200 protein-coding genes, 15 tRNA genes, 6 rRNA genes, 1 pseudogene and 1 riboswitch (1 of these 223 only partly in view) are annotated in these 230,686 nt (G+C 41.4%); of the genes and pseudogenes, 135 read left to right on the top strand and 87 right to left on the bottom strand.

Annotation, left to right across the window (positions count from 1 at the left end; genetic code table 11):
• Both AC4CU0_RS02245 and AC4CU0_RS02250 read left to right on the top strand, forming a co-directional pair.
• Nucleotides 1-1,289: the 3' portion of a flavin-containing monooxygenase gene (locus AC4CU0_RS02245; protein ID WP_180182987.1), read on the top strand. 202 nt of this gene lie to the left of the window's left edge; the window shows 1,289 of its 1,491 coding nt (coding positions 203-1,491); its start codon lies beyond the left edge, outside the window; its stop codon occupies nucleotides 1,287-1,289.
• A gap of 134 nt (nucleotides 1,290-1,423) precedes the next feature.
• Nucleotides 1,424-2,221: an alpha/beta fold hydrolase gene (locus AC4CU0_RS02250; RefSeq protein ID WP_490742363.1), complete on the top strand. Its 798-nt coding sequence runs from the start codon at nucleotides 1,424-1,426 to the stop codon at nucleotides 2,219-2,221.
• Nucleotides 2,222-2,264: 43 nt separating this feature from the next.
• On the opposite strand, the gene AC4CU0_RS02255 is transcribed toward AC4CU0_RS02250, so the two are convergent.
• A complete protein-coding gene (locus AC4CU0_RS02255; RefSeq protein ID WP_180089578.1) occupies nucleotides 2,265-3,437 on the bottom strand; it encodes an acyl-CoA dehydrogenase family protein in 1,173 nt (390 codons plus the stop codon).
• Nucleotides 3,438-3,619: 182 nt separating this feature from the next.
• On the opposite strand from AC4CU0_RS02255, the gene AC4CU0_RS02260 reads away from it, so the two are divergent.
• The 5 genes from AC4CU0_RS02260 to AC4CU0_RS02280 all read left to right on the top strand — a co-directional run bounded on the left by AC4CU0_RS02260 (nucleotide 3,620) and on the right by AC4CU0_RS02280 (nucleotide 8,932).
• Nucleotides 3,620-3,877, top strand: coding sequence for an FAD assembly factor SdhE (locus AC4CU0_RS02260; RefSeq protein ID WP_078189264.1), 258 nt, complete (start codon nucleotides 3,620-3,622; stop codon nucleotides 3,875-3,877).
• A complete protein-coding gene (locus AC4CU0_RS02265) occupies nucleotides 3,870-4,256 on the top strand; it encodes a hypothetical protein (RefSeq protein ID WP_180089580.1) in 387 nt (128 codons plus the stop codon). The genes AC4CU0_RS02260 and AC4CU0_RS02265 overlap by 8 nt, the downstream gene beginning before the upstream one ends.
• A gap of 519 nt (nucleotides 4,257-4,775) precedes the next feature.
• On the top strand, nucleotides 4,776-5,840 hold the full coding sequence (locus AC4CU0_RS02270; RefSeq protein ID WP_180021620.1) for a hypothetical protein: 1,065 nt from the start codon (nucleotides 4,776-4,778) through the stop codon (nucleotides 5,838-5,840).
• Between the two features lie 43 nt (nucleotides 5,841-5,883).
• Nucleotides 5,884-6,456, top strand: coding sequence for a rhombosortase (gene rrtA, locus AC4CU0_RS02275; protein ID WP_168379122.1), 573 nt, complete (start codon nucleotides 5,884-5,886; stop codon nucleotides 6,454-6,456).
• Nucleotides 6,457-6,646: 190 nt separating this feature from the next.
• On the top strand, nucleotides 6,647-8,932 hold the full coding sequence (locus tag AC4CU0_RS02280) for a TRAP transporter large permease subunit (RefSeq protein ID WP_180182986.1): 2,286 nt from the start codon (nucleotides 6,647-6,649) through the stop codon (nucleotides 8,930-8,932).
• Between the two features lie 87 nt (nucleotides 8,933-9,019).
• On the opposite strand, the gene AC4CU0_RS02285 is transcribed toward AC4CU0_RS02280, so the two are convergent.
• From AC4CU0_RS02285 to rnr, 5 genes are all read right to left on the bottom strand, one after another.
• Nucleotides 9,020-9,895, bottom strand: a complete 876-nt coding sequence (locus AC4CU0_RS02285; protein WP_180126817.1) for a DMT family transporter — start codon at nucleotides 9,893-9,895, stop codon at nucleotides 9,020-9,022.
• A gap of 66 nt (nucleotides 9,896-9,961) precedes the next feature.
• Nucleotides 9,962-10,399 (bottom strand): hypothetical protein, encoded by a 438-nt coding sequence (locus AC4CU0_RS02290; RefSeq protein ID WP_490742364.1) that lies wholly within the window; start codon nucleotides 10,397-10,399, stop codon nucleotides 9,962-9,964.
• Nucleotides 10,400-10,415: 16 nt separating this feature from the next.
• Nucleotides 10,416-10,625: a YheV family putative zinc ribbon protein gene (locus AC4CU0_RS02295; RefSeq protein ID WP_490743449.1), complete on the bottom strand. Its 210-nt coding sequence runs from the start codon at nucleotides 10,623-10,625 to the stop codon at nucleotides 10,416-10,418.
• 40 nt (nucleotides 10,626-10,665) lie between these two features.
• The gene (locus AC4CU0_RS02300; protein ID WP_490742365.1) at nucleotides 10,666-12,705 is read right to left on the bottom strand and encodes a M3 family metallopeptidase; all 2,040 of its coding nucleotides are present in this window, start codon (nucleotides 12,703-12,705) and stop codon (nucleotides 10,666-10,668) included.
• A 160-nt stretch (nucleotides 12,706-12,865) separates the two neighbouring features.
• Nucleotides 12,866-15,283: a ribonuclease R gene (gene rnr, locus AC4CU0_RS02305; protein WP_490742366.1), complete on the bottom strand. Its 2,418-nt coding sequence runs from the start codon at nucleotides 15,281-15,283 to the stop codon at nucleotides 12,866-12,868.
• A gap of 268 nt (nucleotides 15,284-15,551) precedes the next feature.
• Here rnr and AC4CU0_RS02310 point away from each other — a divergent pair.
• From AC4CU0_RS02310 to AC4CU0_RS02325, 4 genes are all read left to right on the top strand, one after another.
• Nucleotides 15,552-15,641 (top strand) — tRNA-Ser (locus tag AC4CU0_RS02310).
• Nucleotides 15,642-15,656: 15 nt separating this feature from the next.
• Nucleotides 15,657-15,733, top strand: a tRNA-Arg gene (locus tag AC4CU0_RS02315).
• 45 nt (nucleotides 15,734-15,778) lie between these two features.
• Nucleotides 15,779-15,855 (top strand) — tRNA-Arg (locus AC4CU0_RS02320).
• A gap of 522 nt (nucleotides 15,856-16,377) precedes the next feature.
• Nucleotides 16,378-16,454: transfer RNA gene (locus tag AC4CU0_RS02325), tRNA-Arg, on the top strand.
• Nucleotides 16,455-16,547: 93 nt separating this feature from the next.
• On the opposite strand, the gene AC4CU0_RS02330 is transcribed toward AC4CU0_RS02325, so the two are convergent.
• Complete coding sequence (locus AC4CU0_RS02330) at nucleotides 16,548-17,831, bottom strand: SRPBCC family protein (RefSeq protein WP_490743450.1); 1,284 nt, start codon at nucleotides 17,829-17,831, stop codon at nucleotides 16,548-16,550.
• A 184-nt stretch (nucleotides 17,832-18,015) separates the two neighbouring features.
• Here AC4CU0_RS02330 and AC4CU0_RS02335 point away from each other — a divergent pair, with 184 nt between their 5' ends.
• Together AC4CU0_RS02335 and AC4CU0_RS02340 are read left to right on the top strand one after the other, a co-directional pair.
• Nucleotides 18,016-18,513, top strand: a complete 498-nt coding sequence (locus tag AC4CU0_RS02335; protein WP_490742367.1) for a YcxB family protein — start codon at nucleotides 18,016-18,018, stop codon at nucleotides 18,511-18,513.
• Between the two features lie 32 nt (nucleotides 18,514-18,545).
• Nucleotides 18,546-19,187 (top strand): fumarylacetoacetate hydrolase family protein, encoded by a 642-nt coding sequence (locus AC4CU0_RS02340; protein ID WP_180008422.1) that lies wholly within the window; start codon nucleotides 18,546-18,548, stop codon nucleotides 19,185-19,187.
• A 51-nt stretch (nucleotides 19,188-19,238) separates the two neighbouring features.
• On the opposite strand, the gene AC4CU0_RS02345 is transcribed toward AC4CU0_RS02340, so the two are convergent.
• The gene (locus AC4CU0_RS02345) at nucleotides 19,239-20,012 is read right to left on the bottom strand and encodes a tetratricopeptide repeat protein (RefSeq protein ID WP_490742368.1); all 774 of its coding nucleotides are present in this window, start codon (nucleotides 20,010-20,012) and stop codon (nucleotides 19,239-19,241) included.
• A gap of 96 nt (nucleotides 20,013-20,108) precedes the next feature.
• Nucleotides 20,109-20,924: an AraC family transcriptional regulator gene (locus tag AC4CU0_RS02350; protein WP_180178654.1), complete on the bottom strand. Its 816-nt coding sequence runs from the start codon at nucleotides 20,922-20,924 to the stop codon at nucleotides 20,109-20,111.
• A gap of 103 nt (nucleotides 20,925-21,027) precedes the next feature.
• Between AC4CU0_RS02350 and AC4CU0_RS02355 the strand changes: the two genes are divergently transcribed.
• Nucleotides 21,028-21,957, top strand: coding sequence for a DMT family transporter (locus AC4CU0_RS02355; RefSeq protein ID WP_490742369.1), 930 nt, complete (start codon nucleotides 21,028-21,030; stop codon nucleotides 21,955-21,957).
• 54 nt (nucleotides 21,958-22,011) lie between these two features.
• On the opposite strand, the gene AC4CU0_RS02360 is transcribed toward AC4CU0_RS02355, so the two are convergent.
• Nucleotides 22,012-23,259 carry a YihY family inner membrane protein gene (locus AC4CU0_RS02360; RefSeq protein ID WP_078192438.1) on the bottom strand — a complete coding sequence of 416 codons (1,248 nt, stop codon included), beginning with the start codon at nucleotides 23,257-23,259 and terminating at the stop codon, nucleotides 22,012-22,014.
• A 112-nt stretch (nucleotides 23,260-23,371) separates the two neighbouring features.
• Here AC4CU0_RS02360 and wrbA point away from each other — a divergent pair, with 112 nt between their 5' ends.
• Nucleotides 23,372-23,965 carry an NAD(P)H:quinone oxidoreductase gene (gene wrbA, locus AC4CU0_RS02365; RefSeq protein ID WP_180010538.1) on the top strand — a complete coding sequence of 198 codons (594 nt, stop codon included), beginning with the start codon at nucleotides 23,372-23,374 and terminating at the stop codon, nucleotides 23,963-23,965.
• Between the two features lie 621 nt (nucleotides 23,966-24,586).
• Here wrbA and AC4CU0_RS02370 read toward each other — a convergent pair.
• From AC4CU0_RS02370 to AC4CU0_RS02385, 4 genes are all read right to left on the bottom strand, one after another.
• Nucleotides 24,587-24,985, bottom strand: a complete 399-nt coding sequence (locus tag AC4CU0_RS02370) for a hypothetical protein (protein ID WP_490743451.1) — start codon at nucleotides 24,983-24,985, stop codon at nucleotides 24,587-24,589.
• 269 nt (nucleotides 24,986-25,254) lie between these two features.
• Nucleotides 25,255-25,830: a xanthine phosphoribosyltransferase gene (locus AC4CU0_RS02375; protein WP_078189246.1), complete on the bottom strand. Its 576-nt coding sequence runs from the start codon at nucleotides 25,828-25,830 to the stop codon at nucleotides 25,255-25,257.
• A 90-nt stretch (nucleotides 25,831-25,920) separates the two neighbouring features.
• The gene (locus tag AC4CU0_RS02380; RefSeq protein ID WP_490742370.1) at nucleotides 25,921-26,634 is read right to left on the bottom strand and encodes a DUF3108 domain-containing protein; all 714 of its coding nucleotides are present in this window, start codon (nucleotides 26,632-26,634) and stop codon (nucleotides 25,921-25,923) included.
• A gap of 157 nt (nucleotides 26,635-26,791) precedes the next feature.
• Nucleotides 26,792-27,475 carry a hypothetical protein gene (locus AC4CU0_RS02385; RefSeq protein ID WP_490742371.1) on the bottom strand — a complete coding sequence of 228 codons (684 nt, stop codon included), beginning with the start codon at nucleotides 27,473-27,475 and terminating at the stop codon, nucleotides 26,792-26,794.
• 258 nt (nucleotides 27,476-27,733) lie between these two features.
• Between AC4CU0_RS02385 and AC4CU0_RS02390 the strand changes: the two genes are divergently transcribed.
• Nucleotides 27,734-28,591: an energy transducer TonB gene (locus tag AC4CU0_RS02390; protein ID WP_490743452.1), complete on the top strand. Its 858-nt coding sequence runs from the start codon at nucleotides 27,734-27,736 to the stop codon at nucleotides 28,589-28,591.
• Here AC4CU0_RS02390 and AC4CU0_RS02395 read toward each other — a convergent pair whose 3' ends face one another.
• From AC4CU0_RS02395 to miaB, 4 genes are all read right to left on the bottom strand, one after another.
• Complete coding sequence (locus AC4CU0_RS02395) at nucleotides 28,592-28,882, bottom strand: antibiotic biosynthesis monooxygenase family protein (RefSeq protein WP_078189242.1); 291 nt, start codon at nucleotides 28,880-28,882, stop codon at nucleotides 28,592-28,594. It abuts the gene before it with no gap.
• 62 nt (nucleotides 28,883-28,944) lie between these two features.
• Nucleotides 28,945-29,427: an rRNA maturation RNase YbeY gene (ybeY, locus tag AC4CU0_RS02400; RefSeq protein WP_078192431.1), complete on the bottom strand. Its 483-nt coding sequence runs from the start codon at nucleotides 29,425-29,427 to the stop codon at nucleotides 28,945-28,947.
• A gap of 9 nt (nucleotides 29,428-29,436) precedes the next feature.
• A complete protein-coding gene (locus tag AC4CU0_RS02405) occupies nucleotides 29,437-30,528 on the bottom strand; it encodes a PhoH family protein (RefSeq protein WP_111885944.1) in 1,092 nt (363 codons plus the stop codon).
• 38 nt (nucleotides 30,529-30,566) lie between these two features.
• On the bottom strand, nucleotides 30,567-32,024 hold the full coding sequence (gene miaB / locus AC4CU0_RS02410) for a tRNA (N6-isopentenyl adenosine(37)-C2)-methylthiotransferase MiaB (protein ID WP_078192429.1): 1,458 nt from the start codon (nucleotides 32,022-32,024) through the stop codon (nucleotides 30,567-30,569).
• 307 nt (nucleotides 32,025-32,331) lie between these two features.
• On the opposite strand from miaB, the gene AC4CU0_RS02415 reads away from it, so the two are divergent.
• The 5 genes from AC4CU0_RS02415 to AC4CU0_RS02435 all read left to right on the top strand — a co-directional run bounded on the left by AC4CU0_RS02415 (nucleotide 32,332) and on the right by AC4CU0_RS02435 (nucleotide 36,985).
• A complete protein-coding gene (locus tag AC4CU0_RS02415; RefSeq protein WP_490742372.1) occupies nucleotides 32,332-34,308 on the top strand; it encodes a lytic transglycosylase domain-containing protein in 1,977 nt (658 codons plus the stop codon).
• Nucleotides 34,309-34,434: 126 nt separating this feature from the next.
• A complete protein-coding gene (locus AC4CU0_RS02420) occupies nucleotides 34,435-35,016 on the top strand; it encodes a ribonuclease T2 family protein (protein WP_490743453.1) in 582 nt (193 codons plus the stop codon).
• Between the two features lie 170 nt (nucleotides 35,017-35,186).
• Nucleotides 35,187-36,173 (top strand): malate dehydrogenase, encoded by a 987-nt coding sequence (locus tag AC4CU0_RS02425; RefSeq protein ID WP_111885948.1) that lies wholly within the window; start codon nucleotides 35,187-35,189, stop codon nucleotides 36,171-36,173.
• Between the two features lie 188 nt (nucleotides 36,174-36,361).
• The gene (locus AC4CU0_RS02430; RefSeq protein WP_078192425.1) at nucleotides 36,362-36,622 is read left to right on the top strand and encodes a DUF2789 family protein; all 261 of its coding nucleotides are present in this window, start codon (nucleotides 36,362-36,364) and stop codon (nucleotides 36,620-36,622) included.
• Between the two features lie 105 nt (nucleotides 36,623-36,727).
• On the top strand, nucleotides 36,728-36,985 hold the full coding sequence (locus AC4CU0_RS02435; protein WP_078189234.1) for a DUF2789 family protein: 258 nt from the start codon (nucleotides 36,728-36,730) through the stop codon (nucleotides 36,983-36,985).
• 51 nt (nucleotides 36,986-37,036) lie between these two features.
• Here the strand turns inward: AC4CU0_RS02435 and AC4CU0_RS02440 are convergent, their stop codons facing one another.
• The gene (locus AC4CU0_RS02440; protein ID WP_180035684.1) at nucleotides 37,037-37,564 is read right to left on the bottom strand and encodes a hypothetical protein; all 528 of its coding nucleotides are present in this window, start codon (nucleotides 37,562-37,564) and stop codon (nucleotides 37,037-37,039) included.
• Nucleotides 37,565-37,635: 71 nt separating this feature from the next.
• Nucleotides 37,636-38,238 carry a 2OG-Fe(II) oxygenase gene (locus AC4CU0_RS02445; protein ID WP_111885952.1) on the bottom strand — a complete coding sequence of 201 codons (603 nt, stop codon included), beginning with the start codon at nucleotides 38,236-38,238 and terminating at the stop codon, nucleotides 37,636-37,638.
• A gap of 114 nt (nucleotides 38,239-38,352) precedes the next feature.
• On the opposite strand from AC4CU0_RS02445, the gene AC4CU0_RS02450 reads away from it, so the two are divergent.
• From AC4CU0_RS02450 to rrf (AC4CU0_RS02485), 8 genes are all read left to right on the top strand, one after another.
• Nucleotides 38,353-39,210, top strand: a complete 858-nt coding sequence (locus AC4CU0_RS02450) for a 23S rRNA (adenine(2030)-N(6))-methyltransferase RlmJ (RefSeq protein WP_078189232.1) — start codon at nucleotides 38,353-38,355, stop codon at nucleotides 39,208-39,210.
• Between the two features lie 41 nt (nucleotides 39,211-39,251).
• Complete coding sequence (pssA, locus tag AC4CU0_RS02455) at nucleotides 39,252-40,076, top strand: CDP-diacylglycerol--serine O-phosphatidyltransferase (protein WP_078192422.1); 825 nt, start codon at nucleotides 39,252-39,254, stop codon at nucleotides 40,074-40,076.
• 36 nt (nucleotides 40,077-40,112) lie between these two features.
• Nucleotides 40,113-41,189, top strand: coding sequence for a DUF6670 family protein (locus AC4CU0_RS02460; protein WP_490742373.1), 1,077 nt, complete (start codon nucleotides 40,113-40,115; stop codon nucleotides 41,187-41,189).
• 438 nt (nucleotides 41,190-41,627) lie between these two features.
• A 16S ribosomal RNA gene (locus AC4CU0_RS02465) occupies nucleotides 41,628-43,166 on the top strand.
• Nucleotides 43,167-43,227: 61 nt separating this feature from the next.
• Nucleotides 43,228-43,304, top strand: a tRNA-Ile gene (locus AC4CU0_RS02470).
• A 71-nt stretch (nucleotides 43,305-43,375) separates the two neighbouring features.
• Nucleotides 43,376-43,451: transfer RNA gene (locus AC4CU0_RS02475), tRNA-Ala, on the top strand.
• 457 nt (nucleotides 43,452-43,908) lie between these two features.
• Nucleotides 43,909-46,802: ribosomal RNA gene (locus AC4CU0_RS02480) — 23S ribosomal RNA — on the top strand.
• A 190-nt stretch (nucleotides 46,803-46,992) separates the two neighbouring features.
• Nucleotides 46,993-47,107 (top strand): 5S ribosomal RNA (rrf, locus tag AC4CU0_RS02485).
• Together the 16S, 23S and 5S rRNA genes with 2 tRNA genes alongside form the textbook arrangement of a ribosomal RNA operon.
• 138 nt (nucleotides 47,108-47,245) lie before the next feature.
• Here rrf (AC4CU0_RS02485) and AC4CU0_RS02490 read toward each other — a convergent pair.
• Nucleotides 47,246-48,619, bottom strand: coding sequence for a dihydrolipoyl dehydrogenase (locus AC4CU0_RS02490; protein ID WP_490743454.1), 1,374 nt, complete (start codon nucleotides 48,617-48,619; stop codon nucleotides 47,246-47,248).
• Between the two features lie 377 nt (nucleotides 48,620-48,996).
• Between AC4CU0_RS02490 and AC4CU0_RS02495 the strand changes: the two genes are divergently transcribed.
• A complete protein-coding gene (locus tag AC4CU0_RS02495; protein ID WP_490742374.1) occupies nucleotides 48,997-53,463 on the top strand; it encodes an Ig-like domain-containing protein in 4,467 nt (1,488 codons plus the stop codon).
• 153 nt (nucleotides 53,464-53,616) lie between these two features.
• On the opposite strand, the gene AC4CU0_RS02500 is transcribed toward AC4CU0_RS02495, so the two are convergent.
• Nucleotides 53,617-54,039 (bottom strand): protein tyrosine phosphatase family protein, encoded by a 423-nt coding sequence (locus AC4CU0_RS02500; RefSeq protein ID WP_490742375.1) that lies wholly within the window; start codon nucleotides 54,037-54,039, stop codon nucleotides 53,617-53,619.
• Nucleotides 54,032-54,367 carry a protein tyrosine phosphatase family protein gene (locus tag AC4CU0_RS02505; protein ID WP_078191321.1) on the bottom strand — a complete coding sequence of 112 codons (336 nt, stop codon included), beginning with the start codon at nucleotides 54,365-54,367 and terminating at the stop codon, nucleotides 54,032-54,034. The genes AC4CU0_RS02500 and AC4CU0_RS02505 overlap by 8 nt, the downstream gene beginning before the upstream one ends.
• Before the next feature lie 124 nt (nucleotides 54,368-54,491).
• On the opposite strand from AC4CU0_RS02505, the gene AC4CU0_RS02510 reads away from it, so the two are divergent.
• Genes AC4CU0_RS02510 through AC4CU0_RS02520 form a run of 3 tightly spaced genes read left to right on the top strand, consistent with a single transcriptional unit; the run spans nucleotide 54,492 to nucleotide 56,261 of the window.
• Entirely contained in the window at nucleotides 54,492-55,388 is an 897-nt protein-coding gene (locus AC4CU0_RS02510) for an alpha/beta hydrolase (protein WP_490742376.1), read from the top strand.
• Nucleotides 55,389-55,820 (top strand): thioredoxin TrxC, encoded by a 432-nt coding sequence (gene trxC / locus AC4CU0_RS02515; protein ID WP_078191319.1) that lies wholly within the window; start codon nucleotides 55,389-55,391, stop codon nucleotides 55,818-55,820.
• Nucleotides 55,821-55,841: 21 nt separating this feature from the next.
• Entirely contained in the window at nucleotides 55,842-56,261 is a 420-nt protein-coding gene (locus AC4CU0_RS02520) for an acyl-CoA thioesterase (RefSeq protein WP_078191328.1), read from the top strand.
• A 62-nt stretch (nucleotides 56,262-56,323) separates the two neighbouring features.
• On the opposite strand, the gene AC4CU0_RS02525 is transcribed toward AC4CU0_RS02520, so the two are convergent.
• From AC4CU0_RS02525 to AC4CU0_RS02535, 3 genes are all read right to left on the bottom strand, one after another.
• Complete coding sequence (locus tag AC4CU0_RS02525) at nucleotides 56,324-56,824, bottom strand: nuclear transport factor 2 family protein (protein ID WP_490742377.1); 501 nt, start codon at nucleotides 56,822-56,824, stop codon at nucleotides 56,324-56,326.
• A gap of 132 nt (nucleotides 56,825-56,956) precedes the next feature.
• On the bottom strand, nucleotides 56,957-57,460 hold the full coding sequence (locus tag AC4CU0_RS02530) for a DUF4442 domain-containing protein (protein ID WP_180022588.1): 504 nt from the start codon (nucleotides 57,458-57,460) through the stop codon (nucleotides 56,957-56,959).
• 27 nt (nucleotides 57,461-57,487) lie between these two features.
• Entirely contained in the window at nucleotides 57,488-57,976 is a 489-nt protein-coding gene (locus tag AC4CU0_RS02535; protein WP_078194203.1) for a YajQ family cyclic di-GMP-binding protein, read from the bottom strand.
• 92 nt (nucleotides 57,977-58,068) lie between these two features.
• Between AC4CU0_RS02535 and AC4CU0_RS02540 the strand changes: the two genes are divergently transcribed.
• Nucleotides 58,069-58,383, top strand: a complete 315-nt coding sequence (locus tag AC4CU0_RS02540) for a rhodanese-like domain-containing protein (RefSeq protein WP_078194202.1) — start codon at nucleotides 58,069-58,071, stop codon at nucleotides 58,381-58,383.
• Between the two features lie 34 nt (nucleotides 58,384-58,417).
• Here AC4CU0_RS02540 and mnmC read toward each other — a convergent pair whose 3' ends face one another.
• Genes mnmC through AC4CU0_RS02560 form a run of 4 tightly spaced genes read right to left on the bottom strand, consistent with a single transcriptional unit; the run spans nucleotide 58,418 to nucleotide 61,874 of the window.
• A complete protein-coding gene (gene mnmC / locus AC4CU0_RS02545; RefSeq protein ID WP_490742379.1) occupies nucleotides 58,418-60,373 on the bottom strand; it encodes a bifunctional tRNA (5-methylaminomethyl-2-thiouridine)(34)-methyltransferase MnmC2/FAD-dependent 5-carboxymethylaminomethyl-2-thiouridine(34) oxidoreductase MnmC1 in 1,956 nt (651 codons plus the stop codon).
• Between the two features lie 37 nt (nucleotides 60,374-60,410).
• Nucleotides 60,411-60,926, bottom strand: a complete 516-nt coding sequence (locus AC4CU0_RS02550; protein WP_078191313.1) for an SH3 domain-containing protein — start codon at nucleotides 60,924-60,926, stop codon at nucleotides 60,411-60,413.
• A 5-nt stretch (nucleotides 60,927-60,931) separates the two neighbouring features.
• Complete coding sequence (locus AC4CU0_RS02555; protein WP_078191312.1) at nucleotides 60,932-61,234, bottom strand: YciI family protein; 303 nt, start codon at nucleotides 61,232-61,234, stop codon at nucleotides 60,932-60,934.
• Between the two features lie 28 nt (nucleotides 61,235-61,262).
• A complete protein-coding gene (locus AC4CU0_RS02560) occupies nucleotides 61,263-61,874 on the bottom strand; it encodes an inner membrane-spanning protein YciB (protein ID WP_078191311.1) in 612 nt (203 codons plus the stop codon).
• A gap of 44 nt (nucleotides 61,875-61,918) precedes the next feature.
• On the opposite strand from AC4CU0_RS02560, the gene AC4CU0_RS02565 reads away from it, so the two are divergent.
• Nucleotides 61,919-62,770 (top strand): PHP domain-containing protein, encoded by an 852-nt coding sequence (locus tag AC4CU0_RS02565; RefSeq protein ID WP_490742380.1) that lies wholly within the window; start codon nucleotides 61,919-61,921, stop codon nucleotides 62,768-62,770.
• A gap of 409 nt (nucleotides 62,771-63,179) precedes the next feature.
• Here AC4CU0_RS02565 and AC4CU0_RS02570 read toward each other — a convergent pair whose 3' ends face one another.
• Both AC4CU0_RS02570 and radC read right to left on the bottom strand, forming a co-directional pair.
• On the bottom strand, nucleotides 63,180-64,091 hold the full coding sequence (locus AC4CU0_RS02570) for a bestrophin family protein (protein ID WP_078191309.1): 912 nt from the start codon (nucleotides 64,089-64,091) through the stop codon (nucleotides 63,180-63,182).
• A 75-nt stretch (nucleotides 64,092-64,166) separates the two neighbouring features.
• A complete protein-coding gene (gene radC / locus AC4CU0_RS02575; protein ID WP_490742381.1) occupies nucleotides 64,167-64,868 on the bottom strand; it encodes a RadC family protein in 702 nt (233 codons plus the stop codon).
• Nucleotides 64,869-64,980: 112 nt separating this feature from the next.
• Between radC and coaBC the strand changes: the two genes are divergently transcribed.
• Both coaBC and AC4CU0_RS02585 read left to right on the top strand, forming a co-directional pair.
• Nucleotides 64,981-66,252 (top strand): bifunctional phosphopantothenoylcysteine decarboxylase/phosphopantothenate--cysteine ligase CoaBC, encoded by a 1,272-nt coding sequence (coaBC, locus tag AC4CU0_RS02580; RefSeq protein WP_180063973.1) that lies wholly within the window; start codon nucleotides 64,981-64,983, stop codon nucleotides 66,250-66,252.
• A 390-nt stretch (nucleotides 66,253-66,642) separates the two neighbouring features.
• Entirely contained in the window at nucleotides 66,643-67,164 is a 522-nt protein-coding gene (locus AC4CU0_RS02585) for a hypothetical protein (protein WP_490742382.1), read from the top strand.
• A 119-nt stretch (nucleotides 67,165-67,283) separates the two neighbouring features.
• Here AC4CU0_RS02585 and dusA read toward each other — a convergent pair whose 3' ends face one another.
• Nucleotides 67,284-68,315 (bottom strand): tRNA dihydrouridine(20/20a) synthase DusA, encoded by a 1,032-nt coding sequence (gene dusA, locus AC4CU0_RS02590; protein WP_490742383.1) that lies wholly within the window; start codon nucleotides 68,313-68,315, stop codon nucleotides 67,284-67,286.
• 284 nt (nucleotides 68,316-68,599) lie between these two features.
• Between dusA and AC4CU0_RS02595 the strand changes: the two genes are divergently transcribed.
• The 3 genes from AC4CU0_RS02595 to AC4CU0_RS02605 all read left to right on the top strand — a co-directional run bounded on the left by AC4CU0_RS02595 (nucleotide 68,600) and on the right by AC4CU0_RS02605 (nucleotide 71,355).
• Nucleotides 68,600-70,015 (top strand): methylenetetrahydrofolate reductase C-terminal domain-containing protein, encoded by a 1,416-nt coding sequence (locus AC4CU0_RS02595; protein ID WP_490742384.1) that lies wholly within the window; start codon nucleotides 68,600-68,602, stop codon nucleotides 70,013-70,015.
• A gap of 187 nt (nucleotides 70,016-70,202) precedes the next feature.
• Nucleotides 70,203-70,613 (top strand): hypothetical protein, encoded by a 411-nt coding sequence (locus tag AC4CU0_RS02600; protein WP_168378786.1) that lies wholly within the window; start codon nucleotides 70,203-70,205, stop codon nucleotides 70,611-70,613.
• Between the two features lie 97 nt (nucleotides 70,614-70,710).
• The gene (locus tag AC4CU0_RS02605) at nucleotides 70,711-71,355 is read left to right on the top strand and encodes a HEPN domain-containing protein (protein WP_180059445.1); all 645 of its coding nucleotides are present in this window, start codon (nucleotides 70,711-70,713) and stop codon (nucleotides 71,353-71,355) included.
• A gap of 54 nt (nucleotides 71,356-71,409) precedes the next feature.
• Here the strand turns inward: AC4CU0_RS02605 and AC4CU0_RS02610 are convergent, their stop codons facing one another.
• A complete protein-coding gene (locus AC4CU0_RS02610; protein WP_490742385.1) occupies nucleotides 71,410-72,606 on the bottom strand; it encodes an MFS transporter in 1,197 nt (398 codons plus the stop codon).
• Nucleotides 72,607-72,729: 123 nt separating this feature from the next.
• On the bottom strand, nucleotides 72,730-73,647 hold the full coding sequence (locus tag AC4CU0_RS02615) for a DMT family transporter (protein ID WP_490742386.1): 918 nt from the start codon (nucleotides 73,645-73,647) through the stop codon (nucleotides 72,730-72,732).
• Nucleotides 73,648-74,588: 941 nt separating this feature from the next.
• On the opposite strand from AC4CU0_RS02615, the gene AC4CU0_RS02620 reads away from it, so the two are divergent.
• The 5 genes from AC4CU0_RS02620 to AC4CU0_RS02640 all read left to right on the top strand — a co-directional run bounded on the left by AC4CU0_RS02620 (nucleotide 74,589) and on the right by AC4CU0_RS02640 (nucleotide 79,817).
• Nucleotides 74,589-75,716, top strand: coding sequence for a Re/Si-specific NAD(P)(+) transhydrogenase subunit alpha (locus AC4CU0_RS02620; protein ID WP_078191288.1), 1,128 nt, complete (start codon nucleotides 74,589-74,591; stop codon nucleotides 75,714-75,716).
• 11 nt (nucleotides 75,717-75,727) lie between these two features.
• Nucleotides 75,728-76,048 (top strand): proton-translocating transhydrogenase family protein, encoded by a 321-nt coding sequence (locus AC4CU0_RS02625; RefSeq protein ID WP_078191287.1) that lies wholly within the window; start codon nucleotides 75,728-75,730, stop codon nucleotides 76,046-76,048.
• Between the two features lie 3 nt (nucleotides 76,049-76,051).
• The gene (locus AC4CU0_RS02630) at nucleotides 76,052-77,506 is read left to right on the top strand and encodes an NAD(P)(+) transhydrogenase (Re/Si-specific) subunit beta (protein WP_078191286.1); all 1,455 of its coding nucleotides are present in this window, start codon (nucleotides 76,052-76,054) and stop codon (nucleotides 77,504-77,506) included.
• A gap of 366 nt (nucleotides 77,507-77,872) precedes the next feature.
• Complete coding sequence (locus AC4CU0_RS02635) at nucleotides 77,873-79,186, top strand: ammonium transporter (RefSeq protein ID WP_490743455.1); 1,314 nt, start codon at nucleotides 77,873-77,875, stop codon at nucleotides 79,184-79,186.
• 13 nt (nucleotides 79,187-79,199) lie between these two features.
• Entirely contained in the window at nucleotides 79,200-79,817 is a 618-nt protein-coding gene (locus AC4CU0_RS02640; protein ID WP_168378723.1) for a hypothetical protein, read from the top strand.
• 92 nt (nucleotides 79,818-79,909) lie between these two features.
• On the opposite strand, the gene rsfS is transcribed toward AC4CU0_RS02640, so the two are convergent.
• The 5 genes from rsfS to AC4CU0_RS02665 all read right to left on the bottom strand — a co-directional run bounded on the left by rsfS (nucleotide 79,910) and on the right by AC4CU0_RS02665 (nucleotide 85,834).
• The gene (gene rsfS / locus AC4CU0_RS02645) at nucleotides 79,910-80,311 is read right to left on the bottom strand and encodes a ribosome silencing factor (protein WP_078191283.1); all 402 of its coding nucleotides are present in this window, start codon (nucleotides 80,309-80,311) and stop codon (nucleotides 79,910-79,912) included.
• 73 nt (nucleotides 80,312-80,384) lie between these two features.
• Entirely contained in the window at nucleotides 80,385-81,182 is a 798-nt protein-coding gene (locus AC4CU0_RS02650; protein ID WP_078191282.1) for a hydroxypyruvate isomerase family protein, read from the bottom strand.
• Between the two features lie 42 nt (nucleotides 81,183-81,224).
• The gene (locus tag AC4CU0_RS02655) at nucleotides 81,225-82,094 is read right to left on the bottom strand and encodes an NAD(P)-dependent oxidoreductase (protein ID WP_490742387.1); all 870 of its coding nucleotides are present in this window, start codon (nucleotides 82,092-82,094) and stop codon (nucleotides 81,225-81,227) included.
• Between the two features lie 32 nt (nucleotides 82,095-82,126).
• Nucleotides 82,127-82,915, bottom strand: coding sequence for a crotonase/enoyl-CoA hydratase family protein (locus AC4CU0_RS02660; protein ID WP_180009005.1), 789 nt, complete (start codon nucleotides 82,913-82,915; stop codon nucleotides 82,127-82,129).
• A gap of 111 nt (nucleotides 82,916-83,026) precedes the next feature.
• Nucleotides 83,027-85,834 (bottom strand): GacS-like sensor histidine kinase, encoded by a 2,808-nt coding sequence (locus tag AC4CU0_RS02665; protein WP_490742388.1) that lies wholly within the window; start codon nucleotides 85,832-85,834, stop codon nucleotides 83,027-83,029.
• A gap of 153 nt (nucleotides 85,835-85,987) precedes the next feature.
• Here AC4CU0_RS02665 and cysM point away from each other — a divergent pair, with 153 nt between their 5' ends.
• The 5 genes from cysM (at nucleotide 85,988) to AC4CU0_RS02690 (ending at nucleotide 92,224) form a co-directional block, all read left to right on the top strand.
• Nucleotides 85,988-86,908, top strand: coding sequence for a cysteine synthase CysM (cysM, locus tag AC4CU0_RS02670; RefSeq protein ID WP_180055878.1), 921 nt, complete (start codon nucleotides 85,988-85,990; stop codon nucleotides 86,906-86,908).
• Between the two features lie 32 nt (nucleotides 86,909-86,940).
• Nucleotides 86,941-87,759 carry a 3'-5' exonuclease gene (locus AC4CU0_RS02675; RefSeq protein WP_180009011.1) on the top strand — a complete coding sequence of 273 codons (819 nt, stop codon included), beginning with the start codon at nucleotides 86,941-86,943 and terminating at the stop codon, nucleotides 87,757-87,759.
• A 6-nt stretch (nucleotides 87,760-87,765) separates the two neighbouring features.
• Complete coding sequence (gene rlmD, locus AC4CU0_RS02680; protein WP_490742389.1) at nucleotides 87,766-89,163, top strand: 23S rRNA (uracil(1939)-C(5))-methyltransferase RlmD; 1,398 nt, start codon at nucleotides 87,766-87,768, stop codon at nucleotides 89,161-89,163.
• A gap of 24 nt (nucleotides 89,164-89,187) precedes the next feature.
• Nucleotides 89,188-91,494, top strand: coding sequence for a RelA/SpoT family protein (locus AC4CU0_RS02685; RefSeq protein WP_490742390.1), 2,307 nt, complete (start codon nucleotides 89,188-89,190; stop codon nucleotides 91,492-91,494).
• Nucleotides 91,495-91,573: 79 nt separating this feature from the next.
• Nucleotides 91,574-92,224 (top strand): hypothetical protein, encoded by a 651-nt coding sequence (locus AC4CU0_RS02690; RefSeq protein ID WP_490742391.1) that lies wholly within the window; start codon nucleotides 91,574-91,576, stop codon nucleotides 92,222-92,224.
• Between the two features lie 62 nt (nucleotides 92,225-92,286).
• Here AC4CU0_RS02690 and secF read toward each other — a convergent pair whose 3' ends face one another.
• The 8 genes from secF to queA all read right to left on the bottom strand — a co-directional run bounded on the left by secF (nucleotide 92,287) and on the right by queA (nucleotide 100,551).
• A complete protein-coding gene (secF, locus tag AC4CU0_RS02695; protein WP_490742392.1) occupies nucleotides 92,287-93,252 on the bottom strand; it encodes a protein translocase subunit SecF in 966 nt (321 codons plus the stop codon).
• Between the two features lie 10 nt (nucleotides 93,253-93,262).
• On the bottom strand, nucleotides 93,263-95,161 hold the full coding sequence (secD, locus tag AC4CU0_RS02700) for a protein translocase subunit SecD (protein ID WP_490742393.1): 1,899 nt from the start codon (nucleotides 95,159-95,161) through the stop codon (nucleotides 93,263-93,265).
• A 54-nt stretch (nucleotides 95,162-95,215) separates the two neighbouring features.
• On the bottom strand, nucleotides 95,216-95,545 hold the full coding sequence (gene yajC / locus AC4CU0_RS02705; protein WP_078191271.1) for a preprotein translocase subunit YajC: 330 nt from the start codon (nucleotides 95,543-95,545) through the stop codon (nucleotides 95,216-95,218).
• A 106-nt stretch (nucleotides 95,546-95,651) separates the two neighbouring features.
• Nucleotides 95,652-96,782: a tRNA guanosine(34) transglycosylase Tgt gene (gene tgt / locus AC4CU0_RS02710; protein ID WP_078194179.1), complete on the bottom strand. Its 1,131-nt coding sequence runs from the start codon at nucleotides 96,780-96,782 to the stop codon at nucleotides 95,652-95,654.
• An 80-nt stretch (nucleotides 96,783-96,862) separates the two neighbouring features.
• Nucleotides 96,863-97,759: a hypothetical protein gene (locus AC4CU0_RS02715; RefSeq protein WP_490742394.1), complete on the bottom strand. Its 897-nt coding sequence runs from the start codon at nucleotides 97,757-97,759 to the stop codon at nucleotides 96,863-96,865.
• Nucleotides 97,760-97,839: 80 nt separating this feature from the next.
• Nucleotides 97,840-98,406 (bottom strand): LemA family protein, encoded by a 567-nt coding sequence (locus AC4CU0_RS02720; RefSeq protein WP_180010942.1) that lies wholly within the window; start codon nucleotides 98,404-98,406, stop codon nucleotides 97,840-97,842.
• Between the two features lie 54 nt (nucleotides 98,407-98,460).
• Entirely contained in the window at nucleotides 98,461-99,489 is a 1,029-nt protein-coding gene (locus tag AC4CU0_RS02725; protein ID WP_490742395.1) for a hypothetical protein, read from the bottom strand.
• 21 nt (nucleotides 99,490-99,510) lie between these two features.
• Nucleotides 99,511-100,551, bottom strand: coding sequence for a tRNA preQ1(34) S-adenosylmethionine ribosyltransferase-isomerase QueA (gene queA, locus AC4CU0_RS02730; RefSeq protein ID WP_078191326.1), 1,041 nt, complete (start codon nucleotides 100,549-100,551; stop codon nucleotides 99,511-99,513).
• A 178-nt stretch (nucleotides 100,552-100,729) separates the two neighbouring features.
• Here queA and AC4CU0_RS02735 point away from each other — a divergent pair.
• The 3 genes from AC4CU0_RS02735 to AC4CU0_RS02745 all read left to right on the top strand — a co-directional run bounded on the left by AC4CU0_RS02735 (nucleotide 100,730) and on the right by AC4CU0_RS02745 (nucleotide 101,531).
• Nucleotides 100,730-100,816, top strand: a tRNA-Leu gene (locus AC4CU0_RS02735).
• Nucleotides 100,817-100,962: 146 nt separating this feature from the next.
• A complete protein-coding gene (locus AC4CU0_RS02740; protein WP_490742396.1) occupies nucleotides 100,963-101,094 on the top strand; it encodes a hypothetical protein in 132 nt (43 codons plus the stop codon).
• 38 nt (nucleotides 101,095-101,132) lie between these two features.
• Nucleotides 101,133-101,531 (top strand): hypothetical protein, encoded by a 399-nt coding sequence (locus AC4CU0_RS02745; protein ID WP_490742397.1) that lies wholly within the window; start codon nucleotides 101,133-101,135, stop codon nucleotides 101,529-101,531.
• Nucleotides 101,532-101,610: 79 nt separating this feature from the next.
• On the opposite strand, the gene AC4CU0_RS02750 is transcribed toward AC4CU0_RS02745, so the two are convergent.
• The gene (locus tag AC4CU0_RS02750) at nucleotides 101,611-103,845 is read right to left on the bottom strand and encodes an NADP-dependent isocitrate dehydrogenase (protein WP_490742398.1); all 2,235 of its coding nucleotides are present in this window, start codon (nucleotides 103,843-103,845) and stop codon (nucleotides 101,611-101,613) included.
• A gap of 1,122 nt (nucleotides 103,846-104,967) precedes the next feature.
• Between AC4CU0_RS02750 and AC4CU0_RS02755 the strand changes: the two genes are divergently transcribed.
• From AC4CU0_RS02755 to AC4CU0_RS02795, 9 genes are all read left to right on the top strand, one after another.
• Nucleotides 104,968-106,254: a sensor histidine kinase gene (locus tag AC4CU0_RS02755; protein ID WP_490742399.1), complete on the top strand. Its 1,287-nt coding sequence runs from the start codon at nucleotides 104,968-104,970 to the stop codon at nucleotides 106,252-106,254.
• 92 nt (nucleotides 106,255-106,346) lie between these two features.
• Nucleotides 106,347-109,106, top strand: a complete 2,760-nt coding sequence (gene glnE / locus AC4CU0_RS02760; RefSeq protein WP_490742400.1) for a bifunctional [glutamate--ammonia ligase]-adenylyl-L-tyrosine phosphorylase/[glutamate--ammonia-ligase] adenylyltransferase — start codon at nucleotides 106,347-106,349, stop codon at nucleotides 109,104-109,106.
• An 18-nt stretch (nucleotides 109,107-109,124) separates the two neighbouring features.
• Nucleotides 109,125-110,051 (top strand): branched-chain amino acid transaminase, encoded by a 927-nt coding sequence (locus tag AC4CU0_RS02765; protein ID WP_078191262.1) that lies wholly within the window; start codon nucleotides 109,125-109,127, stop codon nucleotides 110,049-110,051.
• 83 nt (nucleotides 110,052-110,134) lie between these two features.
• Nucleotides 110,135-111,028: a mitochondrial fission ELM1 family protein gene (locus tag AC4CU0_RS02770; RefSeq protein WP_180109994.1), complete on the top strand. Its 894-nt coding sequence runs from the start codon at nucleotides 110,135-110,137 to the stop codon at nucleotides 111,026-111,028.
• Between the two features lie 88 nt (nucleotides 111,029-111,116).
• On the top strand, nucleotides 111,117-112,586 hold the full coding sequence (locus AC4CU0_RS02775) for a phosphoethanolamine transferase (RefSeq protein ID WP_490742401.1): 1,470 nt from the start codon (nucleotides 111,117-111,119) through the stop codon (nucleotides 112,584-112,586).
• Between the two features lie 183 nt (nucleotides 112,587-112,769).
• Complete coding sequence (locus AC4CU0_RS02780; RefSeq protein ID WP_180055865.1) at nucleotides 112,770-113,789, top strand: glycosyltransferase family protein; 1,020 nt, start codon at nucleotides 112,770-112,772, stop codon at nucleotides 113,787-113,789.
• A complete protein-coding gene (locus tag AC4CU0_RS02785; RefSeq protein ID WP_490742402.1) occupies nucleotides 113,773-114,417 on the top strand; it encodes a YrbL family protein in 645 nt (214 codons plus the stop codon). Before AC4CU0_RS02780 ends, AC4CU0_RS02785 begins: the two co-directional genes overlap by 17 nt.
• Nucleotides 114,418-114,424: 7 nt before the next feature.
• The gene (locus AC4CU0_RS02790) at nucleotides 114,425-115,432 is read left to right on the top strand and encodes a glycosyltransferase (RefSeq protein WP_490742403.1); all 1,008 of its coding nucleotides are present in this window, start codon (nucleotides 114,425-114,427) and stop codon (nucleotides 115,430-115,432) included.
• 17 nt (nucleotides 115,433-115,449) lie between these two features.
• On the top strand, nucleotides 115,450-116,208 hold the full coding sequence (locus AC4CU0_RS02795) for a glycosyltransferase family 25 protein (protein ID WP_180109990.1): 759 nt from the start codon (nucleotides 115,450-115,452) through the stop codon (nucleotides 116,206-116,208).
• A 9-nt stretch (nucleotides 116,209-116,217) separates the two neighbouring features.
• Here the strand turns inward: AC4CU0_RS02795 and AC4CU0_RS02800 are convergent, their stop codons facing one another.
• From AC4CU0_RS02800 to AC4CU0_RS02820, 5 genes are all read right to left on the bottom strand, one after another.
• Nucleotides 116,218-117,150 (bottom strand): glycosyltransferase family 32 protein, encoded by a 933-nt coding sequence (locus tag AC4CU0_RS02800; protein ID WP_490742404.1) that lies wholly within the window; start codon nucleotides 117,148-117,150, stop codon nucleotides 116,218-116,220.
• Between the two features lie 87 nt (nucleotides 117,151-117,237).
• Nucleotides 117,238-117,456 carry a hypothetical protein gene (locus AC4CU0_RS02805; RefSeq protein ID WP_111885360.1) on the bottom strand — a complete coding sequence of 73 codons (219 nt, stop codon included), beginning with the start codon at nucleotides 117,454-117,456 and terminating at the stop codon, nucleotides 117,238-117,240.
• A 125-nt stretch (nucleotides 117,457-117,581) separates the two neighbouring features.
• Nucleotides 117,582-118,448 (bottom strand): lysophospholipid acyltransferase family protein, encoded by an 867-nt coding sequence (locus tag AC4CU0_RS02810; RefSeq protein ID WP_490742405.1) that lies wholly within the window; start codon nucleotides 118,446-118,448, stop codon nucleotides 117,582-117,584.
• 315 nt (nucleotides 118,449-118,763) lie between these two features.
• Nucleotides 118,764-120,548, bottom strand: coding sequence for an aspartate--tRNA ligase (aspS, locus tag AC4CU0_RS02815; protein ID WP_490742406.1), 1,785 nt, complete (start codon nucleotides 120,546-120,548; stop codon nucleotides 118,764-118,766).
• Between the two features lie 160 nt (nucleotides 120,549-120,708).
• Nucleotides 120,709-121,488, bottom strand: coding sequence for a DUF4184 family protein (locus tag AC4CU0_RS02820; protein ID WP_490742407.1), 780 nt, complete (start codon nucleotides 121,486-121,488; stop codon nucleotides 120,709-120,711).
• A gap of 147 nt (nucleotides 121,489-121,635) precedes the next feature.
• Between AC4CU0_RS02820 and znuD the strand changes: the two genes are divergently transcribed.
• Nucleotides 121,636-123,720 carry a zinc piracy TonB-dependent receptor ZnuD gene (znuD, locus tag AC4CU0_RS02825; protein WP_490742408.1) on the top strand — a complete coding sequence of 695 codons (2,085 nt, stop codon included), beginning with the start codon at nucleotides 121,636-121,638 and terminating at the stop codon, nucleotides 123,718-123,720.
• 109 nt (nucleotides 123,721-123,829) lie between these two features.
• Complete coding sequence (locus AC4CU0_RS02830; RefSeq protein ID WP_490742409.1) at nucleotides 123,830-125,296, top strand: phospholipase D family protein; 1,467 nt, start codon at nucleotides 123,830-123,832, stop codon at nucleotides 125,294-125,296.
• An 87-nt stretch (nucleotides 125,297-125,383) separates the two neighbouring features.
• Here AC4CU0_RS02830 and AC4CU0_RS02835 read toward each other — a convergent pair whose 3' ends face one another.
• Nucleotides 125,384-125,842, bottom strand: a complete 459-nt coding sequence (locus AC4CU0_RS02835) for a hypothetical protein (protein ID WP_490742410.1) — start codon at nucleotides 125,840-125,842, stop codon at nucleotides 125,384-125,386.
• Between the two features lie 183 nt (nucleotides 125,843-126,025).
• Between AC4CU0_RS02835 and AC4CU0_RS02840 the strand changes: the two genes are divergently transcribed.
• Complete coding sequence (locus tag AC4CU0_RS02840; protein WP_490742411.1) at nucleotides 126,026-126,499, top strand: RcnB family protein; 474 nt, start codon at nucleotides 126,026-126,028, stop codon at nucleotides 126,497-126,499.
• Between the two features lie 68 nt (nucleotides 126,500-126,567).
• Here the strand turns inward: AC4CU0_RS02840 and AC4CU0_RS02845 are convergent, their stop codons facing one another.
• Nucleotides 126,568-127,065, bottom strand: coding sequence for a phosphate-starvation-inducible protein PsiE (locus tag AC4CU0_RS02845; protein WP_078194156.1), 498 nt, complete (start codon nucleotides 127,063-127,065; stop codon nucleotides 126,568-126,570).
• A gap of 170 nt (nucleotides 127,066-127,235) precedes the next feature.
• Here AC4CU0_RS02845 and AC4CU0_RS02850 point away from each other — a divergent pair, with 170 nt between their 5' ends.
• The gene (locus AC4CU0_RS02850) at nucleotides 127,236-127,868 is read left to right on the top strand and encodes an FMN-binding negative transcriptional regulator (RefSeq protein WP_180170485.1); all 633 of its coding nucleotides are present in this window, start codon (nucleotides 127,236-127,238) and stop codon (nucleotides 127,866-127,868) included.
• Nucleotides 127,869-127,882: 14 nt separating this feature from the next.
• A complete protein-coding gene (locus AC4CU0_RS02855; protein ID WP_490742412.1) occupies nucleotides 127,883-128,428 on the top strand; it encodes a GNAT family N-acetyltransferase in 546 nt (181 codons plus the stop codon).
• Nucleotides 128,429-128,538: 110 nt separating this feature from the next.
• On the opposite strand, the gene AC4CU0_RS02860 is transcribed toward AC4CU0_RS02855, so the two are convergent.
• From AC4CU0_RS02860 to AC4CU0_RS02870, 3 genes are all read right to left on the bottom strand, one after another.
• Nucleotides 128,539-130,320: an acyl-CoA dehydrogenase C-terminal domain-containing protein gene (locus AC4CU0_RS02860; RefSeq protein ID WP_078194153.1), complete on the bottom strand. Its 1,782-nt coding sequence runs from the start codon at nucleotides 130,318-130,320 to the stop codon at nucleotides 128,539-128,541.
• A gap of 193 nt (nucleotides 130,321-130,513) precedes the next feature.
• The gene (locus AC4CU0_RS02865) at nucleotides 130,514-132,316 is read right to left on the bottom strand and encodes an acyl-CoA dehydrogenase C-terminal domain-containing protein (protein ID WP_078194152.1); all 1,803 of its coding nucleotides are present in this window, start codon (nucleotides 132,314-132,316) and stop codon (nucleotides 130,514-130,516) included.
• A 318-nt stretch (nucleotides 132,317-132,634) separates the two neighbouring features.
• On the bottom strand, nucleotides 132,635-133,264 hold the full coding sequence (locus AC4CU0_RS02870) for a hypothetical protein (protein WP_490742413.1): 630 nt from the start codon (nucleotides 133,262-133,264) through the stop codon (nucleotides 132,635-132,637).
• Between the two features lie 134 nt (nucleotides 133,265-133,398).
• Between AC4CU0_RS02870 and baeS the strand changes: the two genes are divergently transcribed.
• The 3 genes from baeS (at nucleotide 133,399) to AC4CU0_RS02885 (ending at nucleotide 137,705) form a co-directional block, all read left to right on the top strand.
• Nucleotides 133,399-135,075, top strand: coding sequence for a sensor histidine kinase efflux regulator BaeS (gene baeS, locus AC4CU0_RS02875; RefSeq protein ID WP_490742414.1), 1,677 nt, complete (start codon nucleotides 133,399-133,401; stop codon nucleotides 135,073-135,075).
• A 12-nt stretch (nucleotides 135,076-135,087) separates the two neighbouring features.
• On the top strand, nucleotides 135,088-135,774 hold the full coding sequence (locus AC4CU0_RS02880) for a response regulator (protein WP_078191240.1): 687 nt from the start codon (nucleotides 135,088-135,090) through the stop codon (nucleotides 135,772-135,774).
• A gap of 233 nt (nucleotides 135,775-136,007) precedes the next feature.
• Nucleotides 136,008-137,705, top strand: a complete 1,698-nt coding sequence (locus AC4CU0_RS02885) for a peptidase associated/transthyretin-like domain-containing protein (protein WP_490742415.1) — start codon at nucleotides 136,008-136,010, stop codon at nucleotides 137,703-137,705.
• A 121-nt stretch (nucleotides 137,706-137,826) separates the two neighbouring features.
• Here the strand turns inward: AC4CU0_RS02885 and AC4CU0_RS02890 are convergent, their stop codons facing one another.
• Nucleotides 137,827-138,579, bottom strand: a complete 753-nt coding sequence (locus AC4CU0_RS02890) for an alpha/beta fold hydrolase (protein ID WP_490742416.1) — start codon at nucleotides 138,577-138,579, stop codon at nucleotides 137,827-137,829.
• Nucleotides 138,580-138,669: 90 nt separating this feature from the next.
• Here AC4CU0_RS02890 and AC4CU0_RS02895 point away from each other — a divergent pair, with 90 nt between their 5' ends.
• Entirely contained in the window at nucleotides 138,670-140,025 is a 1,356-nt protein-coding gene (locus tag AC4CU0_RS02895; RefSeq protein ID WP_490742417.1) for an amino acid permease, read from the top strand.
• A gap of 224 nt (nucleotides 140,026-140,249) precedes the next feature.
• Here AC4CU0_RS02895 and AC4CU0_RS02900 read toward each other — a convergent pair whose 3' ends face one another.
• The 4 genes from AC4CU0_RS02900 to AC4CU0_RS02915 form a co-directional block, all read right to left on the bottom strand.
• The gene (locus AC4CU0_RS02900; RefSeq protein WP_490742418.1) at nucleotides 140,250-141,584 is read right to left on the bottom strand and encodes an ISNCY family transposase; all 1,335 of its coding nucleotides are present in this window, start codon (nucleotides 141,582-141,584) and stop codon (nucleotides 140,250-140,252) included.
• 687 nt (nucleotides 141,585-142,271) lie between these two features.
• Nucleotides 142,272-143,066, bottom strand: coding sequence for a tetratricopeptide repeat protein (locus AC4CU0_RS02905; protein WP_490742419.1), 795 nt, complete (start codon nucleotides 143,064-143,066; stop codon nucleotides 142,272-142,274).
• A gap of 11 nt (nucleotides 143,067-143,077) precedes the next feature.
• Complete coding sequence (locus AC4CU0_RS02910; RefSeq protein ID WP_490742420.1) at nucleotides 143,078-143,848, bottom strand: hypothetical protein; 771 nt, start codon at nucleotides 143,846-143,848, stop codon at nucleotides 143,078-143,080.
• Nucleotides 143,849-143,877: 29 nt separating this feature from the next.
• Nucleotides 143,878-144,585 (bottom strand): type IV secretion protein Rhs, encoded by a 708-nt coding sequence (locus AC4CU0_RS02915; RefSeq protein WP_490742421.1) that lies wholly within the window; start codon nucleotides 144,583-144,585, stop codon nucleotides 143,878-143,880.
• A gap of 92 nt (nucleotides 144,586-144,677) precedes the next feature.
• Here AC4CU0_RS02915 and AC4CU0_RS02920 point away from each other — a divergent pair, with 92 nt between their 5' ends.
• Complete coding sequence (locus AC4CU0_RS02920; protein ID WP_490743456.1) at nucleotides 144,678-145,376, top strand: hypothetical protein; 699 nt, start codon at nucleotides 144,678-144,680, stop codon at nucleotides 145,374-145,376.
• Between the two features lie 119 nt (nucleotides 145,377-145,495).
• Nucleotides 145,496-146,830 (top strand): ISNCY family transposase, encoded by a 1,335-nt coding sequence (locus AC4CU0_RS02925; protein ID WP_490742418.1) that lies wholly within the window; start codon nucleotides 145,496-145,498, stop codon nucleotides 146,828-146,830.
• 90 nt (nucleotides 146,831-146,920) lie between these two features.
• Here AC4CU0_RS02925 and AC4CU0_RS02930 read toward each other — a convergent pair whose 3' ends face one another.
• The 4 genes from AC4CU0_RS02930 to AC4CU0_RS02945 all read right to left on the bottom strand — a co-directional run bounded on the left by AC4CU0_RS02930 (nucleotide 146,921) and on the right by AC4CU0_RS02945 (nucleotide 150,773).
• Nucleotides 146,921-147,292, bottom strand: coding sequence for an MmcQ/YjbR family DNA-binding protein (locus AC4CU0_RS02930; protein WP_490742422.1), 372 nt, complete (start codon nucleotides 147,290-147,292; stop codon nucleotides 146,921-146,923).
• A 36-nt stretch (nucleotides 147,293-147,328) separates the two neighbouring features.
• On the bottom strand, nucleotides 147,329-147,934 hold the full coding sequence (locus AC4CU0_RS02935; protein WP_490742423.1) for a L,D-transpeptidase family protein: 606 nt from the start codon (nucleotides 147,932-147,934) through the stop codon (nucleotides 147,329-147,331).
• Between the two features lie 111 nt (nucleotides 147,935-148,045).
• Nucleotides 148,046-149,491, bottom strand: a complete 1,446-nt coding sequence (locus AC4CU0_RS02940) for a protein adenylyltransferase SelO (RefSeq protein ID WP_490742424.1) — start codon at nucleotides 149,489-149,491, stop codon at nucleotides 148,046-148,048.
• Between the two features lie 121 nt (nucleotides 149,492-149,612).
• Entirely contained in the window at nucleotides 149,613-150,773 is a 1,161-nt protein-coding gene (locus AC4CU0_RS02945; RefSeq protein ID WP_490742425.1) for an acyl-CoA desaturase, read from the bottom strand.
• 190 nt (nucleotides 150,774-150,963) lie between these two features.
• Between AC4CU0_RS02945 and AC4CU0_RS02950 the strand changes: the two genes are divergently transcribed.
• Complete coding sequence (locus tag AC4CU0_RS02950) at nucleotides 150,964-151,509, top strand: META domain-containing protein (protein ID WP_490742427.1); 546 nt, start codon at nucleotides 150,964-150,966, stop codon at nucleotides 151,507-151,509.
• Nucleotides 151,510-151,575: 66 nt separating this feature from the next.
• On the opposite strand, the gene AC4CU0_RS02955 is transcribed toward AC4CU0_RS02950, so the two are convergent.
• The 3 genes from AC4CU0_RS02955 to AC4CU0_RS02965 all read right to left on the bottom strand — a co-directional run bounded on the left by AC4CU0_RS02955 (nucleotide 151,576) and on the right by AC4CU0_RS02965 (nucleotide 154,960).
• The gene (locus tag AC4CU0_RS02955) at nucleotides 151,576-152,289 is read right to left on the bottom strand and encodes a glycerophosphodiester phosphodiesterase (RefSeq protein WP_180005543.1); all 714 of its coding nucleotides are present in this window, start codon (nucleotides 152,287-152,289) and stop codon (nucleotides 151,576-151,578) included.
• A gap of 185 nt (nucleotides 152,290-152,474) precedes the next feature.
• Entirely contained in the window at nucleotides 152,475-153,059 is a 585-nt protein-coding gene (locus AC4CU0_RS02960; RefSeq protein WP_490742428.1) for a cob(I)yrinic acid a,c-diamide adenosyltransferase, read from the bottom strand.
• A gap of 47 nt (nucleotides 153,060-153,106) precedes the next feature.
• Nucleotides 153,107-154,960, bottom strand: coding sequence for a TonB-dependent receptor plug domain-containing protein (locus AC4CU0_RS02965; RefSeq protein WP_490742429.1), 1,854 nt, complete (start codon nucleotides 154,958-154,960; stop codon nucleotides 153,107-153,109).
• A 236-nt stretch (nucleotides 154,961-155,196) separates the two neighbouring features.
• A riboswitch (cobalamin riboswitch) is annotated at nucleotides 155,197-155,352 on the top strand.
• A gap of 128 nt (nucleotides 155,353-155,480) precedes the next feature.
• Here AC4CU0_RS02965 and AC4CU0_RS02970 point away from each other — a divergent pair.
• From AC4CU0_RS02970 to AC4CU0_RS02995, 6 genes are all read left to right on the top strand, one after another.
• Nucleotides 155,481-157,349, top strand: coding sequence for a TonB-dependent receptor domain-containing protein (locus AC4CU0_RS02970; RefSeq protein ID WP_490742430.1), 1,869 nt, complete (start codon nucleotides 155,481-155,483; stop codon nucleotides 157,347-157,349).
• 161 nt (nucleotides 157,350-157,510) lie between these two features.
• On the top strand, nucleotides 157,511-158,152 hold the full coding sequence (locus tag AC4CU0_RS02975; RefSeq protein ID WP_490742431.1) for a phosphoribosylanthranilate isomerase: 642 nt from the start codon (nucleotides 157,511-157,513) through the stop codon (nucleotides 158,150-158,152).
• Nucleotides 158,136-159,362 (top strand): tryptophan synthase subunit beta, encoded by a 1,227-nt coding sequence (gene trpB / locus AC4CU0_RS02980; protein WP_490742432.1) that lies wholly within the window; start codon nucleotides 158,136-158,138, stop codon nucleotides 159,360-159,362. The genes AC4CU0_RS02975 and trpB overlap by 17 nt, the downstream gene beginning before the upstream one ends.
• A 196-nt stretch (nucleotides 159,363-159,558) precedes the next feature.
• On the top strand, nucleotides 159,559-160,284 hold the full coding sequence (locus AC4CU0_RS02985) for a CPBP family intramembrane glutamic endopeptidase (RefSeq protein ID WP_490742433.1): 726 nt from the start codon (nucleotides 159,559-159,561) through the stop codon (nucleotides 160,282-160,284).
• 22 nt (nucleotides 160,285-160,306) lie between these two features.
• Complete coding sequence (locus tag AC4CU0_RS02990) at nucleotides 160,307-160,825, top strand: DUF1543 domain-containing protein (protein ID WP_490742434.1); 519 nt, start codon at nucleotides 160,307-160,309, stop codon at nucleotides 160,823-160,825.
• A 145-nt stretch (nucleotides 160,826-160,970) separates the two neighbouring features.
• Nucleotides 160,971-161,963 (top strand): DUF2804 domain-containing protein, encoded by a 993-nt coding sequence (locus AC4CU0_RS02995; RefSeq protein ID WP_490742435.1) that lies wholly within the window; start codon nucleotides 160,971-160,973, stop codon nucleotides 161,961-161,963.
• Nucleotides 161,964-162,014: 51 nt separating this feature from the next.
• Here AC4CU0_RS02995 and AC4CU0_RS03000 read toward each other — a convergent pair whose 3' ends face one another.
• The gene (locus tag AC4CU0_RS03000) at nucleotides 162,015-162,890 is read right to left on the bottom strand and encodes a metal-dependent hydrolase (RefSeq protein ID WP_180009066.1); all 876 of its coding nucleotides are present in this window, start codon (nucleotides 162,888-162,890) and stop codon (nucleotides 162,015-162,017) included.
• 145 nt (nucleotides 162,891-163,035) lie between these two features.
• On the opposite strand from AC4CU0_RS03000, the gene AC4CU0_RS03005 reads away from it, so the two are divergent.
• Nucleotides 163,036-164,064, top strand: a complete 1,029-nt coding sequence (locus AC4CU0_RS03005) for a helix-turn-helix transcriptional regulator (protein ID WP_490742436.1) — start codon at nucleotides 163,036-163,038, stop codon at nucleotides 164,062-164,064.
• A gap of 84 nt (nucleotides 164,065-164,148) precedes the next feature.
• On the opposite strand, the gene AC4CU0_RS03010 is transcribed toward AC4CU0_RS03005, so the two are convergent.
• On the bottom strand, nucleotides 164,149-165,483 hold the full coding sequence (locus AC4CU0_RS03010; protein WP_490742437.1) for a Na+/H+ antiporter NhaC family protein: 1,335 nt from the start codon (nucleotides 165,481-165,483) through the stop codon (nucleotides 164,149-164,151).
• A 363-nt stretch (nucleotides 165,484-165,846) separates the two neighbouring features.
• Between AC4CU0_RS03010 and trpA the strand changes: the two genes are divergently transcribed.
• Genes trpA through AC4CU0_RS03030 form a run of 4 tightly spaced genes read left to right on the top strand, consistent with a single transcriptional unit; the run spans nucleotide 165,847 to nucleotide 169,797 of the window.
• Entirely contained in the window at nucleotides 165,847-166,650 is an 804-nt protein-coding gene (gene trpA / locus AC4CU0_RS03015; protein WP_078191221.1) for a tryptophan synthase subunit alpha, read from the top strand.
• Nucleotides 166,647-167,543 (top strand): acetyl-CoA carboxylase, carboxyltransferase subunit beta, encoded by an 897-nt coding sequence (gene accD, locus AC4CU0_RS03020; protein WP_078194132.1) that lies wholly within the window; start codon nucleotides 166,647-166,649, stop codon nucleotides 167,541-167,543. The genes trpA and accD overlap by 4 nt, the downstream gene beginning before the upstream one ends.
• Nucleotides 167,540-168,823, top strand: coding sequence for a bifunctional tetrahydrofolate synthase/dihydrofolate synthase (gene folC / locus AC4CU0_RS03025; protein ID WP_180009058.1), 1,284 nt, complete (start codon nucleotides 167,540-167,542; stop codon nucleotides 168,821-168,823). Before accD ends, folC begins: the two co-directional genes overlap by 4 nt.
• A complete protein-coding gene (locus tag AC4CU0_RS03030; protein ID WP_078191218.1) occupies nucleotides 168,820-169,797 on the top strand; it encodes an SPOR domain-containing protein in 978 nt (325 codons plus the stop codon). Before folC ends, AC4CU0_RS03030 begins: the two co-directional genes overlap by 4 nt.
• Before the next feature lie 20 nt (nucleotides 169,798-169,817).
• Here the strand turns inward: AC4CU0_RS03030 and AC4CU0_RS03035 are convergent, their stop codons facing one another.
• The 3 genes from AC4CU0_RS03035 to AC4CU0_RS03045 form a co-directional block, all read right to left on the bottom strand.
• Entirely contained in the window at nucleotides 169,818-170,411 is a 594-nt protein-coding gene (locus tag AC4CU0_RS03035; RefSeq protein ID WP_490742438.1) for a dual specificity protein phosphatase family protein, read from the bottom strand.
• On the bottom strand, nucleotides 170,401-171,228 hold the full coding sequence (locus tag AC4CU0_RS03040; protein WP_490742439.1) for an MBL fold metallo-hydrolase: 828 nt from the start codon (nucleotides 171,226-171,228) through the stop codon (nucleotides 170,401-170,403). Before AC4CU0_RS03040 ends, AC4CU0_RS03035 begins: the two co-directional genes overlap by 11 nt.
• Before the next feature lie 302 nt (nucleotides 171,229-171,530).
• Complete coding sequence (locus AC4CU0_RS03045) at nucleotides 171,531-172,166, bottom strand: peroxiredoxin (protein WP_490742440.1); 636 nt, start codon at nucleotides 172,164-172,166, stop codon at nucleotides 171,531-171,533.
• Nucleotides 172,167-172,503: 337 nt separating this feature from the next.
• Between AC4CU0_RS03045 and secA the strand changes: the two genes are divergently transcribed.
• The 10 genes from secA (at nucleotide 172,504) to AC4CU0_RS03095 (ending at nucleotide 179,155) form a co-directional block, all read left to right on the top strand.
• A complete protein-coding gene (gene secA, locus AC4CU0_RS03050; protein WP_490742441.1) occupies nucleotides 172,504-175,227 on the top strand; it encodes a preprotein translocase subunit SecA in 2,724 nt (907 codons plus the stop codon).
• A gap of 144 nt (nucleotides 175,228-175,371) precedes the next feature.
• On the top strand, nucleotides 175,372-175,728 hold the full coding sequence (locus tag AC4CU0_RS03055; RefSeq protein WP_490742442.1) for a hypothetical protein: 357 nt from the start codon (nucleotides 175,372-175,374) through the stop codon (nucleotides 175,726-175,728).
• Between the two features lie 160 nt (nucleotides 175,729-175,888).
• Entirely contained in the window at nucleotides 175,889-177,109 is a 1,221-nt protein-coding gene (gene argJ, locus AC4CU0_RS03060; protein ID WP_490742443.1) for a bifunctional glutamate N-acetyltransferase/amino-acid acetyltransferase ArgJ, read from the top strand.
• A 150-nt stretch (nucleotides 177,110-177,259) separates the two neighbouring features.
• Nucleotides 177,260-178,327, top strand: a complete 1,068-nt coding sequence (gene nadA, locus AC4CU0_RS03065) for a quinolinate synthase NadA (RefSeq protein WP_180022394.1) — start codon at nucleotides 177,260-177,262, stop codon at nucleotides 178,325-178,327.
• 154 nt (nucleotides 178,328-178,481) lie between these two features.
• Nucleotides 178,482-178,558: transfer RNA gene (locus AC4CU0_RS03070), tRNA-Pro, on the top strand.
• A gap of 45 nt (nucleotides 178,559-178,603) precedes the next feature.
• A tRNA-Arg gene (locus tag AC4CU0_RS03075) sits at nucleotides 178,604-178,680 on the top strand.
• 44 nt (nucleotides 178,681-178,724) lie between these two features.
• Nucleotides 178,725-178,800: transfer RNA gene (locus AC4CU0_RS03080), tRNA-His, on the top strand.
• Nucleotides 178,801-178,803: 3 nt separating this feature from the next.
• Nucleotides 178,804-178,880, top strand: a tRNA-Pro gene (locus tag AC4CU0_RS03085).
• 105 nt (nucleotides 178,881-178,985) lie between these two features.
• Nucleotides 178,986-179,061 (top strand) — tRNA-His (locus AC4CU0_RS03090).
• Between the two features lie 17 nt (nucleotides 179,062-179,078).
• Nucleotides 179,079-179,155, top strand: a tRNA-Pro gene (locus AC4CU0_RS03095).
• Between the two features lie 114 nt (nucleotides 179,156-179,269).
• On the opposite strand, the gene yfiB is transcribed toward AC4CU0_RS03095, so the two are convergent.
• The 3 genes from yfiB to yfiR are packed head-to-tail and all read right to left on the bottom strand — an operon-like array spanning nucleotide 179,270 to nucleotide 181,472.
• Entirely contained in the window at nucleotides 179,270-179,749 is a 480-nt protein-coding gene (yfiB, locus tag AC4CU0_RS03100; protein ID WP_078191210.1) for an outer membrane lipoprotein YfiB, read from the bottom strand.
• An 8-nt stretch (nucleotides 179,750-179,757) separates the two neighbouring features.
• Nucleotides 179,758-180,975: a diguanylate cyclase DgcN/YfiN gene (dgcN, locus tag AC4CU0_RS03105; protein WP_490742444.1), complete on the bottom strand. Its 1,218-nt coding sequence runs from the start codon at nucleotides 180,973-180,975 to the stop codon at nucleotides 179,758-179,760.
• Complete coding sequence (yfiR, locus tag AC4CU0_RS03110) at nucleotides 180,972-181,472, bottom strand: regulatory sequestration protein YfiR (RefSeq protein WP_180035852.1); 501 nt, start codon at nucleotides 181,470-181,472, stop codon at nucleotides 180,972-180,974. The genes dgcN and yfiR overlap by 4 nt, the downstream gene beginning before the upstream one ends.
• A gap of 522 nt (nucleotides 181,473-181,994) precedes the next feature.
• On the opposite strand from yfiR, the gene AC4CU0_RS03115 reads away from it, so the two are divergent.
• The 12 genes from AC4CU0_RS03115 to hisC all read left to right on the top strand — a co-directional run bounded on the left by AC4CU0_RS03115 (nucleotide 181,995) and on the right by hisC (nucleotide 194,853).
• Nucleotides 181,995-183,533 (top strand): 16S ribosomal RNA (locus AC4CU0_RS03115).
• Between the two features lie 61 nt (nucleotides 183,534-183,594).
• Nucleotides 183,595-183,671: transfer RNA gene (locus tag AC4CU0_RS03120), tRNA-Ile, on the top strand.
• Between the two features lie 71 nt (nucleotides 183,672-183,742).
• Nucleotides 183,743-183,818 (top strand) — tRNA-Ala (locus AC4CU0_RS03125).
• 457 nt (nucleotides 183,819-184,275) lie between these two features.
• A 23S ribosomal RNA gene (locus AC4CU0_RS03130) occupies nucleotides 184,276-187,169 on the top strand.
• 190 nt (nucleotides 187,170-187,359) lie between these two features.
• A 5S ribosomal RNA gene (gene rrf / locus AC4CU0_RS03135) occupies nucleotides 187,360-187,474 on the top strand.
• A 290-nt stretch (nucleotides 187,475-187,764) separates the two neighbouring features.
• Nucleotides 187,765-189,219 (top strand): RNA polymerase factor sigma-54, encoded by a 1,455-nt coding sequence (locus AC4CU0_RS03140; protein WP_078192378.1) that lies wholly within the window; start codon nucleotides 187,765-187,767, stop codon nucleotides 189,217-189,219.
• 168 nt (nucleotides 189,220-189,387) lie between these two features.
• The gene (hpf, locus tag AC4CU0_RS03145) at nucleotides 189,388-189,720 is read left to right on the top strand and encodes a ribosome hibernation-promoting factor, HPF/YfiA family (protein ID WP_078191195.1); all 333 of its coding nucleotides are present in this window, start codon (nucleotides 189,388-189,390) and stop codon (nucleotides 189,718-189,720) included.
• A gap of 135 nt (nucleotides 189,721-189,855) precedes the next feature.
• Nucleotides 189,856-190,107, top strand: a complete 252-nt coding sequence (gene ibaG / locus AC4CU0_RS03150; RefSeq protein WP_078191194.1) for a BolA family iron metabolism protein IbaG — start codon at nucleotides 189,856-189,858, stop codon at nucleotides 190,105-190,107.
• Between the two features lie 6 nt (nucleotides 190,108-190,113).
• Nucleotides 190,114-191,370, top strand: coding sequence for a UDP-N-acetylglucosamine 1-carboxyvinyltransferase (gene murA / locus AC4CU0_RS03155; protein ID WP_249734316.1), 1,257 nt, complete (start codon nucleotides 190,114-190,116; stop codon nucleotides 191,368-191,370).
• The gene (hisG, locus tag AC4CU0_RS03160) at nucleotides 191,370-192,071 is read left to right on the top strand and encodes an ATP phosphoribosyltransferase (protein WP_078191192.1); all 702 of its coding nucleotides are present in this window, start codon (nucleotides 191,370-191,372) and stop codon (nucleotides 192,069-192,071) included. Before murA ends, hisG begins: the two co-directional genes overlap by 1 nt.
• Nucleotides 192,072-192,273: 202 nt before the next feature.
• Nucleotides 192,274-193,575, top strand: coding sequence for a histidinol dehydrogenase (hisD, locus tag AC4CU0_RS03165; protein WP_180089157.1), 1,302 nt, complete (start codon nucleotides 192,274-192,276; stop codon nucleotides 193,573-193,575).
• 180 nt (nucleotides 193,576-193,755) lie between these two features.
• Nucleotides 193,756-194,853 carry a histidinol-phosphate transaminase gene (gene hisC / locus AC4CU0_RS03170; protein ID WP_490742445.1) on the top strand — a complete coding sequence of 366 codons (1,098 nt, stop codon included), beginning with the start codon at nucleotides 193,756-193,758 and terminating at the stop codon, nucleotides 194,851-194,853.
• 118 nt (nucleotides 194,854-194,971) lie between these two features.
• Here the strand turns inward: hisC and AC4CU0_RS03175 are convergent, their stop codons facing one another.
• Entirely contained in the window at nucleotides 194,972-196,312 is a 1,341-nt protein-coding gene (locus AC4CU0_RS03175; protein WP_490742446.1) for an anthranilate synthase component I family protein, read from the bottom strand.
• 256 nt (nucleotides 196,313-196,568) lie between these two features.
• On the opposite strand from AC4CU0_RS03175, the gene filA reads away from it, so the two are divergent.
• The 6 genes from filA (at nucleotide 196,569) to filF (ending at nucleotide 204,899) form a co-directional block, all read left to right on the top strand.
• Nucleotides 196,569-197,525, top strand: coding sequence for a putative pilus system protein FilA (gene filA / locus AC4CU0_RS03180; RefSeq protein ID WP_490742447.1), 957 nt, complete (start codon nucleotides 196,569-196,571; stop codon nucleotides 197,523-197,525).
• Between the two features lie 198 nt (nucleotides 197,526-197,723).
• Nucleotides 197,724-198,557, top strand: coding sequence for a putative pilus system C39 family peptidase FilB (gene filB / locus AC4CU0_RS03185; RefSeq protein ID WP_111884773.1), 834 nt, complete (start codon nucleotides 197,724-197,726; stop codon nucleotides 198,555-198,557).
• Nucleotides 198,558-198,617: 60 nt separating this feature from the next.
• Entirely contained in the window at nucleotides 198,618-199,817 is a 1,200-nt protein-coding gene (gene filC / locus AC4CU0_RS03190; protein ID WP_180005462.1) for a putative pilus system protein FilC, read from the top strand.
• A gap of 12 nt (nucleotides 199,818-199,829) precedes the next feature.
• Nucleotides 199,830-201,494 carry a putative pilus system OmpP1/FadL family transporter FilD gene (filD, locus tag AC4CU0_RS03195; protein WP_490742448.1) on the top strand — a complete coding sequence of 555 codons (1,665 nt, stop codon included), beginning with the start codon at nucleotides 199,830-199,832 and terminating at the stop codon, nucleotides 201,492-201,494.
• Between the two features lie 14 nt (nucleotides 201,495-201,508).
• Complete coding sequence (gene filE / locus AC4CU0_RS03200) at nucleotides 201,509-202,861, top strand: putative pilus assembly protein FilE (RefSeq protein WP_490742449.1); 1,353 nt, start codon at nucleotides 201,509-201,511, stop codon at nucleotides 202,859-202,861.
• Between the two features lie 22 nt (nucleotides 202,862-202,883).
• Nucleotides 202,884-204,899, top strand: coding sequence for a putative pilus system protein FilF (gene filF, locus AC4CU0_RS03205; protein ID WP_490742450.1), 2,016 nt, complete (start codon nucleotides 202,884-202,886; stop codon nucleotides 204,897-204,899).
• Between the two features lie 67 nt (nucleotides 204,900-204,966).
• On the opposite strand, the gene AC4CU0_RS03210 is transcribed toward filF, so the two are convergent.
• Nucleotides 204,967-205,515 carry an NUDIX hydrolase gene (locus tag AC4CU0_RS03210; protein WP_180009934.1) on the bottom strand — a complete coding sequence of 183 codons (549 nt, stop codon included), beginning with the start codon at nucleotides 205,513-205,515 and terminating at the stop codon, nucleotides 204,967-204,969.
• Nucleotides 205,516-205,641: 126 nt separating this feature from the next.
• Between AC4CU0_RS03210 and AC4CU0_RS03215 the strand changes: the two genes are divergently transcribed.
• The 9 genes from AC4CU0_RS03215 (at nucleotide 205,642) to AC4CU0_RS03255 (ending at nucleotide 214,000) form a co-directional block, all read left to right on the top strand.
• Nucleotides 205,642-206,250 carry an NUDIX hydrolase gene (locus AC4CU0_RS03215; protein WP_078192365.1) on the top strand — a complete coding sequence of 203 codons (609 nt, stop codon included), beginning with the start codon at nucleotides 205,642-205,644 and terminating at the stop codon, nucleotides 206,248-206,250.
• A gap of 35 nt (nucleotides 206,251-206,285) precedes the next feature.
• Nucleotides 206,286-206,816 (top strand): gamma carbonic anhydrase family protein, encoded by a 531-nt coding sequence (locus tag AC4CU0_RS03220; protein WP_490742451.1) that lies wholly within the window; start codon nucleotides 206,286-206,288, stop codon nucleotides 206,814-206,816.
• Nucleotides 206,817-206,979: 163 nt separating this feature from the next.
• A complete protein-coding gene (gene tsaB, locus AC4CU0_RS03225) occupies nucleotides 206,980-207,645 on the top strand; it encodes a tRNA (adenosine(37)-N6)-threonylcarbamoyltransferase complex dimerization subunit type 1 TsaB (RefSeq protein ID WP_490742452.1) in 666 nt (221 codons plus the stop codon).
• A gap of 12 nt (nucleotides 207,646-207,657) precedes the next feature.
• On the top strand, nucleotides 207,658-208,482 hold the full coding sequence (locus AC4CU0_RS03230) for an undecaprenyl-diphosphate phosphatase (protein ID WP_078191179.1): 825 nt from the start codon (nucleotides 207,658-207,660) through the stop codon (nucleotides 208,480-208,482).
• Nucleotides 208,476-209,294 carry a class I SAM-dependent methyltransferase gene (locus tag AC4CU0_RS03235; protein WP_218945800.1) on the top strand — a complete coding sequence of 273 codons (819 nt, stop codon included), beginning with the start codon at nucleotides 208,476-208,478 and terminating at the stop codon, nucleotides 209,292-209,294. Before AC4CU0_RS03230 ends, AC4CU0_RS03235 begins: the two co-directional genes overlap by 7 nt.
• A gap of 125 nt (nucleotides 209,295-209,419) precedes the next feature.
• Entirely contained in the window at nucleotides 209,420-210,811 is a 1,392-nt protein-coding gene (locus tag AC4CU0_RS03240) for a C13 family peptidase (RefSeq protein ID WP_168378508.1), read from the top strand.
• Between the two features lie 28 nt (nucleotides 210,812-210,839).
• Nucleotides 210,840-211,685, top strand: coding sequence for an S-formylglutathione hydrolase (gene fghA, locus AC4CU0_RS03245; protein WP_180189951.1), 846 nt, complete (start codon nucleotides 210,840-210,842; stop codon nucleotides 211,683-211,685).
• Nucleotides 211,686-211,817: 132 nt separating this feature from the next.
• The gene (locus tag AC4CU0_RS03250; RefSeq protein WP_490742453.1) at nucleotides 211,818-212,924 is read left to right on the top strand and encodes a YjgN family protein; all 1,107 of its coding nucleotides are present in this window, start codon (nucleotides 211,818-211,820) and stop codon (nucleotides 212,922-212,924) included.
• 14 nt (nucleotides 212,925-212,938) lie between these two features.
• The gene (locus AC4CU0_RS03255) at nucleotides 212,939-214,000 is read left to right on the top strand and encodes a M48 family metallopeptidase (protein ID WP_180021427.1); all 1,062 of its coding nucleotides are present in this window, start codon (nucleotides 212,939-212,941) and stop codon (nucleotides 213,998-214,000) included.
• A 31-nt stretch (nucleotides 214,001-214,031) separates the two neighbouring features.
• Here AC4CU0_RS03255 and AC4CU0_RS03260 read toward each other — a convergent pair whose 3' ends face one another.
• Nucleotides 214,032-214,328, bottom strand: coding sequence for a DUF2218 domain-containing protein (locus AC4CU0_RS03260; RefSeq protein WP_078191173.1), 297 nt, complete (start codon nucleotides 214,326-214,328; stop codon nucleotides 214,032-214,034).
• 603 nt (nucleotides 214,329-214,931) lie between these two features.
• Here AC4CU0_RS03260 and rpe point away from each other — a divergent pair.
• From rpe to AC4CU0_RS03305, 9 genes and pseudogenes are all read left to right on the top strand, one after another.
• A complete protein-coding gene (gene rpe / locus AC4CU0_RS03265) occupies nucleotides 214,932-215,618 on the top strand; it encodes a ribulose-phosphate 3-epimerase (RefSeq protein ID WP_078192356.1) in 687 nt (228 codons plus the stop codon).
• Nucleotides 215,619-216,231: 613 nt separating this feature from the next.
• The gene (locus AC4CU0_RS03270) at nucleotides 216,232-216,735 is read left to right on the top strand and encodes a hypothetical protein (protein ID WP_180147015.1); all 504 of its coding nucleotides are present in this window, start codon (nucleotides 216,232-216,234) and stop codon (nucleotides 216,733-216,735) included.
• 46 nt (nucleotides 216,736-216,781) lie between these two features.
• A complete protein-coding gene (locus AC4CU0_RS03275) occupies nucleotides 216,782-218,764 on the top strand; it encodes a multicopper oxidase domain-containing protein (RefSeq protein WP_490742454.1) in 1,983 nt (660 codons plus the stop codon).
• On the top strand, nucleotides 218,751-219,662 hold the full coding sequence (locus AC4CU0_RS03280) for a copper resistance protein B (RefSeq protein ID WP_490742455.1): 912 nt from the start codon (nucleotides 218,751-218,753) through the stop codon (nucleotides 219,660-219,662). The genes AC4CU0_RS03275 and AC4CU0_RS03280 overlap by 14 nt, the downstream gene beginning before the upstream one ends.
• Before the next feature lie 300 nt (nucleotides 219,663-219,962).
• On the top strand, nucleotides 219,963-220,280 hold the full coding sequence (locus AC4CU0_RS03285; protein ID WP_180147006.1) for a DMT family transporter: 318 nt from the start codon (nucleotides 219,963-219,965) through the stop codon (nucleotides 220,278-220,280).
• 55 nt (nucleotides 220,281-220,335) lie between these two features.
• The gene (gene sugE, locus AC4CU0_RS03290; protein ID WP_078191206.1) at nucleotides 220,336-220,653 is read left to right on the top strand and encodes a quaternary ammonium compound efflux SMR transporter SugE; all 318 of its coding nucleotides are present in this window, start codon (nucleotides 220,336-220,338) and stop codon (nucleotides 220,651-220,653) included.
• Between the two features lie 37 nt (nucleotides 220,654-220,690).
• Complete coding sequence (locus tag AC4CU0_RS03295) at nucleotides 220,691-221,173, top strand: methylated-DNA--[protein]-cysteine S-methyltransferase (protein ID WP_490742456.1); 483 nt, start codon at nucleotides 220,691-220,693, stop codon at nucleotides 221,171-221,173.
• Nucleotides 221,174-221,212: 39 nt separating this feature from the next.
• Nucleotides 221,213-221,865: pseudogene (locus AC4CU0_RS03300) on the top strand (nuclease-related domain-containing protein).
• Nucleotides 221,866-221,927: 62 nt separating this feature from the next.
• A complete protein-coding gene (locus AC4CU0_RS03305) occupies nucleotides 221,928-222,296 on the top strand; it encodes an SseB family protein (RefSeq protein ID WP_078191165.1) in 369 nt (122 codons plus the stop codon).
• A gap of 56 nt (nucleotides 222,297-222,352) precedes the next feature.
• Here the strand turns inward: AC4CU0_RS03305 and AC4CU0_RS03310 are convergent, their stop codons facing one another.
• Complete coding sequence (locus AC4CU0_RS03310; RefSeq protein ID WP_180078272.1) at nucleotides 222,353-223,285, bottom strand: tRNA-dihydrouridine synthase; 933 nt, start codon at nucleotides 223,283-223,285, stop codon at nucleotides 222,353-222,355.
• A gap of 449 nt (nucleotides 223,286-223,734) precedes the next feature.
• Here AC4CU0_RS03310 and AC4CU0_RS03315 point away from each other — a divergent pair, with 449 nt between their 5' ends.
• Complete coding sequence (locus AC4CU0_RS03315) at nucleotides 223,735-223,944, top strand: cold-shock protein (RefSeq protein WP_067761877.1); 210 nt, start codon at nucleotides 223,735-223,737, stop codon at nucleotides 223,942-223,944.
• Between the two features lie 133 nt (nucleotides 223,945-224,077).
• Here the strand turns inward: AC4CU0_RS03315 and AC4CU0_RS03320 are convergent, their stop codons facing one another.
• Nucleotides 224,078-224,887: a cytochrome C assembly family protein gene (locus AC4CU0_RS03320; RefSeq protein WP_078191164.1), complete on the bottom strand. Its 810-nt coding sequence runs from the start codon at nucleotides 224,885-224,887 to the stop codon at nucleotides 224,078-224,080.
• A 138-nt stretch (nucleotides 224,888-225,025) separates the two neighbouring features.
• On the opposite strand from AC4CU0_RS03320, the gene ffh reads away from it, so the two are divergent.
• Together ffh and AC4CU0_RS03330 are read left to right on the top strand one after the other, a co-directional pair.
• Entirely contained in the window at nucleotides 225,026-226,429 is a 1,404-nt protein-coding gene (gene ffh / locus AC4CU0_RS03325; protein ID WP_490742457.1) for a signal recognition particle protein, read from the top strand.
• A gap of 283 nt (nucleotides 226,430-226,712) precedes the next feature.
• On the top strand, nucleotides 226,713-227,306 hold the full coding sequence (locus AC4CU0_RS03330; RefSeq protein ID WP_180055575.1) for an RBBP9/YdeN family alpha/beta hydrolase: 594 nt from the start codon (nucleotides 226,713-226,715) through the stop codon (nucleotides 227,304-227,306).
• A gap of 127 nt (nucleotides 227,307-227,433) precedes the next feature.
• On the opposite strand, the gene AC4CU0_RS03335 is transcribed toward AC4CU0_RS03330, so the two are convergent.
• From AC4CU0_RS03335 to AC4CU0_RS03345, 3 genes are all read right to left on the bottom strand, one after another.
• Entirely contained in the window at nucleotides 227,434-228,111 is a 678-nt protein-coding gene (locus tag AC4CU0_RS03335) for a toxin-antitoxin system YwqK family antitoxin (protein WP_490742458.1), read from the bottom strand.
• Between the two features lie 226 nt (nucleotides 228,112-228,337).
• Nucleotides 228,338-229,066 carry a type III pantothenate kinase gene (locus AC4CU0_RS03340; protein ID WP_490742459.1) on the bottom strand — a complete coding sequence of 243 codons (729 nt, stop codon included), beginning with the start codon at nucleotides 229,064-229,066 and terminating at the stop codon, nucleotides 228,338-228,340.
• Nucleotides 229,067-229,088: 22 nt separating this feature from the next.
• On the bottom strand, nucleotides 229,089-229,844 hold the full coding sequence (locus tag AC4CU0_RS03345; RefSeq protein ID WP_490742460.1) for a biotin--[acetyl-CoA-carboxylase] ligase: 756 nt from the start codon (nucleotides 229,842-229,844) through the stop codon (nucleotides 229,089-229,091).
• Between the two features lie 29 nt (nucleotides 229,845-229,873).
• On the opposite strand from AC4CU0_RS03345, the gene AC4CU0_RS03350 reads away from it, so the two are divergent.
• A complete protein-coding gene (locus AC4CU0_RS03350; protein ID WP_180008514.1) occupies nucleotides 229,874-230,686 on the top strand; it encodes a sulfite exporter TauE/SafE family protein in 813 nt (270 codons plus the stop codon).

The raw sequence follows: 230,686 nt of genomic DNA on the forward strand, positions 1-230,686 counted from the left end.
CGTGGAAAAAATCTAGTGTGCTTGCTGATGGGTCTTCGATTAAAGGCTACCTTTCTGAAGTGATTGACGAATATAAGATCAAAGAAAAAATTCATTTTCAGCACCGTGTTATGAGTGCGAACTACGATTCACAAACTCGTAAATGGTCTGTTGTTATTGAAGATGCGAAGAAGAAACAACAAACCTGGGTTGCAAATTTCGTCTTTGGCTGTACGGGTTATTATAATTATGACCAAGGTTTCCAACCTGAGTTTAAAGGGCAGGAAAACTTTAAAGGTACCTTCATTCATCCACAACATTGGCCTGAAAATTTTAATTATGCAGGCAAAAAAGTTGTGATTATTGGTAGTGGCGCAACAGCAATTACCCTTGTGCCAGCAATGGCAAAAGGCGGTGCAGGGCATGTGACTATGCTACAGCGCTCTCCGACCTATATTGCCTCAGTACCTTCTATTGACATCATTTACGACAAAATGCGTAAAGTATTACCTGAAGATGTTGCTTATAAACTGACCCGAGCACGAAATATCGGTGTCCAACGAGCTGTTTATGCTGTTGCACAAAAGCAACCTAAATTACTCCGTAAATTTTTATTAAAATCAATTGAGTTGCAGTTGAAAGGTAAAGTGGATATGAAGCACTTTACCCCAGATTACAATCCTTGGGATCAGCGCCTTTGTGTGGTGCCAGATGGTGATTTGTTTAAAATTTTACGCGAAGGCCGTGCATCTGTTGAAACCGATCAAATTGAAAGTTTTACTGAAAATGGCATTCAATTGAAATCAGGTAAACATCTTGATGCAGATGTGGTGATTTCAGCTACAGGTCTCAACATTCAAATTTTAGGTGGCATTAGTGCCACAATCGATGGTCAGCCACTGAATACCTCAAAACATATGTTGTACCGTGGTGTTATGGTCAGTGATGTACCCAATATGGCGATGATTATTGGCTATATTAATGCTTCATGGACTTTAAAAGTCGATATTGCTTCTGAATACATCTGTAAATTGATTAACTATATGGATCAAAATGGTTATAACCAAGTGATTCCACAAGGCGATGCGACCGAGTTGTTAGAAGATACCGTAATGGGAAGTTTGACTTCAGGCTATATTGCACGTGCAGCAGATGTGATGCCAAAACAGGGTAAACATGCACCGTGGAAAGTCAGCAATAACTATTTGGCAGATCGTAAAGAATTAAAGCATGCTTCATTTGAAGATGGAGTGCTGAAATTTGAAAAAAAGTCTGATCAAGTGGCTGCTAAACCCAGATTAGTTTCTTAAGTCTATTACATAAAAAAGGAGCATGATGCTCCTTTTTTTTACTTTAGATGTGTGACTTTAGGGTTTTATTTGATGCGTATTATTTGTTGAAAAATATATCATGTTGAAAATAAGGAAATGTACACAGGGTTAATGTGAATATTCAACAACATTCAGAATTTATAAAATTAAATGATTATGAGCTATATATTAAAGCTTGGCAGCCTGAAACAGCAGATAATGATGCAACTTTGGCTCCGATTATATTGATGCATGATTCACTAGGCAGTGTTGATTTGTGGCGTGATTTTCCTGCGCAATTGGCTGCTGAGTCTGGCAGAACGGTGATTGCCTATGATCGGTTGGGCTTCGGGAAATCATCAGCGAACCCTGATCCATTAAGTACTGATTTTGTCTATGCTGAAGCACAGCGGAGCTTTAGGGCGCTTCTTCAATATTATTCCATTCAACAGTTTATTGTGATGGGACATAGTGTCGGTGGGGGAATGGCAGTCGTCATTGCCAGTGAATATACTGAACAATGTCGAGGTCTGATTACCATAGCAGCACAGTATGAAGTGGAAGAACTCACATTATCGGGTATACGTGAAGCTAAAACAGGGTTTGCGCAGCCGGGACAGCTTGAACGCTTGGCTAAATACCATGGGGATAAAGCCCAATGGGTTTTGGATGCTTGGACGGAAACTTGGCTTTCACCGAGTTTTCGTCAATGGAACCTTGAGCATTATGTTGGAAAAGTACAGTGTCCAAGCTTGGTCATACATGGAGAACTGGATGAATACGGGACGACAGCACAAGCTCAGAAACTTTTTTCGGGTATACAAGGTGATGCTGAGCTAGAGATTTTGGAAGGGCTTCATCACATGCCGCACAAAGAGCAACCCGCATTGGTCGCTGCACTCATCTGTGATTTTGTGAATGATTTAAGTTGATATCGAAAGAATATAAAAGCCCATCCGATGATGGGCTTTGTTGTTATAAAGAGCGGGAAATCAGCTCTTTCATAATTTCATTGGTACCGGCATAGATACGGTTGGCACGGTTGTCGATATAAGCCCGTGCAATTGGATATTCAAGCATATAGCCATAGCCGCCATGCAACTGCAGACATTCATCCACGACTTTGGAGAACATTTCTGAAATTTTGTATTTAGCAGCTGCGGCTGCGTCAATACCGAGCTGTTCCTCAAGTTGCAGCTCCATACATCGGTCTAGATAAGTTCGACAAAAATCGATTTCAGTGCGTAGCTCTGCCAATTTAAAACGGGTGTTTTGGAAACTAGATACGGTCTTGCCAAATGCCTTACGCTCTTTGGTGTATTGAACAGTGTGCGCAAAGGCTGCTTCTGCACCGGCTTGGCAAATAATCGCGACCAACATACGTTCCCAAGCCAATTCCTTCATCAGCATCATAAAGCCCATACCTTGCATGCCAAGTAAGTTGCTTTTAGGGACGCGGACATTGTCAAAGAACAGTTCACAGGTATCCTGACCTTTCATGCCAATTTTATTTAAAGGTTTGCCTTTGCTAAAACCGACGCGATCTGCCTCGACGATAATTAGCGATAAATTAGCTGAACCTTTTTCACTATTACCTGTCTTGCAGACCACAATTGCCATGTCACATAAATAGCCATTGGTGATAAAGATTTTTGACCCATTAATAATATAGTCATCGCCATCTTCTGTAGCGGTTGTGCGTACCGCTTGTAGGTCTGAACCTGTGCCTGGTTCGGTCATTGCAATGGCAGTCACGGTTTCGCCAGAAGCCATTTTCGGCAGCCAATGCAGCTTTTGTTCTTCATTGCCAAAGTTATGAATATAATTGGCCACAATGTCGGAATGCAGTGAAAAGCCAGTAGAGGAGTCCATAGCATAGGCCTGCTCTTCAATCAGAATCATGCTATAGAGTCGGTCTACACCATAGCCGCCATAAGCTTCGGGCATGGTCGGGCAAAGTAAGCCCATGGCACCGGCTTTATTCCATAAGTCACGGTCAACGTGTTGCTGATTTTCGTATTTTTCGATATTAGGTATGACTTCTTTTTCATAAAATTTTCGTACTGTTTCACGAAATGCATCATGTTCTGCATTAAATAATTGACGTGGCAGCATGTTGTTGAGTGGGCGAATCGCTCCAGATTGCATTTTGAATATCCTATTCATTTTTATGGCTTTGTCTTCAACTTATAAGATGCAGCGTGTGACTGCAATGTGCAGAACATTCAAAAGCAAGAATTGCGATGAAGCATTCGGTCAATCTTTGAAAACACTCCACTTCAATGGGGTGGATGAGTTACACTAGACGGGTTCAACGATTGGGGAAGACAATGACTGATGAAATCAGCTTAGAAGAGCGTAAAGTGATCTACCGCGCACGTCGTGGTTTAAAAGAGATTGATGTTTATTTTGATCCCTACGTCAAAAATTACTATTTACAAGCCGATGCAGCTGAAAAAGATATGTTTGCAGAACTCGTTGCTGCAGAAGATCCAGATTTGTTGGATTGGTTTATGGAAGTTAGTGAACCGCCACGTCCTGAATTAAAAACGTTTATTCAAAAATTAAAACATTACGTTCATGGATAATCGGCAATTCAAACTGAAACGCAGTTTTTTATCGCATGCGTTTCAGTTTTTTATTTTTGCGGTATTGATGACGCTGCTTTATCAGTTACTAACACCTATGCTTTGGGGGGTATTTTTCCTCATTGGACTAGTGGTTTATGTACTGTTTTTCCGTAAGCATTTACACGTCACCAGTCTAGATTATTTGGATGGAACTGATTGGTCTTTGCAACGGCTCAACCGTCCAGTGCAACGCGTTCAAATTAGCCATATTTTGGATCATCAAATGTATATCGTGGTGTATTTTATGCATGCACGTGCAAAACCAGTGATTATTTGGCGCGATCAATTGTCATTGAAACAGTGGAAATCACTCAAAGTATTGGCCAAAATGATCTAATTGTTAGACAGCCTTTATTTTTAAAATTCAATAAAATGCAAATATTTCATTATCTTATATTGTGGGTAAAATAATCTTGTCTGACAGGATTGAAATTTATTGGCAAAATATTTAAATTGTCTGACAATTTTAAGCTGTGCGGTGATTCTCTGCCTATATATTAGCCTTACCAACAGCCGTTAAGGGAAATCATCATGATGATGCCAACTTGGATGTTTCTGGTAATAGCGATTGTGTTAGCAATTGTTATAGGACGACTAGGAACAGTGCTGAAGGAACAGTTAACTCAAAAATAAGCAGTCAAACGCTTTCACAGTTAATAAGTAGCATGTGCCGAACCGTCGCTATGCTACTTTTTTTTGCCTAAAATTTAGTCTTTGTAAAAAATCAGTCAATTGCATTCAGCGTGATTCATGGCACAGTGTGTCGTTCAAATTAGAGCAAATACTCTTTTATTCATTTTTTGCTTCTGATATGTTTGTCGTGATGGACATAAACACAATTATAGAGGACAGGAAAATGTCGAGCGTCCAAAAAATATGCCAGGGTGTGGCAGTTGTAGCAATAACAAGTACATTATTCGCGGGTTGTTCGCAGGTTGTAAAAACCGGTGCTAATGTTGCACTCGGATTTACAGAAAAACATATTGTGCCACCAATTTTAGCCATGGAAGATGCTGAAATGGTGTGTAATTCAGGTAATTCATTAACTCCAGCCATTATGGCCACCAAAGATATGGGCGCAGACCCAACACGTGTGGCTGTGTTGATGTATTCAGCAGCAGGGATTTGTGCAGAACAAAAAGCCTTGGATGCAGAGTTACGCTATTTACGTGCATCTAAAGCTAACCAAGTATCCGAAGCACAGGATGCTCGTGTTGAGCAAAAGCGTTGGGCGGCACTTGCTGCACAGCGTCAATATACCGGCTATCAATTATTTCAAGATCGTTTTGAAAAGAAGTATAAGAAAAGTCTAGGTGAAGGCTGTCCAAAAATGAACAGCGACATTGACCAAACAGTGTATATGTTGGGAATGTTAAGTGGCTTACAGGCCATGACCAATGATATTAACTCAGGTGGGGCGGTAAACGTTCCGAAAGACATTGCTGCGATTGTTGAACGCGGTATGGTGTGTCTGAATAATGAAAAATTCTGGGGCGCACCAAATGCAACCCGCGCTGTGATCTGGACGTTATTGCCGGGTGCAGGTGATGGAAAACCTGATCCATACCAAACATTGAAACAATCTACGCAAATTGGTGAGCAAAAGGGTGTGAGACTGTCACATGCTTTATATGCGGTTGCTGCACAAGCCAGTGGCGATGATGCGAAAATCCGTGATGCCTTACGTACCTTTGCACAAGCGCGTAGCGATGAGAAACCTGTTAATCCACAATTTAAGCTCATCGATAGCATGGCTGAAACCATGGTGAAAGGGATTTCAGATCGTTATTGGACTGAACATACAGGCGTTCGTACGGCTGATGATGGTATGGAACATTTCTGGGATGAAAGTGCCAATAGTTCTGAACTCGATGATTTGTTTAGTGGTGATATTGAAACCAGTGGCACAGCTGCAAATTAATCTTTGCAATAGCGTTTAAAAGTGAGGTACAGGAGGAGCGAAAATGAAACTACAATTTTTAATACCGAAAATTGTCTTTCTTGCGGTATTCGTTTCGATCTGTGCCTCGCTACAGGTATTTAAAGATTATTTTATCTATTGGCAAGATGACTTATTTCATGATTTTTGGCGCTTATGGACCGCACATTGGGTTCACGTCGGTTGGATTCATTTTGTTTTAAATATATTGGCCTTTATTTGCTTACCGTTTATTTTCCCACGAGTTTCGACATGGCATTTTGTTGCCATTTTATTGATTTTATCTCCTTTAATCAGTCTAAGTTTCTATTTTTTCTTACCCGATATTGAAGCCTATGCCGGATTATCTGGTGTCTTGCATGGTGCCTATGTCGCGGTCGCTTGTGTGCATTTGATGTATCGACGGGAGCGAAATTTTGCAGCCTTTGTATTGTTGCTGATTTTGGCAAAATTGGTGTGGGAAAATACCGTGGGCAATACGGGAACGGCTGAATTAATTGGAAGCCCCATTTTAGTCGAAGCACATTTATTGGGGGTGATTTGGGGCATTATCATCGCCTTGTTCTATCTTGTTGGCAATTATTTCTGGGATCGTTAGCTCACTTTAGGTGATTGGGTTGACAAAAAAAACCGAAAAGAAAATACATATTGTCATTTTAATGTTTTGAATATTGATGCAAATTTAAACGTAATAATAAAACAGTTAGGTCAGGGAAAGGAACTTCTCGAACCGATAAGGAAGAGGGTGCTTAGTCCAGCTAGGCTCCAAAATAAAAATAGGAAGACTCATGCAAAATGATGCACAAAACAGATCCAGCATCGTTGGTCTGTTACGTTATGTCTGGACAGAATGGATTTCGACTCTAGTCGTATTGATCTTGCTTCTGCTTACACTAATTATCGGTACAGGGGAGATGATCCATGGGCAGTTGCTCCGTATGGGAGAGCGACTGTATGGTGACCCTGCAACAGGTATGCAGTACTCTTTTTTAAGGGCTGAGCCTGCCAAGCCTGAATGTGACCGTAACCCGAATGTCGATGCGTTGGTGAAAACTCAAATGCAAGCCAATGCAGCAGATGAGTTTGCTGATTTTTTTGGTACGGCATCTGAGAATGACGTTCGTTCGTCTATTTTAGCGGGTGTGCAGCAGTGTGAAGAAAAGTATCAATTTTATGATAAAGCCATGCAACATATGGAGAAGCATCCGAGTATTCGCGCCTATCGTAATTTTGAAACAAGCTTCTTCGGTATCTTTAAATTTGGTACTGAAAATCGCGCCATTTTGTTGATTTTTATGGTGGTTATAGCTGCGATTAGTGCGACATTGAAAATTCATCATATTGGTCTACGCGGTCCTGCAACCAAGAAGGATTATCGTGTTTATAGCCTGATGATGAGCTTCGGTAATGGACTGTTAACCTACTCAAGTATCAGCCAATTCAATTCAGTGAAAAATTCGGGAGTTCCAATGACCACCGAAACTGAACTGATTTATTGGATGTGGATGACGCTGTTCTCAATCCTGACATTGATCAGTGTTTTGCAATTGTTTAGTCCGCCAAAAGATGCCAAAGAGGGCGGTAGTCTTAGTTTCGCGTTCCTAAGCGTGCCTTTATATGCGTATATGGCGTTGATTACAGGTATCGCCTTTATCTTCTTTATGGACTACCCGATGGGGCAAGGCATCTATTTAGGGCAATTGGTCGAGTTTTCAAGTATTTTCCTGAATCTAGCGTTATTCATTTGGGCGGGTATGTTGTTGAAGCAAACCCGTGTCGTAGATTTATTCTTGAATATTTTACGCCCATGGAACTTAGCTCCTGAGACTTTAACATGGCTGATTTTAATCGCAGCAGCATTGCCTACAGCCTATACTGGCGCATCGGGGATCTTTGTCATTGCGGCAGGCGCGATTATTTATAAGGAAGTGTGGAACGCTGGCGGACGCCGTCAATTTGCCTTGGCTGCAACAGCAATGTCCGGTTCGCTTGGGGTGGTTTTACGTCCATGCTTATTGATTGTGGTTGTTGCATCGCTAAATAAAGAAGTGACCACGGATCTGCTTTATCAATATGGTATTTATACGTTCTTGCTGACATCTACGATGTTTTTAATTGTGTCGTTATTTTTTGCAGAACATAAGTTCCGTATTGCTCAAGCCAATGTGGCAGCGCCGCAGTCAGGACGTGCCTTCTTAGCCGTTATTCCTTATATTGTGATTTTCGTGCTGATCTGGATGTTCTATAAATATTTATTGAATACAGATTTAAATGAATTTACTGCACCAGTCATGATGCCTGTTATTCTGCTGATGATCGTTTTAGTGGATAAATTACGTCATCAGCCAGCACCATTGTCAGCAGTTGGGCATTGGGATGAAACACTAACAGCAAATTATAGTGCGAATGCTGAACCTGCTTTAGCCGGCGCACAGGTTGCACATGCAGAATACCGTGAAGGATTACATGGCAATAGCGCAGATGATGGGCAGGCTGCGAATCATACAGTGGCTCAATCCAGCTCTATGCAGATTCTACGTCAAGTTGGTTTTTGGAAGTCGATGCATATTTCGACCAGTGAAACCGTTGGACATATCGGTGCTTTGGTTATTTTGATGGCGCTTTCGGTAAGCGTTGGTGGATTGCTAGAGCGTACTGAAGTCATGAGTTTATTCCCAACTGATATCAGCAGTACTTTTTTGGTTATCACATTGATTGTCGGATTGATGGTCTTTGTGGGTATGATTATGGATCCGTTTGGCGCAGTCATTTTAATTTCTGCAACTGTTGCTCCTGTAGCCTATCAATACGGTATTCATCCTGTGCATTTTTGGATGATTACACTCATTGGTTTTGAGCTAGGTTATGTTACGCCTCCAGTTGCATTGAACCACCTCTTGGCCCGACAGTCGATAGGGGATGCTGAAGTCAATGAAGCGGATGCTGAAGTTCGTCACTTGTCGTTTTATTACCGTTATGAACGTTGGATTTTGCCGCTGATTGTGCTGTTCCCTGCAATGTTGATTATTGCTTATCTGCCGTATTTCTTTAAGCTGTTCGGTTGGTATCAATAAATTAATTTTGAAACATTAAAAAAGCACCTTCGGGTGCTTTTTTTATTGAATAAGGGGCTGTGCGTTTGAAGGTAAATGAATGGATATTTATGACTTTTTAAACTTATTTTGTAGGAACGGACTACATAGCAAAATCGCTAAAAATATAAAAGCAAAACCGAATAGGCTGTAAATATCTGGCAATTCTTGCCACAGTGCAAAGCCCCAAATACCCGCAAAAATAATCGCGATATAGTTCACGGGGCCAATTTGACCTGCGGGTGCAAGCTTATAGGCATTGGACATAAAAATTTGACTGATATTGGCCAAAAGCCCCGCTGTAATCAGAAAAGCAAACTCCTTGAAACTATAAGGACGCCAAAGCCAGAACATCGGGATCATGGAAATGAGTGTGCCAAAAAAGCAGAAATAAAACACGATGCGTTCAGGTGGTTCAGTTGCTGTAAGGGCACGGACAGTGACAAATGCCATGGCTGCCAAGAAGCTTGCGGTTAGTCCGATGAGTGATAACTGATTGAACATTCCTGCATCGGGCTTTGCGACGAAGAGGACGCCAATCAAACCAATGACTGCGGCAATGAGCATACTCAGGGTCATTTTTTCTTTTAAAAATAACCATGCAATTAAGGGGATGAAGATCGGCGAGGAATAGGTGAAGACCATGGCATTGGAGAGTTTTAAGTGGGCAATGGCATAAAAAAAGCCATACATTGCCACCAAGCCTACAATTGAACGCCATGTATGCATCCACAATTTTTCAGTTCTAAAAAATGTGCTGCCCTTTTGTAGGATCAAAGGTAGAAAGATCAATAAGCCAACCGCATTGCGAAAAAATACGATGGTGGCATTATCTACTGTGTGGGATGCGTAGCGTATACAAACCCCCATAATGGAAAAAAGCAGCGCTGATAGCATGAGAAAGCCAATTGCTTTGGGGATATTTTGTGGTGTAGTAGTGGACATAACAAAAAGGCTAGAAAATCTGATGATATTCTAGCCTATAAGTACGCATGGTGTAGCAGAAGTCGGTTATTTTGCTTGTTGTGCTAACTGTGCTTCGAGTAATTTAATTTGTTCTTCTTTCAGTTTAATCAGCTCATCTGCATCTGAATGTTGCTGTTTTAAGCTTTGCTCCTGATCATTCAATTGTTGTTGAATGTCATCTAATTTGGCAATTTCCTCTTTGGCTAAAGAGGCATTTTCAGGCACAGCTGCATCTAAAATGTCTTCTTCGACCAATTTAATGGTGTCAGTCTCTGCGGTAGGGACTGATGCTTCAGTCTCAGATTGGACAGGGGTTGCAACAGGCGGTTTAACCGGTGCAGCGACCAGTTCTTCTTGAAGTGCAGATTTATCTGCTGTACTGCTGCTTAACCATTGATATGCAAAAAAGATAGCAATCAATAACGTTAAGCCCCCAATGATTCCAACTAACAATTTTGGATTATGTCTTTGATCTTCTGTCATTGCTTGACCTTAATTTTTATTTAGGCTGACGTGGCTTAAATTGGATCACACCGATATCGTCTGGCACGGCGGGTTGTTCAGGTTGATCGACATAAGTCGGTCGATTTTCACTGTAACCACAATCAATGCATTCGATCCATTCGTCTTCGCCAGAGGTCAGCATGACAACCCGGTCCATCGCTTGGCATTTTGGACATTTTGCACCTGCAATGAAGCGTCGTTTAATGGTCATCATACTTACCTTGAATCTAACTAAGGTCCCTAGTTTAAGCGTTTTTAGATGCGTTCGTCCAACCTTGATGACGCAGCAAAGCATCTATTTTTGGCTCGCGTCCGCGGAAATTGATAAATGCGTCAAGTGCCGTATCTTTTCCGCCAACTGCTAGAATAAATTGTCTAAACGACTTGCCAGTCGAAGTATTAAAAATTCCTTCATTTTCGAATCGGTCGAAGGCATCACTTGCCAAAACCTCTGCCCATTTGTATGAATAATAACCAGCAGCGTAACCACCTGCGAAGATATGACTGAAACCATGTTGGAAACGGTTGTACGAAGTGGTGGGTGCAACTGCATATTTTTGACGAATATCATCTAGGGTGTGTTGGATGCCTGCAGCGTCCAAAGCAGGGTTGGCCTTATGGATATTTAAGTCAAACATGGCAAATTCAATTTGACGTAACGTTTGCATCCCTGACTGGAAGAAACGCACATCTTGTAGTGCTTTTAATAGATCGGCTGGTAAAGTTTGCTTTGATTCTATATGTTCACTGAGTAAATCTAAACTTTCTTGATCCCAAGTCCAAAACTCCATGAATTGACTTGGCAGCTCTACAGCATCCCACGCCACGCCATGTGTACCAGCCACAGCAATATTATCGACTTCAGTGAGCATGTGATGTAAGCCATGACCAAATTCGTGGAACAGCGTCGTTACTTCATCATGAGTGAGTAAAGCAGCTTGCTCACCGACAGGTGGGGTAAAGTTGCAGACCATGTAGCAAATTGGTTTTTGCAGACCATTTTCAGTTTGCATGCGTGAACGGAAGCCGCTCATCCATGCGCCGCCACGTTTACCGCTTCGTGCATACAGGTCAAAGTAGAAACCGCCAATCACGCTGCCTTGATCTTCAAGTTCAAAGTAACGTGCATCGGGATGCCAAACAGGCGCTTCACGCTCGATCACATTGATACCATAGAGGCGATTTACAATGCTGAACAAGCCTTGAATAATTTTAGGTGCAGGGAAGTAGGGCTTCAGGTCTTCTTGTGACAAATTAAACTGTTTAACTTTGAGTTTTTCTGAATAGAAAGTGGCATCCCACGGTTGCAACTCAGTGATACCGTCTTGCGCTGCAATGGCTTTCAGTTCAGCGATTTCTTTCTCTGCTGGCGCACGCGCATGTTCTGCCAGTTCAATCAGGAACTGATCTACAGTTGCCACATCGGGTGCCATTTTGCTTGCTAAAGACAATTCGGCATAGTTGTTAAAACCAAGCAGGCTAGCCATTTCCTGACGTAGTTTCAAGATTTCTTCCATGACCGCTGTATTATCAAATTCAGCAGAGTCTGCCTGATCAGAAGCACGTGTGGTATAGGCTTTATAGAGTGCTTCACGCACTTCGCGGTCTTCTGCATAGGTCATAATGGCAATATAAGACGGGAAGTCGAGTGTGGCTACAGCCTGTTCGAGTTCGCGTTGCTGACCATATTGTTTCAGAAGTTCAATACTGCCTTGAGGTAGTCCTTTGAGCTGCGCTTCAGTTAAAGGTTTGAAGTAGGCTTGGGTGGCATCCAATACGTGATTGGAAAAGTCTGATGATAACTGTGAAAGTCGTGCAGATATTTCTGCATAGCGTTTTTTCGCTTCACCTTCTAAGGCTACGCCTGAAAGTTTAAAATCTCGTAACGCAAGTTTAATCGCGCTTTGCTGTGCTGCAGGAAGCGTGTCGAATACACTGTTGTCATGTACATGCTGATAGGTTTGATACAACACTGTATGTTGACCTAGCTGCGTATAGTACTCACTCAGGCTGGGTAATAAAGATTGGTAGAGCTCTCGAGTTTCAGCATTATTCATCACGGCATTTAGATGTGAGAGCACGCCCCATGCTTCACTCATATTGTTTTCAAGATCATCGACCTGTTCTAACGTATTCAGTTGTTTTTGTACCGAATCTGGAACAACTGTCAGTTGATTTAGAAATTGTTGACCGTGTTGAATCGCATTTTGAATTTTTTCTTTGAGTTGATCTAAGGTAATTTGATCAAATTGAGGAACGGGCAAAGTTGCCTTTTCTAAAGTCATATTTTCTACTTCATATAAATCCTGAGTTATTTATAGATGTAGGGTTTGTTGCGGGTTAAATCAAGACTAAATCAGGAATTATTCATCTTCTGCAGAGGGCGCGAAGTCTTCACTGACCTTAAGAATCAAAAAGAGCGCCGAAGCGCTCTTGATTTAAACCTTAATCCGCAGATGATTTTGCATTGGATTTTTTCTTTTTCGGTTTAGATTTTTTCTTCACTTTATCTTTAGCCTTCGCTTCAGATTTGCTTGCAGATTTTTTAGCAGGCTTTTTACCGAATGAACTGGGCTTAGATTTCGATTTTTTGCGTCGTATGGGCTGTTCTCCATCTTCAGCAACGCTAGTTTTACGCTCTGAAAAGACTTCTTCTTTGGCTGTAGGCTTTGCAACACGAGGGGCACGTGCGCGAATAGCACGACCTGCATGGCTCAATTGTTGAATCAATTCAAAGTCGATTTTGCGCTCTTCTAGATTTACACCAGCGACTTTAATTTTTACTTCATCGCCGAGACTGAAAACTTGACCGCGAGATTGACCAATTAAGCTCTGACTCGGTTGGTCATAGACGAAGAAGTCATCACCCAATTGGCTGACGTGGATCATGCCATCAACATATAAGTCTTTGAGCGTTACAAACAGGCCAAATTCAGCAGTTGCACTGATGGTGCCGACAAACTCTTCACCCAAATGCTGCTGCATGTAATGGCACTTCAACCATGTAGTGACAGAACGTGAAGCTTCATCAGCACGGCGCTCGGTCGCAGAGAAGTGTTCACCTGCATCATCCAGCGAAGCGCCAGAAATTGGGTAAGGTTTTTTCTTCAATTGTGCTTTGATGGCACGGTGAAGTAACAAGTCTGGATAACGACGGATTGGAGATGTGAAATGCGTATACGCTTCATAAGCCAAGCCAAAGTGACCTGCATTGTTCGCGCCATAATAAGCTTGCATCATTGAACGGAGTAAAACGGCATGAATACTTGGAGCATCAATACGGTCTTTGGTGGCATCAATCACGGCTTGATAGTCAGCTTGAGTCGGCTGTTCAGGGAATGGCAGCCCCAATAACTTCACAAAATCACGAACCTTTTGAATACGAGAGAACTCAGGTGGCTCATGCACACGGTACAGCATCGGAATTTCATTTTTTAATGCATATTCTGCCGCTGCGACGTTTGCCAGCAACATACATTCTTCAATCAGTTTGTGTGCATCATTACGGCTACGCGGTAGGATTTCGTTAATACCGCCTAGCTCATCAAAGGTCATATAAGTTTCAACGGTTTCAAATTCCATCGCGTGGCGTTCAGCACGTAAGCCTTTCAACACTTGATACAATTGGAATAAGGTATTGACCGATTTACGTACATCACGGTCTTCAGGAATGGCTTGACTATTACCCTCAAAATATTCGGCCACTTGAGTATAGGTCAAACGAGCTTTTGAATGCATTACACCCGGATAGAACTCAAACTTAGTGACACGACCCGCGCGAGATAAGTTTAAATCACAGACCATACATAAACGGTCTACGTGTGGGTTCAAAGAACATAAACCATTCGACAGCGCTTCAGGCAACATCGGCAATACAAAATGAGGGAAGTACACCGATGTACCGCGCTCTTGAGCTTCGTCATCGAGCGGTTTACCCGGACGTACATAATGGCTGACATCGGCAATTGCTACCACAACGCGATAACCACCACCCGGACGTTTTTCCGCATACACGGCATCATCGAAGTCACGGGCATCTTCACCATCAATGGTGACAAGTGCTAAATCACGTAAATCGACACGATCTTCACGGTCTTGTTCTGACGGTTCTTTAAAGCTGTCGGCTTCTTGTTGTACTGCTTCAGGGAATTCGTAAGGTAAACCAAACTCTAAAATGGTTTGCGGAATAATAATTTCAGTGTCTGCTTTATCAGCCATCGACTGAACAATATGACCTGTCGCAAATTCTTCTTTGGTTGGGTAGCTGTCAATCGCAATACGCACAGAGTCTCCGAGTTTGACTTTGGCATGCTCGATTAATTCTTTTTCTAAAGTAATCGGTTGGTGTGCATTGGGATTTGCCGGCTGAATAAAATATTCACCTTCATACTCAGACACTTTACCAATAATTTCTTTGACACGATGCTGTAGAACTTCAGTAATAAAGCCCCATGCCTTGCCTTTACGGTCTACCGACGTTTGGCGGACTTTAACACGGTCACCATTAAACACCTGACGCAACTCACGTTCAGGAAGTAAAAGGTCATTTTCACCGCTAATATTGGCTGTGCCTAAACCTTTTGAGTTGATATAAACCGTTGCTTCATGAGTCGGTTGCTCAGCTGCAAGCTGGAACTTAAATCCATCTTTCATCAACTGACCATCTCGAACCATCGCAATCAGACGATGGCTCAGTGCATCAATACTTTTTTGATCGGCAATTTCAAAATGTTCTACAAGATCGGTATGCGACATTGCAGTTTTCAGTTGTTCAATCGTCTCTTGAATTAGAGTACGGCTTGGAATTGGATTGTCATAACGTTCGGCTTCAGCTTTTGCTTCAGGATCGACCCAGTTTTTCATATGTATTTGGCTTCAAATCAGAAGATTAGGATTAGCATAAGTCATGCAAGCAGATACTGCACGCAATTGATTGCAATAAAGTGTTTTATGCCGATATTTTATAAGGTTTAAAGCTGAAAAGTAGAGGACAGCAGTGCGTGCTGAACTAATTTTGCACTAATTTTTTGAAAATCGTTTAAAAAATATCTAATTGAGTAAAAAAATGAAAAAAATATAACGACTGTGCTTGCAGTCGTATCATGATCTTTGTATTATGGCGGCACGTTACGGTGAGATGGGTGAGTGGCTGAAACCACATCCCTGCTAAGGATGCATACGGGCAACTGTATCGAGGGTTCGAATCCCTCTCTCACCGCCACGATTTACTTATGTCGCGCTCATAGCTCAGCTGGATAGAGCACTTGGCTACGAACTAAGGGGTCGGGAGTTCGAATCTCTCTGAGCGCACCAATAAGTAAATCTGAAAACGTAGTCTTTTAAGACGACACAAGTTACGCGCTCATAGCTCAGCTGGATAGAGCACTTGGCTACGAACTAAGGGGTCGGGAGTTCGAATCTCTCTGAGCGCACCAACTTGAACAAATTACCGCACATGTTGCGGTTTTTTTGTGCCTGTGATTTATCGTTTTGATGCAGCCTGTCTTTTGTCTTTTGTCTTTTGTCTTTTGTCTTTTGTCTTTTGTCTTTTGTCTTTTGTCTTTTGTCTTTTGTCTTTTGTCTTTTGTCTTTTGTCTTTTGTCTTTTGCTTTTATAAAGCGTTCTATTCCATTTGCTTTCTTCAACAGATTAACGCTTATTTCAGATGTTCATGGTGATGCATTTTTTTAAAGCTAAGATAAAGAAAAGTTGGGTGAGTTAAAGCCGTGATTCAATGAGGGCAATATATTTGTTATCCATTTTGAGCATTTATACGTGAGTATTGCTAAGTTTAAATTTCAAACTTGTGATTCAAAAGCCATTAAAAAAGTAAATCAGGATGATTTTGAACGTGTTTAAAGAGTAATTGTTTATTTGCTGTGCGTTTAGTTAAATTTATATGAAAAAGCTCTTAACAAAAAATAAAAATCACGTATAATGAGCCTCATCAAGACGTCGCGCTCATAGCTCAGCTGGATAGAGCACTTGGCTACGAACTAAGGGGTCGGGAGTTCGAATCTCTCTGAGCGCACCAACTTGATCAAGATTGAAAAAACCGCACATGTTGCGGTTTTTTTGTGTCTGAAATATAGCTAAAAACAATAAATTCAGCTCATCACTCAAGGTTCTAACTTAACTTCTGTTTAACTTTGAGTGCAAAGACCGTATTTCCGCCTAAAGCCGGTAACATGTCGTGATACGGCATACTGCGCATAGCACGAAGTAAAAACGGTGCTTTGTCATCAATCTTCACCGCACTGGTCAATTGTAATAACGACCCTTGTTGTAAGGGGCGAATATGCATTGCACCTCGGACAAACTTTAAGTCCCCACCTGTTGCGGTATATTGATTTTGCAGTAAGTCTGGGTAGTTAAAACGCATTTTAAAATCAAAGGGAATATTGATCACGCCTAAACCCACCGAAATTTTATAGTCGGCATCCATCAGGTGCGGATTAATTTTCTGCACTTGCATATGTTTAACTTGTCTTGGAAATAAATGCTTGAACGACGACACATTAATCCAGCGCTGTAAGCTCGAAGGTTCTTGTGCATAATATTGAAAGCTGGTGCTAAAGCGCATCACTTCATAATTTTGCCCAAAGGGAACGCGCTGCGCTGTTAAAATAAAGGACACAGGTTCTTTCGAGCTTTGACTTAATTGAGTGACTTTGTCGATTTGAGAGGCATTTAATTTGAGTTCAGGCAATTGATTTGCAGCGAGAGTTTCACTACTAAAGGCTTTAAATCGGCGCTGTAATGATTCGAGTAAAAAACCATTGGTTCCCGCAGGAATCCCTAATTTGGCATCGGGTAAGGCATTTAATATTTTGCTAAACAAAAAACCTTTGGGCTGATTTAAATCGCCCCATTGGGTCACACTAATCAAGGTGTGTTGTGCATCGATCTCAAACCATTCAATTTTTCCTGCACCAAAGGGCACCGGTGCTTGCAGAACCAAACTATTAATGCTGTTGTGATCAATTTGGTGCTGCATCACCACGGTTTCTTTAAAGTTTAAAACCGGAATTGGTGTTGGAATATGGATGCGATATTCAACTTGGCTGGTTGAACCTTGCTGTTGCAAAACCTCAGCAGATTTTAGCGTGGGAAATAAGCCGGCATAGTTTGGATAATTACTGAGTAATCTCGCCACATTATTGCTGTTGGTTGGGATAACCACAGCGGCACTTTGAAATTTACCAACGACTGTTTGTCCTGCTTTCATCGTGGGTAGACTAATCTGCTGTGAGGGATGTGCGAAAATCACGATGTGATCACCGGCAAGATTTGCCAAGGCTTTGGCATTGCCATTAAACAAGTCCAAACTACTAGGAATCTGGGGTTGCCATTGAACGACTTTGGCCCAACTGGTCGATATGCTCAGTCCACTCAGAAACACTAGCATCATGACTATTTTTGTTATCTGCATGTCACATCCTGCGTATGCAATCTTTTATTTGTTGCTGTTTTTAACGTATTTCTAGGTGGAAGGGAAGTAGTGAAGTGTTACAACCGACCATTAAAAAGCATGAAGCAAGTTTGAATTGTGGTGTAGTATTTAGCGCAATTCATTTTTAAATATTCATACGCTTATGTCTGAGAATCTACCTGCATTATCGCTGCGCTATTTTTTAAATCTAGAAGAATCACAGGATGGTTTTGCACTAGCTACTTTTGGCAAAAAGCAATTTACGCGTTTTTTAACGCCAGCCATTAGCCTTGGGATTATCATCTGGGGTTTTTACTTAGGTGTAAATGGTGTCGGTGCCTACTATGTTGGGCTGGGTGCTTTCTTTTTACTTCTTCAAGGTATCATGCGTTATTGGTTTTTACCGATGATGTTTAAACGCCAGTTTGTAAAATACCAATTAGGAAAAAGTGAACAAGGTATTGATTTATTTCAAGACTATGCAGAAATTCATGCCAATGGTCGTAAGAATATCTTCCATTATGCTGAAGTGGCCAATTTTGCTGAAGGCAAATTGACCTATATGCTTGAGCTGAAAAATAAAACCGTGATTATTGTGCCGAAAAGTGCATTTAAAGATACTGCGGACCAAGCGATTTTTAGCAATATTTTTCAGCACTAAGACAATCTATTCATAACAAAAGAGGGAGTAGTATGCAGTCACGTCCATCTAAAATTGTTTGCGTCGGTCGTAGTTATGCAGATCATGCCAAAGAATTAGGCAATGCAATTCCTGACCGTCCTGTGCTTTTTATGAAGCCGCCAAGTGCATTAACCGCATTAGAGCAAGGCATCACATGGAATCCTGCATGGGGCAGTTGCCACTATGAATGCGAATTAAGTTTACGTATTGATCGTCCTTTATCGGCTGAAACTGATCCTCTCAAAGCCTTAGAAGCAGTTGGAGCTGTGACTTTGGGCCTAGATCTGACTTTGCGTGATCTACAAGATGACTTAAAGAAAAAAGGTCAGCCTTGGGAGCGTGCCAAAGCTTATGATGGTTCTTGCATCCTTGCGGATTGGGTCGATGTCCAAGAGGTGGTTCAAGATTGGAAAGATGTGCATTATACCTTGCATGTCAATGATGAATTGCGTCAGAACGGTGATACTGCATTGCTGATTTTTGATGTGGGTACTTTGTTGGCCGATATTAGCCAAGTGTTTAGTCTTGAGGCGGGTGATGTGGTCATGACGGGTACGCCTGCAGGTGTCGCGGCACTACAGTCAGGTGAGCAGTTGAAAATGACCCTAAAAGGCAAAAATCAGGACTATGTCTGGACAACCTTTGTCAAATAATCTGTGAACGACATACAAAAAGGCTGCTTAATGCAGCCTTTTTTGATTGATCTATTCAGTACTGCTTGATGGTGGTGGCTCATTGGGTTGTAAAGGACCAGTGTCTTTCCATGTTTCATAGGTGTCGGCCATATGCTGTGAGTCGGTGTCTCCCAATGCACCAGCTTTGGCATACCATTGTCGCGCTTTTTCACCATCTCGAATGTCATAATGATAATAATGTGCCATTTTCATCGCGGCGTCAGCGTCTTGTCCTTGTTCTGCAGCATAGCTTAAATATTCGGCAGCTTTGTCGGGTGTAAACGAAGGATGTTCAGAAAAATAGTGTTGATTTCCCAAGACTTTGATTGCTTCGACATTCTTTTGTTTGGCGGCTTTTTCATACCAAATTTGCGCTTGGTGCTTATCTTGAATTAAGCCTTTTCCCGTGTCGTACATCCAACCAACAGTATATTCAGCAGCAGGATCATGGGTCTTTTTTGCAAGGTCTAGCACCCAGTGTGCAAGGAAAATATTGCCATCTTGCTGCATCTTTCGAATCACTTGATCTGCATGCGAGTTGCCTTGATAGGCTTGTGTCATCAACCATGCGAATGCGTCCGTAGTGCCTTGATCCGCAGCAGCTTTGTACCAATGTACACTTTGTTCGATATTTTGTTCTGTACCCGTTCCACTGAGGTATAAATCACCCACTTTCATTTGTGCAGTCGAATCACCACTTTGAGCGGTTTTGAGTACAGATTTAAATTCACGCTGTTCTTTGGAGCTACAAGCCGTTAAAAATACGGCAGATAAACACAGCGCTAAAATGGTTTTTTTATTCATTCGAAATGGAGTCTTTATCATTCTTCGTGGATTTTTTGATCTTAGCGGATTGTTGAATCACTTTATAGAGACTCTTATAGCTAAATTTAAACAAATTTAGGGCTTTAAGGCAGATTTTCTAAACTGATCTGGGGTACAAAGCATCCATTTTTTAAACATATTTATAAACGCCGAGGCATTGGCATAACCGAGTTCTAAAGCAATATTTTCGACAGTTTGGCCTGCGTTGAGCATCGACATGGCTTTCATGACTTTGAGGCGTTGTCGCCATTCATACAGGGACATCCCAAGTTCTTTTTGACAATAGCGCGCCAGAGTACGTTCCGTCATGTTTATCCGCTGTGCCAATTGCTCAAGCGAGCTTTGATCCGCAGAATGTTGGTGTAAATAATCAAGCAATTGTTTGAGGGCAGGATGTTCCGAATGCGGTAAATAGCTACTGACCAGTTTAGCTTGATGCAGTTGATCTAAGATCACATGAAGCAAGCGTTGATATTCGGCCGTATTTTCCATGAGGTCGGCTTGTTGGTGTAAGAGACGCAAATGGCTGAAGATCGCGGTGACTAAGGGCGAGCTGAGTAAAATCCCAGGTTGTTTCGGTAAGTGAGTACATAGCGATTCATGTACATATAAGGTGCCATGTGAAACCGCGGTACGATTTAAACCACTGTGTTCTAAGTGTGGGGGAAGCCAAATGCCATAAGGCGGTGGGGTAATATAGTCTATCTGATTGATGTTCACTTCCATCACGCCATTAAAGGCATAGACAAACTCGCCCCAAGCATGCCCATGAACGGGATAAACAGACAGTGCAGGATCGTCACGAAAACTGATCCACAGCGCTGCTTGAATTTCATCGTTAGTGGGAAGTTGTTGCAACTGCGTATGATCTGCACGAGCTTTATGACGCATGAGAAATTTTGCCTGAATAAGAAGATCACTTGTCTATTTTGAAGTATATATTTTATTTCTGACAGTTCTATAGTGTTGCTTGTCGTATTGTTGAGTAAATAGTGTGGAACAGCGCAAGGCGCTAGATGCAAAAGCTTCTGGTCTGATGATTATTTTGTGCATGATTTTAGGGATTCAGCAGGTCATTTTGAAATTGGCCGCGGTTGATATTGCGCCGATCATGCAAATTGCCATTCGATCAGGTCTGGCTGCGCTGTTGGTCTTTCCACTGATGCGTCTCAAGCCGGGTACACATTTATATACACGCGAATACTTGCTACCGGGTATCTGGTTGGCGTTTTTATTTTCAGCTGAATTTATTTTAGTGGCAGAATCCCTGCGATATACCTCTGCATCACATACTGTTGTCTTGCTCTATACCGCACCGATTTTTGTGGCATTAGGTTTACATTGGAAACTGCCTGAAGAAAAACTCACAGCGATCCAATGGGGCGGTATTTTTATTGCCTTTTCAGGTATTGTCCTGTCGTTTATGGGACGTGAAAGTAGTACTACAGTCAACACTCAAGCACTGTTGGGGGATGCGATGGCATTATTTGCTGGGGTGATGTGGGCCTTGACCACCATTTCATTAAGACTCACCAAACTCTCTGATGCACCTCCGACTCAGACGCTGTTTTATCAGTTAGTCGGTGGTTGCGTGTTTTTATTACCCGTAGCATGGCTGACAGGACAAATGACTGTACATTGGACGGTGCTGTCCATCAGCAGCATGATTTTTCATGTGCTCATTATTTCATTTTTTAGCCTGATGTTGTGGTTTTGGCTGTTAAGTAAATATCTGGCCAATGGTCTGGGCGTTTTTTCATTCCTTACCCCAATCTTTGGACTGGTCTTTGGCGTATTGATCTTAAACGAAACGATTGAACAGAATTTTATCTTGGGGACGGCCTTAGTAATGGTCGGAGTGATGACGGTAACCTTGCATCGGTGGTTGTCTAAATTGATGGGACGTCAGCGCACAGCGACCTAAGATCATGTATAAATAAAAAAAGGAGAGCTACGGCTCTCCTTTTTTTATTTACGCTTATTTTTCTTCAAAAATAGTCGCAAGTGGAATCGAGAGTTTGGCCGCGAGATAATCATCCGATTCGACCAGTTGCGGCCCAATTTTTTCCATCCAAACATCATCTGGATCGACGCGACCTAAATCTTGCCGTTTAGGGAGCGGATAGGGCAGCTTACTGTAAAAACTCCAAAAGTCCACTTGGGTTAAATTACGAACTAAAACATAATGATCATCATCTGTACGTTTAATCAGGTGTTGCTCTTCAAACAATAAAATATAGCTTGGCAGGCGGCCGATTTCATCACGCCCTAAGACCTCAAGCGCTTCTTTTTCTGTCACGCTCTGACCGAGTTTTTGCTTTTTATAAAATAATTCAAGCAAATCCATCAACATAATCACAGGATGACGTTTTTGGTCGTTGCCCGAATTGAAAGCTGTCAGTGCATAACTAATTTCTACCCCAATCAGTACGATATTCCATGAAAGGAATATCCAAAGCAGGAAAATTGGCACTGCAGCAAAAGCACCGTAAACGATTTGATAACTGGTGAAATTTGACATTACAAAACCAAAGAGGTTTTTGAGTAATTCAAATACCACGGCACTAAAGACACCCGCGATCAGCGCCGCCTTAATCGGCACACTGCGGTTGGGAATCGTCCAATACAGAATGAAAAAACCTAAAATGGTCAATGAAAAAGACAAGATCCACAGCAGAAAAGCCCCATCCAGTTCATAGCCGGCAAAATTATTGCTGAGGACATTCATAGAGGCCAAGGTAGATGACACAACAAATGCGCTACCCAGTAAGATTGGGCCTAATGAGATAATAGTCCAATAGCGCATAAAGCCAATAATGCCGCCACGTGTCTCACGCACCCGCCAAATTCGGTTAAATACTGTCTCAATGCTGGTCAGCATCATAACTGTGGTAATGAATAAAAACAGCACACCTATCACGGTCAAGTTACTGGATTTATCGGTGAAGGCATTTAGCGCTTTATCAAAAGCAATTGTCGTTTTCGGTAGGAAATTACTATAAATCAATTGTTGAAGCTGTTGACGAGCAGGTTCTAAAGCTTTAATTGAGGAGATGATGACCAAGAATACGGTCAACATGGGTACCACTGCAAACAAGGTGGTATAGGTTAATGATCCTGCTTGTTCACGGCAGCGATCGGCTTCAAAACGTCGAATGACAAATAAAACAAACTGAAACCATTTCTTGTCGTAAAAGGGAAGTTTTTTTAAAAATGCTTCGATCATTCGTTCAAGTCTCGAGTTATTTTAGTCATGTTTATGCAATTTTCATCACTTAGCTTAACCAAAAAATAGGAAAAATACCGTATAGTTTTCTTTTTTCATTGAATTTATAAAAATGACGCAAGCTTATGTACTGGTGTTGTATTACAGCAAATATGGTTCAACACGTGAGATGGCACATTTAATTGCCAATGGAATTGAAGCGTCTGGAATGGCAGTAAAAATACGAACCGTTCCAAATTTATCTACTGTGGTGACTGACGTGCAGCCCAGTATTCCTGCCGAAGGCGATATTTACTGTAGCTTAGATGACTTAGCGCATTGCTCAGGTTTAGCCCTTGGTTCGCCAACACGTTTTGGTAATATGGCGTCGGAAATGAAATATTTCTGGGATCAAACCACAGCGCTTTGGCTCAATGGCGCATTACATGGCAAACCTGCCTGTGTGTTTACCAGTTCAGGTTCAATGCATGGGGGACAGGAAAGTACTTTGCTGACCATGCTGCCACCTTTGTTTCATCACGGAATGATGGTTATGGGTTTAAGTAATGCCCATCCTGCATTATCGAATACCAAAACGGGTGGTACACCTTATGGTGCAAGCCATGTCAGTGGTCCACGCCATGATCAGTCATTGAGTCAAGATGAGCGTAACTTGTGTGAAGAGCTGGGTAAACGCCTAGGCGAAGTCGTCAAAAAGTTGATTTGATACTTACTTGCTCTAGGAAGTTGCGCTAACTTTGTAGCGAACGGGCAAGAAAAGGCTTAAATATTGCACTTTTCTTGCTTTATTTACGTGTGACGTCTTTTTATTTATGACGTTGTATACCGACCAAAATATAAAAATAAATCTGTCGAACTATTCCTGAAATATTAAAAATAAATGATATCAACAATATATTGAAAGTTTTTAAATACAGCCTGCTCAGTGATGGTTTCGAGTCGAATATTGCTCTCTCTTTGGGCGCGTTATTTTTATTTTTTGATTACATGATTTGTATTTAAATTTCTTCTTTAGGGTGTGTGATGTCTATTGTTAATTTTCTAATGACTTTCCTGTGTTCCGTATTGGCTGCATCTTCCTTGTGTACGGCAATGCCAGTTTATACAGTATGGATTTCCCGCAAAAGAAAAAGCCGAAGAAAAAGAATTTTTAGCGAAACAAGATCAAGTTAAAGTGGACTCAAAATCTTTAACTGATGTTTCAAAATAATTGATTCGCCATGGTTTCGAATAGTATTTCAATAGACTAGAAATACATATTAGAAAAACAATAACCTATTAAAAAAGAGCGTAGAAACGCTCTTATTTAATTTAGCAGCAATCAAAATTAGTCTTGATCTTCAGTTTTTGCTGCATCTTCAGGTTGAGATTCAACTTCAAAGCGTTGTTTGCAGGCCTTGCATTGGTAATCTAAAAATATATTTTGATCTACAATCACACCTGCTTTTTTACCAAAGCGATGGCCTAAAAAGCCGCCTGTGATGCCAACGCTAATCGCCCCGACAAAAGTCCCAATGGTTCCGCCCATAATCACGCCAAGTGGGCCAGCAGTCACGCCACCAATCGCAGCACCAATAGATGCGCCAGATGCCGCACCACCGACAGTCCCTGCAGCAGTTCCTGCACCACTGAGTAAGACCCCACCAATTTTTTGTAAGTTTTGTTCATGGTTACGCTTTTCAATATGGCTTGATCCACATTTTGGACATTTAATTGTCGGTTCCATGTTTTGATCTTCTGTATTCATAACTTTCCATAGCCTTAAAAAATAAAGTGGCCGAATTTATGGTGCAGCATAATGTAATTTGAGAGATGAGTAGTTGACCCATTCGATCAAATGTGACGATTTTCCTGAATTTTATCGAGTTTTGCACACCGATGTTTTGTCTGCTTGTAACTAAGGCGTTAAAAAGTGCGCTGTATGTCACCTTAATCGCAAATTTTTAGCAAAAAAAAAGAACACCTGATGTGTTCTTTTTTCTTTTGAACGCAAACTTAGTCACGAACAAATTCAACTGTACCATTCGCCAGTGATTTCACACGTGCCAATGATTCAACGCGATAGCCTTTTTCAAGCAAAATATCACGACCAGGTTGGAATGATTTTTCAATCACGATACCGATACCCAATACTTCAGCACTTGCTTGATGAATAAGATCTGCAAGACCTAAAGCCGCTTGACCATTGGCCAAGAAGTCATCAATCACTAAAACTTTATCTTCAGCATTGATGTGCTTTTTAGAAATCGCGATCGTGCTTTCAGTTTGTTTCGTAAAAGAAAACACTTTTGAGCGATACAAATCATCTTTTAAGGTTAAAGATTGATATTTACGTGCAAAAATCACAGGAACACCAAGTTCAAGACCAGCCATTACTGCAGGTGCAATACCTGATGCTTCAATCGTAATGATTTTTGTGATGCCAGCATCTTTAAAAAGACGGGCAAATTCTTGACCAATTTGCTGCATCATCACAGGGTCAATTTGGTGGTTCAGGAAAGAATCGACTTTCAGAACTTCTTCAGAGAGAACGATACCTTCAGCTAAGATTTTCTGTTCCAGAGCGTGCACGGGAGAATCCTCGAGGGGCAGGTGCTTTTTAAAGCAAAAGCGTATTTTAAAAAGCACCGTGAAAAATGCAAGCGAAATTGATCAAATCAATTAATTTGTTGCACCTTTATAGCCCGTTAACAATAAACCGTAAGAGGTTTTATTGTCTTGGTGGGAAACTTTGACAGGTAGATAATCTAGTTTTGGTGCTAACCAGAAAGTCGTTTGACGGCCTGGTTTGTCATGACGCATCACGACTTTAACGGTGTCAAAAGTTCCATAAGTGGTTTTCACTTTTTCAGTGCCTTGTTTCACGAACTTACGAGCTTCAACCTCTTTGGCATCGGCAATGTAGTAATTCGATTTCAAACCACCATTTTTTAAATCTTCACGAATTTGCAATTCAGCATTGAGTTCATCTAACACACCAGACTTCCACGCAAATGAACGCGCTTTATCATCTTTTTTGGTGTTAATGGTTTTTGCACCCGCATTAAAATTAATATTCATGGTGTTGTTGTGCACCAAAATTTTGCTGCTGCGGCTAAAGCTGTTCGAGTGAATTTGGCTGCCATTTAAACTAAAACGACTGGTTTCAGTTGCAGAGGCCATCGCACCAGCTTTTGCTGCGAAAACATACGTCCAGTTATTCCCAGATTGTTTTAGGGTACGTGTTGCAGAACCCAAGTTTTTGCCGTTGTAATTAAACTGGTAGCTTGCTTGGAATGGACTCATGGCAAATGACTGACTTGAGAAACCAGTCAAAAGCAGTGTAGTCGATACCCCAGCAACAAGACCTAAATTTTTCAAAGCTGAATGTGCCATAAGTATGGTTTTCCTATTCAATAGAAGTGTGGTGGGCTAAACCACCTGATATATTTATTATGCGGCTGGATTGTGGAGAATCTCGTCGCAAATCCGTGCCTAATGTATATGTTGTGTAGCGTTTTATAGGCTCAAGATATCTAAGTACAGGATAAGTCTAGCTTTCCTTTTGCTTAATTGGTGTGACTTCATCGTCTTTTAAATTTGAATCTTCCCAGTCTTCAATCCGTTCTTGCGACATCTTGGTGAACAATGCGGTTAAATTAACATTACCAATCACCACCAATTCGGCCTCACGTAAAACAGCATGGTTGACATGGACTTTGCCCAGTGTGTCGATAATCGATCGACTTTTACCGAGCCAGCGATTCAGGTCTAAATACAGTAAATCATCTTTAACTTTGATCACATTGAGCTTTTCCAAAATCATACCCAATGGATCTTGGTTGAGTACTTTTTGATAGAACCATAACGCCATGCGCACGCCCATCTTATACAGAACATTTGGATACTTCGCTTCTATCACTTGTGTATCACTAATTTGTTCAAATACGATCAATTGGGTTTGTTTGTTGAGTTCCATCTGTACCAGTTTTAAATCGACAGAGAGTGTTATGATCAGCCCGTTATAATCCAATGTGGCATACAGTCGAAGCCAGTCATCATGCAGGTCAGCATGCAAGTCTTTGAGCATTTTCACATTATCGGTCACAAAGCGCTGAAACGTCGCATTTAAAAACACTTGAGACATTGGGAATTCACGCTCATCTTCAATAAATCCTTCAGCTTTTTGGTACACTTGACGTATACGTTTAGCGATATTGGAAACTAGCGTTTGCATAAGAAGTGCATCCTGACAAATTATGTTTTTTGACGATGTGTATCTTGTCGATTTCTATAAAAACACAAGGTTTTGATCTTGCAGTTTAGCAAAATAAATTGCACCATTTTCATGATTTTAATTGTGCATTATCTATGTGTTGATGGATTTCTCGTTTTCATCAAAAAATGAATACGAGTTTTATTTTATACTGTTTTAAGCAGTTTGGGGAATGCGGCAAATTGTCGGTTTAATGAGATGCTGAAAAAAATAACGTTCATGCCCTTGATGAAAGAGTGGTGGAAAGATCCCATATTTGCAACTGCGTTGGCGTTTGCTGCTGTGTTGCATTTGGCATTTTTAACCATGCAATTTACCCTGCCCCAAGAGGCTGACTATAACACCAAAGAAATTGCAGTTTCTTTACGTCCAACGACGGAAAAAATTGAACATGCAGACTTTTTAGCGCAAGCCGATCAGCAGGGCTCGGGGACATTCCGTGAGTCGCATCGGATGTCGAGTGACATGCCTGCACCGATGATTGAACAAAAAGCCGGTGAGCAAAAAAGTGAAGCTTTAGAACAACTGCAACAAAAGAAAGAGCTCAGCTTTGAAGATAAAGTGTTGATGACAACTTTGAGTTGGCAAAAACAAGCGGAAGAAAACAGTCGCAAAAAAGCCGTTGAGGAGTTGAATAGTCAGTTTCAGGCCAAGGCTGCGATGGTGGCGAGTATCGAAGCCCAATATTTACAACGTCAGCAAAACTTTAGCCGTCAGCAAAAAATTAAAACCATTGATGGTATTCAAGCCAAGCAAGATGTTTCTGCGGCCTATATGGAAAAATTCCGCGAAAAAGTCGAGTTTTATGGCAACCGTTATTATCCTGAAGCGGCAAAACAGCAACAGCTACGCGGTGAAGTACGTTTAATGGTTATTTTGAACAGTAATGGCGGGATTCGTGCCATTCGTTTGATCGAAAGTTCAGGTTCAAGTTTATTGGATGAAGCTGCAAAAACCTCTGTGCGTAAGGCGGCACCTTTTGGTTTGTTTGATGCCAAAATGAAAGACATCTCAGAACTTCGTATTGTGCGTACTTGGCGCTTTGATCCTGCAGAAGCAGAGTTTGAGGTGCGTTAATCAGTTGTGATAGCGTCGCAAAACTTCGCAGATTTCGACGCTAAAACTCGCATACCATTGGTTTTTCCCCAATTGTTGCGCGACCAGATGTTGTGCATCTTGTTGCCAAGCTCGAATGTCTTCTAACGTATTCCAGTAGGAAAGGGCGATTTCATGCTCACCCTCTGTCAGCGCTTCAAAATGTTGACAGTTAAAGTGTGTCAAGGCTTTGTCTCTAAGCTGCTGTGCAGTCGAAAAATACAGCTCATCAAGCGTACGAATGCGTGCTTTAAAAATAACGACATATTGCATATCTTTCCTTCCTTGGTTTTTATAATGTTAAAAAAGCGAGCCGTAGCTCGCTTTTTGGGTTTTTAATCTCTTTCCAGATAAGGGTTATCAAAACCCAATTTGGCTAAAATCTCGATTTCTAATGCTTCCATTTCTTCAGCATCTTCATCAGAGGTTTCATGGTCATAACCCATGAGGTGCAACGTACCGTGTACCAGCATATGCGTAAAGTGGGTCAGGGGTGCTTTGCTTTGTTCTTGTGCTTCACGAAGAACCACAGGAATACAAATCACCAAGTCGCCAATCGGAAATGAGTCTAAAACTGCAGCCATTTCATCGGGGAGATCGCTCGGAAAAGACAACACATTAGTCGGTTTGTCTTTACCACGATATTCCAAGTTCAATTTGTGGCTTTCGTCATTGTCCACACATGCAATACCGATCTCACAATCACTTTGTGTATCGATATGACGTAAAGCCGTTTCCACGACTTTTTTGATATGCGCACGTTTCACCACCAATTCAGGTGACTGAAAATTTTGCTGCAAGGAGAGATTAAGTTTCAAAATGAATCCTTAAATGTTTTCGTCTTGATGCTGCCCATCAGCTTTAGCATCATTGTCCGCCACCAAGGCTTCCTGACGTGCTTTACGTTCTGCACGTTGTTCAGCTGTAAGGCGATGTTGTTCGCTGTCCCATCCCTCATAGGCTTCAACAATTTTTTGAACCAATTGATGACGTACCACGTCACGAGAGTGGAAGCGAGTAATATGAATTTCTTTGATTTTTTCAATCACACGTAAGGCATGTGCCAAACCAGATTGTTGACCACGAGGTAAATCGACCTGTGTAATGTCGCCAGTGATTACTGCACGAGAACCAAAGCCTAAACGGGTGAGGAACATTTTCATCTGTTCAGGGGTCGTGTTTTGTGCTTCATCTAAAATCACAAAAGAATGATTTAAGGTACGACCACGCATGTAGGCCAGTGGTGCAACTTCAATCACTTGACGTTCAATTAGTTTAGCGACTTTTTCAAAACCGAGCATTTCATACAAAGCATCGTATAGCGGACGTAAGTAAGGGTCAATTTTTTGGCTCAAATCACCGGGTAAAAAACCCAATTTTTCACCGGCTTCAACCGCAGGGCGAACCAATAAAATGCGTTGAATTTCGTTACGTTCTAGCATATCTACAGCAGCGGCGACCGCGAGATAAGTTTTACCTGTACCCGCTGGGCCGATACCAAATGAAATATCGCTTTGTAAAATACGCTGTACATAGCGTTTTTGATTGGCACCACGTGGGTTGATCCGACCTTTACGGGTTTGTAGATAAACATTGTCTAAACCGGTATGCTCATTTTCAGAAAAATCTTCCTGAATTTCGCGGTCAGTCTGACTGCCTTGAATCATCATGTGTAAAATGTCCGCACTAATCTGTGGATTGGTTTCGGACTCTTCATAAAGACGGTGAAGGAGACTTTCGGCTCTCTCTACCGCATCGATTTCCCCATCGACAAAAAAAGCATCTGCACGATGAGAAATTTTGACATCTAAACGTTGTTCAATTTGTTTGAGATGACCGTTATAGGCACCGAGCATGCTTTGTAAACGGTCAAGTGGAATACCAGCAAAAGTTACAGTACGTCGAATCGCTGCAGTCAAGAGAATTCCTTTAAATTGGTCTGACGATTAAGCTTACATTACGCCACGTCAGGCTCAAGATTCAAGAGTTCACCGTAAACAAACTTCAAAGTTTTAATATCGGTCACTTCAATCTCTGCAAAACGCCCAACCCATGCAGGATCACCGATAAAGCTAACCAAACGTGTATTGTCTGCAGTACCAATCAGCAAGTTCGGATCTTTGTCTGAAACAGACTCAATCAAGACACGTTGAATGGTTCCTAGCATTGCATCAGTTTTATCAATACTAGATTGTTTAATCCATTGTTGAACTTTGGCAAGACGTTCTTTTTTCACATCTTCAGGGGTCGTGTCTTCAAGTTCTGAAGCAGGAGTACCCGGACGTTTTGAGTAGATGAAACTGTATGAATGATCGAAATCCATATCTTGGATAAATTGATAAGTTTCTTCGAAGTTTTCGTCAGTCTCACCCGGAAAGCCAATAATAAAGTCGCTAGATAAATGCATATCAGGGCGAACTTGACGTAATTTAGCAATTTTATCGATATATACATCAATCGTGTGGTTACGTTTCATGGCTTGTAGAACGTCATTCGAACCACTTTGAACCGGTAGATGCAAGTGAGAAACCATTTGCGGTAAGTCACGGTAGCATTGAATCAAGTCATCGTTAAATTCAAGCGGGTGCGATGTGGTGTAACGAATACGACCAATCCCTGGAATCTCAGCAACTAAACGTAATAAGTCTGCAAAGGTACAGATTTCCCCTTCAAAAGTTTCACCACGGTAGCCATTCACGTTTTGGCCGAGTAATGAAATTTCACGTACGCCTTTTTCAGCTAAAGTGGCAATTTCAGCCAATACATCATCCAGTGGACGTGATACTTCTTCTCCACGTGTGTAAGGAACCACACAGAAAGAACAGTATTTTGAGCAGCCTTCCATAATCGAGACAAAGGCTTTAAAACCTTCTACACGCGGTTCCGGCAAAAAGTCGAATTTTTCAATGTCAGGGAATGAAATATCCACCAACTGAATTTTTTCTTTTTTTGGTTTGACCACTTGCTCAGTATGCTGATCGAGCATTTGTGGTAAACGATGCAAAGTTTGTGGGCCAAAGACCATATCTACATACGGTGCGCGTTTTTGAATGTTGTCGCCTTCTTGAGATGCCACACAACCACCGACACCAATCACAAGATCAGGATTCTTTTCTTTCAGTTTGCGCCAGCGGCCTAACTCAGAAAATACTTTTTCTTGTGCTTTTTCACGGATAGAGCAGGTATTCATCAGGAGAATATCGGCTTCTTTAGGATCGTTTGTCAGCACATAGCCGTGAGAATCACCTAAAAGGTCGCCCATACGTTGACTGTCATACTCATTCATCTGACACCCTTGCGTTTCGATGTACAGTTTTTTCACTGCTCCATCTTGAGCTGGGGTGTGCTGTGGCTGGGTAACAGTGTTATCTGGGGCAGCTTGGGCACTATTGGGGATGAAGGTTTGAACCGTCATGTAGGCTCCTAAAGGAATTTTATGAAAATCAATAACCATACGTGGCTGACAGACAATTCAATCAATTGAATTGTGCAGCTGCGGAGGTCAAAAAGGGGATTTTAAGAATGGGCAATATTTTAGCAGTAATTCACTAGAAACTTACAGCCTAAAATGACAACTCTGCCATATTGATTTATGAAGTAAAAATGTTTGAAAATTAATATTGGCTAATCATAAGGTTACATAACAGAACACAATGCAGAGTTTAGAATTATTAAACTAATTCCTAAACAAAGTTCGATGTGCTGTAACTGAGCAGAATGACATGAAAGAAGGCAAGTGGATGTTAAAACATAATTTTAAACAGAAAAATTACGCTAAATTACTTGCTTTGAGTGTCGGGCTCTCCGGAATTTCTGCGTTTGCCCAAGCCGCAGATGAGCAGTTTAACGATGCTTTACGTGCTGCGAATGCAGGCAATATTAGTTTATTACAACAATACCAATCATCCATGCAAAATGACGTTTTGGGCTATTATCCAGAATATTGGTTACTGAATAATAATTTGGCTTCACAACCTGCAAGTGCCATTATTAATTTTGCACAGCGCTATCCAAACTCGGCAATGGCAGAAAAATTAGCCGCAGATTATGTTGAAGAAAAAGTCAAACAAGCTGATTTCGCTACAGCACAGCCTGTCTTGCAATATGTGACTAATGCTGACCGTGCTGAAACATGTGCCATGGCTCAAGTCCGCGCAAAGTCGGGCGACCCTCTGGTTTACGCAGAATTTAAAGATGTATGGTTGACCACAAACTCACAACCTGACTCGTGTACGGGCTTGGGCCGTATGATGCTGTCGAGTCCTTTAATGACTCAAGATGACCGCCATCAACGGATGTGGGGACAGTTAAGAGCGGGTCAGTCAGGACAAGCGATTGCGACTGCGCAAACCATTGGCGTGAATATTAATTTGTCACAACTCAACACCATTCAAGCCAATCCACTGAATTATTTATGGTCTGCACCCAAAGCCACAGCTGAAGATCATGCATACCTGATTTATGCGATGGGTCGCTTGGCCGATAGCGACTTAAATGGCGCGATTTCTTCGGTCAAACGTGCAGCAGAAGGCACACCAGCCGATGTACAAAAAGCCCTATACCGTAGTGTCGGGTATATCGGTGGTACAACGGTAATGAAAAACAATTTCAACCGTGAAGTTCTAAATTATCTTGATTTGAGTTATGGACTGCCTTTTAGTGCAGAAGAGGCCGAGATTTATGCGCGACAAGCCATTCGTTTTGGCGCATGGGAAAGTGTCATTCGTGCAATTGATGCGATGGGCGTTTCGCAAAAGCAAGAAGACCGTTGGCAATATTGGTTAGCACGTGCCTCTGAACAACGTGGCGATGCCTCATCAAAACGCACGGCGCAAGACATTTATCGCAAGCTCGCCGTTGGCGATGATTACCATAATTTGTTAGCACGTGACAAAATTGGTCAGTCTTATAACAATATTCCGTCAAATGTGCAGCCTTCGTCACAAGATGCACAACGTCTCAGTCAGGATATTCACTTCAGCCGTGCCTTTGCATTGCGCAATATTAATGCATCTGACAGCTATATTAACCGTGAATGGAACTGGGCGGTGCGTCAAGCCTATTTAAAGCATGATGATGGCATGATTCTTGCCGCAGCTAAACGTGCAACCGATATGGGCTGGTATGATCGGGCGATTTATGCAGCAGATCGAACCACCAAACAGCATAATTATGCTTTACGTTATGCCATGCCGCATCAAAATTATGTGGTGAGTCATAGTCGTAATGCTGGCATTGACCCTGCATGGGTTTATGGTTTGATGCGTCAAGAAAGTCGGTTTGTCACTAGCGCACGTTCACATGTCGGTGCCGGTGGTTTAATGCAAATTATGCCAGACACCGCAAAATTGGTGGCTCGTCAGATGGGGGAGAGTTATAACCCCGCTGTATTAACGGATATGAATACCAATATCCGTTATGGCACTTTCTATTTATCGATGATTCAACGTCAATTGAGTAATAGTCCAGTATTAGCGACCGCAGGCTACAATGCGGGCCCAAATCGTGCTCGACGCTGGCAGCCTGAATATCAGGCGATTGCAGCAGATCAATATACGGAATCGATTCCATTAACGGAAACGCGAGACTATGTAAAACATGTGATGACCAATGCAACCCATTACGGCCTTTTATTAGGTCAAGGGCCGCAATCGATTGAAAAACGAATGCAAATGATTCCATTACGGAATGCGCAATAAACCTTAAAGCAAGATGCGCCTGCTTTTAGGTGCAATATGGGTAAATAATCAATGCCGAACATGGACATTAGACCTGCTTATCGAATACTGACATCACTGCTCATCGGCAGTGGTGCAGGCTTTAGTATGTCTGTGCTTTCGGCAGCACCCGTGGTCAATGGTTATGTGATGGATGTGCAAATGGTGCCTGCTGTTTGTGCTTATGACCCATTAAAAAGTAAAAAGCGTAAATGTCTGGAAGGGTATTCACTCAATATCACGGGTCTATATCCAGAAACTTCTACCCGTGATTGCACCACCAATAGTTCCGCTAAACTTTCTCCGCTGCAAGCCAAAGTGGTTGCACGGATTATGCCTGATGAAAATGCTCGCGTGGCGCTTTGGCACACTACCGGCGGCTGTATCCCAATGAATGCTAGTCAGTATTTCAGAACCATTATTAATCATGCAGATAAGCTAAAAATTCCAGATGAATTGACTAGCCAAGAAACCCAATCCATTCAAGCCAATGTCTTGCGTAATAAAATGTTGCGTATGAACAGCGGATTGGTATCCCAAAGTATTGAATTTAACTGTATGCAAACCCGTGGTGGTAGCCTACTGACTGAGATTAAAATCTGCTATAAAAACAATGGTAAGTACAAAAGTTGCCCTACGACTATCGTCGGAAATTGTCCTGCAACTTTCATAATTAAAGGTTCTTTCTAAGCTTTTTTCGGCATTTTATTTATATTTCCTATCATACTTTTGTTGAAAAGCATTCTCTTTTACATGCAAGCGTCAAAAGATTGGAGTACAATCTTTGCCGTTTATGATTATTAAGATTAGATAGAACAGCTATTTAATCATTATGACCTTCCTCAATTGGAGATAATTACATGAAGCAAGCAGTTCGTGTTGCCGTTACTGGCGCAGCTGGTCAAATCGGTTATAGCTTATTATTCCGTATCGCAAGCGGTGAAATGTTGGGTAAAGACCAACCAGTTATCCTTCAATTATTAGAAATTCCAGTTGAGAAAGCTCAACAAGCGCTTAAAGGCGTAATGATGGAACTTGATGACTGCGCATTCCCTCTTTTAGAAGGTATGATCGGTACTGATGATCCTAAAGTTGCATTCAAAGATGCTGACTACGCTCTTCTTGTAGGTTCACGTCCACGTGGTCCTGGTATGGAACGTGCTGACCTTCTTAAAGTAAACGGTGAAATCTTCATCGGTCAAGGCCAAGCACTTAACGAAGTTGCTAGCCGTGACGTTAAAGTTCTTGTTGTAGGTAACCCTGCAAACACTAACGCTTACATCGCAATGAAATCTGCTCCAGATCTTCCAGCGAAAAACTTCACAGCAATGTTACGTCTTGACCACAACCGTGCGTTAACTCAACTTGCTCAAAAAGCGGGTGTTGCAGTTTCTGACATCAAAAACATGACTGTTTGGGGTAACCACTCTCCAACAATGTATGCGGACTACCGTTTTGCAAATGTAAACGGCGAAAGCTTAAAAGACAAAATCAACGATGCTGCTTGGAACAAAGACGTGTTCCTTCCAACTGTTGGTAAACGTGGTGCTGCGATCATCGAAGCACGTGGTCTTTCTTCTGCTGCTTCTGCTGCAAACGCTGCAATCGACCATATGCGTGATTGGGCGCTTGGCACAAACGGCGAATGGGTAACAATGGGTATCCCTTCTGACGGTTCTTACGGTATTCCTGAAGGCGTAATGTTCGGTTTCCCTGTAACTTGTGAAAATGGCGAGTACAAAATCGTTCAAGGTCTTGAAATCGACGAATTCAGCCGTGAACGTATCAACTTCACTCTAAACGAGCTTGAAGAAGAACGTGCAGCAGTTGCTGACATGGTTAAATAATTTAATTTTTTAAATTAAATTATAAAAAAAAGCACTCCATTTGGGGTGCTTTTTTATGGCCTGCGAAAAATACCAAGCTTAAGTTTTGAACAAAAAATAACACGTTGAGATGTAGTTGCAACTGACAAAGTCAATTAAACAGATAACTATGAAGTGGAAGAAATGTTTTTGGCTTGAGGAGAACGGCAATGTTTGATCAACAACCGACGTTGGAACTATTTTTTGAACAATTGGGGTTAGATGCAAGTCCGGAAGGCATTGATCAATTTATCGAAACGCATCAAATCACCATGGATGTTCCATTGCATGAAGCGCCATTTTGGACGAAGTCACAGCGTGACTTCATTATCAGTCATTGGAAAAAAGATGATGACTGGGCCATAGTGGTCGATATTTTAAATGAACAATTGCATACAGAACATAAGCTTTCCGGATCATGCAAAATCTAAATACAATTTGAAACAACAAACCTAGTTTTAACGCTAGGTTTTTTTAGCTTCATCATATAAGTTAATTAAATAATAAATGACAGATTAGTTGATAAGGAGGGCGAGATGCTCAATCAAAATAAACCATCCTTAGCTTTATTGTTTTCTCAATTGGGGTTAGCTAGCAGTCCAGCTGCGATCGAGTTATACGTGCGTACGCATCAGCTTGCTGCAAGTGAAAATTTACATGATGCGCCGTTTTGGAATAAAGCGCAGCGTGATTTTCTAATCAGTCATTTAGTACAAGATGATGATTGGGCTATATGGATTGATGAGCTGAATCAACAGTTGCATATGGATGCATATAAGCTGCAGCCGGCATAGATTTCATTTTTCCACAAATAAAAAAACACCTCCTCAGAGGTGTTTTTTTATTTAGTGCAGTTTGCTTTGGCGTAACTCAGCAAACCAATCTTCTTGGCGATATGGATTAAATGCAGGATGCTCAAGTAATGTGGTAAGTTTGAATTCTTGAGATTTGCAGTATTTATTTAACCAGTGGCGGGTTAACGCAGGTTCCTGTTTTACCGCAGAGGCATAGGCCAAGTAGAAGTAAATGTCGCCATGTTCAGCTTTGGACATCGGTTTCATAATCTGCTGGGTAATCAGGGCATAGCGCTGCTCTTGGGTAATTTCAAAAAATATCATATAAGCTTTGGCTAAATGTACAGACAAATTGATGTATAGCTCAATCGGCATTTCTTCAAATTCAATCCGGCTTTGCTCAAGTAGAACAATGGCTTCTTGCAGAAAATACACTTGTTCTTGATGGTTCTTACTTAAATTAACCAATTGCAGGCGTAAGTCTGCACGCTCAAGAGCAAGTTCAGGGCTGTTGCCTTGTAGAAATAATTGATCGGTTTCGCCAATACGCTGAATAATTTTATGACTGTTTTGACGCATCGGGTACATCCTCATCTATGAATGACTCATATATGAGGATAGTTTAAGGGATTTAAAGGAGGAATCTCGAATTACCACATCGAGTTGTCATTACGTAGCCAAGCCGTAATCGATAAACGTTGATGTTTTGCTTCGAGTACCTCGTGTAATAGGTCACTTTGGAATAACGCAATGCGATTCGGTTTAGGTTCTAAAATATGCCAAACATCATTCTTATCTTGTAAGCGCAATTCACCGCCCCAGTCAGCTTGCCAATATTCATGCAAATAATAAACCGCTGAAATGACACGTCCATTTTTGCCTTGAGGATTATCTTTGTGTAGTGCATAAAACTCACCTGCGTTATAACAAGCAAAATGTGCTTCGACTTCGTGAATGTTAGAAAAAAATGCGCGATTAAATTGTTCTGATAAATGTTCTAAGGCTTGAACGTGTTCTTGTGCGACATCTAATGTGTCGTTAATCCATAAAATATGATCACTTCTAATTTTACTGATGACTCCATTTTGTACGGCTGCATCCCTGAATTTATTTAAATTTGACATACATTCTTCAACAAGTGCATGTATATATTCTGCAGGATAAGCGTCATCAATAATGCTAAAACCGTGTTGATCTAAATCATCGAGGATTTGATCAACCGGCCAAGACTTTGGGAGAAAGGCTGTTTCCATATACGATCCATAAAGTTGTGGAAAAAAAGGTGACGTATTCTAGAGCAAGAATAGCATCGGAATGAAACTATTTTTCATGCTAAAATGTCCGTTGATATTAGGAATTAAAGAAACATGAATTACCGTCACCATTTCCATGCAGGCAACTTTGCCGACGTGATGAAGCACGTTTTGCTGCTTCAGTTATTAAGTCGACTGAATGCAAAAGATAAACCTTATCGCTATGTAGATACACATGGTGGTGCAGGTAAATATGATCTTTCGACCTCTGAAGCACAGAAATCAGGTGAGTTTTTAAATGGTATTCATCGTTTAGTTAAGCTCGATGATTCAATTAAACGCAATGCGCCTGAAGGTGTTCAACAATATTTAAAAGTTGTTGAAAAAATGCGTGAAAACTTTGGTAAAGGCGCTTATCCAGGCTCTCCGTGGTTCGCACTTGAAGGCATGCGTGAAACTGATAAAGCCACGATTTTTGAAATGCAGCGCGATGTATTCCAACAATTGCGCCACAATATTTTTGATAAACGTGCAGGCTTGCATGAACGTGATGCTTACGAAGGTTTATTGGGCGTAATTCCACCAAAAGAAAAACGTGGTTTAGTCATGATTGACCCGCCTTACGAATTAGAACGTAAAGATTTTCCACAGCTTGTAGAATTGTTGGTGGCTGCTTATAAAAAATGGCCGACAGGCGTTTTTGCGGTATGGTATCCAATTAAAGACCGCGCGATGATTGAACGTTTTGAAAAGAAAATGTACAAAACCGGCATTCGTCGTCAGTTGGTTTGCGAAATTTGTGTATGGCCAGATGACACTCCAGTCGGTCTAAATGGTTGTGGTTTATTGGTGATTAACCCACCTTGGAAATTCTCTGAAGATGCGGACGAAGCATTACAATGGTTGTTCCCACATCTTCGTATGAATGAAAATGGTGGTCATGCAGCCGTACGTTGGTTGGTTGGCGAATAATTTTAAACTTGAAAAAGAAAGGTCACAGTTAGGATCGAACAATGACAAATACAAATAAACCTGAGCGGGAAATTTCTTCAAAGGATGAAAATGCATTTGATGGCATTACATTTGAAGTTGAAGAAGAGGAGCATACCCATGAAGGGCATAAAGTGAAACGTCGTGGGATCTATCTGTGGCCAAACTTGATTACAACTGCAGCGTTGTTATCCGGCTTTTATTCAATAATTGCCAGTATGAATGGTGAGTTTCAACAAGCCATTTATGCCATTTTCCTTGCAGCATTATTTGATGGTTTGGATGGACGTGTCGCACGTGCTATCGGCGCACAAAGTCCTTTTGGTGAACAGTTTGACTCCTTATCAGACTTGCTAGCATTTGGTGTTGCACCTGCCATTTTAATGTATAGCTGGAGTCTAAATGACTTAGGCCGTATTGGCCTGGCAGCATGTTTTGTTTACACCGCATGTGCAGCCTTCCGTTTGGCACGTTTTAACGTACAAATTGGGGTTGTCGATAAACGTTATTTTATTGGTGTTGCAAGTCCACTCGCAGCCGTTATGATTATTTCATTGGTATGGGTAGGTATGGATATCCCTGCGGTCTTCGACTTACGCGAAACAGGTATTCAGATTTTTAATGCGGTAGTGATTATTGCAGTGGGTCTATTGATGATCTCAAATGTAAAATACTATTCATTTAAAACTGTGGATCGTCGCCGTGTTCCATTTGCGGTGTTGCCAATCATAGTCTTCATTTTAGCTGCTGTAACGTATAATATTCCAATGGGTATTTTAATTATTTCAGTAATTTATGCATTGTCTGGCTTTGTCACAACCTTAATGGCAAAAAAGGCTGAAGCATGAGTTAAAACATGAAATAAAAATGAAAAGGAGCTTGATATGCAGATATTTCAAGATTTCTTGGATCAATCAAGACGACTGAATCAAGCTCCAGATTTACAACATAAAAAAATAAATCTACATGCGCCGAATACGCCTTACCCTTCAGTCCATTATGGACTCTGTCTACCGAATCTTCCTGCGCCCTTACATTATCTTAACTTTATAAGTTGGCTCGGTCAGCCTCAGATTCCCGCTTTTCAAAATCCTGTGTCCATTCAACAAGACGAACTTAATACAGCCACAGTATTGACCAGTGTGAGCGGTCATATGGTTGGGCAATTACAATCATATTCCATCAAAGACGACTGTGGTTTGAGTGATACCGTCTTTAAATTTAGAGATAAAGAGCAGATTGGTTGGGATGGAGCGGTATTTCAAATCCATCGAGAAGATACTGAACTCAGTTTAGATTTGTCCGTGCAAACTACCGATATTTCTTCGTGTTTAATTAAGTTGAGATTAGGTCTTGCTGAATATTGGTCGGTGATGTGCCAATGTGAAGGTCAAATCAAATTTCAGGGCCAGATTTATGATGTAAATCAGCTGGCGGTATTATCCTATGCACAAATACGCAAGTTCCCATATTTACCTTTAGCGTTTTATACCCATCAGGTCATCAACCTCAGCCGACAGCGTCAAATCATCTTTATGCAAACGCGAGATCGTTATAACAATATTTTGAGTTCGCGTTTATATCTAAGAGATTTAAATCAGCAGCAAGTGTTCATGGCAGACCAAGGCGTGTTCTTTAAAGTCATGCGCGTTTATCCTGTGGTTAAAACCCCCAATTTGCAAAAAATGTATTTACCACGTGAATTTGAATGGATTTACCAAAATGACAAACTAAAAATACATATACAGGCGCAGAGCCGTGGGGATTTTAAATTTGGACTCGGCGCTGGCTATGCAGGAAGCTTTAACTATCAAATTAAAATTAACGACGAAATCGAGTGTGGGGAGGGTGGTTACTGTGAATATGTCGATTGTCGAGCTTTAAAATGGCAAGAAAAGAATGAAAAAGATAAATTAACGGACAAATATGGAAATATTGTCCCTTTTATGCTCAAAAAATAGTAAAAAAACTCAATTTAGTAGAATAAATAAACAAACGTAATGAAAAATTAAAAATAAATGGAAAAAGGTGTTGCAACGAATATGAAATGCTGTAGAATGCACATCCATCGGTGGTGATGAAGATTAAAACTTCTGATAAAACAATGACTTGGTTGAATTGATTAAGTTGAGTTTTAGAAAGAAAGTTTAAAAATAATTTGAATTACTGGTTGACTCTTTAGAAATAAAGAGTAATATAGCCGACCTAGCTTGCTGGTGACGAACCAGCAAGAAGATCATTAAGAGATTATGAAGAACAACTTGTGTGGATTTTTACTAGTTGATTGGTCGAAATTATTTTCATTGATTGATGGTAGAAATTACTCGAAGTTTATTTGAGCAAATTTTTGTCAGTAATTGATGAGCCAAGATTGGTACACTATATGTACTATTGATTTTAAACTGAAGAGTTTGATCATGGCTCAGATTGAACGCTGGCGGCAGGCTTAACACATGCAAGTCGAGCGGGAATAGGTAGCTTGCTACCGATTTCTAGCGGCGGACGGGTGAGTAATGCTTAGGAATCTGCCTATTAGTGGGGGACAACATTTCGAAAGGGATGCTAATACCGCATACGTCCTACGGGAGAAAGCAGGGGATCTTCGGACCTTGCGCTAATAGATGAGCCTAAGTCGGATTAGCTAGTTGGTGGGGTAAAGGCCTACCAAGGCGACGATCTGTAGCGGGTCTGAGAGGATGATCCGCCACACTGGGACTGAGACACGGCCCAGACTCCTACGGGAGGCAGCAGTGGGGAATATTGGACAATGGGGGGAACCCTGATCCAGCCATGCCGCGTGTGTGAAGAAGGCCTTTTGGTTGTAAAGCACTTTAAGCGAGGAGGAGGCTACTTTGGTTAATACCTAGAGATAGTGGACGTTACTCGCAGAATAAGCACCGGCTAACTCTGTGCCAGCAGCCGCGGTAATACAGAGGGTGCGAGCGTTAATCGGATTTACTGGGCGTAAAGCGTGCGTAGGCGGCTTTTTAAGTCGGATGTGAAATCCCCGAGCTTAACTTGGGAATTGCATTCGATACTGGGAAGCTAGAGTATGGGAGAGGATGGTAGAATTCCAGGTGTAGCGGTGAAATGCGTAGAGATCTGGAGGAATACCGATGGCGAAGGCAGCCATCTGGCCTAATACTGACGCTGAGGCACGAAAGCATGGGGAGCAAACAGGATTAGATACCCTGGTAGTCCATGCCGTAAACGATGTCTACTAGCCGTTGGGGCCTTTGAGGCTTTAGTGGCGCAGCTAACGCGATAAGTAGACCGCCTGGGGAGTACGGTCGCAAGACTAAAACTCAAATGAATTGACGGGGGCCCGCACAAGCGGTGGAGCATGTGGTTTAATTCGATGCAACGCGAAGAACCTTACCTGGTCTTGACATAGTAAGAACTTTCCAGAGATGGATTGGTGCCTTCGGGAACTTACATACAGGTGCTGCATGGCTGTCGTCAGCTCGTGTCGTGAGATGTTGGGTTAAGTCCCGCAACGAGCGCAACCCTTTTCCTTATTTGCCATCGGGTTAAGCCGGGAACTTTAAGGATACTGCCAGTGACAAACTGGAGGAAGGCGGGGACGACGTCAAGTCATCATGGCCCTTACGACCAGGGCTACACACGTGCTACAATGGTCGGTACAAAGGGTTGCTACTCCGCGAGGAGATGCTAATCTCAAAAAGCCGATCGTAGTCCGGATTGGAGTCTGCAACTCGACTCCATGAAGTCGGAATCGCTAGTAATCGCGGATCAGAATGCCGCGGTGAATACGTTCCCGGGCCTTGTACACACCGCCCGTCACACCATGGGAGTTTGTTGCACCAGAAGTAGGTAGTCTAACCGTAAGGAGGACGCTTACCACGGTGTGGCCGATGACTGGGGTGAAGTCGTAACAAGGTAGCCGTAGGGGAACCTGCGGCTGGATCACCTCCTTAACGAAAGATTGACGATTGGTAAGAATCCACAACAAGTTGTTCTTCATGACGATGTATCTGAGGGTCTGTAGCTCAGTTGGTTAGAGCACACGCTTGATAAGCGTGGGGTCACAAGTTCAAGTCTTGTCAGACCCACCACTACTGACGAAGTATTTGAATAAAATACGGAAGCAAACAGAGAATCAGAAACATTGACTTATTGATAAGCTGGGGACTTAGCTTAGTTGGTAGAGCGCCTGCTTTGCACGCAGGAGGTCAGGAGTTCGACTCTCCTAGTCTCCACCAAATTTCAAGATTATAAAAGCAACGCTTTTACTTGAAATTTAAGCAAGAAGCTACGCTTCGCGCAGTATGTGATCATGCAGTGTTGAAGTTGTTTAGTCCTTAAGCGATCAAGTGTTTAGGTTATAGAGCTTAGCAACAAAGTGGCGTATGATTCGCTTCATTGTTATTAAGCTCTGTGATTTATCACAGTTTCCTGACCTGACGAAGGCTGGAAAAATCATTAACAGAATATATTTGAGTTGAAATAATTTGTTCATACTCGTTTGATTTAACCTAACAAGCAATTGTGAAAGTTGAATGAAATGAGTTACTAGCGAAATTAACTGAATCAAGCGTTTTGGTATATGAATCTAATTGAAGCTGTACAGTGATTAAGTTCACGAGACTCTAACTGTGGCAATTAAGTTTGCGACGCGAAATACAACTTGTATGTATTAGCGACTGTTTGGGGTTGTATAGTCAAGTAATTAAGTGCATGTGGTGGATGCCTTGGCAGTCAGAGGCGATGAAAGACGTAATAGCCTGCGATAAGCTCCGGGGAGGCGGCAAATATCCTGTGATCCGGAGATTTCTGAATGGGGAAACCCACCCGCTATAAGGCGGGTATCATAAACTGAATACATAGGTTTATGAGGCGAACGAGGGGAAGTGAAACATCTCAGTACCCTTAGGAAAAGAAATCAATTGAGATTCCCTCAGTAGCGGCGAGCGAACGGGGAAAAGCCCATTAAGTTATCTAAGCTTTAGTGGAACGCTCTGGGAAGTGCGACCATAGTAGGTGATAGTCCTGTACGCGAAAGGGCTTAGATAATGATGTCGAGTAGGGCGAGGCACGTGAAACCTTGTCTGAATATGGGGGGACCATCCTCCAAGGCTAAATACTCCTGACTGACCGATAGTGAACCAGTACCGTGAGGGAAAGGCGAAAAGAACCCCTGTGAGGGGAGTGAAATAGATCCTGAAACCGCATGCATACAAGCAGTGGGAGCCAACTTGTTTGGTGACTGCGTACCTTTTGTATAATGGGTCAGCGACTTACATTCAGTAGCAAGGTTAACCGATTAGGGGAGCCGTAGAGAAATCGAGTCTTAATAGGGCGTTTAGTTGCTGGGTGTAGACCCGAAACCGGGTGATCTATCCATGAGCAGGTTGAAGGTTGGGTAACACTAACTGGAGGACCGAACCCACTGTCGTTGAAAAGCCAGGGGATGACTTGTGGATAGGGGTGAAAGGCTAATCAAACTCGGTGATAGCTGGTTCTCCCCGAAAGCTATTTAGGTAGCGCCTCGGACGAATACCATTGGGGGTAGAGCACTGTTTCGGCTAGGGGGTCATCCCGACTTACCAAACCGATGCAAACTCCGAATACCAATGAGTACTATCCGGGAGACAGACTGCGGGTGCTAACGTCCGTAGTCAAGAGGAAAACAATCCAGACCGCCAGCTAAGGCCCCAAAATTATAGTTAAGTGGGAAACGATGTGGGAAGGCATAGACAGCTAGGAGGTTGGCTTAGAAGCAGCCACCCTTTAAAGAAAGCGTAATAGCTCACTAGTCGAGTCGGCCTGCGCGGAAGATGTAACGGGGCTAAAACTATATGCCGAAGCTGCGGATTTACACATTAGTGTAAGTGGTAGGGGAGCGTTCTGTAAGCCGATGAAGGTGGATTGAGAAGTCTGCTGGAGGTATCAGAAGTGCGAATGCTGACGTGAGTAACGACAAAACGGGTGAAAAACCCGTTCGCTGAAAGACCAAGGGTTCCAGTCCAACGTTAATCGGGGCTGGGTGAGTCGACCCCTAAGGCGAGGCCGAGAGGCGTAGTCGATGGGAAATTGGTTAATATTCCAATACTTCAGTGTAATGCGATGAGAGGACGGAGAAGGTTAAGTCAGCCTGGCGTTGGTTGTCCAGGTGAAAGGAAGTAGGCATGTATCTTAGGCAAATCCGGGGTACTCTATGCTGAGATCTGACAGCAAGCTGTACTTGTACAGTGAAGTGGCTGATACCATACTTCCAGGAAAAGTCTCTAAGCTTCAGTTACACTGGAATCGTACCCGAAACCGACACAGGTGGTCAGGTCGAGTAGACCAAAGCGCTTGAGAGAACTCTGCTGAAGGAACTAGGCAAAATGGTACCGTAACTTCGGGAGAAGGTACGCTGCTTTTGGTGATGGAACTTGCTTCCTGAGCTGAGAGCAGCCACAGAAACCAGGCCCCTGCAACTGTTTATTAAAAACATAGCACTCTGCAAACACGAAAGTGGACGTATAGGGTGTGATGCCTGCCCGGTGCTGGAAGGTTAATTGATGGGGTTAGCGTAAGCGAAGCTCTTGATCGAAGCCCCAGTAAACGGCGGCCGTAACTATAACGGTCCTAAGGTAGCGAAATTCCTTGTCGGGTAAGTTCCGACCTGCACGAATGGCATAATGATGGGGGCGCTGTCTCCAGCAGAGGCTCAGTGAAATCGAAATCGCCGTGAAGATGCGGTGTACCCGCGGCTAGACGGAAAGACCCCGTGAACCTTTACTGCAGCTTGACATTGAACTTTGATCTTACTTGTGTAGGATAGGTGGGAGGCTTTGAAACCGAGACGCTAGTTTCGGTGGAGCCAATCTTGAAATACCACCCTGGTAATATTGAGGTTCTAACTCTGCTCCATGATCTGGAGCGAGGACCATGTCTGGTGGGTAGTTTGACTGGGGCGGTCTCCTCCTAAAGAGTAACGGAGGAGTACGAAGGTGCGCTCAGCGTGGTCGGAAATCACGCGTAGAGTATAAAGGCAAAAGCGCGCTTAACTGCGAGACCCACAAGTCGAGCAGGTACGAAAGTAGGTCTTAGTGATCCGGTGGTTCTGTATGGAAGGGCCATCGCTCAACGGATAAAAGGTACTCTGGGGATAACAGGCTGATACCGCCCAAGAGTTCATATCGACGGCGGTGTTTGGCACCTCGATGTCGGCTCATCTCATCCTGGGGCTGAAGCAGGTCCCAAGGGTATGGCTGTTCGCCATTTAAAGAGGTACGCGAGCTGGGTTTAGAACGTCGTGAGACAGTTCGGTCCCTATCTACCGTGGGCGCTGGAAATTTGAGAGGATCTGCTCCTAGTACGAGAGGACCAGAGTGGACGAACCTCTGGTGTACCGGTTGTGACGCCAGTCGCATCGCCGGGTAGCTATGTTCGGAAGGGATAACCGCTGAAAGCATCTAAGCGGGAAGCCTACCTCAAGATAAGATTTCCCTTGGACTTTATGTCCACTAAAGAGCCGTTGAAGACTACGACGTTGATAGGTTGGATGTGGAAGTGCGGTGACGCATGAAGCTGACCAATACTAATTGCTCGTGAGGCTTGACTATACAACACCCAAACAGTTGTTGTATAAAAGCTCAATTGATTCGATATTAAGCAAAATAACTTGATTTAGTTAACGCTTAAGAACAAAATACTGCAACTCAGATATGATCTGTTAATAACTCATTTGGTAGAAAACTTAGCACGAAGAGCACTGCTCTGAGATTAGACTAAGCAAGTATCCATAACAGTTGTGCTGGCGACAATAGCAAGAGTGAACCACCTGATCCCTTCCCGAACTCAGAAGTGAAACCTCTTAGCGCTGATGGTAGTGTGGGGTTACCCATGTGAGAGTAAGTCATCGCCAGCTCATTATTCGAAACATCCCCTGATACGTCAGGGGGTGTTTTTTTATGCACGAAGAAAAAGGGAAAGGAAAAAGATAGAGGGGGATACGGAAATTAAGCGCTGGATATCCAACGCTATAAGTTTACATAGAACGATAAAATTATATTAACTGACGTCGTGCATGCTTTAATGCTGTTCTTAACCCTTCTTCTAAAGTTGGATGATAGAAAGGCTTATCCAAAATTTCATGTATGCTTAGTTCTTCTGAAATCATCCAAGCTAACAAATGTGCTAAATGTTCAGCTTCTGCACAGAATAGTTCAGCTCCTAAGAGCTTATGGTTAACTGTATCCACATATACTTCAGCAGCCCCTTTATTTTTAGCAGCAACAATCGCACGACCTTGTTTTTCATAAGAAACGAAACCAATGACGAACTCTGTGTTTTTATCTTGTAGTTGTTTATAGCTTTGTCCAATGGTTGCCATTTGTGGTGTAGAAAATAAGATGCCTAGAGGTGTTAGCGTCTTTATAGATTGAATTTGTGGAAAGTTTAAACAGTTTTGTACTGCAAATTTACCTTCATGAGCTGCTTCGTGTTGGATAGGGGTATTGGTATGTGCATCACCGACAATAAAAATTGGATAATCAGCTAGTTGCTTTGTATCCGGATTGATCGGTAAATTTTTAATATCTTTAAATTCTGCACTTATACGTTCTAAACCTAAGGTATTTAATAATGTACGTCTGCCGGTTGCAGCTAAGACATAGTCAACTTGTAGCGACTTTTGTACGTTTTCTTCAGTATAGGTTAAATGAACTAGATCGCCTTCAACAGAGTAATGTTCAGGTAAAATTTCAAACTTTAGCTTTAATTCTTTACTTAATTCTTCCTGTGCGAGCTTTTGTAATATGGGGCTAGTCAATGAGCCAATTTTTTGACTACGTGCAAAAACTGTGGTGTTTACATTGAGGCGTGTTAAAGCCTGCGCTAATTCCAAAGCGATGACACCACTTCCAATAACTGCGACAGATTTTGGTAGTTGTTCTAACTCAAATATTTGATCGGACGTAATTAATTTATCGCCTAATATTTGTTTTTGTTCAGCATCTATAGTAGGAGTTGTACCTACTGCAAGGATAAATGATTTGGCTTGAAATGTTTGACTATTTACTTGAATGGTATTGGAATCAATAAATTTAGCTTTTCCTGAAATTTTATGTTGGCTTGGCCAACTTTTAACATCTTTTAAGGTGGCTCGTGTAAAACGATTACGTAAGGTTTGAACATGTTGCATGACGCTGGAGGTATCAATTTCACTTTTGACATCTAGTCCTAAATTATCTGCATGTCTTATTTCGTACATACGGTTGGCAGTAGAGATAAGTATTTTACTGGGCATACAACCGACGCGTGCACAGGTAGTATCCCAAGGACCATCATTAATGATAAGAATATTTTGTGTTTTTTTAATTGCTTCTTTATAGGCTGAAATGCCTGCTGTTCCTGCACCGATAATGATGATGTCGTACATAATATATTTTTTCAAGTTGCACTTAGACTAGTCTTCCTTATTTAAGGAAAATGTCAATTCCACATATATTTAATTTAAAAATAGAATATTTAAATTTAATTTATAAGCTTATTATTAAGAAGCAATGTTTTAGATTAAAGAGATTTTTCTTAATGTGTTGAAAAACAATAAAAAATATATCAATCTTTAAGGTTTCTGCTGATTTTATAGTCGAAAGATGCTTTGAATTATGTGAAAAAGAACACTTTTTAAAATTATTTCGCTATGTAAGTTTTGTTATTCATATTGATTAATTTTGTTAATTTGATTAAATTTTAGCAAAGCCATAAAAGTGTATTTTAGGGCGCTAATTATTAAATAAAACAGTGGGTGTAAGCATGACAATTTTTTCTAATTTAAAGAAATTAGGGGTAAATTCAACCGTATTAGCGACTTCAATAGCTTTGGTTGCATGTGGCGGTGGTGGGAGTGACGGTTATTATAATAATGATGATAATAGTTCATCTAATGGTGGAAACAATTCAACAGGTAATGAATCTACTGATAATTCAGCAGAAGTGGCAGAAAGTTTAAATGTTCTTGAGCTAAAAGACGCAGCGGGTAATGTTATTGCAAGTGCAAATGATAATTCTGTTGTTAAGTTTTCTGTGCAAGTTTTAAATAGCGATAAAGGTGGTATTGCTAATAAAGCGGTTCGCTTATCAATTTCTGATTCAGAAAAAATTGGTGTTACTAGTGCTAATTCACTTGTTACAACGAGTGAAGGTGGCGTTGCTAGCTTTGATTTAAATGTCCCTTCGTTAGCGACTAGTTCAGGCAAGGTTCAACTGACAGCAACTGTTGATGGAACAACGATTAAGCAAGTTTATACGCTTAATATTAGTAAAAAAAGTACGGTAACTAGTAATTATAATATCAGTATCGAACAAGGTGTTATTTTAGATCTACCTAAGGGCTCAGCGAGTATTACAGCTCGTGTGACTGACTCTAATGGTGGTGCCAAGGCTAATCAAACTGTTACTCTAGCACTACCTGAAGCAATGATTGGCAAATTCTCTATTTCATCTGGTTCAACAGTCGTTACAAATGCGCAAGGTGAAGCTAAGTTTACTATTACGGCGAATCCAGATTTAACTGATTCGCAAATGGAAGAACAATTCGCTGCAAAATCACAATCATTACAATTTAAATTAATTGATGAATTTCAAGCACAAAAAGTAGTTCCGGGTGTGCTAACGTTTAAAGATATTCGCCAGATTGTAATGGTTCAAAAACTTGAAATTATAAAGGCAGATGCAGCACTAGCGGCACAAGGTGGTCTGACAACGGTTAAGGTACGTGCAAAGAATAGCAATGACGAAGCGCTATCTGGGAAATTAGTTAAGCTTTCATTTACTGATAAGAGCGAAGCATACGGTGTTTCAATAGAACCGAAAGAACAAGTGACGGATGCAAGTGGATATGCAACTTTCACCATTAAATCAAATTCATCTTATCCAATTGCTTTGTCTCAACAAGGAATCAATTTAAAAGCAATATATGCAGATAATGATGAAATCTTCGCTCAAGATACGATTAGTGTAATTACAAATGATACGGATGCAAGCGATCAATTAGCACTACAGCGTTTAGAAGTAGCCTCTTCTTATAAAATTAATGCGAAAGATGATCAAGTTACAATTACCGTTCAAGGTATTAATAACAAAGGTCAAGCTGCAACGAAAGGAAAAGTAACGTTATCTTTAAATAAAGAGGCGACTGCAAATGGTATTACATTTGATGGTAGTGCTGAGCAAGAGTTCAAAAATGGTTATGTAACCTATACCTTAAAATCTAATGCAAAAACAGAAGCTGCTGTTGCGGCATTAATACAAGCAGGTATCACCGCGACTTTTACTTCAGATAATAACTTGACTAACAGCATTAAAATTGCTGTTGAAGATGAAGCAAAATCTGAGGAAAAAGTAAATTATTTAGCAATTGATCCTATAAATTCTTCTTTTGATCATACTGTTGATCAAAAAATTCAAGTTAAAGTGAAAGCCATTGGGGTTGAAGGAAGTCCATTAAATGGAGAAAGCGTTAAAATTTCTATGCCAAACTTACCTGTAGCTGATTTACAAGCTTTAGGACTAAGTCTTTCGAGTGCTGCAATTAAAAATACATCTAGTGATGGTTATGCGACATTTGAATATTCATATAAGGTGAATAATGCTAATCGTGATCGTCAGTTAGAATTATTAAAGAATGGTATTATTTTGACTGCAACTGCGGGTTCAGTGAGCAGTGCACAACAGTCCATTACATTAAATTTTAAAGCACCGACAGAGCAAAACTCGATTGATCTAGATTATTTAGATGTACAAATACCTGGATCTATTATTGTTTCTCCTGGAGCTGCGGAACAAACTTTACAAGTTAGCGTTAAAGCAATTGGTACAGATGGTAAGGCTTTTGCGAACCAAAAAGTTGGTTTGGGTCTAAACGATGCAGCTTTGGGTAATGGTGTATCACTTTCATCTGCCTCTGGTGTGACAACGGATGCTAATGGTAATGCTGTATTTAGCTTAAAAGTTAAAGCAAATAATGCAACTGAAGCAGCAAATTTAATTGCAAATGGTATTACAGTCGCTGTACGTGGTAATCGCCTTGATGGTTCAGCTTATACTTTAACGCGTAAAATCGACGTTACTGCCCCCGTTGTTGTACTTCCTAATCTTGCAAATTTGAATTTTGAGTACGATATTCAAACTGTTTCGGTCTTGGGTGGTGAGGTTAAAGTTAAAGTAAAAGCAATTGATGAGGATGGTAATTTAATACCGAATACCTCGTTGTCAATTGCACTCTCTACACTAGCTGGCTCTCGTGTATCACTTTCTGACACTAATTTAAAAACAAATAGTAGGGGTGAGGCTGAGTTTACTGTTCGTGTGTCAGAGGGTGAGTATGATCCAAGTTTGTTAAAAAATGGCATCACTTTTGCTGTCGTTGGTACAAGCCCAAGCAATGGTGATCGTATCCAGCAAACAGGAACAATTCAGGTCGCGATCCCTAAGGATTCTGTAAATCTGCGTCTTACAGCTGATAATTCTAGTTTAGAGCTAGGAAAATCTTACCAGTTACAAGTCGCAGTAAAAGATGAGTTGGGAGCAAATACAGGCTATCCAGTTAACCTAACATTAAATAATGAAGCGTTAGCTGCTGGTGTTAAGCTCAGTGCTGACTCAGTTTTAACTTCGGCAAATGGCCAAGTACCAGTCACGATTACTTTACCAAAGGAAATGACGGATGCTGCTAAGCAAGCGTTGTTAACAGCAGGTATAAAAGTTAAAGGCTCGATTACGAATCCAAAAGGTGAAAAATTAGAAGCACTACTTAATTTCACAGTTTATGAAGCGATTAATACCAATAATTTAGAGTTTTCAGTTTCTAAAGAAAATTTAAATGTAGAAGGTGATCGTTCAATTGTTTCAGTACAGTTGACAGATGTTAATGGACAGCCTTTAAGAAATCAGCTTGTGAATTTAGCTGCCAACAATGCAGCAAGCATTATTATTGGTACACCAGGGGGCGGTGGTTCTACAAATACTAGCTTGCCTCAATCAGTCATGACGGATTCTAATGGTAATGCATTCTTCTCTGTAGAAATTGATGGTGCAACAGTTGATGGCGACCTATTGATTGCAAGTGGTATTGAATTAACAGCAACACATATCAATGAAGCTGGTGCTGTAGCAACTCAAATTAAACGTTTAGAAGCCATTAGAACTATTGCACCACCACCTCAAATTCAACCTACACAGTACAGCTTGCGCATTGCTACAAATAAGCAGATGCTAAATGTTCGTGAAGATAGTACTGAGGTTACCGTGACACTTGTTGACCTTAATGGCGGCGGTGTTGCGAATAAGTATGTTGAATTAGCTGTAATAGACCAATTAGTTAATGGTGCTATCATTGAAGGCCCTTCAGGATTGACAACAGATGCAAATGGTCAAGCAACATTTACTGTAAAAGTAGATGAAAACGCACGTACTAGTGGATATTCGGCTGCAACTTTTGATACTGATAATTTACGTTTAACTGCAACTTATAAAGAACCAGGTTTTACAGACGCTGTACAGGTTCGTATGGTTAATATCGTGCAAGCAGCTGTTGAAAATCCTGTTGCTTCAATTGTGATTGGGGTTAATCCAACTGAGACAGGGGTATCTAGTGATGGTGTTTATTACACTCGTAACTTGTCCGTAAGTGTTGTTGATTTTGATGGGAAACCATTAGCTAATCAAAAAGTAGAAATGGATATTACGCCTACTACTTATTTCAAAGGTAGATATATTTGGGCATTAGCACCAGAAGTTGGATCACCTAGCCCGAAAGTTAAGTGGGTTGCAGCTGGCGAAAGCTATTATGATGTCGATCCAACCAATACCAATATCTATTACAATGATGATGGTGTTCCAATGGATAATAATGGCACTCCAAATAATGCATTGGATGATGTGGCTATCGCGCCAACTATGAATCCAATTACAGCGTGTTCTGCAGCACCGGAAGGTACGCCAGTAGGTAATACTCCTGTTAAGGTCCCAACTTTCCTAGGTCAAGGAGCTACAGCGACTTACACGACTGATAAGGATGGTAAATTTGACTTTACAATTCGTTATCCGAAAATTTATGCACAATGGTTAAATGTACAAATTGGTGCATCTTCTGAAGTTGCAACTTTACCTACACGTACAACCTATGGTTTGGGTTTACCATCAGTAACAACTGACTATAGTTCAAATGGTACTTTTGGTCCAAACTTAACAAGTCCGTACGGTCTGAGTGGTTGTCCTTAATAATAAAAAAAACAGCGCTTCGGCGCTGTTTTTTATTAGAGGGGCTGTTCAATTCAGAGTGCAGTCCCGACACTTACACCAACGGTTGGACGTACATTCATAGAATTACACCCTGTTAGCAACAACGTTGTAAATAAAACGGTAAACACGAATTTATTCATTGAGCAAACCTTGAGCCTGAGCTTGATTGAAAAGAGATGTCGAACGAGAGCCGCTGCGACAAATCATCAAAATGGGTTTAGGAAGCTCATTATAATATTTGGCAAATTCTTTCACGTCTGTTTGAGAAATTTTACCGCTTTGCACAGGTTGATACACAACACTCACATGAGACTTTTCTGCAATTCCTCGTAACTGTAAAACAGTCACTTCATTGCCCGCCTCATTATCTGGTCGATTCACAATTACAGATTTAAATTTAAGTTGTTTGAGTAAACTTGAAAACTTATCTGTGGTCATTTGTCCTGAGACACTTAAATATGCATTTAAGGGCTGACTGTTATTATCTGCATATGTAGGTGCTGAAAAGACGCAAGTCGCGATCAATAAAGCTTTTTGAATGAAAGCCTTAGTCATCCAAAAGATCCATCTGTTTTGCCAGTTGATATAGGTTATTCGAACGGTTACCTGTACGGCAGAACATGAGTACTGGCTTTGGTAATTCATTAAAATGATTCGCAAAGTTACGGACATCTAGCTCAGAAATTTGACCCGCAACAACAGGTTGATGAACATAGTCTAAACCAGCGCTACGAGCTGCTTCTTCAATTTGAGCACTGGTTGGTTGCTCAGGACCACCTTCCATGTCAGGGCGGTTATTGATAATCGATTTAAAGCCTTTTTCAACCACTTGCGCTACATGTTCTGGGCCGATTTGACCTGCAAAACCAACATTTTCGCTCATTGAGTCACTCCATAATTTAATTCATAGATTTATGCTTTATGATAGCATTAAGCACAAACTTGAGCAGAATGTTCTTAAATTTTTATAAGCGATTACAACCATAAAATAACGCAATGGAGCGCGTATGCACGCCTATACAGTCGAACCACTGTATGTCAAAAGCGGACAAGATGTTATAGCTGCTGACTTTTATCGTCCAAAATCTGTTGAAAAACCTGCAGTCATTCTCATGGCACATGGTTTAGCGGCATTACGCCAATTTAAATTAGTGCAATATGCAAAGCGCTTTGTACAAGCGGGCTATGCTGTCGTGTTGTTTGATTATCGCTATTGGGGGGGCAGCACAGGGCGTCCGAGAGAGTTGGTGAATCTTAAAGCTCAACTTGAAGATTGGCGGACCATGATCGATCATTTACAGCAGCGTAAATCGATTGATTCGAGACGCATTGTATTATGGGGAACATCGCTGAGTGGTGGCTATGTACTTAGTTTGGCGGCAGAGCTTAAAAATATTAAAGCGCTGATGGTACAAGTTCCATTTGTCGATGGCGCTGAAAGTGCAAAGTTGTATCCCTTACAGCAATTACCCAAAGCGTTAAAATTATCGAGTCAGGACTATATGGGTTCTAAAGTTGGGATGAGCCCAACGACTTTACCTGTAGTTCATCCACATCGATTGTGTTTTTTACAGTCTGAAGATAGTTATGCGGGCTACTTATCGATTGTAAATCCTGATTTTTATTGGAGTGGAGAAATTCCAGCTCGGGCCTTTTTTAAGTTAATCCGTTATCGCCCAATTTTGGATGTCCGTAAAATTAGCATACCAGTACTTTTTATTGCGGCCAAAGAAGATAGTTTGATTCCCATCGAATCAAGCCGAGAAACTGCGACCAATATTGCACCATATGTGCAGTATTATGAGTGGGAAATGCAACATTTTGATATTTATCACGGGCAATGGTTTGAAAAAGCCATGACAACCCAATTAGAATTTTTACATCAACATGTTGGAGTCAGCTAAATGATCGTTGTGTGTCCTGAATGTGGTGCAAAAAACCGTGTACCTGAAGAAAAACTCGAAGTTGGACCTGCATGTGGTCAATGTCATCAAGCATTGATTCCATTGGCGCCCATCGAGTTGAATGAAAAGAACTTTGCAAATTTTATTAGCAATAGTGATTTACCTGTGCTGATTGATTTATGGGCTGAATGGTGTGGACCATGTAAGATGATGGCGCCACACTTTGCACAAGTTGCAAAATCTAATCCGAAGGTGGTTTTTGCCAAAATTGATACCGAAGCAAACCCTCGATTGAGCGGTGCATTTAATGTTCGTAGTATTCCTACACTGGTTTTGATGAATAAAACCAACGAAATTGCTAGAATAAGTGGTGCAATGCGTGCTGGTGAGTTACAACAATGGCTCAATCAGCAGTTAAATCTACCTCAATAAATGTCAGCGCCAGGAGCTAAAGTGTCAGAAACTCATGTAAAACCTGAAGGAACGCTTTCCCTACAAACCATCGCGATGCCTGCAGACACCAACTGGAGTGGTGATGTTTTCGGTGGTTGGATCGTGTCACAAATGGACTTGGCCGGTGCAATTCACGCAGAGCGTTTCAGTCAAGGACGCTGTGCAACGATTTCAATTAACCAAATGACCTTCCTCGTTCCAGTGAAAGTCGGGGATGTCATCAGTGTATATACCAAAATTTTAAAAGTGGGTAATACCTCTATCCAAATGCAGATTGAAGTTTGGGATAGTCATGACAGCTCACGAGATCCAATTCGTGTAACCGAGGGTGTGTTTACATTTGTCGCTGTCGATGTGAAAGGTGCTAAGCGTCAAATTCCTGCGGATGCAAAAGCTAAATTTGCTGCAGATCAAGCTTAATTAAAGTAAGACAAAAAAAGCCGCTCAATCGAGTGGCTTTTTTATGAATAGTGACCAAGAAATTAGAACATCGTGTTTGAATTGGCACTGGTTTCAGGAATGCTTTGTTGCACATCCCAATGTTCGACGATCTTACCATTTTCAACACGGAAGATATCAATAATGGCTTCTCCACGGTCTTGCTTATTTTGCGTAGAGTGCACATGTAAATAGACCAAATCACCTTCGGCAGCAGCACGTTTGATCTGGTTTTTTGCTTCAGGATTTTGTTTAAAATACTGGGTGAAGTAATCGACAAATGGCGCCTTGCCATCAGGTACATTCGGATTATGTTGAATATATTGATTGCCAATATATCGGTCAGCATATGTCTTAACCTGATGTTTAAGAAAGACACCTTCATAAAAATCAATCACGATTTTCTTATTTTCCGCTGCTTGGCTGGTTTGAATATTGCTTTCAGCTGTTTGTGTTGGAGTCGTTGGCGTTGCAGGAATAGTACTTTGACATGCAGTTAAAAACACCACCAGGCTGATGAGTGAAAGGGGAATGATTTTTTTCATAAAGTGCTCAATATATTTGTGTCGTGCAAGCATATTGAGCGGAATTAGGGCGTATAAATAGTAAAAAACAGTCTTGATTTTGCTGAAATTTGGTAAAACTTATACTTACCTAAAAGTAAGTTTTATTTACATTTATTTATTTTTCAGAGCGGATTTTGCCACCCACGCCCAAAGCATTTCGCATTGAATGGGTGCTTCACCAGATTCATCGGTGACTAAGACCTGTACGAAGGTTTCACCTTTTTCTGTGCTTTGCATTTGTCGTTGCTGTTCGGGTGTAAGCATTGCAATCGCTTTCATCCCACCTTGGGTTGGACGTTTAAAATCAACTTTGAAGCTTTTAATCAGGACAATGGCACTGTCTGGAACGTTCATTGCTGTGACAAAACCGGTGGCTGTTTCGGCGATCAGCGCCATGGCACAGGCATGTACTTGCCCGATGTGGTTTTGCATCGCCTTATGATTGGCGATGCTCACCTCAACACGCTCAGGGCTGACATGTTGATATTGGATCTTAGCTGTTCCAACCATGGGCACGACACGACCAAAAGCTCGACTGAGCAAACGACTTTGAATACCTTTGGGTAATTTAGAGCTTGCTTTAACCAGTTTATTTAGACGATTTGGACGTGCCATATTGACCTCAATGGCAGTTGTGCTGCCTTAATCTTTAAAGTTGTTGAATTGAAGCGGCACACCAAATTGTTGCTCTTTTAAGAACGCCATCACTTGTTGCAAAGTGTCACGTTTCTTGTCAGTCACACGAATTTTGTCGCCTTGAATAGAAGATTGCACTTTAATGCCGCTTTCTTTAATGGCTTTATTGATTTTTTTTGCAGTATCAGAGTCAAGACCGTCTTTTAGTTTGATCACTTGAATGACGTTTTTACCAGAAGCCGTCATTTTTTGTGGATCGAGTGCTTGAATGTCGACTTTACGTTTGAAGAAATGATTTTCGAGCATGGTATACACTTGCTCACATTGGAAATCGCTTTCTGTTGAGATTTTGATTTCCTTATTTTTCTCATTTAACTCAATTGAAACGTCTTGACCACGGAAGTCAAAACGCGTCGCAATTTCTTTTTGCGTGTTTTGAACTGCATGATTTACTTCAAAAACTTCTAATTCGGAAACAATATCAAAAGAAGGCATAGATTAGACCTTTACAAAGGGAAAGAATATCTGAGATGCTAGGGATGTTTTCTTCATTTGCCAAGTGTTGTTTACATCAAAAGGAGTGCGCAATGATCCGTAAACAAGAAATTACAACATTTGAGTTCCCAGAAGACTCGATTATCTGGGATGTTCGCGATGCAAGTGCTTATGCTGAAGCACATGTGAAAGGTGCGGTTAACCGACCGATCAACGCATTGTCATCAGATGCACTGACTCAGGTGTCAACGGATCAACCCATTTACATTTTATGTGGTGGCGGAAGTAAAGCTCCACGTGCAGCAGAGTTACTAGAGGGTTTTGACAGCTCACGTGAATATGTAATCTTAATGGGCGGCACGCGTGCTGCTCGTGATGCCGGTCTTCCTTTGGAACAAGGGAAATGAGATCGAATCAAAAAAAGCGCCGAAAGGCGCTTTTTTATTGCAGGTTATTTTTTTGAGGTGGAGATGACGGCATCTGACCCTGAAAATAAGGCTTCTTAGTTTTTTGTTTGGCTTTGGCGCGTCGTATAAAACGTGCTGCATGAATTTTATCGAGTAGCTGTGTTGGAATAGGGCAGGCTTCTTTTAAGACCAGCGCGGCAATGATTTCACTACAGAGCGGGGCATACAAGAAACCTTTAGAACCGAGTCCACTACAGCTATAAATTTGCTGATCTTCATGGACTGCACCAATTACTGGGAAAAAGTCTTTTGTCTGTGCGCGAATTGCGGCACGTCCTTGCCATTGCTCAATCGGTGCTAAGGTTTTGGCAAAGTCGGGGAATACACTGTGGATAAGTTCATAGTTATGCACATGATCTTCTGTGAGAACGTCGGTGTCATCACGGCCGGGATAAAATGACGCGCCCATAATCATCTGTTCGGCATCCAGTTGCATACAATAGCCCCCATAACTATAGGCGGTATGCATATCCATTTGTTGAGCTGGATTGTTCAACCAACTGACTTGTCCACGAATGGCACGCAGTTCTGGATAATCTGTTTGTAGCTGCATGCTCTCACGTGCAGCACAGAGAATGACATGCTCGGCAGATGGAAGCTGCTGATCCTGTGTAAATAGCGCAACGCCATTTTGTTGCTGCTCAATGCGTTGAATATCTGCTTGTAACAATTCAATGTGTGGATGTGCCAAGATTTGGTCACGAAGCTGATGTGGACTGACTGCGCCTGCTTGTTTGAGGAGCAAGGTTGGAAATGCTGAGGCTAATTGATTTAGCGTGCCTTCTTCAGCAGCTAACACCTCTGAAGGATAACTTTGAGCTAACTCAAGGTGTTCTACTTTATTTTTTAAAATAGATTGGTGAATCTGTAAGGGACGAAATGCCTTGAAGTTTTGATAATGCTTGAGTGCATATAACCAACTTAGGGTCATTAGATGTTCAGCGCTTTGTTCAATTGGACAGAGTTTAGGGTTGAGTAGGGCAAGAGGATTACCCGACCCACCGCTGAGTGGTGCTGATTTCTCGTAAATACGCACTTGATGCCCACGTTGAGCAAATGCCCACGCACAGCTTAAACCAGCGATGCCAGCGCCAATAATCGCGATTTGACGGGGCTTATGTCCTAGAGCGATTTCAGGATTTTTTTTTTCGTCTAAAGTGGGTATGTCCGCAACTTCGGATTGATCATCTGAACTTTCAGGTGAGAGCCAAAAGGCTTTGAGCATTTCACGTTTATGTGCAAAGCCACGTGGTCGTGTAATAGTAATGCCATGTTCACGTAAGCCGCGTTTGAGTACACCGGCCACACTAAATGAGGCGAAGGTCGTCCCAATGTCCGATAGACGCACGATATTTTTGAGTACGTTTTCTTCCCACATGTCAGGATTACAGGCAGGTGCAAAACCGTCCAAGAACCATGCATTGACTGTAGCAGTTTTTGCCATGACCGGAAAAACGTCGTGTGCATCGCCTAACCAAAGATCAATCGAAAAACGTTCTTCTGGAAAATTGAGTCGATGACATCCAGCAATAGGTTCAGGATATTGCGCAATCAGTTGCTGTGCCAATGGCTGTAATTCAGGCCATGCATTTAATGCACGAATGAGATCTGCTTTAGATAAAGGGAATTTTTCTACAGAAATAGCATGTAGATGACTGTGATTATTTGGACGAACCTGTTGCCATAATTGCCACAAGGCCAAAATATTTAAGCCTGTACCAAAACCTGTTTCGCCGACACTGAAATATTCAAAATCAGTCAGTGCCGCAAGGCGAGTGTCGAGGTCATTCCCTTTTAAAAACACATGACGTGTTTCGAGTAGGCCATTGTCCTTCGAAAAATACACATCACCAAACTGTTTAGACACTGGAATATCAATGCCATCGATCATTTGCCAATCGAGATCGGCAGTCTGAATTGCACCTGACAAAACTCAAGCAACCTTTAAATTGAAGTAGAAAAATGAATTACCATTGACGACGACGTTTGGTATAGACGTAACTGGCCAACAAGAAACCTAAAATCACGCCAACACCAAGTGTGGTCCCGCCGTATAAAAACATCTGCGCGCTACGTTCACTTTGCAGCACTTGTACTTGTACGCCCAAGCTATCATTTTTAAGTTGTAATTCTTGGTTTTGCGCCAAGGCTTCAAGGTTAGCTTTTTCTAACTGTTGTAAGCGTACTGATTGGTCTTTGACCATCGCTTTGACTTTGGCATCTTGCAGCGCTTTATTTTTTGCCAATTGCTCAATGGTCAATGGATTTGCATCTTGAGGTTGACCATTGGGATTGACGGTTGCCGCCACTTTAATGATGCCCGGTTTATTGGCAGGAATAGTATGCGGCACAGGATTGGGAGGAGGTGTTGCAGTCGTTGCTTGAGCAGCAGGGGCTACAGCAGGTGCAGGAGCCGGTTCTTCAGCCCATGCAGTTGAACAAATTAAAGATAAGCCCAGTAAACTAGAAACAACGACGCGCATGAACCTTATCCTTTAGGAAATGCTTTGTTAAATGGTTTGACATCAATTTGGCCATAAACCCCTTCTTTGAGGAAAGGTTCATCTGCCAACCATTGGTCTAGGGCTTCACGACTATCAAAATCGACAATGATCGTACTGCCATAAAAACCAGCTTGCGGGTTTGCCGGATCTTTAGGCATCGCACCTGCAACAATCAGACGACCTTCATCATCAAGTTTTTGTAGACGTTCAAGATGTTGAGGACGAACCGCAAGGCGCTTTTCCACTGTACCTTCATTATCTGTACAGCTTACGACGAATAATGGCATGACTTTTCCTGATTTTTGACCGAATGGATTATTCTGAGGTCTTAAAGTATTTACGTAATACAATAAACTGAATAATGATAAAGGAAAACATCACGATCATGTCACCAAAAGCAGTGAATTCACCCCAATATTTTCCGTCTGCAAACAAATAAGCGAAAAAGGTGTGTAAACATGACATCACCACGAACATTGCAGCCCATGCATAGTTCAATCGTTTCCAACCGACAGCGGTTAAATTTAAGACTGGACCAAATAAACGTTCGATGAGTGGTTTCTTATCTTTACTAAATAGTGGAGAAAGTAAAAACGCGCCAGCAAATACCAAGTTCAGTAAAACGGCTTTTAAACGAATATAAAAATCATCGCTTAGCATCAGGGTAATACCACCAAAAATCACGGTCATGAACAACACAATCCATTGTTGTTTATCTAGACGGAATTTTTGCATGACAAACAATGCACCATAAACCACAAGCATGGAAATGATGAGACCTGATGTTGCCACAAGAATGTTATTGTTATCGACACCCCCAGCAGAACCAATCAATTGTAATAATGGGTGCTGCGTATCTTTTGGATCTACAGTTTTATATAAATAAAAGAAAATAATGAGTGGCACAAAGTCTAAAAGTGCTTTCATGTTAGAGTATCTAAATCTGATCAAATAAATGACATAGTATAGAGATGCAAGGCGTAGATTTACATACACACAGTAATATTTCTGATGGTACTTTGTCACCAGAGGCTTTGGTGCAGGCCGCAAGTGCTATTGGAATTCATACGCTGGCTTTGACTGATCACGATACGATGGACGGATTGTTGGCAGCAGAGCAGGTCGCGCATGAATTAAAGCTGCAATTAATCTCTGGCGTGGAGATTTCCAGCCAGTGGTCGAGACCTGCGACCAAAAAAAGTTATGGTGTGCATATCGTCGCTTTAAATATGCAAAATCCTGCGCTCTTACGAGCCTTATTAATGGATCAAAAGCGTATTCGAGCGGAACGTGCTCGGCAGATTTGTGACTTATTGATACCGTTAATTGGTCAAGATATTTATTGCGATGTGATTGCTAAAGTCGACCATATACCAGATCGGGTGACACGCACGCATATTGCCAAAACTTTGGTGGAAAAGGGGGTAGTTTCACGTCCACAACAAGCTTTTGATAAATATATTAAAGAAGGCAAAAAAGCCTTTGTAAAATTTGAAGGTCCGAGTCTTGCTGAAACTATTGAGGTGATTCATGCCAGTGGTGGCTTTGCAGTGTTGGCGCATCCGACGCGTTATGATTTATCTGCGACCAATATTCGTTATTTGATCGAAATCTTTGCAGAAGCGGGCGGCGATGCGGTGGAATTACCACCGGCAATTGAGCCATTATCGACTCGTCAAATGGTGGATCGCATGATTGCTGCCTTTAACTTAAAAGTTTCTGTTGGCAGTGATTTTCATGGCGACAATATGCCATGGATTAAACTCGGCAATATCCCTCGAGTGAAAGAAGGGCAAGTTGGAATTTGGGAGAGCTTTGCTTAAAGCCGTTCTCTAAGATTTTCCTTACTTAGAGATGTTAGGCACATAAAAGTAATTTTGAATTTTTAAAAATCATTTTGAGTCGATTCGACGGAGTCTTGCATCTAGAGATTGAATAAAGGGTTAGCCTTCGGCTGGAGGTACTTTTGTTTCGGCAAAAGTACCCAAAACCATTGTCATCCGCAAAACTCGATCATTACCTTCAAATTATTCACAGTATTGCAAAAACATTTTTGATTAGAAGTAGTCCTGACTCAAACACTTGCGGATGACCTTGCCGCGTATCGTTCTTTTATTTAAATCAAATTACGCTTCTGATCTTGCTGCGTACATCAATTGCTTACATATCTTCGAGGTATAAAAAAAGTGTACGGCAAGGTTATGTAAGCGAGGGTTTAGACGCATGGACCAATTAAAGTAAATTATGATCTTTGGCTTGAATCGGTGGTGGAGTGGGTTTGCCTAAAGTTCCAAGTAGTTCAATTTCAATGGTTCGTACCATCGAGTCCAATGGAAGGTCATTACTCTGTGTGCCGAAGGGCTCCTCAATCTCTGAACTCAGCGCATCTAAGCCTAAAAAGGTATAGGCCAAAATCCCCACCAAAAGTGGGGTCGCAAGACCTAAAGTAGAACCCAAGCTAAAGGGCAAGACAAAACAGAAAAAATAAACAGTTCGATTCAGCAAGACCGAATAAGCAAACGGTAATGGCGTGGTGGCAATACGGTCACAGCCGGTTTGTACGGTACTGAGCTCCATCACATGCTGATTCATCTGGGTATAAATAATATCTGAAATTTCACCATCTTTAAGCGCTTGCATCAGCTCCCATTGAATCAAACTCAACGTGTACTGCGGTGCATTGGCTTGTTGGTATAGTTGGGTGATGGCATTCGCGCTCATGCCGCTGGTTTCAACCAGTTCAGTGGGATTGGCAGTTTGATGGCGGAGTCGGTCACGTAAAACGTTGGCAAAGACGATTACATGTTGAATCACACGTTCACGACGGCCTTGACTGAGTAAACGGCAGTCACGGTCAAAATGGCGTGCATTGGCAATCAAAATGCCCCATAAACGCCGAGCTTCCCACCAACGGTCATAGCAGGCTGAGTTTTTAAAGCCCAAGAAAATCGACAGCACAACACCGATCAGGGTAAAGCCGACCAAAGGAAATTCGGTAAAATGGAAGATATCGACATAGGATAAGCCGCCCACAATGGCAGACAGCAACATAACGATCCCGAGCGGCGGTAAAACCTTAGGTAAAATCGTTCCTCGCCAAGAAAATAGCAGTTTAAAAATACTCGGTTGGTCACGGACGATCATGTTCGAATGATAATTTCTAGTTTTAAAAAATTATGATGATCTTCGGGTTTGCTCAAGCACTTGTCAATAACTGTTTCATGCAGATGAGTGTGCTTGGAGCAAGCCATGTTCAGCAAAGGAAAAACTCCCTTCTGTTGAGATAATACAATGATCGATCAGTCGAATTTCCACCAGCTGACAAGCCTGCTGAATGAGTCGAGTCAATTCAAGATCGGCAGCAGAAGGTTCTGCACGACCGAAAGGATGATTATGTGCAATGACAATACTGCTGGCATGTTCAGAAATGACATAACGCAGCAGTTGATTGATGGAAATTTCACAGGTATTGAGGCTGCCATAAAAAAGTTTTTTAAAGTTTATTTTTCTTAAATGCGCATCTAGACAAAGCACGCCAAAGACTTCTTGACGTTCCGATAAAAATTCAAAGCGAAGAAAGTTTTGCAATTGTTCAGAATGTTGCAAGTGTAAGGCTTCATTTTGAAAATGTTGACTCACATAGCGTTTACCGAGTTCTTTTACCGCCATGAGCTGCGCATATTTACTGTTTCCGATGCCATGAAACTGGCGCAAATCCTCAAGTGACGCATTCATTAGCGCTTGCAACTGACCAAAATGTTGGATCAGGAGTCGTGCGAGTTCGACAGCAGAGTGCTGCTGGGAACCAGAGCGTAGGAAAATAGCCAGTAGCTCAGCATCTGATAAACTTTGTGCGCCTTGTTGAATCAGGCGCTCACGTGGGCGCTCTTGTTCAGGCCAATTTTTAATTGAATTATTCATTATTCTTAGACTTTTTTATTATCAGTCAATCGGCTTTTTCACAGCAGATTGTTGGGTCAGTGCATATTTAATGCTATTGTGAGCGCCACTGCAACAGATAGGTAGCCTGTTCGTGAGCTTTGATTTAAGTGTAATGCCCACAAAAAATATTCTTTTAGGTGTCACTGGTGGTATCGCAGCCTATAAAAGTGCCATTCTTGTCCGTCGATTAAAAGATGCCGGATTTGATGTGCGCGTGGTGATGACTCAAGGCGCGCAAGCCTTTGTGACCCCGCTAACATTTCAGGCGCTTTCAGGCAACCCTGTGCATACAGAATTACTCAATCCCGAAGCAGAAGCGGGTATGGGGCATATTGAATTGGCACGTTGGGCTGATTTGGTATTGGTTGCTCCTGCAAGTTGCGACACGCTGGCAAAATTTGCGGCGGGTTTAGCAGATGATCTTCTTTCGACACTTTATCTTGCGACAAAAGCACCCGTCTGGGTTGCCCCTGCGATGAATCAGCAAATGTGGGCAGCCAAAGCGACACAGCGTAATTTAAATACACTGGTTGAAGATGGCGTACATGTGATCATGCCCGATGCCGGTTCTCAAGCCTGTGGAGATGTGGGCTTAGGACGTATGCCTGAGCCAGAAGATTTGGCGGATCAAGTAACGGCCTATTTTCATCAAGCACAGCGAGCTATTGCTGAAAAATTCGGCATGCTTGCAGGCAAACATGTGGCGATTACAGCAGGTCCTACACGCGAGTCGATAGATCCTGTGCGTTATATTTCTAACCACAGCACAGGTAAAATGGGGTTCGCACTGGCAGCGGCTTGTTATGCGGCTGGGGCTAAAGTAACGCTGATCGCAGGACCTGTCAGTTTAGATACACCAAATGGTGTGCGACGGATTAATGTGCAGTCTGCAATTAAAATGTTAGACACCAGTCTGCAAATGTTGGATGAAGGCTGTGATATTTTTATTGCAACAGCAGCCGTTGCGGATTATCGCGTGGCAGAAGTTGCAGAGCATAAAATCAAAAAAGCTGGCGATGAACTCAATGTGGCTTTAATTAAAAATCCAGATATCGTTGCAACGATTGCGCAGCAGTCAAAACGTCCATTTATGGTTGGATTTGCTGCCGAGACACGCAATGTCGAGGAGTATGCCGCAGGCAAACTTGTGGCAAAAAAACTCGATATGATCGCTTGCAATGATGTTTCACGTAAAGACATTGGTTTTGCTTCAGACGAAAATGCCATGACCGTGTTCTTCGCCGATCAATATCAAATGGAAAAGCGTGATTTAGAGAAGGCATCAAAACAAGAAATTGCACAGCAATTGGTGGAAGCCATACATGATGCGCTACATCATGAGCCTGAAACGGACGATGAATAATCTCAGTTGATGCCTTAAAAATCCCCGCAATGTTCGGGGATTTTTTATGGCGCTTTTATGATGTTTTGTTTAAGCCTATAAATTGAATAAATCACAATAGGATCGGTTTCATGTTGAAACCTTGACGGCTAGGAAGCCACTACCAAAATGGTCATTTTCAACAAAAATATGTCAGCAAGAGACCAAGGCTGTCAGTGTTTTAAAACAGTAAAAATGCAATTTAAGTGATTGATATCAAAATTAAATATAAAATTGAGAAATCTTGATAATTTGGCTTGTACTGTGTGTTTTATTGGCTATTATGAAGCAAACAATGAGGAATGTTTGGATCGGAATCTGTGATCGGTCTGACTTTTTCATCAAGAATAAATGCATCATGGGGGATGCAATATGTTTCGATGGCTCACCATTTTTTTACTGTTGAGTTTGGCTGGTTGTAGTTATTTTGTCTCGACAGATGAATTATCTCGGCAGATTGAGCAGCAGATGCAGCATGAGTTTGATCAGAATCCAGATTATCGGCAGTACCATTTACGGATTCAAAATATAAAAGTATTAGAACGTAAGGGATTAAGTTTTAAGGCTCAGGCGACGTTGCAATACGATGGTCAGCCTTATACTGTTTTGGTCGATATTTACAAAGATTTGCAAGGTTATGCATGGAAAATAGATGAAGAACAATTTGCCTTCATTGACGAAGCTGAAATTGCAAAATATCAGGCGCAGTTAGATCAAGAGTTGAATCATTTGGTTGAAGAATTGGAACAACCAACCGAAGAAATTGAACCTGTTAAATCGACGCCTGAGAGTTACGTGGGTTTGCGTGAGGAAGAAGATCCATCCGATTATCAATGGACTGGCTATGATGATGAACCTTTTCCCAAAGGGAACATTACGGTCAATAGTCATTGAGCAATGATGTGACTGTTTAGATGATTTAGCTGAGTTGTGACGATGTTGCCAAACACGTACTTTGTGAGGCATGACGCATAAAAAAGCCCGCAAAATAGCGGGCTTTTACTTTTAGAAGATTATTCTTCTAAAACGACTTTCGGATGATCACGTAAATAGTCTTCTGTACGTTGCATTGCATCTTTAATATTTTGGATGGCATTTTCCACATCTGCAAAGGTTTTGGCATTGCCACCACTTAAAGCCTGACGCCATTTTCGAGCACCTGGTAGATTTTGGAATAAACCTAAAATATGACGGGTAATGATAGAAAGCGGCGCAGCTTCTTCCATGCGTTTAGCAATATACGGTAGCATCTGATCGATAATATCGAAACGGTTGGGTAATTCGAGATCCCAAAGCTGACCGATCTCAGCCAATAAATACGGGTTGTGATAAGCCTCACGGCCAATCATCACGCCATCAACATGTTGTAAATGTTGTTGTGTTTCAGCAAAGGTTTTCACTCCGCCATTAATTTCGATCAATAAATTTGGACGTTCTTGTTTCAGACGATAAACATCTTCATAACGTAAAGGTGGCACATCACGGTTTTCTTTTGGCGACAAACCTTGCAGCAGGGCAATACGAGCATGCACGATAAAATTGTTACAGCCAGTCTTTGCAACCGTATCAACAAAATGCAGCATTTCTTCATAAGACTGCATGTCATCAATCCCGATGCGGTGTTTCACGGTCACTGGAATATCAACAGCATTTCGCATTTCAGTAATACATTCTGCAACCAAATCAGGCTCTGCCATCAAGCATGCGCCAATTTTATTGTTCTGAACGCGGTCACTCGGACAGCCGACATTGAGGTTTACTTCATCATAGCCCCAGTCCTGTGCCATCTTGGTACAGGTCGCTAAATCTTTAGGATTTGAACCGCCAAGCTGTAACACAATCGGGTGTTCTTCGTTGTTATAGTCCAAATGACGATTCGCACCGCCAAATAAAATCGCACCTGTGGTGACCATCTCGGTGTAGAGAATCACATTAGGGTTAAACAAGCGTGCAAAGAAACGATAGTCACGAGTCGTCCAATCCATCATTGGCGCAACACTGATTCGTGGTTGAAGTTTATTTTCAATGGGTTGGAGATCAGTCATTAAAAAAACACGCCTTAAAAGAACAAGATGGAAGAACGAAATGGAAAATGGTGAAGAAATACCAAAAGCTGTCTGAAATACGATGAAAAAAACCGCATTTCAAGACGCGCGCAATATTAGCATAAATTGTGGTTTGGGGCATGGTCTTGCTAGCGTGACATATTCAAGGTCAGGCTAGAAAAAGTCGGAAGTGTGGCTTAAGTAATTTAAATTTTTATGTGATTAATCTATAATTTTATAAACTTTATTGTATGGTTTCTCAGCAGATTTAACTGCCTGCCTTTATGTCTTTATTTTCCCAATATCTATTGCAACGCCAGTTTTGTATCTCGTTTGAATATCTAACGACGCAAAAAACGCATCTGGTCCCAACGACATTTGCAGGCTTTCCTGTGTGCATGACATTGGCTGACCGAGTACAAAGTGACACGGATATTGCTCCTTTAGAAGCAATGCAAGACTACCCTCAAAGCAAAGAAAAAATTCTGCATTATTCGGGGAAAGGTCGAGATATCTCAGATTTTCAAACTTTTCTGAAAGATGCTCAGCAGCACGGGGTAGAGAATTTACTTTTGCTCAGTGGTGATAAACTCAAGCAGCATCAGGATGGGGCAAATGATCCGACTCTACGGAGCCGTTATTTAGAGTCGGTCAATCAAGTCATGGCAGCCAAAGACTATGGCGGGTTTTATTTAGGGGTAGCATTTAATCCTTTTAAATATGCAGAAGCAGAAAAGGATGCGCAGTATTTTAAACTGAATAAAAAAATTCAAGCTGGCGCTGACTATGTGATTACACAGTTGGGCTTTGACATGGATGTGTTGAGCAGTTACCAACACTATATGCAGCAATACTATCCACATGTACCTGTATTGGCTTGTGTCATGCCTCTGACATTTACCCGTGCCCGCTTTATGGCCAAGCAAAAAGTCGCAGGCATCGTGCTTTCAGCAGATGTATTAAATTTTTTGCAACAAGAACAGCAAACTGATGCCATACAAGCTGAACAAAATGTCTATGCTCGCTGTGCCTTACAAATTTTAATGTGTCAGCAATTGGGCTATGCAGGGGTTCATTTATCGGCTTGCCATAAAGCAGAAGAACAAGAGAAGTTGCAAAAAGCAATTCTGCAATTTGCCACATTAACGTTTGAACAATGTTTAGCAAAATGGAAAATACTTTGGCGCTCTAGTGTCGATGTGAACTTCCACCCGACGGGCGCAAATAACCATAAGGCTCCAGTTGAACAAGTTTTGAAATATAAAAGTATGCATATCATGCATGAGTTATTTTTTAGTTCAAAACTGGCCAAAGGAGCGGGATCTTATATTTTTGCGGCCAAATTATGGCAAAAACCGAAAGCTGATGCAGCCTTGCTGAAAACAGAATTTATCAGTAAACATGGCATCGTGGGCTGTGAAAGTTGCGGACAATGTCGTTTAGGTGAAACCTTATATATTTGTCCTGAAACCTGCCCAAAAGGATTAGCCAATGGACCCTGTGGTGGCTCCAACCTTGACCGCTGTGAGTTTGAAGACCGTGAGTGTATACACTCGGTCAAAGCGCGGTTGGCGAAAGCCGTGGGTCAAGAAAAAATGCTGAAGCAAGAGCTCATCCCTACCGTTGCAATTGAAACTCGCCACAGTAGCTCTTGGAAAAACTGGTTCGTTCCACCAACTTCGTCACCAGCAGAACAATAATTAACTTAAAGCATTATTCAGTCTGAAACATTCATAAATGTGAATCTTTCAAGCGCTAATCATTCTAAAAATCAGACGAATAGTCGTATAAAAAAATGAAAAAGATGAAAGAAACAATTAAGATCAACAGCAGATGAAAATCAAAAATTAAAAATAGAAATTTGAAAAATTTGGGGGATACCACATGATGAAAAAGACCTGCTTAGGATTAGCGTTGGTTTTCACATTGTCAGGCACAACAGGCTGTTCTGTTGTTATGGCAAGCAAGCAGCCAAACAAGAAAAATACCGAAATGATTCAACAAGGGCTGTCTCGTAACTTGGTGATTGCTGAATTTGGCGCACCGATCACCTCTGAATATAAAAATGGCAAACGCTATGAAATTTATACTTTTACCCAAGGTTATTCGACTGCCAGTAAAGTCGGACGTGCGTTTTGGCATGGTGCAGCAGATGTGGCGACCGTGGGGTTATGGGAACTTTTAGGAACACCTGCCGAATCCGTTTTTAATGGAAAGAAAATGTCTTATGAATTGATTTTTGATGAAAATGATCTGTTAGAACGTTATACCTATCTCACACAAGATGAAACCAAATAGTTGAATACAGAGATATTTTGATTGCATGCCGGTAAACAATTGCGCTAAGTTCAAATGGTAGAAAAATAAACGAATTATCCATTGGAATTTAGCAGGCATGATGCTACTTGAAGAAATATTCAAAAGTAAAAAGTCGGAACATACCGACCAATTTAATTTACGCATTCATCGAGGTTTAAGTTGGCTGAAAAAGTCGATTGATCTTCAAGATGATCTCGATTTGCAATTTATCAGTTTGTGGGTGTCCTTCAACGCAATATATGCGCAAGACTTACAGATTGCTCAGGACAAGCAAAGCTTAAGGCAGTTTTTATATGTGATTTGCCAAAAGGATGCAGAGCATAAAATCTATAATATTTTATGGGAGCGTTTTAGTCAGCCGATACGGTTGTTTTTGGATAATCCCTATGTTTATCAGGGTTTTTGGGATTATCAAAATCAAAAAATTAGCCATGACGCATGCAAAGAGGGCTTGGCGCATGAAAAACAGAAAGTACTACGCGCGCTTAAAGAAAAAGATTCCGTTGATATTTTAATGGTGCTGTTCAATCGCATGTATACGCTACGCAATCAAATGGTTCATGGCGGCGCGACCTATAAAAGTTCGGTCAATCGGAAACAACTTCAAGATGGCTGCACAATACTGTCAGCACTCTTACCAGTATTTATGGTGATTCTTTTGGAAAATGCAGAAACCTTGGATTTAGGCAAACCCTTTTATCCTGTGGTGCAAGTCAGTTAATTTCAAAAAAATAAAGCCACAGTAATGTGGCTTTAGAGTAATGATCCATACAGTTCATTGTGGATATTTTAGTTGCCGCGCAGTATAGAGTTGATCGATCAAGACAAAAAATCCAGCAACAATGACTAAGGCAATCCCTGTCATGCAGGTGGTGGTCCAGCCGCCATGATGCCATGCAAATACGCCCAAAGCTGAACCACATGCACCACCGACAAAATAAAAAGTCATGTAAATTGAATTGATTCGAGAGCGTGCAATAGGGTTGAGTTGGAAAATAATATTTTGATTACAGCTATGCACCATTGCCAAACCTAGATTGATTAAACCATAGCCCAAAATATAAAAAGCAAGAGATGATCCACCCAAATACAGCAGTCCCCAACTGAGGGCTAAGATGCTGCAACCGAGCCAAGTTAATTTTCGGTTAAAGCCAAAATCTGCCCAACGGCCAATCCACTGTGTTGAAAGGGCACCAAACACACCAACTAAAGTCACGACACCGACCCAAACATCGGCCAACTGAAAAGGTGGCTCAGTCAGTAACATGGCAATGGTGGAAAATAGCATACTCATCGCGGCAAAGACACAGCCCCCAATCAGAGATCGGAAAATTAACCGTGGCTCATGTTTGAGTAATGCGCCCATTGACTGGAAAACTTGGCTGTAGGGCATCCGTGTGATGCTGACCACAGGCAGACGCTTTTTGAGTAAGACGGCTAACACCAACATCAAGAGCGCACTGAGGATGTAAATCGATTTCCAATGAAACAGATAGGACAATAAGCCAGAGAGACTGGTCGATAACAGAATGCCGACCAATAACCCACTCATTAAAAAGCCAACAACTGCCCCAATTTTTTCAGGTCGTATCGCAACAGTGACCAAAGGGATAAGAACCTGAGCAGCCACTGAAAATAGCCCCGTGATAATGGTTCCTGCCCAAAGCATGTATAGATTGGTCGAAAAAGCACAGAGGGCTAAACCGACAGTCGCACCAAGCATGAGTAATGGAATAAATTTGGCTTTATTCACAATATCGCCAATCGGCACAATAAACAGTAGACCCAAAGCATAAGAAATTTGCGCAAAGGTGACGGTTAGCGCAACTTCAGATTGTGGAATTTGAAAGCTCTGTTGGATAGAAGCCACTAAAGGTTGGCAATAATAATTGGCACCCGCACATAAACCACATGCAGCAGCCATAAGCCACAACAGGGTTTTATCATGGCTAATGTCGATCGAGGCTTTCATAAATTGTCCAGATATTGGGCGGAAGCGTATGCAAAGAATTTGCTGCCACGCTGTTGTGGTCACTATAAGGAAAATCAAACAGGTCTTAAAGTGTTTCTCTGTGAATTGTATCCACGCACGCGTTTAGGATTTCTTACTGAGACTGATCATCAAGACACCCAGCATATTCAGACCGCAACCGACCCATTGCCATAGGTTTAAGTGTTCATTCAATAAAGCGACGGCCAGTAAAATCGTTAAAATGGGCCCGATAGAGGCAATCATGGCCGATTGTGCTGCCCCGAGTCGGACGATACTTTGCATCATCAAAATGGTTGGAAGCACAGTAACCAATAGTCCGAGCGCTAAACCATACAGCCAGACTTGACTCGGGAGTTGTTGGAGCAAGGCGATAGGCTGCGGTGTTGCAAATAGAAAATGAATAATCGTCCCAACGCAGGCAATGCTCAGAGCTAGACCGGTAAAGTGTAAAGAACCAAACTTTTGCATGAGGCCTGGCGTGAGTAATAAATAAATCGCAAACAACACGGCACTGGCAAAAACCAAACTACATCCGAGCCAAAAGTACTGATCATGTGGTGTGGCATTTTGTTCTTGTAGCATCACTAAAACTGTCCCGCCATAACTTAAAAACAGGGCAAGAATGGTTTTAAAACTTAGTGGCTTTTTGAATAAAACAGCGGAAGCCAGCACGGTTAATGTGGGATATAGGAAAAGTATAATTCGTTCAAGCGAAGCACTGATATACATCAAGCCACGGAAGTCGAGCCAGCTCGAAAAGTAATAGCCGATTAATCCTGAAATGAGCAAGAGCACCCAATCTTTTCGTTGAATCGTTTGATAAGAACGTCGACTCAGCCATGCAATGACCAAGAAAAACGGCAATGCACTCATCATGCGTAAAGCCATGAGGACAGTGGCATCGACAAGAGGAGAAAGTGCATAGGCTTGCTTAATAAAAATTGCTTTGGTACTAAACAAGAAGGCAGCAATCAGCGCAAAAATTGCACCGATGAAGTGCGGACTAAGGTTTCTTGACATAAGTTAAGGTGTGCCTCATGACGACTGAACGAATTCGACAGCATTGATCCGATAAGTTTGAACTATCATTTTGATTATAAAAAATGCATCGTGTGAGTAAAAATGCAAAAAAAGAATAGTACTTATTCCTTTATGCATAAGGGATTGCTAGATCAAACATGAAAAACAGTGGAAGAAATGACCAATTTGGTTTTGAATTTTTTAATCTCAACATGACTCGGCAGGTCAAATATATCAGGCTGAAACATTTAAGGTGAAAATTGCACATAAATGGTGCAATTATTGTTTTTGGTGATACAAAGCCAATAGCGATATCATAATGCTAAATATTCAAAAAATTATTTTTTTAGCTAAAAAAGCCAATTCTAAGACTTAAGGCGAAGCATCAGGTGGGGAGGGCAAGACTTCGATAAACCCGAAACGTGCGCAAAAATTCATCGAATATTCAAGCTGACCGATTTGACTAGACTGTGGTAGAAAAAAGTCAGTTTTCAATACCAGTCAGCACGTCAAAACTGTCAAATGAGTCAACGAGCTGATGCAGTTTGAATGAACGACTGGCTTTACCTGACTTAAGTCGATTTGTAACGACAAGTTCGAATCATTAGTTGTCGAATGAAAATGTCACAATGATCAACGCGCTGAAACAATACGCGCTAAAACCGACTAAATTATTTATGTTTTGAGTCTTAAGTAATATTAAAAAGTTATAAGTAGAATAAAAATGAGTAATAAATCGACAAATAAAACTGAATAAATGAAATATCGCATCATTCTTTTCATGAATCATGAGTTCAAAATATGGGCATTTATTAAATAAATATTGGGTAGTATTTTAAAAAAGTTCAATTAGAATCCAAAAATTGTACAAAAACACATCCTGAGGGGAGACATCGCGGATTGCGATGTTTACTTAAGAAAAATTAGCTTGAGGAACGCTCATGCAGATCGGAATTCCAGCCGAAACTGTTGTCGGTGAAAATCGCGTCGCTGCGACGCCTGAAACAGTAAAGAAGTTGATCAGCGCTGGTCATAGCGTCGTTATTGAACGTGGAGCAGGGGTAAACGCTGCTTACATCGATAGCGCCTATGAACAAGTTGGTGCCAAAATTACGGATGATGCCTATACCGGTAGTCAAATGATTTTGAAAGTTCGTGCGCCTAAAGGTGACGAAATTCAAAAACTCACAGCGGGTACCACCGTTGTAGGGATGTTTGACCCTTACCGCAACACCGAACTTGACCAATTTGCGTCACAAAACGTGTCTGCATTTGCATTGGAACTTTTGCCACGAACCTTATCTCGTGCGCAAAACATGGACGTACTTTCATCTCAAGCCAACCTTTCAGGTTATAAATCTGTGCTTTTGGCTGCGGCAGAATATCAACGTATGTTCCCAATGCTGATGACAGCAGCAGGTACAGTAAAACCTGCACGTGTTGTGATCATGGGCGTGGGTGTCGCAGGCTTACAAGCCATTGCAACAGCGAAACGTTTAGGTGCAGTAGTTGAAGCAACTGACTTACGTCCTACAGCACGTGACCAAGTTGAATCTTTAGGTGGTAAATGGTTAGACGTACCAATGTCACCAGAAGAGCAACAAAAAGCAGCTGATGCTGCGAAAAATGGTTATGGCTGGATGCCGGGTGAAGACTATATTCGTGATCAAGCGATTATTGTTGATAAAGCCGTATCGAATGCTGATATCGTGATTACGACTGCATTATTGCCGGGTCGTGACGCACCACGTTTAATCAAAGCAGAAACAGTTGCCAAAATGAAACCAGGCTCAATCATTTTAGATATGGCGGTTGAAACTGGCGGTAACGTTGAAGGTTCTGTTTGCGGCGAAAATGTTGTGACTGCCAATGGTGTGAAAATTCTTGGTATCCCAAATATTCCTTCAACAGTTTCGACTGAAGCGTCGGCACTGTACGCACGTAACGTTTTGAATTTCATTGAAACCATGTTTGATAGCGAAAAGAACTTCGCGATTAACCCTGAAGAAGAAATTCAAAAAGCACTACTTGTCACTCATGGCGGCCAAGTGCTGCTGAAACGTGGTTAAGGAGAATCATCATGGTTGAAACGATTACTATTTTTGTCTTGGCAATCTTTGTTGGTTACTACGTGGTTTGGGGGGTAACACCTGCACTACATACACCATTAATGGCTGTAACCAATGCTTTGTCATCGATCATTATCGTTGGTGCGATGATTCAAACCGTTGGTATCCCAGGTATTGTGGATGCAAGCGTACAGTTCCAAAGCATTAACGTGGTGAGTATTTTAGGTGCGATTGCCGTTTTCCTTGCAAGTATCAACATTTTTGGTGGCTTTGCTGTGACTGCACGTATGCTTGAAATGTTCAAACCTAAGCAAAAGAAAAAAGAGGGTTAATCCATGGAATTCATTAAAGAATATGCGGATTGGTTTTACCTGATTGGTGCCGTTCTTTTTATCTTAACATTGCGTGGTTTGTCTGGTCCGAAAACTGCGATTCAAGGTAACCGTTACGGCATGATCGCAATGGCGATTGCTGTAATCACCACATTCTTTGTCGCAGATCATCCCGTGATTTGGATGATTGTAGGTGCAATGGTGTTGGGTGCAGTCGTTGGTATTGCACGTGCAAAAACAGTTCCAATGACTCAAATGCCTGAAACTGTGGCACTGATGCACTCATTAGTCGGTTTGGCTGCGGTACTGATTGCGATCGCTGCGATTCTACATAACAACCAATTGACTGCAGCATTTGCGGAGAATGAAGCGGTATTAACAGCTGCGGGTGTAGAACATGCCCACATGAGCAAAGTTCATTTATTTGAATTGTTTGTAGGCTGTTTCGTTGGTGCGATTACCTTCACAGCGTCTGTATTTGCTTATGGTAAATTGGCTGCTAAGAAATGGGCAAAAACCATTTCAGGTGGATGGGTAAAACCTGTTCAAGCTTTAATTTTCCTTGCAATGTTAGCGTGTGGTATCTACTTCTTCACTACAGGCAACATGAATGCTTTCTGGGCAATGACTGTTCTTGCACTTGCATTTGGTTGGGTATGGATTGCACCTGTAGGCGGTGGTGATATGCCAGTGGTAGTATCGCTACTGAATTCGTTCTCAGGCTGGGCAGCAGCAGGGATTGGTTTCACGCTTGAAAACAACATGCTGATTGTTGCAGGTTCACTGGTTGGTTCATCGGGTGCGATTCTGTCTTACATCATGTGTAAAGCCATGAACCGTTCAATCATCAACGTTTTGTTTGGTGGTGCAATGGGTGGTACAGCAGTAGCTGCGGCAGATAATGGTGAAAAAGCACAGCGTAATCACCGTTCAGGCTCTGCAGACGATGCTGGCTTCTTGATGTCAAATGCGGATAGCGTGGTGATCGTACCGGGTTATGGTATGGCGCAAGGTCGTGCACAAAATGCCGTGAAAGAATTGTGTGAAATCTTAAAAGAGCAAGGTGTAAAAGTTCGTTTTGCGATTCACCCTGTGGCAGGTCGTATGCCGGGTCACATGAACGTACTTTTAGCTGAAGCTGACGTTGCATATGAAGACATTCTTGAAATGGATGAGATCAACTCAGACTTCCCAGCAACAGATGTAGTACTGGTGATTGGTGCGAATGACGTTGTGAACCCAGCGGCAAAAGACGATCCAAGTTCTCCAATTTACGGCATGCCAATCCTTGAAGCACATAAAGCACGTACCATTATGGTGATCAAACGCTCTATGGCTACAGGCTACGCAGGTCTAGATAATGACTTGTTCTATAATGATAAAACGATGATGATCTTCGGTGATGCGAAGAAAGTTGTGGAAGATATGACAAAAGCCATTAATGGCGGCGGTCATTAATCCATATTGCCAAAGTCCCGCTGTGATAAAGCGGGACTGAGGAAGATTTAAAACCACCTTCGGGTGGTTTTTTTGTTTTCTTCGCTTTTATTTTCTTGGCTTTTGATTAATGTATGCTTCACACTAAAAGTGCACAAATATTTAGCGCATCAGGTGCTTGAATCAAATTGATGCGTGTTTTGAAACAAAGGTGCAGATTGATGCGCTGTTTTGTTTCATTAGATTTGATTACAGCGATTCAGAACATTGCGGCTAACTGGTTTTGTGACGCAATGCATTGAAAAATAATTAATTGTCTGAAATTTGGTATTCTTTTTGCAAAGCATGGTTATTCTTGGGGGAATAATCATGAAAAAAACATACTTGATGGCACCATTTCTGAGTGTCCTGACATCGACTGCATGGGCAGTCGACCCGCAAAACGCCAGTAATATTCAAGACATTCGTATTTCGCTCGACAGTATTTGGGTGGTACTGGGCGGTATCTTGGTGTTCTTTATGCAAGCCGGATTTGCCATGATCGAAAGTGGTTCAGTTCGCAGTAAAAATACCGTGAACGTACTCATGAAAAACTACATGGATGCCTGCTTGGGTGGTCTGGTGTTTTGGCTGGTGGGTTTTGGTCTGATGTTTGGGGTCAATACCACGGGCTGGTTTGGCTTAAGTCATTTTGCACCCGATCAACTGGATGATTGGCACTGGAACCTTCTATTTTTCCAAATGATGTTTGCTGCAACTGCAACAACCATTGCCAGTGGTGCCATGGCAGAGCGGATTCATTTTGTCGCTTATGTGGTGAGTGCGGCCGTTGTGTCCGGTCTGATTTATCCTGTCTTTGGTAGTTGGGCATGGGGCAGTTTATTTGGCGGAGACGGTTGGTTAAAAGCACTCGGGTTTATCGACTTTGCAGGTTCGACCGTGGTGCATTCAATGGGCGGCTGGGTTGCCTTGGCTGGCATCATTGTATTGGGACCACGTTTGGGTCGATTTGGACGTAATGGGCAAAGCCATTATTTACCAGGGCATAACTTACCTTTGGTAGCATTAGGCGGTTTTATTTTATGGTTAGCATGGTTTGGTTTTAATGCAGGCTCGACCATTAATGCCAATGTCAGCGTAGGACGTATTGCTTTAAATACGCATCTTGCGGCGTGTGCTGCCGTGGTTGCATATATGTTGCTCTGTCTCATCCGATCTAAAGCCATTTTGATCCGCAGTACGATCAATGCCTCACTGGGTGGCTTGGTTGCCATTACGGCAGGCTGTGCAACGATGTCTCCACTGTGTGCGGTCATCACCGGTTTATGTGCAGGTGTGATGGTGACCTTCCTACCAATGCTCATGGAAAAAATGAAACTGGATGATGTGGTTGATGCGGTGACCGTGCATGGATTCTGTGGCGCATGGGGAACATTGGCTGCAGGGATCTTCCTTGAAAATAATATGTTTAATGGCGATGTCATCGCGATACAAGGGCTTGGAGTGATTGCAGCCTTTTTATGGGGCTTTGGCGTTGCGTTCATTGTATTTAAGGTCTTGGATAAATTGTTGGGTGGCTTACGGGTGAGTAAGCAACATGAACAACGTGGTTTGGACTATACCGAGCATGCTGAATTGTCTTATCCCGAGTTTCAAAAAGATGTGACTTTTGAAACGGATGATATGACCAAACGTCATTAACAGGAGTAATGCAATGAGCACCGAACTGTTGAATTTGGCACAACGCCGCGAAGCTTTAGAAAAAGGCTTACAACAATTTATTCATGGGACTTTACTCGACAGTGCACTACGGCACTGGGAGCAGCAGTACAGCATGAAACCGTCATTTGTCTTAAATCGCTTCTTAAATGATATCTGTACCACAGAAGAGCTACGCTTTTATCGTAAAGATATGCTGAAGCAAGTCTTGTATGAGTTATCTACCTTAGAAAAGCAGGAACTGTTAAGGGTTGAAAAACCGCAGGAGCAGGAGCAAGAAGACGAGCTCATTGCAGAGACCATTAGCGAGGCCTTTTTAGGCTTTATCGAGTCAGTCATGCTGACGGTGAAATCTACAGATCAGGCTGATTTCACCCAAGATGTGATTCAGCAATTAGAAGAAATCGGGCTGGCAATTGCGGCAAATGCACAAATTAATTCAGCGAGTTTTGTCGAGTTTTTGCCTTTGACCAGTTATGCCAAAGTTTTAACGAGCATTTATGAAGTGTATTGTGACTTTTATGGCCCGATGCGTGCAGACCAAGTTTATGCACAAACCAAGCTGAAAATTAAAGCCAATTATCCTGAGGTGGATTTACACCAACTGCTTTAGTGTCGGGGGTAAAACACCATGAAGCTGATTGTCCGTGTATGAAATCAAGGGATAAAAAAAGCGACCTATTTAGGTCGCTTTTTTCTGGAAGCTTAAGCTACAGTTTCTGGAGCTGTACGCCATAAGCTTTCTAAATCATAGAATTTACGTGCTGTAGGTAACATCACATGTACCACTACAAAACCGAGATCAATCAGGATCCATTCTGCATCACGTTCGCCTTCAACACCGATAGGGCGGAATCCAGCTTTACGTGCTTCTTCTGCCACGTTGTCTGCAAGAGACTTAATGTGACGAGTTGAAGTACCGCTCGCAATAACAATCGCATCTGCTACGTTGCTGATAGTGCTGATATCAAGTTCAATAATATCTTTGGCTTTTACATCTTCAAGTGCTTCACGTACAACAGCTAAGCACGCTTGTACGTCTTTGATTTGCGTTGATTTTGCGAGATCGAGAGAATTAGAAGCGCTGGGCGATGGTTCTAAATTCATAGAGGGTATGATTTCCTGACAATTTTACATGATCTAATATAGCGGTTTTGTTGCTGAATTTCAAATCAACACGTCATTGACCATTGGCTAAATGAGGGAAGTATTTGTCTTTCCACGCAAAAGAATGTGATGAGTTGCTTCGTGGTCGGTATTCAGCCGCGATGTAACCTGTATATTGGCTTTGATCTAACCATTTAAAAATCTCTGCAAATGGAATCTGCGCTGAGTCAGGTTCATGTCGCCCCGGACAGTCAGCAAACTGTATGTGACCGATATCCTGAATATTTTCTGCCAAAGTACTGAGAATATCTTCACCCATCATCGCCATGTGGTAGCAGTCATATTGCATCTTCAAAGTAGAGTGTTGTACAGCTTCAAGCATTTCCTGAGCTTGGGCAATATTTTGGACCAAAAAGCGCGGCATATCAGTGCCATTAATCATTTCAAATACTGGTTGAATATGATGTTCAGACAACATGTGGCACGCCAGTTTGAGGTTGCTCGACAAGGTATTTAAACATGGCAGCAAGTCAGCATCTTGTGGCTGTTTGCCGGCTAAAATATTGACACTCGGTACATTTAACGCAGTGGCATAGCGAATACATTGCTCTAAGGCCTGATGAAATTGATTTTCACGCCCCGGAACTCCCGCAAGACCATCGCCGCCTTGCATCAAATCACCCGCAGGGACATTGATTAAACACAGGCTTAAATCATTGATGGTGAGTTGGGTTTGGATTTGCTCAATACTCAGCTCATACGGAAACTGAATTTCTACATGCTTAAAACCATGTTCACGAGCCAAAGCAAAACGCTCTAACAACGGCACTTCGGTAAAAATCATGGATAAATTAACCGCGAGCTGAGTCATGTATATCGTCCTTGAAGCAATGTACTTCTAAAGTGAAAGTCGTTAGTTTTGTTCGACATGTTGAATGATGGTGGCTAAATCTTTTTCTGCAAAACCATTGTCCTGATGGGCTTTGAGTTGCGATAAAGCAAGGCTGGCAACAGGGATGCTTAATTCAAACTGGGCAGCCAGTTGGACTGCATTATTCAGGTCTTTAGATAAAGTTTGAACTTTCCATTGCACGGGTTCGAACTGATGCGTTGCCATACGTGGGGTTAAAATCTGAAAAGGCTTTGAATCTGCAAAACCACCAGCAAGTGCTGGTGCTAATAACGTGGTGTCTACACCTGACTTCTCGGCCAGTGCGACAGCTTCTGCGATTAATGTACTATTGGCAGCAACGATCAGCTGATTACAAATTTTGGTGGCTTGACCTGTACCTGAGTCGCCCATGCGGGTAACGCGTTGAGATAAAACATTGTAGATCAGACTCAAATCTTGAATCGTTTGAGCATCACCACCCGCAAAGATCACCAAGGTGCCTTGTTCAGCACCTGCTGTGCCCCCCGAAACAGGAGAGTCAATCCAAGTGACTTGTTTCAACTTTGCAGCATGAGCCAATTGATGGGTTTGATTTACAGAAAGACTCGAGAAGTCGACAATAATTTGTCCTGCCGCTAAATGGGTTTCGATGCTTGCATACACCGCGGCAACAGCAGCATCATCTGCGAGACAAGATAAAACCACAGGATAATGGGCAATCTTGTCCAATTGAAGCGCCGTCGCGCCAATCGCAATTAACTCATCACACGCAGCGGCAGTTCTGTTCCACACCGCAACTTCAAATCCTGCCTGAATGAGACGTGTGGCCATGCGGCTACCCATCAGCCCCATACCTAGAAATGCAATTTTTGTATTACGATCAAACGCCATGTGCTGTACTCAATCTATCCTGTGTGACTATTTTACTTATATTGGCGTGGTAAAAACTGAACCTCTGGGTTCTTGTCTTTTTTACGTGCCAATTGGCTGTTTTTGCCGAGCAGTAATTTTAATTGCCAGATTTTCTCTAAGCGTAAAGAACGTTTTGGACTATGTTCCATGGCATCTAAGACTTGTTTTGCTGCTGCCAAGGCATCTGGTGAACGTTGTGATAATTCTTCGGCTAACTGCTGTGCCTGAAGCAAGGGCTGTTCATTTAAATGAGTCACTAAGCCAATTTCCTTGGCATATTCTGCGTCAAAAATACGTGCTGTTAAGGTTAATTCTTTGGCTAAATCCAGTCCAATCACACCTTTGAGTGAGCGAGTTAAGCCCATATCAGGGACTAAGCCCCAACGACTTTCCATAATCGACATTTGCGTTTTCGGGTGGGCAATACGGATATCGGCAGCCAAGGCAAGTTGCATGCCTGCACCAAAGCAAAAGCCTTCAAGTGCGGCAATCACCGGCACAGGAAGCTGCTGCCAAATCAGGAAGGCTTTTTGAAATAAACTTTGACCGGGCTTTAACAGTTCCCACGCGGCATAGGCACGATTTTTTGGATCATTTAGGTCAGCCAAATCAATGCCAGCGCTAAATACATTGGCTTCACCCGTTAAAATGACACAGCGTAAGCTACGATCTTTTTTTAATTTTTCAGCGGTGCTGACCAATTCTTTAAGCAATGCAAAGCTCATTGCATTACGTTTTTCTGGACGGTTTAAGTAAACCGTTGCAATGCCATTATTTTTTTCTACACGTAATAAAGCCATGGTAATTACTCTTGTTGTTTCTGCGCCCGAGCATAGCATGCACCCTGATAGGATACATGACAGTGCAGTCACAACAGAAGCTGGACGGCACTGACTTTAGTCGGACTGCGCTTAATTATTTTGTTTGGCTAAGATTTGTTGAGCTGCGTGTTCAACTTGAGCCATGATATTTTTTAACTCATCGAAACGGTTCAGGGTTTCTTGGACAAAAGCGTCATCCGCTTTACGGCGTTCCTTACGTAAGGTCGATACAAATTGCTCAAATTGACCTGAAACCTCTTGGAGGGTCGGAGCGCCCACATAGCGGGTTGCGCCATAAAGCCGATGTAGCACATGCTCTAATTGTGGGAAATCTTCATCTTCTATGAGCTGTGCCATTTCATGGATTTCTTGCTCAAAGCTATCGACGAGCATTTTCAGTAAATCGACTGCGAGATCTTCTTTATTTGCGGCCAACTGCAAGCTTTGCTGCCAATCTAAAATACTTGGCTCTAGGGCTTCAATCACCGAACTGCGCTCTAAAACCGGCACTTTCTTAAAGTTATCAGTAGTCCATTGGGTCAAGATTTGAATAATTTGATCCATTTGAATGGGCTTGGTGACATAGTCATCCATACCGCTTTGTAGGAGCTTTTGTTTTTCATCCGAGAGCGCATGTGCCGTCAAAGCGATGATAGGAAGGCGCTTATGATTTTCAAAGGTTGACTCAAGTGAACGAATGGCACGCGTGGTATCGACACCTGACATCACTGGCATTTGAATATCCATAAAGATGAGGTCAAAAGCCGTCAAACCTTGCTCTTGGCGAGCCTGAATGATTTCAATGGCTTCTTGTCCACTCAAAGCCTTGGTGGTTTTCACATTCAACTCAGAGAGCAGGGCCTCAAGCACAATCAGGTTTGGTAAATGGTCGTCGACTGCCAAAATATGCAGACCTTGACCATTAAATTCTTCATGTTGCTCCTGATCAAACCACGGCTCATTACTCAACAACTGAATCAGCGCTGTACGGCTGAGCGGTTGATGCAATGGACGTGCACGGTACTCGTTCAACATGTTTGGATCGAGCATCATTTGGTAGCCATAAACTGCTAAGTTACCGCTATAACGATGACGAATTTCTTTCAGTAAGGCTTCGGAGTCACCACTATGGTCAACAATTAACCAAGTATTTTCATTGGTTTTTAGCTGATTGAGTCGACTAAATAAATCAAGGATCGACTGCGTTTCAATATGTTCAACATCATAATTTTCTAAGTAATGACGCAGGACATTGGCGGTTGCTGGATGTGCTAAGTAGGAAACGACTTGTAGATTGCTAAATTGTGGATGCACAATTTCAATTTCTTCATCGACCACAAAGCGCGCAGTAAACCAGAAGGTTGAACCTTTTTCCGTTGGGGCACGTTCTTGGTTATCTTCAAAACCAATTTGTCCATGCATCAGGCTGACCAATTGTTTGGAGATGGCAAGACCTAAACCGGTACCACCAAATTGACGGGTAACAGATGCATCACCTTGCGAGAAGGATTCAAACAGTTTCTTACGGTCGGTACCGCTTAGGCCGATACCACTGTCTTGGACACTAAAGTGCAGCAGACATTGACCGATGTCATCGTGCTCCATACGGACACGGACAATAATTTCACCATCTGGAGTGAATTTAATTGCATTTGAGATTAAGTTGGTCAAAATTTGCTTGAAGCGTAGGACATCACCAACCACAAATTTTGGCACATTGTCAGCATAGTAGAAGGTCATATCGATGTGTTTTTGTGCTGCCAATGGCGACAACATATCCATCACATCAAAGACGGCTTCTTCTAAGTCGAATTGCGCAGTTTCGAGTTCTAGTTTGCCGGCATCAATTTTGGAGAAATCGAGCACGTCATTAATTAAAGCCAATAAATGTGCAGAAGATTTACGAATCGTTTGTAGATATAAATTTTGCTCATTACTGAGGTTGCCTTGGCGCAGTAAAAGATGAATAAAACCATCAATACTGTTCAGCGGTGTGCGCAGTTCATGGGAAATATTGGCCAAGAACACCGACTTAGACTGATTGGCATGGATTGCTTGGTCACGTGCTTGACGGTAGGTGATGTTTTGCACTTCTAAAGTATCAAGCGTGCGTCTTAAATCATCTTCAGTTTGTTCGGTATGTTCACGCAGTTCTAAAAAGCTGAAATGTAAGCGTTTAACCACATTGGCAATATCACGCTGTAATAAACGGAGCTCGCCAGTACTGTTAATGATCATGTGCTGATCTAGAGTATCGGCATTTAAACGTTGTAACTGCATGCGAATTTCGTACATTGGTGCGATCCAACGACGTGAATAAAAATTCAAACACAGCAAAAGTAATAAGAGTGTCAATAAACCTGTTGCAATCAACACGATTAACACGCGATAGCGGGCAATTTGCAGCGGTTGATTATCCAGTTCAATGCTTAACCATGCCGGCGTCTGGGTTGAATCTGAAATTTTCAGGGCATAAACATGGTTACCCTGATGTGGAATTGGTCCAATAAAAGATGCTTTACTCTCAAAAGCAGGCCAAATAGCTTGATCTTGAAAGCCAATGCTCAGGCGGTTATTGCCTTTGAAATCTATAATCGCAGCACGAATCAAATGTTTTTCGTTCAACATGCTTTGCATGGCATTACGAGCTTGATCAAACTGCCACGGATAATGGTTGAGTAACTCTATGGCAGATTCTGACGTGGGTTGATAGCGCGTCAGGATCGCGACAGCCATTTGTTTTTGTTGTGCTTTGGCTGCATTGGAGGTTTCTGTTATTACCAACATTGCACCGACACAGGCCAAAATGGTGATCGGCACGAAAATAAGTGCAATCAACTGACCATAGGCATGATTTAAGTGTAGGCGTTTAAAAAGCTTTTTGTTGATATTTGACATGGTTTAAGCAGTTTATTCCTTATGCCCCGAATATTAGCATGGATTATTTAAAACTGATTGCGCTTTAATCACTTTCGCGAAAAAGCGAGGCAAATGGGTGCAGGCAAAGGCATTTTTTCATACAATAGGCGCACCTCGATATAGGTGTGAATAATGAGTAATACAACCCCTGATTTTCAAGCAGACGATTTTTTATTAGACCATTACGTCGGCAACACGCCGTTAGTGCGTTTACAGCGTCTGGCAAGTCATACTCAAGCAACAGTATTAGCCAAGTTAGAAGGCAATAACCCAGCGGGTTCGGTCAAAGATCGCCCTGCATATAACATGATTATGCAAGCGGAAAAGCGTGGTCAGATTAAACTGGGTGATACGTTGATTGAAGCGACGAGCGGAAATACGGGGATTGCTTTAGCCATGGTTGCAGCAATGCGTGGCTATAAAATGACTTTGATCATGCCCGCAAGTTCTAGCCAAGAGCGTAAAGATGCCATGCGTGCCTACGGTGCTGAACTGATCGAATCAGAAAACATGGAAGAAGCACGTGATCTTGCCCTTCAAATGGAAAAAGACGGCAAAGGTTTAGTCCTAAACCAGTTTGGTAACCCAGACAATGTGGAAGCACATTACCTTACTACTGGGCCTGAAATTTGGAAACAAACAGGTGGTAAAATTACACATTTCGTCAGCTCAATGGGAACCACCGGGACCATTATGGGGATTTCGAAATATTTAAAAGAACAAAATCCGGATATTCAAATTGTTGGTTTACAACCGTCTGAAGGTTCAAACATTGCCGGTATTCGCCGTTGGCCACAAGAATATCTTCCTACGATTTTTGACCCTTCACGTGTTGATCGAATTATGGATATTCCGCAAATTGAAGCGGAAAAAACAGCTCGTCGTTTAGCACGTACAGAAGGTATCAGTGCAGGTACCTCATCGGGTGGTGCGGTATGGGCTTCAGTTAAATTGGCTGAAGAAAATCCGGATGCCGTGATTGTTTGCATCGTATGTGACCGTGGTGACCGATACTTGTCGACTGGTCTATTCTCTGTTGTTGATCCTGAATAATTACAGTGGCCGATCGGCACTGGTGAGTACTTATGCGTTTACCTGTTTTAATTTTTGATATCGAAACACTGACAGATTTGAAGTCAGGTGCGCATTTGTATGGACTGGATCTGCCTGAGGTGGATCTAGATGCTGCGCTGACTAAACTGCGTCGCCAAGAGGCGGGCACGGATTTTCAGCGTTTGGCCTTGCATGAAATTGTCTGTATCTCTGGACTATGGATTGATGAAAAGGGCATGAAGTTGTTTTCATTTAGCCGTGAAGACAATAGCGAAGCTGAAATTTTAAAAAAATTCGTTTCTATTTTTGAAAAGCGTCATCCGACCTTGGTCAGTTGGAACGGTTCACAGTTTGATTTGCCTGTGATTTTGTTCCGTGCCATGTATCACGGACTATCTGCACCAAGTTTGTTTGATCAGGGCGAGATTGATACGCAAAAGCGCTATAATAACTACCAGAATCGTTATCATCATCGTCATGTAGATTTGATGGATGTCATGGCCATGTTCCATGGTCGTCATTTTCAAAAGCTCGACGATGCAGCACATTTACTTGGTTTCCCCGGTAAACGTGGTGATGGTGGCTACCATGTGCCTGAATATGTGCGTGAACAACAGTGGATGGAACTGACCAGCTACTGTGAAGGTGATGTGCTCAATACATGGTTGATTTATTTACGCTGGCTGTTGCTGAAAGGACAGTTATTGTTGAATGATCATCAGCACTTGATTCAAAGTACGATTCAATATTTACAAACTCAGCCGCAACACGCTGACTTTTTATTGGTATGGCAGCAAACCTCGCAACGTACCGAATTCACCCAATCTGATTTCCCATCTTCCACACATTAGGTACGCATGAAACACAAAGCCAAACCCCAAAAAGCCCAACAACCCATTTATACATTTCAGGTTGAATCGCTTTCACATGAGGGGCGAGGCATAGCGCACTTTGGGACGCATCCAGATCATCCTGCGGAAAAACACGGTAAGAAAGTATTTATTCGTTATGCATTGCCAGGTGAAACGGTGCATGCGCGTATTACTAATGTCGTTAAGCGTCTCGAAGAAGCAGATAGTCTGGAATTGCTGAGTGAAGAGTCTGCTCTACGGGTTAAACCGGCCTGCCCACATTATGGGGGCTGTGGTGGGTGTAGCATGCAGCATATTCATCCCGACGAGCAAATTCGTTTAAAACAAGATGTTTTACAATCACATTTGCAACATTTTGCTGGGATACAACCTGATCAATGGTTAGCTCCTTTACGTTCATTGCGTGAAGATTACCGTCGTAAAGCGCGTATCGGTGTGCGTTACTTACCTGCAAAAGATAAGCTCGTGGTCGGCTTTCGTGAAAGCCAGTCAAATAAACTGACTTCGATTGACCGTTGTATGGTGTTGGATCGTGAGTTTGGCTCAATCACCACACTCAAACAACTGTTACAAGGTTTGCAAGGTAAAGCAGATATTGGGCATATGGAACTGGCCATGGGAGATCAAGAAATTGCTCTCCTGATTCGTCATACGGCGGAACTTTGCGCGGAAGATGTCAACCAATTAGTAAAATTTGCGTTACATAAAGAGTGGCAACTGTACTTACAACCTGAGGGACCGGACAGCTTACATCGTGTGGATCATCCCGATGCACCGATGCGTCTGCACTATGGTCTAAGTGACTTTGCTGTGGAATTTGGCTTTAATCCTCAAGACTTCACGCAAGTGAATTCCACGATTAATCCGCAAATGGTGAAACTGGCATGTGAATTGCTTCAGTTACAACAGGGTGAGCGAGTACTAGATCTGTTTTGTGGCTTAGGAAACTTTTCTTTACCACTTGCTCAATGTGTGGGTTCAACGGGTCAAGTCGTTGCAGTTGAAGGGAGTGAAGAAATGGTTCAGCGTGGTGCAGAAAATGCACAAAACAATGGCCTTTCGCAACTGAAATTTTATTCACAAGATTTAACAAAAGATTTTTCGCATCATTCTTGGGCAAAACAAGGATTTGATGCATTATTGATAGACCCACCACGTTCTGGTGCAGAAGAAATAATGCGTTATGTGCCCAAATTTGGTGCAAAAAGAATCGTTTATGTGTCATGTAATCCTGCAACACTAGCACGCGATGCTGGAATGCTGGTACAACAAGGCTACCGTTTGAAAAAAGCGGGTGTCATGGACATGTTTACCCATACAGGGCATGTCGAATCGATTGCTTTGTTCGAAAAAGAAAATCAGATAAACGATCAAAAGTTATGAAGCGTAGAAAACTAGGAGTAGGGTATGGTCACAGTACGTGAACAATTACCTGGACGTCTCAATGAGTTGTCACAGGAAACGACTGTAGAACATGCCGAGCAAGCACAGCATGATCTAGCTGAATGGCTAGAACGTGTGAGTGGCATGTTTGACGGGGCTCCTCTAAAGCAACTCGAAGAAGTTGCACATCTGACCTTACAGAATGAACTTGAAACAACGGTCAACCATCGCTCGAATACCTTCTATACCGGTATTGAAATGGCGGATATTCTTGCTCATCTGTATGCGGATGAAGATACGTTATCAGCAGCCATGCTGTATCGAAGTGTTCGTGAAGGCGTAACCAGTTTAGAAGAAGTCCAAAGCAAATTTGGCGATCAAGTGCATGCTTTGGTGAAAGGCACGCTTGCCATGGGTAAGTTGTCTGACCTGATTGAGCAAAATAAACGTCTAGAAGATCATTTTAATAATAACCAACGTGAACATTTGACCGGCATTTATAAAATGCTGATCTCTGTGACTGAAGATGTTCGTGTTGTATTAATCAAACTTTCTGAACGTACCTATGCATTACGTGAGTTAGCGCACTCAACCAAAGAACGTCAAGAGCGTGTCGCACGAGAAATTTTAACCATTTACTCGCCGCTTGCGCACCGTTTAGGGATTGCACAGCTTAAGTGGGAGCTTGAAGATCTCGCTTTCCGTTATCTTGCACCTGAACGCTATAAAGAAATTGCCTCTTTACTGAATGAAAAACGTTTAGAGCGTGAACAATATATTCAGTTCGTGACAGAAAAGTTGCGTAAAGAACTATTAGATCATGGCATTGAGGCCGAGATTAATGGTCGGGTGAAACACATTTATTCGATTTATCGAAAAATGAAGAGTAAGAACCTGAGCTTTGATCAGCTTTATGACATTCGAGCGGTTCGTGTTTTGGTGGATAATGTGCCTGAGTGTTATCACACATTGGGGATCGTTCATCAGATTTGGCGTCATATTCCGCATCAGTTCGATGATTATATTACCAACCCGAAAGCCAATGGTTATCGCTCACTGCACACGGCCGTGATTGCAGAGAACAAATCTTTAGAAGTGCAAATTCGTACGTATAATATGCACGAAGAAGCTGAGCTCGGGGTGTGTTCGCACTTTAACTATAAAGAAGGTTCTAAAACCACAGATTATTCATTTAATCATCGCTTACATTCTTTACGTGCAGTGCTTGAACATTATCAAGAACGAAATGATGCTAGCGCCCATAAAGAAGATGAGGCTTCTGAAAACTTCGAACAAATCCAAGAGTTTGAAGATTTTGAGAAAATCTATGTGTTCAGTCGTGACGGTGATATCAAAGAATTACCACGCGGTTCGACTGTGCTCGACTTTGCCTATCATGTGCATACTGAAGTGGGTAACAAGTGCTATGCAGCACGGGTGAACCAACGTTATGTGCCTCTAACCTATACCCTAAAAACTGGGGAGCAGGTCGAGATTTTAACCAAGAAAGATCGTGAACCGAACCGAGATTGGTTGGTGAACTCGCTGGGTTATATCAAGACGGCTCGTGCACGTGACAAGTTGCGTCATTGGTTCCGTCAGCAAGACCGTAGTAAAAACTTGGAAGTGGGACGTGAGATTCTGAATAAAGAATTGTCACGTTTGGCGATTCACCCGAAAAGTATCGATTTGAATGATTACTGCAATCATTTTAATGTGAAATTGGGTGAAGATATCTTGATTGGCTTGGTGAGTGGTGACATTAGCCTGCATGCCTTAATCAATCAGGTTAACCGTCATATGCACCTCGATCAGGATGAGCCTGAACTGGTGTTAAAACCGACATTGAACCCTCGTGCAAGTCATACGCTTTCGGCGCATGGTATTTTGATTGATGGTCTGGACAATGTAGAACTACACATTGCTCAGTGTTGTCAGCCTGTGCATGGTGAATCGATTGCCGGTTATATCACCCTGAATCGTGGCGTGAGTATCCATAAGGTCGCATGTCCGGATTATATCCGTATGATTGGACAAGAGCCTGAACGTGCGGTTGAAGCGGATTGGGAAATGCAGCCAACCCGTGGTCAAAGTGTGCAAATCGTGGTGGAAGCTTATGACCGTCGTGGTTTGCTTAAAGATTTGACTCAAGTGATTTTCTCAGACCAAATCAACATTCGTCAGGTGAATACGATTTCCGAAAGTGATGGTATTGCCAATATGAAGTTATTGATTGAAGTGAAGGGATTGGCGCAGTTGTCGAAACTGTTGGCACGTCTAGAGCAACAACCGGGCATTATCAGCGCACGTCGCTTGGTACAAGGTAGCTAAAAATAAAATTGTATAAAAAACCCGCTGCGTGCGGGTTTTTTATTATATTGGGGGAGAGAAATTATAAAATTGAATGCTTATGCTGCCTTCAGAGCTTTTTGAAAAGCGTCGACAGAATTTAACACGAGCGATTGACCATTGGGTGGCAACAGGCCCTTTTAAAAATGGTAAAGCCGTGTGTGAACATTTTGGCTTATCAGTTCCTTTAATTTCCCAATTATTAAATAGTCATCGGCAGATTGGAGAGAAATTTGCACGTGAGTTAGAGACACAATTGGAACTCATAAAGGGAAGTTTGGATCATGAAGTTCAATTTATAAAACAAGCCAAGAGTACTACAGAGCAACCAAACTTAGTCCTTTTTGAAATGCAGGTAGTTGAGACACAGGCATTTTCGTTAAAATTGATTTCAAATGATTCATCTCAATATTCAGCATTATTTAAAAACACTCAAGACCTGTATTTGATTCGCATCACAGCATCGTATTATGCCCCTGTATTACAAGAGGGTTGGCTTGTGGTCTGTGATGAACGGCGAGGGGTAGAGAGATCGGATCTAGCCTGTGTATATTTACGAAATGGCTTAAATCTTATTTTAAACATAATGCAGCAAACAGATGATACGTGGCAATTTGCAAGTCTAGACCAAAAACGACAGGTGGAATTCCTGCAATCCGATATTGAAAAATTACATCCTATTATTGCGATCTTACCTAGCTCATTTATTTAAGGTAGTCGCATAAAAAAACCCATCCGAAGATGGGTTTTGATTTGAACTATAAGTCGAAAAGCTTAAGGAATCTCTTCTTCTTCTTCAAATTCAGGCTTCACTTGTACAATGAAGTCTTGACGGTTCAGGCCACGCCATAACGCGAAGGCTGTACCAATGTAGATTGATGAATATGTACCCACAAATACACCAACAAACATTGCAACAGAGAACCATTTCAGACCATCACCGCCCAGTACCATCATCGCTACAACAACCAGTAATAGTGTCATTGAGGTATGAATGGTACGGCGAAGTGTTTCAGTTAATGCACTGTTGACAACTTCGAGAGGCTCAGCACCACGAATCTTACGGAAGTTTTCACGAATACGGTCAGATACAACGATGTTATCGTTGAGCGAGAAGCCGATAATCGCGAGTAGCGCAGCCAAAACTGTTAAGTCAAACGGCCACTGCATCATAGCAAAGATACCAATGGTCACCACGATATCGTGGAATAAAGACAGTACAGCGCCCATCGCAAGTTTGAACTCAAAGCGAATAGTGACATAAACCAGCATGAGCAGTAGGGCAAGACCAACAGCGCCCGCAGAACGCACGTAGAGTTCATTACCGACTTGACCGCCAACTACATCAACTTTATGTACTTCTGCTTTATTGCCTGGCAATTGAGCGGCAGTCGTAATGGCTTTGGTTAGGTCTTCAGCTTCAATGTCTTTTTGAACTGGCATACGAACCATCAGGTCGCGGTCAGATCCTAAGGTTTGTACCACAGGGTCTTTAAAACCAGCTTTTGTCAGCGCTGAGCTCACATCGGTAGATTTTACTGGTTGACTATAGTTCAACTCTGCTGCCACACCGCCAGTAAAGTCCAAACCGAGGTTTAGACCTTTGGTGCAAATAAAAAAGATACTTGCGAGCGTTAAAATAATCGATATAAAGGCTGCCGGTTTGGCAATCTTCATAAATGGAATAATGCGCTCGTTGTCCGGACGGCCGTATTGTTTCGGTTGAGTATTTTCAGTCATCTTCGATCTCCTAAATGCTCAACTTCTTCAGGTTACGTTTTTTACCATAAATGATTTGTACGATTGCACGTGTCACGGTAATCGCTGTGAACATCGAGCAGACAATACCAATCATTAGGGTAACCGCGAAGCCTTTAATCGGACCTGTACCAATTGCAAACAGAATGAAAGCAACCAAGAATGTGGTTAAGTTGGAGTCAAAGATGGTGTTATACGCACGATCATAACCCGCAACAATCGCCTGTTTCGGCGAGGCACCCCATTTAATTTCTTCTCGTATCCGCTCACAGATCAGTACGTTGGCGTCGACCGCCATACCAATGGTAATCACGATACCTGCAATACCCGGAAGGGTGAGGGACGCGCCAATCCAAGACATCACCGTTAAGATCATGGCTAAGTTCACGACCAAGGCAAAGTTAGCAATCAGACCAAATACACGGAAGAAGACCACCATCCAAATCGCAACCAATAAGAAACCGATTTGAGTTGATAACACGCCTTTGTCGATGTTTTCTTGACCGAGACTCGGACCAATCACACGTTCTTCCACGAAGTACATTGGCGCTGCCAATGCACCTGCACGTAACATCAATGCAAGTTCAGATGCTTCTTGAGGTGAATCTAGACCGGTAATACGGAACTGAGAACCCAATACGGCTTGAATCGTTGCCGCATTGATGACCACAGATTCGGTATAAGGTGTACGAACTTCAGTTTGTGTACCTGTTGCAGGATCTGCAACATAACTAATTTTTTGTTTGTTCTCGATGAACAAAACTGCCATTCGTTTGCCTACAGCATTACGAGTAGCTTCAGACATCAACTTACCGCCCGCAGTGTCCAAAGTAATGTTTACTTCAGCACCACCTGTATCTTGGCTAAAGCCTGATGACGCGTTTTGTACACGTTCACCCGTTAAGATACGGTTACGGTTAAGTAATAATTGACGACCACTGTCCAAAGATTCATAAGCAAAAGCTTCGGTACCCGGCGGTAATGAGCCTTTTGCTTGACCTGTGTAAGGATCGATATATTGATCGTTTAAATCAGAAACTAAGCGGAACTCAAGGTTTGCAGTACGACCAAGTACACGTTTTGCTTCAGCAGTATCTTGTACACCCGGTAATTCAACCACAATACGGTTGCTACCTTGAGTTTGTACTAATGCTTCCGCTACACCTAACTCGTTAATACGGTTACGTAAAGTTGTTAAGTTTTGGTTGACAGCATAAGACTGAATTTCTTGTTTACGTGTATCTGTGTAGCTTAGACGAAGAGTCGAACCTTCAGTTGTTGCAACCGCTTGTTGAGTATATTCATTGCCGTTACGACGAAGGAAATCCATAGCTGCAGAACGGTCATCATTATTTGCAAATTGCATCGTAATGGTGTTGTTGTTCAAAGATAAGCTATTGAATTTTAATTTATTGTTACGAAGTTGGCGACGTAAGTCAGCCGCAGACGTTTCCATACGTTGTGAAATGGCTTTATCCATATCCACTTCAAGTAGGAAATGTACACCACCACGTAAATCCAGACCCAGCTTCATTGGTTTAGCACCAATTTTTTGTAGCCATTCTGGGGTAGTAGGCGCAAGGTTCAATGCGACGACATAATTTTCACCGAGCCCACGACGCAGTGCTTCTTTCGCTTTTAATTGTTGTTCGCTCGAATCAACACGTAATAAAGCGGCATTATTGGTGAAGCTATTGTCATGGCTGGCAATATTTTCAGATTTTAAAATCTGCTCTGCTTTTTGTACGATGCTTTGGTCAATCTGGGTACCGGCTTTGGCACCTGAAATTTGAACAGCAGGTTCATCAGGATACAAACTTGGCAGGGCATATAATGTACTGATGACTAGTACCACTAGAATCAGTAGATATTTCCATGCTGGGTAACGCATTCGTTTTCTTCTTAAAATGAAAAAAGCCGTGCGGGTGCACGACTTATTTTTTGATTAAAGGTTATTTAGAGTGCCTTCAGGCAGAACTGAAATCACACTTGCGCGTTGTACTTTTACTTCTACGCCACGGTTCAGTTCAACAACTGCAAAATCACCTTCGATTTTCGTGATTTTACCCATTAAACCGCCCGCAAAAACAACTTCACTACCAACACCTAGGCTTTCAATTAGTGCACGATGTTCTTTTGCACGTTTTGATTGAGGGCGCCAGATCAAGAAGTAGAAGATTGCGACAAATACCGCAATCATCAACAGGTTTGCCATCATGCTCGGTTGCTGTGCAGCTTCACCTGCCGCGTGAGCAGTAGAAATAAAAAGGCTCATTTCATTTTCCTAAACTAAAAAAACTGGTTATCAATACTTTGATAAATAAATTGGACTTGTTCAGCAATTTACCTTGTCTTTTTCTTCAGCGCAAATGCTGAAAGAATTAATCTTGAGGACAAGGTGGCACTTCCATGCCGCGACGACGATAAAAGTCTTCAACAAACTCATCAAAAGTGCCATGATCGAGAGCATCACGCATCGCTTCAGTCAGACGCAGGTAATAACGTAAGTTATGAATAGTACCGAGCATCGAACCGAGCATTTCGCCGCATTTCTCAAGATGGAAGAGATAAGATTTGGTGAAATTTGTACAGGTATAGCAGTCGCAATGTGGGTCAAGCGGACTTTGATCATGACGATATTTGGCATTGCGAATACGCACTAAACCGTCAGTCACAAAATAATGACCATTACGTGCATTTCGAGTTGGCATCACACAGTCAAACATATCGACACCGCGACGAACTGCTTCTACGATATCTTCTGGTTTACCGACACCCATCAAGTAACGTGGTTTATCCGCAGGCATTTTCTCTGGAAGATAATCCAATACTTTGATCATTTCTTCTTTAGGTTCGCCAACAGACAAGCCACCAATGGCATAACCATCAAAATCAATTTCTTTGAGACCATTTAAAGATTCATCACGTAAATCTTCATACATGCCGCCTTGGATAATACCAAATAGTGCATTACGGTTTTTCAGCACGTCATGATGTTGAGTCTTACAACGTTTCGCCCAACGCAATGAAAGCTGCAGTGATTTTTGCGCTTCTTCATGTGTCGCAGGATAAGGCGTACATTCATCAAAAATCATCACGATGTCTGAATTCAGCGTGTGCTGAATATCCATCGAAATTTCAGGAGATAAAAAGACTTTAGAGCCATCAATCGGAGAGCGGAAAGTCACGCCCTCTTCTTTAATTTTGCGCATAGCGCCAAGGCTGAAGACTTGGAAACCGCCTGAATCTGTCAAAATCGGGTTATTCCATTTCATGAATTGGTGTAAACCACCATGTTCACGAATGACATCTAGGCCTGGACGTAGATATAAATGGAAAGTATTACCCAAAATAACTTGGGATTTAATTTCTTTAATGTCACGTGGGAGCATGCCTTTTACAGTACCGTAAGTACCGACAGGCATGAACATAGGTGTTTCAACAACACCATGTTCAAGGGTTAAACGGCCGCGACGAGCACGGCCCGATTGCGCCAATTTTTCAAACTTCATACAAGGTCCAGATCAAGGCGAAAAAACAGTTCGCTGATGGTAAGAGTGCTAAAAGTGCTCTATTTTCCTTGATTCTGCGGTTAAACGCTAGCTTTGTCGGGTGTTAAGTCTGTAAATTTATAGATTGCGTCTTGTGACAAGGCTTCATCTGAACTCTTGGCATTAAAATAGAACTGGTTAATTCGCTGCAAAATTTCTTCTTTTTCCATCGCAAATGTGCCTTTCGGGTCCGATGTCATGGCCACGATACTGTCAATAAGCTTTTGAATATAAGGATTCGTGGTTGCATAGTTTTTTTCTAAGCTTAAAAGATAGACTTCATTAGCTACATGTAAATAGTTATAAGGTTGTATTTCAACGATTTGAGCCAAATCAATCAGCAGGTCTTTATCATACTGAGACAGCTTCATACGCTTGGGTAAGCTGTCGAGTTGGAGGGGGTGTTTGGATTTAAGAAAATCGTCAAGTTGTGTACTTGGAGGATTTAAAACCTGAGCTGAATAAATCTCTATTTCGGGCTGTGTCGGCACCGTGATAAAAAACAGAATATTGTCCAATTCAATGCCATAGGACTGAGCCAAGTCGAATTTTGTTTGTTGTATGGCATTGAGCAAGATTGAAAGATGGTTAGCCGATTCAGACTTTATCGTACTTTCTATAGAAGATGGATCAAAGTTTAAATGGCCCACTTCATTTACAGATGTCAGTTTAAACTGCGCCAAGTCTTGACTTAAAGACGGTAGGCTACGATAGCGCCATTTAGACACATTCCATCGATCATGCGTTGCAAGATATTGAGCAGAATCTTCATCTTCGGCAAAAATACTACGCTGCGTAGAGACTGCGATATAGTCCATGGACAAATAGGGATTGAACACCAACGTACATGCGTAAATATGGTCGTCTTGGTGCTGCTCATAGAGTTTGAAAAACGCCTGAATCAGCACATTTTTCAGTGCATTAATTTGATTTTGCATATTTTATTTTTCTTTCTAGTTTTGGAGGTGCTTGATCACCTCATCATTATTTTTTTACTTTGGTGCATTAAAGCCCGAACTTAAAAGTTCGGACGATAATCAAAATTTTGGCTGGCAGCTTGATCGCGGAAAGGGCGAACCGCTTTTTTACTCAGCAATAGCGTATTAATAATATTGTTAGGAAACACTTGAATGTGGTTGTTGAACAATTCGACGTTGCGGTTAAAAATAGTAATTGCCGCGCCGACATTTTCGTTTTGTTCTTCAATTTCATTCATCATTTTCAGATAAATATCATTGGCTTTGAGCTCGGGATAGTTTTCAACCACAACATTCAGGCTGCGCATCAGATCTTGATTCAAGGCTTCGATACGCTGTAATTGGCTGACATCGGTACTGCTTACGTTCAAGTTCATAATATTTTGACGGAGTTCAGTGACTTTTGCCAAAGTCCCTTGTTCAAAATTCGAATATTGTTCAACCAGTGGCTGTAATCCATCTAAAATTTTGATTTTTTGACGTTCATAGCTGGCTACATCTGACCATGCACGAATGGTTGCATTGTGATGTCGGACAATATTGTTGCGAATCATGATTGCGCCAATCACCAATGCAATGATGATTAAAACAAAGATCAAAAGCCCCATAAAATTTTATCCTCAAGATAAAAGGTCGTAAGTTAAAACATTATTGTATGAAATCTATTTTAAAAACTGCGTTAAATCGTTTTTCAAATTTTCTAAAGCATTTAATTTAAAGGTTCTGAGATGTCCACGCAATGCCGAAACATCTTGAATTCGTTTTGCTTTACTACTGACTTTAAATAAATCTGTAGAGCCAAGATAGCACATTATGCGGTGGCTCGGATGAAATAGCAGATCACCTTCACGGTTTTGAAAAAAATCCGCTAGTCGGAGGACAAAGCCTGGGCTGAGCAATTTAGCGATTTCCATTTGGTTCTCGCCATAAAACTTTAATTTTTGATTGGTTTGAATGTCGCTGCTGTGCCAAGGAAAACTATAGGGATAGCCAAAGTTTTTGCCTGTTGCAGATACGGCAAGTCCATGGATGCCAATATCAAAAACAAATACGCCCCACAGGTCTTTATGAATTTCTTTGACCGTGACTTCATCACCGTCTTTGTCTCGTACCTTCAGTTCATTCACATAGTGATAATGAAAGACCATGACTTGATGCTGTTGCTGATTTTCATCTTCCCAAACGGTGCTCGCGAAGGTCTGAATATCATTCGAAAGGCTGCCTTGCTTAAATACGGGGAACATACGTTTAAGATTGCCAATAAATTGTAGATTATTCAGCGGCATTGAAATGTATTGAGGCTGTCGGTTAAAAGCCAGTTGGTATTTTTTTGCGATGCATTCGGTTTCCAAAAACGCAATAACATCTTCGAGCGGGTCATCTTTTTCATAGCTGATATAGGCCCAGAACACCATGACCAATCCCGCAGCAAAGCAGAGCTGTGCCCAGCCATGATCGGGCTGAATTACAATAAACAGCATGAATCCGATACCCAGTGCGGCTAAAGCCAGCGGCAGTAAATTTTCAAATTTGAGTGTAATGGGAGCATTCCATGGATGCAGTCCATCGAGGAGCTCTTGGTGTGTTTTGGCGTTTCGGCCTATATCCCAGAGCCGAGCGATATTCTGAAAAACCACAGCATTCTTTTTTCGACGAATATGGATGGAGTGCTTTACAGAATCTATCGGCATAGGGATGATTTCAGCGTTCGATTATTTGTGGTTAATGTTATCAATTAACATCGCATCGCCATAACTAAAGAAGCGATATTGGCTGTCGACGGCATGGTGATAGGCATTCAAAATATTGTCTCGATTAGACAACGCTGACACTAACATGAGCAGGGTAGACTCAGGTAAATGGAAGTTGGTAATTAAACGATCGACCACTTTGAACTCATAACCAGGGTAGATAAAGATTTGCGTATCACCTGTCCAGCCCTTGAGTTCGCCGCCATTGGCTTGAGCGGCACTTTCAGTCGCACGAGTCGCTGTAGTACCGACAGCAATAACTTTATTGCCACGTGCTTTTGTCTCACGGATTAAAGCCATAGATTCTTCTGACACGTCACACCATTCGCTGTGCATGATGTGGTTTTCAATGTCATTGGTGCGCACGGGTAAAAATGTACCTGCACCCACATGCAAGGTAACAAAGGTTTTATTTACGCCTTTGTCCGCCAATTTTTTGAGTAGCGCTTCATCAAAATGTAAGCTTGCTGTTGGTGCTGCAACTGAAGCCAATTTGGTCGGATCGTTAAAAACAGTTTGGTAACGTTCGGTATCAATCGCTTCTGCTTCACGGTTAAAGTAAGGCGGAATCGGTAAAGCACCGTATAAATCTAAAACTTGTAAAATAGGCTGTGAAAATTCCACAACAAATAAGTTTTCATGACGGCCTTGAACGGTCACTTTAACTTCGTCTGGACCAATAAATAATTCCGCACCTTCTTTAGGTGTATTGCTGGCTTTAATGTGGCAATGTGCGGTTTTTGGATCAAGAATACGTTCAACCAAAACCTCAACTGCACCACCTGTAGCGCGTTTGCCTTTCAAGCGGGCTTTCATCACTTTGGTATCGTTCAGTACCAATAAGTCACCTTCATTGAGCAAGTCTAAAATGTCAGTGAAATGATGGTCGTGGTATTCGCCATTCAGGTCGAGATGGAGCAGGCGTGATGCACTACGTGTTTCAAGCGGATAGCGGGCAATGAGTTCGTCGGGGAGATTGAAGTTAAAGTCAGAAAGTTGCATGTTAAGAAATCTGAAAAGGGGATAATGAAATTTGGCTTAGTATAAGCTTTTTTGGGTTTTAACGCTGAAATTGATGGATTATCCATCTAAAAATTCTTATACGGTTTATTTTTAATCAAATGAGAACATCATGCGTTGACAAGTTTTTGAAACAGTTTATTATACGTTTCAACACCTTCCCGAGGTGGTGAAATTGGTAGACGCGGTGGATTCAAAATCCACTATCAGAGATGATGTGTCGGTTCGAGTCCGACCCTCGGGACCAAAATTCTAAAAAACCCCAAGCTTATTAAGACTTGGGGTTTTTTATTGCCTGTTAATTAAAAAATTATAAATGAGAAAGGCTTTTCATCGTTTAAAACTAATGTTAAATCATGTATCTATCTAAATTTATTATGTTGAGATGCATAAATGGAAATTGATTGGAAGCTTATAGCTCCTATCGCAGGTATTTTTATAACTATTATTACGTTATTTTTAAAAAGACATGAAATTACAAGTTTAAAACATAAGAAAATTTCAGATAGGCTTGCTTCAGGCTAATAGAGCTTCATCAGAATTATTTAATTAATTTTGATCGTATGATTTTGTTATTTGACGATGGCGTTCAATACATTATTTATAAGAAAAGACAAACCTTGGATTTGTCGAAAGATTTATTAATAAAACCTTTCCTGAATCTTGGTTCAACTCCTAGGCGCTATTTGTTTATAGCTGGATATTTTATTTTTGCCTTTATAGGAGGGATGCTTTTATGGGTGGTAATTAATTCTATAGGTGTTCAATTTATTGTTAATATCGTATTTATTTTTGTTTCTTTTATTTTGATTGCATTGGCGCTTTTATGCTTGGTATTGGAGGATAAACTGCAAAGTGCATCTGATTTTGTTAAAGAATTAAAAGAAGCTGATGAAAAATATAAAGCAATGGAAAAACCTAGAACTATAATTCTATTGAGTCGGAATGATAAGAAATTTTGAAATTATTAGTTTGTCAAAAAAAACCAGCGCCGAAGCGCTGGTTTTTTACATCACTAACTTAAGTTAGTTTTGCATCAACTTATTGAGCAGCCTCAAGAGCAGCATTTAAAGTTGCGCTTGGACGCATTACAGCATTTACTTTCGCTGTATCTACAGCGTAGTAACCACCGATGTCCGCAGCTTTACCTTGAACTTCAGCAAGTTCTGCAACGATTTTTTCTTCGTTTTCAGCAAGTGCTTGAGCAAGAGGAGCGAATTTCGCTTTAAGATCTGCATCTTCGTCTTGCGCAGCAAGTTCTTCAGCCCAGTATTTAGCAAGGTAGAAGTGGCTGCCACGGTTGTCAAGTTCGCCAGTACGACGTGATGGAGACTTGTCATTGTCAAGCAATTTACCAGTCGCAGCATCAAGTGTATTTGCAAGAAGTTTAGCTTTCGCGTTGTCTTCTTTGATGCCCATTTCTTCTAGAGAAACAGCAAGTGCCAAGAACTCACCTAAAGAGTCCCAACGTAAGTGGTTTTCTTCTACAAGTTGTTGTACGTGTTTAGGCGCAGAACCACCCGCACCAGTTTCGTACATGCCGCCACCAGCCATTAGAGGCACGATAGAAAGCATTTTCGCAGAAGTACCCAATTCCATGATTGGGAACAAGTCTGTTAGGTAATCACGTAGGATGTTACCAGTTACAGAAATTGTATCTAGGCCACGAGCAACACGTTCAAGTGTATAACGCATAGCACGTACTTGAGACATGATTTGAATGTCTAAACCAGTAGTGTCGTGCTCTTTCAAGTAAGTTTGAACTTTCTTGATGAGTTCGTTTTCGTGTGGACGGTACGGGTCAAGCCAGAAGATCGCAGGCATTCCTGAGTTGCGTGCACGAGTCACAGCAAGTTTCACCCAGTCACGGATTGGAGCGTCTTTCACTTGGCACATACGCCAGATATCGCCTTCTTCCACGTTTTGTGACATCAACACTTCACCAGTTTCTAGGTCGGTGATGTTTGCAACACCCGCTTCAGCGATTTCGAAAGTTTTGTCGTGTGAGCCGTATTCTTCAGCTTTTTGCGCCATCAAACCAACGTTAGGTACAGTACCCATAGTGCGTGGGTCAAAGTTACCATTCCATTTACAGAAATTGATCATTTCTTGGTAGATACGCGCGAAAGTAGATTCAGGCATTACAGCTTTACAGTCGTACTGTTTGCCGTCAGCACCCCACATTTTACCGCCACCACGGATCATTGCGGGCATAGATGCATCTACAATTACGTCATTAGGTGAGTGGAAGTTAGTGATGCCTTTTGCAGAATCAACCATTGCAAGTGCAGGACGGTGTTCTTGGCAAGCATGTAAGTCAGCAATGATTTCTTCACGAAGAGAAGTCGGAAGAGTTTCAATTTTTTCGTAAAGACCAGACATACCGTTGTTGATGTTAATACCTAACTCATCAAACAATTTGCCGTGTTTTTCGAATGCATCTTTGTAGTAAATCTTCACACAGTGACCGAAAACGATTGGGTGAGACACCTTCATCATGGTCGCTTTTACGTGTAGAGAGAACAAAATGCCTGCTTCTTTACAATCATCTAATTCTTTTTCATAGAAGTCGCAAAGTGCTTTTTTGCTCATGAACATTGAGTCGATGATTTCGCCGTCTTGAAGCGCAACTTTAGGCTTAAGAACAATAGTTTCACCAGACTTAGTGATCAATTCCATTTTTACATTGCGAGCGCGGTCTAAAGTCATAGACTTTTCGCCGTGGTAGAAGTCACCTTCGTCCATGTGAGAAACGTGAGTTTGTGACCACTGTTTCCATTCGCTCATAGAGTGCGGATGTTTCTTCGCGTAATTTTTTACTGCAGTAGGCGCACGACGGTCAGAGTTACCTTCACGAAGTACAGGATTTACAGCAGAACCTAGGCATTTGCTATAACGTGCCTTGATTTCTTTTTCTTCCTCAGTCGCTGGGTTTTCTGGGTAGTTCGGAATTGAAAAACCTTTAGACTGTAATTCTTTAATGCAAGCAGTTAATTGGCCAACTGAAGCACTGATGTTCGGAAGTTTGATAATGTTTGTGCTTGGATCTTGGGTTAATTGTCCAAGCTCTGCCAAGTTATTTGGCACCTTTTGTTCTTCGCTTAGGTAGTCTGAAAATTCAGCGAGTACACGTGCTGCAACTGAGATATCGCGTTTAACGATTTCAACGCCAGCAGGTTTAGTAAAGGTTTCAATGATCGGCAGCAGAGAGTAAGTCGCCAATAATGGCGCCTCGTCGGTCAGTGTGTAGATGATAGTTGACTTTCCACCAGCCATATATAGCCCCTTGCTTTAGATTGTGTCTTTGAGGTCCGAGCTTGTGGCTCGCCTCTATGAACCGATTTGCTTAAATAAAACTATGAAAGTATCGGGGTTCATTGCTTTTCAGTCAACGCAAGATCCTGTGATGTGGTCATTTCGTAGAAAAATGATACAAAAGAAGTGCAGTTTGACGCCTAATTTTAGCGCAAAACCGAAAAGGGAAATATTGAAAGCTTGTTATTCATAGCTTAAAGCTATTGAACTATTAAATTTATATCATTTTTTTGGGGCTGATCTGTTCTTTATGGCTCGTTCAAGTTTTAGTTGTAAAGCAAAGCGTTTGATAGGTCAAACCGAATGCCTTAACTTTTAGGTGTAGATTTGGTGCGGAAGTTCGAAAATTAGTCAGGATTGGGGACTTTATTAAAGAACGACGTGAGTTTGATGCTCCGTTTGACTTTGAACGTTCGCGGAATGTTTATGCGATAACTTATATATCTGATGAATAAGGCATGGCACTTTTTCAGCTTCAGTCATTTGGGTGAATGAGTTCATGTACAGTAGAAGCATGAAACGAATCTTTAGCTCAGTTTAATAAAGTAAAAGCGAGCAGGTATGGTTTAACGCTCAAATGACACACACAACTGATAAAAACTAATAAATTAGTCTAATAGAAAAACTTAAAAATAGATTCATTTAGTGTAGCTGACTGAAACGAGCATCCTGATGAGCAATCTGGTCGTAGAATAATCATAAAACTCACTGTTTTTTGTGATGTAGTTAAAGAAAATTAAACCCAGTTTTTTAGGTCTTATGTAAGTGAATATTTCTTTTGGTCATGTTTTTAGTTTGAATAAAACGCGAAAAGTACGATTTAAAATAAACAGTTAATAAAATTTAAATTAATTTAAGTTTCTAATTTTATTGTTTTAATTTTTGTTTTACCTTTAATGTTATGTTCTTTATAGATATTTTTATTTTCTAATTGGATGAAAGTTCAATTAAATAGCGCATTCGTAAATGATGTTTGTTTTTTTGTTGGGTTTTGTTATTGAGTGTTTGGGCTATTTTTGCTATTAATCTTGAACAGAACAGTTGGTTTTTATCTTTAAGATAAACCCTGAGGAGAGCAACGGGATGGCTTTACGTTTACTGGATATTGGTACACAAACCGAATTATTAACTGCCTGTCGTTTGTCTTTATTGATGGGGGTTTATACGGACGACAACCGCATTGCAGAATTTTTAAAGTTCGCGCGTGGTATTGTGCAAGTCGATAATGCTGTCCTCGCATTTAAAAATGAACCTTATATATGGTATGCCTCAGAGCACATATTTAAGGCATTTATGGCCGAAGCTGATGATGATCGTCTAGATCAGTTTTTTGCTGAACGTTCTCGTATAGACCGCGACGCTGAAAATTACCAAGCTTATTCCAACTATATGCAAGAACTTGGATTAGGGCATCAGCGTTTAGTCGCTTTCGATTTAAAATATGATCAAGAATCTATCGGTAAAGTTATTTTATTCGATGATCAAGTCACTGCATTTGAAGCCAAACAATTAAAGATCGTTGAAGAATTTGTACAAAGTCTAGTCAACATCATTCAACTCCGTGTTGAAAATGCCGAATTAAAAGAAGCCTATGAACAGCAGTCGGCACTGAATTTTAGTAAGACTAAATTTTTCCAAATTATTGCGCATGATTTAAGAGCACCTTTTCATGGTCTACTGGGTTTTTCAGAGGTTTTGGCGCAGGAACGCAATACCTTAGATGATTCAAGTGTGCAAAATATTGCAGACTATTTATATGACACCACACAGTCGACGTATAACCTCTTAGAAAGCTTATTAAACTGGGCTATGGCAGAAGGTGGTCGCTTTGTTTATCACCCGATTAATTTTGATTTACATCAGTCTGCAAAAATCGTCAGTGATGTGTTAAATAGCTTGGCTGTGAAGAAAAATATTCGACTGATCAACGCCGTGCCTGAAGGCATTAAAGTCAATGCAGATATCAATATGATCACATCAGTGATGCAAAACTTGGTGTCAAATGCATTGAAATTTACTCATACCGATGGACGAGGTGTGGTGACGATTTCTGCCGAACGAGATGGCGAACGGGTTGTATTCACCATTCAGGATACTGGATTGGGCATGACCCAAGCTCAGATTGATGATTTATTTCAGCAAAAACTGACGGTTAGTATTAAAGGTACGGCAGGAGAACGTGGTACGGGGTTGGGTTTAGTGCTTTGTAAACGTTTTGTGGACTTAAATCAGGGTGAAATTGTGGTGAACTCGAAAGAAGGTGAAGGCACACAATTTAAAGTCTGGTTGCCAAAGGCGACGAGTCTGCATCAAACCTTAAGTACCGAGAGTAGCAGTGCACAGAAAGATGCGACCTTAAGCGAACTTTAAAGTCCGTCTATTGGTATAAAAGCCTAAAAATACTTTTCCCTAAGCGTTATCAACTGTTATAACTAGAAAAAAATCACGCTAGGGTTTGTGAAATGAATGCGGAGCAATTGCAGAAAACATTACGTGCCAGTCAATATGCTGAACAGGTGCTCGGAATCCATCAGGCCAGTTTAGAACAAGACTATGCAATTGATCAGTTTCAAACCTCGCTCAGTACAGCACAAATTCAACATTTTGTCGCAAGCAGCCTTGCCGATATCCAAGATGAAAATAGTTGGATGCGTGCAATTCGTGTGCTGCGCGCACGTCTCATGTTTCGTTGGATTTGGCAAGATGCCAATCAACTCACCGATGTCGTCACCTTAACTCGAGAGCTTTCAGACTTTGCCGATGCGTCCATCTGTGCGGCAAAAGATTTTGCGCTGAATCCGTTGATTGCGAAATATGGTGAACCGCTAGGCTATAAGGGGAAATTTCAAGACCTAATTGTGGTTGCCATGGGAAAACTTGGTGCACAGGAACTTAATCTTTCAAGTGATATTGATCTTATTTTTGCCTTTGATGAACAGGGCGAAACCAATGGTCGAAAATGTATCGATGTACAGCAGTTCTGTATTTTGTGGGGACAAAAATTAATTTACCTGCTTGACCATATTACCGCAGACGGCTTTGTCTTCCGTGTAGATATGCGTCTACGCCCATGGGGTGATGGTTCTGCCTTGGCAATCAGTCATGCTGCATTAGAAAAATACTTAAGCCAGCATGGCCGAGAATGGGAACGCTATGCCTGGATTAAGGCACGTATCGTCACGGGGGGTAAAGAAGGTGCAGAGTTACTGGAAATGACCCGACCTTTCGTCTTCCGCAAATATGTTGATTACACCGCTTTCGAAGCCATGCGTGAAATGAAAGCCATGATCGAACGTGAAGTGCTACGTCGTAATATCGAAGATGACATTAAACTCGGTGCAGGCGGAATTCGTGAAGTAGAGTTTATTGTTCAAGTTTTTCAGCTCATTTATGGCGGTTCAAAACTCGAGCTGCAAGACCGTCAATGTTTAGTGAGTCTGCATCATTTAGGTGAAGTTGGATTATTAGAAAAAACCGCGGTTGCTGATTTAGAAGATGCGTATTTATTTTTACGTCGTATTGAACATGCGATTCAAGCACTCAATGATCAGCAAACCCAATCGTTGCCACATGAGCCTGAACCACGCCAGCGCATTTTAGATACTTTAGGTTTTGCAACCTGGGATGACTTTTTGAATGTGCTCAATCAGAAACGTGCCAAAGTCATTTACCAGTTTGAACATCTTATTAAAGAAAAAGAACCCGATCCATTACTAGAAAGTTTTAGTCATTTAGAAGCACAGTTAAATGATGTTTTAGATGATGATGCCAAAAATTTAATTCACGAATTTTGGTATGGGCATGCGCTGAAAAAATTACCTGCCAAAGCTGTACAGCGTTTAAAAACTTTTTGGCCACATCTCATTGAAGCGATATTACAGTCAGATAAACCTCAGGTGGCCTTACTACGTCTCATGCCTTTGGTAGAGTCGGTGCTGCGCCGTACGGTCTATTTGGTGATGCTGATTGAGAGCAAAGGGGCATTACAACGATTAGTGAAAATGGCAACAGTGAGTCCTTGGATCTGCGAAGAATTGACGCATTATCCCGTGCTGTTGGACGAGTTTTTGTCGATGGATTTTGAGCTACCAAAGCGTAAAGATTTAGAAGACTCTCTACGTCAACAACTGCTTCGAATTGAGATTGATCAAGTTGAAGATCAGATGCGTGTTCTTCGATTATTTAAAAAATCCAATGTCTTAGCAGTAGCTGCTAGTGATGTTTTGGCCGAAAGCCCATTGATGAAAGTATCGGATGCATTGACCGATATTGCTGAAGTGTCGGTGAATGCAACCTTGCATTTGGCATATCAAATTGTTGCCAAAAAACATGGCTATCCCATCGATGCAGAAGGGCAGCGTTGTTCGATTGATCACACGGCTTTCGCGGTAATTGGTTATGGCAAGGTGGGTGGCATCGAGCTTGGTTATGGTTCGGACTTGGATTTGGTGTTTATTCACTATATGGACGAACAAGCCGATACCGATGGACAGAAACCAATTAGTGGCTTTGAATTTGCCATGCGGGTTGCACAAAAATTTATGTCCTTAATGACCACGCAAACCCTAGATGGTCGAGTGTATGAGGTGGATACACGTTTACGACCTTCGGGAGAAGCGGGGTTATTGGTGACCAGCTTAAAAGCCTTTGAGCAATATCAACATAAAAATGCTTGGGTCTGGGAGCATCAAGCTTTAGTACGTGCCAGAACGATTGCAGGTGAACACAGTTTACGGATTGAAATTGAAAACTTGCGCTGCAATATTTTGACTCAGCCACGCGATGAGAACAATGTTCGTGCAGAAGTGCTCAAAATGCGCCAAAAAATGAAAGACCATCTAGGTTCTTCTAAAGAGCAGCAAAAAGATGGAATTTTTCATTTAAAACAAGATGCAGGTGGTATCGTTGACATCGAATTTATGGCACAGTATGCAGTATTAGCATGGAGTGGGTCGAATCCCGATCTCGCCCATTACTCTGACAACGTACGAATCCTTGAGGATGCCGCAAGAACGGATTGCTTATCCAGCGCCGATGCGACAGCATTGATTCAAGCTTATCTCCGTGAACGAGCCGAGAGCCACCGTTTAGCACTTGCGAATCAATCCATGCAAGTTTCAGCTGACGATTGGCACGATACCCGAGTGGTCGTTTGCAAGCTATGGCAAAGATTAATTGATCCAACTGCAACGTTTGCATTGGATAAAAATGACTGTGTATAAAAATTTGGAGTGTGTGCCATGAACTTGGCTGATCGTGATGGTTTTATTTGGCAAGATGGACAATTGGTTGACTGGCGTGAGGCGAAAACTCACGTATTAACACATACATTGCATTACAGCATGGGTGTGTTTGAAGGCGTCCGTGCTTATGAAACTCCGAATGGAACGGCTATTTTCCGTTTAAAAGAACACACTAAGCGTTTATTAAATTCTGCAAAAATTTATCAAATGAAAGTCCCATTTGATCATGCAGCATTAGAACAAGCTCAAATTGATGTGGTTCGTGAAAACAAATTGGCTTCTTGCTATTTACGCCCAATTATTTTTATTGGTTCAGAAAAATTAGGTATTGCAGCAACTGACAATACAATTCATGCCGTTGTTGCTGCATGGAGCTGGGGTGCTTACCTTGGTGATGAAGCGATGGCGAAGGGTATTCGTGTTAAAACGTCTTCATTTACGCACCATCATCCAAACGTGACCATGTGTAAAGCAAAAGCATCTGGTAACTATACTTTGTCCATTCTTGCACACCAAGAAGTGGCACATGCTGGCTATGACGAAGCAATGTTACTCGATCCACAAGGTTATGTATGTCAAGGTTCAGGCGAAAATGTATTCTTAGTTCGTGATGGTGTGATTCATACTCCTGACATCGCGGGTGGTGCACTTGATGGTATTACCCGTCAAACCATTATTACGATTGCGAAAGACCTTGGTTTTGAAGTGGTTGAACGTCGTATTACACGTGACGAATTCTATATCGCTGATGAAGCATTCTTCACAGGTACTGCTGCTGAAGTGACGCCAATCCGTGAATATGATGACCGTCAAATTGGTGAAGGTTGTCGTGGTCCAATCACTGAGCAAATCCAAACTGCATTCTTTAATGCGGTTCAGGGTAAAGACCCTAAATATGCGCACTGGTTAACTTACGTAAAATAAGCTGATCGGTTAAGATGAAAAGGCGAAACTAAGTTTCGCCTTTTTTATTGGCTTGAAGATATTGAATTTTTGGGAACGTGACTATGCATATTGTTTATGTCAGTGATGGTAAAGCAGGACATCGCTCACAAGCTTTGGGTTTATTTAAAGCCATGCAGCGCCAATCTCAGGAAGCAGTCACATTTCAAGAAATTTCAATTGATGATTTGCCTATAGTGACACTTATTTCTGCGCTATTTAGCCATCAGCTTCATGCCGTAGAACACGAGCCAACTTATATTTTTGGCGTCGGCAGCCATACACATTTTCGAGTATGGCTGTTGGGCAAAGTGTATAACAAAGCCAAAACCATTATTTTAATGAAGCCAAGCTTGCCGTTTGCATGGTTTGATTATGCGGTGATTCCACAGCACGATGGTATTCAGGCATCTAATAAAGTACTAACCACACAAGGTGCGTTAAATCCAATTGTAAATGAAGAGCGGCATCAGCATGGTCGAATCCTGATCGCCTTGGGGGGCTCTTCAAAACGCCATCAGTGGAATGCGGCTAAAGTACTCCAAGCGATTGAACAAATAGTCGAGCAGAATTCAAATTCACAAATCATTTTGACCACTTCACGGCGCACACCAAAAGCGTTTTTAGCAGAATTAAAACAGTTAAAGAATATTGAAAAAGTACAGATTTTCCCAGTTGAAGTCACTCCGCAAGGTTGGATTTTCGAAGAAATGCAAAAAGCCGAAGCGGTTTGGGTAACTGAAGATAGTGTTTCAATGATTTACGAGGCTCTCACCGCGGGTTGTAAAGTCGGGGTGATTGAAGTGGATCGGTTGAAGGAAGATCGGATTACCAAGTCGGTAGATGAAATTTTAAAACAAGGCTTGGTGTCGTTACAGACCACTTTAACTGATTTGAATCTCGCTACCGAATTTAAAGAAACTGACCGTATCGCCAAAAAGATTGTACTCGGTCCCTAAAGTATAGATAATACCCGACGAAAAATTTCTACCAACATTTCAGTCTAACTAGACAATGTTTGAATAATATTACAGGGTTGTCGGGTCAATGCTAAAAACCTATTTGTTTCCATTTTTGCTTTCAATTGGGTTTTGCGTTGGGTTGGGTTTTTGGGACTATTTATCTGAAGTCAAAGATGCTCCTTTATTCTTTGTTTTGGTTCTTTCGAGTACGTTTTTTTTCATTTCTGTAAAACAATTACATAGTCGTATTTTTAAGTACATTTTCCTTGCGCTGTTTTTTGTCATTAGCCTGTATATTGCAAGTGGGACGGGGTTCTTACAAGGACACATGTCTTTGGGAATCGTGGCATCGATGTTCCAAAGCAATACCAATGAAGCTTTTGAATTTTTATCTGTAGTTAATCCTAAATATATTATTTTTGCCTTGATTTTATTTTCAAGCCTCTGTTTTTATATTCTATTTTTTAATCCAACTCGTCAGGGAAATTATCGCAAGCTGATTTTGGCACTTATCTTTATTGCCAACGGCGTCAGTGTGTTTGGTGTTCAAACTGCACTAGCGACGGTTAAATATAAACAAGAAGAGGCCAAACTCCTTAAAGATAATGTGCAAGATGTTGATTGGAAAATTCAACAGGTGAATGCTAGCTATGATAATCAAGTGGTTATCATTGGTGAGAGTGTTCAGCGAGATCATTTATCACTTTACGGTGCGAAAGAAGATACCACGCCTTTTTTAAATCAGATGCCACTAGATGTTGTAGATCATTACATCGCCACTGCACCAAATACGGTAACCAGTCTGACTCGAACGCTGACTTTGGTTGATCAAAACCGTGAACCACAAATTGCAAAAAATGTGGTGACACTAGCAAAACAAGCTGGCTATAACACCATGTGGATTTCAAATCAGGGATTTATGGGGAAAAATGATACGGCGATTTCTAAAATTGCTATTCATGCCGATCATCAGTTTTTTCTGAAAAGTGGTAACTATATGTCGAATAATATCGACGATGATAAAATGGTCGAAATATTACAGGCTCAGTTAAAGAAATATGCTAAGCAAAAAAATGTGATTTTTATTCATATGATGGGCTCACATCCGGATGCGTGTGAACGTCTGTTTAAGGCTCCGCGCATGTATGCGGATAAACCTGAAACGATTAATTGTTATTTATCTTCGATCAATAAGTTGGATCACTTTATAGAACAGATATATACCACTTTGAAGGCTGATCAGCGTAATTTCAGTGTGACGTATTTTTCTGATCATGGTATGACCGTGGATGAAGATTCATATCATGTAGATAATGATTTTAAAGATAATTATCAGGTTCCATTTTTTGTATTACGTAGCGATGCGCAGGCCAAAAACTACTATAACAAGACTGTGAGTGCCTATGATTATATGCATATTTATGCAGATTTATTGGGGGTGAAAACATCATTATTAGATCCTAAAAAATCGTTGGCGAATATCGAAGATAATCAAAATGTCACCGTTTTTGATTGGGATGATTATGTGCCATATCTAAGTTTAGGTGGTACATAATTAAAATTTTAGTATGAGTGAGTAGAATTTTCCTCAATTCAAAATACTGTTCTTATTCAATACAAGAAAGTTTAAGTGAGTGCTGACAAATTTTCATACTATAAAGTTAAATAATTTGAATAAATGAACGAGATTAATTTGAATCATATACAATAAGTTAAATTATTGGGGCTTAATTTTCTGATGAAGATTCTTCACATTTGTAACCTAGCTTATAAAAAATCTGCTGAGCAGTTTTATAACACAGACCGTAAAATTTCTTTTGGATTACAGCAAAATGGTCATTTTGTTTATGATTTTTCATTTAAAGATATGGCTTACTTTGGAACAATATGGCGGACTAAAAAAATTGGGGCTAAATGGGCAAATGCTGAAGTCTTACGTCTGACTGATAACTTACAACCAGACTTAGTATTGATTGGGCATTGTCCACAGATTGATCCTGAAACTTTAAAGCAAATTAGACAGAAATATCCAAATATTAAAATTGCCTTTTGGTATGTAGATCCAATCTATGAGTCTGAAAAAATTAAGTTTATCCATAAGTTTCAGCCTTACTTAGATACTATTTTTGTTACAACTGGCGGTGAGTTATTAAAACAATTCGCTAAAGATCAAACTGTGGCTGCATATATGCCGAACATGGTCAATTCGGTAGTTGAAGTAGGACAAAGTTTTTTAAATAAAAATACTTCACATGATTTTATTTTTTGTGGTTCTGCTGGAGATCAGGAGCGAGCAAACTTTGTAAAACAGTTGCAGCAAAAAATATCATTTTTAAAACTGTACTTGCCTGGTTTTGTAGCGCCCAAGTTGTATGGAGCGGATTATATTCAAACGCTAACACAAAGTAAAATGGGATTGAGTTATTCACGACGCAATGATATTTGTTTATATGTATCTGATCGTATTGTGCAATTGACGGGGAATGGTTTACTGACATTCACGCCTAAAGTACCAGAATTAGATCTTTTATTTAATGATTCTGAAGTAGTCTATTTTGATAACTTGGATGATTTAGCTCGAAAGACACAATTTTATAAAGATAATCCAGATCAGGCTAAGTTAATAGCTGAGGCTGGTTGGAAGCGTGCACATGTGAGTTATAATTGTCAGCGTACAACAAAATTTATGTTGGAAACAATTTTTGATAAGCCGTATTCAGAAAATTATGAATGGTTAGAACATGTATTCAAAAAGTGAAATTGCTCAAGCAGAATTATTAGGTTCAGGGGCAAATCGTTATTGTGTGATTTCACCAAGAGATAATTCGATTTGTCTAAAAATTGATTTACCATTTGAACGGAAAAAGACTAAAAACTGGAGACAGTCAATACAACGCTATTTAAGTCGTAATTTTAATTATTTTAATGAAAATTTTGTAGAATGGAGAGCTGCAAAAAAATTACACAAATTGGTGACTCATGAAATTGCCCTAGAATATATTGCTCCGATTTATAGTCTTGATGAGAGTGAGTTGGGTTGGATATTATCAACTGAACTTGTTCGTAATGAAGATGGTACAGTTGCAAAAAGTTTACATCATCATATACGTGAAAACTCCACATTAAGTAAGCAACAGTTATACAAAGAGATTGATAAATTTTGTAAATTTTTGCTTGAATATCGCATCCCTTTATTTGACTTAAATTCTGGAAATATGGTTATACAGCAATCCTCAAAGGGGATGCGTTTATATTGTGTCGATATTAAATCTATAGCTCGTGGTAAAGAAATTATCCCCATTTCATATTGGTCTAATCGGTTGATGAAGAAAAAAATTCTACGTAGGGCTGATCGGTTGAAACAAGTTATTAAGAAACAAGGCTAGAAAACGTATGAAAATAATACAGGTTATGGCTTCTAGTGCCGGTATGGGTGGATTGGAACAACATACCATAAAATTATGCAATGCCTTAGCAGAACATCATGAAGTGCATTTGATTGCTCATGCTTCATATCGAGATTATTTGCACGTAGGCATTAAGTTACATAATATTGATTTATCAAGAAGCCGATTTAACCCCTTGCTTCATTATCAGCTTTTTCAGCTTATAAAAAGTATTTCTCCAGACATTATTCATGCACAAGCAAACAAGGCTGCAAATATATTATCACCATGGCTCAATAAATTTGATTGTCCAACTATTGCTACAATCCACAATATTAAAACTAATATTAAGCCATTCCTTAAATTTGACAAGGTAATTGCAGTTAGTCATAAAATTGCACAAATTTTTCCAGAAGAGAATAAGGTTCAAGTAATCTGGAATGGGACATCTGTAGAGTATTTATCTGAAATGAGATTGACCCCACGAATTCGTCCACAAGCTTTAGCTATTGGACGGCTAGTACAAGCTAAAGGCTTTGATCTTTTAATTGAAGCTTGGCAAGGAGTTGATGCTGATCTTTTGATTGCAGGTGAAGGGGGAGATCGGCCTATTTTGGAAAAAAAAATATCTGAGCTTTTTTTGCAGGACAATGTAAAATTGTTGGGTTCGAGATCAGATATACCTCAATTATTAACAAATTCTGACGTTATGATTATTTCTTCTAGGAATGAGGGTGGACCTATTACACTTGCTGAAGCTTTACTATTAAAAGTACCTGTATTTGCCACAGATGTTGGAATGGTGACGGATTTTTTAGATCAAGAATATGTTTGCCGACCCAATGACGCACAAGCACTTAAGTTATTAATCAACAAAAAAATTGGTTTAAAATCTCAACTTCAACCAAAATTTGAATCAGCTTTTGAAAAAGCACAATTGAATTTGAAATTTGAAGAAATGTGTACAAAGACTGAAAAATTGTACTATGAACAGATTCAACTAAAGAAATCGTAATTTTTTTGGAGCGGCAATTGAAAGTATTTATAATTAGTGTTGAACACAAAGAGTCACCTCGGTTAAAAAATTTTTTAAACCAATCCTTCTTCCAAGATAAAGCAATTCATTACGAAATTATAGGTATTAAGGGGGCAGATCTTCCTACTAAAGAATATTTCGAAATGGCTGTAAAAGGAAGAGAAAAACCTTTAACACCTGGTGAATTGGGATGCACTTTATCACATTTAGAGGCTTTGAAAAGTTTTCTAATGACTAATGATCAATATGCTTTAGTGTTGGAGGATGATGCAATTATTCCTAATGCTTTAAATTTTGATGTTTTAGAACAAGAAATAATAAATAAAAAAATTCCAAGCAATACACTTGTGAGTTTATGTGGAATTCAAATGAAAGTATGTAAAAAAGTTAGAGGCAAAATAGAGGATTTTCAGTTTCTAGGTCAGAAAGTTTTAAATGTATCTCCACATTTTTTTCACCGTGTTAATTATGCTGTAGCATATGTCATTGATCGTGATATGGCAAAAACTTTATTAAATTATCATTTACCAATTAGAAGAACTGATGATTGGAGTTATTTGTTTGATTTTGATGCATCGACTAAAATTTGGATGATAAATTTAATTGATCATCCAGAAATAAAAAAAGGTGAGTCAGACATTTATTTAAGTCGTCTTGAGTATGATAGAAGTGCAAAAAAAATTGCCTCCAAAAGTAAATATGGAAAATTTATCAAAAAAAACTGGGCTAAGTTATTTAATAAATTATATTTATAAAAGTTAAGTTTAATTATTGCAATTTAACTTAAAATCTAGCAAAGAATTTTTTTTAAATTTTTTTAAATTGTAATAGTGCTCAATGTTTTTTCTTTGTGAGCCGATTAATTTAATTAAATGTGGTGGTTGAGATGGATTATAGTTTAGAGTCATATTTTCTAAAAATACATATTTATTTTTTGGTGTTAAATTTTGATATAGAAAAGCATTTTTGTCACAATTAATTAGATAGATATTGGGTATCTCTTTTCTTAATACTTTTTGACATGCAACATATGCTATGAAATATTTTAAGTTTTTAATTTTTTGAAAATATAAATTTGGATTAGGAAGATTTGATATATTATGTAGATAATTATCAACACCTATTGTTAATGCATAGCTTAATTCATCTCTCCAAAATTTAAAAAAATTATTTTTAGCGGAAGTCGCTAATAGCCAATTTTCAATAACAGGGAAATCAAAAAAAATAGTATTTGGTTTTCTATAAAAAGCGAAGCATTCTTTTTTGTTATCTTGACATAATTGCAATATCCAATTTAAATCTCTATAAAGAATTATACTTGCATCTAACCAAATCCCACCATAATTATATAGAAGGTCGAATCTTATTAGATCAGATTTTTGTTGAGGTGTTAATTCATGAAAGACATTAAAATCAATTTTACAATAATTTATAATTGTATTGTCATCTAGAAAAAATATCTCATATTCTGTATTTATTTTTTTAACTTGGTCTATACAGTCTAAGATTAATTTACTGGGGTTGTTATTCCAATAAATCCAAATTTTTTTTGGTATTTGGGTATATTTAGGATTTCCAAGAAGAATTGGGTCGGCATAATTTTCAGCATTTATACAATTACCTCTGATATTTTTATAAAATAAATATTTAAACCTTAAATGGTAAAATATTTTTCGTATTGATTTTCGTAGGCCCATAAAATATATACTGTAATTTATGTAAATTAATTAGAAATTGCATTAACAAATAAATTGTAAAATATCTTATCCCCAATGACGGGAATATTATTCTTTATCCGCATTACCTTTCAACACCATATAAATCAAACCGACAAAGATTAATAATGCACCTGCAAGGCTGCTGACACAGAATAAAACGATTCGGTTATAGGTGGTTAAGTTGAATAATTCATTGGCTAAAATGTAGCGCATGAACAACCATTGTACGACAGAAAAAACAATCAACACGATTGCACGACGACGGACTTCAGGACGCATAGCCATAGGAGAATCACTTAAAGTGGAAATTGAGGCTATTATGCCACTGTCAATAATCGATCTCAATTGAATAAGATTAATCCAAGCCCGTGATAAACAAATCTTAAGGTTGAGTTCTGTTCAGATCACCTTTATTTGCGGTACATATTGATGTTGCCAAAGCAGACCCGAAAGCGTTTGTAAGACCAGATATACTGTTCAGGTGCTTGGTTAATGATGTCTTGCATCGCGATGTTCAGTGCGTCGACTGAGCATTGTAAATCTTTAGAGGAAATCTCTTCTGATAATGTTTGGCAGTGTACATCAAAGTGCCTTAAGTTAGGTTGTCGGATACAACTTAAGCCGATGACATTACATTGGGTTTTTGCAGCAAGCTTTGAAACTAGCGTGATCGATAAAGTATTTTGCCCAAAAAAATTGGAATATATGCCGCCTGAAGGCTTTGGTAAATGGTCTGGTAAAATCACCGTTAGGCCGCCTTGTTTTAAATGTTTAAAAATGGCACGGATCCCTGTTTCATCTGTCGGGACTAAGGTTGCATTGAACTTCTCTCGTGCTTCTAACAGATAACGATTGATCCCTTTATTTTTATTCGGTTTATACATAATCATCGGTTCTGTATACAAGTTCAGCCATGCATTGAGTAGTTCCCAACAGCCAAAATGCGGAACCACAACAATGACACCTTTTTTATTCGCAAGTGCTTCCGTGAGGATATTTTCACCATAAATATTTTTCAGTAAGCTCAGGCTATAACTTGGTGGCATACCCCAACATTTAATAAATTCAATATAGGTCAAGCATTGGCTGCGGATACTTTGACTGACGAGCTGTCTCTGCGCAGTCTCTGACAAATCTGGGTAGGCCAGTTGAATGTTGATGCTAGTGATACGTTTGATTGATGAGTTAAACAGGTCAAGAATAAACGCGATCATCAAGGCCAAGTTTTGTAACAGCCAAAGTGGCAATAGCGCGATGATTTTGAATATAAAGTACATGAATCACAAGGTCTCAAAATTGACAGCATGGGATAAAATAAATTTTGCCAAGAGACCGGACTTATTCAGTGAAAAGTACAAAAAGATCTGAATCTAAAAACAAAATAATTGGAAGTGGAAAATTGAGCTATCCATTGCCCAAAGGATGTAGTGCAACATCATAACGCAGTTGAATCATTTTGATATTAGCAAAGTCAATCAAATCTTTAATTTATGTTTTGTAGGTTTTCAACGACCTTTTGTTGATCGAAATAAAAAACCCTGCATTGAGCAGGGTTTTTTTAAACCTTTAAATCTAAATCTAAAAATGTAAGATTATTTAGATTCTTCAGCTTTAGGTTTTTCTCGTAAACGAATACCTAGGTCACGCAATTGGGTTGCTTCAACTGGCGCAGGCGCTTGAGTCAGTGGACATTCAGCAGTTTTCGTTTTCGGGAATGCAATCACGTCACGGATTGAAGATGCACCAGTCATCAACATCACTAAACGGTCAAGACCGAATGCCAAACCACCGTGAGGAGGCGCACCGAATTTCAAGGCATTAAGCAAGAAGCTGAATTTCTCTTCTGCTTCTTCTTCAGAAATACCAAGCGCTTCAAAGATCGCTTTTTGCATTTCTAGGTTGAAGATACGTAATGAACCACCACCGATTTCAGTACCGTTCAATACCATATCGTAAGCAACAGAAAGTGCAGCACCTGGGTTGTTCTTCACTTCTTCAACGCTTGATTTTGGCAGCGTGAATGGGTGGTGAACAGACGTCCATTTACCGTCATCAGTTTCTTCAAACATTGGGAAGTCAACAACCCAAAGTGGTGCCCACTCGCAAGTTGCAAGTTTCATGTCGTGACCGACTTTGATACGTAAAGCACCCATCGCATCGTTTACGATTTTCGCTTTATCTGCACCGAAGAATACGATATCGCCATTTTCAGCGCCAACACGTTTCAATAGATCAAGCACGATTGGCTCGATGAATTTAACGATTGGAGATTGAAGACCTTCAATACCTTTTTCAAGTTCGTTGACTTTGATGTAAGCCAAGCCTTTCGCGCCATAAATGCCAACGAATTTAGTGTATTCGTCAATTTGGCTACGTGGAAGCGCGCCAGCACCTGGTACGCGAAGCGCAACAATACGGCCTTTAGGATCTTTTGCAGGACCTGCGAATACTTTGAACTCAACGTCTTGCATCATGTCTGCAACATCAACAAGTTTCAAAGGAATACGTAAGTCAGGTTTATCAGATGCATAGTCACGCATTGCGTCTGCATAAGTCATGCGAGGGAATTTGTCGAATTCAACGTTTAGAAGTTCTTTGAACATCTTAACCGTTAAACGTTCCATTAAATCCATGATGTCATCGTCACTCATGAACGATGTTTCAACGTCGATTTGTGTGAATTCAGGCTGACGGTCAGCACGTAAGTCTTCATCACGGAAACATTTAGCAATTTGGTAGTAACGATCGATACCGCCAACCATTAACAACTGTTTGAACAATTGCGGAGATTGTGGAAGTGCGTAGAAGCTACCGTTAGAAACACGACTTGGTACTAAATAGTCACGCGCACCTTCAGGAGTTGCACGAGTCAAAATCGGTGTTTCAACGTCTAGGAAACCATTTTCTTCGAAGTAGTTACGAATAAGGTTTGTTAATTTAGAACGGAAACGTAAACGATCTAACATTTCTGGACGACGAATATCGAGGAAACGATATTTCAAACGTACTTCTTCAGAAATATTTGTGTTGTCGTCATTCAATGGGAATGGAGGAGTTTCAGACGCAGCAAGAACTTCAATTTCTTTGCCTAAAACTTCGATTTGACCACTCACGATATTCGCGTTTTCAGTACCTTCGTAACGACGACGTACACGGCCTGTAATTTTTAATACGAATTCTGAACGTGATTTATCAGCAGTCGCGAAAGCTTCAGGAGTATCAGGGTCAATCACTACTTGAACAAGGCCATCACGGTCGCGCATGTCAAGGAAGATTACACCACCGTGGTCACGGCGACGGTGAACCCAACCGCATAATGTAACGGTTTGGTCGATTTGGGCTTCAGTAAGTGAGCCGCAGTAATGAGTTCGCATCATAGCGTTAGAAATCCAACTATATGGGTTAAGGTCAGCGAATGCGTAAACAGCGCACCGCTTTTATTCGAATAGGGGATTATGCCTCTTTTTGGCTGTTTTGTCACAAGGACTTATTGCTAAAACAGCCAAATTTACAGCAAATTTTTGCTCAATGAAGGGCTTAAGCCGATGACGTAGAAAAAATGTTAGTGCTCTTGCTTAAGATCAGAAATATCAGACTACCAAGGCTAAACGTGGCCAAAAATGCACGGAAAAAATAATTAATGGCTTTGCCGACATAGGCATACAAGTTATGCACAAAGGCATCTGAATAAATACTGTCAGCAAAATAAAAATAACTTGCGATGCCCGCAGCTAAAGACAGGGCCGCTAAACCATATACATAGACTTTGATGGATGTGGGGACGTTTGCAGTACTTCGATAGTGAAGATGATGACGATAAATCATCCATGCCAAAACGGGGAGTGCCAAGCCAGATAATCCAATTTGCAACACGCGATGTAGGGGATATGAATGACCAAAAAATTGAATCGGTAGACTCAATAGATCCTTAAATGCAAAGGTACGAAAGTCAACATGGGTCAAGCCATCCCAAACAATATGCGTCGATGTTCCAACGATGAGTGCGAGGATAAGGCTGAGTATAAATCCGCAAAATTTATTGAAATTCTGTAGATTCAGCGGCTTATTTAAACAAAAAAAAGCAAATAACATCGGGCGATAGAGCACATACCACAGCACACAAAACAGCAAACCTAGGATTAAGTTTGGAAAAATTAACCCCGACCATTGATGGGATCCATTGTAGTCAGCATTAGTAAATAAACGGAATAAATCCGGCACCATGCTACCAATTGCGAGTGCTGCAATAGGCAGGCGGTTTCCGCTTAACTTGGAAATAGGCGGTGCGAGTACAGCATGGGATATGGTAAAAGGCATTGAACTAAAATAAATATATGAATAAATACAATGTAGTATCGGTGAGTGTATATGATTTGGGCAGATTAGAATGTTTTTTATTGCAAAACGAATGAAATGTTATATTATAACATTATTCAAAAATAGCCTGATTTGAGTCTCTCCAACATGTCTTTTCATAAGAATTTAATAACTGTTTCGATTTTTGCAGTGATTGCACCCAACCTTTATGCCGATGACCCAGAACAACAGGTACAAAAGCTCGAAGCGATTAATGTTCAGGTCCATCCTTTAAACCAAAGTGCGGCAGATTTTGCTGTTGCCGATAATGTCATTCAACATAAAGCTCTTGCACAAGGTGGCGTCACAATTGGTGATGCGTTAGCCGGACAGCCGGGTGTATATTCAAATCAGTTTGGTGCAGGTTCAAGTCGTCCTGTGCTGCGTGGTCAAGATGGCCCTCGTGTCAAAGTCTTAGAACACGCCTCAGAAACTGCAGATGTTTCGACTTTATCTCCTGACCATGCGGTTACGGTAGATCTGATTTTGGCAAAACAAATTGAAGTGATCCGTGGGCCATCAACACTGTTATACGCGGCAGGCACAGTCGGCGGTTTGGTTAATGTGACGGATCAAAAGATTCCTACCTCTATTCCTGATAAAGGTTATGAAGGGCAAGTTGGGGTTCGTTATAACTCAGGCAGTGATGAAAAATTAGCAAGTGCCGGTGTGACGGCTGCTTTAGGTGAGCAATTTGCCATACGTGTAGAAGGCTCGAAACGCAAAGCCAATGACTATATTGCACCCAATTATTTCCATGATCATGATGGTGAATTAGAAAAAGAACGCCGCGTTGGCAACACTTTTGCAGAAGGGCAAAATGTCAGTGTGGGCGCGTCATGGATTCATGATCGTGGTTTTGCTGGACTGTCTTATAGCAACCGACAAGACCAATATGGCCTGCCGGGTCATAGTCATGAATATGAAAGCTGTCATCCCCATGATGACCATCTACACTGTGATGGTCATGATAACCATGGGCATACCGATGAACATGATCATTCAGCGCATGACGAACATGATCACGATCATGATGCCGCAGGCCCATGGGTCGATTTAAAGTCAGAACGTTATGATTTTCGTACCGAACTTGCGAATCCGTTTGCGGGCTTCCAAAAACTCCGTGCACATGCAAGTTATACCGATTATCAACATGACGAAATTGAAGGCAATACAGCGGCAACGACCTTTAAAAGTCAGGGCTATGATGGCCGTTTAGAATTGGTCCATAACCCAATTGCTGAATGGGAAGGGGTAATCGGTACCCAGTACAATCAACAAAAGCTCAATATCAGTGGCGAAGAGTCATTGATAAACCCAAATAAAACCCAAAAATGGAGTGTATTTGGTTTAGAACATAAACAATTTGGTGATTTTCATGTCGAGTTGGGTGCCCGAGTCGATCAGCAGAAAATTCAGATCGATTCTGCACAAAAAGATTATGACGATTATGGTATTTCCTACTCAGGTGCTGTGAACTGGGCGTTTGCACCCAATTATAAATTATCCTTGGTGGGTTCTCATCAAGAGCGTTTGCCATTGGCGCAAGAGCTCTATGCAGATGGTAAGCATTTTGCGACCAATACCTATGAACGAGGAAATGAAAATCTAGATGTTGAAAAATCTAATAATCTCGAATTAGGTTTCCATTATGAAAAAGATCAGTTGGATTATCACGTTCATGTGTACCACAACTGGTATGACAACTACATTTATGCTGCAACTAAAGATAATTTTGAAAACTTCCGCTTAGTTGATTACACCCAAGACAAAGCCAAGTTCTATGGCGCGGAAGCGCAAGTGGGTTATGCCATTAATGATATGTATAAACTCAGTGTCTTTGGTGATTATGTACGCGGCAAAATTGATGGTGAAAATGCGCCACGTGTGCCTGCAGGGCGCTTAGGAACCAAGGTAGATGTTGACTTTGCTGATGGTTGGTCAGGTCTTGCTGAATATTCACATGTATTCAAACAAGACAAAATCACTGCATTTGAGCGTGAAACAGATGGCTACAACATTGTGAACTTGGGTGTGGCCTATAGTGGTCAGTTGAAAGATCAAAATGATTATCGAGTCTATTTCAAAGCCAATAATTTATTGGATGAAGATGTTTATTCTCACACGTCATTCCTTGCCAATATTCCACAAGTCGGTCGTAATTTTACAGTTGGTCTTGAATTTGGTTTCTAATTGAATTTGCACAGACTTTTCTAAGTAAGTCTAGGTAAAGTCACAGAAATCCTCTTGAAAAATCAATGAATAAAACCTAGTCTGAGCGCATTAGACTAGGTTTTTTCTTATGCGCATCATTCAACGAATACATCACAAGCTCAATTGGTCACGTCGTCGCTATGTGGGTGTGGTCATTGGTTTATTGGTTTTAGGTTATTTGGCATCGGCAACCTATCACACGCTAAAACCACTGCCGGAAGGGCTGAACTACACGGGAAAACTTCGCCATGCCGAAGTGAACTTTTTAGTGGATGAAACCTATATCGATGCGCAAGGAAAGCAGCAACAGGAACATCGCATTTTTAAAGAAATGCTGAAAATGATTGAAGAAGCACAGTCGACCATTGTGTTGGATATGTTTCTCTTTAATCCGCAAGTTGGCGACTCTCAATTAAAACATGAACAATTAACACAGGAGCTGACCGATGCGCTGATTTTGAAGCGTCGCGTATCACCTCAAGTGGAAATTTTTGTGATTACTGACCCGGTCAATTCGGTCTATGGCGGCATTCAACCCGAGCATTATCGTCAATTACGACAAGGGGGCATTGAGTTGATGGAAACCAATTTGGTGCCGCTTCGTGCCTCTAATCCAGCATGGTCAGGTTTTTGGTATATCTGTTGTCAAGATATTGGCAATAATCCTGAAAAAGGCTGGTTACCGAACCCATTGGGAACCGAGAAAGTGACGATCCGCAGTTATATGGATCTTTTCAACTTTAAAGCCAATCATCGTAAAACCTTGGTGGTCGATACCGTTGACGGTTGGAAAGGTTTAGTCACCTCTATGAATCCACATGATGGTAGCTCACGACATTCCAATGTAGCCTTAACCGTCAAAGGCATGACCGCGATTGACTTGTTAAAGACTGAGCAAGCCGTAGGTATGATGTCTAAAGCCAATATTCCATTTGTAGTGATTAAAGATGTTGAAGCCGCGAAAACTCAGCCACAGGTTCAAGTGCTGACTGAAAAAGCCATTTATGATGCCACACTCGACTTAATTGATAGTGCGAAGAAAGCTGGAACTGAAATTGATATCGCGATGTTCTACTTGTCAGAACGTAAAATTATCAAAGCACTCATTGCTGCACATGAACGTGGCGTGAAAGTTCGTGTATTACTCGATCCGAATAAGGATGCTTTTGGACGTACCAAAAATGGCATTCCAAATCGACCTGTAGCATCCGAATTACATGATGCGGGTATTGATGTACGTTGGTGTAATACCCAAGGTGAGCAGTGCCATAGCAAGATGATTTTAAAACGTACTGCTTATCAAGCCGATATGATTTTAGGTTCTGCCAATTTCACGGCACGTAACTTGAAAAATTATAATTTAGAAACGGATTTACGCGTGATCGGTGTGAAAGATGCTCAAGTTTTTAAAGATGCATCACAGTACTTTAATACCGCTTGGTCAAACCGTGATGGTAAACAAATGAGTGTCGATTATAGTAAATATGCGGATGAATCGACCTTGAAATATGTGTTGTATCGCTTTATGGAATGGAGCGGAATATCTACTTTTTAGAATTGTCTTAATCTCCCAAATCCCTCTTTTTTAAAGAGGGACTTTCCTCCCTTTTTTAAAGGGAGGTTAGGAGGAACTAAATCAGTTTTAATTCTTCGGTACAGGATTCGGCGGAACGATTTGATCTAAATCTTTATCTGTCATTTGATCCAATTCTTTAATATCGGTTTTGATTTTCCATTTATCGGCATCATCTACTGGTTGTGGCAAACGAGCTTCTAACCAGTCACAGATGACATCTGGTGGAAAATCGGCGTGGTTACATTGAATCACCCAAGACAAGAATTTTTTTGCTTCGCCATTCATATATGGTGGCGGAGAAACCGGTAAAAATTGAGTCGGTAAGCGTTCATTTTTAGAAATATAGTTCAATACATGGCCCAATTCTTGAATAGTTTGCCATGCTAAAGGGTGATCTACATTAATTTGAAATTTGAACCACCACGCATTTTTGCCATCGGTGCCGTAGGAGTCGATTAAGGCTTCTTGGATACTAGGTACTTTCGAAAAAAATTGATGAAGTCGGTCAAAACTTAATTCAGACACAGCATTTGATCCACTACGAAATAAAATCAATCTTAGCATAATCCAATCAAAAACAGGCTAGCTTGAAGGTGCGATCAGCTTGGTCGGAAAATTAACAAATTCTTGCACTTGATGGATTTTTATTCATTTTTTCTCCTAAAATGGGTTCTATACTTAATCTATATACCGTGAAGGAGAGCTTGAGTGAAAGCAACATTATTCTATGCAATGGCAGGTGTGATGCTGATAATGACTTCAGCCAGTACTTTTGCGGAAAACAAATGGTCAAACTATCAAGGTGTGGATACCACTAAGCGTACACCTGCTATGAATCGGCCTGGTTATCCCCAACATGGTCAAAGCTATCCACAGCATGCTCCCAATTACCCGCAGCATTACCCGAACTATCCTCATCTCCCTCAATATCCCAATTATCCAAACCGTCCATATCCACCACAGGTGCAAAATGGCATAAGTATTCAATACAATGCGCCGACCACGATTACTCAAAATTCGCAGAGCTATAGTTGGGTCAATGGCGATCCTGCCAGCGCTAGTATTTCGAGTTCGACCTATACCTTTATCAGTGATTGGCAGCGTTTAGGTTTACCTGCACCCCCAAGTGGCATGTACTGGATCTTTGAAAATGGTCGCTATGTGTTGGTGCCTAATCGATAAGGTTTATAACCTCTCCCTTGCGTAGCAGTGCTACTCATCTCCTAAAAGGAGAGGGAACGATTTAGTGTTTAAGCCAATTCATCATCTTGTGGGCGAGGGGTTTTTCCTTCAGGCAGTGGCTTTTCGGAATGCTTGTCTCGAATAACCGAAGGGTAAGTCCAAGAGGCATAGCGCACAATCAAAATGGCCACAGCAAGAATGAGGATCGAACCTGTAGTAATGACCAAGCCCATATCTGCTTTATGGTCATGTTGAATGTCCGAAATCAGTAAGCGGGTCAGGGCAGTAATAGCAATATAAATCAGGAAGCGTACCGGCATGTGGTTAGTTTTAAAATAAATACCGACCATGGCACCGAGTTCAAGGTAAATAAACAATAATAAAATATCGTCAATCGTGGCGAATTGTTTAACCGTAATAATTTCAAAAATGGTATGACCCGCGGACCATAAAATCATACAGCCGATGACAAACAGTGCAAGATAATGAAAACCTTCTACAGCAATATTGCCAAGTCGGTCGAGGAGGGCCTCGATTTTTTCTACTTTGGGATCACGGTGTGTCATATATATTCCTCCTGTGTAAATTGCGTGAATATTCAATCAAGAACAAGTCATTAAATACCAAGCAAATTTCATGCACATGAAGCGCATATGACAAAAATATTTTTTAGGTTCAATAAAGGTTTTAATGTTAAGTTTGAGCTTAAATTTTGTCCTATAAGAATGAAGCGACGATGTATCAACCAACGCATTTTAAACATGATGAACTCCCTGATCTGATTGATCTTATGCGTAAGTATGCTTTGGCGACAGTAATACTGACTGCACCCAATGGTGAGTTGGAAGTGAATCATTTACCACTAGAATATGACGCTGAGTCAGGCGAATTAGGTGTATTACGCGGTCATATTGCTAAGGCCAATCCAATGTTTGAATTGCTAAATCAGTCAGCGCAAGCCTATGTGATTTTTCATGCCGACGAAGCATATATTTCGCCAAGCTGGTATGAAGGAAAGCAGGAACATCATCGCGTTGTGCCGACATGGAACTATCGCGTGGTACATGTCAAAGGCACAATTCGTAAAGTTGACGATGAAAAATATTTACGAGGTGTTTTGGCTCGGCTGACTCGACAACATGAAGCTAGCCAACCCGTGCCATGGAAAATGGGCGATGCGCCTCATGATTTTATCGCGGAACAACTGGAAAAAATTATAGCGATTGAAATCGATATTCAGTCGATGATTGGGAAATTTAAAGTGAGTCAAAACCGAAGTGTTGTAGATGCGATGAATGTGGCAAAAGCTTTGGAAAGGTCGAATGCTGAAATGGAGGAGTCGATCAAAAAATATTATCCCATGAAATAACAGGCTAAATAATCATGCCCAATATGATTGAAACTGAACGTTTATGCCTGAGAAAGTATCAGTTAGGAGATGAAATTTCATTATTTGATACATATTTTTCGAATATAGAAGAAACTCGTTATCTGCAGCGGTTGCCACATTTAACGATTCAACAGACTAAGAGTGTTTTAGAAAAGTGGGCAGATTATTATTGGTCGATACACAATCCTGATTTTGCATGGGTGATTAGTGATAAGAATACGCATTTAGCGATGGGCTTACTGTATTTCTTCAATCAAGAAAACCATGGAGAAAAACATTTTGGGTTAGGGGTGAATTTTCATGGTTGTGGTTATATGACTGAGGCTTTAATTGGAGGAATTAAGTATTTAAAGCAGAATCATGTCACGAAGGTTGTTTCATCTTTTTGTGCTGAGGAACATCTAGCATCACAAAATGTCTTAATGAAGGCAGGATTTAAACAAGATAAAGATACAACGCATTGGGCTACATTTCCAATGCTAGACGATCAGCTCCATTCTTGTTTTACATATCGAATGGAATTAGGAGATTGTGAATAAGTAAATATGCTTATGATTTTTTGAAAAAGTTGCACTCAGTGTTTATGTAATAAGAGCAGTAAAATCAAAAATGCCCGATAAATCGGGCATTTTTAATTTTGTACGGCTAATTAAGCTTGGTTGGTAAAGTAATCTTCAGAGAAGTTCATGATCACTTCAGAACCTGCTTTCACTTTAGCAATGCGTAAAGCCAATTCAGGCAAAATACGCTGCGTGAAGTAAAGAGTCAGTGCAAGTTTGTTTTGGTAGAACTCGCCATCTTTGTCTTTTGCTGCATCTGCAATGCGGGCAAACATATAGGCAAAGCTGAGTAAGCCTACAGCATGTAGGTAATCAACGGCTGCTGAGTTTGGGAACTCAATGTTTTCACGAGCAGCTTCAAGTACATATTGAGTCACAGCTTCAACTTCAGCTGCTGCATCTAAGGTTGCATCTTTGATGTAGTTCAAGCTGGCATCTAAGTTATTGGCAAAATCACGGATTTCTTGGATATATTCAGCAATGAATTCACCATTGCACTTAATGGTTTTACGACCAATTAAGTCTTGAGACTGAACACCGTTGGTTCCTTCGTAAATCTGTGCAATACGCAGGTCACGGATACATTGTTCCATACCCCATTCACGAATAAAGCCATGACCACCAAATACCATTTGCGCATCCAGTGTTGCTTGGAAAGCGGTATCTGTTAAATACGCTTTTGCAATTGGTGTTAACAGCGCAACACGGTTATTGGCTGCTTTGACTGCTTCTGGATCCGTAGAGAACTTGGTAATGTCCAGTTGTTGACCGACATAAACTGCAAATGCACGAGATGCTTCATTGTTGGCACGTGCATTTAGCAACATACGACGTACATCGCCGTGTACAAGGATGCTGTCTGCTGGTTTAGCAGGGGATTGCACGCCAGAAGCGCTACGGCCTTGTAAACGATCAGTCGCATATTGCGCTGCATTTTGATAAGCAAATTCAGAAGCACCTAGGCCTTGAATACCCATAGACAGACGTTCGTAGTTCATCATGACGAACATCGCTGCAAGGCCTTCATTTTCTTTACCAACCAGGTAGCCTTTCGCGCCATCAAAGTTCATCACACATGTTGCAGACGCTTTGATCCCCATTTTATGTTCAATAGAACCAGGGCCTACAGCATTACGCTCACCCAATGAACCATCTGCATTCACCAAGAATTTAGGTACGATGAAGAGTGAAATTCCGCGTGAGCCCGCAGGCGCATCAGGCGTTTTCGCTAAAACTAAGTGGATGATATTTTCAGAAAGGTCGTGGTCACCGCCAGTGATGAAGATTTTCGTACCAGTAATGTTATAAGTACCGTCTTCATTACGTTCAGCTTTAGTTTTGATAATACCTAAATCTGTACCTGCATGCGGTTCAGTTAAGCACATCGTGCCTGACCATTCGCCTGTATACATTTTTGGCAAATAAGTTTCTTTTTGCTCTTGTGATGCATAGCTGTTTAATGCCATGCCTGCACCTACAGAAAGAAGCGGGTAGAGCATGAATGATGGGTTGGTTGCAAACAGCATTTCGTCAGACAGAACAGTCAGCATTTTTGGCATGCCTTGACCGCCCCATTCTTCATCTGCGCCTAGACCAATCCAGCCACCTTCTGCATATTGTTTAAATGCTTCTTTGAAACCAGCAGGAGTCGTGACATTGCCATTGCTATAGGTTGCGCCTTCTTCATCACCTGTGCGGTTTAAAGGATGAGTGACGTTTTGCGCAAATTTTGCCATTTCTTCAAGAATGGCTTCTGCAGTAGCAGCATCAACGTGAGCAAGATTTTCGTTGTTTTGCCAGAATTGTTCTGCTTTAAAAACATCATTTAAGATGAATTTCATATCTGCAAGCGGCGCATTATAAATTGGCATGTTCGTTCACCTGTTTATTGTTTGAATCTGTGGACTTGGGGCAATTTGTATCGACATAAAGCGTGGAGAAAATTGACCAAAGTAAAATTATGGGACTATTTATAAAGAAAAAGGACTGCCAATGCTATGACCGTCCTTTCTCTATTTCTGCACTCACGAGTACAATTTTTTGAATATGTTTTAGATATTCACATTAGAATGCAAAGTGTTCTGCATCCAATGCCATAAGAGGATCTAGGCCACCTGCAATCACTTCTACATGAGAGCGAACGCGTGGTAAGATTTTCTTGAAGTAGAAGCGAGCAGTCGTTACTTTTGCATTGTAGAAATCAACATCTGTTGTTCCTGCAGCTAAAGTTTCTTGTGCAACTAAGGCCATGCGAGCCCATAAATAAGCAAGCGTCACATAACCAGAGAAGTAGAGGTAATCGACTGCAGCAGCACCCACTTCTTCAGGGTTTTGCATTGCTTTCATACCAATCTGCATGGTTAAGTCGCCCCATTCTTTGTTTAGCGCAGCAAGCGGCTCAACAAATTCTTTCATGGCAGCGTTGTCTTTGTTAGCTTCAACAAATTTATGGATGATCTTGGTGAAGTCTTTCAACATTGCACCTTGAGTACCCAATACTTTACGGCCTAACAAGTCAATTGCTTGAATTTCAGTCGTACCTTCGTACAAGCATGAAATACGTGTATCACGTACAATTTGTTCCATACCATGTTCAGAAATGAAGCCGTGGCCACCAAATACTTGAACACCGTGTTTTGCAGATTCAGAACCTGTTTCAGTCAAGAATGCTTTAGCAATTGGAGTTAATAATGACAAGATATTGTCAGAGAACTTACGTTCTTCTTCAGTTGCACCTTGTTCCACGATATCGGCATGGAAAGATAATAAGTAAACCAGAGCACGACCAGCTTCAGCAAATGATTTTTGCGTAAGCAGCATGTTGCGCACTGCAGGGTGCACGATAATTGGATCTGCTTCTTTTTCAGGTGCTTTAGGGCCTGAAAGTGAACGCATTGCCAAACGGTCTTTTGCATAAGCAAGCGCACCTTGGAAAGCACCTTCAGAAGCTGAAAGACCTTGTACAGCAGTACCGATACGTGCAGTGTTCATGAATGTGAACATGCAGTTTAGACCGCGGTTTTCAGGGCCAATCAAGAAGCCTTTTGCGTTATCAAAGTTGATGACACAAGTCGCGTTACCATGGATACCCATTTTGTGTTCAATCGAACCACAACGTACCGCATTGCGCTCACCAATTGAGCCATCAGCATTTACATTGAATTTAGGTACGATGAATAATGAAATACCTTTCGTGCCTTTTGGTGCACCTGGAAGACGAGCAAGTACGATATGGATGATGTTTTCAGCCATGTCGTGTTCACCAGCAGAGATAAAGATTTTCTCGCCAGAAATTGCATAGCTACCGTCTGCTTGTGGTTCAGCTTTAGAGCGGATAATACCTAAGTCAGAACCTGCATGAGATTCTGTTAAGCACATCGTACCAGTCCATTCACCTGAAACAAGTTTAGGAAGGTAAGTGTCTTTTTGCTCTTGAGAACCGTGATGTTCTAATGTACGGACAGCACCATGAGATAGACCAGGGTACATACCCCATGCCCAGTTCGAAGTACCCACCATTTCTGAAATGATGTTGCCTAAAGAAACCGGTAAGCCTTGACCGCCGTATTGTTCTTCAGCAGATAAAGATGGGAAACCGAGTTCGATATATTTTTGATACGCTTCTTTAAAACCAGTTGGTGTTGTTACAACGCCATCATTCCAAGTACAACCTTCACGGTCGCCGACTTGGTTAAGAGGAGAAAGTTCATTTTCACAGAAGTCAGCAGCAGCTTCTAGATATTGGTCAACCAACTCACGGCTTACGGTGTCTGAAAATGCAGGCAGTTGTGCATAGTGATCTTCTGCTTTTAAAAGTTCATGCAGAACAAATTGCATATCACGTAAGGGCGCTTTGTATTGTGGCATATCGTTTTCCTCAATACTGGTTTCTACCAGCGTTAGTAATCCTAAATAAACATTTGAACGTGTCTTCAATGACACGTATTGGAATGGTTCTAATCGTGCAACATCTTCTTATTGGGTACAAGCATTTCAGGGTGATTTGTTGGTGACTGTAAAGTCAAAGAAATATCCCTTGAAAAAGCTAAGTGCATTGAGTGTAAACGCTTTTAGGTGAAAATGAATGACACAAATAGTCAAAAAGCGTAAAAAGATATGTCCAATAAAAAAGGCACTCATGGGAGCGCCTTTTTTTACGCAATGGTATTGCGATCTAAGTTTGGATTATTTTACTGGTGCTGGCGTTGGGGCAACAGGGGCTTTAGGTTGGAAACGCACTTCACATTTACCATTGATTTGCTGTTCGCCAACTTTAATGGCAACCGCACTGCCATCAGTCTTGCCTTGACATGCTTTCATAATCGCTTGTTGCTTCGCTTGGCGTTCTGCTAAACGTTGATCAAACTGTTTAGTCAGTTCTGCACGTTTTGCATCAGTCAGTGGCTCACCGCGTTGCATCTGACCACGTATGTCGCCACGCATTGGACGGTGTTCACCGCGCATTGGTTTGTGTTCACCACGCGCTTTTTTCATGTCCTGACGGTCTGCTTTGAACACCATGGTACATGTACCATCAATGTTTTTTTCGCCAGCTTTTACTTGAACAGTTGAACCTATCGTCTTGCCATTACAAGCTTTTTGCATATCAGCAAACACTTGACGTTGCTCTGCACGCATTTGTTTAAAATATTCACGTTGCTCAGGTGACATACGACGATCGTGATCACCATGATGTTGTTTCATCATACGGCCATGATCGTTATCTTTTGGTGCGGTTGTCGATTGACAGGCAGTTAATGCACCCATGCTCAATACGCTTGCACCGATTAAAGCCATTTTGGTCATTTGTTTCATAGTCTTTACCCCACCAGATTAGATATTTTTCCGATGGTTAAAGATTAAATAATAAAGATGTAGAAACAATGGAGAGTTTTTTAGTAGCGTGTTCGCTACAATAATGAATATAGAAGAAAAATGAGAGTTCTCTTTTGAAAATACGTCGTATCCCGATTGCCTTACGCTTGTTTCTGACTGTGCTGTTGACGACGCTCGTCATCACAACGGTAAGTCTTGGCGTGTTGCATTGGAATATGCAGCGTAATTTCACCAAATATGTGGCCGATGTCGAGATGCAAAAGCTTGACCATGTCATTGAAAACTTAGCCGATGTGTATACGGTTTATCATGATTGGGGCAATGCGATTCAGGCGCAAATTTTGCAAATTGAAGGGCAGGCTGCGCCAGATGACTATGATCGTCTCTCTCGGTGGTGGCTGCGTCGTCAATATGACATTGCATTGCAGCAGCGCTATTTCCAAGATCATAGTTTGAATGCAGCATCGATGTTGGCAACGCCACAGCAAACGGCAGAACAAAAAACTGAAGAGCTAAAATGGCTTGAACAAAACTTGCCGTCTGAGTTTCAACCCTTTGAAGGTTTAAAATTTCCTTTAAGCGCGAATCAAAATGTGTTCCGCCCCAAAGAGTCGAATGCGGATGAAAAAGATAAAGATGCCGGTCAATCCTCTCAAAACAATACCAACAATGGTGGTAAAAAACAGTTTATTCAAATGCCTGACCGCTTGGGCTTGAGTTCACGTTTATCTTTATATGATGCACAGCGCCAATTTGTGGTGGGTGAGCCGACAGATGAACAGATTTCTTATCGTCCGATTATGGTAAATAATCAAATCGTGGGGTATTTGGGGCTCAAACCTGTACTCGAGCAAGATGATGCGATCAGTATTAACTTCTTTAGTAAGCAAAAACGTTATTTGTTATTGGTTTATGTGCTGACATTTATTGCAAGTTTAATTGCTGCACTGTTATTGGCGACCTACTTTAAAAAACCGATTCAGCGTTTGTTAATGGGAACACGTGAGTTAACAAAGGGCAATTATCAACATCAAGTCGCGGTGAACCGTAATGATGAGCTTGGTGATTTATCGAATGAATTGAACCAGTTGGCTGTGATTCTCGATCAGCATGAAACGTCACGTCGTCAATGGGTGGCCGATACTTCACATGAATTAAAAACCCCATTGGCGGTGTTGCAGGCTCAAATTGAGGCGATGCAGGACGGTATTCGTAAGCCAACGCCAGAGCATTTTACTTCGATGCTCAATCAAGTGAGTAGTTTGAAAAAATTGACCAAAGATTTGGCGGATTTGGCGCAAGCTGATGCACAACAACTGAATTGTTATTTGACCACGCTCAATCCTTGGGATGTAGTGATCCAAGAGGTTGAAAGCTTTAAGCCGAAGTTTGAGCAAGCAGATTTGAAAATTACCGCAATGGGCGAAGGGACTTCATTACAATTAGATATAGACCGTTTTAAACAGATTATGGTCAACTTATTGGGTAACAGTATTCGTTATACGGAAGCTGGTGGTGAAGTGCATGTTCATACTGAGCAAGATGAAACCCAGTGGACCGTGTATGTTGATGACAGCCCATTTGGTTTAACTGATGAACAGTTGGCACGTTTAGGTGAGCGTTTCTATCGTGTGGATGATTCACGTACGCGTGCAACTGGTGGTACAGGATTAGGATTGGCGTTATCCGTAAAAATAGCTAGAGCATTGGGTGGAGAGTTGAGTTTTGATCATTCTCCATTGGGCGGTTTGCGTTGCAAATTGACATTTCCCAAACAGATGAAATATTAAAAGGAAGCATGCATGAAACATATCATGTTGGTTGAAGATGAAGTGGAACTTGCACAGCTGGTGCGTGATTATCTAGAGGCTGCAGGCTTTGAAGTCAGCATGTTTCATGATGGGCAAGAAGCCTATGACAGCTTCACACAACGTAAACCGAGTCTGATGATTTTAGACCTGATGGTGCCCCGTATGGATGGCTTAACCATTTGCCGCAAGGTGCGTGAGCAGTCTGATTTGCCAATTATTATGGTGACTGCACGTACTGAAGAAATTGACCGTGTATTGGGGTTGAATATGGGTGCTGACGATTATGTCTGCAAACCGTTTAGTCCGAAAGAGTTGGTGGCACGTGTGCAAGCGGTATTACGCCGTTTAGAACGAAAAGCAGAACCCGAAGTCAATGATTTATTCCGTATGGACAAAGCACAGCAGCGCATTTGGTATCAACAAAAAGCGCTGAGCTTAACGCCAACGGAGTTCCGTTTACTAGAGTTGTTCTTGGAGCATGTGGGGCAGGTATATTCACGTGCGCAATTGCTAGATCATATCAACCCAGACAGTTTTGAGGTGGCTGACCGTGTCATTGACAGTCACATTAAAAACCTGCGCCGTAAAATTTCGGATGCAGCGGAAACTGGCAACCGCCATGAGTGGATTCAAGCTGTGTATGGCGTTGGCTACCGTTTTGAATATCCAGAAGATTAAAACATAGATTGTAAATTCTAAAAGACAGGCTTTGGCCTGTTTTTTTGTACATACCTAGCTAAATTAATTTTAAAAACAAGAAAAACAAAGCAATAAAAACATAAAATGTGAAATTTGCGCATTTAGTGGAAATTGGGTATTATTTTGCTTGAATATTGACCAGTATGTTTGGGCTGGCAGAGTTCAATGTAGAGATAACAATTTTAAAAATGGAAAATTAGAGGGCAGAACAGATGAAAAATATAGCATTTGCAAAAATAATAATGGTCACGGGTGTCTTGGGTTTAACGGCATGTGGTGGTAGTGATCGTGATGAGACAGGAAGCGTACCGTCAGAGCCAGTTGCCGATGCCATGGTACAAAAAAGTGTAGAAGAGCTGACGCTGTTGGATGTAAATAATCTTGCATTAAATGCTGCGTCGATTCAGATTTTAAGTGATGAAGAGTGGCAGAAGGTACAAGCAGGTAGTTTGAAAGCGACAATAAATGAAATCACAGCAGATGATTCTGAACAGTTATTTCCACCGATCAACAGTTTACCGACAGCGACTCATTTTAAAGGTCAAAGTTACCTTGCTAATGCTCAAGGCATCGTTAAGCTGCCTAAATTGGCTGCAGGCACATATTATGTTTTGGTCACTAAAAATGGACAGTCTGCAGTTTCGGCATTCTTGATCCATCCTAAAAATACCAATAAAAGCATTGTGTTGAATGTGGTTCTCAACTGCTTAGACCAAGACTGTCAGACACTAAGTGATGCACCAGTCAATGATGCAGTGGTCGGAACATTCTCTGGTCAAGTGATTTTTAAAGGGAAACCTTTGGCGAATGCGCAAGTGTCATTGTCTGGCGGTACAGCGACCAATGGCGCATTTGTTAGTGCTTTGACTGATGCCAATGGATATTTCACGCTTTCATTTAATGTGAGCAATGATCTGCTTGAAGCATTGAAAAATGCCACGCTCACCATTAACGGTGCAGGAATTAATACTATTACGAAAAAAGTTACGGTCATTGCTTCTTCTGCATCGGGCTATCAATTTGAAGTGCTACCTGAAACAGTGTCTGCAGATGCAGTTTGGCGTGAAACTTTTGAAGCGGATTCTGCTACTCGCAATGCATGGACAAGGTCGCAGCCAAGTGTGGCCAATGTTGATTGGCAGTTGCTAAACAAAGGTCACAACATCCGTAATAATCAAGTGAATCAGCGTGTACGCTTAGCGCCGAATGACCAAAGTCAAGGCAAGGTGCCTGAGCCACTGCAAGGTAATACGGCATATTGGTATGGCGACAAAGTAAATGGCAACTTTATTGGTGCTTTAAGTGATTCATCTACGGCTCCAGAGTTTGATGGCGGCACCTCGCAGTATGACAATAGGGGTGAATTGATTTCACCTGCCATTAATCTAAGCCAGTATCAGGCGCCTTTGAGTTTAAGCTTTAAAACATGGTGGGAAATTGAGTCGGTCAATCCAAATAATCAGGGATTCGATTTGATGAATATTTTAGTTTCTACCGACGGCGGCAATAGCTTCAAGACTTTGGCTCGATTAAACCCGCTGGCAGATCCATCCTCGGCATATGAGCGCGCGCCGATTCCATACAGTAATTTAGGCTTTAACCTTGCACCGGCTGCTGTTCAGCAAGAAGCGATCTCATTAGATGAATATGCAGGCAAGACCAATGTTCAACTGAAATTCCAATTCAGAACGGTCGATGGACTTTATAACGGCTTCAGAGGTTGGATGATTGATGATGTGGTGATTCAGAAAAAAGCCGGAACTTTCCCATTATTTGATGGTGCGAGTTTTGATGAAAATTCAGATAGTTTCTCTCAGGACTATAGTGGCGTCGCTGTAAAACAAGCGGGCACTGTGCTGAAAAGCACGAAGAGTTATGCACGGTGGGCTGAAGTGCCACAGCGTAAATAATGATTTACATGGCGGTGCAGTATGAATGATTAGAATAGGTTTAGACGTACTGCATTCGCTATCAATATCCATCTAGCGTGGTGAATGCTAAAAACAGCTTTCAATTGAGGGCTGTTTATATTTAAAGGGACAATGTATTCAGCCATTTCAGCATGCTGGCGGCTAAAGCTTCCGGCTGTTCGAGTGGAATCATATGGCCCGTATTTTCAATCATATCAAGTTGACTGTGTGCTATGGATTGATGCAGCTCCTGCGCTTCATCTAGTGAACGCAGCCGATCTTGAGCAGCCGAAATAATCAGTGTTGGGCACTGAATGGCATCGTTGCGAATATGGCTGCGGTCTAATAAGGACTGCGCTTTAAAGCTTTCAAATCCAAGATTTTTGCCCATATCTTGAATGCGTTGAATCAGCTGCCGATTGTCCGCATGGATTGGGTGTAATGATTTCGAAATCGCTGTTTTGCTCAAACCATGAAACGTGCCTGCTGATGCGGCTTGAATGGCCGCGATTTTTAACTGCTTCTGTTTTTCACTATCAGGGCGTAAAGAGCTTGCCACTAAAATGAGTGCAGATATACGTTCAGGATATTTCTGCGCAATGGTTCTGGCAATATAGCCGCCTAATGAAAAACCCACCAAGACAAAGCGCGGTGGGGCATTGTGCAGGATATGTTCCGCAATTTCATCAATCGTTTGACCGTGTTTTAAACTTGCCCTAAAGAAATTCCATGTGTGAGGAAGTTGTGGGATGAACTCATCCCACAAGGATTCATCCAGCATAAATCCAGGAATGAAGACCATTGATAAGTGTTGCTGATTCATAGTGCAGTTAACGGTATGGGCAGATTTGAAGTCTGATTTTATCAGCATCATTTGCTGCTCATACAGCAATTGTCTATGAATATTTGGCTGCAAAGAGCTGCACAGGCTACAATCCACTTTTTTATAAGATGAGAACGTGTTGTGAGCAGCGAAATGCCTCAACTACAGCGCCGATTAAAGAACCGCCATATTCAGCTGATTGCAATGGGTGGCGCAATAGGCACAGGGCTATTTTTAGGCTCTGCGCATATTATTGAGTCGGCTGGGCCATCCATTATTTTAGGTTATTTGATTGGCGGCTTGATTGCTTTTCTGATTATGCGTCAGCTGGGCGAGATGATTGTACAAGAGCCAGTGACAGGTTCATTCAGTCATTTTGCTTTTAAGTATTGGGGCAAGTTTGCGGGCTTTTTAACGGGCTGGAACTACTGGATTCTGTATATTTTAGTGGTGATGACCGAGCTGACCGCCATTGGAAAATATGTCAATTACTGGTGGCCGCATGTGCCCACTTGGGTTTCGGTTTTGGTGTTTTTTGCGGTCATTACGCTTGCTAACTTAGCCAATGTAAAACTGTATGCCGAGTCAGAATTTTGGCTGTCGATGATTAAGGTTGTGGCGATTGTTGCCATGATTATTTTTGGTGTGTATTTGCTGTTTACAGCAGGCGCAGACTCCACCGCTTCAATCAGCAATTTGTGGACACATGGCGGCTTTTTTCCGCACGGTTTTGAAGGCCTATTTTATATGCTTGCCTTTATAATGTTTGCTTTTGGCGGCATTGAACTGATCAGCATGGCGGCTGCGGAAACTGAAAATCCAGATCAAAACATTCCCAAAGCAGTAAACCAAACCGTGATCCGCGTGTTCTTATTTTATATCTGTTCTTTGGCGGTACTGCTGTCGCTGGTGCCGTGGAATCAGTTGAAACTTGGCGGTTTGGATCATAGTCCTTTTGTGATGATTTTTAATCAGATGGGTATTGATTGGGCCGCACATTTGCTGAACTTTATTATTTTGACGGCATCAGTATCAGTCTGCAACAGTGGTATGTATGCCAATAGCCGCATGCTGCTGGGACTGGCAGAGCAGGGCAATGCGCCAAAAGTCTTTAAACAGGTCAATAAACACGGTACACCGATTGCCGCGGTTTTATTTTCAGCACTGCTGATTTTTGGCTGTGTGCTGCTGAATTATTTCTTGCCTGAAAAAGCATTGAGCTATTTGATTTATATCGTAGTGAGCGCTGCGGTGCTGAATTGGATGTTAATCAGCTTGATTCACTTGAAGTTTAGAAAAGCGATGCAGCAGCAGGGCATACAAACTAAGTTTCCTGCTTTATTTGCGCCGTTCACCAACTACTTTGTTTTGGTGTTCATGCTGATGATTTTGTACATCATGTGGAATCAGGGCTTTATGCTGTCGGTGCTGATGCAGCCGGTGTGGATTTTACTGCTGTATGTGCTGTTTAGAGTGATGCAAGCGAAGAAGGTTTAATAAGATGAAGGCTTAGGGAAGAGCCTTTGTTCACTGTCACCAAAGAATGATTTTGAAAAATTCTGACAAAATTCACAATTGAGTGAATATTCATATAAAGACCGCTCTAGTTCACTGAATTCTAGGGCGAATTTATATAAAAGTATGATTTATAGTGGATAAAATAAATTTGTTATTCACCAATTAAAATGTCTATGCGATAAACCATTTAAAATGTCCTGTTTTTAACCACAAGAGTCAAGCACAGGATTTAACTTTCTTTGTTCAATAACAACTTTCTGAGCTTTACGGCTTGGCATATTTTTATTTGTTCTTGAACATTTATTCTGTTTTTCCAATTCTTCATGCTGCTGTTGAATATGTGCCAGAACTGCACCTAACCGTTTATTCTCAACAATCTCATTTTGCTGTAGCCCAGCCAATTTATTAAAGATGCTGTAGTTGAGCTTTCGGCCTTCATGCATGATGGCCACAGTGCCATCCGGGTACTCCAGAAATGAAATGTATTGCCCAACAAGCTTATGATTCAGCTCTGTCGGTTCAAGCATATAAATACACTTGTCATAGGTCAGGGTCAGATTCTTGGTGACCTTACGCGGTTCCTGCCAGGTAAAAATATCATCCAGTTCAAGATCAGATTCGCTTAATGGCCGATGCAGGTTCTTTGAGTTTCGCGCACATTTGGCGAACTTCTGATTGAACTGCTCAATAAAGCAGGGTAACCATATATTGGCCTCTGCAATCGAACCGATGCCTTCCAGACGCATCTCCTTGATCAGACGGTCCTGAAGGGTTTTGTTGGCACGTTCCACACGACCTTTGGCTTGGGGTGAGTTGGCAAAGATAATATCGATGTTCAAATTATTCAGAATCCGCCCAAATTGCGTAATCTGGCTGTCTTGCCTGGATTTTTGATTAACTCTGAATACCGAATGCTTGTCGCTATAAAAGGCTAGAGGTTTGCCGTATTGTTCAATGTAGGCTCGGGTTGAAAGCATGTAGTCAAAGGTCGTTTCAGCCTCACAAAAGCGCAGATGCAACAGCTTTCCAGTAGCATCATCGATATAAACCAACAAGCAGCATTTTGCAGCTCGACCTTCAAACCAGTCATGATATGAGCCATCAATTTGGATCAGTTCACCGAAGCAATCCCGGTTATAACGTGGCTGATATGGACGCTTCAGGCGCTTGGATCGCGGAATCCACAGGTCATTGGCCGTCATCCAGCGCCGAAGCGTTTCTACCGGGATATTCAGGTCAAACATGCTGCTGAGCTTCTCATGCGCCAAGGTGGGTCCAAAGCCCAGCAAATGTTCAGCAATAATGGAAAGGCACTTTGATTTTAACAAGTCATCATGGCGACGATGGCCAGGTTGACCACGACTGGCATGTGCCATACCTGAGACACCATCTTGATTGAGCTTCTGCAATAACCGGGTAATTTGACGGGTGGAAAGATTTAGGATTTCAGCAGCACGGACCTGGGTAATACGATGATCTCGAACGTCTTGCAGAACTGCAAGCCGTTGAATTTCTTTGTCAGACATAGTGATCAGCATCTATATTTATATCCAGTCCATGGTGATAAAAACCATCATAAACTAGACATTTTTATTGGTGAGAATATAGACACTTTAAATGGGTTCTAACAAAATTATTTCGTATAACGTGTATTATGTTAATTTTAGATATTAAGAAATTAACATATAGTCATTAATTAGAGCTAAAATAATTATATGAAAAAATTTTCACTTTTTTTACTTTTAATAGGCTTCATAATTATTTTAGTTACTTTAATAAAATCAAATAAATATGATAATAAAAGTATAGATTTGAATACATGGCAAAAAATTGAAAATTTTCAAATTTTAAAAACACAAATATCTTGCTCAAGTTCACCTTGGCGAAAAGGTATAGACAGAACTGCTAAGATGAATGTTGAATACATGTATAAATATCATAACAAAATTTATTATCGTAATGCTCAAAATGTCTTAAGCATATATAGAATAACGTTATTAGAGTCATGTGCCGATCTAAAAGTTAAATTAGAAAATGCATGGTACCAGTATAATACGGATAAAGTTTTATCCGTTTATATATCTAGCATAGGTAATGAAAGTAAGCTTGTAATCAAAGAAAATCAATTTACATTTAGAAAATCTTTAATTGCTTTGATCTTGTTTGAAGCGCAAGGAGTCATACTAATATTAGTTATCATATTGATATTAACTTGCCTAATTACACTACTTAGAATTAGATATTGATTCTATTTTTTTTAGTGCATCCCCAGCATCTTTATAACCATTCTCAAATGCCCGTTGAAACCAATATTTTGCTTTTTCTAGATCATTATAGGTATTCGCATACATATAACCCAAATTATTTTGAGCTATAGGAAAATTCTGGTTTGCTGCTTGTATATAAAGATCGAGCGCTTTTTTTTCATCTTTTGGAACTATAGCTCCTTCTTCATATATGTTGGCTAAATTGTATTGAGCATCTGGTAAATTCTGTTTAGCCGCATCGGTATACAAGCTAATGGCTTTATTGATATCTTTTTCAATACCATTTCCATCAAGATATGCATTAGCGAGGCTGAATTGAGCCCGAGCATATCCTTGTTTTGCAGATAAGTTATAATAATCTAAAGCTTTTGTTCGATCTTTATCTACATAATATCCATTGTCATACATTACACCTAAATTATACTGAGCTTCAGAAGAATTTAATTTAGATGCTTCATTAAACCAATAATAAGCTTTAGATTCATTTTTTTGTGTACCTATTCCTTTGAAGTACATACCTGCTAAATCATTTTGAGCAACTACAGAACCTTCATTTGCAGCTTTTTCAAAATATTCTAAAGCTTTTTGAAAGTTTTGCTTTACACCATCACCTAAAAAATATTTTTGACCTTGTTTATATAAAGACTCTGATTGAACAAGATTTTTTTCTTTCTGAGGTACAGTCTTTGTACAACCATTAAGACCAAATACACTCAAAAACACTAAAAAAAAAGCTATTTTTTTTACATTCATTTTTCATTCACTTAGTCAGAATATTTTATCTGCCATTCTAGCATAGGGTCTTTTTCTATTTCTCTATCTCGTCGTTTCTTTTCTGCCTCCCCAGCATTTTCATTCAATTTCTTCTGAGCATTGATATATATTTCAGCCGCTTTTATTACCTCACCTCTTTTTCCAATTTCTTCACCTGCATTTTCTCCAGCTGACTCCATACCGTACTTAACTGACAAGCCAGCGATACCACAGAGGGCTAAACCAACCCCAACTTGTCTCGGATCTAATGAACGAACAGCATTTTGTGAGCATCTGCCAACAACTCCAAGTGCTAATGTTTCACCAGCTTTTTCACCAGCTTTTGAAAGCACCAACTTTGATGTTTGTTCTGCTAATTTTTCAGCATCCTCATCATGAATTGCTAAAATTATTTCTGCCCCATCTGATACCATTCCACCTTTAGTACCAATTTTATCAATTTTTTCTACAGCTTTTTTTGTATTCAGAACACTCGTATGCTGATTTCCATTAAAGATATGACCTGAAGACTTTCTACTATACACCTTAAATTCTGTAGCTTTTTTTAAACGCTCTTTACTCAATAAGGGAACATTTTTAGAATGTAAAGCTCCCCATCTAATATTATAATTCTGTGCTTTCATTACATCTGCAGTATCTTTTACATACCCAGCCCAATCAGATGCAGTTGATACTCCTGATACAACGTTATCAAGATGCTCTCTTTTTAAAACAAGCGTTGGTCTGCCATTTTTATTGACCTTTTGTGATTCATCAGCCATATCATAATTTCCTTAACGCAATGTCTTAATCAAAGTTTTTCTGAATAATTACTTCTTAAATAATCACCAGGCTCTTCAGATTCTTGTAATAACTCAATTTCTTTCAGAATTTTTGGACTAATGAGAATAATTTCCCTTACTAAATTATTTTCTATTCTAGTAATAGGCTTGAACTCATCTTTTGTAAGATATTTAACTGAAAGTAAGGGAAATTCTACTGTATTGCATAGAAATTTAGCCTCACCATCTTTATTTGTTCTATTTATTAAAATAGTCTTGTTATTTTCATCACTTAGTTTGAACTCTAAATTTGCAATAGGTTCACCTATGAGATCAACAAACTTAATTAAAATCTCATCATCCATCATTCCTGAAAAAGTATTTATATAGTAATGCCATTCATCGCCACCAACTAAAATTTTTACTTTTTCCGATTGATTTGATTTTATCCGTTCTGTTCTTCCATATTCATCAAGATTTCCTTTTTGGAACTGTCCATTTTCTCTAACGACTGAATATTTTAAGTCGCTAATATTATTTAGTTCATCAGTTTTAAATAAATTGTATACATCTAATTTATTACTATATGGAAGCACAACATTTGGCATTTCAGGTAACGAAAAGTTGACTTTACTTCCTTGTTTAAATAAATGCTGCCCTGCTTTAGCCTCAAACTTTGTCGGGGTAATAATAGTTATCCCATCTTTATTAATGATGATCTGAGATCCACCAGCCATAGATTTACCTATTTCTTATAAATTTATAAAAAATTGAGCCTGAATTTAGTGTAATATAAATGATTAATAATTCAATGATTTTTAACCAAAGCATGACATTCATCATCGCTATTCAACTGAATGATAGCATCATTGTCACTACAGACAATAAGCAAGTTGTTTTAACAGGAACAGGTGATGCTCAATTCGATCCTAAAAAAACCACTAAAATTCATCCATGGGATCAAGGCATTATTACAGGGACAGGTGAAAGCTATGTGGTGACAAGATCGATAGAATTTTTTAAAAGATTAGCGCATTCAAACATTGCTAAACTCCCCCAATGCCTCGATATTTCTAGACAGATAAGAGAACTCAAAGTAGGCACTGACTACTTTCAAGTCGAGAACACGAAATTACTCTGTTCTCGTTACACTGAGCATGGTGCACAACTTTATACGATACAACGCTTTGAACCATCACAGCCCTATGAGCTTAGCCCACTACAGCCAATGAATATTACAGTATGGATGTTTCACCCCATTATTGAAGCGATTTCTAGCGACTTAAAGAACCTCTATACTGATCTAAAAGACTATGCCACCTTTAATAACAAAGTAGATTGGATGAATTACTATCTCAATCGTCTGGCTCCCATTTACCAAAAACAAAGTCAACAAGATCCATTCATGAGCCAAAGCTTTGATTTCTTTTTTCAGATGAAGGATGAATATGTGTTTGGTCATATCCCCAACACCCAAAAAACTGCTTTAGAATTCAAAGAAATTTCCTCTGGTTTTGAGTCTATTTAACATAATAGAGGTTATACGAAATTCGTATGTTAGAACCCATTTAAAGTGTCTATATTCTCACCAATAAAAATGTCTAGTTTATGATGGTTTTTATCACCATGGACTGGATATAAATATAGATGCTGATCACTATGTCTGACAAAGAAATTCAACGGCTTGCAGTTCTGCAAGACGTTCGAGATCATCGTATTACCCAGGTCCGTGCTGCTGAAATCCTAAATCTTTCCACCCGTCAAATTACCCGGTTATTGCAGAAGCTCAATCAAGATGGTGTCTCAGGTATGGCACATGCCAGTCGTGGTCAACCTGGCCATCGTCGCCATGATGACTTGTTAAAATCAAAGTGCCTTTCCATTATTGCTGAACATTTGCTGGGCTTTGGACCCACCTTGGCGCATGAGAAGCTCAGCAGCATGTTTGACCTGAATATCCCGGTAGAAACGCTTCGGCGCTGGATGACGGCCAATGACCTGTGGATTCCGCGATCCAAGCGCCTGAAGCGTCCATATCAGCCACGTTATAACCGGGATTGCTTCGGTGAACTGATCCAAATTGATGGCTCATATCATGACTGGTTTGAAGGTCGAGCTGCAAAATGCTGCTTGTTGGTTTATATCGATGATGCTACTGGAAAGCTGTTGCATCTGCGCTTTTGTGAGGCTGAAACGACCTTTGACTACATGCTTTCAACCCGAGCCTACATTGAACAATACGGCAAACCTCTAGCCTTTTATAGCGACAAGCATTCGGTATTCAGAGTTAATCAAAAATCCAGGCAAGACAGCCAGATTACGCAATTTGGGCGGATTCTGAATAATTTGAACATCGATATTATCTTTGCCAACTCACCCCAAGCCAAAGGTCGTGTGGAACGTGCCAACAAAACCCTTCAGGACCGTCTGATCAAGGAGATGCGTCTGGAAGGCATCGGTTCGATTGCAGAGGCCAATATATGGTTACCCTGCTTTATTGAGCAGTTCAATCAGAAGTTCGCCAAATGTGCGCGAAACTCAAAGAACCTGCATCGGCCATTAAGCGAATCTGATCTTGAACTGGATGATATTTTTACCTGGCAGGAACCGCGTAAGGTCACCAAGAATCTGACCCTGACCTATGACAAGTGTATTTATATGCTTGAACCGACAGAGCTGAATCATAAGCTTGTTGGGCAATACATTTCATTTCTGGAGTACCCGGATGGCACTGTGGCCATCATGCATGAAGGCCGAAAGCTCAACTACAGCATCTTTAATAAATTGGCTGGGCTACAGCAAAATGAGATTGTTGAGAATAAACGGTTAGGTGCAGTTCTGGCACATATTCAACAGCAGCATGAAGAATTGGAAAAACAGAATAAATGTTCAAGAACAAATAAAAATATGCCAAGCCGTAAAGCTCAGAAAGTTGTTATTGAACAAAGAAAGTTAAATCCTGTGCTTGACTCTTGTGGTTAAAAACAGGACATTTTAAATGGTTTATCGCATAGACATTTTAATTGGTGAATAACATCGTAACAATCTGATCGTAAGGGAAGAGCAATTAATTTAAACACTTCTCAGCAACTCAATCCTTTGCCGCTGTCCTTTATTTAACTTCGATACAATCAATTCATAAGAATTCAGTACCAAATCTTGCAGCAGTTCTTCTTCCAATTCTTCATCTGTAAAAACAGAAATCCAATGCTGCTTATTCATATGCCAGCCTGCACGGATAAAGGGATAAATATCTCTAAGCATTGCGCCATTGTCTGGTAGCACTTTTAAATTGATAGCTGCTTTGCCTTCTAAATGAAAACTCAGCATAAAAACCTTATCCATCACCTTAAACACATCACAGCCTTCACCAAAAGGCTGGCTGCATGTAGTTTCAGGCAGGGCTAAGGCCGTCTTAGCAGCTACAGCGTGTAATGCAATCATAGGGGATAACCTAAAAATAAGCTTGAACGTTAAAGCCTAAGGATGAATATGAATAACGGTATCATTATTTACCAATTGCCAAATTTCATCCATATCAACATTACGCACTGCAATACAGCCCCAAGTCCAATCTTTTTGTGGAAAATACGTCATGAGCTGAGGAGCAGCTTTCATCTGCAAACTGGTCGCAGAACCATGAATCATAATGTCACCACCTGCAGAAACCCCTAAATCTTTAGCCTTTTGTTTATCGGTCACATTAGGGTAAGAGATATGCAAAGACTTATAAAATGCGCTTTGCGGATTGCGCCAATCAATCATATAGCTGCCTTCAGGCGTTTTGCCATCACCTTCTTGAACTTTATGTCCAAGCGGTTGAAAACCCAGACGTATCGGGTAACGCCGAATGACTTGATCCTGATGTTTTAATTCCAAATAACGCTGAGCTTTATGTACCTGAATATTGTCGATCGGCGTTTCTGTGCGAATTTTTTGAATTTGCAAATCGCTTAATGCAGGCAGAAAGGCCAGTGCATTGGCAGGTGTAGGTAGATATTTTTCAAATTTTTGATAGGCAAAGTAGGCTACCGCAATACAGAAGAGGGTAGCGAAACTAAAAATGGCGATACGTTTTCTTGTCATTATTTTTGAGAGGATGAACTGCCTTTACAGCTCATCCATTCGGCATTGTGGATAATGTTTAAATTATCCACAATTTTGATCCGAGTGAAATGTGGATTTGTGGATAAATGTTTAAGACGAACAGCTGACCATCACTTCAGGCACATCACTTGGTAAAGGTCCTAAATCTTCTGTTGTTTCCAGTTCAGGCTGTTTGCTAAAGGGCTGACTGAGCAATGTAAACAAACGCTCAACTTCTGAAAAATCATTACGTTCAGCAAGCTCAATCGCCTTTTGCGCCATATGGTTACGCAAGATATATTGCGGATTGGCCTGTGCCATTTCCGCATCTAAAGCATAGGTGTCCTGATGCTCACGGATACTTTCATATTGTGCCAAGAAACCTTCAAAGGCGCGGCGGTCTAAGCAGTCATCTTTAATGGCTTCATATTCATGATTTTGCAGACGAATAAAGCTTTGCGTGTAGTCCAGCTGTTCACTTTGCAGAATACGCAAAAAGGCCATGGCGCAGTCAAAGCTGTCTTTATGGAAACTTGGCAAACCCATTTTCTGAGCTAAGCCCAATTTATAATGTTCCAAGAAGGTCAGTTCAAAATGCTCTAAGCACTTAGCTAAATCTTCTTTCCACTGTTCTTTGTCATAGTCCGTAGGGCAGAGCGGCACTAAATTATTCAGCCATTGCCATAAATTCCAATGCCCAATGCTCGGCTGCTGCTGATAGGTATAGCGGCCTTGGTAATCCGAATGGTTATTGATCCAGTTTGGACGGAAGCGTTCCATAAAGCCATAAGGGCCAAAGTCCAAAGTTGAACCGGTAATATTCAGATTGTCAGTATTCATCACGCCATGTGCAAAACCAATCAGCTGCCATTTGGCAATCATCACTGCGGTACGCTGAATAACTTGAGTGGCAAAAGCCAAAATGGGCTGTTCAGCATCCAAGCATTCAGGGTAGTGCCACTCAATACATTTTTGCGTGAATTCAGGTAGTAAATCACCCTGATATTGATTGATCCATTCAAAATGTCCCAATCGGATATGACAGTCAGATGTACGTAGCATCATCGCGCCAAGCTCGAGTTTTTCACGCTGTACGCCTTGTTCAGAGCTGGTAAAACCCACGGCATTACTTGATGCAACACCTAAGCTGTTCAGCGCATGTCCTGCAAGATATTCCCGAATTACTGAACGTAGCACCGCACGGCCATCGCCCATGCGTGAGTAAGGGGTCGAGCCAGCACCTTTGAGATGGAGGTCAATGGTTTGCCCATGTTGATCGATGATTTGCGCAATCAATAAGCCGCGTCCATCGCCTAATTGGCCGGCCCATTGACCAAACTGATGACCAGCATAGACCATCGCTAGCGGCTCAAATTCCTCAAATATTTTTTGCCCGCTGCAAATCTCTACCCATTGAGCTTTATCTTCATCCGACCATTGTAACTGTTCAGCCAAAGCAGCATTGAAATGTCCTGCTTTTGAGCCTTTTAAGGGTACAGGCTGCTGATGATGGTACAGGCGAGGTGGCAGGGTGTTATATCGGGCATTGAACAGCATAATGATCTTTAAAAATTCAAATTATGTAGAAACTATAGCAAAGACCAGATAGAAAAACTGTAGCTTAAAATGATAAAGCCTCCATAAGGGAGGCTTTATCATTTGAGGAGCTTTAAAACAGTTAAGCGGTTTTCTTTTTCAAATTACGCATTAATTGATTCAGTGTTTCACGGTGCTGAGATAGGCGTTGTTCAACTTGCTGGAATTCAAGTTTTAGTTTGTCATCCATTTGATGAATTTTTTCAGCAACGGCGGTTTTCTTCGCTTGAATTTCCTGTTCTTTTAGTTTTGCCCAGTCATTCAAGGTTTGCGAAAACGCATCATATTCTTGAGAAATACGTTGTTTTGCTGTGGCGATGTCATCGGTCATATTCAGACCATAAATCGCAAGGTCTTGTTCAGCATATTTAAATTTCATTGCCAACTCAGCTTTTTTAATATTAAAGCTTGGAATACGGCGTAAGTTCTTTGCCAAACCTAATTTAGAACATGACCAAATTAGCCATTTAGTTGGGTCATATTGCCACCATTTCACACCATTACGGTAGTCGTATTGGAAAATGTGGTGATAGTTATGATAACCCTCACCCCAAGTAGCAATAGCGAGCCAGAAGTTATCACGAGCGGTATTTTCGTCAGTATACGGACGTTTACCCCACATGTGGCACAGTGAGTTAATAAAGAACGTCACATGATGGCTCAAGATTAGACGCATTAAACCGCCCAATAATAGAACGCCCCACATGTCGCCAACAGCCCAACCAATTGGCACTAAAATCGCTGCATGCACAGCAATCACCAGTGGAATGTAGTATTTATCTTGGAACAAAACGACTTTATCTTTTAAAAGATCTGGCGCGTTTTTGTAGTTCGGTTCTGCTGCTGGATAATCACGAAGCATCCACCCGATATGGGCATACCAGAAACCACGATTAATCGAGTATGGATCTTGGTCAATATCGTCTACATGACGGTGATGTGTACGGTGACCTGAAGCCCAGAACAAAATACTGTTCTGAACAGCAAAAGTACCCATGAGCATTAAAATGATTTTTAAAGGCAAGGTTGCTTCATAAGCACGGTGTGCCCATAAGCGGTGATAACCCGCAGTAATACCTAAACTGCTGACACCCAGTAAAACAAACATACTGATCCAAGCAGCGGCACTAAAATCATGATTAATGGCATATAACGGAATTGCAATAACTGCGACAATAGGTAAAAACACCAATGCAAAAATAGCAATCCAGTTCATTGGGGCTTTGGGTAGGGGAGCATTCATCTCCAACAGCACTCCTGAAACCTTGGGAGGTATAGATAGGACTAATCCCATTAATTTTTTAAGGGATTTTAAACGTACAGAATAGTAGCACGGGAAAACCAGTTTTCACCACTGTTATTGTACAGTTGTATTGTTCTAAACAGTAACATAATACGACTGAAGTTATTTGACTTTTTGTGGGGTAAAAAAGATGCTAAAAAAACAGCAAAATCGTCAAAATAATCCGCAGCTTTTGGTCAAACACTGTATCTGGGGCGGCTTTCTGATCAGTTGTCTGGGACTCATGGCCTGTCAAAGTTCTCCGACGCAGAAGGTGACTACAAAGTCACAAGGGAAATCACAGGAAAAGTCACATGGCAACAGCGTTGAGCAGCCATTAAAAGTTATTCGAGTAAATGATGGGATACAAGATATTCCATGGGCGATTGTGCAAATTGCAGGGCAAAAAGCCAAGTTCTTTCATCATCAACCTTATTTGCAGTTCAGTTCACAATTTCGCCAAATTCAAGGCAATACGGGATGTAATAACATCAGTGGCACTTATGTGATTGATACCTTAAAACACAGCATTGATCTGAATGCCCGAGCAGGCTATTTCAGTTGTGATTCGGCTTTGGCTCAAGAGGCTGAACTTTCAGATGCCTTGCAAGCCGCAACACAATTCCAAATAAAAGGGAAACACATGACGATGCAAAACAGTCGGGGACAAACTGTATTGGTTTTGGAAAGAAAATAGACCGATTGAAATATCGACGTGTTGATCGAGAAGTGAATTACACAAATCTAGGTGAATAAAGCAGCATTAAAAATGCTGCATCATTAATTTAGGATAGTCGGTAATTAAGCCGTTAATGCCCCAATCTTTAAGCTGTTTAGCACGATCAACGTCGTTGACAGTCCATACGCTCACATTTAATTTTGCCTGCTGCGTGGCCTGAATAATGTCTGAATTGGCGAGTTGGTTCATCCAACCGATTTGGATACAACCTAATTCAAGTGCTTGTTCAATCGCTTTAAATTTTACGTCTGTTTCAACCAAAAGCCCGCGTTTGAAGCCGGATTTTTTTTGTTGCAAAGCAAGATGAATTTTAGGGTCAAAACTGGTGATCACCGCGGAATGTTCGAAACCTTGGAGCTGTTGTTCCAAGGTTTCAGTCAGCGCTTCAGCTTCAGTCTGTGTCTTCACTGCTTTCACTTCGACTTCAATATGATCGAAGTTATGAATAATTTTGAGCGTTTGTTCGAGCAGTGGCGTCGGCTCAACTTTATTCCATTCTGACCATGTCACTGCATGGTTATACGGTTCTAGTTCAGAACTTTCGCATTCATAAAGATACTTATCTTGGCCGGTGGTACGGATGAATTGATCGTCATGCATCACAATTAAGGCGCGATCTTTTAGTTGTCGCACATCAAATTCAACTGAGCGTATGCCTAAATCTTGAATATATTGGAAACCACCTAGGGTATTTTCAGGTGCTTCACCACGAGCGCCACGGTGACCGATTATGCGCATAAAGGGCCTGCAAAATTGAAAGATAAAAACATAGTGTCCTGTAAGAATGACAGGGAGATGACACTGTTATTTTGATCCGATCATCCTGAAATACAAGAATGATCGGACGAAATGTTTCGATTTATTTCAATGTAAAATAGACTTTTAATTGGTCAAAGGATTTGAGCAATTTTTGAATCCAAAACTTATTGATCAATCGTGTCGTTAATATTTTTCTGCCACAGCACCTCAGAACCACCTTCAGCGTGTTGTAATGTACGCGATGCGACAAATAACCAGTCAGAGAGTCGGTTAAGTAGCTGCAATGACGGTGCTTGAATGTTCTGGTCACGGTTATGTACAGCCATTAAACGACGTTCTGCACGGCGGCAAACTGCACGCGCTTGATGGGCAAAGCTGCACACCAATGTTCCTGATGGCAGGATAAAGTCTTTGAGCATTGGCAGCGCTTCATTCATACGGTCAATGTCATTTTCCAAAAACTCAATTGACACAGGTTGTACCAAGTTGAAGTTTGGAATGCAGACTTCACCGCCAAGGTCGAATAACCAATGCTGAATCAGGCTGAGCGATTTATCCCAAGCCGCTTTGTCTTCAATACTGCTAAGTGCGATGTGCGAACGCAGAATACCAATGCTTGAATTGAGTTCATCGACATCTCCTAAGGCTTCAATGCGTAAATCATCCTTTGCTACACGTGATCCGTCACCAAGACCTGTTGTGCCTGAATCGCCTGTGCGGGTATAAATTTTACTTAAACGGTGGCCCATTTTAATTGTCCATTTTTTGATTAAAAGTTGAATAAATCAGTGTGAAATTAATATCTAACTGTGATGCCAAAGGAAGCCAAACGGCCGCCATTTAAATAGAATTTGCCGTCGAAATTGCCAGCAGAAGCCGTTTTATATTGAACATCGCCGACATTTTGAATATTGGCAAAGAAGCGCAGTTGCTCGTTGGGTTGGTAATAACTATTGAAATCAATCTGAGCATGTCCAGGGATCACATCCTCATCATAATTACTGCTGTCTGAATGGCTGTTCGCACTCAGCGTTGTTGACAGCCCATAATGTTCATCAGCCCAACCAGCTGACAATGCCAGTTTTTGGCGTGGGCGGCGGCTCAAATCCAAACCTGTTTTATCATTTTTTGCTTGATTGTAGCTATAACTGGCCTTTGTAAAAAATGCCTCATTGCTCCAATTCACATAGACTTCTGAACCTTGAATGGTCACTGCATCAATATTGGCAAACTTCCAGTTATTGTTGGGATCAGAATCAACAAGGTTATCAATTTCAGTTCTGTAGATAGACATACCAGTTTTTAGTTGTGGTGTCATTTGTAGGTCTAGCCCAATTTCATAGGATTGACTTTCTTCGGGTTTTAAGTCAGGGTTTGCATAGTCGCCATAATATAAGTCGTTCATGGTTGGCGCTTTAAATGCTGTACCAATATTGGCATAGCTACTAAACAACGGCGTGAAAAAATAACGCGCAGCAACTTGTCCGACCGTGTGTTGACCATATTTTTCATGGTCTTCACGACGAATACCCGCTTGAGTTTTTAATTTATCAGTTTGATATTGGTGCTGTAGATAATAACCCGTACTGTTTAAGTCTTGATGAAAAGACTCTGCAGTTTTTAGCGTTGATGTTTCTAGCTGCCGATGGGTGATGCCTGCAATGATGTTCTGAGACGGCGTCATTTGATGTTTTGCGGTCAGTTCATATTCAGTGGATTCATAATGGGTCTGTTCAAAGATTTTGAGCTGTTCCAACTCATCTTTAAAATAAGACACGCGAGCATTCAGGGTCAGCTGATCTGTGGGGTTGAAGCGTGACTTCAGGGTTGCAATTTGATTTTTAAAATCTTGCGACTTTTGCTCATATTGCAGTGAATTCCAGCTGTATTGCTCATATTGAGCATTACCTTGGTTTTCAGAATAATCCAATGAAGTGCCAAAGCGTGTTTCTTCATAGCCAAATTTGGCAGACACGCCTTTTTGATTAAAGCTAGAAGCTCTGGCATTTTCATGTTCATGAATCAGTGTGCCGTCGGTTTCTAAACGCTGTCCACGAATTTGCGCATAAAAACCTTGCTTGGCTAGGTCTACCCCGACAGTACTTTTATAGGTTTGATTTTCACCTATTTCAGCGCTGATAAAAGCTGCATTTTTTTCAGGGGTTTTGCTAATGATTTGTACCACACCACCAATGGCATTGGTGCCATAAAGGACAGATGCTGGGCCTTTTAAAACCTCAATCTGCTTAATGTCTGTGGTATCTATAAAATTATTTGGCGCTAAACCGCTGGCATCATTATTTAAACGGACACCGTCACGCAATACCAAAGTGTGGTCTGACTCTGTGCCACGTAAAAAAAATGAAGCTTGTTGTCCATAGCCACCCAGCTGCACCATATTGATAGAAGCATCACTCATTAATAAATGTGGAAATGATGCAATTGGTGATTGATCTATGAGCGACTCATCAATAATGGAAATACGTGCTGGCACATTTTCTAATTTTTCTTGTGAGCGTGTTGCCGTGACGACAATGGTGTCCAATTTAGGTTGTGCAATGGAATCTGCTGCAACAGATATTTGGGAGCTAAAAATACAAAGGGCAGATATGCCAGCTGCAAGAGCAGTCGGCTGAAAAGGAAAAGGCATACAAAGCTCCATGCATTTACCCCACGTAAATGATTGAGTGATAGAACACAGTGAGCAGGTATCGGACTGGCAAGGCATTGCTTGCGCACCGTTGCGGGGGCAGTGTTGTGGAAACTTCCCATGCCAACTGTTGTGAATGGCTTAAGTATAGAGAACTCCGATTTATCGAACAATCAAATCTATCGGGCATTTTAGTGTTGCTGCATATTCAGCTTGACTTGCTGTGGGGCAGAAACTAATCTGCCCATGCTTCAGGTGCTTCCTTAATTGAGAAGTGAAACTGGGAAGTCAGTCCAGCAGTATAGAGCTGTTGTTATCTGACACTGCCCCCGCAACGGTGAATCGTTATTCATAACGTAAGTCCGGAGACCGGCCTGATGCAGACCTATTCATAATGCGGCGGGCGTTATAGCGGGATTGCATGCTTTTGTCTGAAAAATGGCAAGCCATCGCTTACCCAAAAACCGCCACGCGTTAACCACTTTTATTTCGCACGGGCGGTGCGATCGGGGAATACAGCATGCATTCTTTCTCTAAGACTCTTATCGGGTCGCTTTTTGTTTTATCTCCACTTTCTGCTGCGATGGCAGCAGACCAAGTTTATCAACTTCCAGTGATTACCAACACGGTTGCCAATATTGTTGAGCAAGACGCACAAAAAACTTTGGCAGCAGTGACTGTAATTGACCGTGAAGAAATTGAACGTAAGCAATTTACTTCTTTACAAGAATTGCTTCGTACAGTGCCGGGCGTAACGTATAGCAATACTGGCGGTTTAGGTAAAGTTACAAGTGTTTCAATTCGCGGTACGGGTAATCGTCATGCATTGGTCTTGGTGGATGGTCAAAAGGTGGGTTCAGCAACGCTTGGTGAAACTGCTTTTGAACACTTCCCAATTGATCAAATTGAACGTGTAGAAGTTTTACGCGGTCCGCGTTCAAGCTTATATGGTTCAGAAGCCATTAGTGGTGTGATTCAAATCTTTACCCGTAAAGGGACGCAAAATGGGGTGAAGCCTTTTGCATCTTTTACCTATGGTTCTCATGAAACATATCAGAGCAATGTTGGTTTAAATGTTAAACATGACAATACTTGGGCAACCTTGAGTTTAGCTGGCACCAAAACCCAAGGCATCGACGCGACAAATATTAATGAAGCCAATGATTTAGATAAAGACGGCTACGAAAATAAGTCTGCATCTTTACGTATGGGGCATAAATTCAATGATCAATTTAATGTTGATGCAAGTGTCTTAGTAGTTGATGGTGAGAATGAATACGATAATAGGGATGACTGGGGTTCTCCTTATATTGATGCAAACAATGTGCATAGTAAAATCGAGCAAAATGTTTACAGTATTGGTGCAACCTACAAGCCATTTGATGTGTGGACTACAGGGTTAAAGTTAGGGCGTTCTGAAGATAAATTAGATAGTCGTGATGCAAATCCATCGGTCATTAACACACAGCGTGATAGCTTATCATGGCTGAATACACTGAACTTTAATAAGCAAAATACCTTGATGCTTGGTTTTGATTACCAGAATGATGAAGTGTCAGGTACGAAAGCTTATGCCGTTAAAGAGCGGGATAACAAAGCTTACTTTGCACAATATCTAGGTTCATTTGGCAGCTTTGATGTGCAAGGTGCAGTTCGTCAGGATGATAACGAACAATTTGGCAACCATACGACTGGTAGTGCGACTTTGGGATATCGCTTTAATGATACTGTACAAAGTTATGTCAGTTATGGCACCGCATTTAAAGCCCCGACATTCAATGATTTGTATTGGCCAGGAAGTGAAAATCCTACATTAGTGCCAGAAGAATCTGAAAACTATGAAATTGGGTTCAAAGGTGTGATCAGCAATGTTCAATGGGAGCTAAACGGTTTCTATAATGAAATTGAAAATATGATCGCATGGGCACCAAATGCAACGGGGAACTATGTTCCAAGCAATATAGATAATGCAAAAATTAAAGGTGCTGAATTATCATTCACTCAGCAATTAAATGATTTTGTTTGGAATGTGAATTATACATATCAAGAACCTGAAAACGAGACAGCAGGACTTCATGGCAAGCAGTTGTTTTTAAAACCAAAGCAAATCTTTAATGCTTCAGCAGATTATACAATGGATAAGTGGACTGTCGGTGCTTCAGTTCATGCAGAAGATAAGCGTTATACTAATGCTACAAATACTGCTGAATTGGGCTCTTTTGCCACAGTGGATACGCGAGTAACTTATCAAGCCACGCCTGAATTCAGTGTTCAAGCCAAACTTGCCAATATATTTGATAAAGAATATTCGACCAACTACAGCAATAGCACTTTATTTAATCAAGATGGTCGCACTGCTTGGGTAACCTTGCGTTATGCCATGAAATAAGTATCAAGCCTTCTTAAAAAAAAGCCCTGATTGATCAGGGCTTTTTAAATTCTGCTGAATGATGCTGAAAATCCACGCAATACTTGAAAATTGCATTACAATGATTCGCCCTTATATTTATAGATAGGCTATGAATAGGGCGGAGTTAGAGCCACAATAATATGCGAACCCGTGCCAAAATCTGCGGAATTACACGTACTCAAGATATTCAGTCTGTCGTCCAAGCTGGTGCAGATGCGATAGGATTTGTATTCTTTGCGCCCAGCCCACGCAGTGTAACGACAGAGCAGGCCGCTGAGCTGATTCAGCATGTGCCGCCGTATGTGCAGACCGTGGGTTTATTCGTGAATGCATCGGCTGCAGACATACAGGATATTTTAAAAATTTCACCTGTAGACATCCTGCAGTTTCATGGCGATGAAAGCCCTGAACAGTGCAAAACGATTGCGCAGTCCGTTGGGCGCCGCTGGTATAAAGCCATTCAGGTCAAACCCGATTTGGACGTGATTAGCGAGATTCAAGTTTTTCAGCAGGCAGGGGCAAGTGCCGTACTATTGGATGCATGGCATCCTGAGCTGAAAGGTGGTACAGGGCATAGCTTTGACTGGGCACAGTTCCCTAAACTCGATATTCCTTTAATTTTGGCGGGCGGTTTAAAGCCTGACAATATTGAAGATGCGATTCGAACCACAGGCGCTTATGCCGTTGATGTGAGCGGTGGTGTAGAATCAAGCAAAGGTATTAAAGACCAACAACTCATAGAACGCTTTATGCAAGGAGTCCATCGTGGATCAGCAAAATAAGATTGACTATACCCAATTCCCTGACGCACAAGGGCATTTCGGTATTCATGGCGGGCGTTTTGTGTCAGAAACTCTAATGGCAGCACTTGAGGACTTAGAAAAACTCTATTTCCGCATGAAAGATGATGCACAGTTTTTGGCAGAATTTGACCGTGACTTGGCGTATTACGTCGGTCGTCCTAGTCCTTTGTATTATGCTGAGCGATGGTCGAAAGAGTTGGGTGGTGCGCAAATTTACTTAAAACGTGAAGACCTGAACCATACAGGTTCACATAAAGTGAATAACACCATTGGTCAGGCTTTACTGGCTAAGCTTTCAGGTAAAAAACGTATTATTGCCGAAACAGGTGCGGGTCAGCATGGTGTAGCAACGGCAACAATTGCAGCGCGTTTAGGCCTTGAATGTGTAGTGTTTATGGGTGCTGAAGACGTTAAACGTCAAGCCATGAACGTGTACCGCATGCGTTTGCTTGGTGCGACTGTTGTACCTGTCGAAAGCGGTTCAAAAACATTGAAAGATGCCATGAACGAAGCGATGCGTGACTGGGTAACCAATGTTGACTCTACTTATTATGTGATTGGTACAGTGGCTGGCCCGCACCCATATCCACAACTAGTACGTGATTTCCAATCGATCATTGGCCGTGAAGCACGTAAACAGATTCAAGAACAAGCAGGCCGCTTACCAGATGCCTTGGTGGCATGTGTGGGCGGCGGTTCAAATGCAATGGGCTTGTTCTATCCATTCTTGAACGATGAAGATGTAAAAATGTACGGTGTTGAAGCGGCAGGCTACGGCATTGAAACAGGCAAACACTCTGCACCACTCAATGCAGGACATGTTGGTGTGCTTCATGGCAACCGTACCTATTTAATGTCGGATGAACAAGGTCAGATCATTGAAACGCATTCAATTTCTGCAGGTCTGGATTATCCAGGTGTAGGTCCTGAGCACAGCTTTTTAAAAGATATGCACCGTGTGAACTACGTGCCGATCAATGACAATGAAGCATTGCAAGGCTTCCGTGATTTAACTCAAATTGAAGGTATTATCCCTGCGCTAGAAAGCTCACATGCAATGGCGTATGTGACCAAGCTGGCGCCAACTATGGATAAAGACCAAATCATTATTGCCACCGTTTCAGGCCGTGGTGATAAAGACTTGATGACCGTTGCTCGCATTGATGGCGTTGAAATGGTTGAGATGTAATTTCGCTTTTCAGCCTCTTCCTTTGGGAGAGGTTTGGAGAGGGTGAAGAAAAAATCGCGCAGAAGCTATTCTGTGCGATTTTTTTATAACACTGAAGAAACTATTTTGATTTGCCTACAAAAACCTAGCAGAATAAAAGTGTATATTGCGTCACAATAATGATGAAACTCTACTGCTTAAGAAAGATTTTATAACAATGACGTTTACTCAATTGGTTCGAGCTGAATCCTTTCCTCAACACATTTCATGGCAATGGCGTGATACTTTTGCACTGTGTATTCTCCCACTGATATTTTTTAATAGCTTTATCCTAGAACAACTTTTTGGTATTTCTGTTCAGGTTGCTTTAGGGGATTCAATTTTTCGGGGCATCTTATTTATTGCGGTAGGTTGGCTGTATAAAAGCATGCTGTCTATGCATTGGCAAAAGTATAAGCAGGCCTTTTGGCGCTCAAGCCTGTTGGTGGTTGTCGGTGCAGTCGTCATACAAGTGGTGATTTCTTTTACACGCAGTCTGTTGCCCGTCGGTGAGAGCATTGAAAAAAAATCGACCATTGATCCCAATACGATTGCCTTTTTCAGTTTGTTGATCATCAGTCTTGGGCCATTATTTACCGCATTGCTCGAAGATATTATTTTCCGCTATACCTTACTACAAAAGCTATTTGTACAGCCGTGGCCGTGGCGAGTGATCTTGGTCTTGCTGAACTCAATCTTATTTGGCTTGATTCATTATCATAATTTTGATGGCAATTTAATTGCGACCATCAGTTTTATGGCGGCAGGCCTATTTCTCAACCTGATCTATTTGTGGACGCGTAACATTTGGCATGTCTTACTCATTCATTTCGTTAACAATGCGGTACTCTCTTTAGGCGGCGTGATTTTATTGAAATTACTTCAGCCCTATGTGGGCAGTTGAAGTCAAAAATAGGGGGGAGATTGTGTCCAGTTTATTTATGGTGATGCTCGGCGGACGCCATCCAAGAGCAAATATCGAAGTGCATGATGTCATTCTTGCAGTGGGTAACGCATTAGAAGAGGTTTATCCGCAACTAAGAACGGCATGGTTTGGTGAGCAAAAAGGCTTACATATTGATGCTTGGGCACAGGTACATACAGTCAGCACTGAAAATCAGCATTATCGTATCCAATTTTGTGATGCCGCGCCCCGAGCTGAAGATGAAAAATTATGGCTGATTAATCTCGGGGGATATGATGCCCGCGAATTTGGTGAATTACATCGTTATGTTTTGGTGACGGGACAAAATGCCAGCGTTGCAAAACAACGGGGCAAGGCTTTTTTTGAGTCACATTGGCAAAAACAACATACCGACCGAACCCTAGATGTTGATGATTGTATTGCGATTGATCATGTCTATGGGCGCTATATCGAATTGGTTGAAACGCCGCATAGCCAGCAAAATTCATGGAAAAATGATTACATCTTAATAAATGAATAATTGTGATGATTAAGAGCTGAAATGTCAGCTTTTATATTTTTTTGTGATATTCGCCTGAAATCAGATGGATTGTCTTTTCAGGCGTTAAATAATAGGCATAATAACATTCAGGATTTAGACCTTAAACCTCAATGGAATGGCGTATATGGATTTAATACGGCCGAATGGACAGCCGCATTATGGGCGTTTTAGTGAACTTCCCAATCGCATCGATTTAAGTAAGTATGAATATAAGACACCGTATGGAAAACGACTTCAAGGTTGGCGTAAGCGTTTAAAATATAAAAAATTTAAATTTTGTTGTATTCAGCATGATCATTATACGATTGGTCTAGCGATTGCCGATATCGCGTGGGCGGGGCACGGTTTTGTCTATGTGTATGACCATATTGCGAATGAAGTGTTGGAATGGAATTCGATTAATTTCCTGTCACGTAATACCGTTTTAGATGAACAACCTTTATTTAATCAAAGTCATTTTATTAAGTCTGGGATTCAACTAGACATTCAGCATGCCAATGGTGTGCGATACATTCAAATGTCAAAACATGGCGAACTCAAACTGAGCGCTCGAGTGTTTTGTGCGGGGACTGATCCGCTGAGTATGTGTAGCCCTACAGGAATTAATGGTTGGACCTATACTCAAAAATTGACGACGTTGGGCTGTGAAGGTTTCTTTATCAATAAGCAAGGCAAGACCATTCAATTTCATGACCGAACATTGGTGTCTTTAGATGATACCTGTGGTTTTCTTCGTCCTGAAACCGCATGGTTTTGGTTATCGTGTAACTTTTGGGACAGTCAAAATCGACGCGTTGGGATCAATCTTGCCTCTGGGGTAAATGAAAGCTTTGGCAATGAAAATTGTCTGTGGGTCAATGGACATCTGTATGCCATGTCTGATGTGCTGTTCCAGCAACAAGGCGATAATCAATGGAATATTAGCTCATTAGACAACAGCTTAAATTTGATCGTCAGCACAGGTTGGCGGCGCTATGAAAACCTGAATTTAAGATTGGTCGGTAGTCAGTTCAGTCAATGGCAGGCAAAAATTAGCGGTACAATTCAACGTGATGGCGAAGAAACTGTATTCTTAAATGAATATGGTTTACTTGAGCAGCACTATGCCAAATGGTGAGTCTAAGCCTATAAAAAAGCCGCAATCGATGCGGCTTTTTTTATTCAGTGTTTATTTTGCAGCTTGCCAAAACACTTCCGCAGCTTGAATTGGATCATTGGTTTCTTCATAAGTTTTTAACCAGAGATCATAATTTTGCACAATGGGATGCTGACTCGGATGGAAGTCTTTTTTAAACCAATCTCGATATGGCTTGCTCATACGGGTGAGGGTGCCATTTTTACCAAAGAACCACGGTAAGCCTTTCATATTTAATTTTAAACGTTCAGTGAAGCTGAACCCGTCATGTTTCAGCATCACATTAGCACGGTATAAGGTAAAGCCAAGCATCAATCCACTGGTCCAGACCAAAGTAAATTTCTTTAGATTTTCATCGACCTTAGCCACATCTTTCATCACATCAAAAGCCACATCGCGATGTTCCATTTCTTCTATCGCATGCCAAATAAATAATGCACGGACATAAGGATGCGCAGATTCTAGTACGGACTTTTGGCTACAAAAGGTTTCAGCCATCAGCGCAGTCAAGTGCTCGGCGGAAGCCGTCATGGCAATATTGTATTCGGCAGAGCGCTGGCTCAATTCAAACTTAAAAATTTTATTTAAGCGTTTAATGAACGCATCGACAGGCATGCCTTGTTGTTTCATCAACATATTCATTTTGTCATGCGCCATACCGTGCTGCGCTTCTTGACGAATAAAGTCAGCGACACGTTGCTGTAAATCAGGGTCTTGAATTTGACTGCGGAACAGACGTACAGATTCAATAAAATAGCGCTCGCCATCAGGAAAGGTCAGGCTCAAGGCATCAAACATACGTGTTAAAAAAGGGTCTCCGCCAAACCAATAGCGCGGGATTTCTTCTAACTTAAAATTTAGCTTTGTGCGAACAATGGGTTCGACTTGATATTTGACGATAGCATTCATGATATTTTTTCTGTGCGAGTCGTATTGATTGCAGTATGTCGGAGAAATTGCACTTTGTTTTGACAGATATTGCCAATTTTTATACATTTTACGCCATGATGAAAATATAAAATGTCAGAATTGGCAGGTCAGAAAGAGTGGCGAGATGGCTGAAATTCAGATCCCAAATGGTTATTTCCAACTGTGGAATATGGTCTTAATTGAGCGTGAATTAAACTATACACAGCTCGAATGGATTGCGCCGTATGCTGCGCAAATTCAGCATGTGCTGTCTTTGCCGATCGACTCTCAATCGCCGAATTCTTTTTTTAACAGCATCATGCAACTGACTCAGCAACATCTGGATTGCCCGCAATTGGTCTTTGAAATGGCCAAGTATATTCGTGCAGAGCATTTTGGGGTGTTAGGCTATATGGCGACACTGAGTAATAGTGTTGCAGATGCTTTGCAATATGTGATGCGGTTTAGTCGTTTGGTGATTGATGGCGCGCAAATTGTGCCGATGAATATGAGCCATCAAGATCATCAAATTATACTGTCTTGGCCACAGCATGATGATGAATATGCGTTGGTGAATGAATTGACCATGGCCTGTATGGCACATTTGGCCAAGCAAATTTTTCCAGATTCTTTAAAGTTACTCCGCATTCATTTTGCACATGTGCCGCGGATGGCACGTTATCACTATGAAAAGTTTTATGGTTGCCAAATGGAATTTTCGACCCTTAAATATTCATTTGTGATTCATGCAGACAGTTTGGATTTAAAGTCAGAACTTGCTGATCCGTCACTGATGCAATTGTTATTACGCCAAGCCGAAGAGGCGATCGCCGCTCGTCCGCAACATGCCGATCCAATTCAACAGATGCAACAATGCATCGCTGATCATCTCAAACGAAAACAGCAAGCCCCTAAAATAGAGTGGTTAGCAGAGGAGTTACATCTGTCAGTCAGAACCTTGCAACGACAGTTAAAGGAGAAAGACACCTCGTTTAAACGGCTTTTGGAGCTTGAACGGATGAAACGCTGTGAATATCTACTTTCACAACAAACCCATTTGACAGATATCGCTTTACAGCTAGGTTATTCAGATCAGTCTGCTTTGGCACGTGCTTTTAAGGCATATAGTGGAGAGACATTATTAGCGCGAAAAAAAGCCTTGAGATTAGAATAAAACGTGCTGATTGCTCGTTAAGAAAAGCCATTCATACAGCATTAAAAAAAGCGGTCAAACGACCGCTTTTCTTTAAAGCCAAACTTATGCCGCAGCTTTTAATTTTGGATACCGAAGTAAAATGGCAAGGATGGCAAAGATTGCCAAGACCCAACAGTAATACACACTACCAATCAGTTCCACAGGCGAAAGTTTTGCGATCGAACAAGCCAGTAACAGCTGTGCACCATAAGGAATGAGACCTTGGACTACGCAAGAGAAAATATCCAAGAGCGCAGCAGCACGTTTAGAGTCTACACCATATTCTTTGGCGACTTCACGTGCCATGTCACCAGATAAAATAATTGCGACAGTGTTGTTTGCTACAAATAGGTTGGAGAAAATCACCAAGAAACTGATACCAATTTCACCTGCGCGTTCAGCACCAACTTTAAAGCAGCGTGTCATGCTGTAAATACGTTGAATCAGCCATTCTAAACCGCCTTCTTTTTGCATAATGGCAGAAATACCACCCAAGAAAATAGAAAGCAGGGCAACTTCAAACATGCCGGTAAAGCCGTCATAAATAGAATTATTTAAGCTTAAAAAATTAAATTCAGGTTGAATGACCAAACCAATCAAACCAGACAGTAAGACACCAATAGTCAACACAGCAAGCACGTGCAAACGTGAAAAGGCCAAAATAAATACGGCTAAATACGGCAGGATTAGCCACGCATTATAGGCTTTGTGTTCAATCGCTTGTGAGCCTTGACTCATAAATAAATAGATACAGATGCTGACGATCGATGCAGGAACAGCAATCCAGACATTGACCTTAAATTTATCGCGAAGTTGAACTTTTTGACTGTTCGTTGCAGCAATGGTGGTATCTGAAATCATCGACAGATTATCACCAAACATAGCACCACCGACCACAGCACCAATGGCATACACCACTTCAATTTCGGTGACTTGTGTAAAACCAAAGGCAATTGGCGCGCAGGCTGCAATGGTGCCCATGGAGGTTCCCATCGCTGTGGCAATAAAGGCCGCAATAATAAACAGCATAGGCAGCACGAACTCAGGCGCAATCATCGATAGTCCCAACTGCACTGTTGCATCGACACTACCGATGGCACTGCTGACACTGGCAAAAGCACCAGCGAGCATAAAGACCATGAACATTAAGATCAAATTCGGGTGGCTAGCACCTTTCATAAATGTATCAATCGCGTCATTTATCTTGCCGCGATAGAGCAAAATTGCCAATACAATTGCAGGAAGAGCAGCGACTGGGGCTTTCACTTGATAGAACGCAAACTCAGTTCCAATGATGGAATGGTAAATACCACTGCCCAAAAAAATGGTCAGAAAAACAATAAGCGGGAGCAGTGCAAATGCCCGAGCAGGCACTTTCACTTGTGAATCGGAGGACATAGGAGATAAAAAAATAAAAGTATGCGGCTAGTATAAAGCAGGTTTTGCAATTTAAGGAAAATTAAAATGTAAATGCTAAGCCTGTTATTTTTAACATTTTTTTGATGATAAAATTAAGTTAATCTAAAACCTTATAATTTTGCCAGATCCTAAAATTAGGCATCTTTGATCATTGTGAAAAAAACTGAAATATCGGTAAATGATGCTTTCGGGTTGTTCTGGAAAATTATGTTTGCATGAGAAATGCCGACTGAGGATTGTATACCCTGTTCAATGGGTAAAAAATAGCGTTACAATGCGATGTCTTGTATTTCGACAAAACCCACATCATAGTTTTGATTCATTCAAGGAAAGTATAACCCTATGTCACGTTTAGCCACTCGATTTGGAACGCTTAAATCTCAACAGCGTAAGGCCTTGGTTTCTTATGTTATGGCTGGTGACCCTCATCCACAAGTAACGGTACCTTTGTTACATCAAATGGTTGAGGCAGGTGTGGATGTGATCGAATTAGGTCTTCCATTTTCAGACCCAATGGCGGATGGCCCTGTCATTGCACTTGCCGCTGAGCGTGCGCTTGCTGCAGGAACCAATACTCTAGATGCCTTGAACATGGTGAAAGAGTTCCGTAAAAACGATACAGAAACACCCGTGGTACTGATGGGCTATTTAAACCCCGTTGAAGTAATCGGCTATGAAAAGTTTGTTGCCTATGCACATGAATGCGGTGTAGATGGCGTGCTCTTGGTGGATCTGCCACCAGAAGAAGCAAAAGATCTAGATGCCGTATTGAAAAAATACGACATGGATCAAATCTTCTTGCTTGCGCCAACATCCACTGATGAACGTATTCAGCATGTGGTGAAACAAGCCAGTGGATTTATCTACTATGTTTCTTTGAAAGGTGTGACAGGTGCAGCGACTTTAGACGTTGCTGAAGCTGCGGCACGTATTCAAAAAATCAAATCGTATACTCAGGTACCTGTCGGCGTTGGCTTTGGTATCAGTGATGCAGCATCGGCGAAAGCCATGGGTGTTGCTGCAGATGCGGTGATTGTAGGTAGTGCTTTTGTTAAACAATTTGCAAACTTAGCGCCAGAACAAGCTGTAATCGAAACAGTGAATAAAGTGAAGGAGCTTCGAGCTGCGCTCGATGAGTTAGTATGAGTCAAGACGCAAAAACAGGCAAAATTCTGAGCGCATCTACGCCATGGACAGAGCGTGCGGTACCAGGTATTCATGTACCTGATGAACAGCAAGCATTAAAGGCGACATTTACTGAGCCGACGATTGAATGTCCTGAGTGTCATGCACTTGTGACTCGTACTGCAATGTCATTTAATGCCTACGTTTGTCCACAGTGTGATGAACACTTGCGAATGAAAGCACGTGATCGTTTGAACTGGTTCTTTGACCAAGTACAAAAAGAATTGGGTCAAGAATTTAAAGCCAAAGATCCACTTAAATTTGTAGATAGCAAAGCGTATCCAGACCGTATGTCTGAAGCGCAGAAGAAAACCGGTGAAACAGAAGCTTTAGTGGCGATGCAAGGAACGCTGAAAGGCATTCCAATGATTGCAACCGCATTTGAATTTGATTTCATGGGCGGTTCAATGGGTACTGTTGTCGGTGACCGTTTTGTTCAGGCTGCTGAACTTGCGATTAAATCACAACAACCATTAATCTGTTTTGCTGCTTCAGGCGGTGCGCGTATGCAAGAGGGCATGTTGTCTTTAATGCAAATGGCGCGTACTTCTGCAGCCATCCAAAAAATGAAAGATGCAGGCTTGCCTTATCTAGTGGTGCTGACACATCCAGTCTATGGTGGTGTGACTGCATCATTGGCAATGCTCGGTGATGTTCACTTGGCTGAACCGAAAGCCATGATTGGTTTTGCTGGTAAGCGTGTGATTGAGCAAACTGTACGTGAAAAATTGGAAGAACCGTTCCAACGTGCAGAATACTTGCTTGATCATGGTGTAGTCGATCAAATTGTCCACCGTCATGCATTACGTGATACAGTTTATCGTATTGTAGCGAAATTGATGAACTTGCCTTGAACACAGCACCACTTGCAACTGATTCTTTAAACACATGGCTCGATTATTGGAGCCATGTTCATGTTACGGGTATTGATTTAGGTCTGGAACGGGTGATTCCTGTTGCGGAACGACTCGGTGTAACCCAGCCTGATGCGAAAGTGCTGACGGTCGCGGGAACAAACGGTAAAGGTTCAACCACGACCACTTTGGCTGCGATTTTAAATGCCCAAGGGTATAACGTGGGGCTATACCAATCACCGCATATCTATCGATTCAATGAACGTGTAAAGCTTCAAGGTGTTGAAGTGGCTGACCAAACCCTGATTGATGCTTTTGTAGCTGTTGATCAGGCGCGTCGTGAATGTGAATTAAGTTTATCTTTTTTTGAAGCGACCACTTTGGCCGCTTTTGTTATTTTTAAACAGCAACATTGCGATGTATGGGTACTTGAAGTAGGCCTAGGTGGTCGACTTGATGTGGTCAATGTCGTCGATCCAGATGTTGCAGTGATTACCAATATTGGTTTAGACCATACCGATTGGTTGGGCGACACCATTGAAAAAATTGCTTTTGAGAAAGCAGGGATTATTCGTCCGAATATTCCCGTGATTTTTGGTGGACAGCAAGTACTGCCTGAAGCCATTCGTCAAAAAGCAGAAGATTGCCAAGCTGCTTTACATGTACTCAATCGTGATTATTTTTATCAGTACAGTGATGACGGACAATCTTGGATGTTTGCCTCATCAGGTTCAACCTTAAAACTACCCGTGGGTTCTTTGGCACTCGAAAATATCTCTACGGCTGTAGCAGCAATATTGGCCAGTGGTTTGGTGGTCTCTCAGCAGTCGATCGCTCAGGGGATTAATAATGCCAAGTTACAAGGCCGTTTTGAAGTTAGAGAAATTGCAGGAAAAACGGTGATTTTCGATGCGGGACATAACCCGCATGGTGTTGAATTTTTGTTAAAGCAATTGCGAAATTTCCTCCAGTACAATAAACAATACACAGAAGTGATCAGCGTTTTCTCCATGCTGACTGATAAAGACATAAATTCTGTCGTTAACTTATTGAAAGATACGGTAAGAATGTGGAAAATTGCACAATTAAATGTGCCACGTGCGGCATCTATCACACAATTGGATAGCGCACTACAGCATCAAGTCGTAGAACATTATGACAATGTGCAATTAGCTTTTAAGTCCGCGCTGGAAGAAACAAAGAATAATCAGCTGATTCTGGTATGTGGTTCATTTCATACCTTAGAAGCGGTATGGGAGTATCTGGAAGAATGTCAATGAATAACAAACAACGCTGGATGGGTGGTGTTGTTTTATTAGGTGGTGGTGTACTGCTGGCCGCACTTTTACTTAAAGGCAAAGAAGAAATACATCAAAATCAAAGCCAAACCCCTGAAATGGCTCAAGTTGAGCAACAAGGTCAAGGGGCAGGTAAAATGTCATCATTGACTGTTGATGTTGAAACTGAAAAGCGATTGCTCGAAGAACAACGACGTACCCGTGAAAAATCGGTTGCGGAGCAAGAAGCACGTGCAGCAGAATTTTTAGCGATGCAACAACAAGCGGAGGCTGATGCAGCACGTAAAGCAGCAGAAGAATATGCAGCTTTAAACGCACATCGTTCAGCTCAACAAAGTTCGGATAATATTCCGCCCGAATTGGTTGAAGATGAAAAAGCCAAGCAAAAGCGTTTAGCTGAGGATAAGTTGGCGGCTCAAAAAAAGTTAGAGACTCAGTCGGCGCAGCAAAAGGCTGATCAGGCACGTATCGCAGCAGATAAACAAAAAGCCGAAGCAAAACGTAAAGCGGATGCTCAAAAAGAAGCTGAACGTAAAGCACATGCTGAAGCTGAGAAAAAAGCAGCAGATAAGAAAGCAGCCGAAGCGAAGCAACAAGCTGAAGAAAAGCGTAAAGCCGAAGAAAAACACAAGGCAGAAGAAAAGCGTAAAGCCGAAGCCAAGAAAAAAGCTGAAGCTGAAAAAGCACGTGATCTGTTGGAAAATGGCGATAAGCAATGGATGGTACAAGTTGCTCTGGCAGCCAATGAAGCCAATGCAGATGCCGTCGCTGCAAAATTACGTGCAAAAGGCTATAAAGTGACGAAGAGTCCTACATCTAAAGGCATTCGTATTATGGTCGGTCCTTCGAAGGACCGTGATGCTGCGGACGCAACACGTAAAAAGATCAATTCAGATGCAAGTTTGAATATGAAATCGGCTTGGGTGATTGATTGGGTACCTCTCGATAAACGCTAAGTTTATATGAGGATTTACCTTTAATAAGATGGATTCAGTAGTTGCTGCTGAATCCATTTTACATTTTCAGGACTGAATAATCGGTCAATATTTTTCCAAATAGGGTGGAAGCCATAGCCACCTTGTTTCATTTCACGTTTTGCTTCCTCAATGGACCAATGCTGAAAAATAATACGGTACATGGCCACACTCACGCCTGTACGGTCTGAGCCGTGGTAGCAATGGATTAACACTTTTTGCTGCTGTTGTTCAGCTTCTTTTATGGTTTTCATCACTGCCAGTAAATCTTCACGATCGATTTGCCATGTGTGTATCGGAATATGTACAAATTTAATCTTTTGCATATCAATAGCATTTTTTAAGCGTTCTGGGTCATGGTGCCGTGAACGTAAATTTATGATCACATCGATTTGCTGTTCTCGTAGAAAAGGGGCGAGATCTGTATCAGGTTGTTCACTGCGAAATAGCGTTGGGCTGATTTGATAAAAATTATGCTGTTGATGAACGACTTTCCCCCAATGCTGAGGACGTTCATTTAACGGTAATGGATTTGATGTCATGCAACCCGTGAAGCTAGCACTGAGTAGGATCATTGGCAGGATTTTAGCGGTCATAGTTTGTGTTCTGATATCGAGCGAGTTCGAAAGGGTCATGTGCGCAGATGAGATCGATGTCCGGATGCTGCGCTAACTGCTGAATCTTATGAAGTGTGTGCAGTCGCTGTGTATTGTCGGTGGCAAATAAACGCTCAAGCTGATTTAAGGCCCGCGAATGAAAATTTGGATTTAATTGATGCTGTGAGTAATAAGCATCGCCACAATATAACAACCAGCGCTGGTTATTTTTAATCGCAATACCGGCATGACCCGCGGTATGTCCCAAAAGTGGAAGCATTAAAATGTCATCTTGAAAAATAGACAGACCGGCAGTGTGTTCTAAGTTAAACCATGCTTGCGTCCCGATGCTTTCGATAAAATTCCAATAACGATGCAGTTGGAATTGCTGTGGTCGATAGCGCAGTCGTGATTTAAGGCTGTGAAGATTTTGAGTGGCGTTATATTCACTGGCTAGCACATGCACGGTCGCCTGCGGAAAATCAGAGATCCCGCCAGCATGATCAAAATCTAAGTGTGACAACAAAATGTGTTGAACATCTTGAGCCTTAAAGCCTAATTTTTGAATTTGATGAGTCGCACTCAGTTGCGGATTAAATTTGATCTGCGCTGTGCGTGAAATAAACCGACCTAAACGATTTTGTGGATGCAAATAATCTTGTAAGCCCAGTCCTGTATCGACTAAGACGAGCCCTTTATCGGTTTCAATGAGCAGGCAATGACAGACCAAATGTGCGCGAAAGCCTTTCTGTCCAAATAAAGGGGCACACGTTGGACAAAAACTACCACAATGTAAATGATGAATTTGATGAATCACGGTTTGTTATTTTCAAGTTTTTATTAGTTATAAAGGAATTGTGATGTTTAACCAATCTAATCCCTGAGAGGAATTTGTAATCAAAAAAAAGCTCATCCGAAGATGAGCGGGTTGGAAACTGCCAGAACGGGCTCGTAATTGATTCTGAGGTGAAAACCATAGTAACTATAAGTAACTATGGTTATGACCCTTAGTTGGTTCAGGTGCTGCGATTAATAATAGTAAAAATTCACCCTTCGATTGGTCACTCGCCGCAGAGCCTCTTATCTTGCGCTCGGACAGCGTAATGCTCCGTTTTATCCTCACTTAGGTTGAGGCGTTAAACGAAGGTAAGGTGTAACTGCGTTATACCCTTGAGGAAAGCGTTGTTTGATTTCCGCTTCATCTTTTAATGACGGCATAATCACCACATCTTCACCTTGTTGCCAGTTAGCCGGTGTTGCAACTTTATGGTTGTCTGTCAGTTGCAAAGAGTCAATGACACGTAAAATTTCATGGAAGTTACGCCCTGTAGATGCAGGATAAGTAATGATTAAACGGACTTTTTTATGTGGATCGATGATCACCAAAGAGCGAACAGTTAATGTTTCGCTGGCATTGGGGTGAATGAAATCATAAAGGGTAGACACTTTACGGTCTTTGTCTGCAATGATCGGGAAGTTCACCGTGGTATTTTGAGTATTATTAATGTCATTAATCCAACCATGATGCGACTCAACATCATCAACAGATAGGGCAATGGCCTTGACACCACGTTTGCTAAATTCATCTTTTAGTTTTGCGGTAAATCCAAGTTCTGTGGTGCAGACTGGGGTGTAATCGGCAGGATGCGAAAATAAAATGCCCCAACTGTCACCTAAAAAGTCATAAAAATGAATGCTGCCTTCGCTTGAGTCTTGAGTAAAGTCTGGTGCAGTATCACCTAAACGAATCGTCATGGAATATCCCCGTATTTATTGAATTTGTTTAACTCAAAAATAAATATGAAGGATTTTTTTTATGATTAAAAATAGTGTTTTTTCATTTCTTTATGAATATATTTCATATAAAACAGTTTTATTGGGGGATAAATGCGAAATATCTCACGACAGAGTCACTATGTTGTCTGCAGAAAATTTGTTACATTAGCTTGCCTTAAGTCTCCGGGGCTAGAACCCGAGCGCAGAATATTTAAGGGGATTTTTGTGCAAAACCCTTGTACTTCGAATTTCTAGCACCATAATAACGACTAAGAAAATATATTCATTTGACAAGCAAGATTTAGAGAGTCTATTCATGTTGGCAAGTCTGATCGGAGGAATCTTCGGTACCAAAAATGAGCGCGAACTCAAACGCATGCGTAAAATCGTAGAGAAGATTAATGCGCTCGAGCCGACGATATCTGTTCTAAGCGATGCAGACTTATCTGCAAAAACTGAAGAATTCAAAGAACGTTATAAAATAGGCGACAGCCTTGATAAATTATTACCTGAAGCGTTTGCTGTTTGTCGTGAAGCTGCGAAGCGTGTCATGGGCATGCGTCATTATGACGTACAGCTGATTGGTGGTATTACTTTACATGAAGGTAAGATCGCAGAGATGCGTACCGGTGAAGGTAAAACCCTCATGGGAACGCTTGCTTGTTACCTCAATGCGATTAGTGGTGAAGGTGTTCACGTGATTACGGTGAATGACTATCTCGCACAGCGAGATGCTGAGTTAAACCGTCCATTATTCGAATTTTTAGGTTTAAGCATTGGGATTATTTACTCAATGCAAGACCCAACTGAAAAAGCTCAAGCGTATCGTGCTGACATTACTTACGGTACCAACAACGAATTCGGTTTCGATTACTTGCGTGACAACATGGTTTTTTCTGCTGCTGAGAAAAAACAGCGCAGCTTAACCTATGCCATCATCGATGAGGTCGATTCGATCCTGATTGATGAGGCACGTACACCTTTGATCATTTCTGGTCAATCAGAAGACTCATCACAGTTGTATGCTGCCATTAACAGCATTCCACCAAAACTTCATGCACAAAAAGAAGAGAAGGTACCAGATGGTGGTCACTTCTGGATTGACGAAAAACAGCGCTCTGTAGAAATGACCGAAGTCGGTTATGAAACTGTTGAAGCTGAATTGATTCAAATGGGCTTGCTTGCTGAAGGTGAAAGTCTATATTCATCTGCTAATTTAAACTTGGTGCACCATGTTTCTGCGGCCATTCGTGCGCATTACCTATACCAACGCAACGTGCATTACATCATCCACGAAGGTGAAGTGATCATTGTCGATGAAAACACTGGTCGTACCATGCCGGGTCGCCGTTGGTCAGAAGGTTTGCATCAAGCAGTGGAAGCAAAAGAAGGTTTGGAAATTCAACCTGAAAACCAAACACTAGCAACCACAACATTCCAGAACTATTTCCGTCTTTACAAGAAATTATCAGGGATGACGGGTACTGCAGATACTGAAGCTGCAGAAATGAAAGAAATTTATGGCTTGGATGTTGTACTGATTCCAACCCATCGCCCGATGATTCGTAATGACCAAAACGATTTAATCTATTTAAACCGTGAAGGTAAATACAACGCCATCATTCAAGAAATTCAACGTGTTCATGAAGCGGGTGTTGCGCCGATTCTGATTGGTACAGCAACCATTGAAGCCTCTGAAATTTTATCAGATAAGCTGAAAGAAGCTGGTATTCAACATGAAGTACTTAATGCGAAACAACATGAGCGCGAAGCAGATATTATTGCGCAAGCGGGTTCACCTCGTGCAGTAACCATTGCGACTAACATGGCTGGTCGTGGTACTGATATTCTGTTAGGTGGTAACTGGAAAGCGTTGCTGGCGAAGATTGAAGAACCGACTGAAGCAGACGAAGTACGTTTGAAAGCAGAGTGGGAACAAAATCATGAAATGGTGCTGAACTCTGGTGGTTTACACATCATTGGTTCAGAACGTCATGAATCTCGTCGTATCGATAACCAGTTACGTGGTCGTGCGGGCCGTCAAGGTGACCCAGGTGTATCACGTTTCTACTTGTCGCTTGAAGATGACTTGATGCGTATCTTCGCAGGTGATCGCGTAGTTGCAATGATGCGTGCCATGGGTCTGAAAGAAGATGAAGCCATTGAGCATAAAATGGTGTCACGCTCGATTGAAAATGCACAACGTAAAGTTGAAGCACGTAACTTCGATATTCGTAAAAATCTATTGAAATACGATGACGTAAACAACGAGCAACGTAAGATTATTTACTCGCAACGTGATGAAATTCTTGTTGAACCGTCTTTACAAGATTACATCGAAACAATGATTCAGGATGTGACTAAAGGCATGATCGAAGTATATATTCCACCTGAGTCTATTCACGATCAGTGGGATATAGAAGGTCTTGAAAAGGTGCTACGTGAAGATCTATCGATTGAACTGCCAATTTCGCAGTGGTTAGAGCAAGATCGTCGTTTGGATGAAGAAGCTTTGGTTGAACGTATTACTGATGAAGTTCTTCAGCACTACCGTTCACGTCGTACGCAAATGGGTGACGAAACGGCTGCAATGCTCGAACGTCACTTTATGTTGAATTCATTGGACCGCCATTGGAAAGAGCATTTGGCAGCAATGGATTACTTACGTCAAGGGATTCATTTACGTGGTTATGCGCAGAAAAATCCTGAGCAAGAATACAAAAAAGAAGCCTTTAACTTATTTGTAAACATGCTTGCTGTGATTAAGTCAGATGTCGTGACAGATTTATCTCGCATTCATGTGCCTACAGCCGAAGAGCTTGCAGAAATGGAAGCTCAAAAACAGGCTCAAGCTGAATCAATGAATCTTCAATTGTCACACAATGACTTTGATAATTTGTTGGCTGAAGCCAATGGTAATGATGTTATCGATGCGCAATACACACCTGCAGAGCAAGTGATTGTTCCGCCAGAAAGTCGTAACTCGCCTTGCCCATGTGGTTCAGGTCTAAAATATAAACAATGTCACGGTAAAATCTAAACAGCATTTTTTAATTTCAAATAAATCAGAGCCTTCGCGCTCTGATTTTTTATTTACACTACTAATCTGACCTGAATAGTATTTGCAGTTCTGTAGATTAAATGTTATTTAGTTTCTATCAATAACCGTAAGACGGAAAAGACAATGAAAAAAGTACTAAAACCGTTCATGATTGCTGCTTTGGCTTTGCCAACTTTTACCTTTGCAAACGCTCCTCAGACGACTTCTGTAGAGAAAGTTCAACAAGCAGTTGGTCCAACAACAACTCAAGTACAGATTGGTACTGACGGTCAAGTGACTGTAGCAAGCCCGCGTACGGGTATTCGTTATACCTTTGCCAATCCAAATCGTCCAATCGTATTGCAAACTGCAAAAATTGCAGCAGCCAATGCGGCGAATGCTGACCGTATTGTGGCTGAAAACCCAGCCCTTTCTGCTGTGAGTCAACAAAAAGCGAAACAAGTGCTTCTTGATGAAGCAACTCAGCTTGCGCGTAACTAATTTACGACGAACAGCGATAAAGACCAGTCGAAAGACTGGTTTTTTTATGTGCAAAAGAAATCCACAATAAAATTACAGCAAAACCGTGCTTCTGCTCGATTTTTTATAGATTTTGCACTAAGCTGTATTTTTTATAACTCATATAGTTGGACGTTGAAAAATGGCAGTTGGTGACGTATCTATGCCACAGATGCATGTGGTGAAAGGTGTAAAAATCGGTTCGGCTGAAGCATATGTGCGCTATCAGAACCGACGTGACCTTGTCATTTTTGAATTTGCTGAAGGTTCTAATGTCGCAGGCGTTTTTACTCAAAATGCATTTTGTGCAGCACCGGTGCATATTTCTAAAGCGCACTTATTAGCAGGTAATCCACGTTATTTAGTGATTAACACCGGAAATGCCAATGCAGGTACTGGCAAAATTGGCATGGCAAATGCTGAAGCGACATGTGCGAAACTGGCAGAACTGGCTGGTGTTCAAAATACAGAAGTCCTTCCTTTTTCAACGGGTGTAATTGGCGAGCAATTACCTATTGATCGTTTGGTTCAAGGCTTGCAACCGGCATTAGACAGTTTGCAAGAAGACGCTTGGTTGGAAGCGGCAACGGGCATTATGACCACAGATACCACACCTAAAGGTGCATCTGAACAATTTGAGTTAGATGGCGTCCTGTATACCATGACAGGTATTTCTAAAGGCGCAGGCATGATTCGTCCAAATATGGCGACCATGTTGAGTTATGTGGCAACTGATGCACCCATTAGCCGTGAGCTGGTGCAACAGCTTTTGAAAACCACAGTTAACCTGTCGTTTAACCGTATTACGGTGGATGGTGATACCTCAACGAATGACTCATGTATTTTGATTGCAACGGGCCAAGCTGGTGGCGTAGAAATTACTTCAGAATCAGATTCACGTTATGCTGCTGTTTTAGACGTGTTAACACGTGTAATGAAACGTCTTGCACAGCTCATTGTCCGTGATGGTGAAGGTGCGACGAAGTTTATTACTGTGGCGGTAGAAGGCGGCGCAGATACTCAAGAATGTTGTGATATTGCTTATAGCATTGCACATTCACCGTTGGTTAAAACTGCAATCTTCGCATCAGATCCAAACTGGGGCCGTATTTTGGCAGCTATTGGTTATGCAGGTGTGCCAAACTTAGATGTTGAAAAAATTCAGGTCTGGTTAGGTGATGTTCAAATCTGTAAAGACGGTGGTGCCGCATCAGATTATACCGAAGCAGCAGGGGCTGCAGAGATGGAGAAATCTGAGATCACGATCCGTGTAGATTTAGGACGTGGCAGTGCGCGAGATACTGTGTATACCTGTGACCTGTCGTATGACTATGTTAAGATTAACGCAGATTACCGTTCATAAATTTGATGTTTTTGAAAAGCCTCCGTTGTGAGGCTTTTTTATAAGTGGAACTTTTTAATGACCGGTAAAAAATAGCCAAGTGCCATATTTATGGGTCAGTTGTGAAGCACCTGTGTAGTAACAGGCATTAAGGATAGAGAAGACGTTGTGATGAATAATGCAAACAACTTAATTGCAAATGAAGCAAAATCAATTGTACAAGCGCATTTGGATCGTTTGGGCGATGTTAAAGAGCATCACTTAACGGAAGTTGCAAAGCTTGAAAAGTTTGAATTAATTAAAGCGGAACTCAAAAAACGTAACGCTGTCCTTGTTGCACACTATTACTGTGATCCTGAAGTGCAGGAACTAGCAGAACTGACCGGTGGATGCGTTTCGGATTCACTTGAAATGGCACGTTTTGGTCGGGATCATGAAGCAACGACGTTGGTGGTTGCGGGGGTGAAATTCATGGGGGAGACCTCAAAGATTTTATCTCCTGAAAAAACCGTACTGATGCCTACTCTAGAGGCAACATGTTCACTTGATTTGGGCTGTCCGGTCGATGAATTTACCAAATTTTGTGATGCACATCCGGATCATACGGTTGTGGTATATGCCAATACCTCGGCGGCAGTGAAAGCGCGTGCAGATTGGGTGGTAACCTCGAGCTGTGCTGTTGAAATTGTTGAGCATTTAGATAGTTTAGGTGAAAAAATTATTTGGGCACCCGATCAGCATCTCGGTCGCTATATTCAAAAGAAAACCGGTGCAGACATGTTGCTATGGGATGGGGCATGTATTGTCCATGAAGAGTTCCGTGCACGTGGTATTGCCAATATGAAAGCGCTGTATCCTGATGCAGCAGTTTTGGTACATCCAGAGTCACCAGAATCTGTGGTGGATATTGCAGATGCCGTCGGTAGCACCTCGCAATTGATCAAGGCTGCACAAACCTTGCCACACGAACGTTTAATCGTGGCAACAGATCGCGGTATTTTTTATAAAATGCAGCAAGCTGTGCCGAATAAAATTCTCATCGAAGCACCGACGGCAGGTGAGGGAGCGACTTGTCGTTCATGTGCGCATTGCCCTTGGATGGCGATGAATGAATTAGATGGCATTCTCGAAGTTTTACAAAAAGGCGATCAGGAAATTTTTGTAGATCCGGCATTGGCTGAACGTGCTAAATTGCCTTTAGATCGGATGTTGAATTTCAGTGCCAGTTTAAAACGTTAATTTTTGCTTGAAAAATGATTAAAGTGCTTGATAAATAATCGCTTGAAATGATTTTTTATGTTTTTTTGAAGATAGGTGTTGACGTTAATCAACGTCACGCCTAGAATGCACACCGTACCGCACGATATGCGATACAGCGAAAGCTGAGATGAAACGGAGCATAGCACAGCCTGGTAGTGCACCTGGTTTGGGACCAGGGGGTCGTAGGTTCGAATCCTACTGCTCCGACCAATTTCTCAAGGCAAAAATCGCGTGATAGTCTATGTCATCGGTAATGCGCCTGTAGCTCAGTTGGATAGAGCATCCGCCTTCTAAGCGGATGGTCACAGGTTCGAATCCTGTCAGGCGCGCCATTTTAATGGTGTTCTGATACTAGAATCTGAAACTTGTTGTGATGGTGGATGTAGCTCAGTTGGTAGAGCCCCGGATTGTGATTCCGGTTGTCGTGGGTTCGAATCCCATCATTCACCCCAATTCGGAGCATAGCACAGCCTGGTAGTGCACCTGGTTTGGGACCAGGGGGTCGTAGGTTCGAATCCTACTGCTCCGACCATTTTCTTAAAGAAAACGGTCGATAAAAGATACCGCATACAGCGGTTTTTTTATGCCTGTAATTTAAAATGCGTTATATTGGTTATTCACAAGCAAGAACATGATGGTGGATGTAGCTCAGTTGGTAGAGCCCCGGATTGTGATTCCGGTTGTCGTGGGTTCGAATCCCATCATTCACCCCAACTTTTAAAGTTGAAAGCGGAGCATAGCACAGCCTGGTAGTGCACCTGGTTTGGGACCAGGGGGTCGTAGGTTCGAATCCTACTGCTCCGACCATTTATCTCAAAAGTAATGCTATGAAAAAGATGCCGCATTTAGCGGTTTTTTTATGCCTGAAATTTATAAAAAATAAAAAAGCCACCATAAGGTGGCTTTTCTAAATTCCGCTATTTAGGGAATGATCGTGACATTTACACGACGGTTGATGGCACGATTTGTTTCGGTGTCATTAGAGACCATCGGCTGTTCAGCACCACGGCCAATAATTTGAATATTTGAACTGTTATAACCTTGCTTTAAAAAGACGTTTGCGACGCTTTGCGCACGTTTTTCTGACAGTTGTTGGTTGTAATTGGCTTGTCCAACATTATCCGTATGACCAATAAACTTAATTTTATTCAGGTCATATTTAATCAGTTGAGTGGCAAGTGTATTTAACTTGCCTTGTTGGTGAGGTTGAATTTGATAATCATCAAAACCAAATAAAAGACGTTCTGGTAGGGCAAGTGTCCAACCATCGTTGGTCAAGACAAAACCTTCTTTTTTAAGCATGCGTGCTTGTTTGTAGCTTAAGTTACCTAAACTCATGCAGGCTGTCATAGTGGCCGTGAATGCAAGTATAAATAAAACTTTAAATGCGTTCTTTAACATAGCAAATCCTATGAGTTGGGGCGTTGTGGTGCAATGCACCAATGATTATTCGAAAGTTTAGCATCATACATCGCGCGATCCGCATCTGCGATTAGATCTTCTGGCGATTTCGCATTTTGGATCAGTGCTACACCAATATTAGCTTGTAATGCAATATTATGTTGCTCATAAACAAATGTGGAACCATAGCATTCATGTATTTTGTGACAAAAGACTTCGAGTTCTGTCAGGAAATTTAAATGATTGATAATAATTGCAAATTCGTCACCACCGAGTCGCGCAACGAAAGCATTATCTGGTAGTGCTTGTTTTAAACAATGTGATGAGGCGCGTAGTACTGCATCACCAGCTAAGTGTCCATATTGGTCATTCACATGTTTAAAGTTTTCAATATCGACAAAGAACACAGCAGTGTTCGCTTTTAAGTCAAATAGCTCAAACAGCTTTTCATAAAAATAATTACGATTTGGCAATTGGGTTAATGCATCATGACGTGCTAGATGAATTAGCTTGTCATTTTCTGAAATCAAGTTTTTATTTGACTGTTCAATTTCACTAAGTAAACCATTAAAGGCGGTACTGAGTGCGTGTAATTCTTGAATATCAGAGTTTGAAACCCGCATTTTATAATCTTTCTTAATGCTAATGGTTTGGGCTGATTCAACAATAGAGCGAACAGATTGCATTAAGTATTGATAAACAGAATTCACCGACCAAAACACAGTAGCCAATAAAAGAATAAAACCTAAAAACAAGCCCAGCAAAATTTTATGGAAGAAACTAACTAAATCTGAAGAGTTTCCATATACGACCAGTTCGCCGTAACTTTTCTGATCATGATGAATATCTAAACGAATCGGTTGGCTAAAAAAGAAATAATCTAAAATCGCTTGGCTAGAGAATGTTGAAATTTCTTTTTGCTCAGCATGAGCAAGCGACGCATTTTGATGGTTGGTAATTTCAATCGATCGAATGGGATACAGTTGAGTGTATTCATTTAAAATTTGACGCATCGTTGTTTGGTCATTAAACACCACAGCGGGTTGAACACGTTCGTTTATCGCATTTGATAAAATCGTTAAGCTGTTTTTTGCATAGGTATGCATAGTATAAGTGGAAATAACCAAAAAAATCGCAGAACAAATCGTAAAAGTTAAAGCGAAGATAGTGAGCTGCGAACGCGTAAATAATTGGTGTAATGTAATTGGGTTATAGAGTTGTTTCATTCAGCTGACTCCGATGACTTCGCCAGTAATAAAACGCGTGGATCAATATGTATTTGTGACTGCGTTAAGCTTTCCATATTAATTTTAAACGAATAACTCTGATTTTTTTTATACAAACAAAATGCACTGCCAGACTCACACTCACTATTGTTACTACTTAGAGAGAGGGCGGGGAAATTAACATGGTTGTTTAAAATACTTTGTTCTTCTTTTGCTGATAGATTGGAAAAAAATAAAACTTGGCAATGACTAGATTTGATGTCATTCACATTGATGGCTGTAATTTTATAAGTGCTGTGGGTTGGCGCAAGTTTTTTAAAATCATTGACTAAACTTGAATTATTAATCACACAAAATTTGGGTGAAGTGGTTTCCCACTTGGCATAACTCAATATAGAGAAAGTGGTTGTGAAAATATTTGCTGTGGGAGCTGCATATAATATGGGTGAAATGGAGCACGCCATTATTAAATAGGCAGTTTTTTTAAAAACAACCATACGAAATCAATAATTCTTAAATTAAATGGAATGAAAATTGGGTGTATATACGTTTTATTATATGAAATAGGGTGTATATAGCCCAATAATAATACAAAAGAATGTTTATGTGTTTAAAAAAGCGACATGCGTAAAATAAATCATAAAAAAGGTGTTGCGTTGGATCATAAATGCTGTAGAATGCACATCCATCGGTGGTGATGAAGATTAAAACTTCTGATAAAACAATGACTTGGTTGAATTGATTAAGTTGAGTTTTAGAAAGAAAGTTTAAAAATAATTTGAATTACTGGTTGACTCTTTAGAAATAAAGAGTAATATAGCCGACCTAGCTTGCTGGTGGCGAACCAGCAAGAAGATCATTAAGAGATTATGAAGAACAACTTGTGTGGATTTTTACTGATTGATCGATCGAAATTATTTTCATTGATTAATGGTAGAAATTACTCGAAGTTTATTTGAGCAAATTTTTGTCAGTAATTGATGAGCCAAGATTGGTACACTATATGTACTATTGATTTTAAACTGAAGAGTTTGATCATGGCTCAGATTGAACGCTGGCGGCAGGCTTAACACATGCAAGTCGAGCGGGAATAGGTAGCTTGCTACCGATTTCTAGCGGCGGACGGGTGAGTAATGCTTAGGAATCTGCCTATTAGTGGGGGACAACATTTCGAAAGGGATGCTAATACCGCATACGTCCTACGGGAGAAAGCAGGGGATCTTCGGACCTTGCGCTAATAGATGAGCCTAAGTCGGATTAGCTAGTTGGTGGGGTAAAGGCCTACCAAGGCGACGATCTGTAGCGGGTCTGAGAGGATGATCCGCCACACTGGGACTGAGACACGGCCCAGACTCCTACGGGAGGCAGCAGTGGGGAATATTGGACAATGGGGGGAACCCTGATCCAGCCATGCCGCGTGTGTGAAGAAGGCCTTTTGGTTGTAAAGCACTTTAAGCGAGGAGGAGGCTACTTTGGTTAATACCTAGAGATAGTGGACGTTACTCGCAGAATAAGCACCGGCTAACTCTGTGCCAGCAGCCGCGGTAATACAGAGGGTGCGAGCGTTAATCGGATTTACTGGGCGTAAAGCGTGCGTAGGCGGCTTTTTAAGTCGGATGTGAAATCCCCGAGCTTAACTTGGGAATTGCATTCGATACTGGGAAGCTAGAGTATGGGAGAGGATGGTAGAATTCCAGGTGTAGCGGTGAAATGCGTAGAGATCTGGAGGAATACCGATGGCGAAGGCAGCCATCTGGCCTAATACTGACGCTGAGGCACGAAAGCATGGGGAGCAAACAGGATTAGATACCCTGGTAGTCCATGCCGTAAACGATGTCTACTAGCCGTTGGGGCCTTTGAGGCTTTAGTGGCGCAGCTAACGCGATAAGTAGACCGCCTGGGGAGTACGGTCGCAAGACTAAAACTCAAATGAATTGACGGGGGCCCGCACAAGCGGTGGAGCATGTGGTTTAATTCGATGCAACGCGAAGAACCTTACCTGGTCTTGACATAGTAAGAACTTTCCAGAGATGGATTGGTGCCTTCGGGAACTTACATACAGGTGCTGCATGGCTGTCGTCAGCTCGTGTCGTGAGATGTTGGGTTAAGTCCCGCAACGAGCGCAACCCTTTTCCTTATTTGCCATCGGGTTAAGCCGGGAACTTTAAGGATACTGCCAGTGACAAACTGGAGGAAGGCGGGGACGACGTCAAGTCATCATGGCCCTTACGACCAGGGCTACACACGTGCTACAATGGTCGGTACAAAGGGTTGCTACTCCGCGAGGAGATGCTAATCTCAAAAAGCCGATCGTAGTCCGGATTGGAGTCTGCAACTCGACTCCATGAAGTCGGAATCGCTAGTAATCGCGGATCAGAATGCCGCGGTGAATACGTTCCCGGGCCTTGTACACACCGCCCGTCACACCATGGGAGTTTGTTGCACCAGAAGTAGGTAGTCTAACCGTAAGGAGGACGCTTACCACGGTGTGGCCGATGACTGGGGTGAAGTCGTAACAAGGTAGCCGTAGGGGAACCTGCGGCTGGATCACCTCCTTAACGAAAGATTGACGATTGGTAAGAATCCACAACAAGTTGTTCTTCATGACGATGTATCTGAGGGTCTGTAGCTCAGTTGGTTAGAGCACACGCTTGATAAGCGTGGGGTCACAAGTTCAAGTCTTGTCAGACCCACCACTACTGACGAAGTATTTGAATAAAATACGGAAGCAAACAGAGAATCAGAAACATTGACTTATTGATAAGCTGGGGACTTAGCTTAGTTGGTAGAGCGCCTGCTTTGCACGCAGGAGGTCAGGAGTTCGACTCTCCTAGTCTCCACCAAATTTCAAGATTATAAAAGCAACGCTTTTACTTGAAATTTAAGCAAGAAGCTACGCTTCGCGCAGTATGTGATCATGCAGTGTTGAAGTTGTTTAGTCCTTAAGCGATCAAGTGTTTAGGTTATAGAGCTTAGCAACAAAGTGGCGTATGATTCGCTTCATTGTTATTAAGCTCTGTGATTTATCACAGTTTCCTGACCTGACGAAGGCTGGAAAAATCATTAACAGAATATATTTGAGTTGAAATAATTTGTTCATACTCGTTTGATTTAACCTAACAAGCAATTGTGAAAGTTGAATGAAATGAGTTACTAGCGAAATTAACTGAATCAAGCGTTTTGGTATATGAATCTAATTGAAGCTGTACAGTGATTAAGTTCACGAGACTCTAACTGTGGCAATTAAGTTTGCGACGCGAAATACAACTTGTATGTATTAGCGACTGTTTGGGGTTGTATAGTCAAGTAATTAAGTGCATGTGGTGGATGCCTTGGCAGTCAGAGGCGATGAAAGACGTAATAGCCTGCGATAAGCTCCGGGGAGGCGGCAAATATCCTGTGATCCGGAGATTTCTGAATGGGGAAACCCACCCGCTATAAGGCGGGTATCATAAACTGAATACATAGGTTTATGAGGCGAACGAGGGGAAGTGAAACATCTCAGTACCCTTAGGAAAAGAAATCAATTGAGATTCCCTCAGTAGCGGCGAGCGAACGGGGAAAAGCCCATTAAGTTATCTAAGCTTTAGTGGAACGCTCTGGGAAGTGCGACCATAGTAGGTGATAGTCCTGTACGCGAAAGGGCTTAGATAATGATGTCGAGTAGGGCGAGGCACGTGAAACCTTGTCTGAATATGGGGGGACCATCCTCCAAGGCTAAATACTCCTGACTGACCGATAGTGAACCAGTACCGTGAGGGAAAGGCGAAAAGAACCCCTGTGAGGGGAGTGAAATAGATCCTGAAACCGCATGCATACAAGCAGTGGGAGCCAACTTGTTTGGTGACTGCGTACCTTTTGTATAATGGGTCAGCGACTTACATTCAGTAGCAAGGTTAACCGATTAGGGGAGCCGTAGAGAAATCGAGTCTTAATAGGGCGTTTAGTTGCTGGGTGTAGACCCGAAACCGGGTGATCTATCCATGAGCAGGTTGAAGGTTGGGTAACACTAACTGGAGGACCGAACCCACTGTCGTTGAAAAGCCAGGGGATGACTTGTGGATAGGGGTGAAAGGCTAATCAAACTCGGTGATAGCTGGTTCTCCCCGAAAGCTATTTAGGTAGCGCCTCGGACGAATACCATTGGGGGTAGAGCACTGTTTCGGCTAGGGGGTCATCCCGACTTACCAAACCGATGCAAACTCCGAATACCAATGAGTACTATCCGGGAGACAGACTGCGGGTGCTAACGTCCGTAGTCAAGAGGAAAACAATCCAGACCGCCAGCTAAGGCCCCAAAATTATAGTTAAGTGGGAAACGATGTGGGAAGGCATAGACAGCTAGGAGGTTGGCTTAGAAGCAGCCACCCTTTAAAGAAAGCGTAATAGCTCACTAGTCGAGTCGGCCTGCGCGGAAGATGTAACGGGGCTAAAACTATATGCCGAAGCTGCGGATTTACACATTAGTGTAAGTGGTAGGGGAGCGTTCTGTAAGCCGATGAAGGTGGATTGAGAAGTCTGCTGGAGGTATCAGAAGTGCGAATGCTGACGTGAGTAACGACAAAACGGGTGAAAAACCCGTTCGCTGAAAGACCAAGGGTTCCAGTCCAACGTTAATCGGGGCTGGGTGAGTCGACCCCTAAGGCGAGGCCGAGAGGCGTAGTCGATGGGAAATTGGTTAATATTCCAATACTTCAGTGTAATGCGATGAGAGGACGGAGAAGGTTAAGTCAGCCTGGCGTTGGTTGTCCAGGTGAAAGGAAGTAGGCATGTATCTTAGGCAAATCCGGGGTACTCTATGCTGAGATCTGACAGCAAGCTGTACTTGTACAGTGAAGTGGCTGATACCATACTTCCAGGAAAAGTCTCTAAGCTTCAGTTACACTGGAATCGTACCCGAAACCGACACAGGTGGTCAGGTCGAGTAGACCAAAGCGCTTGAGAGAACTCTGCTGAAGGAACTAGGCAAAATGGTACCGTAACTTCGGGAGAAGGTACGCTGCTTTTGGTGATGGAACTTGCTTCCTGAGCTGAGAGCAGCCACAGAAACCAGGCCCCTGCAACTGTTTATTAAAAACATAGCACTCTGCAAACACGAAAGTGGACGTATAGGGTGTGATGCCTGCCCGGTGCTGGAAGGTTAATTGATGGGGTTAGCGTAAGCGAAGCTCTTGATCGAAGCCCCAGTAAACGGCGGCCGTAACTATAACGGTCCTAAGGTAGCGAAATTCCTTGTCGGGTAAGTTCCGACCTGCACGAATGGCATAATGATGGGGGCGCTGTCTCCAGCAGAGGCTCAGTGAAATCGAAATCGCCGTGAAGATGCGGTGTACCCGCGGCTAGACGGAAAGACCCCGTGAACCTTTACTGCAGCTTGACATTGAACTTTGATCTTACTTGTGTAGGATAGGTGGGAGGCTTTGAAACCGAGACGCTAGTTTCGGTGGAGCCAATCTTGAAATACCACCCTGGTAATATTGAGGTTCTAACTCTGCTCCATGATCTGGAGCGAGGACCATGTCTGGTGGGTAGTTTGACTGGGGCGGTCTCCTCCTAAAGAGTAACGGAGGAGTACGAAGGTGCGCTCAGCGTGGTCGGAAATCACGCGTAGAGTATAAAGGCAAAAGCGCGCTTAACTGCGAGACCCACAAGTCGAGCAGGTACGAAAGTAGGTCTTAGTGATCCGGTGGTTCTGTATGGAAGGGCCATCGCTCAACGGATAAAAGGTACTCTGGGGATAACAGGCTGATACCGCCCAAGAGTTCATATCGACGGCGGTGTTTGGCACCTCGATGTCGGCTCATCTCATCCTGGGGCTGAAGCAGGTCCCAAGGGTATGGCTGTTCGCCATTTAAAGAGGTACGCGAGCTGGGTTTAGAACGTCGTGAGACAGTTCGGTCCCTATCTACCGTGGGCGCTGGAAATTTGAGAGGATCTGCTCCTAGTACGAGAGGACCAGAGTGGACGAACCTCTGGTGTACCGGTTGTGACGCCAGTCGCATCGCCGGGTAGCTATGTTCGGAAGGGATAACCGCTGAAAGCATCTAAGCGGGAAGCCTACCTCAAGATAAGATTTCCCTTGGACTTTATGTCCACTAAAGAGCCGTTGAAGACTACGACGTTGATAGGTTGGATGTGGAAGTGCGGTGACGCATGAAGCTGACCAATACTAATTGCTCGTGAGGCTTGACTATACAACACCCAAACAGTTGTTGTATAAAAGCTCAATTGATTCGATATTAAGCAAAATAACTTGATTTAGTTAACGCTTAAGAACAAAATACTGCAACTCAGATATGATCTGTTAATAACTCATTTGGTAGAAAACTTAGCACGAAGAGCACTGCTCTGAGATTAGACTAAGCAAGTATCCATAACAGTTGTGCTGGCGACAATAGCAAGAGTGAACCACCTGATCCCTTCCCGAACTCAGAAGTGAAACCTCTTAGCGCTGATGGTAGTGTGGGGTTACCCATGTGAGAGTAAGTCATCGCCAGCTCATTATTCGAAACATCCCCTGATACGTCAGGGGGTGTTTTTTTATGCGGGGAAAAATAATAAGAACAATGAAAAACAAAAAATACAGTGACAGCCGGAATAAAATGAATAAGAAATCTAATTATATAGTTAATTTATAAGGCGAATTGTTCCTAATAGAAGAATGAATTAGCTGAATAATGAGTCTAAAAAAGACAAAAAATCGGGCGTTCTCTTCGAAACTATGCTATAAAAAATAAAACGGCATAAAAATTGCTTATAAAGTGCGGTTAATTATAGGGGGAGTTATTAATGAAATTAGCGATGGGGTTAAAGGTTGCCAATTCCTTATCATTAACACCTCAATTACAACAAGCCATTCGTTTATTACAGCTTTCAAGTTTGGAATTGGAACAAGAAATTCAAATCCAACTCGACAGTAATCCTCTATTAGAGAAAGTTGAAGAACAAAATACCGTTGAAAGTTTAAATAGCTTACAAGAACAAGAAAGGGAAAATAAAGACTTAACCAATGAATTAAATGCCGATCATTTACCTGATGAGTTACCAGTGGATACAGAATGGGATGATGTATATACCCATCAACCCACAAGTTTAGGTGCTGCTGAATTTGAAGAGCGCGAAGATAATCGGCAGGGGCATCAAAGTTTACAAGCGCATATGCTTGAGCAAGTTAATCTTTTACACTTTTCTATGATCGATAAACTAATTGCACACTGTATTATCGATGCTTTAGATAACAAAGGTTTTTTAGATTGTGACTTAAATGAAATTACCCAATCGGTTCAGCATCTTTTAGACTCTATGGATTATGAAGAAGAAGTCGAAGATGACGAAGTTTTAGTAGTTTTAAAGCATATTCAGCGTCTAGATCCTGTAGGGGTAGGCTCACGCAATCTTGCCGAATGTTTAATGGTGCAAGTTGAAAATCTTCCTGAGCATGTCGAATATCGATATGAAGCTATTTTATTATTGAAAAATTATGAGTTGCTGATTACCAATGAATTACCCAAGTTGATTAAGCAAACGGGATTAAATACAGAACAGCTCAAACTAGCCATTTCTTTGCTAAAAACATTAAAAGCGCATCCAGGGCAAGAATTTGAAGATAAAGATTCAGACTATCAAATTCCAGATGTTGTAGTCTTAAAAAAGAATGAACATTGGTTGGTACAGTTAAATCCTGATGTAATGCCAAAACTACGGGTGAATTCTTTCTATGCCAATATGATCAAGCGTGCTGATCAAAGTGACGATAATCAATATTTACGTAATCAAATGCTTGAAGCAAAGAATTTCATTAAAAGTATTGATGAACGACATAAAACATTATTAAAAGTAGCAACTTGTATTGTTGAGCATCAACGAGCGTTCTTTGAGCAAGGTCCTGAGGCAATGAAGCCTTTGGTACTACGAGACATTGCGGAAGAAGTTGAACTCCATGAATCCACAGTTTCCCGTGTAACCACAAATAAATATATGCTCACACCACGTGGATTATTTGAGTTGAAATATTTCTTCTCAAGTCATGTTGGAACATCGTCTGGTGGGGAAGCGTCTTCGACGGCAATTCGTGCAAAAATTAAAAAGTTGATTGCAGAAGAAAATACACGTAAGCCTTTGTCTGATAATGCAATTGCAGTTTTGCTTAATGCAGAAGGTATTGATGTTGCTCGTCGTACAGTTGCGAAGTATCGTGAATCGTTACATATTCCATCATCTTCAGAGCGAAAAGTGTTGATCTAAATTTGAAAATCTGACTATTCTAGAGGTTCATTATGACGAAATAATGAATCTCTTTTTTTATAAGGAATGGCCGAAATGATCTGATTGTGTAAATGTATGCTTCGCATATTGAGTTGGATGATTCGGCTTGAACTTTTCCAGTCCTGAAAGAAGGTGAGGGATAGAATTATGCAGATTACAATTCGTGGCCATCATTTAACAATTACGCCAGCAATAGAAGAAAATATTCGTCTTAAATTTGCGGAAATGACCAAACATTTAGATCAGGTCAATAGTATGCAAGTCAAACTGACTAAAGATCATCAGGTTGATAAACGTTCAAAAAAAGGTAGTGATAATCATATTGCGGAAGCGATTATACGATTACCTGGGACAGAACTTTTTGCACAAGCGTGCGCTGATGATATGTATACCTCGATCAAAAAATTGTCTGAAAAATTAAAAAAACAATTACATAAACATCGAAAAATGCAGCTCATTTATATGCCTTTAACGGTTTAGATTGTAAATTGTACAAAAAGAGGTTTTTTATAACCTCTTTTTTTATATATATAATGTATGTGACTAATGAATTATTTTTTAGATTTATAGTAAAATGACGGGTTTTACACCGTTAGTCCTATATGGGGTCTTGTGATGAATAGTGAACAGCTCACTGAAATTTTAAAAGCTGCTTTTCCAGAAGCTGAGGTTGCAGTTAGTGGGCAAGGCGGCAAATTTGATCTACGCATTGTCGATGATCAATTTGAAGGCAAACGTCCTGTTGCTCGTCAACAATCTGTTTATGCACCTTTGAACTCCTACATTGCCAGCGGTGAAGTACATGCAGTAACAATTCGTGCAATGACCAAAGAAGAATGGCGCAAAGCAAGCTTATTCGGAGCTTAATAATTAATGGATAAATTTCTGATTCAGGGCGGTACTAAGCTCGAAGGTGAAGTTCGTATTTCTGGTGCGAAAAATGCTGCATTGCCATTACTCGCTGCAACTATCCTTGCGGATACACCTATTACATTAACTAATGTGCCAAATCTAAAAGATGTGAACACCTTAGTGAAATTGATCGCAGGTTTAGGTGTTCAAATCAGTTATGAAGGTGATACGGTTAAGGCAGATACTTCTTGCTTAGATAACCAATTTGCACCATATGAACTCGTGAAAACCATGCGTGCATCTATTTTGGTGCTTGGGCCGTTATTGGCGCGCTATGGTAGTGCAAAAGTGTCTTTGCCGGGTGGATGTGCAATTGGTTCACGCCCTGTAGATCAACATTTAAAAGCTTTAGAAGCACTTGGTGCTGAAATTGAAGTTGAAGCTGGCTATGTGCATGCCAAAGTGGATGGTCGTCTAAAAGGTGGCGAAGTTGTCTTTGATATGGTCACAGTTGGTGGTACTGAAAATATTCTAACTGCTGCGGTTCTTGCAGACGGTGTAACGACCATTCGTAACGCGGCTCGTGAACCTGAAATTACCGATCTTGCTAATATGTTGATCAAGATGGGTGCAAAAATCGAAGGTTTGGACACAGATACTTTGGTTGTTACAGGTGTTGAAAGCCTACATGGCTGTGAATATGCCGTTGTTGCAGATCGTATCGAGACAGGTTCTTATCTCGCTGCAGCAGCGATCACTGGCGGTAAAATCAAAACCACACATACTGATCCAAACTTGTTGGAGTCTGTGCTAGATAAATTTGAAGAAATGGGCGCGGAAGTTACGCGCGGTGAAGATTGGATTGAACTGGATATGATGGGTAAACGCCCGAAAGCAGTAAGTTTCCAGACTTTACCACATCCAGAATTTCCAACCGATATGCAAGCACAGCTTATGGCGGTGAATGCAATTGGTCGTGGTTTTGCTACAATTTCTGAAACGATTTTTGAAAACCGTTTCATGCATGTACCTGAATTAGCACGTATGGGTGCCAATATTCAGGTTGAAGGTAATGATGCTGTTGTTACAGGTGTAGAGAAATTATCTGCTGCACCGGTGATGGCAACTGATTTACGAGCTTCTTTCTCATTGGTTTTAGCAGCACTTGCCGCTGATGGGGAAACGTTGATTGACCGTATCTATCATATTGACCGTGGTTATGAAGATGTTGAAGCGAAGTTACAAGGTTTAGGTGCCCAAATTAAGCGAGTAAGTTAATGAGCGATATGAGAAACGATGATCCCAATTTTGACGTAATGGGCAATTTTGATCATGGTTTAACTTTAGCATTAAGTAAGGGACGTATCTTAAAAGAAACTTTGCCATTGTTGGAGACAGCTGGCATTAACTTATTGGAAGATCCGGATAAATCTCGTAAGTTAATTTTTCCAACGACCCATAAGCACGTACGTATTTTAATTTTACGTGCTTCTGATGTACCAACTTATGTTGAAAATGGTGCTGCAGATATTGGGGTGGCAGGTAAAGATGTGCTGATGGAACATGGTGCACAAAATGTGTATGAACCATTGGACTTAAAAATTGCCAACTGTAAGTTAATGACGGCTGGTAAAGTCGGCATGGTTCGTCCAAACGGTCGTTTAAAGATTGCAACCAAGTATGTCAATTTGACCCGTCAATATTATGCAAGCTTGGGCGAACAAGTTGATGTGATCAAACTGTATGGTTCTATGGAACTTGCACCTTTGGTTGGTTTAGGTGATTACATCGTCGATGTTGTGGATACAGGGAACACTTTACGTGCCAATGGTTTAGAGCCTTTGGAAGAAATCTGTAAAGTGTCTTCACGTTTAATCGTGAACAAAGCAAGCTTTAAACGTAAACAAACTTTGTTGAATCCGATTCTTGCACAGCTAGAAAAAGCCGTGGAAGAACGCGAGCAAGCAAAGAAAGCATAATTTGTTAAGTTGCTAACTATGCTGATCAAACCGCTCAAATTTGGGCGGTTTTTTTATGAAAACTAAAAAATAATGATAAAAACTGTATTTTCACCAATTTTAACGAAAGTTATTTTCAATAAAACTCCACATGAACACATGCGATAGATGTCCACAAGCTGCGCTAAAACAGGTAAACTAATCTTTTCCAATAGATTACCTTGTGGGTAAATTGATGCGACGTTTATCGACTCAAGATCAAAACTTCAAGCAAGCTTTTGCTGACTTGTTGGCTTTTGAAACTGTGAATGATCCAGAACTTTTAAAAACCGTTGACCAAATCATTGCTGATGTTCGTCAGTATGGTGATGCTCATGTTCTTAAATTGACACAGCAGTTCGATCGACATCCAGCGCATCAATTCTCAGAATTAGAGCTGACGCAAGCACAACTGAAAGCAGCATTTGAGGGTTTAAGTTCAGAAGTGCGTGAAGCCTTAGAACTTGCTGCGAACCGTGTTCGTGAATTTCACCAAGCGCAAAAGCAAGACGGCTGGACTTATGTCGATGCTTTAGGCAATACGCTTGGTCAAAAAGTCACACCGCTGGACCGCGTGGGGATCTATGTTCCGGGCGGCTTGGCTTCTTATCCGTCTTCTGTATTGATGAATGCTGTACCTGCGCATGTTGCTGGTGTGCCTGAAATTATTATGGTGGTTCCTGCTCCGAATGGTGATTTGAATCCATTGGTTTTGGCAGCAGCCTACTTAGCTGGCGTACACCGTGTATTTACCATTGGCGGCGCGCAAGCGGTTGCAGCATTGGCTTATGGTACACAAACCATTCCATCTGTGGATAAAATCACTGGCCCGGGCAACCGTTTTGTTGCTGCAGCAAAACGTGCGGTATTTGGTCAAGTTGGCATTGATATGATTGCCGGGCCATCCGAAATTTTGGTCTATGCAGAAGGTCAAAACAACGCTGAATGGCTGGCGATGGATTTATTGTCGCAGGCGGAACATGACACTGTGGCTCAAGCGGTGTTCATTACGCCAGATGCGGATCTTTTAGATCAAGTAGAACAATGGATTGAAAAGCATTTAGAAGCTTTGCCTAAAGCAGATATTGCGCGTACTTCAATCGAAAACCGCGGCGCATTGGTTTTAGTCAAAGACCGTGCTGAAGGCGCCGAATTGATTAACCAAGTTGCGCCTGAACATTTGATGCTGTGCTTAGATGAAGCGCAGGAAATGGCTGAAGATATCCGCCATGCCGGCGCAATCTTTATGGGGCGTTATACACCAGAAGCGATTGGTGATTATTGTGCAGGTCCAAACCACGTGTTGCCAACCTCCGGCACAGCGCGTTTCTCATCACCGCTCGGTGTTTATGATTTCCAAAAGCGCTCAAGTTTAATCATGTGTTCTGAAGATGGCGTGAAAACTTTAGCGAAAACGGCTGATACATTAGCGCAGCAGGAAAACTTAGATGCGCATGCGAGATCTGCGAGATATCGTTACCAGTAATAAATATAGACTAGGTGAAAAACTTAGTTTTCCAAAACTATAAACCTCTCCCTAACCCTCTCCTGAAAGGAGAGGGGAAATCTCATAAAATGAATATTCCTCTCCCTGAACGAGCTTTAAGGATTCCTTTAAAGCGAAGTGCAAGAGAGGTTAGGAGAGGGTGAAAAAGAGCAAAATAAAATGCCAAATATTACCTCTGAACAAATGCGTTTTTGGAGCCCTGATGTACGTGAATTAGAACCGTACACACCGGGTGAGCAGCCTAAAATCCAAAATATTTTAAAACTCAATACCAATGAAAATCCGTATCCGCCATCGCCAAAAGTGGTGGAAGCAGTTCAAAAAGTATTGGCAAATTCTGCTGATGTTTTACGTTTATATCCAGATCCAGATGCGTCTGAGTTAAAGCAAGCGATTGCAAAACAGCAGCATGTGCCTGTTGAGCAGGTTTTTGTCGGCAATGGATCGGACGAGGTGCTGGCGCACATTTTTAAAGCCTTTTTTGTGCAAGAGCTGCCGGTTTTGTATCCAGATATTACCTACAGTTTTTATCCGGTATATAGCCAATTTTTTGGTATAGCTGCCAATACTAAAATTATGCCGCTGAACGATGATTTTGAAATTGTTATTGATGACTATAAACAGCCGAATGGCGGTATCATCATTACCAATCCGAATGCGCCGACCAGTATTGCTTTAGGTTTGTCTGCAATTGAGGAAGTGTTGCAAGCCAATCCGAATTCAGTGGTTGTGATTGATGAAGCGTATGTCGATTTCGGTGCAGAATCTGCTGTGGCTTTGGTTGCGAAATATGAAAACCTTGTGGTTTGTCAAACGACGTCTAAGTCGCGTTCACTTGCTGGTTTGCGTGTGGGTTTCGCGATTGCGCAGCCGCATTTAATCGCAGCGCTTGAGGCAGTAAAAAACAGCTTTAACTCCTATCCGATGGACCGTTTTGCGATTGCAGCAGCCGTGGCGTCATTTGAGGATCAAGCCTATTTTGAAGAGCAAAATGCCAAGGTGATTGCGAGCCGTGAAAAACTTGTAGGTCAGCTGTCTGAGCTGGGCTTTAAGGTATTGCCGTCTGCGGCAAACTTTATTTTTGCCTCATTGCCAAATAAAGATGCAGGTGAGTTGGCTGCTGAATTACGCGAACGCGGGATTATTGTGCGTTACTTCAATAAGCCGCGGATTAATCAATTCCTACGTATCACCATTGGTACAGATGAACAAAATCAGCGCCTTGTGGATACGCTTAAAAACGATATTTTGGCTTGATTGCTGCAAGCTACTATAAATTTAAATCTACCCTAATCTTCCTTTCGAAAAGGTGAGAAGCACTGCTTCGCAAGGGGAGGGTTATAAAAAAGCGATTCAATTGAATCGCTTTTTTTGTTTAATCTTTCGTATACCACGTGTTTAACAAATCCAGCATCGCTTTGACTTTATCAAAGCATTCTTGATATTCAGCATCGCAATCAGACGCGATGGTGATTCCGCCACCTGCCCACAGCGAAACCTGATCTTGGTATTTTTGAATAGAGCGGATTAAAATATTCCAAGAGCCCGTGCCATCGTGATTAAAATAACCCATCGAGCCGCAATAGGCGCCGCGAGGAGCACCTTCAAGTTCATCAATGATTTGCATCGCGCGAATTTTAGGTGCGCCGGTAATCGAACCGCCCGGCAGTGCCGACATCAGAACCTCAAAAGGGTTTACATCTGTTTTCAGCACGGCTTCAACTTCACTGACCATGTGATGCACTTGATTAAAACTTTCAATATCAAAAAGTTTAGGTGTTTTTACAGAACCTGTTTCTGCATAAACACTCAAATCATTACGCAGTAAATCGACAATCATGACATTCTCAGCCATATCTTTTTCAGATGATTTTAATCGTTGTTTTGAGTGCGCATCTAAAACTGGATCTTCATAGCGAGGCATCGTGCCTTTGATTGGTTTAGTAATAATCTTGCGTTTAGGCTTAAAATCTATAAAAAGTTCAGGCGAACAACTTAAAATTTCAAAATCATTAATACGTAAATAGCCTGAATATGGTGCATCAGTCAGTGACCAAAATTCTTGAGCGGTATCTAAGAGTGAACCGTTTGCTTGAGCTGTGAATTCTTGTGTTAAATTAATTTGATAGCAATCACCCGCTTTAATATATTCCTGCACTTGATCAAAGGCTTTCGTGTAGTCTGACTTAGACCATCTTGCAGTACATTTTTGTCTTAATTTAAATCGATGCTGAGTAGTCTCTGTTTGAATGAACTGATCAATGTAGTCGTAAATCTGAGCTGCAGAATGATCTGAACTATAAAAATACCAACCATCATCTTCTAATTTTAAAAAACTGGAAAATTGTCCTAAAAATAAGCGAGGTTGTGCTTTGGAATGCAGGGAAATCTGTTGCTGCGCTGCATAATCATAGCTAATAAAACCAGCCCAGCCACCAGAAAACCCGCTGCCTAATTTTGAACATAAATCTTGGAAGGCGATATCTTGCAAGGGCTGAGCATCACATTCCTCATATTGATCTAAATTGGTACGCACATAAGTTTTAAGTTCAGCATTCTTAAATTGCTGATATTGATTTGCCAAAAAGCAAATAACAGGTTGGTTTTGATCTTCTAAAAAAATCACATGTGACAAGGGTGCAAGCGCTTGCAAAATATTTTGAGCACTAACATTTTGTTTGAGAATAAATTTTTTTAAAGAAATCGGTTTTTGCATCAACAGAGAAATTAAATTTAAAGACTAAAATGGATTTTATACCATTCCTAATTCATTTGGTTTGCAAATACCGTTTATCGGTAAGAATTAGATTGCGACCAACGACAGTTGAACAAATTTTAGCTTGGATATAATTTAATCGAGCGAGCAAACGACTCAAGGAAAGGTTTAACAGTTGTCACAAAATAATATTACAGCTGAATAAATCGAGTGGTTGAAAATCAAAAAAAAATAAATACTCTTGGGAGAGTACCGTATGAAAAATTTCACTAAATTAGCTCTAGTTTCTTCAATCGCATTTAGTGCGAATGCTATGGCTATGCAGGCAATGGATGATGCTGCACTTAGTTCAACTACTGGTCAAGATGGTATTAACATCGGGATTGGTATTTCAAAAATTGAAATCGAAAAACTTTTCATTCACGATAACGACGGTTTAACGGATACAGCTAAGGGCGGTACAAGTACTGCTGGTGCGATCGTTATTCAAGGTAACAAGAAAGCTGGTGATCCTTTAGAAAATAAAGGTATCGTTATTGGTGCAAACTATGATAACGGTGGAGCTTATCTTCTAGCTTCTCGCAATTTAGCTGATTTACGTATTGATACTGATGCTGGTACTGGTGCAAATGGTGCATTCATTAACATCGCAGCTGATGTTTCTGGTTTAGATATCAAAATCGGTGAAATTGGTGTAACTGCATCTGGTACAGCAGGTACTACGGGTATTCGTCGTGGCGGTGATGATAACAACTACAATGCAATTTTATCTGGACTTTCTCTAAAAACGGGTCCAATGACTGCAAATGTTCAGTTGGGTGCTGCTCCACAAGGTGCAATGATTAAACTGAGCACAACTATGGTTGGCGGCTTAGAAATTAAAGATCTAGGTATCCTTGATGCATCAACTAAAACGGCTACACGTGAAGCAGGTGAAATCTTTATCGAAAGCATCAAGGTTGCTGATGCGGGTAAATCTGATTTAACCATTAACCAAGATGTCCGTGTTTATGGTAAAGAAGGCACAAACAATGGTTATATTCAAATGGTAAGCAACTCTGGTCCAATTGATAACTATGTGAAAGGTGTTCATTTAGGCAGTAAAGACGCTGGTTCAATTGGTGATATCGAAGTTCAAGGCTTACAAACATTCTACAGCCCAGCTATGGGTGTATATAACCAAGGTTCTGTAATTACAATTTCTAGTAAGTAATCTAGAATAAAAATAAGGCGCGTGTTGATCACGCGCTTTTTTTTACAAAAAAGTGCGGAATGACCCAATAAAGCATAAAAAAATGCTGTTTTTTTATAAAAAAAAAGGTATCTTGCATAATACATGGATGTAGAGCATTAGCTCTAAAAAAATAATGAAAAAAGGCACATCATTGCCGATAACTAAAAGTTAGAAGATATGTTAGAGATAGCTGTAGGCTCGGCATTGATGTATTACTTTGCCAAAGAGTCCTTCGATTTAAAAGAAAAGCCAGTCGGAACAGTTCACTATACCGAAACATTGGATTCACGAAATGATTCCTTTACTCGGATGCACCGTGAATCTGTAAAAATTAAACCTGCCATAGAAGATCAATTTCGAGGCATCGTTCGGCAAGCCTATGACTACAGTTGTGGTTCGGCGGCCTTAACCACTTTATTAAATGGTTATGTAGGGACACAGCTAACTGAGCAACAGACCATGAATGGTTTGCTGAAATTTGGTGAAACTGAAAAAATTATCGAACGTCGAAGTTTCTCCTTATTAGACATGAAACGTTTTGTCGCTGCTGTCGGGTTAGACAGTGGGGGCTACAAAGGTGAATTTTCAGATCTAGTTAAGCAAGGCCAACCTGCGATTGTTCCGATTTCATATGCTGGTTTTAAACATTTTGTGGTTTTTAAAGCCTATAAAGATGGGCGTGTTTATGTTGCAGATCCAGCACTGGGCAATATCAGTTTCGATGAAGTTCGATTCCAAGAAATATGGGAAAACAACACATTATTCTTAATCAATGTTGCGCCTGAGCAACGTAAAAATTTATTAGCTTTGCAAGATTCAGACTTGCGACATGTTGAAGATGCAACCGTGAACCGTTATGCATTGGTTGATATTCAATATCCGCAGTTTTACATGGAAAAAATTGCAGACAAGGCATCTACGATACGACTTGATAAAAATATGAATGAAGAGTCGGAGTCATATGGTAAATCGAATTACAACTTTCTAAGGCTTTACTACAAGAGTAAATAATTAGATGAATGCGTATAACAAAGTGTCAGGATTAAAAAAATAAAAACGGTGGGAAGGAACATGAATCGTAAATGGATGAACAAAACACTACTAGCCATGAGTATTCAGGTGGTGATGGGGGTTGCCTATGCAGCTGAAGAGCCAAGCCTTGGAGAATATGATCCGGTTGAACAAGAGACAGTCGTAGAAGAGTCTGTATCTCCTGCTGCTGTAACCCAAGCTGATACTGCACAAGAAGCTGCTGCCGAGCCAGAAATTGGACAGTATGAATCTGTTGAAGAGCCAGTACAAGCTGAGGCACCACAAGTCGAAAGTGCTACTGCCACTGAAAAGGCATCGACCGCACTTCAACAGCAAGAGGGGGATGCGAGTCAAGAAGCTAACTTACAGGAAGTATTTAGCTCGAATGAACGTCAGTATTCATTGATTAAAAAAGGTGAAATATCATCTTTTTACGATATCGATTATACCTATTACCGTGATACTCAACTTGATATGGAAATGGCACAAGGCCAACTTTATCAACTCCGTGTACAAGAGAATGCCACACACTCAATGACCAATACATTTACCGTGCAATACGGTGTAATGGACAATTTGACATTCTCTGCATCTGTGCCTTTAGTAGCAAAAACTGATTTATTAAAAGATACTTCAACTGCTGGTTTAGGGGATATTTCTTTAGGCGCACGCTGGGAACCATTCCCACTGAAGCAAGGTCGTTTGCCTCTTATTTTATTTGGTAATTTGTCCACGAAAACTGGTGATAGTCCATACGAAATTAATGCTGTAAATGATCTAGCAACAGGTAAAGGTTACTATTCTGCAGGTATCGGTGCCAGCACACGTAAATATATTGATCCCGTTGTGTTGTTTGCATCCGTCTCGGCAAACTATGGTTTCAAAGAAACTGACTTAAACCAACGTCGTGGTTCGCGAGTCATTGAAGAGTTTGAACCGGGGATTAGTGGCGGTTTTGCATTCGGTTTTGCATACTCGTTTAACTACGATGTTTCCCTTACCATGTCATATCAACAAAGTTTCAATACCGGCGCAGAATTTACGTATAGCAGTGGCGAATCCTATTCACCTGCAGACCAAACCAGTTCAACTCTAGCGATTTCTTTAGGTGTACGTGTATCTCCAGAGACCATTGTGAATGGTACGGTGGGCTTAGGTTTAACTGAAGATGCACCAGATGTGTCATTAGGGTTGTCTTTCCCGTTGGATATTCTAGGTTTTGGAAAAAAACTTCGTTAAGAGGGCTGTCGTATGCGTAAAATTCGACTCAGCCCACTTGTTAGTGCGATCGTTTTAACGGGCTGTTCTAGTGCTGCTTTTGCACAATTGGGTACCAACCTTTCAGTTGATGTACGGTCACTTGCATTAGGTAATGCAGTAACTGCGGATCCTCCAGGAATTAGTGCAGTACATTTTAACCCTGCAGCATTAACTAAGATTGAAGGTTTGCAAACAGATATGCAGGGCATCATTGCAAACTTTGATATTCAACGTGAATTTACCGTTCCTGCGGGTTATAACGTTTTTGGTTATTCAGATGATCCATTAGTCTGTAATGATGGTCCTGAAGTGACGGCTGATATTTGTACGGACTTTAAAGATAAGGTTTCTGGTGATGTTGAATATGCATCCTTATATGTACCTGTCTTAAAAAAGATGGTGGATTTTGGTGCTGGACAACCCATTGCCGCGCCAACGATGGGGATTGCCTACAATCCACCGGGTTCTAAAGCAACATTCGCATCAGCTGTTTATGCACCTTTGATTGCGGGTTTTGGTGCTGAAAATGGTAACCCAGGTAATTTCATGGGACAACAAGTTGCTCTAGAGCGTATTACTTATCTATCGCCAACAGTAGGCTATCAAGTCAGTGATGAGCTATCGATTGGTGGTGGTGTGGGGATGTCCTATCAAGCCATTGGATTGAAATCTGACCTGCGATTTCCCAATGAATTGATCGGCATGTTAAGGATGATTGATGAAGTCGTCTGTACACCATTTAAGGAAAATTCGGACATTATTACCGACATCTTGCTATTGGGGATGTGTAATACCGAAGAAGGGATGAATCCATTTGGCAAATTTGGTCAGATGGAATTGGCTTTAGAGCAGTCACTGAGCCCAAGTTACAACTTAGGGGTTTTGTGGGAGCCACGCGAAGATTTTAGTTTTGGTATGGTGTATCAAAGTGCAGCGAAAATGCGCATGAAAGGTCGTTATCGCATACAAAATGCGAAAGCACCTCAGGAGATGATTAAGGGATTAATGTCATCACCAACAGGTCAAATTTTAGCTGCAATTTTAGGTTTCCCAAATGCTGTGCCAAACTCGGAGTCGGGTTTGGTTTCGATGGATTTTGAATATCCACAGCATGTACAGGCGGGGATCAAATATAAGGTTATGCCTGATTTACAAATCAATTTTGATGTGGGCTGGACCGATTATCGTGCTTGGGACAAATTCCGTTTTGAATTCGACCGTCAAATTTCAGCGCTGAAAATTGCAAAATTATTATCTGAAAATGTGACCGATAATTCTTTGGCCTTACCTTTGAAATTTACGTCGCCTTGGAACTGGGGCATCGGTATTGAATATTCAGCAACAGATCGTTTGAAATTGCGTGCAGGCTATGAACCACGGAGTACCTCTATTCCTGACGGTAAGCGAAATACCATGGTCCCAATTAATGGTGCGCAGCTCTTTGGTATGGGGATTGGATATCGTTTTGATGCAGATACGGATCTAGATTTATCAATCGGCTTTTTACGCAGTAAAGATAACATTCCAGCGAATACTAGTAGTCTTGCAAACTTAACCGGTGTGAATAACTTACTTTTAAACCCATATGCTGGAATGAATGTAAAAACCGATACGAAAATCACCATCCTAGGATTAAATTACAGAACTCGTTGGTAGGATAAGCAAACAGAATGAAAAGGATTTTATTCATAAACGCGTTACTTGTACTGTCTGTGGTGCAAGTGTCGTATGCCTATGCCGGGGCGTTTCATACCATTATTGGGCCGGATGGGCGCCCAATGGTGGTACAAATACAAGAAAAAGCTGTAAAGAAACTCAAAGAAAGTTCTATAGCTAAAATGATTGATTCACCATCTGTACAGCAACACGTTACTCAACCATCTGTAAGCATTAGTCCGTCTCAAACCAAGACACCGATGACGCGTCAAACGAGTCCAACAGCACAGGCTGCTGAACCGGTGAAGTTTCAGAGTTTAAGTACACGTGAGCCGGAAAAACGGGATGATAATAAAGCTGTCACAGTCGATAAAATTAAAGAGGTCTCAGGTGATAACGTTCCCAAATCTGAAAAATCAGTACAAGAGTCAGGTACTTCAACAAAAGTTGTACCTTCAACCACATGGACCGAAAAGTTACAGCAATCAGAGCTAACCCAACCTAGTGCTCCGTATCAGGCCAAAGTTCAGGCTGAAAAAGATAAACCTATCGTCGAAAAAAAGATCCTTGCTGAGAAAGTTGTTAGCACTGATAAAGCCGTACAATCTTCAGGTGAAAACTTAGAAAATCATCCTTCAAAACAATCGGCTAAGGCAAAACAAGAACAAGGCTTTTCGACCATGGCTGGTGAAAAGTATGTCAATAATGAATATCTTGAAGATAAAGAGTTTAACTTAGAAGGCAAAAAGCGCTTTTACACCATGCCCGAAGGCGTTATTGACAGCAAGATGGGGCAAACGCGGATGCAAACGATTGAACGTGAAAAAGGTGTCAGTCGCTCCGTCATTGATAATTTATTTAAACGCAATCAACCCGAAGATACAGGGCCGATCACTTTGGCCACATCGTATTATCGAGTCTCACAAGCTGACACCATTCAAGGTTTAGGTCAGCAATGTTTTTCGAATAAAAAAATGAAGAAAGCCAAAGAGCTCGACTTGGCTCAAGATATTAATTTATGGCCTCGAGCACCATTGTCGGACGAATTTGACTACGAAGTCGTAAAACTAAAATCACCATTACAAAATATTCGTATACATTCATTTGCATCCAAAGTACAAAATCCTACATTTTATTGGCCATTTGCGGTATTTTTAGACAAAAATGGATGTGTCATGGAAGGCGCAGGTGGATTCAAAAATAACCAAGGTGAAGCGGATCATCTTTACCATGAAAAAATAGAAGGCGTGATTCAAGTGCCTAAAGGTAGCCAGTATTTATTCTTAACGCCTTTAGCAACAGCAATAGACGTCGATGGCCGCGTATTAACCAATCAAGGCCAACTTAAATTAACAGCAATCCGTTAAGGACATAAGAAAGAGAATTAGGATGAAAAATAAAATTTTATTACCGTTTGCTTTAACGGCATTGGTTGCAGCGCTCAGTGGCTGTGGCGGTGAAAGTGCAAATGTGAATCCTGAAATTTATGATACCAGTACGACTAATGGTACTTGTAAAAGTAATACCGAAGGCTGTGTCGAGTTTGTTTTAGATTATCCAATTGAAGGTCTGAACTTTAATTGTTCGAGCGACGTTAAAAATACCTATATTACCTTGTTTGATCTAAAAGAAGGTGTTTCGACAGGTGCTTGTAAGATTGGCGATACGGTAACTTTCTTTGTCCAAGGTGAAAAATCACGTCGAATTGATTTGGGTAAAGTGGATTTGAAGCAAATTTCAAATGTAGCCAGTGGCACGACACCCCCACGTTTGACCTTATTGGATTTGGCTGCCGGCATCGCGGGTAAACCTGCTGCAACGATTTCAAATAGCGACGCAACGGTTAAAGTGGCCATGCGTTTAGCCAAAATCATTCAAGCCTTGGCTTTGAAAAATAACAGCGCAGTTACAGCTACAGATATCCAAGCGGTTTATATCAACAATGCAGATAAAGTTTTGATTGATCAAATCACTCGAAATGTCGCGACAGCAGATTTCAGTATCAGTTCAGATACGGAATTTAATGACCTGTTTACACCTTGGCTAGACCTGTCCGAAGTCAGCAATGAAAATGCATTTACCTTAGTTTCAAAACTCATGAATATCTCAACGGCTGCGGTATATCAGCCTGAGTTTGCGTTATTTTCAACTGATGGCGTGATTACCAATGCCAGTGGTTCAAATGGACTGGTGGGCTGTGATAAAAATGAATGTTTGCCGACCGATAGTTCAAAAGTCAATTTATTTGGTCATTTCATGTTAATGACGGACCGCCAAGGTATGACCTTTGGTAGTGGTTTACAGTGGAAGGGCAAAGTAGATCAACAGTTGAGTACCATTGGTGGTGTGAATGTCTTGCTCCTGACGCAGGTACGACCAACACGTTTAACAGCAACGCCACAGGACAATTGGATTGATCCGCTTACCAAGCAAATTGATAAACCTGGCATTCTGGGTTTCCGTTTTGATGCAGAAGAAGCCAACTCTGGCCCGCTGATTATTAAACAAGGGACGCTACTTGCCGACAAAATGGTGGTCGGTACGGGTGGAAGTTTATATAAAACGTTAATGGCTAAAAAAGATGATTATGTTCTGACGGCCGATGATAAGAAAAAATTAGGCCTGTGGGAGCAAAACATTAACCAAGTGCAATTTAAAGGCACGATGGATTTATACAAGCTTTATCCGTTATCGTATTTAGACAAAAAAGTCTTTAAGTCTGTTGAAAATGTTGCTGCTGGACAAAATTATATCTTCCCGTTGTATGCAGATTTAACCTTTAAATTTACCGATACTTCGATTAAAACAGTGAAATTGGGTGTGGTGATTGACCGTAATGGTGATATTCGCACAAATATAAAATCTGGCGTGCCAGACGATGTATTTACTCGTCAAGATAGTCAAATTGTCGACTTGTCGACACACGCGACGGAAGGCTGTAGCGGAAAAGATGTGCTTGACCCACTGCTAATGAAAGATGATAAAGGTGTACAGCAATATCGTATCGGAACGACAACCCGTACCTTTACGCCTGAAGGAAATATTAATCCAAATACCATTTCGATTCGTATGATTTTAGCTGACCCATATTTCCATACGCTTGATGGCGCGCTGATTGGAATGAACTCAAGTGTGAAAACTTCAGCGGACACCTCAATGGTTGTGGGCGGTGCTTTAGTGCAGTTACACAATATGATTAACGCCAATGCAGGCACACGTCCCTCTGGCGTTGCTTTGACGGATTCGGATAATAAAGTGGTGAAGTGGGGGAATAGTTTGGCCAGCTTTAGTTATATTTATAGCTTAAAAAATCCAAACGATACTGCTGCGGCTCAAACGGCGAAGCTAAGCGGTGGTGATATTTCTTTAGATTTGGCCCCTTGTTACACCATCAAGGCTAAATAATCGTCAAATATGAGTAAAATAAAAAAGCCCATCAGTGATGGGCTTTGTTAATATTGAGAGCAGCAAATTAACCTGTGTGATCGAGTCGCGTACCAAGGGTTTCGAGATGCATTTCAAACTGACCTGTTTTGCGGTCAGCAAAATAATGTCGCAGCGTTCTTTCCACACTAGGAAAGGCTAAATCATCCCATGGAATTTCTTCTTCACTAAACAATCGTGATTCAATGGTTTCATCACCTGCACCAAATTCACCATTGATTAGTTCAGATTTGAACAAGGCATAAATTTGCCCAATACGGGGAATGTTATACATGCAATATAGTTGCTCAATGTTGACTTCTGCTTCGGCTTCTTCGCGAGTTTCACGCGCTGCACCTTGCTCCATTGTCTCATAGAGTTCCATATAGCCAGCGGGTAATGTCCATAGCCCATAACGTGGCTCAATCGCACGACGGCAAAGTAAAACTTGATTGTCCCAAACGGCTAAAGCACCACAAATGACTTTAGGATTCACATAATGAATAAACCCACATGCGGTACAAATACGGCGTATCTGATGATCTCCAAGCGGGATCGCTTCTTTTGTTTTTTGTCCGCAGTTTGAGCAAAAGTTCATATTCATCGTCATGGATTGTGTGAACCGTCAGAATAACTTAAAAATAAAACTTTGGCATCATTTCTAACCAGCTTGGCCGAAATTCAGCTATGATGAAAACAAGATAATTATAAGGATGTAATGTGGATGGATGAGGGTTTATTGACTCAGCGATTGCAGCAAAGTTTACGTTTTTCTAAGCGTATTCAACCTGCGCATGCTGCTGTATTGATTGCGATTACCCAAGAAGATAATCCACGTATTTTATTGACCCGCCGCTCGCTCTATATGAATAATCATGCCGGTGAAGTGTCCTTTCCCGGTGGCAAACGTGATGCCCAAGACACCAGTAATATCGTGGTGGCTTTAAGAGAAGCCCAAGAAGAAACAGCTCTAAATCCATTTGATGTGCAGCTTTTGGGTGATTTACCGATGCAAAAAGCTCGGAATGGGATGTTGGTTAAACCGATCGTAGGGTTGATCCCGCCTGATGTAAATTTGATACCTCAACCCACTGAAATTGACCGTATTTTTTTTGCATCATTAAGACAGCTTTTAGAAACACCGCCAACGCCATATGAAGTTCGTTTTGCCCAGCAATCGCTTTATTTTCCCAGTTTAAGAATCGAAAACGAAATCGTATGGGGCTTGACTGCACGGATGCTGATTTCCTTATTTCAATATGGTCTGAATTATCAAAAAGAATGGCCTTTTTTATTAAATTCTCCTTCATTTCATTTGGGCCGTGAGCCATAAATCATTTTTAGAAAGTCAAAATAGGATGTTTGATCATGTTGTACAAATTTCAAGGATATAGCCCGAAAGCCACGCATCAACCTTGGGATGGTTGGGTTGCAGAAAATGCAACGGTCATTGGGCAAGTTGAATTAGGCCGAGAAGTGAGTGTCTGGTTCGGAGCCGTCATCCGAGGTGACAATAGTCGTATCAAACTGGGTGATTTTACCAATGTACAAGAAAATGCGGTGCTGCATACCGATGCGGGCATTGAAACGATCATTGGTGATTATGTCACGATTGGGCATCAAGCCATGCTACATGGATGTACCGTAGGAGATAATAGTCTGATTGGAATCAATGCCGTGGTTCTAAATCATGCTGTGATTGGTAAAAATTGCATCATTGGTGCGAATGCTTTAATTCCAGAAGGGAAGGTGATTCCGGATAATTCTGTTGTGATGGGTTCACCGGGTAAAGTTGTTAAGACTTTAGATGAACAAGCGGAAGCACGTCTAAAAATGAGTGCCATGCACTATGCCGCTCATTTTAAACATTTTACTCAACTCGAAGTCGCTGAACTTTAGAACGCTATATATGGCAAGCAAAAGAGCCTCGACGTTTGTCGAGGCTTTTTTTATAGATTAAATACAGAAAGCGCTGTGTCTGAGGTGGAAAATCTCGCGAACTGCGATGGAGTGGAGTATCATATTCAACGTTTTTTAAGATTAACTTTAATTAAGGTTGCGCATGAAATTACTGGCATTGGAAACTGCCAATGAGCAGTGTTCCGTCTCGATTGTAGATGAAACTCAAGAGCTTTATTTTCAACTCGATTTACGGGCAAAAGCGCAGACGCAAACCATTCTCCCAATGATTGAGCAAGGGCTTAATCAAACTGCTATTGAGTTAGCGGATTTAAATGCAATTGCATTTAGTCGTGGGCCTGGCTCATTTAGTGGTGTTCGTATTAATGCAGCGGTAACACAGGCTTTGGCATGGGCCAATGACGTACCTGTTGTTCCAGTCTCGACTTTGCAAGCTTTGGCTCAAGCGGCGCATCGTCTACATGGTTTGACTGAAGTAACAGCACTCCTTGATGCTCGCATGCAAGAAGTGTATATCGCAAGCTATCAACTCGATGCCAATGGCATTATGCAGGCTGTTGATGAAGAACAATTATTAAGCTACGCAGATGCCACACCACAGATCAAATTTACTGTCGTGGGTTCTGGTAGTGAGCTCATTCAATCAGAACAAACACAATACAAAGACTTAAGTGCAACAGCACAAGATATTGCTACTATTGCCCGCGAAGCGGCGCAAAGAAAAGCATGGGTGAGTGCTGAACTTGCATTGCCCGTATATTTACGAGATAACGCCTGGAAGAAAATTTCAGAACAAGGCAAGCCATAATTAGGGTTATATATGGATCTTCTACTGCTGCTCAAAGCGGCAATCATGGGTATTGTTGAAGGTATTACAGAATTTTTACCGATTTCAAGTACAGGGCATTTAATTCTGGCTTCAGAATTAATGAACTTTTGGACCAAAGAAAAAAGTGATGTTTTCGTGATCGCAATTCAAATGGGTGCGATTGCGGCGGTGATTTATGAATACTGGGGCCGCCTGTGGGGCGCAGCAACCGGTATGGTGACTGGTGAAGAAAAAGGTCGCCGTTTAGGTTTTGGCTTAATTCTCGCTTCGATTCCAATCGTATTGATTGGTTTGACGTTTGGTCAGACGGTGAAAGAGCTGCTGTTCAATAACATTGCGATTGCTATGGGGTTGATTATCGGTGGTTTGATCATTATTTGGATCGAAAAAAATCCACCGCAAGTGCGTGCCAAAGAAGTAGAAGATTTAACCATTAAAGATGCGATTTGGATTGGTTTAATTCAAGTTTTGTCTTTAATTCCAGGGACTTCACGTTCAGGTGCGACTATTATTGGTGCCATGTTCTTAGGGGTTTCTCGTAAAGCAGCCACTGAGTTTTCATTCTTTTTGGGTATTCCGGTTATTGTCGGTGCAGGTTTGCTGGATTTATATCAAAGCTATGATGTATTTCAAGGCACTCAAGATTGGACTGTGATCGCCGTTGGTTTAATCGTTTCATTTGTCTCTGCATTGATTTTAATTCGTGCGCTTGTCGCTTATGTGGCAAAACGTGATTTCATGATTTTTGCGTGGTATCGAATTGTTTCAGGTTTATTGATTTTATTGTTCGCATTTACAGGCTGGAAATTATGGTAAGCGAAATCCGCTTATACACAGAACAAGAGTTTCATGAGAAAGCACAGCAGTATTCTGCTGTGCTTTCTTCACGTGGTGTATCTGTAAATATTGAATTGATTGAAAAATTAAACGCGCGTTTTTTACGTTTAAACTCTGAACTCAGTTTGTGTGTCGATGCAGATGGTTTGTGGTTAGCGGCCAATGGCATGAAGATGCAACCCGATTGGAAAGCAGAAGTGGGGCGTTTAAAGCGAGCATCCTTAAAGTCTGAGATGATTGCACGTGCGTGTAATTTGGCTGAAAAACCACAGCTTGTAGATGCAACCGCAGGGCTAGGGCATGATAGTTTATTGATGGCCCATTTGGGTGCGCATGTGACCCTTGTGGAACGTCATCCAATTTTATTTACCCTATTGGAAGACTCACATCAACGTGCGCAGCAAGATGCGTTTTTAAGTTCGGTTGTAGCTCGAATTGAATTGGTCTTTTCAGATTCGGCAGATTATTTGAAACATTTGTCGACGACCAATCAAATCTTTGACGTGGTTTATCTCGATCCGATGTTTCCGCAGCGAGATCAAAACCAGCAAGCCGTCAAAAAGCAAGCTCAGGTCAAAAAACAAATGCAATTATTGCATTTGCTGTTACCTGAAGATGGTGAGATGGATTTAGGTGATAATTTACTGGATTTAGCACAAAAAATTGCTAAACGTGTCGTGGTTAAACGTCCACGATTGGCGGTTTTTTTAGCGAATCAAGAGCCACAACATCAGTGGCAAGGTGATGCTTGTCGCTTTGATGCATATTTCCAACATGATCTTGTGACTTAAAATGATATTTGCTTCAATATTGTTCAAAGATTTGTTATATAGTTAAAAAATAGCATTGCTAAAAACGACATCAGGCATAAAATTATTTGTGCAATTAAGCGAGCCAAGGCCACCATCAGAACTCTATGATTGATTTCAAACCCTCCATCAATTTTTGGCATGATTTTAAAAGCAACCAAACTGCGGGGATGTGGTTATTTTTGGGGTCTCGTCGTTCTTTACAAATCGTTCGACCATCGATTTTACAATTGGTGTTTTGGGGGATTTTAGGTGGTTGTGCCAACAGTTTATTTAGTTGGCTCAGCACGGGGCGTATTGGCGAATTTAATGCCCAAGGTCTCATTAGCTACGCATTGTGGCCATTTATTGCTTTAATCGTGGGGATTTTCCTGTCACAACGTGTGAATAATCCACGGTTAATGTTGGTCCCAGCATTGCTTTGGTTGGTGCTTGATACGCACATCATGTTGTTTCAATGTTTGATTCAATATTTGGGAGATCTCGATTTTCTTCCATACTTCTTGTACGACTACATTCCAACGTTATTCATTATTCTATTTGTTTGGCAAAGTCTGGCTGTCGTTTGGGTATTTTCACGTGAGCTGAAATGGCCATGGTGGGAGCGAGCACTGATTATGGGTGCGACGCTATTTACTTTGGTCGTGTGGCAAGTCTCAGTCAAAGATCAGCCGATTTGGAAAGTAGAAGAAGTTCCACCAAGCTTTGCTGAAGATGCCTTCTATGCACAAAGCCGTTTGCTGAATAAGTCTTTAGACGCAGTGGAATATGGTGAGTTTGCCCAATCCCATTGGTACTTCTTAGGGGTGGCAGGTGCGAGTTATCAAGATGTCTTTAAACTGGAAATTGAACGGATTAAAGAACAGTTTGATACACGTTTTGGTACTTATGGACGTTCGGTTGAGCTTATCAATAACCCTGCAACGCGCACTGAAATTCCGCTGGCATCTAAAACCAGTATGGAGTTGGCGCTGCGTCGTATCGGTCAGCAGATGAACCGAGAAAGTGATGTCTTATTTTTATATATGACCTCACATGGTTTACCAAATGTCTTTGAAATGGAAAATGCACCTTTGGATTTGGCGCAAGTCGATCCTAAATGGTTAAAAGAAGCCTTGGATGCATCCGGAATTCGTTGGCGTGTGATTGTGATTTCTTCATGTTATTCAGGCAGTTTTATTCCAGCACTACAAAATGATAATACTTTAATCATTACTGCATCGGCAGCTGATCGACAGTCTTTTGGCTGTTCGAATGAAGCTGAATACACCTATTTTGGTCGTGCGTTCTTTGATCAGGCGATGCGTGAGCAGACCAGTATTCAAGCGGCATTTAATGAAACCAAAGCGACTGTAGCGAAATGGGAAGCAGCGCAAGGTTTCGAACCTTCTGAGCCACAGTGGTCGATGGGGAAAAACATGGCATTAATGTTGCCTCAATTAGAACAACGATTGTTCCCGCCGACGACTACTGCACCGGCTACGACGGTTACGCCTTAAAAGATCAAAAAAGTTTAGGATAAAGATCATGGAATTAGTACAACGAAATACTTGTTTTGCTGGTGAGCAGCGCATTTATCAATTGGATTCTTCAAGTCTAAAGACCGCGACAAAGTTTGGTATTTTTCTGCCAGAAGTAGCCTTACAAGGCCAAGCGTGTCCTGCATTGTTTTATTTGGCGGGATTAACCTGTACTGAAGAAACCTTTGCCATTAAAGCGCATGCTCAGCGTTTAGCTGCGCAGCTTGGCCTGATTTTAATCAGCCCTGATACTTCTCCACGTGGGGAACAGGTAGCACAAGGTGATCATTGGGATATTGGGCAAGGCGCAGGCTTTTATATTAATGCAACGGAACAACCGTGGGCCGAGCATTATCAAATGGAACGTTTTCTTACTGAAGAATTGTATTCGCTGGTACAGGCTGAATTTCCGGTACAAAAAGGTGCGATTGGCATATTCGGACATAGTATGGGCGGTCATGGGGCATTAACTTTAGCGTTGAAGCATCCTGACCTGTTTAAATCGGTTTCTGCTTTTGCACCGATTTGTGCGCCGAGTCAGTGTCCATGGGGCGAAAAAGCCTTTAATCAATATCTAGGTTCAGACCGACAGCAGTGGCTTCAGCACGATGCTACAGCTTTAGTGAAATCTAAAGGGGCTTTGTTTAAAGCCATTTTGATTGACCAAGGTATTGATGATCAATTTTATAGCCAGTTAAATCCGATGTTGTTTAAGCAAGCGTGTGAGCAAGTTGGGCAGCCACTCGAAGTGCGTGAACATGCAGGCTATGATCATGGTTATTATTTTATTCAAAGTTTTATGGATGATCATTTGCAATTTCACGCTGTCCAATTGCAAACAGTAGTTCATTAATTTAAAAGTCAGTGGTTAAAAAAATATTGAGGCACAGCTTGCTTTGATATACGTATAAATAAGGCATGGTGATGAGCATTGCCATGCAAATGAATAAATTCGACATACCAAAAAAAATAATTTAGGGTACTTATGCAAAATTCACAATTGGAAACGCCGCTTCCGCCAGAGCTGCCCGTGATGAATCCACCGAGTCTATTTGGTGAGACAGAACAGGCTGATGTTTTGGGGCGAAATTATCATTTTAGGTTTAAAGGTAATGCGTCTGAATATTTCGGTATTTGGATTGTGAATATCTTACTGACGATTGTCACGCTTGGACTTTATGCGCCTTGGGCAAAGGTCCGCCGTTTACGTTATTTTTACGGTAATACTTGGGTATTTCAGCGTCGTTTTGACTTTACCGGTTTGCCTACAAAAATTTTAGTTGGACGAATCATTGCGTTAGTGGTCTATGGTGGTTTCTCTTTTGCTATAAAGTATTCTTGGGAAGCTTTCTTAGCGGGCTTTGTCCTGATCTTCTTTGCGGTTCCTTGGCTCATTCGATCTACGATTCGTTTCCGTGCTCGCAACAGTAAGTTTAGTAATAGCCGATTCTTTTTTTCAGGGACAAATAAAAGCGCATATTGGTGCTTTGTCAAATGTCTTACGGTGGTTGTCTTTACCCTTGGATTGTTTACACCAGTTGCGGTCTGGCTATATAAACGTGAATGTCTGAATCATTTGTATCTGGGGCAGTTGAAATTTAATCTGAATAATACGTGGGGCGATTATATGCGCGCCATGTATGTGCCTTTATTTCTGTTTATGGGCTTTGGTGCATTGCTGGCAGTAATCTTTGCAATACTGTTTGGTAGTTCAGATGGTTTAAATGACGCATCTTATGTCTTCATTATTTTTGGTATGTATTTGATTGGCTATATGTTTATTTGGCCACTCACAGCTGCACGTATTTTTATTACCACTTGGAATAACACCACGTTGAGCCGCAGTCAGTTTCATACGGACTGTAATCAATGGCGCTATGCATGGATTGTCTTGAGTAATTGGTTGGCTAAAGTGATTAGCCTCGGTTTACTGACACCATGGGCAGTTGTGCGACTATATAAATATCAGACGGAATCTTTGCATTTAATGTTGGTCGATGATCCTGACCAATTACAAAATCAAATGCAGCAAGATCACAATGCAATTGCTGAAGAATTATCCGATATTTTTGACCTAGATATTTCCTTATAACACAGGTGAATTACATGAAAACATCAGTAGTGAATGCAACCTATTATGATGGGAAAGTGTCAAAACCCTTTGTTGCTCAAATCAGCGCAGATGGGGAACATGCCGTGATTGTGCGTTATGGTCAAGACCTAGAACAAACGCAGCATTACACCTATCAAGATATGACGCTGATTGGAGCGTTAGGTGATATTCAGCCAGTGATCGAGTTAAAGGACGATGCTCGTTTAGAGTTTCATCAACCCTTGCCGGAGTGGTTTAATCTCGATGTGAAGTCGCGTTGGCATTCGATTTGGAAATTAGAGCGTTCACCTTCTCTAATCATTTTTAGTGTGATTTTTGTGGTGGCTTTTGCTTTTGTCTTGATTAAATGGGGCATACCTGCGGCGTCACATGTGGTGGCCAATCAACTGCCTGAGACCGCTTTAACGAGTTGGGGCGATCAGGCGGAAAAATATATTATCGATATGACTGAACCCACAAAATTGCCACAAGCACGCCAAGACAAACTGAAACAAGAATATCAACAATTGGTGGCTGAAAATCGTCCTGCGAAGTTGTTATTCCGCGGTGGTGGTAGCATCGGTGCAAATGCATTGGCGATACCCAATAACACCATTATCGTGACAGATGAGTTGGTTAAATTAGCGAAAAATGATTATGAGCTCATAGGTGTGCTTGCACATGAGCAGGGGCATTTAGTTCAACGCCATAGTTTGCAGCAAAGTTTGTCAGGTTTAGGCATCAGTATTATTTTGTTGATGATTACAGGGGATGGCTCTGACATTCTCACCAGTTTGCCAGTGGCTGCGGTGGGTGCGAGTTACTCACGAGACTTTGAATCAGAAGCAGATTTATATGCCTTAAAACAACTTTCAAAACATCAAATTCCAACGGCACATTTTGCAAACTTCTTACAACGTATGGAAGATGAAGCTGATGGTGAAACAGCAAAAGAGAAAGGTACAAGGGATGAAACTGCCAAAGATCAGAGATCTTGGACAGACTTCTTTGAGTCACATCCAGCGACGAAAGCTCGTATTGATGCAGTTAGAAATTATCAATCACATCAGCATTGAGTGAAAGGCTTTGACAATATGGCGACGTAGACTACGGTTCGCGTTGCCATGTTGCACTGAGTTCTTCTTGTCCCATGCGGATTAAATGATCTAAAACCACATGTTCCAATTGATCTAGATTTGCACTTGGATCTTGGGCTGAAATTACTACATCTAAAAATGCAGCTTGTGGTAGAAGGCTGACCTCTGCGGAGGGTAGTTGAATCTTGAATGCAGTATTTTCTCCAATGATCTGTTCATTGACTTCAAATTTATGTTTCCAATGATTAACTAAGCGCTTAGCAACACGTGCTGCTTGGGCGGTGGTGATGTGTGTTGAACTTTTCATAGATGCAATTTTATTATTAAGTCGTCAGTCCTTTAACTTAGCAAAGTACATAGATGCCCGTTAAGTCTAAAAATGCAACGCTGTGTTTCTACCGCAGTGGTCTTTATTCATATTAATCACTGATGTTACGCACGCAAAAAATAATTTTGCATTTTTAAAATGATATTTAAGTCAATTCGACGGAGTCTTACATCTAGGGCTTAAATAAAGGGATTAGCCTTCGGCTGGAGGTACTCTTACGAAACGATGTTTCTCATTAGGCAAAATGAGAAGCGAAGCTTCGCAACGAAACCATCTTGCAGAGCAATGCTCCTCACCGCAAAACTCGCTCTCTAGCGTCTATTTATTTAAAGTATTGCAAAAAAAAATTGATGAGAAGTCGTGCTGTCTCAAACAATTGCGGATGACGTTACCGCGTATCGTTCTTTTATTTGAACCAATTTCGCTTCTGATGTTACTGCGTAACATCAGTTCATCCTAGGTTTCTTTATTAGAGAGATCTCAATCATCGGCATCGAAAAATCGACTAAGGGCATGGGCAGCGAATAGGGGGACAATTTGCTATAATGCGTCAATCACTCCCTTTTCAAAGCTAGGTTTTTCATGTCCAAGCCATTCTTAATCGCACCTTCAATTTTGTCAGCAGACTTTGCGCGCTTAGGTGAAGAAGTTGAAAATGTTCTAGAAGCAGGTGCAGATGTTGTTCATTTCGATGTCATGGATAATCATTATGTACCGAACTTAACTTTTGGTGCGGGCGTTTGTAAGGCATTGAAAAAATATGGCATTAAAGCGCCAATTGATGTTCATCTTATGGTTTCACCGGTAGACCGTATGATTGGTGATTTCTTGGAAGCTGGCGCAGATATCATCACTTTCCACCCAGAAGCGACTGACCACATTGACCGCTCTTTACAGTTAATCAAATCTGGGGGTGCGCAAGCGGGCTTGGTGTTTAACCCTGCGACACCTCTGCATTATTTAGACTACGTTTTAGATAAAGTTGACCAAGTCTTGTTGATGAGTGTGAACCCTGGTTTTGGCGGTCAAAAGTTCATTCCAATGACTTTAGAAAAGCTGCGTCAAGCACGAAAAATTATTGATGCTTCAGGTCGTGATATTCGCTTAGAAGTGGATGGTGGTGTTACCCCAGCCAATATCCGTGACATTGCTGAAGCTGGTGCAGATATGTTCGTTGCAGGTTCAGCGATTTTTGGTAAGCCTGATTATAAAGCTGTGATTGATGACATGCGTTCTGAATTGGCAAAAGTGCATGCTCAAGAGGCTTAAGCCTTTGGGTATAAGTTATTCATGGCTTGTGGATAACTATATGGATAACCGTATGGATATCTGTGTAGATAAGTATATGGATAACTTGAATAAATTATAAACGATTGTGCATCAATGGTTTAATAATTAGACGTATTAAGTATAAAAAGGACTCAATTGAGTCCTTTTTATATGGGTCAAAGTATTTGAAATATTGTGTATTTATTAATCTGTGGTAAATAATTAATCAGTTTAAAAAATAACTTTTATGTTTTAACTGGACGATATGCGCTGATTTTTATGATAGCGCAATAAATTTAAAACTGTTGTGAATAACTGCACAATTAATTATGCTGTTAGCAAGTATTGAGATAAGCTGCGACTGGCAAAACACATCATCGATCGCACTGGATAGTGCTTTTAGATACTCCTATATGTATCGTTCATGATGGATAAATTGGTCGAGCTGCATGTCATGTAGATACGAATGTCATGTGATTGCGTTGAATCATAAATAACATCATCATGGTGTTTCATGCGGATTTCGGCTGAGCCGATCGCGTGATGTTTCTAAAGATGTGTTAATAGGGATATGTTGTCACAGTGCATCATTGGGTTGAATTAGGATACTAAATTGTTCAATTTTTTGCGTAAGCATCTTGGCTTTGCTTGGCTCATGGCGTTTGTCATGGGATGGAGCAGTGTGGTCAGTGCACAGCAAAATTTTCAACATCAACAAATGATGACTGCGAATGCCCATCAGGCATCAGTTCATGCAGCACATACTGATCCTTCACATTCAAATATGGCAAATTGCCATCAAAATCAGCGGCAAGCTGTTCCTGAGCATGCAGCACATCATGGCAAGCAGACGACACCTGAAGTCATTTCAATGACGGATTGTCATGCGACATCTGCACAGCAAGATGATCAGGTGCATCATTCAACGATACAAAACACAGACTGTCAGGACTGTACACTCGCACATTGCCAAATCAGTACCTCTTATGTCGATAGCGCCTTGGTCGCATTGCAGACCGTCCATGTGCATCACTATACAGAACCTCCTCGTTTCATTTTTGCTGGACAGCATTCAAAAGGCTTTTGGCAAGAAATTCTAAGACCTCCGCAAGCTTAACCTGAGTTTTAAATACGTTTTTTCGTTATTTTATAAAGGTTAAGTCATGTCTAATTTATCTAAATCATGTCTCGTGCTCGGGGTGTGTCTGCTGTCTCCAACGTGGGCGTTTGCAGCCATTAAAGAATATCATCTGAATATTGATGAAAAGACCATCAATTTGACAGGTAAAGCGGTCAAAAAAATCAGTGTTAATGGTCAGTTTCCTGCGCCTTTACTGGAGTTTGAAGAAGGCGATGATGCGGTCATCCATGTACATAATCAGCTCAAAAAACAAAATACCTCGGTGCATTGGCATGGTCTATTGCTGCCCGGCTTAATGGATGGTGTACCCGGTTTTAATGGTTTCAATGAAATTCAGCCCGATGGTAGCTTTACTTATAAATTTAAAGTCCGTCAAAGCGGAACCTATTGGTATCACGCGCATTCCAAAGGCCAAGAACAAGACGGATTGTATGGCGCTTTGGTAATTTATCCGAAAGGCAAACAAGCACTTGCAGCACATGAACAGACGCAACGTGATTATGTGGTCATGCTGTCGGATTTTCATGAATCATCTAGCGCTCAGATTATGGCAAATCTGAAAAAGTCTGCCGAATACTATCAAAATCAGCGTGAAACAGTTTCAGATGTATGGACGCAGATTCAACGAACAGGTTTTAAAAATACGTTGCAAGACCGTTCGATGTGGAATCAGATGCGTATGCTGAAAACGGATTTGTCTGATGTCACGGGTTATACGTTTTTAGTAAACGGCAAAACACCACAGCAGAACTGGACGGGGATGTTTAAGCCCAATGAAAAAGTCAGACTTCGTTTTGTAAATGCTGCGGCTATGTCGTTTTTTGATGTGCGCATTCCTCAGCTCAAAATGACGGTGGTCAGTGCAGACGGCCAAGCGGTCAAACCAGTCAATGTTGATGAATTCCGCATTGGTGCTGCGGAAACCTACGATGTGATCGTAGAGCCTAAATCTGCGCACTATCAGATAGAGGCTGAGTCGATCGATCGGACAGGATTTGCGATAGGCACTTTACATGATGAAACGCAGCCTCAGCACTCAGGCATTCACATGCCAAAAGCTCGGCCACGCGCTTTGCTGACCATGGAAGATATGGGGCATGGTTCAATGTCAGGTATGGACCATAGCAATATGGGACATACTGCTACAGGTTCAACCCAAACTTCAGCAAGCCAACAAGCGAATGCTCATGAGCACAGCGCGCATAATGTCAATCCGTCAAATATTCAGCCGAAACAAGTTCATGATCATGCAGCTATGGGACATGACATGGACTATTCTCCAGTGACTGCACATACTACTATGCAGCATCCAGATATGCATAAACAGAACATGTCTGATTCAGCGCATGCCAATATGGATCATAGTGTGATGGATCATTCATCTATGAACCACTTCTCAATAGATTCATCCATGAAACATGATATGCATACAGCGATGGAGCATGCACAGTCTAAAGAGGAGAAGCAGGCAGTTGAAAATTCAGCAACGGTTATGGGTTGGGCCAATGCTTCAACACCTGTTGGTGATAAGGCACTGCAATATAGTGATCTAAAAGCGTTAACGCCACAGCCTGATACACGTGAACCGACGCAAGATTTGGTCATTCATTTGGGAGGAACGATGGAACGCTATATGTGGACCATGAATGGCAAAAAATTTAGCGAAGCCGAACCACTACAAGTGAAATATGGTGAGCGAATTCGCCTGAAATTTGTCAATGACAGCATGATGGCGCATCCGATGCATTTACATGGCATGTTCATGCAATTGGAAAATGGGCAAGTGTCTTCTGAAATGCCAAATAAACATACGGTGATTGTGCCGCCAGGGAAAACAGTGACTGCTCTGTTAACGGCCAATGAATTAGGGGAATGGGCGATTCATTGTCACTTGCTGTATCACATGTCTGCAGGGATGATGAATAAACTTGTGGTCGCAAATGTCGCAGAGAATACGAAAACAGCATCTGTGCCGCAAAAGGAGGTGTCTCATGCGCATCATTAAACCATGCACATATACGGTTCTAAGTTTAGCTTTGGCATCGGTCACTCAAATAACCATGGCGCAAGATGCACATCACAGCATGCCGATGTCAGCTCAACATGAGTCGCATTCCTCACATGATTCGTCGCATCAAGAGCTGCAAACAGGGATTGAATCGAGCCAGATAGAGCATACTGCAGAACATGCAAAAGCATCATCTATTGCGTCACGTGCTGAGTTTGCGCAGCATCCTGTTGATCATAAGCGTGAACATGGTGGACAGATTTATCAAGCGACCGAAATAGACAATCGATGGCTCAATAATGCCGATGGCCGAGGAAGTTTAAAGACCGAAATTGAGAGTCGAATCGGGACCGATGAAAATAAGCTATTCATCAAACTACATGCCGATAAAGCAGAATCTCAAGACGCTGATTATGCGGCTCAAGTGATGTATAGCCGTATGATCTCCGACTTTTGGGATGCACAAATTGGTGCGCGTTATCGGGTCGATGAACATCAAGTGACGGACAAAGAACAGTTAGATGCTGTGGTGGGTCTGCATGGTCTGGCACCGTATTTCTTTGAAACTGATGCTTATCTATATCTTGATACAGATAATCTGGTCAGTTTTTCTTTAGAAACCGAACGTGATCTGCTGCTGACGCAAAAACTGATTTTAAAACCGTATCTGAACCTAGATGTGGTGCTGAGTGATGATTCCGCCTATGCACAAAAAACAGGACTCAGTGCTGTATGGCTAGGGCTAGAAACACGCTATGAAATCAATAAAAAGTTGATGCCATTTATCGATGTTGCTTACAGCTATGAAAAAGGAAATCAGCATACGGCATGGCAAGCTGAAACTGGAAGTGAAAAACAATGGTGGTATGGCGCAGGACTTCGTCTGAAGTTCTAACAGTCAAATAGACCAAATAAAGAGGGCATCATCAACAGGTTTTGGTGATGCCTTTTTTTATGTCTGAATCTATCCTTTGAACAGACATGCCATGTTTTGGTGCAATTCATCTGTGCAAGTTTTTTCATTAACTGAATAACGCCCTGAATTTGGTCAAAAATGTAAAGACTGCACTAAAATTCAGCATGTTTGCTATACTAAGACAATACTCGGAGGAACGACCTCCCTTACATCTTTGTTCAAAGCCAGTAAGAAAAATCGTCAGGACGACCTGACTCTACTAATATGGAGGAAGGCATCATGGTCTGGGTTGTTCTAGTATTCGCTGGTATTTTTGAAATCGTTTGGGCCTATTCGATGAAGCTCTCAGAAGGCTTTACAAAACTTGGCCCAAGTTTAGTCACTTTATTTTTTATGATCCTGAGCTTTGGTTTATTGGCCTATGCCATGAAAACGTTGCCTCTAGGAATGGCTTATACCATTTGGACTGGAATCGGCGCGATTGGCTCTTTCCTCGTGGGGGTGTTTATACTCGGTGAGCCTGCAACTGCTATGCGGATGTTAGCCACAGTACTGATCATTTCTGGTCTAATCTTGATGAAATTATCTTCAAGTTAATATGTTTTAAAGCACAGCGGTCATTGACCTCTGTGCTTTTTTTATGGGTAAAAATATGGCTTGGGTTTTATTGATTGTAGCGGGATTGCTTGAGGTGGTTTGGGCCTATTGTATGAAAGTCTCTGAAGGCTTTAGCAAACTGACGCCAAGTATTTTGACCATCGTTTTCATGATCGCAAGTTTCGCTTTATTGTCTTATGCAATGAAATCCTTACCGCTGGGTACAGCCTATACGGTGTGGACAGGGATTGGTGCAGTGGGTTCATTTATCCTCGGCATCGTTGTATTGGGTGAGCCTGCCAATGCCATGCGCATGCTAGCTGCAGTACTGATTATTTCAGGACTGGTCTTGATGAAATTATCGTCCTCTTGAATAATGAAGTGCTGCGATTTTGAGCTTGGAGTATCTCATGCAACTTTCTTATCAGTTTTTAAATTCGCCCGTTGGACAATTAAAACTTGTTGCACATGAAACCGCATTGGTGGCTGTGCTTTGGGAAAATGAAAATCCTAATCGTGTACGATTGGCGGCTTTGGTTGAAGATCTGCAACACCCGATTTTGCTCAAAACCGCACAGCAATTAAATGAATATTTTGCAGGTAAAAGACAGCAATTTGACTTGCCACTAGACTTTGAGGGTACTGCATTTCAGCAACAAGTTTGGCAAGCTTTACTGACAATTCCTTTTGGAGAAACTCGCAGTTATAAACAAATTGCAGAGCAGATCGGCAATGTCAAAGCCGTACGTGCTGTGGGTGCAGCCAATGGTAAAAATCCAATTTCAATTATTGCACCCTGTCATCGTGTCGTGGGCGCAAATGGAAAATTAGTGGGTTTTGCGGGTGGTCTAGAAAATAAAGAAATATTGTTAAAAATTGAGAAATTACAATAAAATAGAAAATATACTTATTTAAAATAATGAATCAAATCAATGAATATTTCTCAAATCTTTGCACCCCTCATTTCGACGTTGTGGTGGCTAATTCCATTGTTACTGATTGTGGGGCAATCAAAGCATTTAAACCTTTTTTAAAGGGGAAAATGGGGGAGTTTGCTGTCGCCGTTCATGTTAAACTTTATTTGAAAGACCATTATATCTTGTTAAATGATTTGACCTTACCAGATGGCGAGGGAGCTACGACTCAAATTGATCATCTTCTTTTAAGCCCATTTGGTGTGTTTGTGATTGAAACTAAAAACTATAAGGGTTGGATTTTTGGGAGCGAGAGACAAAAACAATGGACGCAAAAGATTTATAAAAAAAGTTTTAAATTTCAAAATCCGATTCACTAAAATTATAAACATATGAAAGTGTTAGAACTGGTGTTGAGCGATATTGTGGATAAAGACAATATGCATTCTGTGATTGTTTTTATGCCTGAAGCGGTGTTTAAAACAGAGATGCCGTCGAATGTTTTTCGGGGTACAGCTTGGGTGGACTATGTTCAAACTTTTCAGCAACCGGTGATCTCTGAAATGAAACTTAAACGAATACAGTTACGTTTAGAAAAAGAAATTTTAGAAAAATCGTGGAAAACAAATCGACAGCACATTGAGGATTTAAATCAACGGCATAATTCATAAACTTCCTGTATGCTGTGGATTGTGAACAGTATCTGACTGATAAAAATAGACGGACAATAACAATGAACGACACGCTTCAACACCTTTATGAATCGACTTTAGATCATCCTGAGCAATACCAAGACTTTTATCAGCAACTTTTAGCTAGCCAAGTATATTGTTTGGGTGAGCGTGATGCTGAGCAGCATTTACATTTTCAATTGATGGAAACGGAGCAGGGCGAGCAAGCCATTCCGTTCTTTCTGAGTCTTGCGATGCTTCAACAGGATGTTGGCGCAGATGCAGAGTTTGTCATGATCAGTGCGGAAAAATTATTTGCGATTACCAAAGGCGCAAGCTTGGTGATGAACCCGACTTCGGAACACCCAAAAGAGTTTTTGGCAGATGAGATCGATGCAATTTTAGAGTTTGCCAAACAACAAAGCCTTTGAACACTGTAGGCGTGTTCAAAGGCTTTGCGGCTACGCTGAGATATGTGTTTTAAAACTTACATACCGGCTTTGAGTTTTTCCACGATTTCATCGAGTGGTTTGACACGTTTTACTTCATCCCAAAGAACTTTGGCTTCTGGGTAATGTTTTGACATCATGCCGAGCCATTGTTTATAACGACCGACCATATTCATTTCTTTTTTATACGAACCATTTAAGAAACGAATTTGTAAGCCAAGTAGTTCATGCCATGTAATCAGCGGCTCATCGGTATTACGACGAATACACTGTGTAATGTCAGGGGTGGTCACTGCAGCACGACCAATCATCAGGTCTTCACAACCCGATTCGAGTTGGCACTGTTTGGCATCGGCATTGTTCCAAATTTCACCGTTGGCAATCACGTTAATTTTTAATGCTTCACGAATGGGTTGCAACTGATCCCAAAAGGCAGGCGGGGTATAACCATCGGCTTTGGTTCGCGCATGGACTGTAACCCATGCAGCTCCTGCATCTTCGATGGCATGCGCATTTTCCATGGTGAAGTTACGGTCCATATAACCCAAACGCATTTTTGCCGATACAGGAATATGACTCGGAACAGCATCACGCACAGCTTTGACTAACTCATACACCACTTCTGGCTCATCTAGCAGAACTGAACCACCACGGTGGCGGTTGACGGTTTTTGCAGGGCAACCAAAGTTCATATCAATCGCAGGGGCACCAAGTTCTACCGCGCGTACAGCATTTGCCGCGAGCATGGTCGGATTGTTACCTAAGAACTGCACATGAACTGGTGTTCCTGCTGCAGTTTTGCCTGCATTGTTCAGTTCGGGACAATAGCTATGATAAATATGGTCGGGCAGGACAGAGTCCGTGACACGGATAAACTCGGTTACACACCAGTCAAAACTCCCCACATGCGTCAACACATCTCGCATAATTGGGTCGGTTAAGCCTTCCATCGGCGCAAGAACAAGTTTCACGGTCACACAGCCAAAAATTGAAAAACGGAGTTATACGTGGTTTTGAAAGGGATGTCTAGGTTTTGTGCTTTTGGTGACGCGGAATACGAAATCACAAGATTTTATGTAATTATTTGGTGAAATTAGGACCAAAGTCGTAATGTCTTGACTGACATAAAACTTAAACAATAAAATGAGTAAATACAGATGGATAGTAATAATAAGAAGATGGCTTTTACTGTTGTTTTTTAATGGAATCAACAACATATACTGTGCTTGAATCTTTTAAGATTTCATGTATGATGGCTGCAACTAGAAAAAAAGTATTGTTTCGTAAATTTTCTTTAAGTATCGCAGTGTTAGTCATAATCCTTCGTTTTTTACAGAAATGAAGTTCAATTCTTTATTATTTTCCAAGTTATAGTCAGTCATCATCCAATGGCTAAATCAACAAATTAATAGGTATTATTATGTCTAATACAGTTACTGGTACAGTTAAATGGTTCAACGAAACTAAAGGTTTCGGTTTTATTGCACAAGACAACGGTCCTGACGTTTTTGCTCACTTCAGCGAAATCACTGGTTCTGGCTTCAAAACTTTGCAAGAAGGCCAAAAGGTTTCTTTCAGCATCGCTCAAGGTCAAAAAGGCCCGAATGCTGTAAACATCGTTGCTCTATAATTTAGACGTAATGAAAAAAAAGCGCTGTATAGCGCTTTTTTTATGCCTGTTGTTTTTATGTGAATAATCAAGCTATAAAAAAGAGAGCTGTAGCTCCCTTCTTAATAAAACTTAAGATAGTTTCATCGTCGACTTAGCGACCCAAAACCATTTCTAAAATAAACTTAGAACCAATAAAGCCGACTGCCAATAGACAAAAACCAATAATGGTAAAGCGAATGGCTTTTTGACCACGCCAACCGAATCGATAATGCCCAATGAGCAAGGCACCATAGACGAACCATGAAATGATGCTAAAGGCAGTTTTATGCGCCAAATGCTGTGCAAAGAAGTTATCGATGGTGAAGAAACCAAACCCAAGTGCCACGGTCAGTAGTGCAAAACCAGCAATCAATAAGTCAAATAGTAAAGATTCCATGGCTTGGAAGGATGGAAGCAGGCTCACCCATACACGTTTTTTCTGTTTGTTTTTCAGTTCACGGTCTTGTAAACGCAAAATAACCGCTTGAATAGTTGCCATCAGCAGGACGGCATACGCGGAAAGTGACAAGATGATATGGATGTCTAAACCCAGTGAATGTTGTTCTATAAATTGATTTTGTCGACTAAATGCAAAGCCTAAAATCAACCCCGTCGCTGCCACAGGAATACCCAACAGGTTCATTGCCAGCACAGGTCGATAGGTACTAAATAACACACTGAGTAATAGCATGAGACCTGAAGTAAATGACATCAGGTTGAACACGTCATAGTTCACACCCATAGGCGTCAACATGTCGTTATATAAAACACCTGCATGCAATAACATGCCTAAACCAAGTACAACACCAATAAACCAATGGTTCGGCGCACGTTTAGACATTAAATGGCTGAATAAATACCAAAAAGACGTGGTATAAGCGATTAATGCTAGGATCGTGTAAACCAAGGGGAGACTGATCATGTCAAACCTTTTTCAGGATGTTGAATATTCATTTATATAAATTCTGCAAGAACTAAAGTATCCTATAGCATTCTAGGCATAAATTTTCTATTTTAAGAAACAATTTTTTGCTCATGGCTATTTTAAGCGGATTTTGCAATGTTTGATACCTTAACAGAACGACTCACGCAGAGTTTAAGAAATGTTACTGGCTCAGGGCAGCTAACCGAAGACAATATTAAAGATACGTTACGCGAAGTACGTATGGCACTTCTTGAAGCCGATGTTGCGTTACCTGTAACTCGTGAATTCATCGCGAAAGTTAAGGAAGAAGCATTAGGCCAAGAAGTGATGACTCAGTTATCACCGGGGCAGGCTTTCGTCAAAATCGTTCATGACGAATTGACCAAAATGATGGGTGAGGCGAATGAAAGCCTAGACCTAGCGGCAAAACCACCAGTTGTTGTGCTTCTTGCAGGTTTACAAGGTGCGGGTAAAACAACCACTGCGGCAAAACTTGCACGTTTCTTACAAGAACGTCAAAAGAAAAAAGTAGCAATGGTGTCTGCCGACGTTTATCGTCCAGCAGCGATTAAGCAGCTACAAACGGTTGCAGGTGAAGTTGGCGCGATTTTCTTTGAATCAAGCGCAGACGAAAAACCAATTACCATCGCAAATCGTGCGATTGAGCAAGCAAAAATTCAATTTGCTGATGTCTTGATTGTCGATACAGCAGGTCGTTTACATGTAGACGACGAAATGATGGATGAAATTAAAGAGCTGCATGCAGCGATTAAGCCGACTGAAACATTGTTCGTGGTTGATGCCATGACTGGTCAGGATGCGGCGAATACGGCAAAAGCCTTTAATGATGCCTTGCCTTTGACGGGTGTGATCCTGACAAAAACAGATGGTGATGCACGTGGTGGTGCGGCACTTTCTGTTCGTGCTATTACTGGCAAGCCGATTAAATTCTTGGGTATGGGTGAAAAACTCGACGCCCTAGAGCCATTCCATCCTGAACGTATCGCACAGCGTATTTTGGGTATGGGTGACGTACTTTCTTTGGTCGAAGAAGTTGAACGTAAAATCGACAAAGAAAAAGCCGAAAAAATGGCGAAAAAACTGCAAAAAGGCGGTAGCTTCAACTTTGAAGATATGCTGATGCAGTTTGATCAAATGAACAAAATGGGCGGCATGATGGGCTTCCTGGATAAACTTCCAGGCATGAGCAACTCAGGGATTCAAGATGCAATTGCACAAGCAAATCCTGAAAAGCAAGTGAAGAAAATGGAAGCAATTATTCAATCGATGACCATTAAAGAACGTCGTAACCCAGACTTGATGAATCCAAGCCGTAAAAAACGTATTGCAGCAGGCTGTGGTATGGATGTTGCGGAAGTAAATAAACTCATCAAGCAACATGCGCAAATGGCGAAAATGATGAAGAAATTTGCCAACCCAACAGGTATGGCAAAAATGATGAAATCATTAGGCAATATGCAAAAACAATTTGGCGGCGGTGGCATGGGTCCATTGTTCGGCAGTAAAGATCCGAAGTAATTTGGACTTAAAAAAAGGCGCATTTAGCGCCTTTTTTTATGGCTGCAATTTGACGAGACTGTGCGCTTAAGCAAAGTGATCGAGTGCATTTGATAGCAAGTACTGGATGAAGGAATCTTGCTATACCAGCAGATAGATACCGAACTGAGCTAAATCATTACAAAAAGATGCCAAATTGACATTGAGAGCGTGTAGGTGACAGGTTTAAAACTGAGGTGAAAATTTGCCGAACTGCAAATTGAAAGCTTCACTAAAAATAATCACCTAAAATAAGAATCAAATCATGAATACACCGCATACGCCAGAAAGCCAAAAGATCTATATTGTTCATGGTCATGATGCATCACCGAATGATCATTGGTTTCCTTGGTTGGGACGAAAGCTGCAAGAAGCAGGACATTATTCTCGACGCATCGTGATGGCAAATGCGGCACAACCTGATTTTGACCATTGGCAGAAATTTCTAGCGTTGCAAATGCCAGATTTGGATGAAAATACCATCGTGATTGCACATGGTTTGGGGTGCTTAACCACGCTGCATTATCTCAATCAATATTTTGAACAGCATAGCACACGGATTAAAGCGGGCGTTTTTGTGTCAGGTTTTAAAAGTAGTTTACCGACACAGCCTGAATTAACTGCATTTATTCAACGTGCAAAAATGGATAGCGGTGTTTTACAGACCTATATGCCGATTTGTATCAGTCTGATTTCATCCAATGATCCAATCGTGCCGCCACCGGTTGCGATCCAATTGGGCAATTTTATAAATGCACAAATTTATGAAGTGAAAGAAGCAGGGCATTTCACAGCAAAAGATGGCTTTTCTGAGATTCCACAACTGTGGCACGTGTTAGAGCCGATTTTAACGGCTTAGGTAGGTTTTGAGCGCGTGTTTTATAGATAAGGTAATAGTGAAAACTAAAATTGATCATGCAATAGGTGCAATTGAAGATAAAAAAAGGCGCAATCTGCGCCTTTTGTTTGTTCGAACTGTTGATAGATCAGTCGAGTTCTAAAGCAACACGTTCACGAATGTCGTCAATGTTGTCATTGGCTTCGCGACCATCTTCCTGCCATGCTTTATAAGCACCAACATATTCACCATCGGTATCGACCACATATTCAGCCGCAATTTTTCCTGAGGCATACCATAAGCGATAGGCATCATTGCCATTTTCATCGACTTTATACGCTGCGCCACGTTGTCCTGTTGGATAAAACTCTTCACCTTGGATGCTCACGCCATCTTGATTCACAAAGGTTGATTCTACTTTGCCGTTTTTGCGATAAAGTGTTACTGGGCCTTCGATGTCACTGCCACTAAAACTAAATAGTTTCATCGGATCTTTGACCCAAGCAGGTGAGGATTGAGGGGTTTTGGTTTCTTGGTAAAAATCTTGGACTAAAAAATCACCTGTGGCATTACGACCTAAAAGTACACGGTAATAGCCGTCGTTGACTGGGGTCATGTAATAGCTTGAGTCAATATACGATACGCAGCCGCAGTAATCGGGATTATCTTCATCTCCAAAATAGCCCAAAACTGCTTCAGAGGCGCTGAGCTGTGATTTGATTTCGGCAGGGATTTTAGAGTTGGCTAGATTTTGTGTCGTGGTACAACCGCCGAAGAATAATGTAGAGGCGAGCAGGCTTAAACCCAGTAAATTTTTAAATTTCATATCTATACTCTTCGTCTTATATTCTATCTTGAAAGACATTTTTAAATTATAAAGTTGCTGATGTATCTGTCGATCATCGCAGGCTATTGTAATTCCTTGGACGAAAAAAGGTCATGAATCGCGATACAATTTGTAACCACGCTTATATGAAATGACCCTCAATAAAAAAGCGTGATCACCATTGGCCATCACGCTTTCACAGTTTGCTATCAAATAAATAGCTAAATTACACACCATTTACATAACTTTGTAGGCCTCGAAGCAGTAAATCTGCTTCGACAGCTGGCTGATATTGTTCTAAATAGCGTGCAAATAGCGCAGCATCGCCACCGGTTAAGATCAACCGACTTGGATATTTGTCGAGAACCTTTTCAATGGTGCTGACCAAGCTAAGCAAGATGCCATGATGAACAGCATCGATGGTGTTTTTACCAGGAGACAGCTCATCAAAGGTGGCATCCGGAATTTTAATGCCTTTGGTGTTTTGGATGAGCGAATCACGTTGCAAATACAAATTTGGCAAAATATAGCCGCCTAAATGTTGTAAGCCATCTGTTAAGTCAATGGTGAGTGCCGTTCCACAACTAATCACACAGTATTTTTGAGTAGGGTCTTTGACTACAGCGAGCATTTGCAGCCAACGGTCGATCCCGAATTTACTGGTATCTTCGTAGGCACAGCGCAAGCCCGCATATTCGGCATGAACTTTGGCAATGGTGACAGGAACGGCTAAAAATTTAAGAATTTTTTGAATCCGATCATTATTTTTTTTGTCGAGTACCGAGGAAATCCCCACCTGATCTAAGTCCAAGCTTTTAAAGTGCTGGATCAAACCGAGTAGGAGTTCGGCAGGCGACTGTAAATGCAGTTCCGCAGTATACTCTATAATTTGATCATGTTCGGTAATCCAGTATTTCAGCCGGGTATTACCGACATCGAGCCATAATTTTTTCATCAGTAGGCCTTTGCAATCCTGTTTATGATTGATCTGCTAAACGTAAGCGACCTTGGAAATGATTTTCTAAGCGCTGCGAAGTTTGGATGTTGATCGAACCATCATTTTCAATACCGAGAAAGCGGCCTTGGCTTTTGCCTCGCAGATGTTCAAGCTCAACGGGCTGTTGCATAAATGCAGCGTAATGGTTGAATCGTTCAGCGAGGTTATAGCAGTTATGATCGAACCATTCACCTGCAAGTTGAATCGCGGCATAGAGTTCAGCGATTAACTGTAAACGGTTTGGCGAGTGAAGTCCGAGTTCATATAACGACGTTGCGCGTTGCTCAATTCCTGTGGATGGAATCGGAAATAAGTTCATGCCCACGCCGACAATCGCTTGATGTGGCGAAATTGGTTCAATCAAAATCCCGCCCCATTTGCCTTGTGGGCTATATAGGTCATTGGGCCATTTCACTTGTAATGCGAGATTTTGCAAACTTGGCATTTGCAAGATATTTAAGGCAATTTCGAGTGCAAGCCGTCCATCTATCGCTGTTTGTAAATTCAGCAATGTGCTTAAATAGATATTACCAACGGGTGAGACCCATTGATGATCGCGTTGCCCACGCCCCTGAGTTTGCTCTTCACTGCATACCAAAACATGTTGAATGCCTTTTTTGGCAATCTCACGGACATCGTCATTGGTCGATGTTGTTATGGGCTTCAGTAATAAAACTTCAGGCGGTTGAGGTGCTGTGCTCAGCAATTGCTGTAAGTGTCTGGTCTCTAAATCCATTTGAATCTGAGAGTTGTGGAATAATATTGATGGAGTTAATCATATATTTACTGATTGGTGCAATCGCTGGTTTTGCTGCGGGGCTATTTGGTGTGGGCGGTGGTCTGATTATTGTGCCGATTTTATTCATCGTTTTTACCCAACTTCAGTATGATCCCAGTGTGATTATGCACATGGCGGTGGGCACCTCTTTGGCCACGATTATTGTGACCTCACTCAGTTCGGTTTCGGCGCATCATAAAAAAGGTGCAGTGCTGTGGAATGTCTTTCGGAATTTGGCACCAGGTTTGGTGATCGGTTCATTTCTCGGTGCAGGCATTGCTGATTATCTCTCAGGGCAGGGTTTGCAACTGTTAATCGGCTTTTTTGCGGTCTGGGTAGCCTTTAAAATGTTTCGAGGTGCAGCAACACCTGTCGATCCGAATAAACATTTACCCTCACAAGCCATGCAAATGGCAGCAGGCGGCGGCATTGGGATTGCTTCTGCGATCTTCGGTATTGGTGGTGGTAGCTTAACCGTCCCGTATTTGAATAAAAACGGCGTCATTATGCAAAAAGCAGTTGCAACCTCTGCTGCATGTGGTTTACCGATTGCGATTGCAGGGGCCCTTGGCTTTATGTGGTTTGGTCATCAAGCCGATATCGTGGTTCCCAATACCATTGGTTATATCCATATTTATGCATTTATCGGGATTAGTGTAATGAGCTTCATCACTGCGAAATTAGGTGCGAAAGTGGCTCATATGTTGTCGCCATTTATGCTAAAGCGTTGTTTTGCATGTTTATTAACAACAGTTGGTTGCTATTTTATTTATCAAGGTGTGCAAGCCTTTGGCGCTTGA

Source organism: Acinetobacter sp. LipI_15, assembly GCF_058242865.1.

Excerpts from the sequence above, each read along its gene's own strand:
- AC4CU0_RS02920 (WP_490743456.1), top strand. The coding sequence starts at position 144,678 with ATGACATTCATCATCGCTATTCAACTGAATGATAGCATCATTGTCACT.
- tsaB (WP_490742452.1), top strand. The coding sequence starts at position 206,980 with ATGAAATTACTGGCATTGGAAACTGCCAATGAGCAGTGTTCCGTCTCG.
- AC4CU0_RS02820 (WP_490742407.1), bottom strand. The coding sequence starts at position 121,488 with ATGCCTTTTACCATATCCCATGCTGTACTCGCACCGCCTATTTCCAAG.
- AC4CU0_RS02725 (WP_490742395.1), bottom strand. The coding sequence starts at position 99,489 with ATGCCGATAGATTCTGTAAAGCACTCCATCCATATTCGTCGAAAAAAG.
- AC4CU0_RS03235 (WP_218945800.1), top strand. The coding sequence starts at position 208,476 with ATGGTAAGCGAAATCCGCTTATACACAGAACAAGAGTTTCATGAGAAA.
- AC4CU0_RS02765 (WP_078191262.1), top strand. The coding sequence starts at position 109,125 with ATGAACTTGGCTGATCGTGATGGTTTTATTTGGCAAGATGGACAATTG.
- AC4CU0_RS03010 (WP_490742437.1), bottom strand. The coding sequence starts at position 165,483 with ATGTCCTCCGATTCACAAGTGAAAGTGCCTGCTCGGGCATTTGCACTG.
- AC4CU0_RS02880 (WP_078191240.1), top strand. The coding sequence starts at position 135,088 with ATGAAACATATCATGTTGGTTGAAGATGAAGTGGAACTTGCACAGCTG.
- AC4CU0_RS03305 (WP_078191165.1), top strand. The coding sequence starts at position 221,928 with ATGAACGACACGCTTCAACACCTTTATGAATCGACTTTAGATCATCCT.
- AC4CU0_RS03275 (WP_490742454.1), top strand. The coding sequence starts at position 216,782 with ATGTCTAATTTATCTAAATCATGTCTCGTGCTCGGGGTGTGTCTGCTG.
- AC4CU0_RS02600 (WP_168378786.1), top strand. The coding sequence starts at position 70,203 with ATGAAAAAGACCTGCTTAGGATTAGCGTTGGTTTTCACATTGTCAGGC.
- AC4CU0_RS02915 (WP_490742421.1), bottom strand. The coding sequence starts at position 144,585 with ATGGCTGGTGGATCTCAGATCATCATTAATAAAGATGGGATAACTATT.
- znuD (WP_490742408.1), top strand. The coding sequence starts at position 121,636 with ATGTCTTTTCATAAGAATTTAATAACTGTTTCGATTTTTGCAGTGATT.
- AC4CU0_RS02640 (WP_168378723.1), top strand. The coding sequence starts at position 79,200 with ATGAGCACCGAACTGTTGAATTTGGCACAACGCCGCGAAGCTTTAGAA.
- AC4CU0_RS02415 (WP_490742372.1), top strand. The coding sequence starts at position 32,332 with ATGAAAGAAGGCAAGTGGATGTTAAAACATAATTTTAAACAGAAAAAT.
- AC4CU0_RS02395 (WP_078189242.1), bottom strand. The coding sequence starts at position 28,882 with ATGCAATATGTCGTTATTTTTAAAGCACGCATTCGTACGCTTGATGAG.
- AC4CU0_RS02350 (WP_180178654.1), bottom strand. The coding sequence starts at position 20,924 with ATGCGTCATAAAGCTCGTGCAGATCATACGCAGTTGCAACAACTTCCC.
- AC4CU0_RS02445 (WP_111885952.1), bottom strand. The coding sequence starts at position 38,238 with ATGGAAACAGCCTTTCTCCCAAAGTCTTGGCCGGTTGATCAAATCCTC.
- AC4CU0_RS03045 (WP_490742440.1), bottom strand. The coding sequence starts at position 172,166 with ATGACGATTCGTTTAGGTGATACTGCACCAGACTTTACTCAAGACTCA.
- ibaG (WP_078191194.1), top strand. The coding sequence starts at position 189,856 with ATGAATAGTGAACAGCTCACTGAAATTTTAAAAGCTGCTTTTCCAGAA.
- AC4CU0_RS03350 (WP_180008514.1), top strand. The coding sequence starts at position 229,874 with ATGGAGTTAATCATATATTTACTGATTGGTGCAATCGCTGGTTTTGCT.
- AC4CU0_RS02975 (WP_490742431.1), top strand. The coding sequence starts at position 157,511 with ATGCGAACCCGTGCCAAAATCTGCGGAATTACACGTACTCAAGATATT.
- AC4CU0_RS02890 (WP_490742416.1), bottom strand. The coding sequence starts at position 138,579 with ATGATGCTGATAAAATCAGACTTCAAATCTGCCCATACCGTTAACTGC.
- AC4CU0_RS02570 (WP_078191309.1), bottom strand. The coding sequence starts at position 64,091 with ATGATCGTCCGTGACCAACCGAGTATTTTTAAACTGCTATTTTCTTGG.
- AC4CU0_RS02965 (WP_490742429.1), bottom strand. The coding sequence starts at position 154,960 with ATGCCTTTTCCTTTTCAGCCGACTGCTCTTGCAGCTGGCATATCTGCC.
- AC4CU0_RS03335 (WP_490742458.1), bottom strand. The coding sequence starts at position 228,111 with ATGAAATTTAAAAATTTACTGGGTTTAAGCCTGCTCGCCTCTACATTA.
- AC4CU0_RS02280 (WP_180182986.1), top strand. The coding sequence starts at position 6,647 with ATGCAAAATGATGCACAAAACAGATCCAGCATCGTTGGTCTGTTACGT.
- AC4CU0_RS02720 (WP_180010942.1), bottom strand. The coding sequence starts at position 98,406 with ATGGGGCTTTTGATCTTTGTTTTAATCATCATTGCATTGGTGATTGGC.
- filD (WP_490742448.1), top strand. The coding sequence starts at position 199,830 with ATGCGTAAAATTCGACTCAGCCCACTTGTTAGTGCGATCGTTTTAACG.
- AC4CU0_RS03285 (WP_180147006.1), top strand. The coding sequence starts at position 219,963 with ATGGTCTGGGTTGTTCTAGTATTCGCTGGTATTTTTGAAATCGTTTGG.
- AC4CU0_RS02495 (WP_490742374.1), top strand. The coding sequence starts at position 48,997 with ATGACAATTTTTTCTAATTTAAAGAAATTAGGGGTAAATTCAACCGTA.
- AC4CU0_RS02955 (WP_180005543.1), bottom strand. The coding sequence starts at position 152,289 with ATGCGCATAATCGGTCACCGTGGCGCTCGTGGTGAAGCACCTGAAAAT.
- AC4CU0_RS02785 (WP_490742402.1), top strand. The coding sequence starts at position 113,773 with ATGTATTCAAAAAGTGAAATTGCTCAAGCAGAATTATTAGGTTCAGGG.
- AC4CU0_RS02885 (WP_490742415.1), top strand. The coding sequence starts at position 136,008 with ATGAAAAATATAGCATTTGCAAAAATAATAATGGTCACGGGTGTCTTG.
- AC4CU0_RS03035 (WP_490742438.1), bottom strand. The coding sequence starts at position 170,411 with ATGACCGCTAAAATCCTGCCAATGATCCTACTCAGTGCTAGCTTCACG.
- AC4CU0_RS02370 (WP_490743451.1), bottom strand. The coding sequence starts at position 24,985 with ATGGAACCGACAATTAAATGTCCAAAATGTGGATCAAGCCATATTGAA.
- murA (WP_249734316.1), top strand. The coding sequence starts at position 190,114 with ATGGATAAATTTCTGATTCAGGGCGGTACTAAGCTCGAAGGTGAAGTT.
- AC4CU0_RS02800 (WP_490742404.1), bottom strand. The coding sequence starts at position 117,150 with ATGGGCCTACGAAAATCAATACGAAAAATATTTTACCATTTAAGGTTT.
- AC4CU0_RS03030 (WP_078191218.1), top strand. The coding sequence starts at position 168,820 with ATGAATAACAAACAACGCTGGATGGGTGGTGTTGTTTTATTAGGTGGT.
- AC4CU0_RS02505 (WP_078191321.1), bottom strand. The coding sequence starts at position 54,367 with ATGAGCGAAAATGTTGGTTTTGCAGGTCAAATCGGCCCAGAACATGTA.
- AC4CU0_RS02270 (WP_180021620.1), top strand. The coding sequence starts at position 4,776 with ATGTCGAGCGTCCAAAAAATATGCCAGGGTGTGGCAGTTGTAGCAATA.
- AC4CU0_RS03220 (WP_490742451.1), top strand. The coding sequence starts at position 206,286 with ATGTTGTACAAATTTCAAGGATATAGCCCGAAAGCCACGCATCAACCT.
- AC4CU0_RS02345 (WP_490742368.1), bottom strand. The coding sequence starts at position 20,012 with ATGAATAAAAAAACCATTTTAGCGCTGTGTTTATCTGCCGTATTTTTA.
- AC4CU0_RS02450 (WP_078189232.1), top strand. The coding sequence starts at position 38,353 with ATGAATTACCGTCACCATTTCCATGCAGGCAACTTTGCCGACGTGATG.
- hpf (WP_078191195.1), top strand. The coding sequence starts at position 189,388 with ATGCAGATTACAATTCGTGGCCATCATTTAACAATTACGCCAGCAATA.
- AC4CU0_RS03240 (WP_168378508.1), top strand. The coding sequence starts at position 209,420 with ATGATTGATTTCAAACCCTCCATCAATTTTTGGCATGATTTTAAAAGC.
- accD (WP_078194132.1), top strand. The coding sequence starts at position 166,647 with ATGAGTCAAGACGCAAAAACAGGCAAAATTCTGAGCGCATCTACGCCA.
- AC4CU0_RS02860 (WP_078194153.1), bottom strand. The coding sequence starts at position 130,320 with ATGCCAATTTATAATGCGCCGCTTGCAGATATGAAATTCATCTTAAAT.
- AC4CU0_RS02380 (WP_490742370.1), bottom strand. The coding sequence starts at position 26,634 with ATGGCACATTCAGCTTTGAAAAATTTAGGTCTTGTTGCTGGGGTATCG.
- AC4CU0_RS02755 (WP_490742399.1), top strand. The coding sequence starts at position 104,968 with ATGGCTTTACGTTTACTGGATATTGGTACACAAACCGAATTATTAACT.
- AC4CU0_RS02740 (WP_490742396.1), top strand. The coding sequence starts at position 100,963 with ATGGAAATTGATTGGAAGCTTATAGCTCCTATCGCAGGTATTTTTATA.
- AC4CU0_RS02625 (WP_078191287.1), top strand. The coding sequence starts at position 75,728 with ATGGTTGAAACGATTACTATTTTTGTCTTGGCAATCTTTGTTGGTTAC.
- secD (WP_490742393.1), bottom strand. The coding sequence starts at position 95,161 with ATGCGTTACCCAGCATGGAAATATCTACTGATTCTAGTGGTACTAGTC.
- radC (WP_490742381.1), bottom strand. The coding sequence starts at position 64,868 with ATGAATAATTCAATTAAAAATTGGCCTGAACAAGAGCGCCCACGTGAG.
- AC4CU0_RS02780 (WP_180055865.1), top strand. The coding sequence starts at position 112,770 with ATGAAGATTCTTCACATTTGTAACCTAGCTTATAAAAAATCTGCTGAG.
- AC4CU0_RS02300 (WP_490742365.1), bottom strand. The coding sequence starts at position 12,705 with ATGACTTTAGAAAAGGCAACTTTGCCCGTTCCTCAATTTGATCAAATT.
- AC4CU0_RS02855 (WP_490742412.1), top strand. The coding sequence starts at position 127,883 with ATGCCCAATATGATTGAAACTGAACGTTTATGCCTGAGAAAGTATCAG.
- rnr (WP_490742366.1), bottom strand. The coding sequence starts at position 15,283 with ATGAAAAACTGGGTCGATCCTGAAGCAAAAGCTGAAGCCGAACGTTAT.
- AC4CU0_RS02290 (WP_490742364.1), bottom strand. The coding sequence starts at position 10,399 with ATGACAGAAGATCAAAGACATAATCCAAAATTGTTAGTTGGAATCATT.
- AC4CU0_RS02675 (WP_180009011.1), top strand. The coding sequence starts at position 86,941 with ATGCGTTTACCTGTTTTAATTTTTGATATCGAAACACTGACAGATTTG.
- AC4CU0_RS02260 (WP_078189264.1), top strand. The coding sequence starts at position 3,620 with ATGACTGATGAAATCAGCTTAGAAGAGCGTAAAGTGATCTACCGCGCA.
- yfiB (WP_078191210.1), bottom strand. The coding sequence starts at position 179,749 with ATGTTAAAGAACGCATTTAAAGTTTTATTTATACTTGCATTCACGGCC.
- AC4CU0_RS02660 (WP_180009005.1), bottom strand. The coding sequence starts at position 82,915 with ATGGCTTTATTACGTGTAGAAAAAAATAATGGCATTGCAACGGTTTAC.
- rrtA (WP_168379122.1), top strand. The coding sequence starts at position 5,884 with ATGAAACTACAATTTTTAATACCGAAAATTGTCTTTCTTGCGGTATTC.
- AC4CU0_RS03215 (WP_078192365.1), top strand. The coding sequence starts at position 205,642 with ATGGATGAGGGTTTATTGACTCAGCGATTGCAGCAAAGTTTACGTTTT.
- AC4CU0_RS02530 (WP_180022588.1), bottom strand. The coding sequence starts at position 57,460 with ATGGCACGTCCAAATCGTCTAAATAAACTGGTTAAAGCAAGCTCTAAA.
- argJ (WP_490742443.1), top strand. The coding sequence starts at position 175,889 with ATGGCAGTTGGTGACGTATCTATGCCACAGATGCATGTGGTGAAAGGT.
- filC (WP_180005462.1), top strand. The coding sequence starts at position 198,618 with ATGAATCGTAAATGGATGAACAAAACACTACTAGCCATGAGTATTCAG.
- AC4CU0_RS02685 (WP_490742390.1), top strand. The coding sequence starts at position 89,188 with ATGGTCACAGTACGTGAACAATTACCTGGACGTCTCAATGAGTTGTCA.
- AC4CU0_RS02525 (WP_490742377.1), bottom strand. The coding sequence starts at position 56,824 with ATGAAAAAAATCATTCCCCTTTCACTCATCAGCCTGGTGGTGTTTTTA.
- AC4CU0_RS03055 (WP_490742442.1), top strand. The coding sequence starts at position 175,372 with ATGAAAAAAGTACTAAAACCGTTCATGATTGCTGCTTTGGCTTTGCCA.
- hisG (WP_078191192.1), top strand. The coding sequence starts at position 191,370 with ATGAGCGATATGAGAAACGATGATCCCAATTTTGACGTAATGGGCAAT.
- AC4CU0_RS02565 (WP_490742380.1), top strand. The coding sequence starts at position 61,919 with ATGCAAGGCGTAGATTTACATACACACAGTAATATTTCTGATGGTACT.
- AC4CU0_RS02775 (WP_490742401.1), top strand. The coding sequence starts at position 111,117 with ATGCTAAAAACCTATTTGTTTCCATTTTTGCTTTCAATTGGGTTTTGC.
- AC4CU0_RS03175 (WP_490742446.1), bottom strand. The coding sequence starts at position 196,312 with ATGCAAAAACCGATTTCTTTAAAAAAATTTATTCTCAAACAAAATGTT.
- AC4CU0_RS02870 (WP_490742413.1), bottom strand. The coding sequence starts at position 133,264 with ATGAAACAAATGACCAAAATGGCTTTAATCGGTGCAAGCGTATTGAGC.
- AC4CU0_RS02255 (WP_180089578.1), bottom strand. The coding sequence starts at position 3,437 with ATGCAATCTGGAGCGATTCGCCCACTCAACAACATGCTGCCACGTCAA.
- AC4CU0_RS02985 (WP_490742433.1), top strand. The coding sequence starts at position 159,559 with ATGACGTTTACTCAATTGGTTCGAGCTGAATCCTTTCCTCAACACATT.
- AC4CU0_RS03260 (WP_078191173.1), bottom strand. The coding sequence starts at position 214,328 with ATGAAAAGTTCAACACACATCACCACCGCCCAAGCAGCACGTGTTGCT.
- AC4CU0_RS02810 (WP_490742405.1), bottom strand. The coding sequence starts at position 118,448 with ATGTACTTTATATTCAAAATCATCGCGCTATTGCCACTTTGGCTGTTA.
- glnE (WP_490742400.1), top strand. The coding sequence starts at position 106,347 with ATGAATGCGGAGCAATTGCAGAAAACATTACGTGCCAGTCAATATGCT.
- filF (WP_490742450.1), top strand. The coding sequence starts at position 202,884 with ATGAAAAATAAAATTTTATTACCGTTTGCTTTAACGGCATTGGTTGCA.
- AC4CU0_RS02535 (WP_078194203.1), bottom strand. The coding sequence starts at position 57,976 with ATGCCTTCTTTTGATATTGTTTCCGAATTAGAAGTTTTTGAAGTAAAT.
- AC4CU0_RS02490 (WP_490743454.1), bottom strand. The coding sequence starts at position 48,619 with ATGTACGACATCATCATTATCGGTGCAGGAACAGCAGGCATTTCAGCC.
- AC4CU0_RS03280 (WP_490742455.1), top strand. The coding sequence starts at position 218,751 with ATGCGCATCATTAAACCATGCACATATACGGTTCTAAGTTTAGCTTTG.
- dusA (WP_490742383.1), bottom strand. The coding sequence starts at position 68,315 with ATGACTGATCTCCAACCCATTGAAAATAAACTTCAACCACGAATCAGT.
- trxC (WP_078191319.1), top strand. The coding sequence starts at position 55,389 with ATGATCGTTGTGTGTCCTGAATGTGGTGCAAAAAACCGTGTACCTGAA.
- AC4CU0_RS02745 (WP_490742397.1), top strand. The coding sequence starts at position 101,133 with ATGATTTTGTTATTTGACGATGGCGTTCAATACATTATTTATAAGAAA.
- nadA (WP_180022394.1), top strand. The coding sequence starts at position 177,260 with ATGAATAATGCAAACAACTTAATTGCAAATGAAGCAAAATCAATTGTA.
- AC4CU0_RS03330 (WP_180055575.1), top strand. The coding sequence starts at position 226,713 with ATGAATACACCGCATACGCCAGAAAGCCAAAAGATCTATATTGTTCAT.
- AC4CU0_RS02425 (WP_111885948.1), top strand. The coding sequence starts at position 35,187 with ATGAAGCAAGCAGTTCGTGTTGCCGTTACTGGCGCAGCTGGTCAAATC.
- AC4CU0_RS02555 (WP_078191312.1), bottom strand. The coding sequence starts at position 61,234 with ATGCCATTATTCGTCGTAAGCTGTACAGATAATGAAGGTACAGTGGAA.
- AC4CU0_RS02385 (WP_490742371.1), bottom strand. The coding sequence starts at position 27,475 with ATGCAAACGCTAGTTTCCAATATCGCTAAACGTATACGTCAAGTGTAC.
- AC4CU0_RS02950 (WP_490742427.1), top strand. The coding sequence starts at position 150,964 with ATGCTAAAAAAACAGCAAAATCGTCAAAATAATCCGCAGCTTTTGGTC.
- AC4CU0_RS03210 (WP_180009934.1), bottom strand. The coding sequence starts at position 205,515 with ATGAACTTTTGCTCAAACTGCGGACAAAAAACAAAAGAAGCGATCCCG.
- AC4CU0_RS02435 (WP_078189234.1), top strand. The coding sequence starts at position 36,728 with ATGCTCAATCAAAATAAACCATCCTTAGCTTTATTGTTTTCTCAATTG.
- AC4CU0_RS03230 (WP_078191179.1), top strand. The coding sequence starts at position 207,658 with ATGGATCTTCTACTGCTGCTCAAAGCGGCAATCATGGGTATTGTTGAA.
- AC4CU0_RS02610 (WP_490742385.1), bottom strand. The coding sequence starts at position 72,606 with ATGAAAGCCTCGATCGACATTAGCCATGATAAAACCCTGTTGTGGCTT.
- AC4CU0_RS02340 (WP_180008422.1), top strand. The coding sequence starts at position 18,546 with ATGCAGTCACGTCCATCTAAAATTGTTTGCGTCGGTCGTAGTTATGCA.
- AC4CU0_RS02925 (WP_490742418.1), top strand. The coding sequence starts at position 145,496 with ATGCTGATCACTATGTCTGACAAAGAAATTCAACGGCTTGCAGTTCTG.
- AC4CU0_RS03000 (WP_180009066.1), bottom strand. The coding sequence starts at position 162,890 with ATGAATGCTATCGTCAAATATCAAGTCGAACCCATTGTTCGCACAAAG.
- AC4CU0_RS02285 (WP_180126817.1), bottom strand. The coding sequence starts at position 9,895 with ATGTCCACTACTACACCACAAAATATCCCCAAAGCAATTGGCTTTCTC.
- AC4CU0_RS02845 (WP_078194156.1), bottom strand. The coding sequence starts at position 127,065 with ATGACACACCGTGATCCCAAAGTAGAAAAAATCGAGGCCCTCCTCGAC.
- filE (WP_490742449.1), top strand. The coding sequence starts at position 201,509 with ATGAAAAGGATTTTATTCATAAACGCGTTACTTGTACTGTCTGTGGTG.
- AC4CU0_RS02615 (WP_490742386.1), bottom strand. The coding sequence starts at position 73,647 with ATGTCAAGAAACCTTAGTCCGCACTTCATCGGTGCAATTTTTGCGCTG.
- AC4CU0_RS03255 (WP_180021427.1), top strand. The coding sequence starts at position 212,939 with ATGAAAACATCAGTAGTGAATGCAACCTATTATGATGGGAAAGTGTCA.
- AC4CU0_RS02790 (WP_490742403.1), top strand. The coding sequence starts at position 114,425 with ATGAAAATAATACAGGTTATGGCTTCTAGTGCCGGTATGGGTGGATTG.
- AC4CU0_RS02770 (WP_180109994.1), top strand. The coding sequence starts at position 110,135 with ATGCATATTGTTTATGTCAGTGATGGTAAAGCAGGACATCGCTCACAA.
- pssA (WP_078192422.1), top strand. The coding sequence starts at position 39,252 with ATGACAAATACAAATAAACCTGAGCGGGAAATTTCTTCAAAGGATGAA.
- AC4CU0_RS02750 (WP_490742398.1), bottom strand. The coding sequence starts at position 103,845 with ATGGCTGGTGGAAAGTCAACTATCATCTACACACTGACCGACGAGGCG.
- AC4CU0_RS02635 (WP_490743455.1), top strand. The coding sequence starts at position 77,873 with ATGGCACCATTTCTGAGTGTCCTGACATCGACTGCATGGGCAGTCGAC.
- AC4CU0_RS02605 (WP_180059445.1), top strand. The coding sequence starts at position 70,711 with ATGATGCTACTTGAAGAAATATTCAAAAGTAAAAAGTCGGAACATACC.
- AC4CU0_RS02905 (WP_490742419.1), bottom strand. The coding sequence starts at position 143,066 with ATGAATGTAAAAAAAATAGCTTTTTTTTTAGTGTTTTTGAGTGTATTT.
- AC4CU0_RS03345 (WP_490742460.1), bottom strand. The coding sequence starts at position 229,844 with ATGGATTTAGAGACCAGACACTTACAGCAATTGCTGAGCACAGCACCT.
- AC4CU0_RS02865 (WP_078194152.1), bottom strand. The coding sequence starts at position 132,316 with ATGCCACAATACAAAGCGCCCTTACGTGATATGCAATTTGTTCTGCAT.
- ffh (WP_490742457.1), top strand. The coding sequence starts at position 225,026 with ATGTTTGATACCTTAACAGAACGACTCACGCAGAGTTTAAGAAATGTT.
- tgt (WP_078194179.1), bottom strand. The coding sequence starts at position 96,782 with ATGAAGTTTGAAAAATTGGCGCAATCGGGCCGTGCTCGTCGCGGCCGT.
- AC4CU0_RS03320 (WP_078191164.1), bottom strand. The coding sequence starts at position 224,887 with ATGATCAGTCTCCCCTTGGTTTACACGATCCTAGCATTAATCGCTTAT.
- AC4CU0_RS03340 (WP_490742459.1), bottom strand. The coding sequence starts at position 229,066 with ATGAAAAAATTATGGCTCGATGTCGGTAATACCCGGCTGAAATACTGG.
- AC4CU0_RS02665 (WP_490742388.1), bottom strand. The coding sequence starts at position 85,834 with ATGTCAAATATCAACAAAAAGCTTTTTAAACGCCTACACTTAAATCAT.
- yfiR (WP_180035852.1), bottom strand. The coding sequence starts at position 181,472 with ATGGTTGTTTTTAAAAAAACTGCCTATTTAATAATGGCGTGCTCCATT.
- yajC (WP_078191271.1), bottom strand. The coding sequence starts at position 95,545 with ATGAGCCTTTTTATTTCTACTGCTCACGCGGCAGGTGAAGCTGCACAG.
- AC4CU0_RS02500 (WP_490742375.1), bottom strand. The coding sequence starts at position 54,039 with ATGACTAAGGCTTTCATTCAAAAAGCTTTATTGATCGCGACTTGCGTC.
- AC4CU0_RS02650 (WP_078191282.1), bottom strand. The coding sequence starts at position 81,182 with ATGACTCAGCTCGCGGTTAATTTATCCATGATTTTTACCGAAGTGCCG.
- AC4CU0_RS02910 (WP_490742420.1), bottom strand. The coding sequence starts at position 143,848 with ATGGCTGATGAATCACAAAAGGTCAATAAAAATGGCAGACCAACGCTT.
- AC4CU0_RS02390 (WP_490743452.1), top strand. The coding sequence starts at position 27,734 with ATGCCCTTGATGAAAGAGTGGTGGAAAGATCCCATATTTGCAACTGCG.
- dgcN (WP_490742444.1), bottom strand. The coding sequence starts at position 180,975 with ATGAAACAACTCTATAACCCAATTACATTACACCAATTATTTACGCGT.
- cysM (WP_180055878.1), top strand. The coding sequence starts at position 85,988 with ATGAGTAATACAACCCCTGATTTTCAAGCAGACGATTTTTTATTAGAC.
- AC4CU0_RS02585 (WP_490742382.1), top strand. The coding sequence starts at position 66,643 with ATGTTTCGATGGCTCACCATTTTTTTACTGTTGAGTTTGGCTGGTTGT.
- AC4CU0_RS03005 (WP_490742436.1), top strand. The coding sequence starts at position 163,036 with ATGGCTGAAATTCAGATCCCAAATGGTTATTTCCAACTGTGGAATATG.
- fghA (WP_180189951.1), top strand. The coding sequence starts at position 210,840 with ATGGAATTAGTACAACGAAATACTTGTTTTGCTGGTGAGCAGCGCATT.
- queA (WP_078191326.1), bottom strand. The coding sequence starts at position 100,551 with ATGCAACTTTCTGACTTTAACTTCAATCTCCCCGACGAACTCATTGCC.
- AC4CU0_RS02360 (WP_078192438.1), bottom strand. The coding sequence starts at position 23,259 with ATGATCGAAGCATTTTTAAAAAAACTTCCCTTTTACGACAAGAAATGG.
- AC4CU0_RS02265 (WP_180089580.1), top strand. The coding sequence starts at position 3,870 with ATGGATAATCGGCAATTCAAACTGAAACGCAGTTTTTTATCGCATGCG.
- AC4CU0_RS02655 (WP_490742387.1), bottom strand. The coding sequence starts at position 82,094 with ATGGCGTTTGATCGTAATACAAAAATTGCATTTCTAGGTATGGGGCTG.
- AC4CU0_RS02960 (WP_490742428.1), bottom strand. The coding sequence starts at position 153,059 with ATGGGCCACCGTTTAAGTAAAATTTATACCCGCACAGGCGATTCAGGC.
- wrbA (WP_180010538.1), top strand. The coding sequence starts at position 23,372 with ATGACGCAAGCTTATGTACTGGTGTTGTATTACAGCAAATATGGTTCA.
- AC4CU0_RS02830 (WP_490742409.1), top strand. The coding sequence starts at position 123,830 with ATGCGCATCATTCAACGAATACATCACAAGCTCAATTGGTCACGTCGT.
- AC4CU0_RS02630 (WP_078191286.1), top strand. The coding sequence starts at position 76,052 with ATGGAATTCATTAAAGAATATGCGGATTGGTTTTACCTGATTGGTGCC.
- AC4CU0_RS02560 (WP_078191311.1), bottom strand. The coding sequence starts at position 61,874 with ATGAAAGCACTTTTAGACTTTGTGCCACTCATTATTTTCTTTTATTTA.
- AC4CU0_RS02945 (WP_490742425.1), bottom strand. The coding sequence starts at position 150,773 with ATGAATGCTCCCCTACCCAAAGCCCCAATGAACTGGATTGCTATTTTT.
- AC4CU0_RS02335 (WP_490742367.1), top strand. The coding sequence starts at position 18,016 with ATGTCTGAGAATCTACCTGCATTATCGCTGCGCTATTTTTTAAATCTA.
- rsfS (WP_078191283.1), bottom strand. The coding sequence starts at position 80,311 with ATGAATTTAGAACCATCGCCCAGCGCTTCTAATTCTCTCGATCTCGCA.
- secA (WP_490742441.1), top strand. The coding sequence starts at position 172,504 with ATGTTGGCAAGTCTGATCGGAGGAATCTTCGGTACCAAAAATGAGCGC.
- AC4CU0_RS02620 (WP_078191288.1), top strand. The coding sequence starts at position 74,589 with ATGCAGATCGGAATTCCAGCCGAAACTGTTGTCGGTGAAAATCGCGTC.
- AC4CU0_RS02930 (WP_490742422.1), bottom strand. The coding sequence starts at position 147,292 with ATGATTGCATTACACGCTGTAGCTGCTAAGACGGCCTTAGCCCTGCCT.
- AC4CU0_RS02440 (WP_180035684.1), bottom strand. The coding sequence starts at position 37,564 with ATGCGTCAAAACAGTCATAAAATTATTCAGCGTATTGGCGAAACCGAT.
- secF (WP_490742392.1), bottom strand. The coding sequence starts at position 93,252 with ATGACTGAAAATACTCAACCGAAACAATACGGCCGTCCGGACAACGAG.
- AC4CU0_RS02690 (WP_490742391.1), top strand. The coding sequence starts at position 91,574 with ATGCTGCCTTCAGAGCTTTTTGAAAAGCGTCGACAGAATTTAACACGA.
- hisC (WP_490742445.1), top strand. The coding sequence starts at position 193,756 with ATGCCAAATATTACCTCTGAACAAATGCGTTTTTGGAGCCCTGATGTA.
- AC4CU0_RS02540 (WP_078194202.1), top strand. The coding sequence starts at position 58,069 with ATGATCCGTAAACAAGAAATTACAACATTTGAGTTCCCAGAAGACTCG.
- AC4CU0_RS02900 (WP_490742418.1), bottom strand. The coding sequence starts at position 141,584 with ATGCTGATCACTATGTCTGACAAAGAAATTCAACGGCTTGCAGTTCTG.
- AC4CU0_RS02430 (WP_078192425.1), top strand. The coding sequence starts at position 36,362 with ATGTTTGATCAACAACCGACGTTGGAACTATTTTTTGAACAATTGGGG.
- AC4CU0_RS03250 (WP_490742453.1), top strand. The coding sequence starts at position 211,818 with ATGCAAAATTCACAATTGGAAACGCCGCTTCCGCCAGAGCTGCCCGTG.
- aspS (WP_490742406.1), bottom strand. The coding sequence starts at position 120,548 with ATGATGCGAACTCATTACTGCGGCTCACTTACTGAAGCCCAAATCGAC.
- AC4CU0_RS03315 (WP_067761877.1), top strand. The coding sequence starts at position 223,735 with ATGTCTAATACAGTTACTGGTACAGTTAAATGGTTCAACGAAACTAAA.
- AC4CU0_RS02850 (WP_180170485.1), top strand. The coding sequence starts at position 127,236 with ATGTATCAACCAACGCATTTTAAACATGATGAACTCCCTGATCTGATT.
- sugE (WP_078191206.1), top strand. The coding sequence starts at position 220,336 with ATGGCTTGGGTTTTATTGATTGTAGCGGGATTGCTTGAGGTGGTTTGG.
- AC4CU0_RS02715 (WP_490742394.1), bottom strand. The coding sequence starts at position 97,759 with ATGCAAAATCAAATTAATGCACTGAAAAATGTGCTGATTCAGGCGTTT.
- rpe (WP_078192356.1), top strand. The coding sequence starts at position 214,932 with ATGTCCAAGCCATTCTTAATCGCACCTTCAATTTTGTCAGCAGACTTT.
- AC4CU0_RS02935 (WP_490742423.1), bottom strand. The coding sequence starts at position 147,934 with ATGACAAGAAAACGTATCGCCATTTTTAGTTTCGCTACCCTCTTCTGT.
- miaB (WP_078192429.1), bottom strand. The coding sequence starts at position 32,024 with ATGACGGTTCAAACCTTCATCCCCAATAGTGCCCAAGCTGCCCCAGAT.
- AC4CU0_RS02550 (WP_078191313.1), bottom strand. The coding sequence starts at position 60,926 with ATGCGCGTCGTTGTTTCTAGTTTACTGGGCTTATCTTTAATTTGTTCA.
- AC4CU0_RS02510 (WP_490742376.1), top strand. The coding sequence starts at position 54,492 with ATGCACGCCTATACAGTCGAACCACTGTATGTCAAAAGCGGACAAGAT.
- AC4CU0_RS02420 (WP_490743453.1), top strand. The coding sequence starts at position 34,435 with ATGTCTGTGCTTTCGGCAGCACCCGTGGTCAATGGTTATGTGATGGAT.
- rlmD (WP_490742389.1), top strand. The coding sequence starts at position 87,766 with ATGAAACACAAAGCCAAACCCCAAAAAGCCCAACAACCCATTTATACA.
- AC4CU0_RS02460 (WP_490742373.1), top strand. The coding sequence starts at position 40,113 with ATGCAGATATTTCAAGATTTCTTGGATCAATCAAGACGACTGAATCAA.
- trpA (WP_078191221.1), top strand. The coding sequence starts at position 165,847 with ATGTCACGTTTAGCCACTCGATTTGGAACGCTTAAATCTCAACAGCGT.
- AC4CU0_RS02995 (WP_490742435.1), top strand. The coding sequence starts at position 160,971 with ATGGATTTAATACGGCCGAATGGACAGCCGCATTATGGGCGTTTTAGT.
- AC4CU0_RS02970 (WP_490742430.1), top strand. The coding sequence starts at position 155,481 with ATGCATTCTTTCTCTAAGACTCTTATCGGGTCGCTTTTTGTTTTATCT.
- AC4CU0_RS03295 (WP_490742456.1), top strand. The coding sequence starts at position 220,691 with ATGCAACTTTCTTATCAGTTTTTAAATTCGCCCGTTGGACAATTAAAA.
- AC4CU0_RS02940 (WP_490742424.1), bottom strand. The coding sequence starts at position 149,491 with ATGCTGTTCAATGCCCGATATAACACCCTGCCACCTCGCCTGTACCAT.
- AC4CU0_RS02805 (WP_111885360.1), bottom strand. The coding sequence starts at position 117,456 with ATGGCTATGCGTCCTGAAGTCCGTCGTCGTGCAATCGTGTTGATTGTT.
- AC4CU0_RS02330 (WP_490743450.1), bottom strand. The coding sequence starts at position 17,831 with ATGATGCTAGTGTTTCTGAGTGGACTGAGCATATCGACCAGTTGGGCC.
- AC4CU0_RS02595 (WP_490742384.1), top strand. The coding sequence starts at position 68,600 with ATGTCTTTATTTTCCCAATATCTATTGCAACGCCAGTTTTGTATCTCG.
- AC4CU0_RS03140 (WP_078192378.1), top strand. The coding sequence starts at position 187,765 with ATGAAATTAGCGATGGGGTTAAAGGTTGCCAATTCCTTATCATTAACA.
- filB (WP_111884773.1), top strand. The coding sequence starts at position 197,724 with ATGTTAGAGATAGCTGTAGGCTCGGCATTGATGTATTACTTTGCCAAA.
- filA (WP_490742447.1), top strand. The coding sequence starts at position 196,569 with ATGAAAAATTTCACTAAATTAGCTCTAGTTTCTTCAATCGCATTTAGT.